Raw genomic sequence first — 230686 nt, 5'->3', positions numbered from 1 at the left:
GCAGAAGCTATGGCAAAATGACAAATCCGGAAATTTCGGCAGAGGGTGACGTGCTTTATTCGGAGCTAACGCAGCTTTCTCCCGATGGTTCAGTTTTTGAAGGTGGAATTAACCATACAGGTTCTATCCGTTTGGACCAGGTGACTGACAAGAAAATCCTGAAGTCACTTGTAGGTCTCAAAAAGGATGATGTTGTTGAGCTGGATGTTCAAAAGGCTTTTAATAATGATGAGGTTATCATTGCTAAGCTTCTGAACATTTCGGAAGAAGATGCAAAAGAGGTGAAGTCTAATTTCCGCGTGACGGTCAAAAATGTGAACCGTCTTGAAGAAGCTGATCTGAACCAGGAGTTCTTTGATAAATTGTTTGGTGAAGGTACAGTGACCGACGAGGCCGGATTTACTGCTAAGATCACTGAAGAGATTGAAAGCATGTTTGCTCAGGATGCCGACCGGAAACTGCAGAACGATATGTACAACCAGTTGATGGAGAGCGTGAATATCGAACTTCCTGATGCATTTTTAAGGAAATGGCTTAAGGCAACGAATGAGAAGCTGACCGACGAGGAGCTGGAAGAAGGTTATAACGACTTTGCTAAAAACCTGAAGTGGACGCTGATCGAGAACAAGATCATTAAGGACAACGAAATCGAGATTAAATATGAAGACGTATTTGCACTCGCAAAACAGCGTCTTGATGCACAGTTCAGAATGTACAGTCCTTCACCATTGCCGGAAGACCAATTGGCTCAGTACACCGCCAACTTCCTGAAAGAAAAAGACAATGCAAACCGTATTTTCGATGAAGTGAAAGCACTCAAGGTGTTTGAATACATCAAATCGGTAGCTACCCTTAATGAGGAAGAAATCACTTACAATAAGTTCACCGAATTAAAGTAGCATTTGTCCCTGTGCAAGCAGGTGATATAAAATAATAACAGGAGAAGGCGGCTTAACAGGCCGCCTTTGTTTGTGTTGGATCAGTTAAATTTTACAATACCACAATAAATTACCAATTTAGTTTTGATTACTTTGGTGGTGCATAGGGCAAACAATCTTATAGTAACAGGGGTTAAAAATTGATAAAATAGTTAATTATGAAAATTGATAAAGACGAATTCAGAAAATACGCAGTTAAACATCATCGCATAAACGGGTTGAACGTGGACCGCTTTATCGGGGCTACAAATAATAGCCCAAAGAGTATGACGCCTTATATTATTGAGGAGCGCCAGCTTAATGTGGCTCAGATGGACGTGTTTTCACGTTTGATGATGGATCGCATTATATTCCTTGGAGATGCCATTTACGATCAGAATGCTAATATTATCCAGGCGCAGTTGCTATTTCTTCAGTCGGTAGACAACAACCGCGATATTCAAATCTACATCAATTCTCCGGGTGGATCTGTTTATGCAGGTTTAGGTATATATGATACCATGCAGTACATTACACCTGATGTGGCTACGATTTGTACCGGTATGGCAGCCTCTATGGGCGCCGTTCTGCTGGTAGCCGGAGCAGCGGGCAAGCGTGCAGCACTCCAGCATTCCAGGGTAATGATCCACCAGCCTTCCGGTGGCGCGCAGGGTGTTGCTTCAGATATGGAGATCAACCTGAGAGAAATGCTGAAACTGAAAAAGGAATTGTATGATATTATATCAAAGCACTCAGGTCAGACTTATGAATGGGTGGAGAAAGCATCGGACCGCGACTACTGGATGAAAGCAGAAGAGGCGAAAGATTTTGGAATGATTGATGAAGTGCTTGGCGGTACGAAGAAAGATTAATTAGAATGGCTAGACAAAACAAAGAATCCCGTTGCTCGTTTTGCGGATCAGGTAAGCAAGATACTTTAATGCTTATTGAAGGCCTCGATGCGTTTATATGCGACAAGTGTGTAACCCAGGCAAACCAACTCCTGGTTCAGGAGATGGGAAGCAAGAAAACCAAACCGCTTGATTCTTCGATTACGCTGCTGAAACCGCAGGAAATCAAGGAGCATATGGATCAGTATGTTATTGGTCAGAGCGACGCGAAGAAGGTATTGGCTGTCGCGGTGTATAATCACTATAAACGACTGAGCCAGAAAGATGAGGGAGATGAAGTAGAGATTGAGAAGTCGAACATCATGCTGGTTGGCGAAACAGGTACCGGTAAGACGCTTTTGGCCAAAACGATTGCCAAAATACTGCATGTTCCGTTCTGTATCTGTGATGCAACGGTACTTACCGAGGCCGGATATGTTGGCGAGGATGTAGAGAGCATTCTGACGAGGCTGTTGCAGGCGGCTGATTATGACGTGACTTCAGCCGAGCGCGGTATCGTGTATATTGATGAGGTAGATAAGGTGGCCCGTAAAAGCGATAATCCTTCAATTACCAGGGATGTATCTGGCGAGGGCGTTCAGCAGGCCCTGCTTAAAATACTTGAAGGTACAATTGTTAATGTGCCGCCGCAGGGCGGGCGTAAGCATCCCGACCAAAAGATGATCCCAGTGAATACCAACAATATTCTTTTTATATGCGGGGGGGCGTTTGACGGCATTGAGCGTAAGATAGCTAACCGTTTGCGTACACAGGCCGTAGGGTATAAGGTACGCCGCGATGAAGAGGAACTGGATTTGAATAACTTGTATAAGTATATCACGCCCCAAGACCTGAAGTCGTTCGGACTGATCCCGGAGCTTATTGGCCGTATCCCTGTGCTTACTCACTTGAATCCTTTGGATAAAGCGGCACTGAGAAACATCTTAACAGAGCCTAAAAATTCACTGGTGAAGCAATACGAAAAGTTGTTTGCCATTGAAAACGTGAAACTGATTTTTGAGGACGAGGTTCTGGATTTCATTGTGGATAAGGCGATGGAATATAACCTCGGCGCCAGGGGGCTGAGGTCGATATGCGAGGCCATCATGCTCGACGCTATGTTTGAAATTCCGTCAGAAAAGCATGTCAGCGAGCTGGTTGTTACGCTGGACTACGCCGTAGAAAAATTTGAGAAGGCTGACTTCAAAAAATTGAAGGCTGCCTGATGACAATCCCCGGAAACACCGGGGATTTTTTTTACGCTATGAATTGAACAGCTATGAATGAAGAACTGGATATCAAGAAAGAGGGTGAGGGGAAGAAAGAGAAGAAGGTAAAGGAAGTCCGCGAGGTAGAATCTCCCGTTAGGAAAGGACTGAAAACCAAGGAAGATATTGTGAAGAACTGGCTTCCGAGATACACCGGAAGACCGCTGGACCAGTTTGGCAATTATATATTGCTTACAAACTTCAGTCGGTACGTGCAGCTATTTTCCGAGTGGCACGACGATGCTCCTATTATGGGCCTGGATAAGCCGATGCAAAGCGTCACCGCCAACGGCATTACGATTATAAACTTCGGGATGGGAAGCCCGCTTGCGGCTACCATGATGGATTTGCTCAGTGCAATAGCGCCAAAGGCGGTATTGTTTTTAGGTAAATGCGGCGGGTTGAAGAAGAAGAATCAGCTTGGCGACCTGATCTTGCCGATCGCGGCAATAAGAGGTGAGGGAACATCCAATGATTATTTACCTGCCGAGGTACCGGCACTGCCTGCGTTTGCTTTGCAGAAAGCGATATCGACGACCATCCGTGAACACTCAAGAGATTACTGGACCGGAACCTGTTATACCACCAACCGACGTGTATGGGAGCATGATAAAGCGTTCAAAAAATATCTGAAAACGCTTCGGGCCATGGCTGTGGATATGGAAACAGCCACAATCTTCACCGCTGGATTTGCCAACAAGATACCCACGGGGGCGCTGTTGCTGGTTTCCGATCAGCCCATGATACCGGAGGGTGTTAAAACCACTGAGAGCGATAGCACTATCACGACTAAGTATGTGGAGACACATTTGAAGATCGGGATAGATTCGATAAAGCAACTAATTAACAACGGATTAACCGTTAAGCATTTACAGTTTTAACTAGGCAAGTTCATTCTTCGGATAATCTGCGAACACCAAGCTTCCGCTATTTCGGCTGATCTCCGCCCATTGCTCGGCCGGGAAGCTGATCTGCGCAACGCCACAGGTAGGCAGGCTGTAAAGGTTTGCATCCGTCAGGTAGTTCACGAAATCGGTGAGCCCGGGGTTATGACCGAACAGCGCTACCTTGCTGAAATCTTCTCCCAACTCATTCACGACGTTGAGGAGCGCCGGAACGCTGGCTTCATAGATATCCTCCTTCAATAAAATGCTGCTGAATGGAATCTCCCAAACCTGTGCAAAATGCTTAGCTGTACTTAGTGCTCTCAGCGCCGGACTGCTTACGATCAGGTCCGGGATATAGCCCTTGGATAATAAACGCCTTGCCATCATGGGCGCGTTATCGTGGCCACGCGGGTTTAACGGCCGGTCGAAGTCCGAAAGAAATTCATTTCCCCAGTCAGACTTCCCGTGCCTGACCAATAACAGGTTTTTAGACATGCTTTAATTTATTGACTATTTTATCAATAACAACATTTTCAGGCAGATTGTTCATGCAGGCCAAATCGCCGCGGTAGCAGGGCTTGTTGCCGTAGACCGAACATGGACGGCAATACAGGTCTAGCTGCACGGCATCATCCATTGATTGTCCGTACCCCAAAAAACCCGCATAGGGATGTGTGGCGCCCCATACAGATACCACGGGAACACCCGCCAGTGAAGCCAGGTGCATTCCTGAGGAGTCCATGCTGACCATAAGATCAAGGGTCTTCATGAACTCCAATTCCTCTTCCAGCGTTATCTTTCTCACCATTGAAGAGATGTTCGGGTGTTGCCCTGACCAGTCGCCGGCGATTTCCGCTTCCTCCGGCGTGCCCCCGAAAACGAAGATTTCATGATCCATGTCTGCAAGCGCGCAAACGACATGATACATTTTATCCAGGGGATAAATTTTCTGAAGATGCTGAGCAAAGGGGCTAATGCCGATGCGTTTGGCTGCCGCTGCAGCCCGCTTGCGAGGCACTGGTATGTTCTTTAATTGAAAGGCGAAGCCCAGCTTCGCAAATACCTCAGCGTATCTGTTTACGGTAGGTTTTAAGGGTGCCAGTATTTTATGACGTTTTCTGGTCAGACGTTTCTTTTCCGCTCTTCCTTTGTCGACCACGGCGACTTTTACACCCGTGAGCGCAAATAAAATCCTTAGTAAGGTACTTCTGATGTTCTGATGCAGGTCGGCTACAGCAGTCACCCGGTACATCCTTAACTCGAGGAATAGCCTGAAAATGCCCAACAGCCCTTTGTGCCGGTCCTTGGCATGGAAGTCATGAAACGTAAGCCCCTCAATTGAACTGAAAAATGGCTTGTGCAGGGAGCGGCTCAGCATGACCAGTTCAGCCCCAGGGTAGTTATCCTTAAAGTCTTTGAGCACCGGGGCTACCATCGCAGCATCACCCATCGCAGAAAGCCTGATAACCAGTATTTTTGGATTCCGGGCCATGCTTACCTGGCTTTATACAGCACCGGATTTAAGTTAGGGTCGTTATACATTTTCATCTGCCGGTATACCTTCATGTACTTATCGCCGTTAGCGATGTCGCTAAGAAGCTCATCCAGACTAAGCGACAAGTCGGCACGCTGCAGCAGCAATATGTCAAGTTTCTCTTTGCAACTTGCGATATGTTCATCAGATACACCAGTCCGGAGGGTTTCCTCCTCCATGTGATAGACTTTCAGCGCCAGAATAGAGAGGCGGTCTACCACCCAGGCGGGACTCTCAGAATTGATCTTCGCGTCTGGCTTTGGTATCACGCTTTTATATTCCTCCAGAAAATAGCTGTCGATATACTCAACCACATCCGTCCGCTGCTGATTAGAGGCATCGATCCGGCGTTTCCACTGCAGCCCCTCTACAGGATCAATTTCCGGGTTGCGCACTACATCTTCCATATGCCACTGCGCGGTGTCTATCCAGCACTTCAGATACAACAAGTGCTCCAATGTACCCACCCGATAAGGATTTTCAATCGGCTTATCGATATGGTCGTACACGTGATACTCATCGATCACCTCCTGAAAGATTTTATTGCAAAGCTCACTAATCATCCGGTAAAGGTAAGCATTAGGAATTTTTATTATTGAAGTATTGCGATATTTCCTCGCGCGATAAGGCGTTAAGACACGCTCCGGCATGCAGGCCGCCTTTGCGGGCCACCAATACGCCATAGCGCATATCGTTCAGTTTTTCGGCACGGTGAGCATCTGGATTGATGGAAAGCATGACCCCTTTCTGCAATGCATAGCGATGCCACCGCCAGTCCAGATCCAGTCGCAGCGGATTGGAATTAATCTCTATGGCGACGCCATTGGCCGCACAGGCGTCTATGACCTTACGGTAGTCGATGTCATAACCCTTTCGGCTAAGGAGCAATCGCCCGGTAGGATGCCCCAGTATAGTCGTATAAGGGTTCTCTACCGCCTTCACCAAACGTGCAGTGGCTTTGTCGCTATCCATACGCAGGTTACTGTGCACAGAGGCCACTACAAAGTCGAACCGTTTAAGAACATCTTCAGAATAGTCGAGCGAACCGTCAGACAATATATCGCTTTCGATTCCTTTGAAAATCCTGAAGGGCGCCAGTTGAGCATTTAGTGCATCAATTTCCCTGTGCTGCGCATCAATACGCAGTTCATTGAGTCCATTGGCGTATACGGCCGATCTGGAATGATCGCAGATACCGAAATATTCGAGTTGCAAATGATCGCGAGAGTACAGCGCCATTTCCTCAAGCGTATTTACGCCGTCGCTCCAGGTGGAATGATTGTGCAGGCATCCCTTTAATTCCGGCAGCGTAATCAAAGATCGCATGTCGCCCGATCTGGCCAGGTCAAGTTCGTCTAAGCCCTCGCGAAGCTCCGGTTCTATAAAAGGCAGGCCTGCACTTCGGTAAACAGCTTCCTCACTATCAAACGGTCCGGAACCAGCCAAAGCCAGAATCTCCTCAACATGCGCCGCATTACCTGTATGCCGGAACCATTCCAGGTAGAACTCCTTGCGTGGTACAATGTGAAGTATGACGTTGAGGCCAAAAGGCGTTTTCCCGGTAATTGTTCCGTCCGGTTCAAGCTCAAGCGTCAGCGGCGCAAATTCATCCATCCTGGCTATCAGTTCGGCCGGGTCGTTTACGCCGATCACCAGTTCGAGTTCCTCAATAACCTCCGCACAGCGCCTGAAAGCGCCAGCCAGACCCAACAGAGGCTCCCCACTGATGCCGTTGAGCCATACAGCCAGATCTTCATAAAGCTTGGCGGCAAGCGGTTCAGCCTGAGCATAAATGAATTTTCCATGCGAAGCCATCTGGAACTCAAGGACCTTCTTGATCTCTTCCTGGGTTTTTAAACCGAAGCCTTTGGCTTCTATCAGCCGGTTTTCATTGCAGGCATAATACAGTTCCCCGATATTTTCAATGCCGAGCGTCTTCCAGATGATGAGTACCTTTTTAGGCCCGATCCCTTTTACCGACAGCATTTCCACTACGCCCTCCGGGGTATCCGTCAGCAGTTGCTCCAGATCGGTGATCTTTCCGCTTTGCAGAAGTTCCCATATTTTACCCGAGGTGCTCTTGCCCAAGCCGTCTACCTGGGCAAGTTCATCCAGGTTTTTATCCTTTAGCGCATAAGGGAGCTTGTCGACTTTGAACGCGGCATTAGCCACGGTCTTTACCTTAAATGAGTTTTCGCCGTGCAGCTCCATAAGCTGCGCAAGCAGTTTGAGCGTCCGGGCGATGGCCTTATTCTCCATACAGGAAACGAAAAAATTATTGAATGAAAATATTAAATGGCAAGCGCGTTTGGACGCCGGTTCTCGACAGGGCCGATTTAACCTTCTGGTACACAGAATAATGTTCACCCAGTTCGCGTTCCGCAAAATAGGCCTTAACCTTATCTGTGCCGCCATCCATCAGTGATTTGATCGGACTAAGCATTTCAGGATATTCCACAACCCGGTATTCCTTGAGGTTAGCCTTCTTAGCAGCTGCAGCAATTGCCTCATTAAAACTTCCTGTGCGGTCGGCCAGACCAATCTTTACGGCGTCGGTACCCACCCACACACGTCCGCCGGCAATGCTGTCTACATAAGATTTGCTCTTTTTACGTCCCTCTGCAACCCTGCTCAGGAAACTGTCGTAAACCCGGTTCACATCGTTTTGCACAATAAGACGCTCACCCGATGTCATCGGCCTTTCCATGCTCATAATATCTGCATATTTACCGGTTTTAACCCCGTCGAAAGTGATGCCCAGCTTGTTGTTAAGCAGATTTTGAAGGTTAGGGATAACGCCGAAGACGCCGATGGAACCTGTTATGGTGTTCGGCTGCACAAAAATAGAATCTGCAGCACAGGCAATATAGTATCCGCCCGAAGCTGCAACGTCACCAAAAGAAGCGATCACAGGCTTCACTTTCCTGGCAAGCAGGACTTCGCGCCAGATCACGTCGGATGCCAGGGCACTTCCACCGGGGGAATTAACTCTCAAAACGATGGCATGAACCATAGAATCCGTTCGCGCTTTTCTGATTGCCCTGGAAAGCCGCTCAGATCCGATCTCCTCATTAGACCCCTCGCCGCCCATGATATCTCCGTTTGCGTAAATTACTGCTACCCGTTTTTTACCAGCCCCAGTCTCCGCTTTTGCGTTTTTGGCATACTCATTTATGGTAATGGTGTTTAAATCCTTATCTTTTTCTTTACCGCTAAGCGTTCTTAATTCATCAAGCACTTCGTCCTTATATTTCAGCCCGTCTACCAGTTTAGCGCTCAGCGCATCGGAAGGCTGCTGAATCTTATAGTTGTCGGCCATATCATGCAGATCGGCTACTGCTATTTTTCTTGCAGACCCGATCCCCTGGAGGAAGGTATTATAAAGGCCATTAAGATAAGCGGATACCTGTTCGCGGTTTTTGTCGCTCATGCCTTCGGCCATGAAGGGCTCTACAGCGCTTTTATAGCTGCCCACACGAACAATCTGCGCCTCGATACCAAGCTTATCCAGTGCACCTTTAAAAAACATGATCTTACTGCTAAACCCCTTCAGCTCCAGTGCACCTTGCGGATTAAGGTATACTTTATCGGCCACCGAGGCTACATAAAAGGCATTTTGGGTGTAAACTTCGCTGTACGCAATTACTTTTTTACCGCTCTTCCTAAAATCAGCCAGCGCATCGCGAATCTCCTTCAGCGTCGCGAAGCCCGCCTGGGGCATACTTGCGCTAACGTAAACACATTCAATCCGGTCATCATCCTTCGCCTTTTTTAAGGCTTTAACAATATCGTAGAAACCTATGCGTTTTTCGCCGTCGGTACCAATAATCGGGAGATTGGCAAAAGCATCACTCGGCGTACGCTCCAGAATCTGTTGATCGAGATTTAAATACAAAACCGTATTGTTGTCGACCACCGATACACTCTCATCGTCCAGCGTAGATACCAGACCGATAAAAAGACCCAAAGCAATGGCAAATAGTATTGCGCCTGAAATGGCCACGCCAACGATGGTTGCAAAAACGTACTTAAAAAATTCTCTCATCTACTGGTTATATGTTTAATTTGTAAATATAAGTAAAATCGCCCTCAAGGGCTTGTATGAAATTGGAGTCAGGAAATGTCTTTTTGTTACTTGGCAGTAACATGGGAGATAGGGAAAAGCTAATCGAAAATGCGGTGAAAAAGGTAGAAGAAACTATCGGTCCGGTGGTATCGCGTTCTGCTGTATATCATACTGCCGCATGGGGCAAGGAAGACCAGGAGTCGTTTCTGAATATAGCCGTAGCGGTGAAGACCACACTAGCGCCGCTGGCTGTATTAGAAGCTGCCCTTCTCATTGAAGAAGAGCTTGGAAGGGTGAGGCAGGAGAAATGGGGAGCGAGGCTGATCGATATCGATATCATTTTGTATGATAATGAGGTTGTTGATCTGCCGGGCCGATTGCAAATCCCGCATCCGGAAATGCAAAGGCGGAGATTTGTACTCGAGCCCTTGTCTGAAATTGCCCCGCAACGCATGCACCCGGTGCTGAATAAGTCTGTCGCAGAATTATTACAGGGCCTGGGAGATAATTTGTATGTGTCCCGGATTAATTCATAGTTTTGTATATGATTGATGCGCAAAAGAATAACGAACCCCTTGATCTTTCCTATTTAAGGGAAATGGCGGGCGATAGCCCTGAATTCATTATAGAAATGATCGATCTCTTTAAGCAGCAGACGCCCGCTTACATCGAAGAATTACAGAGCGCTGTGGCCGCTAAAGACTGGTCGAGGGTAGCGGCTAGTGCACATAAAATTAAACCTACCTTTACCTATGTAGGACGGGCCGACGCCAAAACATATATGCAGTGGATTGAGACCAGCGCAAAAGAAGGCTCAGATCTTGACCGCCTTCCTGCCGCTATACAGGAAATCTCCGCGTTCACAGAAATCTTATACGCGCAGCTTGACAAGACCAGAAGCGAGTTACAGCGTCAGTTGTAGCCTAGGCCTTTCTGAAGTGCAGCATCGACGACGCGATGTACAGTAGCAGGATAAACGGTACTGCCACAAACTGAAGTGCTACAGCAAGAATAGCCGATACGATCAGAAAAATGTATTTTATCTTATTTGCCTGCCATTGTGTGGAACTAAATTTCAGGGAGAAGATCCTGATCTCGCTGACCAGCAGCCAGCTTAATACAGCAGTAAGGCCCAAAAGCAACAGCGTTGAGCCGGTAACTTCCGGATAGTCCCGCCCAATGAAAGGCAGGGATATCACAAACAAGGTATTCATAGGCGTATTAAGCCCTATAAAATCTTCCGTCTGCCTGGTGTCTATATTAAACTTTGCAAGTCTGAGGGCAGAAAAGATCGTGATCAGAAAACCCAGATAGGGCAGGTATTCACTCGTGAAATCACTCTCCTTAAGCAACATGTACATGACAACACCAGGAAGAAAACCGAAGCTCACCATGTCGGCCAGAGAGTCGAGTTCTTTCCCGATGGCCGACTTCACATGGAGCAATCGTGCCGCCATCCCGTCGAAGAAATCGAACAGGCCTGACAGCAGCACGAAATATGCGGCTGTTTCCAGCGCGCCGTTAAAGGCATAAATAATCCCGATGCAGCCTGAGAAAAGATTTGCACAGGTAATTGCATTCGGGATGTGTTTTTTTATCATTCAGCGTTAGCTATTCATGGAAATAAGGAACTCCTCGTTGCTCTTTGTACCGCGAATCTGCTGCTGCACAAACTCCATAGCTTCCTGTGAATTCATGTCGGCCAGGTGGTTACGCAAAATCCAAACTCGTTGTAATGTATCTCTGTCATGCAGCAGGTCGTCGCGTCTTGTGCTCGATGCGGTAATATCCACAGCAGGGAAAATACGCTTGTTCGATAGTTTACGATCCAGTTGAAGTTCCATGTTACCGGTACCTTTGAATTCCTCAAAGATAACCTCATCCATTTTGGAACCGGTATCGGTAAGCGCAGTAGCCAGTATGGTTAGCGATCCGCCTTTTTCGATATTTCTTGCTGCACCAAAGAAGCGCTTAGGCTTATGCAAAGCGTTCGCGTCTACACCACCAGACAAAATCTTACCCGAAGCAGGAGCGGTAGTATTATAAGCACGCGCCAGCCTGGTGATCGAGTCGAGCAGGATGACCACATCATGACCGCATTCAACCAGACGCTTAGCTTTCTCCAGAACAATGTTCGCAATCTTAACGTGCCTGTCGGCCGGTTCATCAAAAGTTGACGCAATCACCTCCGCACGTACACTGCGCGCCATGTCGGTAACCTCTTCCGGACGCTCATCTATCAATAAGATAATAAGATACACCTCCGGGTGGTTCTTCGCAATGGCGTTGGCAACCTCTTTAAGCAAATTGGTCTTACCCGTTTTTGGCTGCGCCACGATAAGTCCGCGCTGCCCTTTACCTATTGGGGTAAAGAGGTCTATAATCCGGGTAGAATAGTTGTTGGTCTCGGTAAACAAATTCAGTCGCTCAGTTGGGAACAAAGGCGTCAGATAGTCAAAAGGTACACGATCCCTCACATCAGCAGGAAGGCGTCCGTTGATGGTCTCAACCCGGACGAGAGGAAAATACTTCTCACCCTCTTTTGGCGGACGGATGCTGCCTTTTACAGTATCACCGGTTTTTAAGCCGAATAGCTTTATCTGCGATTGAGATACATATATATCATCAGGAGACGACAGATAGTTATAATCGGCAGATCTCAGGAAGCCATAGCCATCAGGCATAATTTCCAATACGCCCTCATTGGTAATGGTATTATCAAAATCCAGGTTCGAGTAGCTGTTCTCGATCTGTTTGGAGGTATTGTTTCCTGGCTGACCTTTAGGTTTGTTGCCGTCTTTATTCGGGTTTGGCTTTTTTTCAGGTGCTGCCGCGCGGTTTACTTCAGTTGCAGGTTCAGCAGTCTTGTCAACTGCGACTTCCGCTCTCGGCATTTCAAGTGCGTCACCGGCTGCAGATCCATCCATTGCAGCAGCAGGTTCTGCAACACGTTCGGCCGCAACAGGTGCTTTCTGTTCTTCAAATAAAGATGCGTTGTTGAAAGGCCTGGTTTTCGGACCGTCCTCATCCTTGTTTATGCGGATTCTCTTCCGGGCAGGCTTCTCGGCCGAAGCCTCGCCAGATGCCGCAGCTTTTACAGGTTTGCTTGCAGGAACCCTTTCCTGTTTGTCGCTTCCAGATTCCTGTTCAGATATCTGGGCAATGATTTCAACCAGCTCCGCTTTTCGAAGCTCCTCAGCGTTAAGAATACCTTTTGATTTTGCAATCTCACGCAATTCAGCCGTGAGTTTTTCGTTTAATTCCGTTTTGTTAAACATTATGTAGTTGTCGAGAATTTTTTTCAGGGTTTACCAGCGAACAAGGCAGAAAATGCAGTTATTAAAAATTTTTGATAACAAGATTTTAATGAGATTTTCTGAATGCCCAGATAAACTTTTAGAGAATTATGGTGCAATTGTATGTATTTGTCGCCGAAACTCCAAGAAAAACTGAAAATAAATTCGGTGTAAAGTTCCGGTAAACTCCCGAAATAATTTCTAAAATCGACATCTTTGCGCAAAATAAGCAAGTGATGAACAAGCAGCAACTCATTGAACAAATTAAAATCAAAAAGTCATTCTTATGCATAGGTTTGGATCCGGTTAAGGAAAACCTGCCGCCGCATTTGCTGAAATACGACAACCCTGTTCTGGAGTTTAACAAACAAATCATCGATGCTACGAAAGACCTTTGCGTTGCCTATAAGCCCAATACAGCTTTTTACGAATGTATGGGCTTAGTGGGTTGGCAGACGCTTATGCAGACTTGGGAATACATTCCAAAAGATGTATTAACCATTGCAGACGCCAAGCGGGGCGACATCGGGAACACCTCTTCGATGTATGCCGAAGCATTTTTCAATCAGGAGAAATCGGGAATGAGCTTTGATGCCGTTACGGTAGCCCCATATATGGGACATGATTCTGTAGGGCCATTCCTCAACTATAAAGACAAATGGGTCATCCTGCTGGCCCTAACTTCCAATGCAGGGCACAGCGATTTTCAGTTGCTTGAATCGCAAAATGGTAAATTGTATGAAGAGGTGATCCGCACTTCGGCCAGTTGGGGCGGGAGTGAGCAGATGATGTACGTGGTAGGAGCTACGCGGGGATCAGAATTTGCTGCGGTTCGTAAACTGGCTCCCGATCACTTTTTACTCGTACCTGGCGTGGGTGCACAGGGCGGAAGCCTTAGCGAGGTGTGCAAGTATGGCCTTACGCCCGACTGTGGTTTGCTCGTAAATGCTGCCCGTTCCATCATCTATGCTGGCAAAGGGGAAGATTTCGCTGAGAAAGCCCGTGAAGAGGCGTTAAAACTTCAGCAGGAAATGCAGCAAATCCTGGAGGCCGCTCGAATAAAGTAGGCAGGCGGGTTGTTCCGAAACATGCAATTCGATTAAGTTCGCTGCATGTATATCTCGGAAGGGCTGCTGCAGTTTATCTGGCAGCACAGATTGATCAGACCCGGGCAACTTTCCTGCGTCGATGGCCGGCAAATGGAGATTCAGAGACCCGGCATGCTCAATCAGCATGCGGGCCCCGACTTCAGTCACGCCCGGATCGTAATTTCCAATACCCTTTGGATAGGGGATGTTGAAGTGCACACCCGGTCGTCCGACTGGCTTTCTCACCGTCACCATTTAAACGCAGCATACGATTCCGTTATCCTGCATGTGGTGTACGACCACGACATGAAGATCTTGCGTCAGGACGGAACGGAAATCCCGGTATTGTGCCTCAGAGGAATGTTCGATGAATCACTTAGTTATAAATACAAACAGCTTATTGGTGCGGCAAGTAATTTTCCATGCGAGGCTTTAATTGGGCAGGTTCCACGGATCGTTATAGAAAGTACATTGGCCAGAACAATGGTTACCCGCCTTGAGGAAAAGTCGGCTGAAATCCTGAATACCTTGAAGCGTACCAAAGGCGACTGGAAAGAGACGTTTTATGTTACACTTGCCAGAAATTTTGGTTTTAACGTAAATGCAGCGCCTTTTGAACTTCTGGCCTGCAGCCTGCCCAGCCACATTCTGGCCAGGCACGCCAATCAGCCCCTCGAGATTGAAGCATTGATATTTGGTCAGGCCGGTTTTCTTGATCAATCCTTTTCCGAGGATTATCCGGCCCGGCTAAGGAGCATGTATGGCTTCTTGAAGACCAAGTATCAGCTCTGCAGTATCGACAAGTCCTTATGGAAATTTTTGAGGATGCGTCCCCATAGTTTTCCCACCATTCGTCTTGCACAATTCTCAGCCTGCATCCGGAAATCAGCCGGTATATTTTCAAAGGTTACTGCCTGCCGCGACTTAAAGACTTTATATAAGTTGTTCAGCGATCTGCCCGTCGACCCATACTGGCGTACGCACTGCCATTTCGGGAAACCTGCGGCCGAGAGAAGCCTTCAGCCGGGCATAGGCTCTGTTGAGAACATTGCGATCAACACCTGCTGCTATGTGCTGTTTGCTTTTGGCAAACATACCAGTCAGCCTAAATACATAGATCGTGCGCTGCACTTTCTCGACGCTATCCAGCCCGAAAGCAATGCCATCCTGAAAAAATACGCCGATGCCGGTCTGACGCCGGACAATGCATTCGAATCTCAGGCGTTATTACAATTAAATAAATACTACTGCAAACAAAAGAAATGTTTAAATTGTGGTATTGGAATAAAGATATTAAAGCAATAGGCATGTTCCAGAGAATCCTTACGTTTTTCGAAAAGCAAAGTTTCGGCGTTTGCACAAAGCTTGCCGGCTATTTAGGTATGTCTATAAGTAAGATCAGGCTGTTTTTTATCTACTCCTCTTTCCTTGCCGTTGGCTTTCCAATTATTTTTTATATCATGGCCGCTATCGTACTTGATGTTAGAAGATATGTGAAAAGGATCAGGCTAAAAGTATGGGATATTTAACACCTGTAAATAAAAGCCCGCTTAACATCCATTAAGCGGGCTTTTTACCTAAAACAAAACTATATCTAAAATTCAAAAACTTTGTGTGTTTTGTTTATATGACTGGCATCGTATGCTAAGGTTTAAAGGACTTATCCAGGTTTTTAATTTATTTTTATAAAGTTGCTTGGCTTGAACAGTTTATCTAAGTTTGTTGATTATTTATTTTCAGTCCAAAAATGGCGGTAAGAGGAAACCAGTTTAAGTCTAATTCATTTAAAAATGAGGCTGTTGACAAGCAAAGCGTACGGTCGGGCGGCACCCGAAGGACAACGGAAAAAAGGGATATTTTGCCTACGCTCGACCTCCAGGACGGAAGACTGGTAAAAATAATCGGGCTGGTATTTATTATATTTTCCCTTTACTTTCTCATCGCATTTACTTCCTACCTGTTTACCTGGCAAGACGATCATAGTTATGTGATTGATGCAAACGGCGGCTGGGGCAACCTTTTCAAAACCTATGAAGAACTGCAGAACGTAAATATCAATCCGGATGTGCAAAACTGGCTAGGCAAACTTGGCGCCCTGCTGGCCCATCAGTTCATTTACGAATGGTTTGGCCTGGCTTCGTTCCTGTTCATCATGATTTTCTTTGTGATCGGATACCGCCTTTTGTTTAAGGTAAAGATCTTTGCTATCGAAAAGATGCTCGCCTACAGCCTTTTCTTTTTGATTTTCATTTCACTGACCCTCGGCTTTTTACATGCCTTCATGAGCAATACGCCACATTTTGTGGAAGGGGAGTTTGGTTACTGGGCCAACAAGCTGCTTGTTGCGCAGATTGGCACAGCGGGCGTGGGCGGACTGATCATCTTTCTGGCACTCACAGTTTTAATTATCGCTTATAACATCGATTTTAAATTGCCGGAGCGGAAATTGGAGCCCAAAGCGGATGAGATAGTCCCTGACGTTCCCGAACACGTTGAACTGGAAAACGAAATCAGATCAGAGCCTGTAGAATTTACACTGAACGACCGCCTGGGCAGTCAGCGTAAAAAGGAACAGAACGTCGTGATCGCTCCCACAAGGTTTGAGCCGGAACGGGAACCGGAACTTGAACCTGATGCAGTGCTACCGGCAGCAGTGGCGCCTGCAGTGCCTTTACCAGTTGAAGTTAACCTGCCTGTTGCCGAGACCCTGGTTAAAGCAGAGCCGGAACTCACGGTAGAAAAAACCGAGGAGGAGAAGAAATCTGAAGAACTTATCGAACAGTTCGGACATTACGATCCGACCTTAGACCTGGCCAGCTACAGGTATCCCCATCTGGATCTTCTCGAAAACTACGGCTCCAACAAAATCTCGGTAAACGCAGACGAGCTTGAAGCCAATAAAAACAAGATCGTAGAAACACTCAATCACTATAATATAGAGATCGATAAGATCAAGGCAACGATAGGGCCTACCGTTACGCTGTATGAGATTATCCCTGCACCAGGTGTCAGAATTTCAAAGATCAAGAACCTGGAAGACGATATTGCACTAAGTCTGGCCGCCCTTGGTATCCGTATCATTGCACCAATGCCCGGAAAGGGAACCATAGGTATCGAAGTGCCCAACCTTCATCCGGAGATGGTTTCGATGCGCAGCATACTGGCCACGGAGAAATTCCAGCAGACCGCTATGGACCTGCCTATTGCCTTGGGTAAAACGATATCAAACGAGGTCTACATTGCCGACCTGTCTAAGATGCCTCACCTGCTTGTAGCCGGAGCCACAGGTCAGGGTAAGTCCGTAGGTATCAACTCTATTTTGGTATCCCTGCTTTACAAAAAACATCCATCGCAGCTTAAGCTGGTGCTCGTGGACCCCAAAAAAGTGGAACTTACCTTGTTCAACAAGATAGAGCGGCACTTCCTGGCCAAACTTCCCGGCGAAGCTGATGCCATTATTACCGATACCAAGAAGGTGATCAACACGCTGAACTCTCTGTGCATTGAGATGGACCAGCGTTACGATCTTCTTAAAGATGCACAGGTGAGGAACCTGAAAGAATACAACGATAAATTTATCAAGCGTAAGCTGAACCCGAACAATTCGCACCGCTTCCTGCCATATATCGTGCTTATTGTAGACGAATTTGCCGATCTGATGATGACCGCCGGAAAAGAGGTTGAGACCCCGATAGCCAGGCTCGCGCAGCTTGCCAGGGCGGTAGGTATTCACCTTGTTCTGGCTACGCAAAGACCTTCAGTAAACATTATTACAGGAACGATTAAAGCCAACTTCCCGGCGAGGCTTGCCTTTAGGGTGTTGTCAAAAATAGATTCCAGGACGATATTAGATAGCGGAGGGGCTGACCAGCTTATCGGACGGGGAGATATGCTGCTTTCTACGGGCAACGATCTTATCCGCCTACAGTGCGCATTCGTGGACACCCCTGAGGTAGATCGTATTTCAGATTTTATCGGCGTACAGCGTGGCTATCCTGAAGCATATCAATTGCCGGAGTACATAGACGAAGCGGCAGAATCCGCCAAACTCGACTTTGATCCCAATGACCGGGATGGGATGTTTGAAGATGCAGCAAGACTGATCGTGATGCATCAGCAGGGCTCTACCTCTCTCATACAGCGCAAGCTTAAACTCGGCTATAACCGGGCAGGTCGTATCATCGATCAGCTTGAAGCGGCAGGCATCGTTGGCCCGTTCGAGGGAAGTAAGGCGCGCGAAGTACTGATTCCTGACGAATACGCTTTGGAACAGTTCTTGAATGACCTGGATAATAATAAATAAAGGAGAAAAGATGAGAAGGACCTTATTATTGATGTCGACCGCAGTTTCGATGATGGCCTCCGTGGCTGTCTACGGCCAAAATGATGCTAAAGCAAGGGCTATACTAGACCAGGTAAGCAAAAAATACCGCTCGTACGATGTGGTGAAAAGTGATTTCACATTCACCATGGATAATCCCCAGTCTAAAACCAGGGAATCACAGCAAGGCACACTTTATGTGCGCGCCAAAACCAATAAATACCGCATCGAAATGACCAGTCAGCACCTGATCAGTGATGGTAAAAGTCAGTGGACCTATTTGAAGGATGATAAAGAGGTACAGGTTGTGGAGGCCGACCAAAGTGCAGACGCCTTAAACCCGGCAAAGATGTTTACCATTTACGAGCGCGGTTTTAAATACACTTACACCGGCGAAAGCAAGTCGGCCGGCAAAGTATATCAAACGATAGATCTGGCGCCAATAGACACAAAAAAAGCTTACTTCAAGATCCGGCTCAGTATAGATAAGCTCGCAAAACGTATTGCTAACGTCCTGATCTTCGATAAAAACGGCAATAAGTATAATTATAACATCAAAACATTTGTCCACAATGTTAAAGTGCCAGAAAGTACATTCACTTTCGACGCCAAGAAATATCCGGGCGTGGAAGTTGTTGATCTGAGATAAATATATCTCGGCAATTTTTTCTATGTTTGAGCGCTAAGCAGATCATTTGTTTTGAAAATCACTATTCTAGGATCCGGAACTTCCCAAGGCATTCCCGTTATCACATGCAACTGCGCCGTATGCCAGTCGGACGACGCCCGGGATAAACGCCTACGTGTTTCGGTGCTTATAGAAACCGGCGATAAGACCATAGTGATAGATAGCGGCCCCGATTTCAGATACCAGATGCTGCGGGCAAATGTAAAAGATCTTGACGCGATCATTTACACCCATGAGCATCGCGACCATGTAGCCGGACTGGACGACATCAGGCCATTCAACTATCTGTTGAAGAAGGATATTGATATCTATGCAACAACACAGGTTCAGGACAATCTGAAACGGGAGTTCTCCTACATATTTTCAGAAATACGATATCCCGGACTGCCGCAATTAACCCTGCACACCATAGACGCAGCGCCGTTCCATATCGGGCAAACCGAAATCACGCCGCTTGAAATTATGCATTACAAGCTTCCCATTCTGGGCTTCAAGATCAAAGACTTCGTCTATATCACCGATGCAAAGACGATATCCGATGCAACTCTGGAAAAGATCCGGGGCTGCAAAATATTGGTTTTGAATGCCTTGCAAAAAGAAGATCATATCTCACACTTTACTTTAGAAGAAGCCATTGCTTTTGCTAAGAAAGTAGGGGCCGAGACCACCTATTTCACGCATATCAGTCACAATATGGGTCTTCATACCCAGGTAGAGCAGGAATTGCCAGAAAATATGAAATTAGCTTATGATGGCTTGACATTATCTTGTGAATAAGTATATATTTGCAGGAAATATACCCGGGTGGCGAAATTGGTAGACGCACCATCTTGAGGGGGTGGCGCCTTACGGGCGTGGCAGTTCGAATCTGCTTCCGGGTACTAACTAGATTCATGGTGAATTTTTTAAAGGATTGCTCATAAAAAAGCAATCCTTTTTTGTTGATTTTCAGTAGGTTATCATGGAAGGCCGGGTGGATGTATCTTGTTCGAAATAAACCCTTACCCCAGACCTGCTATCCGCGAGGATTATAAGAAGGAGCAGCAGGTGGGTCAGGATCTGAATAAGAGTAAAGGCAAGGACAAATCGAAAACCAAGGAGCAGGAGAACGAACTGGCGATGTAGTTTGGCTAAGCTGCTGCTTGTCAGTATTCAATTATATTTTTACATCCTTAAATTAGAATTTATGAATTCATTTGAAAAAATCAAAGAACTGATCGCTGCAACAGAAGCTGATGCGGCGGCATTTTACGGTAAACAGAATAAAGCGGCCGGTACGCGTTTGCGTAAAGCTTACTTAGAGATCAAAACCCTTGCAAGCGAAGGCCGTAACGAAGTGACTGAACTAAAAAATACAGCAAGTAAATAACAGGAGAAATACTGTTTTGGGGAAAGGGCTACCGGATATTTCGGTGGCCTTTTGTTTGTAATAGAGGTTTCAAATCTTCTTTTTTACTACAAAAAGTTATCTTTATATTAAGTCGATCTTTACACCAAAAATAGGAACCAAATACAACGAACGCTTGAAAACGCAGCAGAAAGCAAAAGTGCTTACCATAAAGGAATTGGCTAAAGCAAGCATTGCCCAAAAGACCTTCCAATTCGCTAAAAGCGATTTTAATTATAACTATGCTAAGTTGCTCACTAAAGGCATCCTAGCTGAACAAGAGGAAATAATCAGCATCGTCCCCATAGAAGAATTTACCAAAATCTTTTTCTCATCCATGTCGTCTGAGTTGAAATTTAAGCTTAACCAAGATTTTAGAGCTACACTAGATTTTACGCAGCGGGTCGAGAATTATTACAGGGAGGATGATCGGGGTGTGATTGGGATGAGTAGGCAAATCAACTCCTTGCTAAAGTATCTTTTGATAGTCTCAAGACAGAAACATGGAACCGACTTTCAGGAAATTATTCCAATGTTTGAAGCTCAGGAGGAGATGCCATTACTTCGACAATTCAACACAGTGTTCTTTGAGAACTTATTAGATTTAAACTTATCTGTTGAGCAGATCATAAAAATCACTAGTTTTCTAATCTCAAAGCTTCAAACCAGTCTTTATCATAATGACGCCTTGATACAGATTGGCAATGCTATCTCAAGACACAGCAGTTCACGAGAGGATATCGCAGATGAATATCTAGGCTACTGTATGACCGAGCCAAATGCTCCAGTCATGCTCTTCGCCCCTGCTATCGTTGGAAAATACCACAGTACTGGCAATAAATGTGATTTTCTCAAGGCCATGATTGTAGAAGCAAAGACTCATCTGCCGATAATTACAGCTGTGTCTGCATTTGGCATCCGTGATGAAATGGAGGCGCATGCGGTTATTAATGTTATTGAGTCAATAAGTCCTCATAAATATGAGTTATCAATTGGATTACCGAGATTTTATATTAAACTTTTGGGAAACAATAACTTGATTGATACCGCTGTCATTGACAAGTGTTTTTCTGCACTACAGGCGCTTCTAAAAGGTTCAGACTTAAGAGTAAAACAGCAGGTACTCCATAACCTGAGGTTGGTTGATGGGTATGATGAAAAAATAAATGAGCTGGTCCTTTCAATTGGTGAAGAGATTAATAATGGGGACCTTCACGATGGGATCAGCAATGCCTTAGCTGGACGGAGCAGCCCGAAATATTTCTTCCGTTTTGTGGAAGCGTACGTCGCTTACGGAAAGAAATTCCCTGTCAGTTCATTTGATTACCCAATACATCATTTTCTCAATGAGGCGCCAGAGGAGTTTTCTAGTGAATTGATCTCGCTGTTGATACATGATCTTGGATGGGTCAGATTAGCTGCCGGGAAAATAATGAAGTCAATATACCACCCGCGTCGACCCTTCAATTTTGCAATTGATTTATTGACATTGCCACCTTTAGATCAGTATAAACTCTGGGTTTCGATTCTTCACATGGACTACGATATTGAAAGAGCGCTACCAATCGTTTTGCCTCTGCGAAAAAGCAGTTCATCGTTTGTTGCTGACGTTTTCAAGCTGAAGTTAGAATATGAAATTGAAAACTTTGGTGTCCCGATCATTGACATTTTTGAAAAATACGCGGATCCCAATGACCCAGAGGATCAGGCGCTGATCAGTAGATTAAAAGAAAAGAATGAATACGTTACTGAGATGATGAGGCATAAATCGGTGATCAAAGAATTGAACCCGTATTATACGCAGTCGAAGCTTATGAAGGAATTTAACGAGATATGGAATTCGAAGTTCAATACCTCGATTCAAAAAGGGATTAACAAAGGTAGTGTCATCAGTCAGTTGGCAACGACAGTAATATTGGCTAAGGGAGGGGGCTGGAAACAGGACGGGGAGGTAGACAGTAGGATAGGCAAACTTTCTAAAATTGGGGCAAGTATGGTTTTTCCGAGGCAGCACTCAATATCACCTAATAAATATGATTATGAGATGAGAACCTGGTACATAGAAGATTGGACAAAAGATTTTAAGAGATGGGAAGCAATAGTATTATTGTAAGAGAATATCTGGAGAATTTGAAGGAGGACGGGGAGCTTGATGCCCTATTCCCAATACTGATTAATTTGATGGGCTTTAGGATAGTTGCTACTGCCAAAGAAGCAAAAGGGCAATCCCAGTATGGCAAAGACATTATCGCTATCGGTAAGGATGAGTTTGGAGTAAAGCACCGTTATTATTTCGAGTTAAAAGGACACGCTGATAAAGACATCACAGACAAAAACTATTCTTCCAAAGATGGCGTTCGTGAGTCGATCATCGAAGCTAAGGATACGGCATTCAACGACAGTTCTATTCCTGCATTTAATTCTCTACCGATTAAGATTGTTTTCGTGCACAACGGCATTATGAAGACCAACATCAGGCCTACGTTTGAAGGATTTATAGCCAGAGAATTCAAAGATGGTGAGTTTGAAAGGTGGGATATTTTTTATTTAACAGATCTCTTTAGTCAATATCTATTTAATGAGAACCTGCTAACCGATGAGCACAGCCTCAGATTATTCAAGCGAACGCTTATTCTATTAGATGCCCCTGAAAACGACTTCAGCGATTTTAGAGCTCTTGTTGATCTACAAATTGAAAAAATAGGTGAAAATAATAAGGGAAGATCGTTCCATAAGTTCTTTGCCACACAGATTCTTTTGGGTAATGTAATCACCCATTACAGTATTGAAAACAATAATTTAGAGCCTGCTAAGCAGTGTCTTACCTATCTTCTTTTGAAGACATGGAGCTGGGTGTTATCACATAAACTTGAAACCAAACCATCGGTTATTAGAGAATTTAGAAAACTCGTCATGCTGCATTACAAGATGCTTGACAAGTATTTTGCTACCACATTTCCTACAGCGTGTAAAGAGAATGGGCTATATTCGGAGCGTGGGGGTTTTTTCGAAGAGGCTGGCTTCCCATTACGAAGCTTTGAATATTTGAATTACTTTGTTTATTACTGTCAGGTCCGGCAGCATTATCCGCAGTTTTTACCAAAGGTATCGGATGTAAAACGGACACGGTTGTTGATCAAACAAAAATCTGCTCTAAAAAAGTTGATTGAGAACAACGATGGCTGTCACAGGGCCATAATGGATTATCATTCTATTACAGTACTCAATGTTTTCCGATTTGTCCTCGATCAATACGATGAAGATGACATTAGATTCGTTGCAGACTATTTGGTTAGCATCTTCGAAAATATCATAATCACCCATCAGATTACTGATCGCTTCCCTTTACTTTCACAAGACGCGTCCATATTAATTAAAGCTATTGCAAGTGACAATAAAGAAGGGTATGAGGATAGAAGTTCATTGCTTATTACGATATTATTTGAGTTAACAGCCATTCTAACAGGGGAATACATCTATGACAGTTTTAAGGTTGGATTTGAAGGTAAAATTAATCTGCAAACTGCTTATCCTAATTATAACGTATATGACATCGAGCAATTGCTATTTGAAAAGCACTTTGATCAGGAGTTTTATGTCGAAACCAGTCTTAGTCTTAAAAACTCTTTTAAAGAATTTCGGGATTGGATGAGCGAAAAACCTATTGAGAAAATTGATTATAGAACAGATCGAGCTGGATTTAGCTATCTAAGAACACTTGCACACGTGTATTATAAAAATGAGTTTTTCCCTGACTCGTGGAGAAGTATGCTTAGTCCAAAAAAGAAAGATGTTATAGAAGAAAATCAATGGGAGCAATCCTCAAAAAGTAAATAGGTGTGGAACTGACAGCTAGTTGAAGGACTCAGAATATGGAATAGATAGTCTCAGAATCAAATTTCATTTGACGAATCTAAAGTTTCCCTTTGAATTTCTTAAAGGCATCGAAGTTTAGCTGGGCTTGGTAAAGGATAGGAATAAGGTTGTTGTATTGTGTTTCCAGCCTGTTGGAACTTGATAAAATATTGGATTGGAGGGCTGCGACTGCTTTGTACTGATTTTTGATATCTATGGCCAGCTTTTGTTTTTTTGCGGTGAATTCCTGGGCGGCAGAATTGATTTGCTGATCAATGATGGTTTTATCTGGTGTATAAGCAAATCCAGTGCTAATGTGCCTTCGCCAATCCATTAATATTTGAATGTTTTTTGGGCCGATACCTGCAATTTTTGTGTACCTGAGTTTAGTGATGTCGGCTGCTGTCCGAATGCCATTACCATAAATGAGCGTCTTTTTTGCAGTGCCAAAGGAGGGAATGGGATGGCGTGTAACATCGAAATGCTGCAAGAACAGATGGAGTTTTGCGTTGTAATGATCCTCTTCAATCTTCTTTTTTCGCTTATTGAATTCTCCGGGAAGACCTTTGAAGGCGTCTATTGACAGTTGCAATTGTCTGGCAGCCTGATTGTAGGTGGTCAGTTCTGATGGATAGTTGTGCTGTTTTACCAAGGAGGATAACGACTGCTTCAGGTTGGTTAACTTATCCTGCCTGTTTTTAAATTCGCTTTCCAGTTTCCTTTTAACAGGTGAAAAGCGGTTCACAATTAATATGGCTACATAACCTCCAAATAAGCACAGCCAGTTGAATAGGAAGCAAAGGACCATTGTCGCTAGGACTATCAGCGAAATAACACTGACATTCATTACTCTCCAGGTGTGGAATTTTGCTTCTATGGGTTCTGCTTTTAGAGCTGGTTTGGTGTAAGATTCTGTTAGTGTTTTAAGTTCGATTTTGTCCAGTTTAAAGCCGTTCACAAACTGGTCGATGTCGTTCATTTGCGGAAGTGCCTTGAGATAGGAATCATCCAGAAAGTAAATGATGTTGTGTTTATCGCGAAATCTGCACCATGGACAATAGCCGACACCTTTAGGATAGTAGTGAATTTTAGTATTGGCACATTGCACAATCACTTTGTTCAAGCCGGCAAGCTCATTAAGCCAGGCAGCCGCGGTTGGTCTGTCCAAAGTATGTTCAAACGCGGCATGGAAAAGTGCAGAAATTCCAGTGGGCATTGCATGAAGTTCCAGGCTATGTTTGGCAGGAAACAGTTTTTTGTTCTGGCGTCTTAGCGAGTAGGCGAACTCGTGGGTTTTTATGGCCGTTTCCTCGTCTATCTCCTGACTGCCGGGATTGATGCCGGTGAAAGGCGCTCGGCCTAGAAAAAGCAGTTGAAATATCAGTGTAGCCAGTGAAAAATTGTCGGTATTGACGGTGCGGATCACTTGGTGGAAAGAGCCTTTGAGCAATAACTCGGGGGGAGTATATCTTGGAATGCCTACTTCGCAGTAGTGATATTTGGTGCCGTTTTTTATTTGGAATGAATCGCAATCGATCAAGGCGACCATGCCTGCCGCACTTACGAGTATATTAGCTTCGTTAACGTCTCCAACAACGATGCCTAAGTGGTGTATCCGGTGAAATGCGGTAGCCAGGTTGCGCGATACGTGGACTAAGAAGTTATAGCCTTTGTCAGGGAAGAGCTTTTTCCTGTCCATTGGGTTGAACAGATTATGTAACGGGACATATCCTTCCAGTTTGCGCATTACAAAGCCGCATGTCTGCCCGAGCCTATCTTTGACAATGTCCAATGGCCAGGCTGCAAATTTTGTGAGCTCATCACTTACCATGGAGGCCATGTAGATCAGTTTTTCTGATTTGTCTGGATCGAGTTTTTCAGTGTAGATTTTGATCACCAGCGTATCTTCGCCCTGAATGGCGAACACTGCACCCTCTCCACCCTGACCGATTTTTGGTCCGGCGGAGTAATGCTTTCCCCGAATGCCTTGGTAAATCTGTGAGGTCATTACAATCGTGTGGCCAAGAATAGTGTTTTATCGTCATCCGTCCGGTTATTGATAACATCTCCGGATAAGTATTCGATGAGCCGATTGTTCAAGATTGCGAGGTGATCTGGCTCAGTTGCACGCCTGAGCAGCGGAAAAAGATTGTTGAAAAAAGGCTGGTGGACGCCCTCGGTTTCATTATTCAATGTTAGCATCTGGAGTCCATCAGTAAAGATCCCGATTTCAGTAATGGTCTCGTCAATCACTTTTGTCTTAAGATGCGGAAAATTCGGATCGTCGATGAGAAATGTTGTAGTATTTTGATATTCTCCATTGTGAGGCCACCAGACAGTTGTAAGATGTTGGCCAGCAACACTTCTTACAATCGCTCCGTCACCAATCTGGATAAATCCTGCGCGGTCTGGGAAAATTATACATCCCAGTAGCGTGCAGGAAAATTCGTTTTTAGGCACCTGTTGCTCTGCTGCAAGGGTAGTGAGATGATCGTAAATCTGTTCGGCGACCGCAATTAAATTGGATTCGGTCAGCTGATCTTCTGAATAAATAACTTTTTCAACGAACTCGGCACCTTTCAAGACGGAGGCGTCTGCAGCTTTTGCAGCATATTTGGCACTTCCGGCACCATCGCTGACAAAGCATAGGAGTACTTCATCATGCTTATCAGAATACATGATCTTATGGTAAACCGCGTCCTCACACGTTTTTCCAGATTGAATATGGGAGGTGCCGATCACGCTTTGACCGATCATTTTCCAAATCATAGGTTTGCCCAACCCGTTGGTGGTAAAAGCTTCGTCTGTTCGCCTGGATTTTTGCTGGATACCATTTTCATGGAAGAAGATAGCCATAAAAAGAATTCGCGGAACATGAGTCCCTTTAACTTAATAGGGCTCCTGACCGAAAGTTTGCTCAAAGTGTCCATGTTGGCACCTTCCACACCAATGGCAAAAAATGCGAATTTGTTTTCGTTTTCTCCATCCTGGATCAATTTAGCTGCATGTGACCAGTTATCTGTAGGTCCGCCGTCGGTGATCAGGATAATCCAGGGCTTGTAGTAACCTACTCCGTTTTCCCGGTAGAGTTGTTTCCTTTTATTGATCAGCTCAATTCCTAAAGTAACTGCACTGCCTATGGGCGTATCGCCATTTGCCGAGAGTGTTTTTGGGTAGAAATGGTCAACTGTTTGGAAATCAGATTCAAGTGAGACAGGTCCAAAAGTTATCATGGCTACTTCAACCCGTTTTGAGGCGAGCGAGTCCTGTACCAGCTCATTTTTTAAAATTTGTATCCCTTCGTTGAGTTCTTGTATGGGCCTGCCGCCCATTGAACCCGAAGTGTCGAGTAACAGCATACATGGGCAGCGAGACTCCGGATTGTTGGCAAAATCATCGGAACCAAAAGGGATCTGTTCAAAAGATATGTATTCATCCATAAGGAAAGTTTTTTAGAATATTTTACTAATATATATGAAAATACTTATCCGGGGTAATGTGCAATCCCCTGTGTATAAATAGTAAAGATCAACCAAGGGAATTATCTGGCTCGCTGGATGAGCAGGCTCAGGATTGGTTATATGCACATAAGCCTAAATAATAATGTGCTTGAAACGGAATCAATCATCTTCCCAAATGACCAGGTCACCTTCTATATAATACGATTTCCGTAAAATGGAGACCGTAATCGGTATTGGCTCCCCATTTAATTCAGAAGGTTCAAGACTTAAAACTTGGCAATCGAGAAATTGGTGGGGAATTAGCTTTTTCACCGATTCAGGCATTATTGCTAAATTCTCCGTCTCATATTTATTGGCAATACTGGGGTAGACTAAGGCATCATAACGCGCAAGTTCTTCAACTGGGTGTGGCACCGGTTCAAACGAATTATCCAACATCTCGTCGGCGAAGTAGGCACTGTATAAATATTCGTAGCGCTTCGGACTAATCACCGGTGTATTTTTAACAAATTCGGAACTGATAAATTCAAGCAGTAAATCCAGTATCCTAGCAAAAAGGGGATGGTTATATTTCATTCTCTCCTCGAATTTTCCCTTGGCTTTGATCAACTCTTCAGTTTGTACTTTTTTTCATTCATTAAGGGATAGGTCACAAATTTTTCATCTGGACGATGCTTCCAGTGACCAAGAATAATTCTGTCACCTACTTGAGGTTTGGTCTCCAAAATAGCAACATCAAGGTGAGAAGCGGCGTAAAAAAGTGTGGTTCTAGGGGAATTGGCGCGGCCATAAACGCCGTTTGCTAGATTGACTGCCACGGGCGGGTGTATTAAATAGCCCAGGTTTCGTACTTTTCCTTTTTCAAGAAATGACTCTCGTACAAAACTAACTCTGTATATGTTCTCAAATGTGATTTTATTTTGCACCTGAATTTGCATATTGAAAACAGTCTTCATAAATGCGACAATCGTCTGTGCTTCTTCATCATTGATTTGAGAAAGATCAATTGATTTCAAAAATGGATAAGCTCGTTCGTAAAACTCGATGGCTTCGTTCAAAATTGCTTCCTCCTCCTCCGTGATTTTCTCTCCTCTAACTAATTTAAAGGTAACTTCCTGCTCAGGAGTCATTTTATCATTATAGATTTTTGCGGGGGGAATCTCTGGAAATTCAGGTAACATAATTTATGAACAATTAGTAGTATTCTATTAGGTGATATCTAAGATCGCAATTTAATAAAGCTTGGTATGCGCCATTATTAAATATCTACCTGATCGTCATTTTCCACCAGCAGAAATTTCCCGTCTTCGAGTTCCCGCCATCCATAGCGATAACAAAAATAATAGGTGCCGTTCTTGGTGTTCAGTATACCTGTGTGATACCTGAAATCAAATCCATGTTCCAGCAGTAATGACCGGCTGACTTTTCTGGGTTTCTCATGCTGGAGCAGTCTTACGCTGGTATTTTTTCTTAAAGTCCCTACTGAGAGGTTCTGCAACCATACCGCCTGCAATGTTGGCTAATTTCTCCAAATCCTTCACAAAATCCAGTGAGAGCAGGTTGTCTAGGAGTACTGATTGAGAGTAAGCTCAAAAAATTCAAGGGTTCTTCAATTTTGATGAGCCCTTTTTATTTGATTATCAATGAGCTAAGCGATGAGGCTGGATATAGTATTGCCATGTAAGGAGTTCACACCATCGTTGCTTGATTTTCTATAAATAAGAATTATAGTTCGTATTTGTCCTTTTCTCGAATAGGTTTGCTACTGCTTTACATTCAAATAAGAACTATAATTCTTATTTTCCTGTTTGACTGGCAATTTATTGCTAAGTTTGATTAAATAGGAATTATGATACGCATGGACCTCAAAGGATCCCTTCTCAAAATCAATCCGCACTGACCGGCAAGTCAACCTGGTCTTTGCACGCGGCTTGCAAATGACGGGCAGATTCATCAACAAGACAGCAACGAGCAGATACTTGTTTTTCAGAGAAGATAACCAGCAGGAAATAGAAATCAATACCGAAGAGTTGTACAGCATTACGCCAGTATAAAACCAGCGGGAGCCGTAACTTCAGCTCCTATGGAAAAGCCAAAGACTAAAGATGCCGCTTCCTCAGCGCAGCGGCATCTTGTGCTTTCCTGCTTTTTGGATACAGGCACCCAGGAAATGGTCAATGCCTGTCGTAGCATAACCCAAAAGCCGGGAATTTTCACCGAGTTCTGAAGACACGATTGTTGTGCGCTCCCTGATCTGGGTCATACAGTAAGTATTGATGGCCTGCTGCATGGGCAGGGTAATGTACTGTTTGGCTTCAGCTATCTTTCCGCTAAGGATGATCAGTTCCGGATTGAACAGCTGTATCAACACGGCAATTCCTTTGCCCATATAGGTGCCTATGTTGGAAAGCAGCTGTATGGCGTACTGATCTCCTTTGTTTGCTGCTTCGATGATCACGGCAGGTTCAATTCTTTGCAGTTCTTCTTTACTGAGTTTATTGAGCATGGAGTTTTTGCCTGATAAAATGCCTTCCTTGGCCATTTCTGACAGGGCATTGCCTGAGGCGATAGTTTCCAGGCAGCCGTGCTTTCCGCAATAACAAAGGGCACCGTTTTCGACGAATGGGATATGTCCGAGTTCTCCGGAAAAGCCGCAGGCCCCTTTTCTCAGCTGCCCGTCCATAATGATACCCAGGCCGACGCCCCAGTCCATTAATAATATAAGTGCGTTTTGTTTGCCTTTTGCCATTCCGTGTGTGAATTCTGCCATTGATGATCCATTTACATCGTTCTGTATAACCACGGGCAGCTGCAGCATTTTTTCAAATGCGGCTGCAAGGGATGTATTTTCTGCATCACTTAAAAAGTAGCTGTAGCTTTGTCCTTTTTCGGAATCGACCAGGCCGGGCATGCCTACGCTGCAGCCGATCAGCTGATCGTTGCTGATGTGGTGTTCTTTGAGTATTTCCTGGACATTTGTGGTTAAAATACTAAAGAAGTCCGATCTGCTGCTTTTTGATATGGGCAGGGTAATGGTTTTGGGTTCGGCTACATAGTTATAGTTGTTGTCCATAACGGCTATTTTTGTACGGAACAGTTCTATATCTATACATATAATAAGTATCTTTTTGTCCTTTAGCCCATATAGATCGGGTTTTCTGCCGCCCATCGAAACCCCATAGCCTTTCTTTTCTATCCAGTCTTCGTCGGTCAGGTTGCTGATGAGCTTCAAAATGCTTGGGGTGCTCATGTTCATGGTATGGCACAGGGTGGAAACTGAGCACGGCCCGAGGTTGAAAAGGTGTTTGACAAGCTGGAATTTGTACAGCAGCTGTTTATCGCGCGCCGGTTTGGTTATGTTATTTAATAGATGAAGATTCATTTATTTAATCTTTCAATTTTGGTAAATATAGACAACTTATATTAAAATTTTATAGAAGTATTTTTATTCCGTAAATAATTACACGATGTTTTGACTTTTCGACAATTTCTCGCTAATATTAACCATACAAGCATTCGATTTTTTGTGCTGTAAGGGCGCGATAAGGAGAACCCAAACTTGACCATTTATATGAAACCGGAAGAACCACAACAAAAAAACACCAGGAGAGATTTCATTAAGAAGTCTGCGGTCGGTGTGGCCGCTTTTACTATTGTTCCCCGTTATGTGCTCGGCGGACAGGGCTTTCTTGCACCCAGCGATAAGCTGACAAAAGCGGTAATTGGGGTAGGCGGTATGGGCCGCGGCCACTTTGGATATGAGGGCACCCAGGTGGTGGCCATTTGTGACGTTGACAAAAACCACCTGCAGCAGGCTGCGTCCATGCTGGACAAGGGTGTAAAGACTTTTAGTGATTACCGTGAGCTGATCCAGTTGCCCGAAGTGGATATTGTACACATTGCTACTCCGCCGCACTGGCACGGGATTATGGCTGTTGATGCGGCCAGCGCGGGTAAGGATATCTGGTGTGAAAAGCCAATGACCCATACGATAGGCGAGGGAAAAAGGGTTGTGGAAGCTGTAAAGCAGCACGGCCGCATGTTCAGGTTGAATACCTGGTTCAGGTTTAAAGATACATTTTATGGTATGGGCACGACTGTGAAACCCATTAAGAAACTGGTTGACAGTGGTATGCTGGGCTGGCCGCTAAAAGTGACGGTGGGCAAGCATACAGGTTATGACTGGAAGTTTTACTGGGTGGGTAAAGACAATCTGGAGCCCCAGCCTGTACCGCCGGAACTGGACTACAATTCATGGTTAGGGCCTGCTCCTTATAGGCCATACCATCCGCACCGCGTACACCAGACTTTCAGGGGTTACTGGGATTATGATGGTGGTGGTCTGAGCGATATGGGCCAGCATTATATTGACCCGATCCAGTATTTCCTGGGTAAAGATGATACCAACCCGGTTTCTGTTGAGGTGGATGCTCCGCAACAGCATACGGATGCTGTGGGCATCTGGCGCAGGATCACTTATACTTATGCGGATGGCTGCCAGATCATCCTGGATGGAGAGGGCAAGGATACGAATGTTCCTTATATTGAAGGCCCTAAGGGTAAACTCTACCCTGGGTTTAAGTCCGATATTCCTGATCTGGAACGCAAGCTGGCGCAGTTCCCTGATCCTGATCCGGAAATCGTGGAATTTTCAGAGTCGGTGAGGACCAGGAAGAAGTTTGCTTTGAACGAGGAGAACGGACACCGTTCCTGTAATATTGTAAATATTGGCCTGGCGGCTTTGAGACTCGGAAGGTCGCTGAAGTTTGATCCGGTAAACCAGGAGTTTGTGGATGATGAGGCGGCCAACAGGCTCATCAACCCGGTAATGCGCGCGCCTTTTTCTATTTAACCATCAGGAGAACTGTTTCAAACAAAAAATTTGATTAATAAATCATGATAAAGAAATTATTATTTGTCCTGCTGCCGGTTGCTCTGCTGACCAGTATGACCGGCAATATGGTTTTTGCCCAGGACAAAAAAGATGAACGAACTGTTACGACCAAAATAGCCGACCTGCTGGCCCAGTTGCCTGCCAGGGATGCTGCCCAGCTCGCCCGGAACATGAAGGAGATTACTGATCTTGGTGAGGACGGTTATGTGACGCTGATCAGCGGGCTGACTGCGCCGGGCAAGGGCAATAATTCATTAATTGAGTATGCGGTGGGTGGTTTTACCGCTGCTTCTACCAAATCCGGACAGCAGGCCTGGCGGTCTATGGCGGTTAGCGCATACTGTAAGGCCCTGGCGAAACTTTCTGATAAGCAGAACAAGGCTTTTATCATCAGTCAGTTTGACCTGGTTGGCAATGATGCTGCTGTGCCTTGTCTGGAGGCTTATATAACTGATGATCAGCTTGCTGATGAGGCTTCAAGGGCATTAGCAAAGATTGGATCTCCTGCTGCGGTTTCTGCATTGGTAACCGGATTAGGCAAGGCAAACGGCAAGGCTAAGGTTGCTGTCGTTGAAGCGTTGGGACATACCACTTCTAAGGCCGCTGCTGACGCGATAGGGCCGCTTGCTGCGGGTTCTGATAAGGATCTGGCAAAAACTGCTTTATATGCGCTGGCGCATATTGCAGATGCCTCTTCTGCTGATGTATTGGTTAAGGCTGCAGAAGATGCTGGTTATAAATATGACAAGACCAATGCGGTGGCTTCTTTACTGGTTTACGCGGAAAACAGGGTTGCCAGCGACAAGGCTGGTGTGGAAAAGATCGCAAAGGCTATTCTGGAAAAAGCAACCGGAGATGATCAGGTTGAACAGCGCATTGCTGCACTCAAACTGATCGCGGAAACGCAGACTGGTCAGCAGGCTTTGCTGGATGCTATGAATGATAAGCAGTTTGAATTCCGCGCAGCGGCGGTAAGACTGGCAGCTGCTGGTTTGACTGATGCAAATAGTGCGGAATGGGTGAAGAGACTCAGGAAGGCGGACGCGCCTACAAAGGTTTTGATTATTGATATGCTGGGCAGGGCCCACGCAAAATCTGCATACCCGGTTTTTCTGAAGTTATTTAAGGATAAGGATGCAGAGGTGCGTAGTGCTGCATTTTCTGCGGCTGCATGGACGGGGCAAGAAAAAGCAATTGAGCCAATGGCAAAGGTAATGGGCAAGGATACGGCAAATTTGGCTGCGGTATCTGAAGTCCTGCAACGGATCAGGGGCAATGATGTCACTGCGTCAATCAGTAGTAGCATTGCAGGTGCAAAAACAGAAGTGCAGGTGGCTTTGATCAATGTCCTGGCGGCGCGTGCTGCAAGTGGCCAGCGTAATGTTATATCTGCTGCACTGACCAGCAACAAACCTGAAGTAAGGAAAGCAGCTTTTGCAGCTTTAAAGAGTGTTTATACGCCGGAAAGTAAAGCGGAATTGTTTGCTTTAATGGATAAAACTACCGACCCGGCTGAACTAAACGATATACAGGCGGCAATTATTGCTGTAAACAAGCAGGGTAGCAACGCTGATGCACAGACTGCAGAAATCATGGCGCAGATGGATAAATCTGCTGAGGACAAGAAGTTGCTGTATTATAAGGTGTTGGGAAGCATTGGCGGCAAGAAGTCACTGAGTGCTGTTTCATCAGCTTTTAATACTGGCAATGATGCGGTCAAAAAGGCTGCTTTGGATGCATTGTCTTCCTGGGCTGATGCGGGTTCGGCTGATGAGCTGATCAAAATAGCCAGGACAACGAATAACCCTGATTTTTTAAACCAGGCTGTTAACGGCTATCTGCGTCTGGTAAGGAATGCGGATTACGCTGACGAGCAAAGGTTGTTGTTGCTGCGCAATGCGATGGCAGTAGCTAAAACTCCGGCTCAGCAGCAAAGGATTTTAAAGGATATCGAGGGAGCGAAGTGTTTTAATGCAATAGTATTTGCCGGTCAGTACCTCGACAATCCTGCTACACGGCAGGCTGCAGCCAATGCAGTTATGCATATTACCATGGCTGGTGAGTACCATGGTGATATTGTAAAGAACCTGCTCAACAAAACCATCGCTGTGATCACTGGCGGTGATGCAGGTTATCAGAAGGAAGGAATGCGTAAGTATATTTCTTCTATGAAACCGGGTGAGGGTTTTGTTCAGGTATTCAATGGAAAGGACCTTACAGGATGGAAAGGTTTGGTAGCTGATCCGATCAAACGGTCCAAAATGGATGCACAAACACTGGCTGATGCACAAGCTAAGGCTGATGCTGCCGCAAAGGACAGCTGGAAGGTGATTAACGGAGAACTGGTGTTCCAGAGCCATGGTGATAACCTGGCCACCGTAAAGAAATATGGTGATTTTGAGATGCTGGTTGACTGGAAGATCATTGATGACAAGAAGGGCGAGGGTGATGCCGGTATTTATTTGCGTGGTACTCCCCAGGTTCAGATCTGGGACAATGCCCGTACCAATGTGGGTGCACAGGTGGGCTCTGGTGGTTTGTACAACAACCAGTCCAATCCAAGCAAGCCTTTGGTTGTTGCAGATAATAAACTGGATGAATGGAATACTTTTAGGATCCTGATGAAAGGTGACCGCGTTACGGTGTGGTTGAACGGGGTACTGGTGACGGATAATGTGATCCTGGAAAACTACTGGGACAGGAACCTGCCTATCTTTGCTGAAGAACAGATTGAACTGCAGGCGCATGGTTCACCGGTTGCATACAGAGACATTTTTATCCGGGAAATCCCGCGTCCGAAGCCTTTTGAACTGAGCGCTAAGGAGAAGAAAGAAGGGTATAAGGTCCTGTTTGATGGTACTAACATGCACAGCTGGACCGGTAACACGACTGATTACGTGATCGAAGACGGCAATATCGCGATCAGGCCAAAGCCGGGTCAGGGCTCTGGCGGCAATTTATTTACCAAAGAAGAGTTCAGTGATTTCGTATTCCGTTTTGAGTTTAAGCTGACTCCGGGCGCCAATAATGGTTTGGGTATCAGGGCACCTCTGGAAGGTGATGCGGCTTATACAGGTATGGAACTCCAGATACTGGACAATGAGGCGCCGATTTATAAAGACCTGCATGTGTACCAGTATCATGGTTCTGTATATGGCACAATTCCGGCGAAACGAGGTTTCCTGAAACCGGTAGGTGAGTGGAACTATCAAGAGGTAATTGCCAACGGCCCTAAGATAAAAGTGATCTTAAATGGTACGGTAATCCTCGACGGCGACCTGACTCCTTTCAGGAAGAATGGTGCACCTGACCATAAAGACCATCCGGGACTGTCAAGGGATAGTGGCCATATTGGCTTCCTTGGTCATGGTTCTCCGCTGGAGTTCCGCAACATCAGGATCAAAGACCTGGCTAAGAAGGAGGGTACCTAAGTTCATTCCAAACTTACTTCATAAGGATACGGTATATCGCTATCGGTTTGTTTTGGAAACTGGAAAGTCAGGCAAGATTTTCTGGAGTGTTCCCTACATCCTGGCTACTTCGTGGCGATTGATTAGAAAATAAGTACATATTAAATACAATATAAATAGAGGGTTGGTATATCCTTGGTATATCCTTCCTATATCGTTGGTATATCCTTGATATATCTTTTTGATATGCCAACGATATGTCAATGATATCTTGACCATATGTTATTTATCTACTTATTATCTAATTAGATTCTATTGATTACGTATTTATTGGCCACTAGGTACAGCATAGGCACTTAGAAGAAAAACACTTAAGGGTAAGGAGATCACTGACTATGAGAAGATATCTCTGGATAAGCTGTAAATTCTGCAAATCAATCCCAAAATTCTGTAAGTGTTATTTAGCTTTTTGTCCTGAGATTTGTATTGCAAATTTAAACAATCAAATCATGGCAACAGATAATAGCAATGAAAAAACGATCAAGAGGACTTTTCCCGTGCTCGGAATGACCTGCGCCTCCTGTGCAAGCAGTGCCGAAAGCATTACCAGTCACCAGCCTGGTGTTGTTAGTGCATCTGTGAATTTTGCCACGGGTAACCTGTTGGTAGAATATATGCCTAAACGTATTGGCGTAGAACAACTGCAAAAGGCGATGCAGTCAGCCGGGTACGATCTGCTGATTGAAGATGAGTCTACACAGCGCGAGACGCTGGATAACCTTCATGCCGAAAAGTTTAACAAGCTTAAAAATAAGACCATCTGGGCGGTGCTGTTATCACTTCCTGTCGTAACAATTGGTATGCTCTTTATGGATATGCCCTATGCCAACGAAATCATGTGGCTTTTTTCTACACCCGTAGTTTTGTGGTTGGGTAAAGATTTCTTTGCCAATGCCTGGAAGCACGCCCGGCATCGTTCCGCAAACATGGACACGCTCGTAGCACTGAGCACAGGCATTGCATATGTGTTCAGCGTTTTCAATATGTGGGTGCCCGAGTTCTGGCACCAGCGGGGTCTGCATGCACATGTCTACTTTGAAGCAGCATCGGTGGTCATTGCATTCATCCTTTTAGGTAAATTACTTGAAGAAAAAGCGAAAGGTAACACCTCTACGGCGATAAAAAGGTTAATGGGCCTGCAGCCTAAAACGATCATGTTGATTCAGGCTGACGGAACAGAAAAACAGATAAAGATAGATGAAGTTAAAGCCGGCGATGTTATCCTGGTGAAGCCGGGAGAAAAAATTGCGGTAGATGGTCTGGTGACTTACGGGAGCTCTTATGTAGATGAAAGCATGCTCAGCGGTGAGCCGATCCCTGTCCTAAAAAAGGAAAACGAAAAAGTATTTGCCGGAACGATCAACCAAAAAGGCAGTTTTCAGTTCAGAGCGGTTAAAGTAGGCAAAGACACGATGCTTGCCCAGATCATCAACATGGTGCAGGATGCACAGGGAAGTAAAGCTCCGGTACAAAAGTTGGTTGACAAAATCGCCGGTGTTTTTGTTCCGGTCGTATTGGGTATTGCAATCCTTACATTTCTATTGTGGGTCGTTTTGGGCGGAGATAATGGCATTGTTCATGGACTTCTGGCGGCCGTTACCGTACTGGTTATCGCTTGCCCTTGTGCATTGGGGCTGGCAACGCCTACTGCAATTATGGTGGGCGTTGGTAAAGGTGCCGAAAGCGGTATCTTAATTAAAGATGCTGAAAGCCTGGAGCTGGCTAAAAAAGTTAATGCGATAGTGCTGGACAAAACAGGAACAATTACCGAAGGCCGGCCACGGGTAACAGACATACAATGGCTGAATAATGATGATAGCGCCAAAAACATTTTACTAAGTATAGAGAAACAATCAGAACACCCACTGGCGGAGGCAGTGACTAAGCATTTGCAAGGTGTGCAAGCCATCTCTTTGTCGATGTTTGAGAGCCTTACAGGTAGAGGCATAAAAGCCAGTCACCACAATGAAAACTACTATGTAGGCAATCAAAAACTGCTGACAGAAAATCAGGTTCAGATTGGCGAGCAACTGCAAGCTTGGGCCGACGAATGGAGCCGCCAGTCCAAGACGGTGATTTGGTTTGCAGATAGCAGGCAAGCACTCTCTGTAATAGCTATTTCCGATCAGATAAAGGAAACCTCAATAGAAGCAATCAGGCAATTGGATGACATGAACATTGATCTGTATATGCTTACAGGTGATAATGAGGCCACTGCCAAAGCTATCGCTCTGCAAACGGGCATCAGGAATTATAGTGCCGAGGTATTGCCACAGCAGAAAGCAGATTTTATACGAGAATTACAAAATCGAGGCAAAACTGTTGCAATGGTGGGCGATGGTATCAATGACAGTACGGCCCTGGCAACGGCGGACGTGAGCATAGCCATGGGTAAAGGAAGCGATATTGCTATGGATGTTGCCAAGATGACAATAATTTCATCAGACCTTACTAAAATTGCACAGGCTATAAAGTTATCAAAACGGACCGTAGCCACCATAAAACAAAACCTCTTCTGGGCATTTGTTTACAACGTGATCGGTATTCCGCTAGCGGCAGGTATTCTTTATCCAATTAACGGGTTTCTGCTTAATCCGATGATTGCTGGCGCAGCAATGGCTTTAAGCAGTGTAAGTGTGGTAACCAATAGCTTGAGGTTGAAATGGAAATAATAAGGTAAATTTCTTAAATGAAATGTAATTGCTAAAATATCGCTATCATTGGCAAATGTCAAGATACCATGGTCTTAACGAAACCGAACTGGTCCTTCTGCTTAAAGAGGGGGATGAGAACGCTTTGCGGCCATTGTATGATATGCATGTCGTTCAACTTCACCATTTCATCATCAGAACAGCAAAATCAAAGCAATTGGCTGAAGATGTGGTGCATGATGTTTTCGTTAAAATATGGGAAAAGAGGGCACAGATTGATAGCACCCAGCCTTTCAAAACCTATCTCTACAGCATAGCTAAAAACCATTTATTGAACCTGCTTAAACGTGCGCGGCATGAACATTCCATTCTGGAAGAGATACGCAAATATGCCATACCTATAGAAAATACTACCGATTGGCAGATTGAGTTTACGGAAGGCAACGCGGTGTTAAACGAAGCGATGGAGAAACTTCCGGAGCAATGTCGCCAGGTGTTCATCCGCTGCAAGATACAAGGACTGTCTTACAGAGAAGCGGCAGCCGAACTCGGCATCACCGAAGGCACCGTAAACGCCCAGATGGTAAAAGCGCTGAGGATAATCCGGGAATACATCTCCTTCAAAAACGCGATTCTGCTGGTCATTGCATACCTCTCTGGCCATCATTAAAACCTGTTTATTATTTTTTTGCATTTCGGATATATGTAAATGCGCCGCCAATTGTATAAGCAATAAAACAAGGGAATTTTGGACGCAGAAAAAGTACAACTATTTACCAGATACATCAACGGACAGTGCAGCACTGAAGAACTCGATCAGGTTTTTCAGATGCTCAGCGCAGGCGGTCATTCAGGAGAGTGGGAGGCAGCACTTAGTCAAGACGCGGAGTTTTTGGCACGAACCGATCAACAAGGCGCATTGACTTCCGCGGCCATTGAGGAGATCTATAGCCATATTAGTGCAAGTATATCAAGTTCAAGTGCAAGAAACCCTGATAGCACTGAGAGCAGGCGCGTCAGGCTTTGGCCAACAATACTCTCGGCCGCTGCCGCCATAGCCTTGATCATATCTGGTCTGTGGTTTTTCAATACACCACAAGCAGATAAGCAGCAGCAAAATCCCGGCTTGTCAGTTCAGATTGCACCTGGCGGGCAAGGTGCAACTTTGACCTTGTCTAATGGGACTAAGGTCGTTCTGGCAGAAGCTGCGAGCGGACAGCTAGCCAGTCAAGGCGGAGTAATTGTTAGTAAGTCGGCAGAAGGCGAGCTGGTTTACACCGTGACCGGCGACTTGGCTTCCGGCCAAAGCGGAAATAATACGCTATCGACAGCCAGGGGCCAGACCTACCAGGTCAGGCTGCCTGATGGATCTCAAGTCTGGCTCAATGCTGATTCCCGGTTAACCTATCCCGTTAATTTCGCTAAGAATGGCAGCCGCGAAGTTAGCCTGAGCGGCGAAGCTTATTTTCAGGTTGCCAAAGATAAGGCGCGACCTTTCCTTGTGTCCTCAAAAAATCAGCAGGTAGTGGTGCTGGGTACGCATTTCAATATCAATAGTTACGAAGACGAGCCCAATGTTACCACAACCCTGCTAGAGGGAAGCGTCCGCGTGCGGGCCACCATGGCTAAAAATAAAGGGTTCGTTCAGGATGTTTTGCTCCGGCCCGGCAGCCAGGCTGTAAACAGCAGTGGTAAAATCACAGTCTCTGCGGTCGACCTGGAAAGCGTCACAGACTGGAAGGATGGTGATTTTTACCTGAACCATGTCGAATTTAAAACCGCAATGCGCAAAATCGCCCGCTGGTACGATGTAGACATCGTCTACGATTCATCCGTGCCAGACGATCTGGAAACCGGGGGATGGATATCAAGAAACAATCAATTGTCTGCCGTATTGAAACTTATCGCGTCGTCCGGCCAGGTACGTTTCAAAGTGAAGGACAAGACCATATACGTTTCCAGATGACCAGCACATTGACAGCTAACCGATTATCAAACTAAAAAGGAAAAAACATGACGTAGATCTACCACAAACCAGGAGGCTGAAAAGAAGCCAGAGGTGTTCGCTGCACCTCCGGCAAGGTTCGGCCGCTTCATTGAAAAAAATCAAGTTTTAACGCAGTCCGCCATAGCCCTTAGCAAAGCAGCTGGCGCATCTGCACAACCAAACCAAACGAATGTACAGAAATTATATCAGGAAACTTGATGTGGCTGTAGCGCCATATCAGAAAGTATTGCTAGTTATGCGATTAACCACCGTCATTTTAATAGCCACCCTCATGCAGGTCAGTGCCTCGTCATTTGGCCAGCTCATCACCATAACACAGAAAAATGCGCCCTTGGAATCGGTGCTAAAAGAAATCAGGCGTCAGAGTGGTTTCGACATCTATTACGATGGAAAAACGATTACTGAGTCGCTCACAACAACCTTATCAGTGAAGCAAGCCAGTCTTCAGCAGGCCTTAAATGCTGCACTGAAAGACTTAAACCTACATTTCCGAATCACCGACCGAACCGTGCTTATCGAACGTAATCCGCTCTCGGCAAGAAAGGCGAGCTTTATCGTTACCGGCCGGGTTACCGACAATGATCATTTCCCGGTACCAGGTGTTACCGTTACCCTAAAAGGTTCCGGCAAACAAACGATGACAGACGGAGAGGGGAAATTCTCGATTTCTGCCGAGGCTGCGGACGACGTGCTTGTCTTTACCAGTGTATCCATGGAAACACTGGAGATCAGTCTGGACGGCCGCAAAGAAATTAACGTTACACTCCAGCTGAAAACCAATACCTTAAAAGAGATTACGGTCAATACCGGTTTCCAGCGTATTGGCAAAGAAAAGATCACCGGCGCAACAGTAACCGTAGGCAGCGCTGAACTTGAAACGCGGTATACACCCAACATCCTGAACAATCTGGAAGGCAGGGTTCCGGGCTTGGTTACCTATCGCGGCATGACGTCCATCCGCGGGGTAAGCACCATAAACGCGACCAAGAATCCGCTTGTCGTGTTAGATGGTTTGCCGATAGAAGGATCCCTGGCCGATGTGAATCCCTACGATGTTCAGGATATCACCGTCTTAAAGGACGCGGCTGCTGCGGCAATTTATGGCGCCAGGGCAGCCAACGGCGTCATCGTTGTTACCACCAAGCGCGCCAGGGGCCGCGGAACAAGCGTAAGCTTCTCCAGCGATGTTACCGTGGCACAGAAGCCAGATCTGGATTATAATTTGCTTAGCCCGTCTCAACAGGTCGATGCAGAACTTAAGGTATACGACTATCTGTTTGCCAATACGGGCGGACTCTATCCCAATCGGGCCGCTGCGGTTACTGCGGTAGGCAACAGCATAAGTAACGGCACACCAATATCCCCGGTACAATACGCTTACTACCAGCTCGCCAAGGGCGACATTTCCCAGGGTCAATTTGATGAGCAGCTTGCAGGCTTCAGGCAAAATAACTTTCGGCAGGATTTTAAAAACCGGGCCTTGCTTAACGATGTGCTGCAGCAATACGACCTGGCGGTAAGAACCAGTGGGGAACGCTTTCAATCCAGCTTAGTCGCCAATTACAAAAACAGCAACGGCGGAATTATTAATGCCTACAACCGGCAGTTGAATCTCTTTTACAAAGGAACTTATGAGGTAGCGCCGTGGCTGGATGTAAATTATGGCGTAAACTCGGTACTGGGATATGTTCGTTCGGCCAATAGTGCCTTTGCCGGCAGCGCTCTCAACGTGCCTTCCTACCAGAATCTGACAGATGCAGCCGGCAACCGGATGTATTACACCACCTCAGATTATAATGCGTACAATACCAATACCGCTACGCAACCGGTAAGCAGCCTGCTTTTTAACCACCTCGACGAGCTCGACCGGGACTTCAGGAATACCCGGCAGCAAAACACGCGCTATTACCTGAACATGAACGCAAAAGTGGTTCCAGGCCTAACGCTGAGTCCGCAGTTCCAATATGAAAACAACAACCTGGCTGCGTCTACCTATGCGGAGGCCGAAAGCTATACCATGCGCTTTTTAAAGAGTGTTTATACCACCATGTTGCCGGCCAACGGCGGGTATCTCGCTACCTCGAACACGAAGGGCGACTACTGGACTGCAAGAGGACAAGCCGAATATCAGCGGACGTTTGGGAATCATGCCATTGACGCCATAGCGGGAACAGAATTCAGACAGACGCGTACCAGGGGTACAGGCGGACTTCTGCTTGGATATGATGATCAGCTTCAGTCGCATTCTACCACTTCTGTGAGTTTTCCGGCGCTGGCCAATTTCCGCAACACAACCGCGTTTAAGCCAGGGTTTAGTACCGCAAGCCTGTACAGTCGTTATATCGCGGGTCCGATAGCCGTATTTCCTGAAACCGTTCACCGGTTCAATTCCAACTATGCCAATATCACCTATACCTATAATCAGCGCTACAATGCTTTCGCCTCATACCGGGTCGATTACGCGGACGTATTTGGACTCGATGAGAAGTTTAGAGGCAAGCCGCTTTGGTCGGCCGGCTTGAGCTGGAACCTGCACCGGGAATCGTTTCTGTCGCAGTACGATTGGGTCGATGTACTTAAATTGCGCACAACCTATGGTGTCACCGGAAATATTGTTCAGGGCGTCAGTAGTTTTCTTACGGCCAACTCAACACTGTTCAATCCCGTCACCAATCAGCCAATGTCGGTCGTAACCAATGCCGCCAATCCAGAATTGCGCTGGGAGAAAACGGCAACTTTCAACGTTGGGGCCGACTTTGCGATGTTCGGCGGGCGGCTCAATGGGGCGGCCGACTGGTACCGGAAGAAAAGCAGTGATGTGCTGGTTACACAACGACTCGATCCTTCTGAAGGTTTCACCAGTCAGATTATCAACAATGGGGGGCTGCTCAACAATGGTATAGAGCTTAGCCTGCAGTATGATTGGTTTAAGGCGGCAGACCGCCAAGCGTTTGGTTGGAATACCGGCCTGGTGCTCAGCCATAACAAAAACAGAATTACCTATATCGATGAAGTGGCCACTACGCCAATCGCCCTGGCACAGGGTGGATATAAAACCGGCTTTCCGGTCAATTCCCTGTTCTCTTATCAGTACCGCGGACTTAGCAGTATCGGTCAGCCGCAGTGGCTTACCGCCGCAGGCGCTTTGAGTACAATCGCGCTGACGAGTAACGACATGGCAGCCATGGTGTATTCAGGAACCACTGATCCGAAAGTCAACCTTAACCTGACCAGTGAAGTTCGCTACAAAGGATTCAGTCTCTATGTCCTGGCCGTGTATTACGGTGGCCAATCCCTTCGTGCTTTGGTGCCTGAGGTGGTTTCAGGTGTTCCGTACGGATCGATGCCAGCTTATATTGCCAATGCCTGGACTCCTGAGAATACCAATACTATTATTCCGGGAACAGGCAGATACGCGCCAGGGGTATATCCCGGCACGCAGGGTCCGCCGGCCGGACAGCTCAGCTATTCTGATGCCTTTGTGCGCAACGGAGATTTCATCAAGATGCGCAGTGCAATATTTGGCTACCAACTGCCACAGTCTGTACTATCAACATTGCGTTTAAAAGGAGCCGGACTAAGGTTTCAGCTCAATAATCCAAAAGCGTTGTGGACAAGAAATGATGTCGGCGTCGATCCTGAAACAGGCGGTGCAGCAATCCCAACCTCTTATGTATTTGGTTTAAATGTCAACCTTTAATCTATAGGACATGAAAAAAACATTCATCATCATATTTGCGATTGCGGGTTTAAGTTTTGGTCTGCCCGCCTGCAAGAAATTCACCGAAATAACGCCTAAAGGCAGCAATATCCTTAACCGGGTGTCGGATCTGGACCTGCTCCTGAATTTCAATTATACAAGTAATTCTGCTACCGGCGATACCTTGTCGGCCAAAACAACCGCCCAGGCAGCATTTTCAGCTTACGATGTGGGTAACCTGGTCAACGATACCTACGCATATTCTACCAACATTCCTTCACTCCTCAGCGCTAAACCGCAAACGCTCCATTATGCCTATACGGTTTACGATGAAAGTGTAGACCGCAAATTGCTGGCGGTAACCGATGTAAAGTACGAGAAGATGTATTTTCTGATCAACAATGTCTATAACGTAGTGCTTAAAAATGCAGACGTGGCGACTGGCGATCGTGCGCTGGCGGAACAGTACAAAGCCGAGTCCTATATTTTGCGGGCTTACATGCACTATATGCTGGTTAACCTGTACGCAAAGGCTTATGATCCGGCAACTGCTTCAACTGATGGGGGTGTGCCTTATGTGAAGGAAGACAATTCTACCATTGAGCCAAACCGGAAAAGTACCGTCGCAGAGGTTTATGCCAACATCCTCGCAGATATTGATGCAGGCTTTCAGCTAAACCGCCTTCCGGCTACGCCAAAAAATAACATGCGTGTTGGCCTTGGCTTTGCCCATGCGGTGAAGGCGACTGTGCTGATGTCGCTCCGCAGATATCCGGAAGCGCTTTCTGAAGCAAATAAAAGCCTGGCGATCAACAGTTTCATCAGTAACGACAGACTGTTTGCGCCGGTTGGAACGGCAGCTTTCGGCAAGCCTCAGGCAACCGCACAGGAAAACCTCTTTTATATGGCACAAGGCGGAAATCCGCTGCTTAGCACACCGAGTCTGGAGATAACGGAACAAATCTATGAGCCTGGTAACATCATCCACCATTATGTAAAGCCGTATTATCCCAGCGGCAACCCTTTCAGCGGTCTGCCGACCTCCAAACTGTGGCTCAATTCCGCAACGCCTTATGCCATTAATACCGCCGGCCTAACCACCAGCGATACGTATCTGATCAAAGCTGAATGTCTGCTACGCGCTGGCGATCTGGATGGCGCTTTGGAGATTATCAATCTGATCCGGCAAAACCGCATACATCCCAATACGTACGCCCCGGTATCGGCCAGCACAGAAGCAGGGGCAATGGCTTTGCTCGGAAGGACCCGACGCATCGAACTGCTGTTTACCATGCGTAACTATTTCAATCTTAAGCGTCTGACAACGGATCCGCAATATAAGCCTGCCATCACGCGGACAATTGAAGGTAACACCTATTCGCTCAGCCCGGAATCGCCGTTATGGATATTTCCATTTCCGCAAAGCGCCACCAATTACAATGCAAACCTTAGTCATAACTATTAGTATCTGTATCCTTAACATGAAAATACTTATTATAAGCCTGTTCTCAGTACTGCCAATTGTTGCACAAGCCCAGCGCAATTTTACCCTCACCGGCAAAGTGGGGAATGAAAGCGCGCCTGCAAAAGCCTATCTATTATATCAAAACGGCGGACAGGTTGTAACTGATTCTGCTCTGTTGAAAGGTGGTAGCTTTAAATTTAAAGGCACAATCCAGGAGCCAGTCCCGGCCAGGCTAATCATTGACCACAAGGGAGCCGGGTTCGCCAAAACAACCTCTGCATCTGATATGGAGATGATTTACCTGGAGCCTGGTGCTATCCAGATATTGTCGGAAGACTCTTTGAAGAACGCCCGGATTCCAGGTTCGCTGATCAACCAGGAATATGCAGCATACAAAAAGATGATTCGCCCGGCTGAACTGATGATCAACAAGGTGAGCGAAAAAAGCAGGTTGGCCACTGCCGAACAGAAAAAGGATGCTGCCTTTCAAAAGGCAATTGTGGCAGCCTATAACGAGGCAGGTGCATTCCGTAGATCTTTGCAGCACAAATTCGTGAAGGGTCATCCCGACTCGTTTGTAAGCCTTATTGTGCTTAGGGAAGCAGGTGGCTCCGTGATCAACGTGCAGGAGACAGAGCCAATTTTCAATGGGCTGTCGGCTCGAGTAAAGCAAAGCATCGTTGGCCGGGAATATAAAGCGCTGCTTGATAAGCAAAAGGCGGTTAGGGTAGGGCAACAGGCCCCGCTTTTCGTTCAAAATGATCCTGACGGAAATCCTGTACGACTTGCCGACTTCAGAGGAAAATATGTGCTGATCGATTTCTGGGCCTCCTGGTGTGTGCCTTGCCGGGCAGAAAACCCGTATGTTGTGAAGGCTTATAACAAGTTTAAGGATAAGAATTTTACGGTTATCGGCGTGTCGCTCGACAGGCCGGGGAAGGCGGCCGACTGGATCAAGGCCATCAAAGCTGATGGTCTGGAATGGACGCAGGTATCTGATCTGAAATATTGGGGAAATGACGTTGCTCAACTGTACGGTATTAAAAGCATCCCTCAGAATTTCTTAATCGACCCATCCGGTAAGATCGTTGCCTTGGATTTACGCGGAGAAGATTTGGAAAAGAAGCTTTCGGAAATATTATAGACAAAAAGTGAGCTACCTCTTGTTTCGTACGAAATTATTCGTATCTTGGTGGTATGGAACATCAGGAAAATCGCTTTGGCAAATTTGAGCCCACAAAATCCGAACTGGAAATCCTTCAGGTACTTTGGGAGTACGGTCCCTCCACGGTCAGGTTTGTTAACGATAAACTTAGTGAAAACCGGGAGATCAAGTATACCTCTACGCTGAAGCTCATGCAGATCATGGTCGATAAGTCGATCCTGAAGCGAGACCAGAGCCATATGACTCATGTGTACCATGTAGCAGAAGCGGAAGAGAAGACCAAGCGTTTTTTGCTTCAAAGGTTTGTTGATTCCATTTATAAGGGTTCTGCAACCAACCTGGTGCTGCAGTTGCTGGGCAACAGCAGCACCTCGGTTAAGGAGCGCGAGGAAATTAAAGCCTTGCTGAAAAAGCTTGATCAGCAAAAATAGCCCATCACATGGAACTTGAGCTGCCGAACTTCTTAACTGCACAGATCGCAAAAGCCATTTGCGCAACCTTAATTCATTCTTTGTGGCAAGGTCTGGCTGTCGCCCTGGTCGCGGCGGTTACAGTCGTTCTCACAAAAAAGGCAAGTGCGGCCCTCCGGTATAAGTTGCTTATTGTTTGCTTTTCGGCGTTTATTATCGCAGTACTGATGACTTTCAACGTCCAGCTTAGCAAAGCTCATTCAAGCGGGCAGTCGCCGTCAGCCATAAATTTCGTTGCCGCCGAAGATGGATCACCTGCCCAGACATCCGCGGACACCAGCATTGAAAGTTTATTTTTTAGTGTTTACGACTACCTCAACGCTCACTCGTCGACTGTGGTACTAATCTGGTTCCTGGTGATCTGCATCAAATACCTGGGGTTTGTGGCTGGGCTCCACCATGTTTACATGATAAGGCGCACACAGGTGAGGGCTGCCGGCAGGCATTGGGAAACAAAACTTGAGGAGCTTTCGGTAGCTCTGGGCATCAGGAGAAAAGTGGCCATCCTCCAGTCTGGCCTAGCTAAAAGCCCTATGACAATTGGCTATTTAAAGCCAATGATCCTTATCCCTATCGGACTGCTTAATAGGCTTTCTGTCGCGGAGGTGGAAGCTATCCTACTTCATGAGCTTAGCCACATCCATAGAAGCGACTATATGGTCAATATATTTCAGCAGGTGGTCGAGATTATCTTCTTTTTCAATCCTGCGCTGCTCTGGCTTTCTGCGTTGATAAAAGCAGAACGAGAGCACTGCTGTGACGAAATGGCTGTCAGCAAAACGGGCGACAAGCGGACTTATATTCAGGCGCTGCTGAGTTGCCAGCAATATAGTGATACGAAGCACGCTATGGCTATGGGTCTTTCCGGAAGGAAATCGGGCATTGTCGGACGCGTAAGACGTATAGTATCTAATAATAATCAAAGTTTAAATGTTATGGAAAAAGGAGTTCTAACATTGAGTATGGTTACAACTGTACTGATCACATTGACGGTATCGTCGACAGATGCCGGTATGGTGAAAAAGGCGGTGACGACCACGCAGAGTGTGCTTGTTGAAACCTTCACAGGGGGCAGCCCAGCACAGTTTGAGCGCAGTCCCGTTCAAAGCAGTCCCGTAAAAGCGATCCGGAAAGGCGAAGGGGATCGTTTACACAGTTCACAACCCATTGATTCGCTTCTTTCGACTGAAAGACGTATCAGTGCCGGGGGAAACGGCAAGTTAGCCGATCTTAGTGTGGATGGCGACAAGCTTGCACGAAATCACATCGTGCAATATCTGCCTGAAGTAGAAGGACGGCATTCGCAGGCTAAGGTCGCCGAGGATGCAAGGAAAGTAAAAGCTGATACATTAACACAATTTGGTTTTAGCACCAATCGGTTACGGGAATGCGCACAATCTACCTGCATGCAGGATTTAATATCAGAAGCGCAGAATTTTAAGTCATGTTTGATCGTGTATCAAGCTGAATCAAAATGGCTTGTTACGGATGACCGAAATGCTCTGGCAGCCATTATGAACGACTATCCTTTAAAAAAGATAGCCATCTGCAAAGGAAACATCAAGGTTAATGGAAGGCGTATAGCTCAACGAAATCTTGTAATTCTGCGCGACCGAGAGTAGGTGCATTTGCGTAAAAGTCATGGGCGTATATTCATTTTTCTTCAAGCAACTCAAGTATTCCTTCGTTCTGAATAATTAACATGCCTTGTCGGTCTGAACTGATTCCTTGTTCGAGCCTGTAGGTGTACGTAGGTTTGCTGCCGGCCATGACGGTCGGCAGGTAAGCAAACTGAACGCCTGCTGTTTGGGCCGATAAGGCTTCGCCTACTTCCACAATATGTGTAGACACTAAAAAGCAGCAACGAGTATAGCGGGCGAAGGCCTGTGTAACCGCAAGCGTACCATCATAAGCGTCCTTCACATTGGTGCCTTTAAAGAGCTCGTCGAAAATAACCACGAGATTTTTGCCCGATGCCACTTCTTGGGCTACATGCTTTACACGGAGCACTTCCGCATAAAAATGGCTTAGTCCGAGTTGAATGTTGTCAGGTACGTTTACGGAGGAATAGATGCCGTCTTTTACGGAAAACACCATGTCCTCGGCCGCGACCGGGAAACCCATGTGTGCAAGGTATACAGAGATTCCGAAGGCTTTCATGAGCGTAGATTTACCAGCCATATTTGCACCAGTAAGGAACAGTAGGTTAGAAGATTCTTTAAAGGACAAAGGATTCGCGACGGCTTTCTCGAGCATGGGATGCCGCAGGGCAGAACTGCGGTATTCATTTTTTTCTTTGGGCAATGCTTCTGCAAAGGAAAAACCCTTCGCATGGGATACCTGGGCAACAGCAATGTAAACGTCTAAACGGCAAACTTCGTCGAACAAAAGCTCGATCTCTTTACGCAGCACGTGACGCATCAGGTGGTCGTACCTGGCCAGCTTGACTAAAGGCCACCCTGCTACCTCATTTTCCCTGATAAGGCTTGCCAGCCGGGCATCTGAAAATATAGGTCCAAATAGCTCCCAGGTGTTGTTGTAGGGGCTGCTGTCAATTTGTTGTCCAAGTTTTTCCCAGAAGTCCCGGAGCTTGTTCAGGACTTCCACAGTGGCCGAAAGCCCGTCGACCATCCGCTGGAACTTGTCGTCGCGCAGTAAGGCGGCAGATGCTTTTTTTAGCATCAGATTTATCAGGCCACTCGTCCTGTTCGGGGATGTGCCTAAGGCCATGTGATTTCCTGCCGCATCAAAAATTGGCCCGTCCAGCGGAAACGTCAATCCTGCTTGCTGAAAAAACTGAATGATGCTGCTTCGCTGGTTGATATCTTCAGGGTTTGTGAGCGGCGTTTTGAACATCTCCTGCAACAGCCGTTCGCCACCGGTGGTTTTTGTTTTATTAAAAAGGCTGAATATGGAGTTAGGAGTAAATCTTCCTGCCAGATTCAGGTCATTAAGCGTTTGTTTATCTGCTATAAAGCTCATTTATATGTTGTTATGGATCTTTATTCCTGCCTCAAGTATCTCAATTATCCGTTCGTTATTAATGATCAGCATGCCATGCCGGTCGTCCGTAATACCCTCTTCCAGCCTGTATGTATAAACAGGCTTAGAACCTTGCATCAGGGTGGGCAGATAGATGAACCGGATGTTCTGGTGCTTTTCACGCAATACCTGGCCTGCTTCGATGATGTGCGTCGATATGACGAACATACCATTTCGCTTGCGGGCAAAAGCGCTCGTGATGGCTAAAGTGGCTTCATAGGCGTCTTTAACGTTAGTGCCCCTGAAAAGCTCGTCGAATACGACGAACAACTTAGCTCCACTGGCCAGTTCTTTGGCTATTTTTTTTAACCTCAGAACCTCTGCATAAAAGTGGCTGGCCCCCATACTAAGGTTGTCGGGCAGGTTAATGTTGGTGAAAATCCCGTCCATTACAGAGAATTCCATGCGTTTAGCAGCTACCGGGAAACCCATATGTGCAAGAAACATGGCAATGCCCAGCGACTTCATGAAAGTAGACTTCCCCGCCATATTGGCTCCGGTTAGGAAGATCACGTTGTTTTCTCCATCAATCTGTACGGAGTTTGGTACTGCATTTTGGACCAGGGGATGATACAGGCCCTCGATTGTCGTACAGTCGACTGAAGCTACAAGGGAGGGAAAGCAGAGTTTCCGCTCCCTGGCAACTTTACCTGCCGCGAGGTATACATCCAGATGGTAAATGTATCTGAGTAATTTTTGCACGGTATCCTTGTGGCTAAAACGGAAAACACCGTCATAACTGGATAAAGTTTCTTCGGCCAACTTTCCCTCCGGTTGGTTTAGAACCGGATGAAACACCTGGTCTTTCAAGAGCGCGACTATCTCCCTGGCCTCAGTATAGTAACCGTCGTCCCCGCTCAGATTTAAGGACGAAACAAAATCGTATAGGGTTTTAAGCAGCTCAGCCAAAGCCGTAATCCCCTGATGAATGATCGATGTTTCCGTATTGACTGCAATCAGGTTGCCGAGCTTAGCCCCAATGGTACGGTTCTGGGCAGAAATCCTGGTCCGCTCATCCGTGTTGGCCAGGTATGGCTCTATGGCGTCGAAACTTGCAAGCGGGAAAGGGAATGGTGCTTCAAGGCTTGAAAAATACTGGATGATGCCACAGCGACGCTTTATGGATGTTTCATTTGCCAGGGGGTACCGGAACATTTCTTCAAGAACCGCTGCGCCACCTCGTGTAGCGCAGCGGTTAAAGATTGAATATACGGAATCGCTTCCCTGCCGTCCAAAAATGTTGAGGTCGTCCAGCGTTTGCTTATCTGTTTTGAAAAACGTCATGTTATTTCCGCTTTCTCCTGATCAGCAAAATGCTTCCTGCAACCAAAACAAGAGCAGGTAACACCCAGACAAAGAGAATATTTAATAGGCTTACCTGCTCGGAGCTTACGAGAAGACGATTATCTTTCGCATCCGGCCTTGACGCATCAATAGGAAATTCTCCGTAGCTGAGCCAACTGAAGACCGCCGTATTAAATACAAAATTGGAGGTCTTGACATTATAGCGGCGCAGCTCTGAATTGCTCATCAGGTCGGCATCTCCTGTAATGACAACCCGCTGCTCTTTGCCTTGCACCTTGCGGGTCAGCGAAAGTGCTGTCGCAAGGGAAATCTTTTCGTCTCCATCCTGAGGAGAAAAAACAATATCGGCCGAATCGGCGACCATTTTTCCTTTCTTCAGCCAGCTTTTATCTTTACTGGTGACAAGCAGAGGTTTGATCGTATACGCTCCTCCTGTGCTGTAGGTTAGTCCCGTTACACCAGGTGTTGAAACAGGTATGGTGTCTGCATAGATCTTCAGGGCACTACGGGTAAATGTAGCCGCCTGGGGGGTAAGCGCATTCAGCACCAGATCGGGTGCCAGATCGCTGCTCGGCTGTGCAACTACCCCATCGATCAGCTGCACGCCGAACTGCTTAAGCAACGGGTTCAGCACCTGCTGCTTGCCGGGCTCACCCATGATGAGCAGGTTGCCGCCCTTATCGATATATCGTTGGACGGCCGACAAGGTGGTGGCCGGCAGGTCAGTTTTCGGGTCGGCAATAACCAGCGTGGAAACCCAGGCCGGGACTTCGTCCCCGGCTACCGATATCGTGTCTACATCAAAGCCTTGGTTGATTAGCGCGTGGCGGAAGGTTTTAAGGTTGGTCAGGTTCTCGTACTCCCGGTCGCCGCTCTTATTAATACTCCGCTCCAGGTTGCCGCTTAGAAAAGCGATTTTAGGTATTCTGGCCTGTTGCAAACGCTTGAAGGCTGCGGAAAATTCAGTCTCGGAGGGAAAGATCATCATGTCCTTGAAGATACGGAGGAAGGTGGTTTTGTCCTTGTACTTCAGCTGCATCACAAAACGGTTCAGTTCCGGCTTCAGGTCGACCACCTTGCTGATCTCTTCAGGGGTTTTAAACCGGCTTAGGTCGATCTTGGAACTCTTAGCGTTCATTTCGGCGATCTCTTTGAGCGACTTGCCCTTGTAGGCCTGCATCATATAGGCGGCATCGAGGGGCTCGTCGTAATACATCACGTAATTGAATTTGATGTCGGGTTTGAACCTGACGTAACGCTCCCACATGGCCAGAAAGCGATTGCGCCCTGAGGGCATGCCGAGGTAGCTGTAGTTGTCGAGCAGGTTGTTGTACAATGTGACTTCCAGTTCATCTTTTCCGAAATCCTTTACGATCTTCTGGACCTGCGGACTTAACGTATTCGTTTTACCGGCTGTGGTATCGAGATAGCCGATCATGCCCGGACGGGAAGAAATATAGCCGACCACAAGTGCAGAGAGCACTACGCCTACATAGCGTCCTGCTTTGAATAGGGCCGACTTAGATTCGCGGCCTGCCCGGAGTTTGTATATACTCAGCCCAAGGAAAATATAGATAATGATCAGGAAGTAGATCAGATCTTTTGTGGTGATTAGTCCGTTGAGCATATGGTTGGTTCGGCCCGACAGGGAGAGGAAATAGGTGATGTCCCTGAAAAAGTCGTACTCCTGCCAGAGTGTACCGATATAACTCAGAATACCGATCATGACGAAGGTGCTGACCGCCGCCACCACCTGGTAGGTGGTGAGGCAGGACATAAATAAGCCGATGGCGGAATACGCACAAAGCAGCAGGAAAAAGCCGAGCACGGCTGAGACGAGCAGGCCATAATCGACCCCGGAAATATGAAACGCACCCGCTACAATGAAAATACCGACGATGCCGATCAGCACGAGACTGTATATTACCATAGCGAGGTACTTTCCAAAAATGATTTCGCTGACTTTGACGGGTGAGGAATACAGCAGCTTGATGGTGCCACCGTTAATTTCTCGGCTGATGAGGCCCATGGTGAGCAAAGGGATGTAGAGGTATAAGTTCTGCATCACTTTATTGAACATCCCCCCGCGGGGCTCTGAAAAGATGTTGAACGTAAGCGGCGCCAGATAATCTAGGTTGGGTCCGCCTCTTTCCTGCATGCCGGTAAAATAATCGAGTACTTTGAGATAGGCCAGCGCGCACTGGATCAGAAATACGACCATTAAAAACCAGGCAATAGGAGAGTAAAACAGGGTTTTGATCTCTGTTCTAGCAACTTTAAATATCATGTTCATGAAGTATCTGTTTTGGAGGTATGGGTTATGAAGATTTGGCCGATAGTTGTTTAAAGATCTCGTCGAGGGCACTCTTATCGATACTGATTTCCCTCAGTTTCCAGCCGTTCTGCATGCTGGCGGCAATGACCCGCTCGGTAATCTCCTGGTCGCCACTGAAATGCAGACGGAGCTGCCGCCCGGTAATAAATTCAACCTTTGTTGCGCCTTCTATACGCAATAGTTCTTCGGCAATTGGTGGGTTTTCCATACTGAGCAGCAGGCTGTGTGGCTCTGCATAGTTATTGAAGGCATCCATGGTGTCGGAAAACACGATCCTGCCGCCTTCGATCATTTTGATGTCTTTGCAAAGCACCTGCACTTCGGTTAAGATATGGGAGGAGAAAATAACTAGGCGGTCGGCTGAGATCTCCTTGATCAGCGCTCTTACCTCGATGATCTGGTTGGGATCAAGTCCATTGGTGGGCTCATCTAGCACCACTACTTTGGGGTGATGGATGATGGCCTGGGCTATGCCCACCCGCTGCCGGTACCCGCCCGACAAATTGCCGATCAGCCTGCTGCTGAAATGCGCAATACCGCAGCGTTCCTTGGCCTCGTCGACGGCCGACCGGATCTTGTTGCGGGGGATTAACCGCAGTTCTGCGCAGTACTTCAGGTATTCATCTACCGTAAGGTCCATGTACAGGGGCGGGGTTTGGGGCAGGAAACCGATATGCCGTTTGGCCAGTTCGGGTTGCTCACGGATATCGATACCGTTGATGTATACCTTTCCCTCGGTCTGGTTGAGCGCACCACACAGGATATTCATGGTGGTCGATTTGCCCGCACCATTGGAACCCAGCAGGCCTACGATGCCGCTATGGTTGATTTCCATATTGATGTCGCGAATGGCCCAGGAACTGCTATAGCGATGCGACAGATGTTCTATTTTAATGATACTCTCTTTCAATGCTCTGATTTTTAATGCGTTGTTGATCTGTAGTTTAGTCCCAGGCGTTTTGAGTCCAGCCCGGATTGAAATACATGACCTGCATCGGGATCTGCAGGGTGTATTTATTGCTTCGCGGCGGCAGGGTGGCGATGAGGTTGTTCTGCCCGTCGTAACGGTTTACCGCCGGCATGCGTCCTTCTGCATCGAGCCGGCGCATATCAAACCAGCGCATGGCATTGAAGGCGAACTCTAAACTTCGCTCTGTAAGAACTTTCTGAAGCACCAATTCTTTGTCGGCCGACTCGAACTTCTGATAGTCGGCCGGCTTAAAGCGTGTTTTGCGTACCTGATGAAGCTCCTCGATAGCCTTGGGGAGGTCGCCCCCTCTGGCAGCACTTTCGGCCATGATCAGCCGCATCTCCTCTACTGTGGTGCCACAGTTGGGAAAAGCATTGGAATAATTGATGCCCATAGCAAAATGCATAGGTTCGCCCCGCTTGGTAAAGCTGTAGTCGGTTGTATAGAGGTAGTAATAGGCTAGCCTAAGGTCTTTGGTATTGAAAGTCTTCATAAAGCTCAGCGTTGGGGTATAAGTGGTATAGGTGGTCTTCAATAAGCGTCCGTAAATAGCGCCGGGGCGGTTCACCAGGTTGCTGATGCCCGATGCACTTGGCATGACGGAGTAGTCGAGACCGGTATTCTGACCATTATCGAGCGCCAGTTGCGCGTTGGCTGCCGCCTTGGGATAGTCGCCCATATACAGATAGGTACGCGCCAGGATGCTGTACCCTGCGGCAATAGAGCCCCTGAACCGATTGGGATTGTTGTTTTTGGGAAGTGCCGGCAAGGCCGCTTCGATATCAGCAATGATATGATCATAAATTTCCTTTACGGTAGACCGGTCTGGTGTAGGTGTGTTGAGGTCGTTGGACGTTACGAAAGGCACGGCGAGGTCCTGCCCGGCCGTAGCCGGATTGTACGGTTTGCCGTAGAGGTTGACCAGGTACAGGTAGCTGAATGCCCTGCCAAGCAATGCTTCTGCCTTCAGGCTTTTCTTCTGCTCCTCGCTTCCTCCTACTGCGCCATCAATCTCCAGAATTACGGTATTGAAATAATAGATGGTTTCGTAGAAGTCTTTCCATATAACCGGTGCGGTAAACGTTTCGGCGGCATACTGCTGCGCCCAGACATAGATCAGGTCGCTTGTGCCCGAAGGGGGCGTTTTTATGGTCGCAAGATCAAGACGATCATCGAGCATATTGATTTCATTGGGAATGGCATAGGCAAGTGCAGTGGTATTGTCGAGCCAGAGGTTAAAGTCGCCGATCGACTTCAGTAATCTTTTGCCTTTTGGCTGTACGTCAAGGTATTTGTCGCACGAGCTTAACACGAACAATGGAAGCAGCAGGAGTGCAGACCATTTTTTGATTATACTTTTCATCGCTATATAATTTTTTGTGTTGACGGTTTAAAAGTTGACTAACAGGGAACCTGTGTATGTTGGCGTCATGTATGACTTGGCGTAGGAGCCGGTAGCTACGCTGTAGTTGTAATCATTAAATCCAACAGTGAATACATTGGAGGCCTGTGCCCTGATTTCGAGGTTGCTCAATTTTACCCGCTTCAGGAATGCACTTCCGCGGAAACTATAGGCCGCAGTAAGATCGCCCAAAGTAAGATAGGAGCCGTTTACCGTATACCTGTCGGTACCCGCCAGGAAGAAGTAATACTGCGCACCCATGGAAGACGTCACATCGGGAAGCATGTTAGGATCGGCCTCGTCGCCAGCTTGTTTCCAATAATTGTCGGCACCCTGGAGGGGGCGAACCATTGAGGCATCGGGGATTGGCACTTTTGTTTTGAAGTTTCCGAAGTAGTTGACCATGGCATAGGCATAGAAGTTGCCGATGTCGACCCGGTTACTGATCCCGAAGTTGATGACAGGGATGGAGCTGCCGGCGTAAGACAGGTCGTCGATGCCCGCGTCGTTGGTGTGATAGCGTTTTGCATTGCCATCTTTATCGTAAATCATCGGATACCCTGTTTCATCGAGTCTGGCATACCGGTAGTTGAATATGGTTCCTACGGCATAGCCTTTCACATAATTGGAATTGGCCCCGGCTACATATTGCCATGACGGACTCTTGTCGTTGATGTTGACGTTGTACACCTGCAATACTTTGCTGGTGTTGTTGGCCAGCACGAAACCGGTATTCCAGTTAAACCTGCGACGGGTGATCCAGTCGGCCTGAAGATTCAGCTCTATACCACGGTTACGTATGGAAGCTTCGTTTATGAGGGCCGACGTACCTCCCTTGGAAGCATCGATCTGATTGATCGCAAGGACATCAGTACTTTGTTTCTGATAAAAGTCGATACCCCCTCGGATTCCTTTGAAGAGCTCGTAGTCGAGACCAAGGTTAAAGTTGCGGGTTTGTTCCCACCGCAGACCACTGTTGGCGTATGCCAGCAGACTTAGGTTTGGAATGGATAGTGATGGATTTAAGGTGTTAAGTCCATCGGATGCAATAACTTCCGGAAGCGCTTCCTTGGCAACGTTGCCGTTAAAACCGTAGGCAGCTCTGAGTTTGAGCGACCGCACCCAGGCCAGGTTTTGCATAAAATCTTCTTTATTAATGTTCCATGCCGCGCCTACCGACCAGAGTGGCTTGTACTTATACTTGGGGTCGTTACCAAAAAGGTTTGACTGGTCTATCCGGATACTACCAGTAGCAGAGTATTTGCTCTTGTAGGAATAAACCAGGTTGGAGTAACCTGATACGTACCTGTCGTCGAGATAGGTGTGTTTGAAAAGGTTGTTATAAGCCTGGGGCCCGTTGATATTGGCGTAAGTTGGACCGAAGTTGTTGGTGATCGCCCTGAAATCAACAGCCTGATTAATCAGGGTCTGGTCGTTATATCCAAAATACGACGCCAGGTTAGAGTTGTTGACCGTTTTACGCATTTCAGCGCCCAGTATAACATTAATCATGTGATCTTTAGCCACTTCTTTATCATAATTGGCCTGCGTCCTTAAGGTAAAACCCTGGGTTGAGGCTGTTGTCTGCTTGAGGAAAGCACCGCGCGGGACGTTGTAAATCAATGCGCCGCCTGTGCCGGGCTTGGTGTAATAATTTACGATCTGGTTGACCTCGGCAGAGTTTTCCGAGGCCAGGTGCCTGATATCGGTCCGGGCGCTCTCGAATACGCCACCTACACTGAAATTAAGGCCATTACCTGTGTTGTACCGGAAATTGGTGGTTACACGGTTATTGCTTCCGCGTGTCTTGTCGCTCACTTCGTTCATTTCCCGAAGCGGATAGTACAGGTTGTCGCGCAATCCGAGCGACATGATGTATTCATTATAAATTGGAGTTACTTTTGAAAGCTGGTACAGGGCAGCCGGATTGCCCGCCGCATCCTGAAAGCGTTCGTATGGCATTACTTTATTGATGTCGGGCAGCGGCACCGTCGTTTTGTTGATGCTCTGTAGATCGGTGTTGAGTTCGACCGACAGTTTATTGGATATTTTTACTGTGCTGCGACCCGATAGACGAAAAATTCCATCGTCATTTTTTACCTGTGTGGCGTTTCTGCCTGTGTAATTGGCCGTAACATAGTACAGGACGCGATCAGTACCGCCGGATAAGTCGAGATTGTAGGTCTGATCTGAAGAACTGCGCAGGAACAGGTCGCTATAGTCGGCAGCATTATTATATGAAGCAAGTTCTGCCAGTTGCCGGTCGCGCTCCTCTTCCGATATGGCGCCGGTTGATGAACGCCAGTGGTGCATGATCAGCACTCCGGGACTGTAATTATTTATGCCGCCTTGTGCCGTTTTATGTCTTGCCCATAGGTTTGCTGCGGCGTTCATATTTTTAATCTTTTCATAATTGGTGACGATCTCCGAGGCATTATCGGCCCAGCGGTAACGGGTGTAGTCTTCTTTGGGCCTGAAGCCTGCGGTGCTTCTGAACTGTACCTGCGTGTTGCCGATTTTTGCTTTTTTACGCTCTACGATGATGACACCATTGGAAGAGCGGGCACCATAAATGGTGGCTGCAGCTGCGTCTTTAAGGACGGTGACGGATTCTATTTCGTTAGGATCAATCATTTGCAGGGAAAGGTCAGTAGGATAGCCATCGAGGATGATAAGCGGACTCTTGTTACCCGTAATTGTAGAGATACCGCGGATCTGGAAAAGGTTGTTGCCTTCAAACGTGATATCGTTATTGATGAGCAGCCCAGGGATCTTGTTCTGCAGTCCGGTTAAAAAATCGGTGGTATTGATCCGGCTCTCGTATTCCTTCCTGTTGAGCACCGATATACTTCCTGTGCTTTGTTCGGGCTTGATTTGCTGGTAACCGGTATTGATGGTAACTTGTATCTCTTCAAGACCTGACACTGAGGCCTTCAGATAGATCTGTAGATTTCCCGGAGGATTTGAAATACTTACTTCCTGATCTTCGTAGCCCACGTAGCTGATCACCAGGATTGCTTTCTCGTCGACCCCTTTAAGGGTAAACTCGCCTTTAGAATCGGTTGTGGTTACCTGTTTCTTGTTTTTAACTTTTACTGATGCTCCGACTAATGGTGTTCCAGACTCGTCCATCACTCGCCCATAGATATCTATGGCCTGGAATCTGTCTATGATCCTGTCGAATATGCTCTTCTCTCTAAGTTTTACCGTTACGATTTTGTTATTGATCGTGTAAGAGAGGGGCTGGTCTTTAAAACATAGCTCCAGGGCCTTTTCGATAGGCACATTTTTAAGATGGAGCGTTACCGGTATCGCATCTTCCATCATTTGATCGCTATAGAAAAAGTCGTAGCCGGTTTGCTTCCTCAGTTCGGTGAATATTTTTACAAGTTCTGTGTTGTCTCTTTTCAAGGTCACATTCTGACCATAGGAGCTGGCACTTACTTGTAAAATTGCGGTCGTTAGTAAGACTATTATTAGCTTCATTACCAGCAATATTTTCGCCATACCCGCTTTCGGCCGGTATAGGCTTTTAATGTAAAATTTCATATTTTTACTTATTACTGTGTAGCGCCTGATACTATCCAAGGTGTGCAGCACTACACAATTGTTCACTAATAGTTGTTTTTGCAATACCCGAGCCCGCTCGGGTGCGCATGAATGCATCTGAACATATCCGGATTCCGGTTGCCACCGGAGTCCGGATTGTTATAAATCAGGCTGCGGGTTAAGGGTCGCTGTTGTAGAGTTTTTTCATGTTTGTTTGGTTTGGTTGATTTATATTAAATAATCATTGGTTCCCGAAGCTTTATTTTGAGACGAATACATGCCTTCCCTCAACACTGAACTTTAATTTCTTTGTTGATTCTATACTGATTAAGACCTCAGAAATATTCTTAGACCTGGAAACCAGCCCGCTGAAGGTTTGGTTCACATCTACATCCGGGTCATAACTGACCTCTACGTTATACCATCTGGCGACCTCGCGCATGATATGTGCTAAGCTTTCACGCTTAAATATGAAATCCCCGTTCTTCCAGTCCACGGTCGCGTTAACGTCGACCGGGCTAACCTGGATAGGGCTCCCGGAAGTTGCAACCGATTGCTGGTTAGGCTTCAGTATCACTTTTCCGTTCACACGTACACTTCCTTCCAGCAGGGTTGTTTTGATGCTCCCCTCATCGGCGTAACTGTTGATATTGAAATGCGTGCCAAGTACCTCTACCTGGTGGCTGCCGCTCTCAACGATAAATGGAATTTCCTGATCTTTTGCGACCTCGAAATAACCTTCGCCCTCAAGTTTAACCTTGCGTTTGCCTTCTTTTGCAAGCTTCGTCGCATACGTTAAACTGGAAGCCGCGTTCAACCAAACTACCGAGCCATCTGGTAGGCGCACCTGGTAAGTCTCGCCCGGGGCAGTAGATAAGGTATTGAACTGGTTTGTTTCGGCATCGGCATCGGTAAGGGTGTACACAAGCTGGCCGTTTGCCGATTTGCTGATCATTACGCCAGCTTCCCGGGCTAGTTCTCCATTGCCCATATTTTTCAGGCTGATCTTCTTGCCATTAGCTAAAGTGAGCGTTGCGCCCTGTTTGCCCGGAGCGATATCATTTGCGTAAGATATTTGATCGGGCTTGTAGTTGAGCCAAATGCCGAACGAAAGAATAATCGTAGCAATTGCTGCTGCGATGGCAATCCGGGGCCATTTGGCGCCGCCCTTAACTATCTTCAAGGTGTTTTTGTCCGACTGATAAATGGCAGAAAGCATTCTTTTTTTTGCTGCCTCATCAAAGGGATTATCTTTCGGTTTAAAGGTGTCCCACCGTGCAGTTATGAGTTGCTGAAGCTCCTCGTCATGCTCGCCCGACCTGGCAAAAGATAATAATTCGCCGGTCTCTGCCTCGGTAGCCTGGTCGTCAAAATATTTGTTAAATAAAACGCTTAGTCTTGTATCTTTCATGTCTTTGTCGGTACCGGTTGGTGCCGATTCGTGATAAAGACGCAGGACTCAAAAAAAGGGGGTAGTGGGCGGAAAGATTTTTTTAAAAAGATCAGGTTAAGATCAAGGGACTGAGAACGACACTCAGTATCACCAGGTCGGTGCCCGACTTAAGTTCTGATTTTATAAAGGCTACCGCATACTGAATGTGCTTTTTTACCGTCTCCGGAGAGATTCCGAGCTGCAAAGCAATCTCATCGTGTTTGTATCGGTCGTGTCTGCTTAAAATATACACCCGCTTTGCCTGGGCAGGGAGTTTATCTACGGCCCTGTCAATCAATTCCCTGTACCGTTCCAGCGCATGCTCGGGTCCGTCGGCCGCAAAATCTTCCAGAAGCATGTTTTCCAGTTCGGCTTTTGCTATACGTTCCTTTGCTTCCTTTCTTAAATGGTCCATGGTACGGTTGCGGCACAAAATAAACAGATAGTTGGTAAAGCTTCCGATCGCTGGTAGGTCAGCCCGTTTCAGCCATATTTTTACAAAGGTATCCTGAACAATTTCCTCAGTGATATCGATGGACTTGGTCAGTTTTAATACATATTCCCCGATAGGCGCGTAATAAGCCTCAAACAGCTCAGTGAAAGCGCGTTGATTACCCGAAGCAATTTCTGCTATGAGTTCTTTCTCATTTTTAAGGGGTTCTATGGCCATCTTTCTGTTCGAATGCTTATAGGCAAAACGGACAGTCCAAGTATAAATAATTATTTACAGATTCTGGTAAAAGTCCGATATCTTACTTGCCCAGCAGACTTTCTACCTGGTTGTAAAGTTTCTCTTTATCGCTCGGTCTCAACATGTTCGGATTCACAACCTTGCCATCGCTCACCAGGATATATCGTGGTATAGCGTAACCCTTACCGTCCCAAAACTTGTTCAACATATCCTGCAGCAGACTTTTGTTTGTTCTCACATGCCATCCATCCAGCTGGTAATATTTGATCATGGTTTTCCACTGCTCGTCTGCCTCATCTTTGTCTGTGGAGATAAACAGCATTTCCACGTTATTACTATCTAAAAATTGAGCCAATTCCTTACCATATTTAAACTCTTCTTTGCATGGTCCACACCAGGTGGCCCACACATCAATAAAGACATCTTTCCCTTTAAATTTGCCTAATAGCTGCTCAAAGGAATCAACTTTTCCATACTCCGGAATGATCTTTTGCTTTGTGCCGGGTTGGGCTTGCTTGCTGGCCAGAAATGACTCGATTGACCTGGCATAAGACTTCATGTATGCCGTGTAAGCACTGTGCGGGTACTGACGCTGAAAGTCGGCAAACAGTTCTAAAAGCACCGGTTGAAATCTGTTCTGCATCATTTCATTACGCACAAAGCTAGCCAGCATAAACTCACGCATTTTTCCTTTGAATGTCTTGGACAGGCCTTCATATTTCAATTTTAGATAAGCTGATTCGTCTTTTACATCCAGCTTTTTACCTTGTTTTAACGGCAAATAGTAGGTCAGATACGTGAAAGCATAGTAGTCGGCATGGTAAAAGAAGTCTGGATTAAAGGTGTTTTGTATATCTTCCAGCGGAAGCTTCGTGTATGCCGCCGCCCACATGCGATCGAGGTCAGCGTTAAGTTTTTTGGTCTCTGAAAAAACGATCATAGGTATGGCAGCCTCCAGGATATTGGCCTGTACCTTCAGGTAATGGTCTATCTCACTGTAAAAAGCGGTCGAGATTTTTTTGGCACTCAGCAGCTTGCTATAGGGCTCCAACTGTGCACGTCTGTCCTGCTCAATCAGTTTGATCAAACCTGCCGCTGTGCTATCTTTCTTATAATATGCTTTGGCAACTGTTTGATAAAATTCCGTATTCCGTTCAGCAAATAGCCTGATCCCCTCCATATTACGATCAACGCTGCGCAGGGGCTTGTCAAGGCTATCGTCGAACCAGATGTTGGTAAGGCCCGGCTCCACAATAATGAAATAACCGTTGATACGAACCCAGGTTGCGCGTGTCAGCGGAACAGAAACGCTCACTGAACTGTCGCGACCCAGTACATGCGCCTTGGCCTGCTGAAAAAACCAGGTGCCATCTAAAGGCGTTTGTATCTTCACGGTATCATCTTTCGAATTCGAAACTTTTATCTTCAACTGAGCTGTCTGTGCTGCTGCTGCGGTGGGAGATGTGGCCGCTAATTGAAGCTGACTGGTCATATACGCTTTGGCCAAAGGAGCTTCCGTTTTCAGATCAGTCCACCGCCCTTCAATAAATATGGGCCCCTGATACTTTATCTTCTGTAGTGCTTTCAGATAGGGTACAAAATCGTCTCCTTTAAAGCCGGGGTAGGTCCGTTCATCCTTCTCCGCGATCTCACAATATTCAATGATTGAACCCGCATCGATAATATGCTGCGCGGGTTCATTTTCTTTTAGCATATGATAGATATCGGCATTAAGCCTAAAGTTCTTATGGTTTACCGAATTAACGATGTAGGCCGCATCTTTTAAGGTCGTGATGAAGTTCGTTTCAGTACTGTTCAAAGCTTCCAGAAATATTTTAACGCCATGTACCTTCGCCAGAACTGCCAGCTTCCCTGATAATTTGATGAAATCTGCGATCGCTTTTTTAACGTCATATCCCTCCGGCAACCTTCTGGCACCACCGCTGCCAAGTACAATGGCATAAATCCCTGCCTGCGATGCCCTGCTGAAAACAGTGTCGGCATAAGCCAGAACCGTTTGCTCATTGACTTTATCACCCGCGATTTTAAGTTGCCCGGGAAAAAAAGTGTTACACATATGCACCTGGCATCGAGCTTTCTTCAAAGCTTGAAGTTTAATGAGAAAGTCAGCCCGCGAAATGTTCGGCGAGAGCAGATTCCCAACGGATTCACCGATCAGATGGAAACCCGACTCGTGGAGGAGAGCATCGTTTTCGAGCGAAGACACAATCCCCAATGCCGGTTTAATCTGGCTTAAAGCAGGGGTACTTGAAGCAAGCAGTATGGCGGTGGATAGCGTATATAACCTCTTGATCATAAACAATATTACACAATTAAGCACCAAGTTATCGTCTCCCGGCAGGGAAATCTACGCAATCGTTGCCGGCACACGATTCTGGAGTGGTTACAGCACTTCGAACTCATGGATGCCCGATTGAAATTCCATGACATACTTGTTGTCTACTTTTCTTGCCTGCAGTTCAGCGCCCGATGTATCCTTTGCCCGTTGCGCCCCGCCGGGTAGTACAAAAGTCGCCGAAGCATTTACTGGTACTTCGATAAGCACTTTCATAGTTCCATTGCCCGAGCGCTTCCATTCTGAGCGTATTCGGCCAAAGGGACTTCTGTACGACGCCTTACAATGGTCCAGCTCAGTGACGGTCTTAGGCGCTATCACGAAGTGGTTCATGCCGGGCGCAGCCTGATCTACTTTTATTCCAGCCAAACCGGTATAAAACCATTCTACTACGCTTCCGAACATGGGGTGACATCTCGAGCCATCTCCGTTCCAGGATTCCCATAGTGTGCTGTTTTTTTCGTCAAGCAGGTAACCAAAGCTTGGGAAATCCTTCTGATTCATCAACTCGTATGCAATATCGTCCCGATCGTTTGCACTCAGCACATTCAAAAGCAGGGGGGTACCCAATATGCCTGAGTCAAAGTGATAATTTATTTTTTTCAAATGCGCCAGCAGGCTTGCAAAGACAGTATCATAGCGTTCTGCTGGTACCAGTCCGAAAGCCAGGGCAAAAACATCTGCGCCCTGCCGGCCTTCCCAGTAGGTCTGCCCGGATGCATTATAGTATGCGGCGTTAAAGTTCTTCTTAATATCCTTAGCTAGTTCCGAAAACTTAAGTTGATCGTCGCCTTTGCCAAGCACGTTTGCAATGCCAGTCATCAGGTTGGTGACATGGTAGAAATAAGCGGTGTTGACCAGTTCCGATGGTACTTCAACATTGCCAGGAGTGCACCAGTCGCCCAAACACCACCCGCCAGGTTCTTCTCTCGATATCAAGCCCTTCTCGTTTGTCCGGGTTTGCAAATACTCCACCCATTGTTTCATGCCGGTATAGTGACGGGTCAGTATGGTGGTATCCCCATAATAATTGAAATATGCCCAAGGCATAATCACGTATGCCGACCCCCAAGCTGGTCCGCCGCCACCACCGCCAAAAGGGGCCGTGTGCGTCACAAAACCCGTTTTCTTATTACGCGCATCGTCCATGTCGTCCAGCCACTTGCGGTAAAATTGCCGCATGTCGTAACTAAAAATAGAGCTTCCCACAATCACCTGCCCGTCGCCCGTGTATCCCAGCCTTTCGCGGTGCGGGCAATCGCTGCTCACGCTTCCATGAAAGTTGGCCTGCTGCGTTTTCAGATAAGCCGAATTGATTTTATTAAAAAACGGATTTGAGCACTCAAACTCACCGTCCGGGACTACCGCTGTGTACACGTCTTTTACCTTGAGGCTTTCCTTATTCAGGGCCACATCTTTCGAAGTCACTTCAATATACCTGAATGCATGCCAGGTAAATTTCGGTTCCCAGGTTTCTGTACCCTCACCTTTCAGAATATAGGTGTCAAACTGTCCGTAATCTTCGGCTTCTTCACTTACATATCTTATTTTCAGCGTGCTTCCCGCTTTTCCTTTTACCTCGATGGACGCCCAGCCAGCTACTGTTTCGGGCAAGCTGTACCGGTACACCGAGTCGTTCAACTTCCCGTCAAATGTCGGAACAAGCGTGCGCATCACTTTATCGAAAGGCGCTGTTTGTGGGTGCAGACTGCCCGTAGGTGCCCGAACAAGCGTCGCCGGCTTCCATTTTGCATCCTGGTACCCTGCGCTGGCCCAGTTGCCCAGTTCCAGTCGCGCATCATAAATCTCTCCCGTAAATATTCCATCCTTCAGCAGAGGTCCTGTACGCGTTTTCCAGGTTTCGTCGGAAACTATCGTCGCTTTGCTGCCGTCGGTATACAGAATTTCCAGCTGGAAGATCAATCGTGGCGTGTCGTACCACATATGGCCCTCCACCGTGCGGTCGCGCTGGTTGTACCAGCCATTGCCAAGTTGCATGCCTATCGCGTTCTTTTTTAAGTTCAGTGCGGTTGTAACGTCGAAGGTATTGTAAAACACGCGTTGTGTCGACTGGTCGTCGTAGGGGTAAAGCAACCTCTTTAGAGGTCTTCTATCGTAGTTGGTCACCGCAGGCGCCAGCACCTGATCGCCAATTCTTTTCCCGTTCAGAAATAGTTCATAAAACCCCAAACCACTCACATAAACCGTTGCTTTTTGTATTTCTTTTCCTGCCACGAACTCTTTGCGGAAATACGGTGAGGGATAAGTTATCGCCGAATCCGGAAAGGGCGTTGGCGCCGTGCCGATCCATTTCGCCTTCCAGTCGCCCGCAGCTAGCAAGCCCATGGTCCAGGATGCCAGTGCGCTCCATTCTGATGGCTCATTGTTTTCATCCCATACCATCACCTTCCAGAATAATGTCGTCCCTGAAGTAAGAGGCTTACCCTTATATTGAATTTGCGTGGAGTTGGCCGACTTAAGCATGCCAGTGTCCCAATAGTCACCTTTTTCCTGCTGCAGCAATGCCAGGCTGCTGGCTACCAGCACACGATAGGCGCTTTGACGCTTATCTTTCTCGTCAGAAGTTAGTTGCCAGCTCAATACCGGTTGTAAACGATCGATGGCAAGGGGATTAGAAAGCTGCTCGCATTCCAGTCTGCCAATTTTTACCGGCGAGGGCTTTGCAAATGCGGTCCCGACCGTCAACAAAACGGACATCAGACAAAAAAAATAGGTTCTCATACAGTGTGTTTAAGTTGGTGTATTCTGCAATACGGGGTACAATATACAAAACCTGAGTTTGGAATAGGAGAGATGTGTTACGGAATCGCCCCCTTTAATTGTCATAATCAGACAGCCCAAAATGGAGCTTGTCCTGCTATCTTTGGATTAATCAAAATGATAACACTTATGGCAACTCAGATTTTTGTGAATTTACCTGTTGAGGAGCTCAACCGCTCCGTAGAATTTTTTACTAAGCTCGGTTATACCTTCAATCCGCAGTTTACCGACGAAAAGGCAACTTGTATGATCATCAGCGACACCATATATGTCATGCTGCTTACCAGGCCATTCTTTCAAACCTTCACCAAGAAAGACATTGTAGATGCACATAAAGCCGTGGAATGCACCATTTGCCTCTCTTGCGAAAGCAAGGAGGAGGTCGACCAGATCGTAGAGAAGGCGGTTGCAGCCGGCGCCACAGTTCCCAATCCGGCTAGCGACCACGGGTTCATGTATCAGCATAGCTTTGAAGACCTTGATGGCCACCACTGGGAGTTTGTCTGGATGAATACGGAAGCCTCGTCAGAGCAGATGTAGCTACCTAACGGTTTGCGCTTTGGAACTCCGGATCAGGATTTCTTCCTGACCGAGGTTCTCTTCAAGCTCCTCTTTAAGGTTTTTCCAGAAGGCTTCGTCGTAAACAGCGGCCATGACCTCAAAAATGACCAGGTCATCTTTCTGCTCCCGGCTTCGTCCCGTGTCCCATAAGCCCTGGGCCGGGCTTCGTGTGTACATGGTAACCCCACCAAACTTTTTGACCAGTTGCTTTTGCAGATTGCTGTAAACGCGTTCGGGAAAGGCTCTTCCGGCATTGTCTTTTAAGGGCAGAAAGATCTCAAACAGCAGCGTAAGCTCAAGCTGGTCACGGCTTTTTTCGACCAAAGCCAGGGCCTGCGCAGCGGATATCCTCCTCTTCACTTTAAATACCTTACCTGCCTGCGCGTTATAATTTTTAAAAAACTCCTCGATCTCGTTGAGCATGCCCTTAGGGAGATCGCTCAGCCTTGTCACTGAGCTGTACGTGGCTGAGACGACGGGTACGGCAATAACCCGGTCGTTGGTCATTACGGTACCGTCGCGTTCGGTTTGCTCGGCCAGCAGACCGCCAATAATCCGGCAGTCGACCGCGCAGCCCGGAAAGCAGGCCAGTTCGGAAATTAGCAAAACATCCATCGGATCGCCATCGCCGCCAACAGTGCCCGGCAGAAATCCGAAATCGAAGGGAAATACAAGGCCTGCAGGCATTACCTTTTTAAGCTTAATGCTGCCCGATCCCGGATCAAAGTCATATTTATGTGCCGATCCGCGTGGCGTTTCAACAATGGCCGTAACGGTTTCTTCCACAGTTCAGGCCTAGTGCTTGCGTTTATTAAACCTGATGAACAGTATGATGGTGAGTATCACGATAAAGAGTCCGGTAAGCAGTGGAATGATCATAATTTCTAAAATTTAGTTTTTTCATTAACATCTGCTGCGCCCGAATGGTTTACCCGAAGGCAAGCCATTCCTAAACTTTTAAGGGCTTATGATTGTTGTTTTTCTGAAAAAACACTACAGCTATGGAAAATTACGAAGAAAAAGAACAGCAGAACGCTCCGCAAAAAACTGAGGAACAAGCCGGTAGTAACCAGCAAAGCGAACACTCCAATAAGGAGTGGGACGAGCATATGCAAATTGATGAAGAGGGTAACGAAGTAGGTCCTGAAGATCAATAAAAACATATGGATAGAAAAAAAATCACCTTTAAGGGAATCTGGGAGCTACTCAAGAATGCTTTTACTGGCTTTGGCGATCACAAGGTCACCAAGCTGAGTGGTTCCCTGGCTTACTACACGGTATTTTCGATGGCTCCGCTGCTCGTGGTTATCATCTCACTTTGCGGAATCTTTTTGGGCGAGGAAGCGGCCAATAACCAGATATACGGACAGCTAGCCGGATTTATGGGAAAGGAAACGGCCTTACAGTTGCAAGAGATCGTTCAGAAGGCCGCCATTGGCAATAAAGGTACGATTGCCTTCATTATTGGTATTGTTACCTTGCTGGTTGGTGCTACCACAGTCTTTGCCGATATTCAAGATTCTATAAATACGATATGGGGCTTAAAACCTAAACCAAAACGCGGATGGCTTAAAATGCTGCAAAACCGCTTCCTGTCGTTTTCAGTAATCATAAGCCTGGCTTTCCTGTTACTGGTATCGCTAGGTATTACTTCGCTTCTCGACGGGTTCAGCTCAAGGCTTCAAGCCCGCTTCTCGAATGTGTCGGTCGTCTTGTTTTACATCATCAATCAGTTGGTTACGCTTGCTGTAGTTTCGCTCATTTTTGGGGTCATCTTTAAAGTGCTTCCCGATGCGATCATCAAATGGCGTGATGTGACCTTGGGTGCAGTAGTAACTGCGCTACTGTTTATGCTGGGCAAATTTGGTATCTCCATCTATATCGGACAAAGTGACGTCGGCAGCACTTACGGCGCTGCCGGTTCCTTGGTTATTTTGTTATTGTGGACTTATTATTCGTCTATTATCCTTTACTTCGGAGCGGAATTTACCAAAGCTTATGCGGTGGCCTATGGTTCAGAAATCCGTCCTTCACATTATGCCGTGACTACAAAGGAAGTGGAGATTGAAACGGGAAATAATTCCGTTCAGGACAACGAAAAATGACGGTTATCGACTAACTAATGAAGCGCATACTTTTTTTCGGAAATAGCCTGACGGCGGGTTACGGGCTTTCCAACGCCCAAGAACAATCATTCCCCTCCTTAATTCAGCAAAAGATTAACGAGTCGGGCTTGCAATATGAATGCATCAATGCCGGCGTGAGCGGAGATACCTCCGCTTCGGGCCTCGCGCGGCTCGGGCTCTATCTGCCAAATCCGATGGATATCTTTGTGCTTGAGCTTGGCGCCAACGATATGATACGCGGTATCAATCCCAAAACAACAGAGGATAACCTGCAGCGCATTGTCGATCGCGTTAAGGCTGCCCATCCTGAAGCTCAGTTGATGCTGCTGGGCATGCAGTTGCCCTTGTGGGTGCCCGGCGAGCGTGCTGCAGAATTTCGCATGCTTTACAGTAATATGGCCATTAAGAACCAAATGACTTTTGTGCCCTTCCTGCTTGAGGGTGTTGCGGGGATCCGTCACCTGAATATGCACGACGGCATACATCCTCTTGCCGAAGGGTATGTAATCATTGCGCAGAAGGTGTGGCCGGTCCTTAAGCCTCTGCTTCGCTGATCATTTCAGGAACAATATTTGATTGGTTTTCAGAAACATCATGTTATGAAAAACACAATTGGTATACTAACCGTCCTCTCCCTGTTTATCCTCTCATCTTGTAAGAAAGATAAAAAAGTAAATCTGGAAGCCCAGGTAATCACAGATGTCAGTTATGGTACGGACAGCAGGCAAAAGATGGACGTATATCTGCCCGAAGGGCGAAATGAGAATACACCGGTCATTGTTTTTCTGCATGGTGGTGGCTTTGTGGCGGGCGATAAGTCGGATTTTTCCGGACAAAGCAGTCAGCTTTCAGCCAGAGGATTTGCGGTGCTCAATGTAAATTACAGATTGGTAGACATAGACGGTGTTTTAAGCACACCCATAGTACACAAGCCGAGTGCAGTAAAGATTTCCGATCAGCTTCTGGACATTCAGGCAGCTGTGAACATGGCCGTCTCAAAGCGTGGCGACTGGAAGATCAGCTCAGATAAATGGGGTATTGCCGGACATAGTGCGGGAGGTACCCTGGCATTGTTGTACGCGTATGGCGACAGGAACTCGGACAATCGTGTTAAAGCAGCGGCCAACTGGGCTGGCGCTACCAATTTTGCATTTCAGGATGAATCTGAGGTGAGGGCGCTTGACCCAAGGATTGCTGAAGTAATCTACCGTGCCGTAGGTGCCGAGCCTGTGCAGGCAAATATTCTGGCTTACATGGCGGTAAGTCCGCTTTGGCTGGCCAACCAGGGAAAGGCCAGAGCAACCATCAACATACGGCCCGAATCTAATGTGGTGGCAGATTTGCCTGATGGCAGTAAGAATGAATACCAGCAGTTTACCAATATCTTAAACAGCAAGGGGGTCGACAATAAATGGGTAGAAGTATCGGGTGCGGATCATGGCTTTTCAAAAGCGGGCAACTGGGACCTGGTGATCAGCGAAACTTCTGCTTTCTTCCAGGCCCGGTTGCGTTAGCTTTAAAAATCGTAATATATTAGATCGTTACACGGCCACCTGTTACCGGAATGGTAGCTCCTGCAATGTAGCTGGCGTCTTCCGAGGCTAGAAACACAAAGGCTGGAGCTACTTCAGCAGGCTGTCCGGGGCGGCCCATTGGTGTGTCCTGTCCGAACGTTTCTGGCTCAGGCATGGTCGACGGGATAAGCGGGGTCCAGATCGGTCCCGGAGCTACGGCATTTACCCGTATGCCTTTACCGTTTTGCAGCAGAATCTGCGCAAGGTTGGAGGTAAAATTTTGTATCGCACCTTTTGTAGCGGCATAGTGCAGCAATTGAGGGCTAGGTGAATAGGCGTTGACGGAGGTAGTGTTGATGATGCTGCTGCCTGGTTTCATATGCGGTTCGGCGGCTTTGCACAGGTAAAACATTGCAGTGATGTTGGTCTGAAATACCCTGTGCCATTCTTCAGCCGATATTTCCTCCATCGACTCCCTGGCCATCTGGTAGGCCGCATTGTTCACCAGGATATCTATCTGGCCAAATTCCTTAACGGCCGTGTCTATAATATACTGGCAGTGCGTCTCGTCCTGGATATCGCCCTTCACCAGGATAGCCTTCCGCCCTGCTTCTTCCACTAGTTTGGCCGTCGATTGTGCGTCTTCATCTTCCACATCGTCCAAATAGGCGATCAGGACGTCTGCGCCTTCACGGGCATACGCAATGGCCACGGCGCGCCCTATGCCAGAGTCACCGCCCGTAATGACGGCTTTTTTTCCGGCGAGTTTACCGCATCCTTTGTAAGTTTCCTCCCCATGATCGGCAAGGGGCTTCATGTCGCGTTCTCTACCCGGCGTTTCCTGTTCCTGCTCGGGAAAAGGCGGCTGCGGGAATTTTTCTGTTGGATCTTGTTGCATAGTCATAGGTATAATGAATAATAGGGTTAACTTGTGAGGTTAACAACAAACAGCAGGTACAGGTTTCGATAAATTACATAAACAGCTTATGGATTTATGCGTTTAATTGCAGAAATTGGGGCAGATAAATATTGTAATGATGCGATACCTCCTGTTATTTATCCTGTTTCCTTTCCTAGCGTCCGGCCAGAAGTATGAGCTCGTCGAATTAACCGCCGAAGCGGCCTCAAGTATCAGAGGTATGTCGGTCGTGAGTGATCAAATTGCCTGGGTGAGCGGAAGTGCTGGTAGCGTTGGTAAGACACTCGACGGTGGAAAAACCTGGTCCTGGTTTAAACCTGCTGGTTACGAGCAACTGGATTTCAGGGATATTGAAGCTTTCGATGGTAAAAGGGCCGTGATCGTAAATGCCGGATCACCTGCCTTTATACTTACCACCCGCGACGGCGGCAAGACCTGGAAGGAAGTCTACCAAAACCGTGACTCTGCCATTTTTCTGGACGGCATGGCTTTCTGGAACCAGCGTGAGGGATTAATTTTCGGCGATCCGATTAATCATAAGATGCAATTGCTAAAAACGAAGGATGGGGGAGGTTCCTGGAGCGATGTGTCCGGTAGTTTGCACTTTCCGCTTGCCGAAGGTGAGGCGGGCTTTGCAGCCAGTGGCAGCACCATACGCGCCATGAAAGGCGGGAAAGTCTGGATAGCCACAGGCGGTAAGGTATCCAACATCTACGTAAGCAATAATTACGGTTCGTCGTGGTCGGTCTACCCCTGTCCCATCTGGCAGGGCGAAAGCAGTACAGGCGTGTTCTCTATGGATTTCCTGGATAAGAAAAGAGGTATCGTAGTAGGCGGCAACTATGTGAAGGACAAGGAGAATGCGAACAACATACTACTTACTTACGATGGGGGCAAAACATGGAAGAAGCCGGTTAGTCCGGTGAAAGGATATCGTTCAAGTGTTCTGTATATAAATCCAAAACTGGTCCTGGCTACAGGTACTTCGGGTACCGACATCTCTGAAGATGGCGGACTTAATTGGAGCAGCCTTTCACCGCTTGGTTTCAATGTACTTGGCAAAAGCAAAAATAGCCGGTTGATCTTGCTTGCGAACGGCAAGGGACAGGTGTACCAGTTGCGTCGCAAAAAAAGTTAGATTTTTTTTTAAGTCAGCACAATATTCCCTGTATTTGTCGTTTATATTACTGAGAGCGTTAATTTAGATAGCGGGGATGCGACGGAATGTTGCATTCCCGTTTTTTTATTTTCTAGATTAGCCGCATGAAAACATTCTTCGCTGAGCTTTTTACTTATAACCGCGATATGAATCAGAGGGTTATAGCCCTGCTTTCTGACAATCGTGAGCAAATTGGCTCAAAGTCGGTCCTGCTTATGTCGCACATCATCAACGCACAGCGCATCTGGAACTTCAGGATCAGTCTTGAGGGCGCACCCTTTGGCGTTTGGCAGGAGCATCCTATCGACAGTCTCCAGGCGCTCGATCAGGAGAATTATGAGCGGAGCCTGGAAGTTCTTTCGTCTGAAGACTTAGAGAGAATGGTAAGCTATAAAATGAGCACTGGTGTTCCTTTTGTGAATTCCGTGCGCGACATCCTTTTTCATGCAATAAACCACGGTACCTACCATCGCGCACAGATCGCTACGGATGTAAAGGTACATGGGGTGAGTCCGCTGCTTACCGATTTTATTTTTTATAAACGCTAAGCCCATTTGGCAAAATGTAAGGCGCAGGCACTTTTCCACCACCGGCGCCCGTTCACCGATTCATGGAATGGTTTTTGAAAAACATGAGGCATGATTAAAGGTAAGATCCCGTTGCTGACCGCTTTCGCCATTCTTGTGGTTATGCTCGTCCTGGAATATGGTTTCGGGGTTATTCCTGCGTTTCCGGTCAACCTGATCATTTATCTTGCCGCCTATCTGCTGGCGGGGTATAACGTGCTCGACCTGGCTTTCAGAAAGGCCCGGCGACTGGATATTTTTAACGAGTTCTTTTTGATGAGCGTGGCAACTATAGGTGCCTTCAGCATTGGTTCTTACAGCGAGGGGGTGGCCGTAATGGTATTTTATTCCATAGGCGAATGGTTTCAGGATGCTGCGGTAAACAGGGCCAAACGCAGCATTAAAGCTTTGCTCGATGTACGACCCGATCAGGCTACGGTATTGCGGGAGGGCAGGTTTGTCGAAGTCCCGCCAGCTAATGTGCAAATCGGGGAAGTGCTGCAGCTCAAAGCGGGAGAGAAGCTGGCCCTGGATGGCCGACTGAGATCGGAGTATGCATCTTTCGATACTGCCGCGCTAACCGGTGAGAGCGTACCGCAGATGATCGAAAGAGGGGGACAGGTACTTGCCGGCATGATTAACCGGGAGAATGTGGTAGAGGTAGAAGTAAGCGCCTTGTTTCGCGACAGTAAGCTGAGCCGTATACTGGAAATGGTGCAGGATGCGACGGCGCGTAAATCCCAGACCCAACTTTTCATCAGCCGTTTTGCAAAAGTGTATACGCCTGTTGTATTTGCTTTGGCAGTGCTGGTTTGCTTTGTGCCTTATTTGGTGGTCGGCGACTACAGCTTCCGCGAGTGGTTCTACCGTGCCCTTGTGTTTCTGGTGATCAGTTGCCCATGTGCCCTTGTCGTATCTATCCCGCTTGGTTATTTCGGAGGTATCGGATTGGCATCCAGGAACGGCATCCTTTTTAAGGGATCGAACTTTCTGGATGTGATGACCAGGGTGGACACGGTGGTGGTGGACAAAACCGGCACGTTGACTAAAGGCGTATTCAAAGTCCAGGAGGTGGTGCCGGTGGCTTTGCCTGCACAGGCCATTGTTTCCCTAGCTGCTGCGGTGGAAGCAAATTCTACCCACCCTGTGGCACGAGCCATAATAGCGTATGCGTCGGAGCAGGGCAGTTGGAGTCTGGCGGAAGATGTGCGTGAAATACCTGGCCACGGACTGGCTGGCAGGGCGGGCGGAAAGCAGGTTCTGGTAGGTAATACCAAATTGCTCTCCAGCTTTGAAGTGTCCTATCCGCGAGAAATTGAGGCTTTAAGCAATACGACCGTGGTTGTGGCGATAGAGGGATCGTATGCAGGATACATAACCGTAGCAGACGAGGCTAAACCCGATGCCGGACTTGCTATTAAAGAGCTGCGTAACATGGGCATTGACACCATTATGCTGTCGGGCGATAGACAATCGGTGGTAAATCAGGTAGCACTTGCGCTGGGTATAGACCATGCCTACGGGAACCTGCTGCCCGAAGACAAGGTGCGGCACGTAACGGAGCTTAAGGCTGAGGGCAGACGCCTGGCTTTTGCCGGTGACGGGGTTAACGACGCACCGGTGGTAGCACTCGCCGATGCAGGTATCGCCATGGGCGGTTTGGGAAGTGATGCTACTGTGGAGACCGCCGATATTGTGATTCAAAACGATCAGCCGTCAAAGATCGCCATGGCCATCAGAATTGGCAAACTTACCCGGCAGGTAGTCTGGCAAAACATAACCATGGCGCTCGTTGTAAAAGTGGCTGTGCTCGCCCTCGGTGCAGGCGGTGTGGCAAGCTTATGGGAGGCCGTTATTGCCGACGTCGGCGTGGCCCTGCTCGCCATACTGAACGCCGTACGTATACAGCGGTCCGACTTATCTTAGTCTTTTAACAAGCTTTCCTGAATACGCCTCAACCAAAGCCCTGGCTTCCCCTAACGATCTTGTACTTGCCGTTGTTCTTTCAGGATCCTGGATATACACTGCGGCAAAGCCAACATTCGGGTGTTCTCCGATGGCAACAATGGTTTGTCCGAATGCCAGGTAGGCCAAGTCATTAGTTTCTCCTATGTACGCATAGCGTTCCAGGTAGAATTTAGCAAGTTCGTCAGAAGTCAGTGCCGAAGTCTTGAATACTGCCATTGCGCCAAGCAAGGTTCCGTTCTCAAAAGCGTAAAGTACGTTCTGTATTTTGTTATTTTCGCCTATATACAACAACCCGTCCGCCTCTTCTCCGTTCGGGGCTAAAAGTCTTTTTTCCTTGGTCTTGATTACCGCTTTGCTGGCGGTAAAATCTACATAAGGCTCTGTAAAAAAGGTGGCGTAGGGGGTTACGTCCACAGTTGCGGTAAGTACCTCTTCTCCACGTTTAGCAGTGATGGTGGTGGTGCCGATTCTCTTTGCTTTGAAGAGGCCTGTGCCGCCAATTGTTCCGGTACGCTCGTCAGACGAAGTCCAGTTGACCGTAGCGCCATCAACAGCTTGGCCATCCAGGGTAACTTTAAACTGGTGTTCCTTATCGAATTTCAGTGAAAGTTCGTGGAGGTCGAGCATCAGTTTTGGAGTACTTTCTTTTTTACTACAAGCTACAAACAGGATCGAGAGCGTAACGAGCGCTAATAATTGTTTTTTCATTCTTAAGGTATATAAATGGTAATGGTTTAAGATCCGAATGTACATAAAAGAAAAGGATTTTATTACATTTAGCTTTAGGTAGCGCCTGCGGGCGACTACTTGAAACCAAATAGCACACACAAATGAAAAAAGTATTACTATGGACGTTCAGCGTCCTTTTTACCTGCTGTGCCTCAGCATTGGCCCAGAAATCCACATTTACATTAAGTAAGGATAAGCTTAAAGACAAGATTAAAGGCGGTTGGGCCGGACAAACCATCGGAGTAAGCTTTGGAAGTTATACCGAGTTTCAGTACAACGGGACTTTTATCCAGGATGAGCAAACCATACCCTGGTCGGCCGGATACGTAAAGAAACTTATGATCGAATGGCCGGATCTTTTTGATGACATCTATATGGACCTCACCTTTGTGGATGTATTGGAAAGACTGGGCTTTGATGCGCCTGTGGATTCCTTTGCGCATGCTTTCGCCACAGCGCCATATAACCTGTGGCACGCCAATCAGGCCGCCCGTTACAACATATTAAATGGTATAAAGGCACCGCAGAGCGGGCACTGGCTTAATAATCCGCATTCCGACGACATTGATTACCAGATTGAGGCCGACTTTGCGGGGCTCATGCATCCGGGCATGCCCAACGCGGCAAGTAAGATCAGCGACCGCGTAGGCCACATCATGAACTATGGTGATGGCTGGTACGGCGGCGTTTATATGGGCGCCATGTACAGTCTGGCGTTCATCTCAAGCGATGTGGACTATGTGGTTAGCGAAGGTTTGAAGACAATCCCCAGGGAGAGCACATTCTATCAGTGCATCGCAGATGTGATTAGATGGCATAAAAAATATCCGTCAGACTGGAAGCAGACCTGGTTTGAAGTCCAAAAGAAATGGTCGTCTGAGAACGGTTGCCCCGAAGGAATCTTTGCGCCACTAAACATCGATGCAAAGGTTAACGCCGCTTACGTGGTCATGGGCCTGTTGTACGGCAAAGGAGACTTTACCAAAACCATGGAGATAGCCACGCGTACCGGGCAGGATTCAGATTGTAACCCCTCATCAGCGGCGGGTATCCTGGGCACCATGATAGGATATATCAACATACCGCAGTATTGGAAAAAGGGATTGGAGGGCGCTGAGGATATGAATTTCAAATACACCAGCATGTCGCTCAACAAAGTTTATGAAACGAGTTACCAGCATGCCGTAAAATCCATTCTGCTCAACGGCGGAACAGAAGCCGGTCAGAACATCAGCATTGCTGTTCAAAAGCCGATGGTTGTGCAGTTGGAGCAAGGTTTTGCAGGATTGTATCCGGTTGAGAAGCGGACCTTGCATACCACAATGGGGGTGACCTATGAGTTTGATTTTGAAGGTACCGGATTCGTTTTACGCGGCGCTGCAAATAAAAACCGCAATGACCTACCTGACTTCACTTATGAAGCCAATGTATATATAGACGGGCAACTGATGGAAACTGCGCATTTATCTACCGCATTCCATTTGCGCAGACACGACATTACCTGGCGTTATCAACTTCCGAAGGGCAAACACCACGTGAAGATTGAACTGGTTAAGCATCATGGCGACTACCATATCAGGCTTTGGGACTGCTTAATATTCAGCGACAAGCCTGCGGATGGCATTCATAAACATGTGGATAAATAGGAAAAGGAAACTTTTTGCCCTTGGTCTGACACTCTTACCTGTTCGGATACTAGTCAGCCACCAGACAGCTATTAACCAGCATATAGATAGCCGACACTGTTCAATCGCTTGTCAACGTCGGTGTAATAAAAGATGTATATAGCTTGCCTGATGCCAGGCGATATAAGGGATAATTATTCCGGGATGTACGCCTCTGAATATATCGCGCGCTATTATTTGAGATAAGACTGTTTGGTTTTTGCAATTCTGAAAAATCGTTCGCACATTCGTTGTGCGAACTGATAATCAACAGAATTCTAATTTAAATTACAGAGGCAGTTATAACAATTATTTATTAACAATATTCCCAAGTGAGCGGTAGCCCCGCATCAAACATATCTCTGTAAGGAGTTGATTGTTGGTTCGCAGCACTTGGGATGTTTTTTTAAAAAATTGTTATGCGAACCAACAATTGTAAAAACAACCAGCTCCCTGATCAGGTCGTAGCTGTAGTGAACTCAACCGATGACGTATTCGTTAAAATGGAAACCAGCCAGCATGTTAATCTCAAGCTGCGGTATCTGAATGCCGAACAAGTTAGGCGGCTGATAAAGATGTTCGACAGCGCTGAAGCGTATGCAGAAAACTTTAGTGCGCTAAAAGCGATAACCAGGGGTCTTTATAAGCTTATAGAAGATAGTCCGGATGACCAGAGCCGCATAGCTCGTATGTTTCGCACTGTCAATAATATGCAGGGCGCACTCCTGCTCGATAATGCAGACGAGGTTGAACGTATAGTTAGTCGGAGCGGATTGATGCCTGATCCGTGGGGCGGCTTCAGCGGGCGAAACTCAAAGGGTGATACACTATACCCGGGCAGCTAAGAGATGCTGAGATTGAATTAACGCTCTTATTTTGAAGTTGAACTAACTTACTTCCAGAGATTTTGAACATCCACTTTATGCCCCCCGGGGCGGCTTCCATAGGGTAAGCTAATTCAATTATTTTTTTGATACCAATTGTTGGTATATTTAAAAAGCGAAAAAATTATGGCAAGGAACAAGTCAACATTGTTGGGTGATTATCTTGATAGCTTCGTTAGCAAGCAAATTCAAACAAGCAAATATTCTTCAGCGAGTGAAGTGATTAGAGCCCCGTTGAGAATGCTTGAGCATTTAGAAACCAAAAAAGCTGAACTCCTAAAGGAATTAAAAAAAGGCGAAAAATCGGGATTTGCGAACTCATTTGATCGGAAAAGCTTTTTAGCAGATATGCACAAAAAGCATTCAAAATAATGAAGTATAAATCAGTAACAAGGTACTAAATGACCTCGAAATATCTGGACATATCCTTTTGAAAATTGGTCAGTAGGACAAGCAGATTGGTATTTCGAATTGCTAATGAATGAAATGCAATATTATATATTAGAAACGTAGGCATTTTTATATATTTAACTAAGAATTATGTGTAAATGATAGTCACTTCATAGCATGATAGACCTAGAAAGACGAAAAAAGCTTGCCCTGCACTTGAGACATCTTTCCGTTGGACTGATTTCCAACGATGATTTTGAAGAGAATCTAATTGATGATGTAACTCATGGCTGGCTACCAGAGCAATATTATAGATCTAAACATGCGAAATCTGATGATGAGATTATTCAACCAATGCTAGAACTTTGTTGGGGGCTTTATGATGACACTAGGAACCATAAGCTGAAAGGGACCGATAAACTTTCTAACGAGAGTTTAAAAATAATTGCACGATGTATATTTCTTACAAAGCGAGCAAGAATATGGATGGCCATATTTCGATACTGACAATCCATTACTTAAATTTTCTTTAGGAGAAGTAATCATCACGATATTATCCCTAGGACAATACTATAGGGATAAAAAGAAAGAACAAGAAATAGCGTTTGCTGAATTTAGAAAACTCGGAAATTTCGAAGTGTGGCCTTTTGTCAACGAAGATAAATACCAAGAACAACTAAAACTACAACCATTTCTTCAGGGTCCATAAGATTGCACGAAAGTATACAAAAATAGCATTTCCAATTGCCTTTGTTGATTTCTGCATTTTGAAGATATCAATTATGTAGAGACCGTTCGGTCAATCTATTAATTTAGCACTTACATAGATTTATAAAAAATAAAACCCCGGAGTCACGGGTTACTACGGGGTTTCAAAGTACACCTAAAAGCTCAAATTTCACATAATTTCCAAAATGATTTGCAACTTCTTATCAATACGATATTAAAAAGCTAAAGATATAGACGGCAACGGGATTATATCGTGTTGTTTTTGAAACTTTAGACTATGAAATAATTTATTGTTCGCCGATGATTTCAATTTTATCGGTATTACAATCATAAGCCATAACTAAATGTCGTTCCCAATTTAAAAATTCATCACATGTAAATTCAAGCTTGGAGTTATTCCATTGTTTAAACTGAATCATATCCATTTCAATATCACAATCAATACGTTTCTTATTTGATATACTAGTAGATATTTTTTCAATATGATAATAATCTGCGATAATGAAGTCACCTTTGGGTGAAGATGCCAAGGAATGATACTGTGGTTGATCTTCTATTTCAGTTTGGTTCGCTAAATCCCTAGTAAGTTGAAATAGGTAGTCTGATGTCAGTACTAGAATTATGTTATTGATTGTAGAAATAGCAACTTGACGAGGAAATCCTCTAAATTGTCCGCACCATTCGCTGTAATCGTCATTTATAAATTTGATGTATGACCAACTCTGAGAGTTCCAGGGACTTTCATTATCATATATTTTTTCAGAAAACTCACCTGAATAAGGCTGACTAATGATTTGAGCATCAATTATCATTTAATTTATTTTTACAATGTTCATAAAGATAACACAGCAGGAATAAAATACAAAAGCCCTTTTTCGAAAAGAAAAGGGCTTTTAGATGAAAATCCTAGATTGTACTCGGAGCGGGAATCGAACCCGCACGCCTGTTGAGGGCACAGGATTTTAAGTCCTGCGTGTCTACCAGTTCCACCATCCGAGCAGGTGAAATACCTTTTAAAATTAAATGCCTTCAGAGTGTGAAGGCATTTAGAGCGAAAGACGAGATTCGAACTCGCGACCCCGACCTTGGCAAGGTCGTGCTCTACCAACTGAGCTACTTTCGCATTATGTTATTTTGCATCCTCCGATGCTTCAAACGTTCCTGGTTATTACCGTTCGTCCCGTTTGGGAATGCAAATATAAACAGTTTTATATTGCTGTCAAGTTATTTTTTAGAAAAAATATATGCGTTTATGGTAAGTTATTGTTTTTCAGTACATCTAAAATTAAATTATTTTCAAAGCCCCGGCCGGCAAGGTAATTTACGAGTTTAAATCTGCGTTTAAAGGGATCCTTTTCGCTTATTTGTGCGTTTTTTTTGTTGGCTACTTCCAATATGATGGCCATATATTCGTCCATATCAATTGCTTTTAGTGCATTTTGAATCATCTTCTCCGGAACCCGCTTAATTTTCAGGCCTTGCTTAATTTTAATCTTCCCCCATTTCTTTATCCTGAGCTTGCCCGATACATAAGCTTGGGTAAAACGCTCCTCACTCAGGAAGTTGGTTTGAATAAGATCAGAAATGAGTTCCTCCACCTCCGTAGGATACAAACCCCATTCGTATAATTTGTCGCGCACTTCCTGCTGAGAGCGTTCCTGGTAGGCACAATAATGTTCCGCTTTCGCCAGGGCCGCCGTCTTACTTAGCTTAGGTTTCTTTCTTTCTTCTTCCATCTCAAGCAAAAGTATTCATTAAACCAATCGGTCGGTAAATGCATGTCAAAAAACCTTAAATTTGGTTTTTGTGCTTCATTTGGTGCTCAAATGCTGTAAAAAATGCCTAAAATATATACTTTTGTTGCATCAAGGCCTTAAAAGTCTCGTATTATCATGGCGCAAAAAAAAATACTCAAGGTCGGATTAGATTCTGCAGCTCCTTTTCCGATGCATTCTGACTATAATTCAGAAAAATTTGAAGGTTTTGAGGTGGATTTGATGAAAGCCATAACAGAACAGCTCAACATTGAGGTAGTTTATGAAGTTTCGCTCTGGCAAACCATACTCGAAAAGCTGTTTAAGGGGGAACTTGACCTTATTTGTTCTGCGGTAACCGTTACTGAGTCGCGACTGCATATCCTTGAATTTACCAATCCATACCTGCACTTCCGTCTTTGTGCGGTGGTGAACCAGGAAGACGAAATAAGGAGTGTAAACGACCTGCGCAATAAAACCATCGGTATCCGTGAAGCCACAGAAGCAGAGAAATACGTGCATACCAACTTTCCATCCAATAATATGGTGCATGCGGAAACCAACAAAGAGCTTTACCGCAAGCTCCAGGCTGGTAAAATAGACTTACTTATCGACGATTCGCCTATAGCCGGTGGCTTTCTCCAGAAGAACAAACGTTTGAAGGTGGGTATGTATCTGCCCGAAACAGATTCACACTACGCCATCGCCATGCGCAAGGGTGACGTGCAACTGAAAGATGAGTTTAACGACGCGCTCAACCTGCTTCGGCAGAACGGGACTTACCAGACCATCTACAAGAAGTGGTTTACGGATATACAGTTTTAAATTGCTAGTTTTGGCTTCATGAGCCATGCCCTTTATCGTATAAAACAAATTGCCCGCATCTTATCGCCAAGGTCATTTAATGAACGTTTTGATGCTGGAATAAGCAGACTTGTCATCGATAGCCGGAGTATCATCGATCCGGAAGAATCACTCTTTTTCGCTATCAAAGGTAAACGCGACGGTCATGAATTCATGCAGGATGCTTACAACGAGGGTATCCGGAATTTTGTAATAAGTGATGAACAGTATTTGTCGGCCTTTGCCGACGCAAACGTATTGCTGGTAGCCGATACGCTGGAGGCCTTGCAGGCTCTGGGTAAATATAACAGGGCACAATATGACTTGGAGGTGCTGGCCATTACCGGCAGCAACGGCAAAACCATCGTAAAAGAATGGCTGTATCAGTTACTCGCGGCCGATTATACCATAGTACGCAGTCCCAAGAGTTTTAATTCTCAGATCGGTGTGCCGCTTTCGGTATGGCAAATAGGGACGGAGCATAACCTGGGCATATTTGAAGCAGGCATTTCAAAAGCGGGCGAAATGGACAGCCTTGCCGACATCATTGCGCCCACCATCGGTGTACTCACCAATATAGGCGAGGCACATGCCGAAGGTTTTTTGTCCAAAAGGGAAAAACTACTCGAGAAGCTCAAGCTGTTTAGCAAATCCAAGGTTTTTATATACTGCCCTGAACATATTGAGGATGTAAGCGAGGCAGAACTGCCGGGCGACAAGAAGTTCTCCTGGAGCTATCGCCAGAAAGCGGACCTGGAGATTCTTTTTGTAGAGCCTATTGAGGGGCGGACTTATGTGCGTGGCCGCTACAAAGGCGTGGAGATTGAATGCCTGATCCCTTTTCGCGACAAGGCTTCGTTGGAAAACGGGATCATCTGCTGGGCAACCTTGCTGGCGCTGGGCTACGATCCTAAAGAGGCCGACCTTCGTCTCGAGAAACTTGCGCTGGTGGGCATGCGACTGGAGCTGAAAACGGGGATCAACCATTGCTCTATTATCGACGACTCTTACAGTGCCGATGTGTCTTCTCTGGCCATCGCCCTCGATTTTCTGAACCTTCAGAACCAGCATCCCGTGCGTACGCTGATCTTGTCAGATCTCGTTGAGACGGGCAAGACTGACGAAGTGCTGTACCGCGAAATTGCCGCGTTGGTGAAGCAAAAGGAACTTAACAGGCTTATCGGCGTGGGGCCACATATCAGCGCTGCCAAAGAATTCTTTGACATGGAAGCTGTCTTCTTTGACAGTACGCAGGACCTGATCGATAACCTGCCTGCATTGCACTTTAACAATGAAACCATACTTGTAAAAGGCGCACGTAAGTTTGAGTTTGAACGGATCAGTAAACTCCTGACTCAAAAGATACACGATACCGTTTTGGAAATCGACCTTAGCGCCTTGGCCAGCAACCTGCAGTTTTACCGCAACAAACTTAAACCCGGGGTTAAGGTAATGGCCATGGTTAAGGCTTTCTCTTATGGCAGCGGCAGTTTTGAAATTGCCAACCTCTTGCAGTACCATAAGGTCAATTATTTAGCTGTGGCTTATACCGATGAAGGCGTTTCGTTGCGAAAGGCAGGCATAACCATGCCCATTATGGTAATGAGCCCGGAGCCTTCAGGTTTTGAGGCTATTGTTAAAAACAAGCTAGAGCCTGAAATATACAATGCCGATATTCTCAGGCAGTTCGCCGGTGCGCTGGAAGATCATGTACGCGATTATCCGATGCACCTGAAGATGGATACAGGAATGCACCGGCTTGGTTTCGAGGAGCCCGATCTGCCGGAGCTCTTCGCCATACTTAAAGAAATACCCAAAGTCAAAGTTGTCTCCGTGTTCTCTCATCTTGTGGCGAGCGACGACGCTCAACATGACGAATTTACCGCACATCAGCTGGCGAGATTTACGGCAATGGCCGATCAGATCAGCAATGAACTAGGCTATGGTTTTATCCGGCATATCGCCAATACCTCTGGTGTGTCGCGGCATCCCGATGCGCAACTGGATATGGTGAGGCTGGGTATCGGTCTGTACGGATTTGACGCCGGCGTTCCGCATAATCGCGGACTGCAAACCGTGGCCGTGCTAAAAACGACCATTACGCAGCTCAAGCATATCAAGCCTAACGAGACGGTAGGTTATAGCAGAAAGGGCATGCTTAAAGATGGGGGAACAATTGCCACGGTAAAGATTGGTTATGCGGATGGCTACAGCCGCAGGTTTGGCAACGGGGTAGGGCGTATGCTGGTCAACAATAAGCTTGTACCAACGGTAGGGGTTATCTGTATGGATATGTGTATGCTCGACGTCACCGGTTTGGATGTAAAAACCGGCGATGAAGTCATTGTCTTCAATGGTACGCTAACCATTGCCGAACTTGCCAGACAAATTGATACCATCCCCTACGAAATACTCACCAATATCTCCCAAAGGGTTAAACGGGTGTATTTTTACGATTAAATTTTGTCTAAGTTTGCAGTATGAACAGAATTGGCAGGGCGTTGCTTAACTACTTTATTAAAGGCCTCCTGATTGTATTACCTATAGCCATCAGTATTTTTATCGTTGTAGGCGCAGTTACAACGGTAGACAGCTGGTTAAACATCAATAATATACTAGGTGTAGATCCGCAAACCGGGGAGAGCAGGAACATCCCTGGTCTGGGTTTGGCGCTAGTGATCTCACTCATCGTTCTTGCCGGTATATTCGTAACTTATTTTGTTACCGAACCCATGTACAACTGGTTCCAGAAGGCGCTCGACCGGCTTCCGGTTCTTAAATTCATCTATTCTTCCATAAAAGACCTTACCGAGGCTTTCGTTGGTGATGAGAAGAAGTTCAACAACCCGGTACTGGTTGAGGTAGAAGGCGAGATGAAGCGCATTGGTTTTCTTACACAGTCAGACCTTACCCGGATAGACTTGCCTGGCGAATCTGTGGTCTATTTTCCGTTCTCCTATTCTTTTGCCGGTCAGGTGTACGTGGTAAAACACGAGCGCATTAAACCGCTCAACATGAGCGCAGCAGATGCCATGAAACTCGTTGTCTCGGGCGGCGTTACACAGCTTTAGATCCTCCTAGAAGTTCGGTTTAAGTACATACTTGTCGTAGAAGCGGAAAATATGTTCCGTGGCTTCTTCGGCCGTATCTACCAGTCTAAACAGGTTTAAATCTTCCTCATGGATATTATGTTCCTTTTTGAGCATGGTATTTTTAATCCAGTCGATGAGCCCGCCCCAGTAGTCTTTGCCTATCAGCACAATCGGAAAACGGGCAATCTTTTCGGTTTGTATCAAAGTGATCGCCTCAAAAAGTTCGTCCATCGTGCCCATACCGCCCGGCAGTACAATGAAGCCCTGCGAATATTTCATGAACATGACCTTCCTGACAAAAAAGTAGTCAAACTCCAGAAGCTTGTTATGGTCGATGTATTTGTTGTGAAACTGCTCAAAAGGCAGTTCGATGTTCAGGCCTACCGATTTGCCCCCGTTCATGTGAGCACCCTTATTTCCGGCTTCCATAATACCTGGTCCGCCCCCCGTAATCACCCCGTAACCCCGCTCAGTAAGCAGCCGTCCGCATTCCACGGCAATTTCGTAATACGGATTGGTTTCCGCTGTTCGCGCAGATCCAAAAATAGAGACACACGGGCCAATCTTCGCCAGTTTTTCAAAGCCATCCACGAACTCTGCCATAACTTTAAAGATCTGCCAGGAATCGGTTACTTTAATTTCCTGCCAGTCCTTATTTTCGAAAGCACTTCTTATTTTCTCTTCGCTCGTCATCTGTATCTTTGATTGTTTTAAAAGCTCATCCTATCTAAAATTTAGTTTGCTGCGTCGTTTTATGGCTGATCAGCAATAGTCCCGCGAAGGTGATCAGCCCGTTTACCAGGATCAGTTCAACACTAAATTTATACCCGCCCAGCAGGCTGGCCGAATGATCGTTCAGCACATAGCACAGGGCGGGCGACAACAGGCAGATCAGCGGCACAAGTTTGTCATTCACGCCCCGGTTTCTCACAAACAAGCCAAAGCTGTAAAGACCCAGGAGCGGTCCGTACGTATACGACGCCACACGGAAAATTCCGGCTACTACCGACTGATCGTTAATCGAGTTGAATACAATAATCACCAGGAACATCAGCAGCGAAAATACAACATGCACCACGTGTCTTTTGTTTACGGCCGATTTTGAGTTTACATCTTTAGCCTTATCCATATTCAGGAAGTCTACACAAAACGAGGTAGTCAGTGCCGTTAGTGCCGAATCAGTCGTCGCAAAAGTCGCCGCCGTCAAACCAAGCATAAAGATAATAGCGGGCACCATGGTCAGATGATTCAGGGCAATCTCCGGGAACAGAAAGTCTGTGCGCGGCTTGCCGGTTACATGGTCAAGCGGGATCTCAATGCCATTTTTAGCCGCATATACATAAAGCAATGCCCCTACGCTCAGGAAAAAAATGTTGAGGACCACAAATATCCCGGTAAATGTAAACATATTCTTCTGCGCCTCCTTGATCGTAGCCATACTCAGGTTTTTTTGCATCAGATCCTGATCGAGCCCTGTCATAGCGATGGTAACAAATACCCCGCCGATAAAGGCTTTGCTGAAATGGAAGCCGCTGGTGCTGAAGTCCTCAAAAAAGAAAATCTTCGAATAGCCGCTGTTTTTTATCGTTTCAAACGCTTCAGGTACGCTGAGTCCCAGACTGCTGCAAATGAAATAAATGGTCAGGAATACCGAGGTGACCAGAAAGAAGGTCTGAAGCGTATCGGTAATGATGATGGTTTTAAGGCCACCTTTAAAGGTGTACGACCAGATCAGGAGCAGGGAGATGAGCACGGTTACCCAAAACGGGATGCCATAACTGTCAAATATAAATCGCTGAAGCACAATAACAACCAGGTACAGGCGAAAAGCCGATCCGATCGTCCGACTTACCAGGAAAATAAATGCGGCAGATTTATAACTGTAAAAGCCAAGGCGCTGCTCAATGTAGCCGTAAATCGACGTGAGCCGCATCCGGTAATATAATGGGAGTAATACCGTCGCGATGATAATGAAACCGACAGCATTGCCCAGTATAAACTGGAAATACTGGAACTGATTCCCCGCCGGTGCACCGACTTCACCGGGAACGGAAATAAAGGTTACGCCAGAGAGCGCTGTACCAATCATACCAAAGGCTACCAGGTACCATTTAGAGTTCCTGTTGGCAATAAAAAAAGCCGCATTGTCCGACGACTTTTTTGATGTCACAAACGCGACCACAATGAGCAGCAGGAAATAGCCGATTAAGAAAGACAGGAGAATAGCTGGACTCATAATACCTCTGGTTGAGCGCTAAATGTAATAAAAAGCTGTTTTACTTGAGTAGTTTTTCCCTAAGTTTGTGGTATGAACTTTTCTTCAAAGCTGCTCGAAGACACTGTAGCTGAATTTGCCAAACTTCCTGGGGTCGGACAAAAAACTGCATTGCGGCTGGTGCTGCATTTGCTGGGCCGCGAACAGGCAGAAGTGATGCGGTTTGGTAACTCGATCATTAAGCTGAAGAACGAAATTAAGAACTGCAGTATCTGTCACAACATAGCTGATCAGCAGGTTTGTGAGATCTGTGCCTCAGCAAAACGCGATAAGGAGATCATTTGCGTGGTGGAAGATACGCGTGATGTGATGGCTATTGAAAATACCGCTCAGTACTTCGGTGTATATCATGTGCTTGGTGGGTTAATATCGCCGATGGACGGGATCGGTCCCTCAGATCTGTATATCGACAGTCTGGTGCAGCGGGTTGCCACCACGCAGGTAAAGGAGGTCATTCTGGCACTGAGCGCCACCATGGAGGGTGATACGACATTATTTTACCTCTATAAACGTCTCAAAGATTTTCAGATACCGATCACCACCATTGCACGCGGCATTGCCTTTGGGGGTGAACTGGAGTATGCCGATGAAATCACCCTTGGAAGGTCCATTATAACCAGAGTTCCTTACGAAAGCTCAATCATAAAATAGCACATGAATTTCAGAGATAAAGTCGTTGTCATTACCGGCGCTTCCTCGGGCATCGGGAAAGCTTGTGCCGAGGAGTTTGCCAGGCGGGGAGCCAACCTCGTGCTTGCTGCACGGCAATATGTCACCTTATGTGAAATTACGGCCCAACTGCAAAAGGCATACGACATCAAGGCGCTGGCAGTGCAGGCCGATGTGAGTCGCGAGGAAGACTGCCGTGCGGTTATCGCGCAGGCTATAGATACCTTTGGGGGCGTCGATATTCTGCTGAATAATGCGGGCTTATCCATGCGGGCCTTGTTTAACGAGACCGACCTCTCCGTGCTCAAAAACCTGATGGATGTGAACTTCTGGGGAACGGTATACTGCACAAAATATGCCCTGCCAGAATTGCTGAAGAGCAAGGGGACCGTAGTGGGGGTTTCTTCCATTGCAGGTTATAGGGGTTTGCCTGGTCGCACAGGATATTCTGCCTCCAAGTTTGCCATGAATGGATTTATGGAATCGCTGCGGACGGAATTACTGCACAGCGGAGTACATGTCATGGTGGCTTGCCCGGGGTTTACGGCTTCTAACATTCGTGTAGCAGCACTTGCTAAAGATGGTGCGGCACACGGGGAAACCAGTATGGAAGAAGAAAAAATGATGAGTGCCGAAGAAGTTGCCCACCGGATTGCCGAGGGGATAGCTGCGCGGAAACGCACCCTGGTCATGACCCGTCAGGGCAAATTAACGGTATGGCTTAATAAACTGTTGCCCGGTGTGGCCGATGGATTGGTATTTAAGCATTTCACAAAAGAGAAGAATGCACTGATCAAATAATAGTTTGTAAAAAATTTTGGCTTTTAACAAAACAAACCCATCTTTGCGATAGATGATTACAACAAACGGACATAACATTTGGTGGTGGCACAACGCAAAAGCGTAGTGTGACCCGATATTGTTCGTTTTATTTTATATAAAAAAATTGGAGGGTTGCTATAAGGCAACCTTTTTTGTTATGAAGAAAATTCTAAATCACTTATTCGAGAACAAGACTTTCAGTCGCCCGGAAGCCCAGAAAATACTGACTTCGATAGCCTTAGGGGAGTTTAACAACTCGCAGATCGCGGCCTTCATCACAGCCTACGGTATGCGGAATATCACCGTGGCTGAACTTCAGGGTTTCCGCGATGCAATGCTCGATCTGTGCGTTAAAGTAGATTTATCTGATTTTGAGCTGGTCGACCTATGCGGTACCGGGGGCGATGGAAAAGACACCTTTAATATTTCTACCCTCGCATCTTTTGTGGTTGCCGGCACAGGAAATAAAGTGGCCAAGCATGGTAACTATGGCGTATCATCCGGATGCGGCTCTTCTAATGTCATGGAATACCTGGGTTATACCTTTACCGGCGATCAGGATAAACTAAAGAGTAGTCTGGACAAAGCAGGTATTTGTTTCTTGCATGCACCGCTGTTCAATCCGGCTATGAAGATCGTCGCGCCGATCAGACGCGAACTGGGGGTAAAGACCTTCTTTAATATGCTGGGACCGATGGTCAACCCCGCCCAGCCAAAAAACCAGATTGTAGGGGTATTCAGCCTGGAGCTGGCACGACTGTACGCCTACCTGTATCAGGAAACAGATAAGAACTATACCATCCTGCATGCGGTTGATGGTTTTGACGAGGTGTCTATGACCTGCGATGTGAAGGTTTTCAGCAAAGCAGGCGAGGCCCTGGTGCGGATCGCTGACCTGGGTTTTGAGGAAGTCAGCGAAGGGCAGATCAAAGGCGGGGATACAGTTGAATCTTCTGCTAAGATATTTATGGATGTCTTAAACGGTGAAGGTACCGATGCACAGCAAAATGTCGTTTTATGTAATGCCGCGCTGGCTTTGCAAACGATCCACGGCAATAAGTCATTTGCCGACTGCTTTTACGAGGCCGAAGAGTCCCTTTTAAGCAAGCGCGCACTGAATTGTTTTAAAGCACTTATTGCAAATTGAGCAAAATGAAACTAAAAGTATGCGGCATGCGCGAGCCTGAGAATATCGGCAAGCTGGCTGAACTTCAGCCCGATTATATGGGTTTCATATTTTATACCGGCTCTAAGCGTTATGCCGGAGAAATCCCCGTAGAGGTTGTAAGGTCGCTACCTCCAGCTATAAAAAAGACGGGCGTGTTTGTCGACGAAAAAGGAATTCGTGTGTCGGAAATTGAAGCTAAATATGAATTGGATGCCATTCAACTGCATGGATCAGAAACACCCGAGTACTGCAAGGCGCTCAGGACAATCATTCCGGCCCGTACCGAACTGATCAAGGCTTTTGGAATAGACGAGCAATTTGATTTTAGTGTGCTGGATGATTATGCAGATGCGGTCGATTATTTCCTGTTCGACACGCAGACGGCCGGTCATGGTGGCTCGGGCAAACGTTTCGACTGGAAGCTGCTTGAGGGTTATAAAGTTGATAAACCTTATTTCCTGAGCGGGGGTATCGGCCTCGAGAGTCTGGAGGAGCTCCAGCAGGTAAGCGATCCGCGCTGTTATGCCATCGATGTAAACAGCCGCTTTGAGCTTAGTCCCGGGTTAAAAGATATTGAACAACTTAAAGCATTTAAAATACGATTATGAGCTATTTTGTGAACGAAAAAGGGTATTACGGAGATTTTGGTGGTGCCTACATCCCTGAAATGCTTTATCCGAATGTGGAGGAGCTGCGGCAGAATTATCTGAATATCATCAACGATACGGATTTCCAGCGGGAGTTTCAACAACTGCTGAGAGACTATGTAGGCAGGCCCTCGCCGCTGTACCTGGCCAAACGCTTGTCGGAAAAGTACAATGCGAATATCTTTCTCAAACGGGAAGATTTAAACCACACCGGCGCACATAAAATCAATAATACCATAGGGCAGATCCTGTTGGCTGAGCGACTGGGCAAGAAACGCATCATTGCAGAAACCGGCGCTGGTCAGCACGGTGTGGCAACGGCTACGGTCTGTGCGCTGCGGGGCCTGGAATGTGTGGTGTATATGGGCGAAGTCGACATTAAGCGCCAGGCACCCAATGTTGCGCGTATGAAAATGCTGGGCGCGAAGGTTGTCCCTGCAACATCGGGCAGCAAAACCTTAAAAGATGCGACAAACGAGGCCATGCGCGACTGGATCAATAATCCGGTAGATACGCATTATATTATCGGGTCCGTAGTCGGACCGCACCCTTATCCGGATATGGTAGCCTTGTTTCAATCCATTATATCTGAAGAGACAAAAAAACAGCTTCTGGAGCACACAGGCAGCGATCAGCCTGATTATGTATTGGCCTGCGTTGGCGGTGGCAGCAATGCGCTGGGTATGTTCTACCACTTTATAAACGACGAAAATGTAAAGCTCATCGCGGTAGAGGCAGCAGGCAAGGGGGTCGACAGCGGCTTTTCTGCAGCTACCACTACGCTGGGTAAAGAAGGGGTACTGCATGGAAGCCGCAGTATTCTGATGCAGACGCACGACGGACAGGTGGTAGAGCCGCATTCCGTTTCTGCGGGGCTCGACTATCCGGGAATTGGTCCACAGCACGCGCATTTATTTAAGACAGGCCGGGGCAAGTATGTGTCTATTACCGACGATGAGGCGCTTCAGGCAGGCCTGCTGCTTACCAAGATGGAAGGCATCATTCCAGCAATCGAGAGCTCACACGCTTTGGCATACCTCGAAAAGATGGAATTTACAGGAAAAGAGAATGTCGTGATATGTCTGTCGGGCCGCGGCGATAAAGACATGGACACTTATATGAAATATTTTAACTTGATATGAACAGAATAAAAGCCCTTTTTGAAACAAAAAAAGACATCCTTTCTATATATTATACAGCTGGTTACCCTGGTCTGGGCGATACCCTAACTATTGCCGAAGAACTCGAAAAATCGGGCGCAGACCTGCTTGAAATAGGTTTTCCTTATTCAGATCCCGTAGCCGATGGTCCGACCATACAGGCAAGCAGCAAGGTGGCGCTGCATAATGGTATGGACTTACGCAGACTGTTCGAACAGTTGAAAGATCTGCGTCAGCGTGTATCCATTCCCGTGCTGCTCATGGGCTACGTAAACCCGATGCTGCAGTATGGCGTCGAGAATTTTTGTGCCTCATGTAAAGAAGTCGGTGTAGATGGCTGTATCGTGCCCGATCTGCCTATGGCCGAGTATGAAGAACTATATGCGCCGGTGTTTGAGAAGAACGATCTATGTAATATCTTTCTGATCACACCGCAGACTTCTGAAGAGCGGATCCGTAAAATTGACGGATTGAGTAAAGGATTTATTTACCTGCTGTCGTCGTCTGCCACTACCGGACAAAACCTGGAAGTTTCTGAGGCAACGGAAGCTTATTTTTCAAGAATAAAGGCCATGAACCTGCAAAATCCGCTCATGATCGGTTTCGGGATCAGTAATAAACATACTTTCGCAAAGGCCTGTAGTTATGCCAGCGGCGCAATCATTGGCAGTGCATTTGTAAAGGCGCTTGAACACAGCAATGTACGAGGAAGCGTAAGGGAATTTATGAAAGCCTTCAAATAAAGGCTTCCAGATCCCCTTTACCTTCACGGATGATCTCGAAGTCGCCCTCTGTGCAATCAACCACCGTAGAAGCCTGATTGCCGCCATAGCCGCCATCTATGACCATATCAACGCGCTCTTCATATTTTTCATGAATCAGTTCGGGGTCGGTCGAATACTCGATCACCTCGTCTTCATCGTGAATGGAGGTGGAGAGGATCGGGTTTCCCAGCTGACGCACGATTTCCCGGGCTATCTCATTGTCGGGCACACGGATACCAACTGTTTTTTTGTTAGAACTCAGTAATTTAGGAACGTTGTTGTTGGCGTTCAAAATGAACGTAAAAGGCCCCGGAAGCGCTTTCTTCAGCAGCCGGAATACCGTCGTATCGATCGGTTTGATATAATCAGAGATATGGCTCAGGTCGGAGCAAATAAACGAGAAGTTTGCCTTCTCAGGTTTGATTCCCCTGATCCGGCAAATCTTTTCTATAGCCCTTTGATTCGTAATGTCGCAGCCCAGTCCGTACACGGTATCGGTAGGATAGATGATGATACCGCCCTTGCGGAGTACCTCCACCACCTGGGCTATAGCTTTCGGATTCGGATTTTCGGGATATATCTTAATCAGCATAGTAAGTTCAGTGCAAATCCCGTTCCCAAAACCTGCTTGCTACACCGCGTTTAAAACTCCGCATTCTTCGGGAACCTTGGGAAGGCGATTACATCACGGATGTTTGTCATACCAGTCACAAACAACACCAGACGCTCAAAGCCTAAACCGAAGCCCGAGTGCGGCGCACTGCCAAACCGGCGTGTGTCCAGGAACCACCACATTTCTTCCTGAGGGATGTTCATGTCTTCCATACGTTTTGTAAGCTTATCGAGACGTTCCTCACGCTGCGAACCACCTACAATTTCGCCGATACCCGGGAAGAGGATATCCATAGCCGCTACCGTTTGTCTGCCCTGCTCATCCGGTTCATTCTGGCGCATGTAGAACGACTTGATGTCGGCCGGGTAGTCTGTAAGGATAACAGGTTTTTTAAAATGCTTTTCAACCAGGTAACGCTCGTGCTCCGATTGCAGGTCGGCTCCCCATTCATCAATAAGATATTTAAACTGCTTCTTTTGATTCGGTTTTGACGCTTTAAGGATACGGATAGCTTCCGTGTAAGTCAGACGCTCGAAATCATTGCTCAAACAGAAATTCAGCTTTTCGAGTAAAGACAGTTCGTTCCGTTCATTTTGAGGTTTCGATTTTTCCTCTTCAAGCAAACGGTTGTTCAAAAACTCTAATTCTTCCTTACAGTTTTTAACCGCATAGTCGATCACATACTTAAGCATGTCTTCGGCCAACTGCATATTGTCTTCCAGATCAGCAAAGGCCACCTCGGGCTCTACCATCCAGAATTCAGCAAGGTGTCGTGTTGTATTAGAGTTTTCCGCCCTGAAAGTAGGGCCAAACGTATATATCTGGCCAAATGCCATGGCCGCAAGTTCACCTTCCAGCTGTCCTGATACGGTCAGGTTGGCCGATCTGGCGAAGAAATCTTCCGAATAATCGATTTTCCCTTCGGCGGTCTTAGGTAAATTGTCCAGATCAAGCGTAGTTACCCTAAACATTTCACCCGCACCCTCAGCATCCGAAGCAGTGATGATCGGTGTATGCATATAAACAAAGCCACGGTCATGATAAAACTGATGAATGGCAAAAGCCAGCGCGTGTCTTACTTTAAAAACCGCATTAAATGTATTGGTGCGGAAGCGGAGGTGCGCAATTTCACGTAAAAACTCCAGGCTGTGTTTTTTTGGCTGGAGTGGAAACTTTTCCGGGTCACTATCACCCAAAATTTCCAGCGTCTTTGCCTTGATCTCCACTTTTTGACCCTTGCCGAGCGACTCAACCAATGTTCCGGTTACCGCAATGGCCGCACCGGTCGTTATGCGCTTCAATATATTTTCTGGTGTATTATTAAAATCAACAACGATCTGGATGTTTCCCATGCAGGAGCCATCATTTAAAGCAATAAACTGATTGTTGCGAAAAGTACGCACCCAACCCATAACCGTCACATCACGGTTAAACTCGCTTGTTTCAAGCAGAACTTTAATTTTTTCTCTTTTGATCATGATTTTATTTTGGAGAGTGTCAAAATTAATGAAATACTTGTTAAATAACAGATGAAATTTGACTGTGGCGATTGCAGGTTGTTTTGAAGTAATAATTCGGATTTACCCGAATTTTTAGAGATTTTTGGTAAAATTATCGTATAATGTTACTGTTTATGTAGCAATATCCAGCATATATACTCGTTATTGTTGGTTGTGATCCGAAAATATGCCAATAACTGTGATTTTATGTAGCTTAAATCTAAAATTTTAATCAGTTTATGCTGTTTTTGTTCTTTTTTTTACATGTATAGCGCGAATATTCTTGGTGTTTGTCGCTAAATAACTGATTTTTTTAAAAAATCTGGTGCAATTTGTTTGTAAATGTCAAAAAGTCCCTATATTTGTAATGCTCGTTTAATTTATATTTGGTTAGAGAGGCCTACAATTGGATAGTTGTAGGCCTCTTCTTTTTTTTTAAACAATCATTGCATAGAATCAGCCCTAAAGTCGTCGATGCCTGTGGGTAGCTCTATATAAAAGGTAGTGCCTTTTCCTGGAATTGTGTCGAACCATATCTTACCGTTGTGAGCAAGTACAATTTGTCTCGATATAGCCAAACCCAGTCCGAATGTTTCTTCTCCAGCGGTGCCTCTTCGGCTGGCCTCGGCTGGAGCGCTGAATATTTTATCCCTTAGTTCTTCCGGGATACCGATGCCGTTGTCAGCAACCGTAATAAGCGCTTGTTCCCCCGACTTCGTTAGACTTACCCTAATTTCAGAGTTCTCCGGACTAAATTTGATGGCATTGCCGATCAGGTTTGTCATTACCCTCCATAGCTTCTCCGCATTCACCTGTGCCCGAATATCTATCCCCTCAAAAGTTAAGGTTTGCTGTTTCTGAGCTGCTTTGCTTCTGAGCTGATCTGTACAGAAACGTAATATCTCGTGCAGATTTTCAGCTTGCTTTTGCAGCTTGCCATTCTCGTTTTTAGGCTGCAGAATGTCGTCAACAAGCGCGAGACAATCGGAGGCCGACTTTTTCATCATTTCGATAAGCTCGATGTCTTCCGCATTTGGACAGTCTTTGTGCATGATCAATGAGCAGCCCATAAATATAGCTCCGATCGGACTTCGTAAATCGTGCGCAACAACGCGGGTCAGCCGTGTGTTTTCCTCCTGACTCTGTTTTAGGAGTCTCAAAGTATTGCTGAGCTGACCGTTTTGCTGGGTGACCTTTTTATTTAGTATTCTTAGTTCTTTCAAATGATTGCGGGTACGCCTGAGGTTAAACCACATCACAAGCAGGAAGGCGATAGTTATGATAGAAAAGAGTATAGCGGCCGCCAGATAAGAGGTTTTGATCTGACTGTTCTTTTCCGCCAGTTCAAGCTGATGAGCCTGTTCAGCCTCCCTGAAAGTCGCATCCATATCTATGCTACGCATTTTTTTCTCGGCGTTCCAAGCTGAATCCCGCAGGGCGGCCGACTCAGTCATGTAAGCCAGTGCCTTCTGCAGATCACCCGCTTTTTGGTAATATTCCGCCTTGAGCTTCACCACATTTCGGTACCTCACTTGCTGTTGATGATTGCTGCCTTGCTCTCTGGCCAGGTCGCCTTCGATACTCTCAATCCATTGTCGTGCAGCGTCGAGTTTCGATTGTTTGATGTATAAAACAGCGAGTTTGGTCTTGGCCGTGGTCGCATCCTCTCTTGCATAGCCCTCGCGGTCGTTCAATGCTATGCTTCTTTTCAGATATTTTTCGGCTTCTGCTGTTTTCCCTATCAGGGCATACTGACCGCCAAGATTTCCGCAAAACACCCCAACTGCCGATTCGATATAGGCTTTTCTGTCTGGATATTTAGACTGCTCACGCTCTATGTATTCAAGACCGATACGGTAATATATGAGGGCGCTATCTGCCTTTCCGGCCTGTTCGTAGCTAAAAGCGATATTATTATATACCGACTGTGGAAGCATAAAAGAGGTTTCGAAAGTAGATGAGGAATCCTGGCAGTGGCTCAGTTCTGCCTGCGCCTGTTTAAAATAGCTCACCGCCTTAAGGAAATCCTGCTGGGCGTATCTGATTAAACCCAGTCTGTTTGTGAAACTGCCAAGGTCACAAGTATCCAGGTTCTGAAGGGCGTATTGCCTGCCCTCATAGTACTTATAAAAAGCTTCATTATAGTGATTTTGCGCACGCAAAACATCGCCTCTGCTAAACATGCTGTGGGCATACTCATTTTTGTGGTCATCTTCCAGTCCTTTCAGTACGCGAAACATACTGTCGACGTACAGGTTAGCTTTCTGAGCGCTGAACTTATAATTAAGGTAAAAATAACAAAGATGTCGATAACGTTTCCAGTTGTCGATAGGCCCGGCATTGTTAAATTTGGCATAACTTGAATCTAAATACCTGAGGGAACGATCTATTTCGCCCGCATTTATCAGGTCATCGGCCCGCTGTATAAGGCTGTCTGCCCGCTTTGGGTCATTTATACGCTGGTTCTCGCTGTCACTCTGGCAAGAAGCCAGGCACATCAGCCCCAGGCTTACTAAAAAGTGAGATAAAGTAAACGCACGCGTACGACGGGCCGTTTCATGAGGCATACAATTAGAGTTAATCCATGTTTCCGTTACAATATAAACAAATATTCCATTTAAGCCTAATGGGCTATATGGCCGGGACTAGTCCCGGCAAACCTTTTTAAGGACGTACTTGTTGTAAAAGCAAACCTGAAAGTTATGGGATTCATCAAACATGCGCTTATCGGCATAGCCATTTACGAAGCCGTAAAATACTGTATCAGAAATGAACATATGTTCCGTAGCGGAACTATATCTGACGACCTGGGGGTAGCCGCCGATCCGAACGTCTCGTTAACCGGGAATGCACCGCTCACAGCTCCCGACGACCCCTGGAAAAACTCATTGGCCAGTGATGAGCTTCGTGCTCCCGATTCGTAAAGCGGGCATATAGAAATTCGCAAGACAGCATATAGATTTACTATCTTTGCTGCCAATGTTTAGGTATCTGGCAAGCTTCCATTTCGTTCGTTTCATCAGCTATATGTTGCTGCTGCAAATGATCAATTTGTCCATTAGCCCTGCCCGCCATCTGGCCGTTGTTAATGGTCAGCCCACCTACATGGAAGATCTTAGCGTAAACCGGATTGAGAGTATCTATGAATTGGTTTCCGAGTTCTTATTCCAAAAATCCGTTCCGGAAACCCAGGACCAGGGCGATGATGGTATCCTGAAATTCATGTGGATAGCACCGAGCCTGGAACTGCAAACGGCTCAAAAAATAGCCTGGCAGGAAATCGCAGATCCCGACTTTCATTATCTGGAGGTGATGACTGATTGCCTGCCGGGCGAAATCTCTCCTCCGCCAGAGTGTTAATACGATCTAACAATCAACAGCTGTAGCACTCGCTAGCTGCTACTGCTTTTCAACAAACGTATTTTAACACTTTAAATCCTGATTAATGAAAATTATATCTGGCTTTCTCATGGCTGTTGCCATGGTGACAGCGAATTCTTTTTATATACACGCTCAAAACTCAAATGCCCCAGGTAAAACCATCGACAGTCTGCCCGCCAAAGTAGAGCACGCCGAGCCTTTGTATGTCGACCTGATCCGCGACCTTGGCGCCCGCAAGGGAGAACGCGAATGGAACATAGGCATGGGGCTAACCGACAACAACAAGTTTGACGCCTACACTGCGCTTGTAGAATATGAGTTTGCGCCCGTCAACCGCCTAGGCTTCGAGGTAGAATTGCCCTTTACCTTTTATTACAGGAACCAGCGGAATACAAACCCTGATTCAATTCCCGGAAACCGTTTAAACAGCCTCAAACTCGCTACCCAGTATTCCTTCTTTGTGTCGCCTGCATGGCAAACCTCGATGGCTGTGGGTTATATGCATGAATTCGAATTGTCGCCCTTTCGTGACTACCGGCACGGTGCATTTCTAGGTCACCTGTACAGTCCGTTCTTCATTGTTGCAAAGCGATGGGGGAGCAGCTTCCATTCGCTCATATATACGGGCCCGAACATTTCGCATCACCGCGGACACCGTCGGGAGATGAGCTGGCAGCACAATACCAGCGTCCATTACATGATCCGCGGCAGCAGAAATTTCATTGGACTGGAAATGAATAAGGAATTCCGTGACTCCGATTTTGACATGACGATCAGGCCACAGCTCAGGGTTTCCATAGCTGAAAATCTCATGATCGGAATCGTAACCGGGATACCCGTAAAGCGCGAAAATGAACGGTTCAGCTCATTTCTGAGGATCATTTACGAGCCCGGGCATTAGCGTATAGCCATAAAAATCGGTCGACCAATGTAAGAAATGCACAAGCATTGCAACTTATTGAATAAACTAATAAAATGGTATATATTCAATAACGGTAATGGATGAACAATCATTTCTAAAGATGCTGCACGAGCATCAAGGCATTATACACAAGGTCTGCCGTTTGTACAAAGAAAGCGCGGAAGATCGGGAAGATCTGTTCCAGGAGATCACGTATCAACTATGGAAGGCCTGTCCTGGCTATAGGTCTGAATCAAAAGTAAGCACATGGATGTACCGGGTGGCACTCAATACAGCGCTAGCCTCCTTTAGGAAAACGCGCCCGGACATTCGATACGAAACAGATCTTCCCGACTTACCTGCTGCTGAACGCAGCGAGGAACAACTTTACCGGCAGGAGCGGCTGTTCATACTTCTTAAACAATTGAGCGAAGGCGAGCGCGCTATCGTGGCGCTGTATCTGGACGAGATGAGTCACAAGGAAATCGCTGAAGTCATTGGTACTACAGAAAATAACATCGCAGTAAAATTAAACAGAATCAAAAATAAACTTCAAAAACTACAGCACCATGGAACTGGAACAACTAAAATCTGAGTGGAAAGCCACCAATAATGTTGAAAAAGGCCTCGCCGATTTGCAGGGCATGCTTTTAGAAAACAAACATCCTGTATTGAAAGAAATACGCAAGCAACTTACCATAGAGGTTGTGGGCTGGACAGCCTTTCTGCTATGCTATTATTCCATGTTCGATGGAGAACAGAAACCACTTGGCATTAATATTATCCTGATCGTGGCAGTTTTGGCTTCTTTAACACATAATCTGATCGGCTATGATTTGTCGAAAAATCTTATGAATGGAACAACCATCTCTGAATCCCTGCAAAGCTATCTGCGCCGACTTCAGAGGTACGCAATCAACTCCGTAGTACTGCGGGTTGTTTTCACTTCAGGGTTACTGCTGTTCTTTTCATACAACATCGAGTTCGACACAACAAAATATTACCTGCTTGGGATTTTGATCCTTCTGATTGTCGTACAGATAATTTTTCACGCCAGAATTTGGTTGAAGCGGATCAAATCTGTTAAAAAGAGCATCGGGGAATTGACCTAGGGCTTAACCGATGATTGCAGTACAAGGCTAAACGGCCTAATAGTCGATGTTTACGGTAGTATTCCAGCCGGGAAAATAGATATAATTATACGTCGGGTTTCTTTGCCCATGGGCACTGTCCATATAGAGATATGATGCCAGCTTTTTGGCAAAATTTGTAGACCGCACCATTCCAAATACGTCACTAGAACCCGTTAGCGTCGTGATCGATATTGGGAATACAAACGTAGTATGCTTTTTATTGTCCATAAATTGCCTATAATCAATCTTTTTCAAAAAATCTAGATTTGGAAATACACGATGTGCGGTCGAGTCATTAGCTTCTAGTTTAAGTATATTAAGCTTGTCATCATTACCTATTTCTACGGTTACTTTCAAAGCAAAAAGAACGATATCGTTAGTATCCTTGACAAAACCCATCTTAAACGCCTCGCTTAGAAGACTGTGTATTCTTGTATACTCTTTTTCTTGAGCGTTTTGACCAAAGAGCCAGGCTGGAATGTATAAAAATAATAATAGCAAATAAAAACGTCTCATTTTCTTAATTGTTAATTGCAGGTAGGGCCGATCCGAACGTCTCTATAACTGGAAATGCACTGCTTACATTTCCCCGGCAACCCCTGAAACTCCCAGGACCAGTGAGGAGGTTCGTGCTCCTGAGTTCGTAAGACAGGATATTACTTTTCGTTTTCCTGTTTCCTAAACGCGACAAGTCTCCCGATAAAATCTAAAGGCAGGGGTTCGGCGTTTGGCAATTGTATAGCGGATTTACTCACTTTGTAGGGCTGTAAATCCGCTTTAAAATGACTAAGTAATTCAGCACTGAAAGGGTAAGACAAAGAGATGTGCTTCGCATATGCAGAATAGTAGATCAGGTAACCTTTATACTTAAAACAGGGAATCTGATAGCTGATGACTTCCTCTGCATCCGGACATACCTCATGTATAATCTCCCGGATCTGCTGCATTCTGTCCTGGGTCTCTGCAGGAAAGGTAACCTGGTACTCATCGATGGTTTTATAGTTCGTTTTTGCCATTGATAGGTGTGGTGCTGATACTCAATAATTATTATTTTCTGGCTTAATTGCTGCCGAAGTCCAGCCTTTCAGAAAATCCATCACCTTTTTCACACTGTGTCCCTTTCCTTCTTCCAGGTAAGCCGAGTTTTGTATGTGAAGCAACTTGCCTTCGCCATTAAGTATCACAAATACAGGAAATCCAAACCTGCCGGGATAACCCAGACTTTTAAGCACTTCAGCATTTTTATTTTCCTGGCTATAGTTGACCAGAACCGTTTCATAGTTGGCGGTCAGGAAGTTTTTGACCTCCGGCGTTTGCTCCACCATGTTATGAAAAGCGATGCACCACACACACCAGTTGCCGCCTACCTGTATAAAAACATGCTTGTCGCCCTTCTTCGCCCGGGCCACTGCCGCATCTATATCTGCCCGTGCGTCTGCCTTCGGATTATATAAGTTTACCGCACTTGCTTTAGCATCTTTGGTTTCCTGCGCGCGGACTATCCCCGTTAGCGTGATAAAGGCAAGCAGGAGCAGAAGGTTTCTTTTCATAACATTTTAGTTTTACGCAATTTAAGAAATTATTCCTGATTACCTTCTGCTATAGGCTCCAGCCAGCCCGCATACTTGCTGTTACCGCGAATCTTTTCATCGGCCGAACAAAAACTAATATAGCAGTGAAGCAATCCGTTAAACGAATGCGGTACCTTAACCTCTAGTCCCAGCTGGTGCCTTTGAGCGGCATTGTGCTTTATAAGTACGCGCTTTGCCTGTGGAAAGTACACCAATACAGAAGCCAGATCGGTATGCTGGCAATACTGCGACTGCTGTCTTGCGGCCCAGCTAAAGGTTACTATATCGCCATCGCGACTGATGCGCAGTCCATCCGGACTTGCAATGTCGCCACGGCTGTACACCAAAGCCGGGTAATTCAGCTCGATCAGTCCAGGCAGGTGCTCCTTCATATCAGGCTGATAATCTTCCGAATAAAGAAAAGCCTTAGGATAATTGTAAGATACAGCAGCATTAACGGCGCTCATTTTTTTTGCAAACTTTTTAAAGCCAGGATCAGTAAGTATGCTAATACTGTTCAAAAAGCTGCTCAGCATACCAAGCTTTTCCTGCTCGTAAAGCTGTGCCGGAGTCAAGGGTTTTTTACTCTTTCGATAGGCAGAAGTGATCACATCCTGCCCCATATGCTTGCGGCCGCTTACCGGGCCTGTCTTGTTTCGGAAGCCGCCGAGGATCCCTGAATCTATAATACCCATAACGATATGCTTAAGCCATTATTAATCTTCCTGTTCATGCCCGTTCAAACTGCCCAGGTATACGCTGTCTGCCACCTGCGACCGGTCGGCTGAAATAAATGATATATAAACCTCCATATAGGCCTCCCTAAGGTTCTCCGGTAGGGGAAGCACAGCGGTTCCAGACTGGCGTAGTGCGCCAAAAGGCGTATTGATCTGCTGCTCTTCTTCCGGGAAATAAGCCAGCAACATGGCTTGTTCAGTAGACTCTGCATACAACATCATCGGGTCGGTCTCCCAGTTGAACAGCAGTCCATCGCCCTCAACCTTCACAGAGGCATTCGCCGCAGGCTTCAACGGTCCCTGGCTGAGCATCAGCCTGGAGTAATCGATCTGATAGTCGGGATACTCGCCTTTCAGGATATGGTGAAAATTTGCTTTACTGGCAAGATTAAAAGCGTTTTGCTTTGTTCCGCGGGTCAATCCCTGAAAGCCAATATTGATAAAATCTTTGAAGGTCTTTAAAAAAGTATTGACTACCTTTAATTTACGCCTATGCTGTTTCTGATCTTCGGTAGGAGGCTTGGTACTCCGTCCAATATTGCGCGCGACAGGCTGGCCGTTTAACATATAGTATACGATGTTGCCGACCTTACCCTGATGATGGCCGAGTGGGCCGTTTGGTGCTGTAGCCATAGTTTACATTTTGATTAATGGTGACGTAGTTTGATTCTAATTTACTATAACATTTAGAATAGTCTGGCTATAGAGGCATATAATTACATAATTTTTACAATATGACCGGATAATAAATAGATAGTTAAGAATACATTCCAATATCCTTGACATATCGTTATCATATCAAATAGATATATCAACGATATATCAAGGATATGTCAAGGATATACCAACGATATACCAACCCCCTATTTATTATCTAATTATTATCCATATATTATCCAATTATATGCTCGCATGTAGCACACATGTTTCACCTATGAGTGTTGTACAAACAGCCGATTTCGTCTTTTAATAAAGCTGTGGAGCTGGCCTGATAGTTATTGCAAAGTTTTATTGAATGTAGGATGCATAATGCGGCCATCAAAAGATGCCGTCTATTTTCGTGCTTAGTTCGCCAGAAAGCGTGTTGGTGTTTTGTGCCAGCAAGAGCTGAGGCACGAAGAGGATTGATAAAAAAATGTAGCGTTTTAGGATCATTTTTATGGTTTGTAAGTGGTTAGCTATGAGACCGATAATTTAACGATTTGTTTCAGCTGCCGGAAAATTTTCTATATTCGTGTATCTAAATATCAAACATGCTCAGCTCTAGATTTATTAGCCACACAGGTCTACTCTGCCTAATCTGCATGCTCACTGCATGCTCAGTCCATTATGAAGTCGCGGAAAACAGACTCACTTACCAGAAGGATATCCAGGTCGACATCTTGAAAGTCCAATCGAGCGACGGCCAGTCTGCCTGGGGAAACCGTATGCTGGTTCCGCCAAAGGGCCATACTTTTGTGAACATGTGGTTATTGCTTACCAATAATACGAATTCCGAAGAGGTAGTAGATCTAACCAAAATTTACTTGCTGAACGCCGATACGAAAATGAAGTACCCTGTTGCAAAGATTTATCAGGCTACATTGGTGGTTATTGGCGCGGGGGCTAACTTAAAGCTAAGTCCAGGTGAGCAGACAAAAAGGGTGCTGATGTTCAGTTATCCCAAGAAGCAGCGGCCGGAGTTGCTTGAAATGAACGGAACGATGTACAAGATTGCGTATAAATAGAGCCTCTTTCTAAGTCAGAATACAGATTTCGACCGAGTTTTTATGGGATTAACATATAATTTTTCAGCTTTAAAATAAAACCGTCCGAATGAAGGTTCTTCTCGTTTACATTTTCTGAATAGTCCAGGAAGGAAAATGTTACGGCATAGGTGCTACTGCAAGATTTTTCTTCTATGTCGCTTACGAAATCGTAAGTACTAAGAAAATCACTGCTTAGAAAATCCTCTTCTTTGACAGGAATAAGCACTTTCAAGACGTTCCATTGCAGGATTTTAAGGTAGGCGGATGACCTGGAGAACTTCTTTGCATTCAGGTAATCTAAAATTTGGTATGTTTGTTTTGCGCACTCATCGACATTTTATTCAATGAGTCCAATAACGACTGTTGATAGGCTTTCAAACCCTCTTTTTTTCCTTTAAAATAAGCTGTGATAACTTCGTCGCTCGAGAAAACGTTATGAGAACTTTTATCAATGTTCCAATCCTCAGAAACCTTTACGATATCAGCAACATCTGCCATAGATTTATTAACCAATGTTTTTGTAGTACATTTAACGACAAATATAAACAAATGTTTATACTATAGTTCAAATGAAAATTATATTGTGTTAAATACAAAGGACTAGTCGCGGCCTACAGGCCAGCGGTGACTAAACTTATGTTTCCGCTTGGCCTGGCTTATTTGTATTTTGGCGTAATCGAGTATATTTACTTTTTCCCTTTCGCAGCGATAACCAGTGGGCTTGCAGGGCTTGTAATTATCTGGGCGACAGTTTGGGCTAAAGAATAGACGCAATTTTAAGCTGAAGCATAGAAGTAAGTATATGAAACCAAAAGATTTCGAGACGTATCTGATCGGTCTGGACGAACCGGTGCAGCTGAGGCTTCGTGAGCTTCGGGAAGCAATTTTAAAGGCCTTTCCCGAGGTCGAGGAAAGTATCCGGTACAATATGCCTGCGTTCGGGCTTCAGGGAGAGCATGTATATGTTGCGGGTTATAAAAAGCAAATCGGCATGTATCCTTTCTATGATAAGGAGCTGGATGCTGAAGCTTTAGCGTACCGCGGGAAGAACACCAAGGATGCCTTGCACTTTCCGTACAATAAACCCTTGCCATTAGCTGTGATTTTAAGGCTTATTGAGCGCAAATTTTCTTAGTTTTAGCGGATGAGATTTTCTAAAGTTTTAGCTGGCTTTTTGCTCGGCGCGCTCAGTTTTACATCGCTGGAGAGTATTGCCCAGCAAGCTTCGGTATTCCTGGCCGATCCGACGGTGTTTGCGGATAAGGGTAAGTATTTTTTATACGGAACAAGCAGCCCTATGGGCTTTCGCGCTTATGAGTCGGCCGATTTGATTTCATGGAAAGCCATTGAGCGGCCTGACGGCCTGGCGCTTAAAAAAGGTGATGCCTTTGGCAACGGCGGTTTCTGGGCGCCGCAGATATTTAAGCATAAAGGTAATTATTATATGGCCTACACGGCCGATGAGCAAATTGCCATCGCCAAAGCCGCCAGTCCCGCCGGACCCTTTAAACAAACTCGTCCGGTCGCCCTGAGCGGATCGGGCAAGCAAATTGATCCATTTGTTTTCTTTGACGGGGGTAAGGTGTACTTGTATCATGTTAAATTACAGGAGGGCAACCGCATTTTTGTGGTGGAAATGAAGAAGGATTTGTCGGACATTGTTCCAGGCACGGAAAAAGAATGTATAGCCAGCACTGCTGAGTGGGAGAATACTGCGGGTTCTGACTGGCCTGTGGCGGAGGGGCCGACTGTGTTCAAGCATAAGGGACTGTACTATCTGATCTATTCTTCGAATGATTTCCGTAACAAGGATTATGCGGTAGGCTATGCTACGGCAACTTCTCCAACCGGACCATGGAAGAAGTATGAGGGCAATCCGATTATCAGCAGGAAGACTGTCGGATATAATGGCTCAGGGCACGGTGATGTATTTGCGGACAAAGAAGGTAAACTGCGATATGTGTTGCATACCCACCGGTCGGACACCCGGGTTTCGCCACGGGCAACGGCGGTTATAGATATCACTTTTAAGCCGGGAAAGGATGGGGTAGATGTACTCGAAGCGGATCCGGCAACGTTTAAGTGGCTGCAAGTTCAGCGATAATCGAGTAGCTATAAGTTTAAATAGAGCATATGTTAGCAGACAAAAAAAAAGGATACCGTTTGGATATCCCTTTTTTTGATTATTGAATCTGATGCTCGATCAGTCCGTTTTTCTTATTAAGCCAGTACTTTGGTTACCAGGTCTGCCGCATCTTTCAGTGCGATAGCTGAATAAACCTTTAATCCTGACTCGTCGATCAGTTTTTTAGCCTCTTCTGCGTTTGTACCTTGCAGACGGCAGATGATTGGAACGGGAACGTTACCGATCTCTTTATACGCATCAATAACACCTTGTGCTACACGGTCGCAACGAACAATACCACCGAAGATGTTGATCAGGATAGCTTTTACGTTAGGGTCTTTCAAAATGATGTTGAAAGCTGCTTTTACCGTTTGTGCGTTTGCGGTACCGCCCACGTCAAGGAAGTTTGCAGGCTCACCACCAGCGATTTTGATGATATCCATCGTCGCCATAGCCAAACCAGCACCGTTTACCATACAACCTACGTTTCCGTCAAGTTTCACATAGTTCAGGTTAGACTCGCTTGCTTCAACTTCGGTTGGATCTTCTTCTGTTTTGTCGCGCATTGCTGCATAATCAGCATGGCGGAAAAGGGCGTTTTCGTCAAGATTTACCTTAGCATCTACAGCGATGATCTTGTCATCGGATGTTTTCAATACAGGGTTGATCTCGAACATCGCCGAATCGGTATTGTCGTATGCCTTATACAAAGCACTTACAAACTTTACCATTTCTTTGAAGGCTGCACCGCTTAGCCCAAGGTTGAAGGCAATTTTACGTGCCTGGAAACCTTGCAGGCCCACTTTCGGGTCAACCGCTTCTTTAAATATCAGGTTAGGGGTTTTTTCAGCAACCTCTTCAATGTCCATACCACCTTCGGTAGAGTACATGATGATGTTTTGTCCGTTTGCACGGTCCAGCAGTACGCTCATGTAAAACTCCTTTGTTTCTGAAGGACCCGGGTAGTATACATCCTGTGCAATAAGTACTTTATTTACTTTTTTGCCTTCCGGACCAGTTTGCGGGGTTACGAGCTGCATGCCGATAATAGCACCTGCTTTTTCCTTCACCTCGTCAAGGTTTTTGGCTAATTTAACGCCACCGCCTTTACCGCGTCCGCCTGCATGGATCTGTGCTTTTACCACAACCCAGTCGGAATTAAAGTCGGTTTTCATTTTTTTAGCAGCTTCTACAGCTTGTTCTACCGTGTCGGCAACGATGCCTTCCTGCACGGCTACTCCAAAACTCTTAAGTATTTCTTTACCTTGATATTCGTGAATATTCATTCTGAAAAAATTTGTCCAAATCTACAATTTCCCAGTCTTTATACCAAGAAACCGCATTGTATTGTTACGACTATTTTTTGGCTGTTTTGAAATATTCCCAGGTTTTCTGATCTGCATAATTGTAGGATTGCCAGCTTTGTCTAGCGTAACGCTTCTTGAAGGACATAACCCGGTCGAGAAGGTTTTCATTCTTAAATAATGCTCTATGCTCCCAAAGCAAGGGCAAGGTCTTGTCCGACATAGACTGCAGATGATCGAGGTCCAATTGGATGCTGTTTCTGTTGGCAATGTTGTATTGCACAATGAGCACGTCCCAGTTTACAAAGCTGAAGGTGAGTAGCAAGCAATACCAGATCAGCGTGTTGACCCTGAGCAGGTAAAAGATGGTTTTCCTGGCCGAGACCTTGATGTAAACCGTGATCAGCCCGGCGCTGCATAAGAGCAGGAATACGATGACACCGATCCTCTTATAAGTGAGGCCCATTGCGGCAATGTAGTTGAGGTCTCTGACCAGCACGGAAAGCACGAGAAAGGCGTTTTGCACCATCCATATATAGGCTAAAATACGGATAGTCCTGTTGCGGCTGTAGAAGTTCAGGTTGCCATTAAAGAAGTAGATGATGACCAGCATGGCCAGAATAATGCTTGCAATGAGGGCGTTGGCACCATCGTGCAATGCAGCCGAGAGGTTGGCCCCGGCCGGGTTTGCAAAGGCGTTGCGCCATACAGTGTTGAGGTCGACCACATTAAAGCTCAGCAACAGGAGGTTGAGCATAATAAAGCATGCGATGGCGATCGTGTTTTCCGTCTTGAGCGCCATCTTTTTGTTGATGAAAGTTCCGGCGAGGATCTCAAGCATTTCCTGACCTATATTGGTCGACTCCCGGTTACGCTTTTTGCGGTACAGTTGGTCTGTACACGCAAGCTCCGCCCGTTCGAGCGCCTTGTCGCGAAAGCCGATAAAAACTGCACCGGTAAGCATAATGCCCAGCATCAGATGCAGGAACCTCAGGAAGCTTAAATCGGCAAACAGGAAGTCGAATACACCAGCGAAAACGATGCTGAATACGTTGCCAATCTGGTCGAGGTACCGCGCGAAAGTCGCGCTCGCATTGCCATACAGCAGGGTGAATAGCAGGAGCAGGAAAAGCGGTATGGCGATAATGGCTAAGGGGCGTAAGACGGGCTGAAAGGATACTGAACCGAAATGCGCGCTGATCAGCCCGCGGATGATATTGACCGGTGTGCTGAAAAACTGGAGTAAGGCGCCGCCTACGGCAGTGAATATACTTCTGATCGCCTGGAAATGTGTGTATCCGGTAAATACCGCCAGACTGATATACCAGCTAACGATGGTAAGATCGGTATGCAGCGTGACCACCAGGATGGCCGATATAAGGTGGGCAGCACCGGTCAGTAGTATTTTTTTTGTTTTCTCCATGCTGCGGTCTAAAGCTATGAAGGTTAACAGGAACACACTGTAGACCAACAGGTTTAACGCCTGATATTCCATCCAAAAGAGGTAGCTGAACAGGATGCCGCCGCCAAGTGTGGCTAAGAGCCGGGTATCGATTTTCTTTTCCATATAGTTTAATTAGATTTTGATGATGTGAACGACGAATAACAGGTATGCGATGGCGACCGGAATATTGCAGAGTAGCACGCCGGCAAGCTGGAGGATCTGCCAATACCGATGCGGGTAGGTGATCATCGCGATCAATAGGGTGAGCAGTAAGATGCCGTTGGCGGCGACTGCGATCAGGGTAAAGATGCCTCCGACTACCATGAGGGGCGCGTATCTGGTAAGGACAACGCTTAGAAAAATGGCTGTTCCAACGATAAAGGAAAAGGCAGCCAGTATAGCCGTCAGCCCGGTGAGCTGTTTAATAGTTTTGTCTTCTCTAGTCATAAAAGTGCTTTGTATTTCAAAGTATATAGTCAAAAAAAATTAAACGCCTTTAATCATTTTCTCGAGCGCATCCAGATGCGCCTTGAACGCCTGTCGCCCCAGATCGCTCACCTCGTATGTGGTATTTGTTTTCTTGCCTACAAAGGTTTTATATATTTTGATGTATTCAGCCTGTTCAAGCGTATTGAGATGGGAGGCCAGGTTTCCATCGGTAAGCTCCAGCAGCTGTTTCAAATCATTAAAACTCACCCTGTCGTTGACCATCAGGACAGACATCACGCCGAGTCTGATCCGGCTGTCGAATACTTTGTTTAAGTCTACTATCGGGTTTTTCATAAGATTAATGTTATGCGTTGCTCCGGTCGTACTTAAAGTACATGATTCCGCCGTAGAGGATATGAAGCACGCCAAAACCCACTGCCCAGAAATAAAGACCATAACCGATATAAAACATAGAGATAAGTCCCAGTATGATTTCACAGAAGCCCAGAAAACGAATGTCTGAGTAGGTATACTTGCTTGCGTTGATGAGGGCGAGTCCGTAGAAAATGAGGCAGGAGGGCGCTACAAGTCCGAATGTGTTGGGATGCGCAATAAGCATCGCCAGAATGAAGATGCCTCCGGCGGCAAGCGGAATGGCCAGATTGAGCAGCAGATTCTTCGCTGTTTTGTCCCAAAAGGGGAGACCTTTCTTCCTGCTTTGCCGGAAGGAAAGCATCAATCCGCCAACAATAGCGGTAAATAATACAAGAACCGCTATTCTCAGGAGATTATATTCAATGTCGATGTCGGAATCCGTACCGTATCCATAATTTCCCGCGGCATAGTGCTGAAGTTCCCGGTAAGCCATGTAGGCACCTGCCAGGGCAGTAACGCCTGCAAAAACACCCGATAAACCGCTTAAGGAAATGAAACGGGATGAACGATCCATTATCTTCCGGATGTCGTTTAGCGCATTAAGTTGCTCTTCCTGCTTGTTCATGGTTAAAGTACTTTGTGTTTCAAAGTTAGTCAATTGCATGTTTATACCAAATATTTTTAAGATTATTTTTTATGCCGCTGTTATAGTAAGTTTGCACTTATGCTAAAGGCTACAGGGATAAGAAAAGCGTACGGGAATCTTAATATACTTAAGGGGGTAGACCTGGAGGTAGGCCGGGGGGAAATCGTGAGCATCATCGGTGCTTCCGGCGCCGGAAAAAGTACTTTGCTGCATATACTTGGAACGCTCGATAAGCCTGATGAGGGTACGGTATTGCTGAATGGCACGGAGGTGAACAAGCTTTCGGGTGAGCTGCTCAGTGTTTTCCGCAACCGGAATATCGGTTTTATATTTCAGTTCCATCATTTGCTTCCGGAGTTTACCGCACTTGAAAATATCTGCATACCGGCCTTTATTGCTAAAACGCCTCGCAAACAGGCCGAAGCACGGGCTTTTGAATTGCTGGAGTTGCTCGGTTTAACTGACCGTGCACATCATAAACCTAATCAGCTCTCTGGCGGGGAGCAGCAGCGGGTAGCGGTAGCGCGTGCACTGATCAACAACCCGGCTATCGTCATGGCGGATGAGCCTTCGGGTAACCTCGATTCGGAGAATGCTGCGTCTTTACATCGCTTTTTTGTGACGCTACGGGATAGTTTCCGGCAGACGTTTGTGATTGTGACGCATAATGAGGATTTGGCCAAGATCTGCGATAGGGTGGTGACAATGAAAGATGGTCTGATTATATGAAAGTGATGATTACCGGCGGCAAAACGGCTGCTGCGCTTAAGATGTTGAAGCGGTTCGATCTGGCTGAAATTGTGCTGGCCGATTACGGTGAAGTTCCTGCATTTCCCTCAAAAGCATATAGTTTTATATCTCTCGGTGAACTGAATAAGGATATTACGGCGCATGTTTTGCTCACCTGTTGCCTGGATCACCAGGTGAACGCCATTTTGCCGATGAATGATTTTGAACGCTCTGCGCTTTCTAAATCGACGGTTCTTTTTGAAGAGTTTGGTGTAGTGATCCTTGAGGCTGAAGATTAATATCGATGAGATGAGTACTTGGAACGACTACCTGAATAGCAAATCTGCCTTCGTATTTGAACTAGACGATGTGATGTATCCTGAAAAGGATTATTTGTTGCAGGTATACTATCTCTTTGCGCAGTTTATGGAATACGGCGAGCAGGTCAGCGCCTCGGAAATGGTCCCGTTCATGCAGCAGGTTTATCAGACGGAGGGCGCGGATGAGGTTTTCGGTAAGACTGCTGCACGGTTTGGTCTCCCGGAAAAATACCGGTTAAATTTCGAGCTGCTGATGCATAGTGCCAAGCTACCGCTCAAACTTCTTCTTTTTCAGGAAATATTGCAGTTCCTGCAGACCGTTGTGGTGGAGCGGAAACACATTTTTCTGTTTACCAATGGCGATGCTTCTACGCAGCTCAATAAGATCAGGCAAGTGGAATGGCATGGCCTTGAGCAATATCTCAAGGTGTATTTTGCTGTGGAGTCGGAGCTAAAGCCGTCGCCCGCCGGACTTCTTCAGATCCTGGACGAGCATCAGCTCGATCGTTCGGATGTATTGCTGGTAGGTCGTAATGAGGCAGACCGGATCTGTGCGGAACAAGCTGGTGTTGATTTTTTGAATGTTGAGAAACTATTGTTAACTTAATAACGTTAATACCAACAGCTTAACTGTGCTCCCGGGCCACTATATAACGCAACAATTACATGAGAAAATATACCCTGCGCCACGTCATGTTACTTGGCTTTGTGCTGACCACCGTTTTTACTGCTTGTAAGAAGGATAAGAACCGTCCGGAAGATCCAGTCGACGAAGAAACGAATGTAAAGCAAACGCCTACTACCGACAGGCGGGCATTAACCAACGACTCGCTGTTCCTGTATGCCAAACAGATCTATTACTGGAATACGACTTTGCCAGGTTATGATACGTATGAGCCCAGAAAGTATACCTCCAAAGGCAATGATTTGGCAAATTATGATGACAATCTGCTCAATATAGCCAGAGCTGCCGAGGCACCTGAATATGTGGCCGCCGGCCCGTATCTTAAATATTCCTATATAGAAGATATCGCCACCAGGAACCCTAACGCTTTGGTAGCGAAACCGAACAGCAGTGCGTCGGTAGATCTGGAAGGAAATGGTAATGATCTGGGCATCAGACCAATCATTTATACCACCAGTAATACAAATAATGAGTACCTGCTTTTCATCACGGCGGTTTACCCGGGCTCGGACGCCGATAAAAAAGGCATGGAACGGGGCTGGGCTATAAAAAAGATCAATGGGCAGTCGATCGGCGCAAATTACCGGACTGAGGAGTCTATTGTTGAAAACGGCATGAATGCCAGTACGGTGCGACTGGAAGGAACAAAGTACTTGGGTAGCCAGCAGGTTGGGACTTTTGATGTTACGATTAACAAAACGGTGTATAAAAGCAGTCCGGTGCTGACAAGCAGCGTTATTGATCATAACGGCAAAAAGATCGGCTATCTGGCCTACGCGCGTTTTTCTAATACCGCAAACTCTGTTGCTGCCCTCAACGAGGCCTTCAGTGCTTTCGCATCTGCGGGGGTTACAGGATTGGTGATCGACCTGCGTTATAATGGTGGCGGATATGTAAGCACAGCCGAGCATCTGGTCAACCTGATTGCGCCGTCGACAGCCTCGGGTGTGATGTATAAGGAGTATTTTAATGAGACGCTTCGTAACGGCAAGGCAACCATCATGAAAAATCAGCCTATTCTGGACGATAATGAGAAGGTGCAGTACAGCAGCAATGGACGGATCATTAATTATTTCGATGATGTGGATTATTCGGTAGCCGGCAACACCAACTACTTCAGGAAAGCCGGAGAGGTCAAGAACGTTACCAATGTTGTGTTTCTTGTGACTGGTAATACGGCCTCAGCGAGTGAACTGGTGATTAACAGTCTGAAGCCGAAGATGAACGTTAAGCTTGTCGGCGAGCGTACCTATGGCAAACCAATAGGTTTCTTCCCGATCCGACTGGAGAACAAGTACGACGTCTATTATTCCCTGTTTGAAACTAAAAATGCGCTTGATCAGGGCGGTTATTTTGAGGGGATGGTTCCGGACTTTGAAGAAACGGCTACCTCTGCGCTTTTTGATGATCCGCGCTACGACTTTGGCGACAAAAACGAACCTTATCTGGCTACTGCCTTAAGCGTGTTTGGGCCGTCCGCTACCAGCAGTTCGAGATCATCAGCTTCTGTGATGTCGGTAAACGGAAAGCGCGTGTCGTTTAACAGTGATAATGAGATTAAACGAGTTAAAGGTCACAGTGAATTTGTAGGTATGATTGAGGACCGCGTAAGGAGAAAAAAATAGTTTTACGCTATCATTTCATCTTTAGCTTTTCTTTAAATCGCTTCTGGGCATCACGGTCCTGGTCTATATTGCTGATGATCTCACGGATCGAATTTGCAGCGTTCGTAAAGAAACTTTGGTTGATGTTTTTGAATTCATCACTTTCTTTGTGGTAGTCTTTATGATCCTCAACGCCAAAATACAGGAATGGAATGTTTTTAGCGTTGAAAGCACCGTGATCACTCTGGTTGGTCCAGTCGTCATGTCCAAGTTTAGGATCGTCATGGCCCGGGATGACTTTAATGTCAGGGCTGCTGGTTATAATATACTTCTTTAGCTCAGGATACTTGAAGGTGCCGCATACATAGAGTTCAGCCTTGTCATTGTGACTGATCATATCCATGTTGACGTTCAATACAATTTTATCAAGACTTACCGGCGGTTTGGCTACAAAGGCCTTTGCGCCTTGCAGGCCGACCTCTTCCGCATCAAAGGCTGCGAAAATTAGCGTGTGAACAGGCTGGTTCTTTGTGTAATATGCTGCGAATTCCAGTAGCGCAGCCACCCCTGAAGCATTGTCGTCGGCACCATTATATATCTCACCATTGATAACGCCTATATGGTCGTAATGTGCGGATATCACAATGACGTTATCGGTTTTCCCAGGGATATAACCAAGAACATTTATACCGTTCTGCGCTGCCTGACCCTGGTTCTGGAAGGTAAAGGGATGTGCGTAATTTTGTGCGTAGGATTTAACCCCAAGCTCCTTAAAGCGGTCGGCAATGTATGTCCTCGCCATTTCGGCCCCCTTTGTTCCTGTCTTTCGCCCTTCATAACGATCTGATGAAAGTACTTCTACATCTTTTAACAACTGGCTGGTCGATTGGGTATCGGGGTTTTTTACCGTACTGCAGCTTAGGATCACGGAAAGGGGAAGGAGCAAAAAGGACTTCATATTTTTGGAATTTAGTACAAAATAGAAAAAGATTGAGGGAAGCTCAATCTTTTTCTATCTAAAAAGGTATGATAAATACTTAACCTAAGTAAGATTTCAATATTTTACTGCGTGAAGTGTGACGCAGACGTTGTAATGCTTTGTCTTTAATCTGACGAACACGTTCCCTGGTCAGGTTAAACTTCTCGCCAATCTCTTCAAGTGAAAGGGGGTGGTTGGTGCTTAAACCAAAGAACAACACAATGATTTCTCTTTCGCGCTCTGTAAGTGTAGACAATGAACGCTTTATTTCTTCTGAAAGCGATTCATTGATCAGGCTGCTGTCTGTGTTTGGTTCGTGGTTTTCCAACACGTCGAGTAAGGTATTCTCCTCGCCCTGCACAAAAGGCGCATCCATGGATACGTGCCGGCCTGAGTTACTCAAGGTGTCAGATATCTTGTCTACCGTTGTCTCAAGAATGTCTGCCAATTCTTCCGGGGATGGCTCGCGCTCATACTCCTGCTCCAGCTTTGAAAAGGCTTTGCTGATCTTGCTTAACGAACCCACCTGGTTTAGCGGTAAACGAACGATACGGCTTTGTTCTGCGATGGCCTGAAGGATGGATTGACGTATCCACCATACGGCGTAAGAAATGAACTTAAAACCTTTGGTCTCATCGAAGCGCTTTGCTGCTTTAATTAATCCCAGGTTTCCTTCATTTATTAAGTCGCCAAGGGTAAGTCCCTGGTTCTGATATTGTTTCGCTACCGAAACTACGAAGCGTAAGTTTGTTTTTGTTAAGCGTTCTAAAGCGGCCTGGTCGCCCTCCCGTATCTTTCTTGCTAGTATGACTTCTTCTTCTGCTGTAATTAAATCTACCTTACCAATCTCATGAAGGTATTTGTCGAGCGACTGACTTTCGCGATTGGTAATCGATTGCGTGATCTTGAGTTGTCTCATTTATGTTTTGGTACTCGTTATATTGTCGGAAACGTGCAAAAGTAAGGAATTTATGTCACTAATACATAAATTACTGAAAACGTTACACTTTACGTCTGTTATTTATACTATCTTTAGACAGCAAAAATTATTCCAAGAAAGCGCTTTGAGGCAGTTATGACATGTCTCTGAAAAGTTGTTTAAAGACTACTGAGCGGAAATGCATGCTGTAGTCTGATGCCTTTTTCTGTCTGCATCACCGTACAGCATTCATTCACAGGGTCATGTTCAAGATACAGGATATATTCCTGGCTCGCGGCTTCCTCCAAAAATGATTTTTTTTCTGTAAGCGTTCGAAGAGGGAACATATCATAAGACATGACATACGGAAGGGGAATATGTCCTACAGATGGCAAAAGATCTGCCATGTAGACAATTGTTTTATTCTTGTATTGTATTTGGGGCAGCATCATAGCTTCTGTGTGGCCATAGGCGAACCGTACGCTTACGCCCTCATGGAACTTAATCCCATTATGCTCATCAATAAACTGCAGTTGTCCGCTCTCCTGTATTGGAAGGATGTTCTCTGTGAGGAATGAGGCTTTTTCTCTGGCATTTGGATGAACTGCCCAGTTCCAGTGTTTTCCGTTACTCCAGTATGTGGCGTTTTTGAAAGCGGGGAGGAGTTGGTCGCCATTGCGGACTACGGCGCCGCCGCAGTGATCAAAATGGAGATGCGTGAGGAACACATCTGTGATATCGTCTCTATGAAAGCCTTTTGCAGCCAGGGAACGGTCCAGTGTATCTTCGCCATGAAGGAAATAATGGCTTATAAACTTCTCGTCCTGTTTGTTTCCGATCCCTGTATCGACCAGGATCAGTCTCTCGCCATCTTCAATAAGCAGGCAGCGCATTGCCCAGGTGCACATGTTGTTATCATCTGCCGGGTTACTGCGCTGCCAGATGGATTTCGGTACAACGCCAAACATCGCACCGCCATCCAATTTAAAAAATCCTGTCTCTATCGTATGCAGGTTCATCCTACAAATGGATCACCTCACCATATGCATCGGCCGCGGCCTCCATAATCGCTTCGCTCATGGTTGGATGCGGATGCACTGCTTTGATCATTTCATGGCCGGTTGTTTCCAGCTTGCGGGCAACAACGATTTCGGCGATCATCTCGGTAACGTTAGCACCGATCATGTGCGCGCCAAGCAATTCGCCGTATTTAGCGTCGAAAATAAGTTTCACAAAGCCGTCTTTGGCGCCAGCTGCGCTTGCTTTTCCGGATGCAGAGAAAGGAAACTTACCGATCTTAAGCTCATATCCTGCCGCTTTAGCTGCTTTTTCTGTATAACCTACAGAAGCTATTTCCGGGCTGCAGTAAGTACATCCGGGGATGTTGTTGTAATCCAGCGGTTCCGGTTTGTGACCTGCAATTTTCTCCACACAGATAATACCTTCTGCTGATGCAACGTGGGCAAGTGCCTGTCCGCCTACAATATCGCCAATGGCGTAATAACCTTTTACCGAAGTATTGTAGTACTCGTCTACCACCACTTTGCCTTTCTCGGTTTTGATACCCGTCTCTTCCAGGCCGATGTTTTCAATGTTGGCGACTACGCCAGCTGCCGAAAGCACGATGTCGCACTCGATGGTCTGCATTCCAGAAGCGGTTTTGACCTGAACCTTACATCCTTGTCCGCTCGTGTCAACAGACTCGACACTTGACGAAGTCATGATCTCGATGCCTGCTTTCTTGAAGCTGCGAAGCAATTGCTTTGATACATCTTCATCTTCTACAGGAACAACATTGTCCATAAATTCTACGATGGTAACCTTGGTGCCCATGGTGGCATAGAAATACGCAAACTCAACACCGATAGCCCCAGATCCTACCACCACCATAGATTTCGGTTGCTCCGGAAGCACCATGGCCTGGCGGTATCCAATTACTTTTTTACCATCCTGCTTAAGGTTAGGCAATTCCCTGGATCTGCCACCTGTGGCAAGTATGATATGGCTTGCGCTGTATTCCTTTTGGCTTCCATCGGCTGCTTTCACATCGACCTTGTTGCCCGGCTTTACCTTAGCGGTGCCCATGATCACTTCGATCTTGTTCTTTTTCATCAGAAACTGAACACCTTTGCTCATGCCTTCGGCGACGCCGCGGCTGCGCTTAACTACTGCAGCGAAATCTGCTTCCGCCCCGGCAGTTTTGATCCCATATTCAGAAGCATGATTGATATATTCAAAAACCTGTGCACTCTTAAGGAGCGCCTTGGTTGGTATACATCCCCAGTTAAGACATATTCCGCCCAGCGACTCGCGCTCTATTATGGCTGTTTTTAAACCAAGCTGGGAGGCTCTTATGGCAGCCACATATCCGCCGGGACCGCTACCTATTACAATTACATCGTAGTTCATATCTTTAAATAATGGAATTTCAAGTTTAATACGGTTCAAAATTAATAAAAATGTTGATTTAACCCAGGTTAGCCTTTTCTTTTACAATAGTAGGCCACGAGCTGAAAAAGAACTGTACTTCGCTGCCGATAAATATTTATATTAGCGGTGAACCAAAACCAGACAACGATGAAGGCCGTTAAATACACCCTGATCACAGGCGCCAGTTCCGGACTCGGTCGGGAATTTTGTATGCAGTGTGCTGAGCGGAAAATGAACCTGATCATGATTGCGCTGCCCAACAGTAATACTGATTCCCTTGCGCACGAACTAAGGCTTGAGTATGGTGTCGACATCCAGGTTTATGAGTTTGATCTTACAGACAGCATCCTGCTGCAGGAACACATTAACCTGATCCGAGATCTTTATGAGGTAAATTTCATTATTAATAACGCGGGTATTGGCGGTACTGCGGCAATTACGCAGAGCTCCAGCGAAACGATTGACCGCATTATGCAGGTGAATATCCGGAGTATGGTGTTAATTACCCAGGGCCTGCTTCCGGTATTGTTGAAACAGGAAAGGAGTTATGTGCTAAATATTTCGAGCATGGCGGCTTTCACGCCAATCGCTTATAAGACGGTTTACCCGGCCAGCAAGGCCTTTATTTCTTCTTTTTCGCTGGGGTTGAGGGAAGAACTCGCAGGCACCGGCGTTTCGGTAAGTGTGGTATATCCGGGGCCTATCATGACCAACTCATCTGTATCTGCGCGGATCGTGAGTCAGAGTACGCAGGGTAGGCTTGGTTTGATGCCCACGGCCCGGATTGTTCAGATCGCACTCAAAAAGACGCTCGCAGGCCGTGCTGTGATTATTCCGGGAATATGGAACAGGTTTAATTACGGGTTGATGCGCGTATTGCCAACCGGTACCAAGCTGAAAATTGTCTCAAAAGCGGTCAAAAAAGAAATGGTGGTTAATAAATGACGGCTGATCGTGGACGGGTTCTGGTTACTGGGGCTAACGGTTTTTTAGGGGCAAATGCTGCCCGGGAACTGCAGGGTCGCGGTTACACCGTACGGCTTATGGTTCGCCGCTCGGCCGACATGCGTGCTTTATCTGACCTCTCTGCCGAGATCTTTTACGGTGATATCGCGAATGAGGAAGAGGTGATCGCTGCCGTGGAAGGTTGCGACTTTGTCGTCCATACCGCTTCGGTGACCCAGCAATGGGGGGTGAGTTATGCGGTCTATGAGCAGGCGAATATCCAAGGCACGGTGAACGTGGTAGAGGCATGCCTCAAGCATGGGGTTCAAAAATTAATCCATATCAGTACGGCCAATACCATCGGCCCCGGTACACGCAATAAGCCCGCCAACGAACTGTATTCATTCAGATTAACCCATATCCGGTCGGGCTATGTCAGCACCAAATACATATCGCAGCAGTATGTGCTGGAACAGGTGGAACGCAGGCAATTGCCGGCGGTAGTGATCAATCCAACTTTTATGATAGGTGAATATGATACTAAACCCAGCTCTGGTCAGTTACTGTTGCACGGTATCAACAAGCGCATCGTGATGCATCCGCCCGGGGGGAAGAACTTCGTCTATATTCAGGATGTAGCCAGAGGCATAGCGAATGCCATTGAAACCGGCAAGGTTGGTGAGTGCTATCTTATGGCTGGTCACAATTTAACATACCGCGAGTTCTTCAGGCTGCTTAATGCCACGTCTGGTCAGCGTCCGGTTTTGATAGCGATTCCAAAATTTATACTGATGTCGTTAGGTGTTGCAGGTTCGTTGATCGGTAAACTCACGGGCAGGCAACTGAAGCTGGACTATTCGGCAGCTTATATGTTGTGTTTATACAATTATTATTCTGGTAAGAAGTCGGAACGTGTGCTTAATCTTAGCTATACGCCTGTGGAGGTTGCAGTTAAGAGGGCGCTCGACTGGTTTCGGGCCAACAAATACTGCTGATCTGATTTTATAGGGTTTTGTAGCCGAAGTTTTATATCTTAGCTAGGAAACCAAAATTGACAGATATTTTTTATGATTAATTCTTTTAATGCTAAAGCCTCGAAATGGGCAAGGCTGGCTTGTTCAGCGTTGTTTATTGCGCAGATCAGTTCGGTTGCCATCACGGCTTCTGCACAAACCAATCCTTACCCGGGCGAAGGTAATCTTAAATATGTAGACCCGAGAATTGGGAATGTTGGTGCAATACTGGAACCAACACGGCCAACAGTCCAGTTGCCTAACCAGGTGATACGTATGACACCTCAGCGGGCGGATTATATGGACGATCAGATCAGCAGCTTTCCGCTTACGGTCGTGTCGCACCGAAACGGCCAGGTTTTCGCGATCAGGCCCGCTCTGGCAACTACAGGATTGAAGCGTATGACGTACGACCACGACCTGGAGGTGAACCGCCCATGGTATTATGCCGCCTATCTGGTAGAGGATGATATTAAAGTAGAGTTTGCACCAGGCAAGAAAGCGGGGATATTTAAGTTCGAGTTTCCGTCGACAGCTACAAAGGCGGTAATTTTTGACCGGTATAATAGCGGCGAAAGCAGCTACACCCTTGTCTCCGATAAAGAACTTACCGGCATGGAAACCTGGTCGGGCGTCAAAGTATATATGTACGGTGTATTTAACGCCGCCGCAGAAGGGAAAAAGGAAGGCAATAAAATGTTGCTCAGCTTTAACAGTTCTGCACCAAAAACCATTGAGTTCAGATATGCCCTTTCATTTATAAGCCCGGAGCAGGCCAAAAAGAACTATGCGAATGAGCTTAGTTCGGTCAGCTTTGATCAGCAGGCCAAAAAGGCCGAAGCGGCATGGGCTAAAGTGATCAACCAGATTCCCGTAACCGGCGGTACCGACGCGCAGAAGCGTTCTTTTTATACAGCCCTTTACCGTTGCTATGAGCGCATGGTAGACATTACCGAGGATGGCCAGTATTACAGCGGTTATGATAAGCAGGTACATCAAACCAATCGTCCGTTTTTTGTGGATGACTGGGTGTGGGACAGTTACCTGGCGCATCACCCCTTACGCACGATCCTTGATCCGGAGCAGGAGGGCGATATGTTAAACTCTTACGTCCTGATGTATCAGCAGAGCGGATGGGTACCCACATTTCCTTTGCTTTGGGGCGATAACCCTTGTATGAACGGTTTCCACTCCACCATATCGTTTTTAGATGGCTACAGAAAAGGTATTCGGAATTATGATGTACAGACTGCCTATGAAGGCATGCATAAGAATGCCACACAAGCCACCATGCTTCCCTGGAAAAACGGGCCGAAAACGGAGCTGGAAGATTTCTATTATGACAATGGTTTCTTCCCTGCACTAAAGGAAGGGGAAAAGGAAACCAATCCGCGCGTGCATGGATTTGAGAAGCGCCAGGCGGTAGCCATAACATTGGGGCATAGTTACGATGACTGGGCCCTGGCGCAAATGGCGCAGGAGCTGGGTAAAACGTCTGACTACGCGAAGTTTACCGCCAGGTCTAATTTTTATAAGAACTTGTGGGACAGCAAGACACAGATGTTTTTGCCGAAGGATAAAAACGGAAACTGGATTCCCATCGATCCGAAGTTTGATGGCGGCATGGGTGGCCGAGAATACTATGATGAAAATAACGGCTGGACTTACTTGTGGCAGGTGCAGCACGATGTGAAGGGTTTAATCGATCTCTTTGGCAGTGTGAACAGTTTCGAGAATAAGCTTGACCAGTTGTTCCGCGAATCGCTCGGAAGAAGTAAGTACGAGCTGTGGGCTAAGTTTCCGGATTTTACGGGTATCGTCGGACAGTTTTCTATGGGTAACGAGCCAAGTTTCCATATTCCGTATTTGTATAATTATACTTCATCACCCTGGAAAACGCAGAAGCGTATCAGGTTCCTGCTGGATACTTGGTTTAAAGACAATGTTTTTGGGATTCCGGGCGATGAAGATGGCGGAGGGATGTCGGCATTCGTAGTGTTCTCTGCTATGGGGTTCTATCCGGTTACCCCGGGAACACCGGTTTACACCATTGGAAGCCCGATATTTGAAAAGGTTGCGATTAATTTGCCAAACGGTAAGAAGTTTCAGCTGATCGCCAATAAATCTTCAGATCGTAATAAATACATTCAAAGTGCAAAGCTGAACGGAAAGACCTTGGATACACCATGGTTTACACATGAGCAACTGGTTAACGGTGGCACAATTGAACTCGAAATGGGTCCGCTACCGAATAAAAAATGGGGCGTTAAATAAATACTGAAAACATGCTGCTACTCGGTGTTGATGTAGGTACGTCTTCTATAAAAGTTTCGGTGGTCGACTCCGGAACGGGGGATGTTTTGGCGTCGACACAGTATCCCGAAAGCGAATCGCCCATTCTTACACCGCAGAAAGGCTGGGCCGAGCAGGATCCGGATATGTGGTGGTCGCACGTACAGCATGCTATTTTACGTTGTAACCAGGAAGGAAAATATGATCCGCAGGATATTTCTGCGATCGGGATTGCCTACCAGATGCATGGTTTGGTGGTGGTAGACAAGCAAGGCAGAAGTTTGCGGAACAGCATTATATGGTGCGATAGTCGCGCCGTGGAGATTGGGGAGAAGGCTATGCAGGCCATAGGTAAGGAAAATGTGCTGTCCAGCCTGCTTAATTCGCCGGGAAACTTTACGGCTTCCAAGCTTGCCTGGGTTCGGGACAAGGAGCCAGATATTTACAGGCAGGTGTGGAAGATCATGCTGCCGGGCGATTATATCGCCTACAAGTTTACCGGAGAGGCGACCACTACCGTGTCCGCACTGTCGGAGGGCGTATTCTGGGATTTTAAAGAGCACCGGTTGTCGGCCGACGTATTTAAGTATTTTGGTTTTGAGGAGGAGCTCATTCCGGAAATACGACCGCTGTTCGGGCCGCATGGCGGACTAAGCAAGTCCATCGCTGAAAAGCTTGGTTTGAAGGCAGGGATTCCTTTAGCTTATAAAGCCGGAGATCAGCTTAATAATGCATTGTCGCTCAATGTAACCGAACCTGGCGACGTGGCCGCAACGGCCGGTACGTCTGGAGTTATCTACGGCGTTACCGACCGTATGATGGCCGATCAGCAGTCGCGCGTAAACACCTTCGCGCACGTGAATCATAACGCCGACAAGCCCAGGCTGGGCGTGCTGCTTTGCATAAACGGTGCCGGCAGTATGAACAGGTGGATTAGGGACCTTACCGGGCATGCCTTAAGTTATGAAGCGATAAATGAAGCGGCATCGGCAGTATGCGCGGGCAGCGATGGCGTTCGGGTGCTGCCCTTTGGAAATGGCGCGGAACGCATGCTGAACAACCGGCTTCCTGGTGCGCAGCTCAGGAATATTGACTTAAATATTCACTCCCGGGCGCATATTTTCCGCGCGGTACAGGAAGGCATAGCTTTTTCATTCCGTTATGGTTTAGATATTTTGAAAGAAAACGGTGTGCAGCCTGTGGTGATACGCGCCGGATACAGCAACCTGTTTTTAAGCAGGGTTTTCGCACAATCGTTTGTGAACGCGACGCGCGTACCGGTAGAACTTCACAGCGGCGATGGCAGCTACGGAGCAGCAGTAGGTGCTGGGATTGGCATCGGTACCTACAGCTCTGCAAACGATCTGTTCACTCGAAGAGCAAAGATTGCCACCATAGCACCTACAGAAAACTTAGAAGACCACTACCAGGACTGGAAGGAATTACTTACCAGTTGTATAACATCCTGAATTTATTCAACCTATTAAATCGCAAAAATATGTCAGCAACTCATTCAAACGAATATTTCCAGGGCATCGGCCAGATTAAATACGAAGGACCCGACAGCAAAAATCCGCTTGCTTTCAGATACTATAATCCAGATCAGTTGGTGGCTGGCAAAACGTTAAAAGAGCATTTGCGTTTTGCGGGGGCGTACTGGCATTCGTTCTGCGGCAATGGGGCAGATCCTTTTGGTGCGCCTACACATTTACATGCATGGGACAAGAAATCGGACGCAGTGGACCGGGCGCGCGAAAAAATGGATGCGGCTTTCGAGTTTTTAAGCAAGATGAACCTGCCGTATTACTGTTTTCACGATGTTGACCTGGTAGATTACGGAAACGATATCAGGGAAAACGACAGGCGACTGCAAATCCTGGTAGACCACGCTAAGGAGAAACAAACGGAGACGGGCGTTAAGCTGCTTTGGGGAACGGCCAATCTCTTCTCGCACATCAGGTATATGAACGGGGCGTCGACGAATCCCGATTTTCATGTACTTACACATGCTGCCGCACAAGTGAAGGCAGCGCTGGATGCAACCATCGCGCTTGGCGGCGAGAATTATGTGTTTTGGGGTGGTCGAGAGGGTTATATGACCTTGCTGAATACGGATATGAAACGTGAGCAGGAGCATTTCGCCAGGTTCCTGCATGCAGCCAAAGACTACGCACGCAAAAATGGTTTCAAAGGCAATTTTTTTATTGAACCTAAGCCTTGCGAGCCGACCAAGCACCAATATGATTACGATGTAGCTACTGTGTTGGGTTTTCTTCAGAAGTTCGACCTTATGGACGACTTCAAGCTTAACATTGAGGTCAACCACGCCACCTTAGCCGGGCATACCTTTCAGCATGAGCTTCAGGCAGCTGCCGATGCGGGATTGCTGGGCTCTATCGATGCCAATCGCGGCGACTACCAGAACGGATGGGATACGGATCAGTTTCCGAACAATATTAATGAGCTGGTGGAGGCGATGCTGATCATTCTGGATAATGGGGGGTTAAAAGGAGGGGGTATAAACTTCGATGCGAAGATCAGGAGGAATTCGACGGATCCTGCTGACCTTTTCTATGCGCACATTGGCGGCATGGATATTTTCGCAAGGGCGCTGCTGATTGCGGATAATATCCTTGAAATCTCCGAATACAGGAAGATAAGGGCGGATCGCTATGCATCATTCGACACAGGAGCAGGTAAGGCTTTCGAGGAGGGGTCGTTAACCTTAGAACAGTTGCGCGATTACGCTATTGAGCATGGTGAACCAGCCGTGATAAGCGGCAGACAGGAATATCTGGAGAATTTGATCAACAGGTATATCTAAACTGCCGTGCCACGTCTGATATTATTTTTTGTGTGGGTCTTGTCCGTCCCGGCCTTTGGTCAGACCGCAGAAATGAAGCTTTGGTATGATAAACCATCAGGGAATGTGTGGGAAGCTGCCTTGCCCATAGGAAACGGGCGTATTGCAGGGATGGTTTATGGTAATCCTGAAATGGAAATCATCAAGCTAAACGAAGCGACGGTATGGTCGGGCGGCCCCAACCGCAACGACAACCCGAATGCCCTGGCTGTGCTGCCTGACGTGAGGCGGTTGATTTTTGAGGGTAAATATGCGGAGGCCGATAAGCTTGCTTCGGCCAACTTTTCCTCGCCGGTAAACGGTATGAATTACCAGCCCGTGGGTGATCTTCTGCTTCGTTTTCCGGGGCATGATGTCTTTACCAATTATTACCGTGAATTGGATTTGAAGCAGGCAGTCAGCACCGTTAGGTACACCGTGGGTGGGGTGACTTATACCAGAACGTTTTTTGCTTCAATACCGGGTGAACTGATCGTTGTACGACTCACAGCGAGCAAAGTAGGTAAACTCACTTTTACGGCCTCGATGAGAAGTCCCCATAAATCTACTGTTGCCGTTCGCGGTTCAAATGAACTGGTGCTGTCGGGCATTTCCGGCGATAAGGACGGTGTTAAGGGATCGGTTAAGTTTTCGGCGATAACCCAGGTGAAAGCCAAGGGTGGTACGGTGTCGGTGTCGGACGGCGCTGTACGCGTTGATAATGCCAACAGCGTTTTGCTCTTCATCTCCATCGGTACCAACTTTAACAGTTATAAAGACCTGAGTGGCGATCAAGACAAAAGAGCGGCAGATTATCTGGGGCTCTCCTCAGGAAAAAGTTATAACGCCCTGTTGAGCGCGCATCTGCAAGCTTACCAAAAATATTTCGACCGGGTATCGCTCCATCTGGGGGTAACCGATGCGGCAAAGATGCCTACCGACCTGCGCATAAAGCATTTTGCCAATGGAAATGATCCTGATCTGGCGGCGCTCTATTTCCAGTTTGGGAGGTACCTGCTGATTTCCTGTTCCCGCCCGGGCGGTCAGCCCGCCAATCTGCAAGGCATATGGAACGACAAGGTGAACCCGCCATGGGGCAGTAAGTATACGATAAATATTAACACGGAAATGAATTACTGGCCTGCTGAGCCGACCAATCTTACGGAGATGCACGAGCCACTGATAGAGATGGTCAAGGAACTCGCCGTCACCGGCCGGCAAACCGCCAGGGAAATGTACGGTGGAGGCGGCTGGGTTACCCATCATAACACAGATCTTTGGCGCATTACGGGCATGGTCGACGGCACATTCTGGGGGCTCTGGCCCATGGGTGGTGCCTGGCTAAGCCGGCATCTTTGGGACAAATATCTTTATAGCGGAGACAAACGGTATCTGGCCTCTGTTTATGAGACGATGCGCGGCTCGGCAGAGTTTTTCGCCGATGTCTTGGTGGAAGAGCCCGTAAACAAGTGGTTGGTTGTTTCTCCATCCATTTCACCTGAAAACGCGTCTGGAGCAGCCCAGGGGAAATCTATTGCTGCGGGGACATCCATGGACAACCAGATCGTCTTCGAGCTTTTTTCTAATGTGATAAGGGCTGCTGACGTACTGGGAAAAGACAAAGCATTTACCACGCAGTTGAAAAAGCTGAGAGATCGCCTGCCACCGATGCAAATTGGCAGGCATGGCCAGTTGCAGGAGTGGCTTCAGGATTGGGACGACCCCCGCGATAAGCACAGGCATGTGTCGCATTTGTTTGGTGTTTACCCGGCCGGATTGATATCGCCATATCGAACCCCTGAGCTGTTCGATGCAGCACGGACCTCGCTGATCTTCAGAGGCGATGTATCAACCGGATGGTCGATGGGCTGGAAGGTTAACCTTTGGGCGCGTTTCCTGGACGGCAACCATGCTTATAAACTGCTGACTGATCAACTTAGCCCGGCGACCAACCGGTCCGAATCGGGTGGTACCTATCCGAACCTGTTTGATGCTCATCCACCATTCCAGATCGATGGGAATTTTGGATGTACCGCTGGTATTGCCGAGCTGCTCATGCAAAGCTATGATGAATATATTCATCTGCTTCCGGCACTGCCCGACGTATGGCAGGAAGGCGAAGTGAGCGGCTTGCGCGCAAGGGGCGGATTTGAAATCGTCCGTTTGGAATGGCAACGTGGTGAAGTTGAAAAGGTTGTTATCAGGTCTCTAAATGGGGGCAACTGCCGGATTCGGATTCCAAATGAAATGCAAATAACTTCCGGCGTACTTGAAGCCGCGAAGGGGCAGAATCATAATCCGTTTTTCCGGGTAGATGAAGTGCCAAATCCGCGAATTTCAGACGAAGCGAAGCTTAAATCCGCAGCGCTAAAGAAGACCTGGCTGTACGACTTGCCTACAAAACCTGGAAAGCTGTATACCTTAGTGCCTAGAAAAAGTTAGTTGTAGACAAACTCGCCGTATGCTGAACGGATGGTAACCTGTTTCTGTTCTGAGCGCTCCACACGGCCGATGATCTGTGCATCAATCTGGAAAGACTTGGCAATATCGATAATCTCGGCAGCGATGGCTTCGGGTACGTAAAGCTCCATGCGGTGACCCATGTTGAAAACCTTGTACATTTCTTTCCAGTCGGTGCCCGACTGCTCATGGATCAGTTTAAACAGTGGTGGAACCGGGAAAAGGTTGTCTTTTATGACATGAATATTGTTGTTGATGAAATGAAGTACCTTAGTCTGCGCCCCTCCGCTGCAGTGGACAATTCCGTTGATCTGTGACCTGAAGCGCTCCAGTACCTTTTGGATCACCGGTGCATAAGTTCTTGTTGGCGACAGCACTAATTTACCGGCTGTAACACTCAGTCCCTCAGAGATCTCAATCTCATCCGTCAGTTTCTTTCCTCCGGAAAATACCAGATCGTAAGGTACAGCAGGGTCATAGGTTTCAGGAAATGCGTTTGCAACAGATTTATCAAAAACGTCGTGCCGTGCTGAAGTCAAGCCGTTCGAGCCCATTCCGCCGTTATAGGTACTTTCATAGGAAGCCTGACCATAAGACGCCAATCCCACAATGACATTTCCTGCGGCAATTTTATCGTTGCTGATCACTTTACTGCGTTCCATTCTGCAGGTCACGGTAGAGTCAACGATAATGGTGCGTACCAGGTCACCCACATCGGCAGTTTCGCCACCGGTAGAGTAGATCGAAATGCCCTGCTCCCGTAGTTCGGCTAAAATTTCTTCTGTGCCGTTAATGATGGCCGCAATCACCTCCCCCGGAATCAGATTTTTATTGCGACCTATTGTAGACGACAGTAGGATATTTTCAGTGGCTCCAACACAGATCAGATCGTCGATGTTCATGATGATAGCGTCCTGTGCGATTCCTTTCCAGACAGACATGTCGCCTGTTTTCTTCCAGTACGCATAGGCCAGGGAAGATTTTGTACCCGCGCCGTCTGCATGCATTATGTTGCAGAAAGCCTCGTCGTTTCCCAGGATATCCGGAATGATCTTGCAGAATGCCTGAGGGAAAATGCCTTTGTCGATGTTCTTGATGGCTTGGTGCACATCTTCTTTTGAGGCAGAAACGCCGCGTTGGTTGTACCTGTTATCGCTCATGTTGGGGGCAAAGATAATAAAAAATAACCCCTGCTAATTAAAGCAGAGGTTATAAAACTAAAAATTAAGGTCTAAGTTATTTCAGGAACAACAGCTCTCTGAATTTAGGCAAAGGCCATACGCTGTCGTCCACAATTTGCTCAAGTTTGTCCGTATGATAACGGATTTCATCGAAGTAAGATTTAACCTTCTCGTCGTAAGCAATGGCTTTGTCGCGGCTATCCTCGATGGTATTTACTTGTTTGCGTTGCTCAAGCATGTTGTCGATGCTGGTTTTAACGACATTGAGATGGTCAGACAATTTATTGATGATCGCCACAGGAGTAGCTAAAGCAGCTTCTCCAAGACCAAGATCTTTCAGTCCTTTAGCGTTTTCGATCAGTGAATTCTGATAAGCTATGGTAGCAGGAATGATCATGCTGTTCGCAACTTCACCCATCACCCTTGCTTCAATCTGAAGTTTCTTGTAATAGTTCTCAAGAAGGATCTCATGGCGGGCATGAAGTTCACGCTTACCGTAAATGTTGAGTTTGGTAAACAGCTCAGTAGATTTCTCACTTACATAAGCATCCAGCGCACGTGGAGTGGTTTTGATGTTTGAAAGACCACGTTTTTCAGCTTCTGCAGCCCACTCATCGCTATAGCCGTTTCCTTCAAAGCGGATGTCTTTCGACTCTTTGATGTATTTCTTGATAACGGTTAACAGGGCAATGTCTTTCTTCTCACCTTTCTTGATCAATTTGTCAACTTCAACTTTGAATTTAGTCAACTGATCTGCAACGATAGCATTTAAAACAGTCATAGGTGCTGCTGAGTTAGCAGACGAACCTACTGCTCTAAGTTCGAACTTGTTACCAGTGAAAGCAAAAGGAGAGGTACGGTTACGGTCAGTATTGTCCAATAGGATCTGAGGGATTTTAGGAATACCTAACCACAATGCGTTATCTTCTTTGATCTTTTTGCTGATCCGTGAATGCTCAATCTCGTCTAACACTTCGTTCAACTGCTGACCAAGGAAAATGGAAATAATCGCAGGAGGAGCCTCGTTTGCGCCCAGACGGTGATCGTTGCTAACTGAAGCGATAGATGCTCTCAACAGATCAGCATGCTCATGAACCGCCTTGATGGTGTTTACAAAGAAGGTCAGGAACATCAGGTTATTCTTAGGTGTTTTACCTGGAGCAAGCAGGTTTTTACCGGTATCTGTAATCAGCGACCAGTTGTTGTGCTTACCTGAGCCATTTATTCCTGCATAAGGCTTCTCGTGAAGCAAAACTTTAAACTTGTGTCTCAAAGCAACCTTCTCCATCAGGTCCATTAACAACTGGTTGTGGTCGATGGCCAGGTTGATCTCTTCGTAGATAGGTGCACACTCGAATTGGGAAGGGGCCACCTCGTTGTGGCGGGTCTTCAAAGGAATTCCCAGTTTCAGCGCTTCATTCTCGAAGTCGACCATAAATGTAAATACACGCTCAGGAATAGATCCGAAGTAATGATCTTCAAGCTGCTGACCTTTCGCAGACATGTGTCCGAACAAAGTACGGCCGGTTAAAGCAAGATCCGGACGAGCATTATATAATGCAAGGTCGACAAGGAAATATTCCTGCTCGATACCTAGTGAAGCATTTACTTTAGCGATGCTCTTATCGAAATACTGGCAAACATCAACCGCCGCCTTATCCATAGCCGCTAACGCTTTAAGCAACGGCGCTTTGTAATCCAGCGCCTCGCCTGTATAAGAAACAAATACGGTAGGGATGCAAAGCGTTTTACCTGCTTTGCTTTCCATAATGAACGCAGGCGAAGAAGGATCCCATGCCGTATAACCACGGGCCTCAAATGTGTTACGGATACCTCCGTTCGGGAAACTTGAGGCGTCTGGCTCCTGCTGTACAAGTGCGCTTCCTGCAAATTTCTCGATGGCACCTTCGCTGCTTGGCTCAAAGAACGAATCATGCTTTTCCGCGGTAGTGCCAGTTAACGGCTGAAACCAGTGCGTGTAATGGGTAGCACCTTTGCTCATTGCCCAGCTCTTCATTGCGGCGGCAATCTGATTGGCATCATCGAAGTTGATCAACTCTCCCTGATCGATAGCAGAAACAAGTTTTTCATAAACATCCTTTGATAAGAAATCTTTCATTTTTTTCTTATCAAAAACGTTCACCCCAAAAAACTCAGAAATCCTGGTCGACGGAGACTTTACCTCTGGTGAAACTCTGGTTTGAGCTTCTTTTAATGCGATTGTTCTTAAGCTTTTCATTTATTTGTTTAAAATTTCATCAAAAATAGAATATTTGTTTGGTTATTTTGTGTAAATCGTTTGTAAAAATACAAATGTTGATAGATAATCAAAGAATTTTTGAGAATTTCTAGCGTGTTTTTTGATTTTTATATAAAAACGTCGATCGGGAGATCAACGTTCGCTGATCTGATAGCGGCCTGCTTCCGCTAAGAGCCGCATATAAATGCCGGCTCACACATCTTGTATATACAAGTTGAATGTGTTATCTTTGATAAGATCGTTTCGCGCGAATCAGACCATTTATAACCGTATGAATTTAAGAGTATCGCTTGCCGGGCTTTTGTTTGCTACTGCCGCAACTTGTCTATCTCCTGTTTTAGCCCAAAAGTCCAATTTATCGTACGTTGATCCTTCTATAGGCGGGGTGGGCCACATCCTTGAGCCAACCCGTCCAACGGTCCAGTTGCCAAACGAAATGATACGCGTTTTCCCCATGCGGAAAGATGCACTTGACGACCAGATAGCCTATTTTCCTTTAACAGTAGCGTCGCACCGTGTCGCTTTTGTTTTCAGTTTCATGCCCCTCAGCGGCAATCCATCGTCACTATGGGACAGAAAAGAGGTCTACCATAAAGAAACCCTCAGTCCGTACTACTACCGTTCAGAGCTAGGCGATGAAGGAACGGTAGCAGAGTTTTCACCCTCCAAGAAAAGTGGCATTTTCCGGATAGGCTTTAAAGGTAGGGACAAGCATTTTATCCGGCTTGGCCTGATAAATGGTGCTGGACAGTATACAATAGCAGGTAAACGCAAAATAACCGGGACAGAAACCTTTCAGGGTATGAAAGCTTATCTGTATGCAGAGGTAGACGCCGATATCATCAGCACAAATTATAAGGACTCCGCCAGTAAACGTGATCTTTTGATCCAGGTGCCAGATGAAGTGACTTTCCGATATTCAATCTCATATATTTCTGCCGAACAAGCTGAACTTAATTTTCAGAAAGACAATATCGCCAACAGTTTTGAGGAGGTAAAGAGAAGTGCTCTAGAAAAATGGAACGAAGTATTGTCTCAAATAAACATTAAAGGTGGCACTAACGCTCAAAAGCGCGTCTTCTACACCTCCCTGTACCGCTGCTACGAGCGCATGGTTGATATTAACGAATACGGGCGGTATTATAGCGGTTTCGATCATAAGGTCCACAACAGCGACGAGCCGTTTTTCGTGGACAATTGGATATGGGATAATTATATCGCACTGGAGCCCCTGCATACCATTCTCAATCCAGAAAAGGAAGTTCAGAAGATCAACTCTTATATCGATATGTACCGGCAGGGCGGATGGATGCCGTCATTTGCAGTAGTGTTTGGCGACTGGCCTGCCATGACGGGCAATCATGCGGCGACCTGGTTCGCTGATGCCTATTATAAAGGATTGAGAGGATTTGATCTGAAAGCCGCTTATGAGGGGCTCAGGAAGAATTCCCTGGAGGGTACACTGCTTCCCTGGAATAACGGGCCTGCTACAGTGCTTGATTCGTTTTACAACAAAAACGGTTACATGCCCGGTTTGCCTTACGGCGAGAAAGAAACGGTCCCGCAGGTAGAGGATGTTTGGGAAAAGCGGCAGGCGGTGTCGGTGACCCTCGAGAATAGTTTCAGCGATTGGAACATCGCAAATCTTGCTAAGGTGTTGGGAAAGGATGGCGACGGTGAACTATTTCTCCGCAGAGCTACATTTTATCGCAACGTGTTTCGTCCAGAAAAGGGTTTTATGTGGGCTAAAGACAAGAACGGGAAGTGGATAGAAGACATGAACCCTAAATCTGCCGGTCGGGAGTTCTTTACCGAAAACAACGCATATACTTACAACTGGTCGGTAAAGCATGACTTCGAAGGGTTGTTTGCCCTGATGGGCGGAAGGCAACACGCCGAAGCTAAGCTCGATCAGTTGTTCCGTGAAGATCTGGGCGCTTCTAAATTCGTTTTCTGGAGAACACAGCCAGATGCCTCCGGATTGGTAGGCCAGTTCGTTATGGGAAATGAACCGAGTTTTCATATACCTTACTTATATAATTACACCGGCTCTCCCTGGAAAACCCAAAAGCGGATCAGAATGTTGATCGATACCTGGTTTACCGACAATTATTTTGGTATACCCGGCGACGAAGACGGGGGCGGAATGACCTCATTCGTAGTTTTTTCTATGCTTGGGTTTTTTCCTGTCACGCCCGGAATCCCGGTTTATACTATTGGTAGTCCGGTGTTTTCGGAAGCCAGCATCCGGTTGTCCTCAGGAAAGAAGTTTACGGTAAAGGCTGCTAACAATTCAACCGCAAACGTCTACATTCAAACAGCAAGGCTGAACGGCAAGGTGCTGGACCGTCCATGGTTTACCCATTCTGATCTTATTAATGGTGGTACGCTTGTCTTAACTATGGGCGATAAACCGAATAAAACCTGGGGTGCTCAGGCCCTTAGTGCGCCTCCATCGGCACTAGATGTAGATCCAAGCTCTTTTTAGTTCACCAAGGGCTTATGGAATTCAGGTTAGGTTTACAAGACTGAATGGCTCCTTGAATTAACATGAATAGCGGTTTGCACTTTATTTTTTTCCGCTAAAGTTGTAATATTGAGCATCCCGGAGGTATGTATAAGAAACTCACAGATGCCGCTTTATTAGATCTGCTGAAGAAATCAGATTACACCGCTTATACTGAGATTTACAACCGGTATTATTACCTGATGATCTCTCACGCTTATAAGAAATTGAGAGATGAAGAGCAGGCAAAAGATGTAGTGCAGGAATTGTTCACGATGGTATGGCAACGCCGGGACAAAGATATCAAAGCGATAAATTTGGGGGGGTATCTGTACACCTCGCTCAGAAATAGGATCATAGATATCTTTATTCATTCCACTGGCAAAAGCGTTTCTATTTCATTGACGGAGGCAGCCGATGTTATGGGGCCGGATGACACCGACCACCGTATCCGGGAGCGGCAGTTTCGGGATTATATTGAAAAGGAGATACAGGCGCTGCCAAGGAAAATGCGGGCGATATTTGAACTGAGTATTAAAGATCGATATACCACGAAGGAAATTGCGCAAAAACTGGACACCTCGGAACACAACGTGTCTAAACAATTGGGTAATGCGCGGCGCATTCTTAAGTCAAAACTGAACTTATGGATTTTTATCCTGTTAGCAATCAGTGTTTTAAAAGCTTTTTATAAAATATGGTAAATAAATCTTCCTGTTTAGGGTCGCTAAACCGTTTAGTTGATATAAATCAGTAACCAACAATCGCAAATGCAAGCAGAAGAGAGAGATCTACTCCGGAAATACCGTGAAGGAGCATGCAGCGAGGCTGAAAAAGCCTTAGTTGAAGGTTGGTACCTGCGCTTTAATGAAGATGGAGTGGGATTGTCCGACAAGCGCCTGCGCGAGCTTGGCAAAGAGATCTACACACAGCTACCAGGAAGCAAGGGACGATCATCAGTTAAACTATGGGTAGGGAAGATGGCCGCGGCAGCTGCAATAATTGCTATTGTGGGCGGGACGTTACTGTATTTTAGTCCGGGCGAAGCCCCGAAAGTTAATCACACCACCAGCACAACTCCGGTTGCCAATCAAGCAGTGTTGACCCTCGCTGATGGTAAAGAAATTATGTTAGACAGTTCGGAAACTGGTTTACTGGCGAGCCAAAATGGATTGGAGATCATAAAAGTGAGCGACGGACGGCTAGCCTACAAAATAACTGACCCTCAAATTAACGTAACCGCTGTAGGATACAGCACGATCTCTGTCCCTAATGGGGGGCAGTACGAAATCTCACTGTCGGACGACAGCAAAGTATGGCTAAATGCCGCGACTTCCCTTAAAGTCCCTATCGCATTTGCAAAATCAAAGGCGCGTAGAGTAACCCTCAGCGGCGAAGCCTACTTTGAAGTTTTTAAAGATAAAGCCCGTCCTTTTATCGTTCAGACGGCTTTTGAGGATATCAAGGTATTAGGAACGCGATTTAATGTTTCGGCTTACAACGCTGATGCCTTTACGAAAACCTCCTTGCTTGAGGGCGCCGTGGAGTTAAGCTCCCGTGGTTCAGGCAATGCGCCCAAGGTTAGGTTGAAGCCTAATCAGGAAGCAATAAACGACGGAACAGGTTTCAGCGTACAGTCTGCCGATCCGGAGATAGCCATTTCCTGGAAAAACGGTGAGTTTATGTTCAGAAATGAACCTTTGCAGAATATTATGGCAAAAGTAGCGCGGTGGTATGACATGGAGGTTGTTTATCAGGATAAAGCCGTGGGCAAGGAAAGGTTCGGCGGATCAATATCTCGGTCGGCCAGTCTTGCGGAGGTGCTGGAATTGCTGGAAATGACTGGAGATGTGCATTTTTCTGTAGAAGGAAAAAAAATAAAAATCTCTAAATAAGCTTCTGTATGCATATTTTTGCATATAAATGCGCCTTATATTTTTTGGATTACTGTTCATTCTGATGTCAACTGCTCCGGCAGTTGCACAGAAGTTTAGCTATTCCAAAGATCAGGTTAAACTGCATCAGCTTTTTAATGAAATTAAGCATCAGACCGGTTATCGGGTAATCTGGAATGAAAAGCGTCTGGACGTAAACGCTTCAGTTCGGGCGGATTTCCACGAGGCTTCTCTGGATCAGGTGTTTAGGACTGTTCTGAAGCAATTCCCGGTGACTTACGTCATATCCGGTAAAATGGTTGTAATTCAAGAGAAGGAACGCAGGGTTGTGGCGCCGGCAAAAAGGGGTGTCATCGAGGAACCGGAGGTAATCTCGGTGCGAAGTGATACGTTGCGCGAGGTCGAAATTGTTAGTACCGGTTATCAGCGCGTCCCGCGCGAACGTGCCACAGGTAGCTTTACAAAGACTGACATGACCCAATTCAGCAGTAGAACATCATCAGACATGTTTCTCCGTTTGCAGGGAATTACAGGTGGACTGCTTTTCAATAAGAATACGTTGAGGGACAATATGCACATGTCTGACATGTCTATCCGCTCCCGAAGCACCATTTTCGCGAATGATCAGCCGCTGATCATCCTGAATAATTTCCCCTTCAATGGCGATCTCAGATCGATAAATCCTAATGATATCGAAAGCATTACACTGCTAAAGGATGCTGCTGCGGCATCAATTTGGGGCGTCCGTTCCGGAAACGGCGTTATTGTACTGAATACCCGGAAGGGAGCTTCTGCGCAATCTCCGCAAATTTCATTGACATCTTCCGTTATCGTAGGAAATTCGCCGGATCTATCTTATAATCCTAACTATTTTGCAGGGTCGGACTATATAGAACTGGAGCAGTTTAGATTTCAAAACGGTGGGTACGACTATTTGATCAACGATAACATAAATCATCCGGTGCTGTCGCCCGTAGTTCAGTTGCTGCAACAAAATAAATCAGGAGCGCTTTCTGATGAACACCTAAAACAGCAACTCGATAATTTTCGGCAGCAGGACATTCGGCGCGAATATCAGAAATATATTTATCGCAATCCTGTGCAGCAACAGTATCATTTGTCGGTTAGCGGCGGGGCGTCATGGCGATCGCATTACCTCTCTGCCGGTTTGGATCGCGAACAGGCCGCACTGAAATACCATAGCAGTGATCGCGCAACCATCAATTTCCAAAACAGCTTTCAACCCCTTAAAGGATTAGCGATAGAAGCAGGATTGAACTACGTTAATAACAGTTACCGGGCCGACAGCACGACCTTATCCATGCTGAACCGTATAGTACAGCCATATATGTCACTCAAAAGACCGGACGGGAGCCCGGCGGAATTTGATTACCGGTATAACAATGCTTTCGCGAGGGATGCAGTTTCCAGAGGAATGCTGGACTGGTCGTACACACCACTCCGTGAGCTGGGTTCGGATGTTGACCGAACCAGACAGCATGACCTTAGGCTCGATGGGGCCGTGACTTATGAAATCCTTACAGGTCTTAGCTTTAGCGGCAGATACAGGCATCAGCGCATCAACACAAATTCCAGGCTGTACAGGGGGCTTAACTCGATCGCAACGCGTGATCTGATTAATACTTATACTGTGGTGGATGCCAATGGCGTACCAACTGGCTATAACGTTCCTTTGGGCGGAATCTTGTATCAAAAGGATATAGAAGCCTATGGGAATAATGCGAGGTTTCAGATTGATCTGAACAGGAAGATAGGACGAGGTGAATTAACAGCACTTGCAGGATATGAGTTTTCAGAATTTAAATCCGAGGGCACAAGCGCTACCCGGTACGGTTACGATCCCCAAAGCAGAAGGTCTGCAGATGTGGATACTGCTACGACCTTTCAGCTCTATCCTTCCGGAACGGGCAGGTTATCTACCGGAGGTCGGCTTTTCTCTGTCCTCGACCGTATCCGTTCTGTGTATATAAATGGGTCTTACACCTACAATGCTAAATATACGGCATCTGCCAGTGCAAGGGTAGACGGCTCAAATTATTTTGGCGTCCGGTTTAACCGAAAGAATGTGCCCTTGTGGTCGGCCGGACTATTGTGGCATGTAGACCGGGAAGCGTTTGCAGCTTTGAAATGGCTGGGAACTTTGAAACTCAGGCTCTCGCATGGAGTGAATGGCAATTACGACAATGATTTTACTGGCGTCACCACCATAAGATATTCTCCGATCCGGGCGGCGCTTACCAATCTGGACTACGCTACGATCTTAAACATCGGAAACCCGTCATTGGGCTGGGAAAAGATCGCGATAACCAACCTCGGGATTGATTTCAGTCTGAAAAACCAGCGCCTGTCGGGTTCATTAGAAATGTACCTGAAAAACGGCTCCGATATCCTTGGTGATAAGGCTTTTCCAGCAAGTGCAGGTGTAGTTGCTTTCCGTGGGAACTATGCAGATATAAAGTCGAGGGGTGTTGACCTGACATTGTATAGCAAGAACACCAACGGAGCGGTGAAATGGAACACCAATATGCTCCTCTCTGTGGTGAAAGATAGGGTGGTTAAAAATTATGTTGCCGATCCAAGAGGGCGGTACTATGCCGGTACGTCGGGGTCCAGCCCCGATCCAGGTCCCATACCAGGCCGGCCTGTGTTCTCTCTTTTCAGTTATAAATGGGCAGGTTTAGACCCGGTCAACGGCGATCCGCAAGGTTTCCTGAACGGTGTTATGAGTAAGGATTATGCCAGCATAGTAAGCGATGCGGAGATGAAAGACCTGGAATACAACGGACCATCGAGGCCAGCTATGTACGGTGGTCTTACCAATAGCTTTGCATATCGGAACTTCAGCTTAAGCGTAAATTTAACCTATAAGCTAGGGTATTTTTTCAGGAAGCCATCTGTGCATTATTCTGATATCTATAATTTTGATATGAATTATAACATGACAAAGGATTTCGTAAAACGCTGGCAACAGCCGGGTGATGAAAGCATAACAAACGTTCCGTCTATGGGGACGTACAATGGGGATGCGTACAGGGACGTCTTTTATAACGGCTCTTCCACTACTGTTGCGCGGGCCGACCACCTGCGGCTGCAAGACATCATCGCAGGGGTAGATATCAAAAATCCATTTCTTTCCAGGTATTTTTCCAGGCTTCACGTATATGTCCATGCAAATAATCTGGGCTTGCTATGGAAAGCGAACAACTTTGGCCTTGATCCGGATGTCGTTCCCACCAGAGGCGATCAGTGGACTTTTCGTACGCCCCAAACCTTTGCCCTTGGTTTGAAGGCGAATATCAAATAATATGTTTACACGCAGCGCACAGTTATGGTTCATTATGCTGGTTATCCCCTGCATGTTGTCGTGCAGCAACAACTGGCTCAATGAGAAGCCAGATGAGTTTCTGACAGTTCCCGGAACAGTGGCCGATTATCAGGCTTTGCTTGACAACGTGACGCTGCTGAACAACGCGCAGCCGGGTTTAGGGGAAGTGGCTTCGGGCGATTTCCACATTTCATACGATTCCTGGCAATCTTTGTTTTCACGCCAGGAGCGGTCGGCCTATATCTGGGAGTCCACCGATCGGTTCTACGGCGGTGAGCAAAATACCGACTGGGCTGCGTCGTACAAGCAAATTCTTACGCATAATATTGTGCTCGAAGGGCTGCAAAAACTCAAGGCCAGACATGCTGCCGATCCCGAATGGAGGAATGTATTCGGGAGCGCCTTGTTCTTTCGATCGTTCAGTCTGTACAACCTTTCACAGCTTTTTTGTAAGGGATACACCGATGAAACAGCCGATCGCGAGCCGGGGCTGCCCTTGCGGCTCAGCGCTGATGTTGACGCACATATCGGGCGGTCGACACTCCGCCAAACCTACCATCAAATCACCGGTGATCTTAAACAGGCCATTCCGTATCTTGGCACAAGCCCAAAGGTTAAAACCAGACCATCAAAGCAGGCGGCTTACGCCTTGCTGGCCAGGGTGTATCTGAGCTTGGAAGACTACGATCGGGCTGCCGTCTATGCCGACTCTGCATTGCAAATACAGCACGGCCTACTTAACTATGCTGCCTTAAAAGCCGGTTCATATCCCTTGCCGCGCTTCAACGAGGAGGTGATCTTTCACGCAAGTACTACTTACGGAGCATTCAACGCGTCCCGGCTGCTGGTCGACCCCGATTTATTTGCGCAGTATGAGGAGGCGGATCTGCGGCGTACACTCTTCTTTGTCTCGGCCAGAAACGGTTTCACCTTCAGGGGAAGCTATTCAGGAGATAAAAATCTGTTCTGCGGCCTGGCTACGGACGAGATGTATCTCATACGTTCCGAGTGTTACGCTCGGGCAGGCAGATATAAAGACGCCATTGCCGACCTGAGCCTTCTGTTAAAGTCACGCTGGCGCGGTGCCCATAGGGAGATACGGGTAGATGATGCGGTTTTGCCATTGATTCTTAAGGAGAGAAGAAAGGAGCTGGTGTTCAGATGCCTGCGCTGGAGCGATCTCAGGAGACTGAACCGCGACGAGCGCTTTGCCACAACCTTGGTCAGGACCATGAATAACACCACTTATCGTTTATTACCAAACGATAAGCGGTATGTCTTTCCCATAGACGAAGAGGAGATCCGCTTAAGCGGAATAGCTCAGAACGACAGATAAGCGCCGGTTATTTCTGTCGGGCTTCAATCCATTTGCGTGCATTAACAAAAGCTTCCATCCACGGTGATACCTCATCTTTGCGGCCTTTAGGGTAGTTAGCCCAGTGCCACTGGAATATAGAACGCTCAATGTGCGGCATCATCACCAGATGGCGGCCAGTCTCATCACACAGCATCGCTGTATTGAAGTCAGAGTCGTTCGGACTTGCCGGATAGTTCTGGTAAGCGTACTTGGCCACAATGGAATATTGATCTTCCTGGTAAGGCATCTCAAATCTTCCCTCTCCATGCGACACCCAAACACCTAATGTACTGCCGGCGAGTGTCGACAGCATCACAGAGCTGTTTTCCTGAATTGTAAGCGAAGTAAAGATACTTTCGTGTTTGCCACTCTTATTGTGCAGCATCTTTGGTTTTTCCGAGTGGTTTTTGTTGATCAGGCCAAGTTCTATAAACAACTGACAGCCATTACAAATACCAACCGATAGTGTATCCGGGCGATTGAAGAAGTTTTCCAGTGCAATCCGTGCCTTCTCATTATACAGGAACGCACCAGCCCAGCCCTTCGCAGATCCAAGTACATCAGAGTTGGAGAAACCTCCAACAGCACCGATAAACTGAATGTCTTCCAGCGTTTCCCTGCCTGAAATCAGGTCGGTCATATGCACATCTTTTACATCAAAGCCAGCCAGGTACATCGCGTTAGCAAGCTCCCTCTCAGAGTTGCTGCCTTTCTCGCGGATGATTGCCGCCTTAGGTCGCACAGCATCCTGAGCAATAACTGGTTTTTTACCGTCAAACTGTGCCGGGAAGCTATATTTAAGCGGCTGATGTTTATAATTGTCGAAACGCTCTTTCGCTTTTACTGGGCCGCTCTGTTTTTGATCAAGCAGGTATGAAGTTTTAAACCACACATCCCGCAGATGATCCACATCCAGATTCAGCGTATGTGCACCTGCAGTGATCTTAAGTACCGGCTCGTTGCTTACCCTGCCTAGTTTATAAAAGCTTACGCCTTCATTATTTAACGTGTCTTCAATTTCTGTCTCCCTGCCCAATGCGGCCTGGAAAACAATACCTATGTTCTCAGCAAACAACAGCTTGATCAGGTCTTTCTCACCAATCGCAGAAAGGTCCAGATCAGCACCCAGATCACGGTCGGCAAAGCAAAGTTCCAGCAGGGTAGTGATCAGACCACCACTGCCTACATCGTGACCAGCCTGTATGAAGTCGCCTTTAATAAGTTGTTGTATCGCATTGAAGGCCAGTTTAAATTGTGCCGCGTCCTTTACGTCAGGCGTTTCATTGCCAATCCTGTTCAAAATCTGGGCAAAAGAAGAACCGCCTAGTTTGTAGTCGTCAGACGAAAGGTTGATATAATAAACCGACCCTTCCTCTTTCTGGAACACCGGCTCCACTACCTTGGTGATGTCATTACAATTTCCGCCGGCAGAAATGATTACGGTTCCTGGTGCAATAACCTCGTCATTCTTGTATTTCTGCTTCATTGAGAGTGAATCCTTCCCGGTAGGGATGTTGATTCCCAGGCTAATTGCAAAGTCAGAACAAGCCTGCACTGCATCATATAAGCGTGCGTCCTCGCCCTCGTTTTTACAAGCCCACATCCAATTTGCCGAAAGCGATACGCTTTTCAGGCCATCTTTCAAAGGTGCCCAAACAATGTTAGACAAAGATTCAGCCACCGCGTTTCGGCTTCCTGCTGCGGCATCGATCAGCGCTGAAAGAGGCGCATGGCCAACTGAAGTCGCAATACCCTCTTTACCTTTAAAATCCAGGGCCATTACACCGCAGTTGTTTAACGGCAGTTGCAAGGGACCGGCGCACTGCTGTTTGGCCACCCGGCCGCCCACACAACGATCTACCTTATTGGTCAGCCAATCCTTACATGCCACAGCTTCAAGTTGCAGCACCTGCTCCAGGTATTCGTTGAATCTTTCTGCGTCGTACGACAGGCCCTCATAAGTTCTAGCCACTCTCCGGTCGTCCATGATAAACTTAGGCGAGCTGCCAAACATATCTTTTAATTCGAGATCCATTGGCTTCGCGCCAGTGGTTTCCGATTCAAACGTGAAACGATGATCTCCCGTAACCGTACCCACAGTATACATCGGGGCACGCTCACGGTCGGCGATTTTTTGCAGCGTGTCTATATGCTCCTGGCTGATCACCAGTCCCATACGCTCCTGAGATTCGTTGCCGATGATCTCTTTAGCCGAAAGGGTAGGGTCGCCCACCGGCAGCTTATCCAGATCAATCTTTCCGCCAGTCTCTTCCACCAGTTCAGAAAGACAGTTTAAGTGCCCACCCGCACCATGATCATGGATAGAAACGATCGTATTGTTATCACTTTCTACCATAGCCCTAACCGCATTGGCCGCACGTTTCTGCATTTCCGGGTTCGAACGCTGTATAGCGTTCAGCTCAATGCCGGTTCCATGCTCGCCAGTATCTGCAGAGGATACCGCCGCGCCACCCATACCAATACGGTAGTTTTCGCCGCCAAGCACAACAATTTTGTCGCCCGGTGCCGGCGTATGTTTTTTAGCCTGACTTGCTTTGCCGTATCCAACGCCGCCAGCCAGCATAATTACTTTATCATAGCCAAGTTTACGGCCAGCTTCCTCATGTTCGAAAGTCAGCACCGAGCCCGTAATCAGGGGCTGACCGAACTTATTTCCAAAGTCGGTAGCACCATTTGAAGCCTTGATCAGAATATCCATTGGCGTTTGATACAGCCACTGTCTTTCTTCAACGCCACGCTCCCAAGGGCGATCGTCGCTAAGCCTCGATAGCGCCGTCATATACACCGCAGTACCGGCCAAAGGTAAAGCACCCTGCCCGCCGGCCAGCCTGTCCCGTATCTCACCACCCGATCCGGTAGCCGCGCCGTTAAAAGGCTCAACCGTAGTTGGGAAGTTGTGCGTTTCCGCCTTTATGGATATAACCGACTCAAATTCGCTTGTCGCGTAATAATCGGGCACATCAGCCCTTCTGGGCGCAAACTGCTGCACTACCGGGCCTTTAATAAAAGCCACATTGTCTTTATAAGCCGATACGATATCGTTCGGGTTCTCCTCTGAAGTTTTACGGATGAGCTTGAAAAGTGAAACAGGCTTCTCTTCACCGTCAATGATAAACCTGCCGTTGAATATTTTATGGCGGCAGTGTTCAGAGTTCACCTGAGAGAATCCGAATACCTCAGAGTCAGTCAGCGGTCGCCCAAGACGTGCCGAGAGGTCATTCAGGTATTCCACCTCCTCATCACTCAGCGAGAGGCCTTCCTGCTTGTTGTAAGCCGCGATATCGGTGATGTCAATCACAGGCTCAGGTTGTATATTAATGGTATAGATCTCCTGATCCAGTCCCTCATATTTCTGTGAGAGCATAGGGTCAAAATCCGCAAAGCCCTGGCCTACTTTCTTAAACTCCTCAATCCGGATAATTCCGCTGATATCCATGTTCTGAGTGATCTCCACAGCATTCGTGCTCCATGGGGTGATCATTGCTGCTCTCGGGCCAACAAAATAGCCCTCCAGTTGGCTTTCCTTTTGTACACTGGCTCCGCCAAAAAGCCATTCAAGTTTGTTGATATCAATGGAGGTAAGTTCCCGTTCTGTTTGTAAAGCGTAAACGGTGTCGGACTGACTCAGAAAGAAATAAATCATGCTCTATTTATGAAAGTGCAAATCTACGGTTAAATTTGCCAAACAAAAAACCCGATATGCTCAAAGGTATCCATCATATTGCCATTATTTGTTCAAATTATGAGCGGTCTAAAGACTTCTACGTAAATAAGCTCGGCTTCGACATACAGGCAGAAGCATATCGGGTGGAACGTAAGTCATACAAACTCGATCTTTCGCTGAACGGCGAATACGTTATAGAGCTTTTTTCCTTCGAAAATCCGCCACCGAGACCATCCCGGCCCGAAGCTGCGGGTTTAAGGCATCTGGCTTTTAAAGTAGATGATCTGGCGGCGGAGATAACACGACTTAACGCCCTTGGCATTGAGACCGAACCGGTGCGCGTGGATGAATTTACCGGCAAGCGCTTTACCTTTTTCAGTGATCCCGACGGCCTTCCGCTCGAACTTTACGAATCCTGACCGTACCTGACATGAAGGGGGTATTCAGGTTCAAACAGTTTGCGGTCGACCAATCCGGCTGCGCCATGAAGATCAACACCGATGGTGTATTGCTCGGCGCCACTGCCATGCAGGAAAATGCAGGTACGATTCTCGATATCGGCACCGGAACCGGGGTAATCGCCATGATGCTTGCCCAGCGCTTTCCCTACGCCAGCGTAGACGCTGTAGAGATTGATGCGCAAGCTGCTCAGACAGCCGGCTTAAATTTTGCCTCATCTCCGTTCTCAGCCCGACTAAAAGCTCATCATGCCGATATCGCCAGCTATGAAACCGAAACACGTTACGATCTGATCGTATCTAACCCGCCTTATTTTGTTGATGATCTTAAGAACCTCGAAGCGCGTAAACGCGTGGCCCGGCATACGGATCATAGTTTCTTCATTGCGCTCCTTCAGAAAGCCTCTGCGTTACTTGCCCCAGGCGGCAGCATGTGGCTCATTTTGCCCGTAAAGCAGGCGCGTTTTATTAAAGACCAGGCACCAGTTTACGGCTTGCATCTTCAAAGGCGTATCGACATCAGTTCTGATGAGAACAAGCCCGTTATCCGACAAATTATTGTTTTAGGACATACGCAGGAAGAAGTAAAGACCGAACATTTCTATATCTATGAAAGGGAAGGTGTTCACACCGAAGCGTATCGCCGCCTGCTCAAAGATTTCTTCCTGGCATTTTAAGTTAAGCGTATGCCAGCCAAAACCATAGATTTGCAGTATGGTAACCATAGGCCTGCTTTCCGATACACACGATCATTTAGATGATGCCGTTTATAAACACTTTGCCGACTGCGATGAAATATGGCACGCCGGAGATTTCGGGGCAGAGGTAGCCGGGCCACTTGCCAACTTCAAACCACTGCGCGGAGTATACGGAAACATAGACGGCAAAGACATCAGGGCTGTGTACCCCGAGCATCTTCGCTTTCAGATAGAAGGGCTCGATGTATGGATGACACATATCGGTGGGTATCCGGATAAATATGCACCCGAAGTAAAGCGTATAATATACACTAAGCCTCCGGGATTATTCATATCTGGTCACTCACACATTTTAAAAGTTATCTACGACAAAAAAATAGATTGCTTGCATATAAACCCAGGTGCTGCCGGAAATTCTGGATGGCATAAAGTAAAAACACTGATCAAATTCTGTATCACAGATGGAAAAATACATAACTTAGCCGCCATAGAAATAGGCAAAAGATAACGTATTAAGTACACTAAGTATATGTCGGGCATCAAAACACTGGGTCAGTTTATCATCGAAAAACAGGCAGATTTTCCATACGCAAAAGGCGAATTATCAAGACTACTCAGGGATATCGGCATTGCCGCAAAAATCGTGAACCGGGAGGTCAATAAAGCTGGCCTGGCAGATATTCTGGGCTCCGCTGGCACCATGAATATACAAGGGGAGGGCCAGCAAAAACTCGACGTGTTTGCCAACACACAGTTCATCAGCGCACTAACCAGCGGCGGCGAGTGCTGCGTAGTAGCCACCGAAGAAGAGGATGATCTTGTTCCTATAGACTCGCCAGTATCGAAAAACGCGAAGTATATCGTATGTATCGATCCGCTCGACGGCTCCTCGAATATCGATTGTAACGTGGCTGTGGGCACCATATTTTCCATATACAGAAGGAAATCCTATGGCGGAGCAGCTACCATAGAAGACGTACTGCAAAAAGGAACCGAGCAGGTAGCCGCCGGTTATGTGATTTATGGCTCATCAACTATGCTGGTATACACCACGGGCAAAGGCGTCAACGGATTCACCTTAGATCCCTCCATCGGCGAATTCTGCCTGTCGCACCCCAATATGAAAACCCCGGAGTCCGGAAATATCTATTCCTTAAACGAAGGCAATTACGTTCACTTTCCGGAGGGTGTAAAAAAGTACCTGAAGTACGCCCAAACGGAAGATAAACAAACCAACAGGCCATACACATCACGCTATATAGGCTCCATGGTCGCTGATGTTCACCGAAACCTCATTAAAGGTGGAATCTATATTTATCCCACTACAGCGGCTTCGCCAAAAGGCAAACTCAGGTTGCTTTATGAATGTAACCCAATGGCTTTTATTGTCGAACAGGCAGGGGGAGTGGCCAGTGATGGCTTTAACCGGATTTTGGAAATTGAACCTACAGAATTGCACCAGCGGTCGGCCATTTTTATAGGTTCAGCGCAAATGGTCAGAGATGCAGAGGAGTTGATGAGGGAGTCGGTGATTAGCATCCGCACTTAGCGCTAATCCTGGACCGGATATAGTACAGAATTAACATCATTTCGATCACTAAGTTTATTCCTTAGTCTACCAAACTGTACCCGCTGCAACAGCAATTATGATTTAGAGAAAAATTCATCTTAAACGGTGTACACCAAGATGCTATTAAATAGATAATTTATAGGTAATAATTACATAATAAATAGAGGGTTGGTATATCCTTGGTATATCGTTGATATATCCTTGGTGTATCGTTGATATATCTATTTGATATGCCAAGGATATGTCAAGGATATTTTAAAGTTCTTTTAATTATCGACTTATTATCAAGTTAATATGTAGAAACTATGTTATTATACCAGATGAGGACCAGCCCTTATGGCTTATTGTGAATAACCCCCGGCCGACTACGCGACAGGGGGTTATCTTTTTATTGGTTTACTTTATGATTTCGCCCAGTACCTGACAAGTTTCATCGAAGGCAGGCAGACTCGCCTGTTTTACTCAGTCAACGAGTTTCCCGATCGGTTTGGTTGCTGTAGGAAGCCTTGATAATAATTTCGGTGTTATTGATCGTCTCCTACAAACGTATAGACTATTTCGCGTGTTTCGGCGGGGTGTGGATACATGGAAATATATAAAAAGGGGACTAAATATGAATCCAGGGATTTTTGAGTTGAATCAGTCTGCCAAATAGCTCAAAACGACTACCTATTTTGGGCATAAACAAAACCATTAAAGTTAACTACCGGTTATACACTATTGGCATGGAAGAATATTCCGATTTCTTTGCATGCATTTTATTTCGACCCGTTTATTTCTAGTAGAGAATTATCCATTCCTTATAAAACTCTCTCTAGTAGTAAAGATAGTTTCGTTCTAAAAGGTAAATAATTTAAAAGACTACCTATAAATCTGCATCCGTATTTGTATCAAGATGTTTTCTGCAAATTTCACATCTGGTCGGTCGGGCAATTGAGATTTATCATAAAGAACTTTAATATTCTCCATTTTTTCTTCCACCATCTCCATCAATTCCTCAAATTGAAACTCGCCCTTCCGGATTTTTAATAAATGATCGCGATCATTCCGGTAAACTATCACTTCCTTATGAAGCGCTATTTCTTCCGCCATTGTAAGTAACCGGAAGGTGTGCATCATGTTCTTAGCATCGTAACTCTTGCCGTGCGATAAGGTGCTTTGATAGCGCAACTGATTGCGCTTTTCCTCCCATTCGCGATACTCGCGATATTCTTTGCAATAAACCGAATAGCCGTCTTTATTAAAGTTCATAACAGCCAACGGTTCCAAGCCTTTAGGTACCGGACTTAGCTGTACATCATCTGCATCCGGACCTGAAACAATTCCTCTGAAATACGCATCGTTTTTTAATTGTTTTTTATGATAAAGGAGATAAGTGCTTCGAAAATGATCTACGGTTGTCAATCCGCATTCATTTTGATTATAGTTGCTTTCCTTCAGCCATTCTGTAAGAGAAATGCTGCCATTATTGTAAATCACATAACAGAAATCCAGTACCGATTTTCTTTCGGCATCGAGTGGTTTATTGATCTTCTTGTTTAGGCCGCGTGCTTTTTTTATTTGTGTTTGTGCATACCCCGCAAAGGTGTCCAAACAAAGCTTTGATAGGAAATCTGTCGGTTTGATCAAATCGATTACCGGGTGGCGGCACAGCACAAACTCATTGGGCGTGGCCAGCAATTCGAGGATATTAGGATTGTTCTTGGTTAGTAACTCTAAAAAACGGCCGATCTCAAAATATACCTCATCATTTGTATCGTTAGCTATTTGTTCCTGGCGCTCAAATCCGTACAACTGATTCTGGGGCATGATGAAAACACCTTTCTTATCCACGTCTGATCCTTTAACATTAAGATTGTAAGCAGTGCTGCCGCTTATACAGTCCAGCAGAACCAGTTCTTTATGTTTTTTTAGTTCTTCAAATGTCATGGCAGCAGGTATTTTCTAAAAACACCATCCAGTTCTAAAGTATCTTTTCTAACTGACGGTAATAACGGCAACTTTCCTCTGCAATATTCGACTGTCTGGGTCAGCCAATCATTTAGCTCTATAACACGCTCTATAAAAGCTTTCTCATTGGCATCCTTTTTCCTGTCCGACAATCTGCTGATATGCGCTTGTATCACTTCATCAGTTATTAGCGCGCGAAGCGGCTTAAATTCCATCGGCGGTACGCCTTGCTTTTCTATGATCCACAGGCAAGCCAAGGCCGGGCGTAACGCATAAAAATAGCGCTTTAGCTTCACCTGTTCTGCTTGCAGATCATCGCGGAGCGTATTGGTTGCCATTGATAAATAATGGTTAGCGGCAGACCGTGGTGAAAAATATACCGGCATCAGGCTACTAAGTTCCATAACAAAAGCCATATCCTGGCGATAGATGATCGGCGACTGCAGCCACTCATACAAGGGAGCATTCGATTTTAGGAACAGCTTAAGCGCCTTTTTGATATCCCAGCCGCCAATGTCCAGCACTTCGTTAACAGGCAAGCCAAGCACATCTGTTGAATCGGCTATACTGAGGTAATAGTCAATATTTCGGGTATAAATGAAACGAACGTCAAAGTCGCTATCCGGCGAAGCAAAGCCCCAGGCCCGGCTGCCCGACTCGCAGGCGTACAGTATTTTTATATTTTCATTCTGCTCCAGTTCTAGCAGTTTTTGCAGGATAATTTCTTTCATGTTCGTTTTCATTTATAATCGTGGGTCAACCGGCTCACTTTCCATAGCCAGTACACCAAATACACACTGATGTACGCGCCTCAACGGCTCCTTATCGGTAAAGCGTTGTAAACCCTCTATACCAAGGGCAAACTCGCGCATGGCCATGCTGCGTTTGGCATTCAATCCACGTTGTTTCAGGCGCACCATGTTATCGGGAGCCGTATACTCCGGGCCATAGATAATGCGCAGATATTCTCGCCCCCTAATCTTTATAGCCGGTTGAATTAATCCTTTTCCATCTTTTTCGATGAAATTGTGAGGCTTTACCACCATGCCCTCGCCGCCTTTACCGGTTAATTCCAACCACCAGGAGGTTGCATCTCCGATGCTGGTTTCGTTATCCAGGTCGACTACCTTGTATGGGGTTGCCAACAGTATGGCCGGATCAGCCGAGCAGATATTTTTTATCTGCTCCATGTGCCATTCGTGAGTTTCACTCGTCCAAAGCTTTCCTTCAGATGCAAGGATATGGAACGGTGCCAGCTTATAATCATCAAGGCCATTTACCGGCCAACAGTATTGCTGGTAAGCAGCTATAAACTGTTTTGCTTCCTGTGCCCTTTCACTGTATTCAGTTAACAAAGCCGCTCCATTGGCGTCTCTTTGTGTTAGTTGTTCCAACGCTGCGTTTACATCATTTAAAGCATGGGTGGCCGCACTCCCAACCGAGGCATACTGTGTTTGCAGCAATGCTTGCGCTTTAGCGCTCCAGGGCATTAGTTCGGCATCCAGGCAAACCCAATCGGTGTTGAACTTTTCATAAAAGCCTGAATTATCCAGTGCGGTATTTAATCTGTGCAATAAAGCCTGCTCGGTTTCCTTATCATTAAAAAAAGCCCGACCGGTACGGGTATAAATCGTTCCGATTCCTTCGCTGGTGATGCCAAATGCCTTACTGATGGCGCCCTCGTCTTTACCGACGATGACTACTGCTCTCGATCCCATATGCTTTTCCTGGCATACCACACGATTGATACCGGCAGCTTTGTAATATTCAAATGCTTCGGTTGGGAATTCCAGGTAATCGTCTAGGATACTTGTTTTCGACGGGCTCATGGTCGGTGGCAGATATATCAACCACTTAGGGTTTACCGCAAAACGACTCATCACTTCTAATGCAGCAATAGCGTTTTCTTCCCGAATGGTAATGTTATTGCCTAAGCGCGTTTCCACGATCTGTTTCCCGGTAAAGTCAGCAATATCGAGCACATGATCACTTTCCTGTTGAATGGTTAGATTCCCAGTTGTCTGATGGCCATGATTCAAAGGCCTTACCGGCTCACAATATACTTTTGCAGCTTTAACTGAAACCAGTTCTCGTTCCGGATAACGCAAAGCTGTTAGCGAGCCCCCAAATACACAGCCGGTATCAATATCAATGGTATTGTTTAGCCATTGTGCCTGCGGTACAGGCGTATGGCCATAAACGACCATAGCTTTGCCTTTATACTCGGCAGCCCAGTTCAAACGAACCGGCAACCCGAATTCATCGATCTCACCAGTGGTTTCCCCATACAGACAAAACTCACGAACAGCACCGGAGCCGCGTCCCTGCATGCTCTGCTTTAAACCGGCATGGGATACGACCAGCTTACCATCGTCAAAAACATAATGACTGATAAGACCATCTATAAACTTCCTTACTGCTTCCCTGAATTCAGGTGTTTCCAAATTCAATTGATCTATTGATTCCTGTAATCCGTGCTTGGCTTGGACGTTTTTGCCATTCAACCAACGCATTAATTTAACGTCGTGGTTTCCCGGTACACAATAAGCATTGCCCGATGCGGTCATTGACATCACCAGTTTAAGAACATCAGGCGTTTTAGGCCCGCGGTCAACCAGATCGCCAACGAAAACAGCTTTTCTGCCATCAGGGTGTGCCCATGTGCCGGTATTATTCGTATAGCCAAGTTTTGCTAATAATTCTATCAGCTCATCAAAACAGCCGTGCACGTCGCCAATGATGTCGAATGGTCCATTCTCTTGCTTTTTGTTATTGTAAAGCGGATCGCGGGTAATGCCGGTTATGGCCTCAACTTCCTCAGGCGAACGCAACTCGATGATCTGGCGGAAGCCTTCATACTTCAGTTTTTTAAAACTACGTTTCAACTGTGAAATATGCTGCGGAAGTACGTGAGCGCCAAAGTTTCGATCTGACCGTAATGCGTTGCGCTGTGCACAAACTTTCTCAGGCATATTCAGTATGATCGCTACTGGCAGGCAATGATATTCGCGCGCCAGGTTTATCCAGTCTTTACGGGCTTCTTCCTGTACATTCGTCGCATCGATCACAGTCAGCAAACCGTTCTTCAAACGCATGCCGGTTATGTACCTCGCAAGAGCAAAGGCATCGGCAGATGCTGCCTGATTATTTTCGTCGTCGCTTACTATGCTGCGGCAAACGTCAGAAGATACGATCTCAGTAGCCTTGAAATGCTTGCGCGCAAATGATGACTTTCCAGAGCCAGTTGCCCCTATCAATACCACTAATGATAGTTCTGGTATTTGTATATTTTTACTAGTTAACATTTTTTTTGATTCTAAAGCTTATACCAATTCTTCTGCATTTTTTGACGCCCGACTAAATACTGCCATCTGGCTTAGTGCACCTACTTCCGGGTCGACATCGCCAATAGGTTTGAAAATCACATTATAGCTATAACGGACCGATATATCCGTTGCCCAGCCTTCAAATTCTTTTCGTGTCCATTCGAAACGGTGGTCGGTATGGCGCATTTTGCCTTCTTCAAAATTTTCAAACTTTACGTTATATTCGGCATTAGGCGTAGTTACTACGATCATCTCCGGCTTTGCGTAGTCAAAAACTGAACGTTCTAACGCAGCTAAACGCGATTCATCCAGGTGTTCGATCACTTCTACTAATGCTGCGCCATCGAAGCCTTCCAGCCGTTTATCACTATAAGTTAATGAGCCCTGTATCAGTTGAATTCTTTGGCGTTGTTTTTCAGGCAGTCGATCAAGCTTCAGACGTTCTTGGGCGATCTCTAATGAGCGGTAACTCACATCCATGCCCAGTATCATTTCAAACTGCTTTTCAGCCAGTAAGAGTCTCAGCAGCCTGCCCTCGCCGCAACCTAGGTCGGCTACAGATTTAACACCGGCAGACAGAAACTCATCCCTTGCAGCCTGCAATCGCTGGTCATGTATACGCAATTTGGGTATCTCCGTTTCTACGCTATTTTCGTTTCCTATTACTGCTTCTTCTACATCTTCATCGGTCGCTTCTTTACTGAATAGCACTTCGAAAGCTTTATTAGCCAGAGAATGCTGATTTTTAAGATAACGGCGAACGATCAATTCCTTTGCGGGATGCTCATCCAGCCAGTCCTTCCCTTTGTTTAACAGCTTTTCGATCTCATCTTTCGATACCCAGTAATGCTTGTCATTATCGCAAACCGGAATGAGTACATACAAATGTGACAGCAATTGCTGCAAGGTGATCTGATTACTGAGTTCGACCGTAAAGTATCGACTAATGCCCCACTCTGGAAAAGCTGGGTTAAGCTGATGCTGCGTTGCATTAACAGCATAACCCAGCGGCTCGAATAAAGATCTTAAAAGAGTATCTCCGCCGCGTACCGGTAATACGGAAAGTTTGACCACAAAAGGCATAGCTACGTCAACCAGTTCCGGTTTATCTTTGCATCTTCCGTTTAATGCAGACGAATATGCTTTGGCAATAGCGGCACTCATAAACGAACTACATACATAGGGGCGGTCGTTCACATATTGCTCTAATGCAAAATCATTACCCTGCGGGCCTGCGCTTCGCACCAACCCAACCGGGTCGATGTCGAGCAATAAAGCAGCAGTACATTTCTCTGCACTTACCTCCGGGTAGAAAATGTGTGCCTTTCCGGCAGATAGATCGACCGACTGAATCTTAGCGGGATGTTTATGCAGCAGATAGCTTAAATCAGCGGCCGGAGTATGTGTGGTGGTTATGGTAAGTAACATAGTTATTGATTGAAAGGTTTAATATAATTATTCTGCTGACTTGAGCGCACATTTCCCCTCTTTAATGGCAATGCACGCTTGCAACTATACAAAGGTTGGGACTCAGTGCGCAGTCTTTTTGCGCAGTGAAAAATATTTTTAATATTTATAAAATATTCTCAACCGCCGCATATGCCTGTCAACCGTAACGCCCTTATCCGCTACCGTACTATAGATAACTGCCTACAGAACCGTTACCGTAAGTGGACACTCGACGACCTGATCGAAGCTTGCTCCGATGCCTTGTATGAATTTGAAGGCATTGAAAAAGGTGTCAGCCGGCGTTCGGTGCAGGCGGATATTGAGATGATGCGCAGTAATAAGTTGGGTTACGAAGCGCCAATTGTTGTGGTTGATAAAAAATATTATGCTTACGCTGACAAGAATTATAGCATCACGAACAGTCCAATTAGTTCGCAGGATATGCATGTTCTGAGCGAGGTATCTGGCTTGTTAAAACAGTTTAAAGGCTTTGATCATTTCAGCGATCTGACCGAGATGGTAAGTAAACTGGAAGATAAAATATACTCACAAAAGACCCATAATTCGCCGGTGGTTGACTTTGAAAAGAACGATCATCTGAAAGGGCTTGAATACATTGAAGTAATCCGTAAGGCGATTGTGTCAAAAAAAACAATTTGCGTTACCTACAGATCTTTCAAAGCGAGGGATGCCAGTACATTTTGCTTCAGTGGTTATTTGCTAAAAGAATATCGAAATCGTTGGTTTGTTTTAGGACAGCGGCATGGTCGCGGCGGAAACCTGCTGAACCTGGCATTGGACCGAATCCAAGCCATCGAGTTGCATGAGGACGCTTACCGTGAAAATAATCTCATAGATCTGGCCACGTATTATAGTGATGTGATTGGGGTAACCAAATCACCAGGTCAACGAGATTGTGAAGTGGTATTTTGGATAGATGATGCCAATGCCCCCTATATCATCACAAAACCATTGCATCATACACAGAAACTTTTAGCAGAGGAAGACGGGGGTAAAATATTTAGCATCAAGGTGATCCTGAACTTTGAGCTTGAACGTGAGTTGTTAGGCTTTGGTTCAAAAATTAAAGTGATCAGGCCAAGGATATTGGTTAAGCAAATGAGGGAAAATCTGGCTAAGGCGTTAGGGAATTATGATGAGCCCAAACCTTATTCATTTCAGTAAAACAAAGTTGGTCGGTTCAAAATCATTCGCAATCTCAATTGATATAGACACGTAGAAGGTTGTTGTACTTCATAAGACGGGGAGTGTCGAGCTACGAAACTAGACAGACCCACCAAGCTAACCAACCCCAAAACAATTCTTTAAAACCAAAAAAATAGGGCAAAATCTCCTTAAAAGACTTTGCCCCATAAAGGGTGGAAGGACGTTGTGATGTCGAGCGATTTCATACGCGATTTGATGTCGCTGGCCTCTCTACGCGGGAAGATCAAGGAAAAAGATGAGTTGGAAAAATTGACAAAACTGACAAATTGGACTATTTAATTGCATGCAATAATTTCAACCTGGGTATTTCGGCAAAACTGGTCAGGAATTCCGCAAACATGCTGACACCCTATTCCGTACTATAGTGACAGGCAATTTCGCTGCAAAGTGGTCCGTTTGACCTGCAGATAAGAAGTTTATCGATTGGTGTCTCCCTAAGCTGGCGTGAAAAATATCTTTTAAGCGCCGCTAAGAAGAGGATCTGATTGTCATCGGGTACAAGCCTAAAGGTGCTGTAAAATCGATTGTAGACCTTTATTTGAGTTCGTGTGTCAAGGAGATGGGACTTACGGATCAGACAACCCTAGAATCGCAAACATAAGTGCCTTTGTAAGGCAAGACAAAACCCTTTGTTAACTTGCCAGGCCGGCCGAACCCTGGAGTGAATTTCTTTCGCCAATCAAAATGTGACCACTTTGCAGCGAAATCAGCTGACCACTTTGAGTGAAATATGCAACAAATTGCATCACGATTACAATTACCTGTCCAATCTGTTTTCAGAGGTAGAGGGTACAACCATTGAAAAATACTTTATCGCCCAAAAGGTGGAGAAAGTCAAAGAATTGTTGGTGTATGATGAGTTGTCATTAAGTGAGATTGCGAACCGCCTAAATTATTCGAGCGTGGCATATTTGAGTAACCAGTTTAAAAAAGTTACCGGGCTAACACCAAGCCATTTCAAACAGATTAAAGAGGATAAAAGAAAACCGTTGGATAAAGTGTAAGTAAATCTTACAAATCAAATCCAAAATTTCACAACAGTACCCATAAATATAATAGCCAATTTTGTATTGTAAATTAAAGCAGGCAAATATGGCGACAAACAGAGAAAATATATACATTCCATTGGAGGATGTAGAAAGCGAACACTGTGCATTAATCGTTGAAAAGGGATTGGCACAGGTAAAAGGCGTAGAAACCCATAAAGTAGAGCTGAACAACCGCAGGGCAGCGATTACAGTAGATAGCAATGAAACCGTAGGCGAGGCTGTTAAGGCAATTAAAGATTTAGGTTACGGAATTCCTACGGTTAAAAGTGCTTTTCCGGTATTGGGCATGACCTGTGCATCCTGTGCGGGCAGTGCCGAAAGCATTGTGAAATACCAACCGGGAGTAGTTAATGCTTCCGTGAACTTTGCAACGGGCAATCTTACCGTAGAATATCTGCCCAATATGACCGATGCCTTCACCCTGCAAAAAGCGTTTCAGGGAGTAGGTTACGACCTATTGATTGAAGACGAAACCAAGCAGCAGGAAACGCTCGAAGCCATCCACGAAAAGAAATTCCGAACCCTGAAAAACAAGACCATTTGGGCAATTATCCTTTCCCTGCCCGTGGTAGTCATAGGAATGTTCTTTATGGATATGCCCTATGCAGACCCGATAATGTGGCTCTTTTCCACACCCGTTGTAATATGGTTGGGCAGGGATTTTTTTGTGAACGCTTGGAAGCAGGCAAAGCACCGTTCCGCCAATATGGATACGCTGGTGGCATTGAGTACAGGTATTGCCTACCTGTTCAGTGTTTTCAATATGCTGTTTGCCGACTTTTGGCATCAACGGGGACTGCACGCCCACGTATATTTTGAAGCGGCAGCCGTTATTATCGCATTCATCCTCTTGGGGAAACTGCTGGAAGAAAGAGCCAAAGGCAACACCTCTTCAGCCATTAAGAAACTGATGGGCTTGCAGCCGAAAACGGTCATCGTGGTACAGGCGGACGGAACGGAAAAGCAGACCGCTATCGAAGACGTAAGCGCAAGTGATGTGATACTCGTAAAGCCCGGTGAAAAGATTGCGGTAGACGGTATGGTCATATCGGGCAATTCGTATGTGGACGAAAGCATGTTAAGCGGTGAGCCTGTACCTGTATTGAAAAAAGAAAAAGAAAAAGTATTTGCAGGAACGATTAACCAAAAAGGCAGCTTCCGGTTCAGGGCGGTAAAAGTGAGCAAAGAAACCATGCTTGCCCACATCATCAAAATGGTGCAGGATGCACAGGGAAGCAAAGCACCCGTACAGAAACTGGTCGATAGGATTGCGGGCATCTTTGTTCCCACAGTGATAGGTATTGCCATCCTGACATTTACACTATGGTTGATTTTGGGAGGCGAAAACGGGGTTGTTCAAGGTCTGCTGGCAGCCGTTACGGTATTGGTCATTGCCTGCCCCTGTGCTTTAGGCTTAGCGACACCCACCGCTATTATGGTAGGCGTTGGTAAAGGTGCTGAAAATGGCATTTTGATAAAGGATGCCGAAAGTTTGGAACTGGCCAAAAAAGTAAATGTCATCGTTTTGGACAAAACCGGAACCATCACCGAGGGAAGACCACAGGTAACGGGCATTAAATGGCTGAACCATGAGGTCACCGCAAAAGAAGTCCTTTTGAGCATCGAAAAGCAATCCGAGCATCCATTGGCAGAAGCCGTAGTGAAGCATCTTGACGATGTAGCGGCCACCTCTTTATCCATGTTCGACAGCATTACGGGCAAAGGCGCAAAAGCAGACCATGACAACGAAACCTATTATGTAGGCAACAAAAAGCTATTGGCAGAAAACAACATTGCCATTGCCAGCGAATTACAAGACCAGGCCGAAGAATGGGGCAAACAGTCCAAAACCGTTATTTGGTTTGCAAACAGCAAACAGGCTCTTGCTGTAATTGCTATCGCCGATAAGATTAAGGAAACATCGGTGCAGGCTATCTGGGAAATGCAGGATATGGGCATTGACCTGTATATGCTGACCGGAGATAATGAAGCTACCGCTAAAGCCATTGCGGAGCAGACAGGCATCAAGCATTACAAAGCCGAAGTTTTGCCACAGCACAAAGCCGACTTTGTGAAAGAACTGCAAAGTAAAGGAAAGGTAGTGGCAATGGTGGGCGATGGTATCAACGACAGCACCGCATTGGCAACAGCCGATGTAAGTATCGCAATGGGCAAAGGCAGCGACATCGCAATGGACGTAGCCAAGATGACCATCATTTCATCCGACCTGACCAAAATACCGCAGGCAATACGTTTGTCCAAACAGACCGTAGCCACCATCAAGCAAAACCTGTTCTGGGCGTTTATCTACAACGTAATCGGCATTCCGGTAGCGGCAGGTATCCTTTACCCTGTTAACGGCTTCCTGCTCAACCCGATGATTGCGGGTGCGGCAATGGCATTGAGCAGCGTGAGCGTGGTCAGTAACAGCCTGCGGTTGAAGTGGAAGAAATAAAACAGTAAATCTCACAAATCAAACAAGAAATTACACAACAATACTGAACTGAATAGTACGGAAATTTGCATTATCAGATAACTCTAAAATTTATTAACAATGGAAAATAAACAATTTCAATTCAAGACGAACATCAATTGCGGAGGTTGTATCGCATCTGTAAAACCGCACTTGGACAAGGCAGAGGGTATCTGCCATTGGGAAGTGGACACTGCCAACAAGGACAAGGTACTTACAGTGAAGTCCGAGGGCATTACCGAGCAGGAAGTAATATCGACCGTGCAAAAGGCAGGCTTCAAAATTGAACCTTTGGACGCCTAAGCCAACAACTTTTTGAAATGCCCTTTTTCCGACCGAATTTTCTATGAGGTTGGGTTGCTGAAAAAGGGCATTTTATCAATTCTGAAAAAAGGCGATAGGTTATTGCGTATATGGCATTTTTTTGTCCATATAGCAAAAAAAAACGTAAAACGATATAAAAAACCAATCTAATTTGTAACTTTGTTGCGTTGAAAAGTTATAGAATACATATAGGCATTTTGACATTGTTCTGTTTGGTTTTCTTTATGATGCCAAGTCAGAGCTATGCCTGTTCCAAAAATTCAACAAAGACCGAGCAGTCTTCCTGCTCAAAGGAGAAATCCAAAAAATCAGAACATAAAAAAGGTTGCAAGGGCAAATCCTGTAAAAAATGCAAAAGTGACAAATGCGGGGGCGGCTGTTCACACAGCTCTTGCAGGTGCGGTGCTTCAACCACTTCCCTAAATGTCCCAACCATAATCGAATTAAAGGCAAAAAATCACTTAGCAGCAGCTAAAAAGCAAAAATTCGGTTTCAAAGAAGCCTACTATTCTTCGGGCTTTTTCTCCATTTGGCTACCGCCTAAAATAAGCTAAAACTATGGTCTGATAGCCATAGGTGTGTCCTGTCAGAAGCTGTTCCGGCTTTTGCAAATCCCCTATTTGTATCATTTACTTAAAATTTAAAACAGAAACGGGTTTATCAATCCCCCGTTTCTCAAAATGTAATTATTATGAAATCATTATCAAAAATAGTGATGGTAATCGCCGTGTTACTATCATCAATAAACGGCTTCGCACAAATCAAGAATGCGAAAACAGAAACCGTAAAGATTTACGGCAATTGTGGTATGTGCAAAACCACCATCGAAAAAGCAGGTAACGTAAAAAAGGTAGCCAGCGTGGACTGGAACAAAGATACCAAGATGGCTACGCTCACCTATGACGGCGACAAAACAAATCAGGATGAAATCCTGAAACGTATTGCTTTGGCTGGTTATGACAGTGAGAAGTTCCGTGCGCCGGATGACGTATATGCTAAACTGGCTGGTTGCTGCCAGTATGATAGACCCGTGAAGACGGTTGCCAAAAACAAAGAGGCGGGAATGGACATGAATGCCGGACATGGCAATCACGACCATGGCCAAATGGCAGCATCCGCTAACAAAGATGCAGCCCAAAACCAATCACAGCTAAAAGCTGTATTTGACAACTACTTTTCAGTGAAAGACGCTTTGATAAAAACCGATGCGGCGACCGCATCTGCCAAAGCCGCTGAATTGGCCGCATCCCTTAAAGCAGTCGATATGAACAAGCTATCGGCAGAGGAACATACGGCTTGGATGAAAGTGATGCAGGACTTGACGGCCAATGCGGAAAGCATTTCAAAATCAAAAGACGTTGCAAAACAAAGAAGTGCTTTTGCGGCACTTTCGGGAAGCATCTACACACTGGCCAAAGTTTCTAAACAGGACACCCCCGTTTATTACCAGCACTGCCCTATGTACAATGGAGGTAAGGGAGCCAATTGGCTAAGTAAAGAGAATGTCGTTAAAAATCCATATTACGGCTCACAGATGCTTACCTGCGGCAGTACGGTCGAAACCATTAAATAACAGGTCTGAAAGCTATGGTACAGGACAATGACATGGTGCAGGCGCTTAAAGACCTAAGACAGCGTGGGTACAGTATGGACTTTAGTCTGTTGCCAGACTGCCTGTACTGTGCGTCAAGGAGCCTGAAACTAAAACCGGAGGATTTTACGGTTACGGAAACTCATAGGTTTGAAAGCCTCGACAGCAGTCCAGATAACAATGCCGTGATTTATGTCATATTATCCTATGACGGTAAGGATAAAGGGCTACTTGTTAATGCCTATGGTACTTATGCCGAAGAAATGACCCATGAGATGGCAAAAAAAATAAGTGCAACATAACTTAAAACTCCTTGTTATGAATAAATATACGTGTCCTATGCACCCGCAGGTGCTAAAAGACGAACCGGGCAAATGCCCACTCTGTAGCATGCAATTGATGCCCGTTGGCGGTGCGTCAGCTTCTCATGAACACACATCAGGACATGGGCATTCCGGGCATTCTCAACATGGCCATGCTGACGAAAACTTTAATAAACATGAGGGGCATCATACAGGCGATTTCCTCACACGTTTTTGGATAAGCCTTGTCATTACAATCCCTATCCTGCTCCTGTCGCACATGATACAGCAATGGTTGGGTTTCTCCCTTGCTTTCAATGGCGATAAATATGTGCTGCTGGCATTGGGTACGGTGATTTATTGCTATGGAGGCTTACCATTCCTAAAGGGAATGATTGGCGAGGTGAAAGCCAAAGCCATAGGGATGATGACCCTTGTTGCTATCGCCATATCCGTAGCCTATGTCTATTCCGTAGCCGTTGTTTTTGGCTTGCAGGGTATGGACTTCTTTTGGGAACTGGCAACCCTAATTGACATCATGCTATTAGGGCATTGGCTGGAAATGCGTTCCCAAATGGCTGCTTCACGGGCATTACAGTCATTGGTGGCTTTGCTGCCCAACGATGTTACCGTGGAACGTGGCGGAGAAGCCGTAAAGATAAAGCTCGAAGACCTGCAAAGTGGTGAAACGGCTATCATAAAACCGGGTGAAAAAATTCCAGCCGATGGATTGGTACTGGAGGGGCTTTCGTATATCAACGAAAGTATGCTTACTGGTGAAAGTGTTCCCGTAAAAAAGGAAAAAGACGGAAAGGTCATTGCAGGTTCGATCAATGGCGATGGTGCGCTGAAAGTTGAGGTAACAGCCGTTGGAAAAGACAGCTACCTGAACCGGGTTATCAATCTTGTACAGGAGGCACAGGCTACTAAGTCCAATACGCAAAACCTTGCGGACAAAGTTGCCAAATGGCTCACCTTTATTGCCATTGCCGTAGGCATAGGCACATTTGCCTATTGGTATGCAAGCAGTGGAGATATTGCCTTTGCGCTTGAAAGAATGGTGACGGTGATGGTAACTGCCTGCCCCCACGCATTGGGCGTGGCTATCCCGTTGGTGGTCGCCATTTCCACAACGCTTTCGGCGACCAATGGCCTGCTCATCCGCAACCGTACGGCATTTGAAACCACCCGCAAACTTTCCACCGTCATTTTTGATAAGACCGGAACGCTCACCAAAGGTTCCCATGCCGTAGAAAAGGTTATACCGTTAACGGATGAATATAATGCCGATGAGGTTATCCAGTATGCTGCCGCAGTACAGCAAAATTCGGAACACCATGTCGCCAAAGGCATTATGGCTACATTGAAAGAAAAAAGCCTTGCCTTATGGAAATCTGAAAACTTTAGCTATATGCAGGGCATAGGCGTTAAAGGTGTCGTGAACGGCAAAAATATCGTAGCTGGCGGCCCGAATTATTTCACCGAAAACCACCTTTCCCTGCCGGAAATTCCAAACGAAATCAATCAGGAAGCCGAAACGGTCAACTTTGTCCTCATTGATGACCGGGTAATCGGCATCATTACTTTGGCAGACAGCATCCGTGAGGGTTCGGCACAGGCGATTGAGGAACTCAAAAAAATGGGCATCAAGTCCTTTCTGCTCACCGGGGACAACGACAGGATTGCTGCTGCCGTAGCCGGAAAATTGGGTATGGACGGGTATTTGGCTAATGTGCTTCCGCACAACAAGCAGGAAAAAGTAAAGGAGTTTCAGGACAAAGGTGAAGTGGTTGCCATGACAGGTGACGGTGTGAACGATGCCCCGGCACTGGCACAGGCAGATGTGGGCATTGCCGTGGGTTCCGGTACGGATGTGGCTGCCGAAACAGCGGATATCATATTGGTAGACAGCGACCCGAGGGATGTGGTCAAACTGATTGACTTCGGCAAACTTACCTACAAAAAGATGCTACAGAACCTGATATGGGCGGTTGGCTACAACGTGGTGGCAATACCGCTTGCGGCAGGCGTACTCTATCCGAATTTTGTTTTAAGTCCCGCTATGGGTGCTGTGCTGATGAGTGTAAGCACCATTGTAGTGGCTATTAACGCAAGTTTTTTAAAAATCAAAAAATAAATAAAAATGAAAAATCTAACATTATCAATCATTGCTGTTATCATGGCATTTGTAACAGTATCATGCAATCAGGCATCCAACAAAAACGAGCAGTCTTCAAGTGATACTGCTGTTGTATCACAAGAACAGTCAGCTTCCCAACCAAAAGAGGATGATACGGTAGCTGCGCCCGTTGTGAGTGAAACTCCGAGCGGTCAGGAAGCAAAAGCAACAGGAAAAGAAGAAGCAAAAAACTTTTCTATTGCGCCCATAGTTACCGATTATCTGTCCTTAAAGAACGCCCTTGTTTCGGACGATGACAAAGCTGCCGCCAGTTCAGGGAAAAAGCTGTTAGCTACCCTGAATAAAGTGGACATGAAAGCCGTTCCTGCTGATAAGCACAAAAAGTACATGGACATAGCGGACGATGCTAAAGAACACGCAGAACATATCGGGGAAAATGTTGGCAACATTCACCACCAGCGGGAACATTTAGCCTCGCTTGGCGAAGATTTGAAAGACCTAATTGATTTGTTCGGTACATCGCAAACATTGTATCAAGACCATTGCCCGATGTTCAATGACGGTAAGGGTGCTGTTTGGTTTAGCGAAAACAAGGAAATCAAAAACCCTTACTACGGCTCTAAAATGCTGACCTGCGGTAAGGTGGAAAAAACAATTAACAGCAAATAAAATTCAGGGTTATGGAAAATATGCAAAACAGTCACCATGCGGGTCATTCCTCGGAGCATGGCACGCACAATACAAAACATGCTTCTGCCATGTACAAACGCTTTGCGGTGATGGCTGTCGCAATGTTCGCAGTGATGTATTTTATCATGTACGCCATGATTGACGGGTGGCAGAACCTGATACCCAATATCAACAATTTGTACATGACCCTGCTGATGACCTCGGCAATGCTGCTTATCGAATTAGCGATAATGAAAGTAATGTACCCCAACAGGAAGATGAATTGGGCGATAGCCATCATCTCGGTTGCTGTTGGCATCTTTTCATGGTTTGGTATCAGGGAACAAATCAATATCGGGGACAAGCAGTTTGCAAAGGGTATGATACCCCATCACGCAGCAGCCATATTGATGTCCGAAAAGGCACACCTGACCGACCCGGAACTGATAGAGCTGCAAAAAAATATACTTAAAACCCAAGCGGAAGAAATTCAACTAATGAAGCGCAAGCTAAAAGAGTTTGAAGATAGTAAATAATAAAATTTAAAAAAACAAGTTTGGACATGAACAAAATAATAATTGGCTTTATTTCCTTATTAACCCTGCTATTCACCGCTTGCGGTCAGGCGGGGTCAAATAAGGATGAAGCGGAACAGCAGCATTCGCAGGCAACTCCGGAAAGCAACGGACATACTACCCAAATAGGTGAATTGGTTCCATCGGATGAAGTCTGCATGGTCAACGATGCCTATATCGGCAAAAAGCAGTTTGAAGTAAAATTTGACGGTAAAACCTATTACGGATGTTGCGAAATGTGTAAGGAACGTATTCCAAAAGATGCGACCGTGCGGATGGCGATAGACCCCTATTCCCATAAGCAGGTAGACAAAGCTAATGCGGTGATTGCTGTGACAGGAAATGACGGTGAAGTTTCTTATTTTGAAAACAAGGAGAATTATGCCAAGTATGTGAAAAAACAGTAGACACAAAAAGATGAAGCCACAATAAAATAATTATGACCATAAAGAAGAAAATCATATTGGGGCTGGCTGTCGTCCTGATTGCCATACAGTTCTTTCAGCCCTTACGGAACCAGGCGGTTGAAGTGCCAGCCACCCATATCGAAAGGGTGTACGCCGTACCCCAAAATGTAAAGGCTATCCTTGTTCAGTCCTGTTATGACTGCCATAGCAACAATACCCATTATCCGTGGTACAGCCGTATCCAGCCCGGCGCATGGTACATGGCAGAGCATATAAAAAAGGGGAAAGAGGAACTCAACTTTAGCGAATTTGGCGACTATTCTGTCCGCAGGCAGCGAAACAAGTTCAGGGCTATGGCCGGGCAGGTTAAGGACGGGGAAATGCCGTTGTCATCATACACACTAATTCATCGCAATGCAGTATTGTCACCGGAGGATAAGCAGGTTTTGATAGCGTGGTTTAGCACAATGGAAGACAGCATTAAATAAAATTTTTCAAATCATGAACAGATATAATAAAATACCTATAAGAATTTTGCAAACAGTGCTGATACTGCTTTGCACGCAAACGCTGTTTGCACAGAGAGTGGTGCATTACGAGCTGTATGTAAAAGATACGCTTGTCAACTATGCAGGTAAGCAAAAAAGGGCAATTGCCGTAAACGGGCAAATCCCCATGCCCACCCTTACCTTTACCGAGGGCGACACTGCCGAAATAGTGGTGCACAACCAATTGAAAGAAAGCACATCACTTCACTGGCATGGTGTGTTCCTGCCCAATAAAGAAGACGGTGTGCCCTGGCTTACACAAAAACCCATCGCACCGGGCACAACCTACACCTACCGTTTTCCGATTATCCAGCATGGTACGCACTGGTACCATTCCCACTCAGGATTGCAGGAGCAGATTGGCATGTACGGAAGTTTTATCATGAAGAAAAGAAGCGATGATAAGACATTCAGAAAAGGAATTGACGATTTGCCGACCGTTCCAATTATATTAAGTGAGTGGACAAATCTTAACCCCGATAATATCAACCGTATGCTACACAATGCAAATGATTGGGCGGCCATTAAGAAAGGCGCAACACAATCATATGTTGAAGCTATTAAGGAGGGAAAATTAGGGGTAAAGGTAAAAAACGAGTGGAAGCGGATGCTGGCGATGGATGTCAGTGACGTTTACTATGATAAAATCCTAATAAATGGTAGCCATAGCACCGATTTGAAAACAATTGATGGTAAAAAGCTAAAAGCAGGCGACAAAGTCAGATTGCGTGTTTCCAATGGAGGGGCGTCTTCATATTTCTGGCTACGGTATGCTGGAGGAAAAATTACAGTAGTAGCGAATGATGGGAATGATGTTGAGCCTGTAGAGGTGGACAGGTTAATCATTGCCGTTTCTGAAACTTACGATATTGTAGTGACTATCCCTCAAGATGGTTTGGCTTACGAGTTCTTAGCAACAACCGAAGACAGGACACAATCTGCGAGTTACTTTATAGGTGATGGGGTCAAACAGCTTATTTCTCCACTCCCACGATTGAAGTATTTCGAGGGGATGAAGATGATGAACGATATGATGAAAATGAATGGCGATTTGGACGATATGGGCATGAAGATGAGCCTTAACCAAATGGACATGAATGTAGTGATGTATCCCGAAATTACCGGAGATGCAACAAAAAAAGCAGACCACAGTAAGCATGAGGGTATGGATATGGATAACGACGCTAACCGTTACAACGCTAATGCCTTGGGAGACATCAAAACATTAAATTATGCTATGTTGCAATCACCTTATAACACCTCTCTTCCAAATGATGCGCCTGTAAAAGAGTTGAAATTCACACTTACTGGCAACATGAACCGCTATGTATGGAGCATGGATAATAAAATACTTGCGGAAACTGACAAAATACCTGTAAAAAAAGGAGAAATTCTACGGATTACCATTTATAATAATTCAATGATGCGGCATCCAATGCATCTTCACGGATTTGATTTCAGGGTGATAAACGGAAAAGGCGAAAAATCGCCGCTTAAAAATGTGTTGGATATCATGCCTATGGAAACAGATACCATTGAGTTTTTAGCAAATGAGGAAGGTGATTGGTTCTTTCATTGCCATATATTATATCACATGATGGCGGGAATGAACAGGGTCTTTGAAGTTGGAGACTACAATAACCCCTATCTACCCGACAAGGCAAAAGCCTATAAAGAATTGCAAAGAGAAAGTAATATGCCTCATTTTATGGCACAAAACGATTTTGCAACCAATGGTAATGATGGAGAAGCTATGCTAATGAATGCACGCTACCAATTAGGAACAGAATGGCGTTTAGGCTATAATAGTATGCACGGTTATGAAGTAGAAACCCATTTAGGTAGATACATTGGAAAGATGCAATGGTTCATGCCCTTTGTAGGTTTTGATTACCGCTACCGTAAAATGGGAGAAGATGAACACGAAAAGAACATATTTGGACAAACCAACAAGAAAGACACCCGCAGGGCGTTCAGTTTAGGGTTTATGTATACGTTACCTATGCTGGTCAATTTTCAGGCAGAAGTATATCATGATGGAATTGTGAGATTGCAGTTAATGCGTGAAGATATACCAATTTCAAAAAGACTAAGAGGTGGTTTTATGGTGAATACCGACTTAGAGTATATGGGAGAACTTAGGTATATCATTAATAAGAATATAGGTATACGTACCCATTATGATAGCGATATGGGCTTTGGTGTGGGGCTGGCATTGACTTATTAAAATTAAATAACTAAGGGTTGTAAACTGCATAACCGTAAAAAAATATCGGTAAAAAAAAGGAGGTGATGCAGGTGTAATTCGCAAAGACTAACCTGCATCATACTACAACCCTTTAAAGTATGCAACAAAAATCTATCTATCGTTCCATCATCAATACGGTAGAGGTTGAATTTTTTTAAGCAGTAATTGCATCATAAGCTAATACGAACAGTGTTAGCTTTTCTGTATTAACCAATAATATATTACATCAAAATGAAGCGAATGGATAAATTTTACAATGAAACATATCTAAATTGGAAACTGCAATCCAGGAACTGGAGATTGAAACCGACTGCCCCATAAAAAGAATTGAAGCCGTTATACACCATATCATACAAAGCCTTGCCGACTTAAAGGACTTTGTACTGAAAAATGACTTTAAGAATATGGAAGAAGAAATCCATTTTTTCAAGTATCAGAAACCTGTTATTGTTTCAAAGCTCATCTACTACAATGCCATCTATAAAATCGAAACAAGAAGACCCTACGGGAACAAGCGTACCAAGAAATATTTTACCAAAGAACTGAAAAAGCTAAAAAGGTTCTTTGAAAACAACCTTGATTTTTACAAGTATTACCGCAGCAATAATTCTTTCGTTGACGAAAAATTCTTTGTGCGTGGCAAGCACGATATAAGGCTGTGGTTAGACACATTTTATTTTGAAGCAGACCATCGTTTTTCTACTTCACACGATTATAAGGTTGCCAAGATTATTGCCAATGACCTGATACAAGTTTATTTGGAAGACAGGCTCAATAACATCAATGTGAAAAGGGGTTCGGACAATTCATTGAAATGGACGGCAAGTAAAACGGCACTGACGGAACTCATATATGCACTGTACTCCCACGGTGTATTTAACAATGGGAATACAGACATAAAATTGATAGCTAAAACTTTTGAAGAAGCCTTTAATATTGAGTTAGGCGATTTTTACCACACGTTTATGGAACTGAAAGCCCGTAAGATAAACCGAACGAAATTCCTTGACAGCCTTTGTGAAGCACTGATTAAAAAAATGGACGAACAGGACGAAAAGTAACAACCATTACAAGAGGGTGTTTCCCGAACTGTGTCAATAGTGTAACTTTAAACTATCGACATAAACAATGGCAACACAAGAAGACTTTGACTTTGAAAGCTTCAAGAAAGAAGCTATAGCAGGCTTATATGCCGGCAAAAAGATGACCGGCACTGATGGTGTACTGACACCGATGATGAAACATTTTCTGGAATCGATGATGACCGGTGAACTGGAGCATCACATTTCCGAGAGTAAGCTGGCCGGTCAGGCTAACCGTAAAAACGGCAAAAGTAAAAAGACCGTACGAAGCCTGAGTTCAGGAGAATTTGAACTTGAAACCGGGCGTGACCGTCTGGGTACCTTTGAGCCAAAAGTTGTTCCCAAGCGCCAGCTGATCATTACCGAGGAACTGGAAGGCAATATCCTGTCGATGTATGCCATGGGCATGAGTACACGTGCGATGCGGGATTATGTACAGGAAATGTACGCCATGGATATCTCTGCTGCCGAGATTTCAAGGATTACAGACAGTGTGCTGCCCGCGGTACAGGAATGGCGTAACAGGCCATTGGAGGCCGTATATCCCTTTGTGTTCCTGGATTGCATGTTCTTCAAAGTCAGGGTAAACGGAGCGGTGGAAACCCGCGCCATCTACAATATACTGGGTGTGGATATTGAGGGTAAGAAAGATGTGCTAGGCCTTTATACCTCCGAAAATGAAGGGGCTAAATTCTGGCTGTCGGTGCTTACCGATCTGAAAACTCGTGGCGTGGAAGATATCCTGATCGCCTGCATCGATGGGCTCAAGGGCTTCCCTGAAGCTGTGGAGTCAATCTTTCCCCGGACCAGGGTGCAGCTATGCATTGTTCACCAGATCCGTTCGTCCATGCGTTATGTTCCTGAGAAAGACAAGAAGGCCGTAATGGCCGATATGAAACCGATCTATCAGGCAAATAACGAACAGCAGGGATATGAAAGATTGCTGGAGTTTGAAGAGAAATGGGGTAAGAAATATCCCCTGAGCTGTAAGTCCTGGCTGGACAACTGGGTCAACCTCTCGGCATTCTTTGAATACGATCAGGTAATCCGCAAGGTTATTTACACCACCAATCCGATCGAGGGTGTACACCGCCAGATCCGTAAGATCACCAAGACCAAGGGGGCTTTCTCTTCTGAACAGGCACTGATGAAACTCATGTACCTGGTCATTAAAAACATCAGCAAGAAATGGACGATGCCAATCCATAACTGGGGACTGGCATTCTCTCAACTTTATATTAAATTTGGTGACAGAATACTTCAGGAGAACAGAGGCTTCTGAGAGGCGTTAATTTTGAATGACACAGTTCACGTTACACTCCCAACACCCCACAAGAACTTGGCGATGGAGCTTATCTACTTGAAAAACAAAGAATTGTAAGGCAAAAAAAAGGGACAAAAACCTTTAGAAAAGTCTTTGTCCCATAAAGGGTGGAATATGGGGCTCGAACCCACGACCTCCTGAACCACAATCAGGCGCTCTAACCAACTGAGCTAAAACCACCGTGTTTTTAAGTGTGACAAAAGTACGATTTATAATTTTTCTAACAAACAAATTTTGCTTTTGAGAAGAAAAATCTTTTAGAAGGTTCAACATCAGAAGCTTGCGTTAACAAGATTAAGACGAAATTCCGTAAACTAATCCCTCAACAACTCATCCACCTTACTTGCCAGCTCATCCGGATTACTTGGTCGCGGTGCTTTGGTGGTGCTGATGTTACCCGCTTTATCTACCAGCATATATGTTGGGAAAGAGTTGACCGACAAACGGCGCTCTAACATAGATTGCTGAGCCTCAGGCAATCTGTAGTGTACCACATTTTCACCAGTCAAATCCATTTCTTTAATCATGTTCTTCCAGGTAATTTCGGGCGACGAGTTTGCAAAATACATGAATATCACATCTTTGCCCTTCAATGCTTCCTTAGCTTTAGCCACATATTTCATTTCGTCCCTGCAAGGGCCGCACCAGGTGCCCCAGAAATCAACATAAACTACTTTTCCTTTGTAAGGGGCCAGGAGCGCCTTAAAGAGCGAGTCAGCATCTTTCGAAGACTTCAAATGGTCCGTATTTTTCAAACTCGCCGCATAGGCGAAGTCCGTGCTTGTCTTTTTGAGCAGAAAACTTTGATAGTCCCGTATACTCGTTTGGAATGCGGGAGATTTGACTTCGCTTAATACGGCTTCTAGTTTCCCGCCTTCAAATGGCCTTCTTGTGCTCTCCAAATAGTTCATAATAGCCTGTACATTGTACGAATTTCTAATATCCTCGTCCGGAATAAGTTTCCGGTGAATTGTGAAATCAGCTTCTAACATGTTAGACCAAAGTATTTCTGTTGCTGCATCTGTAATCATGGATTGATATTTCACCCCCAGATCCGCTTTAAGTTTTGCAAGGCTGAGGGTTAAAGATTTTGCCAGCTTTTTCGCCCTTACGGAGTCGGTTTCACCGATGCTGTCTATTTGCCAGGAAAGCTGTACCGCTTTTTTTTCCTCATCACTTGCCGGTATGCTGCCGTTGTTGATCAGGCGTAGAAGGGTTTCAAGATGGGAGACGCCTGCTCCACGGAGGTCCTCCTTAACATACTGCACATAATCCCTGCTAAAAGTTGAAAAATCCCGTGTCAGCGTGTAAGGTTTTACCGGATCCGTAAATAACGAGTCCTTTACGTAAGCCATATATTGAGCAGGAAAACGTTCTTTATTGCGCCTATCGAGATCAAAACGTTTTTGCATCAAATCACTACCGATATTATACCGGTTAAAATTTCTGACAAAATACTTTGTCTTGGTGGAGAGCAGGGGAGTGCGTCTCAGATGATCTGCAAAGAAGGCGTTCGCTTTGTTCAGCTCTTCTATTTTAGCCCTCAGATAATCCATTCCTTGCATTTTATCCACTTCCGCTCTTCGCTTTTCGTCGTTCCTGGAATGGATGAAAGGCGTATATGGCTGATAATTTGCCAGCTCATTATGCAAACGCGCGTTGTCACCCATCATAAGGTATTGTCCTGACCCGAAATCGTGGTACAGAAAATAATGCTCTCCCGGCTCAAGTACGTCAATTTTTCCTGTCCTTCCCCAATCTAAAAATACCTGCTGGGAATTTAGCAACGGTACTTTAATCAGGAAACGGCCCGTTGAATCAACATCCGCGTATACATCTTCTTCGTCGCCTTTAATCACATTGGTCCGGGATATCCTGAAAGGCTCCAAATTCGGTGCATTGCGCAGGTATCCGGTAATGTAAGCGGTATCTATCTGCTGAAAATGTGTGTCTTTAAATGGCGTGTCGTCATTATTTGTATAAGCGGGTAGGGTATGAGCAGCCCGCTTGTATTCCTGTGCCATCTGGTTGTCGGCCCGTACAGACAGCAAACTGTCGCTTTTCTTTTCAAGTGAAAGGTTAATCATTTTTGTACCTTTCGTTAATGTTACCTTGCCTTTATTTCGTGAAAAGGCAAAACCGCGGTAATCCCAGAATTCGTTGTTATAGATCGCAAAATCCTCGAAGAAGCCAAAGGTCCATGTATTGGCTTTCGGTTCATACCAATTTCCAAGCAACTCATACACAGCAGGATTGCTAGCTTTAGGGCTATAGCTTTTTGATGTCCCTTCCGCAGAAACGCGGAGGGTTTTTCCCTTAAGGGTTAAATAGGCCAACCTGTAACTATTCTTATTCTTTAGCAGCGCACGATACTCTCTGTTCAGATAGTCGCCAAACCATTGGATATCCCATTTCTGACCGTCCATTACAACTTGCTTGCCCTTTATGAAAAAAGCGTTTGCAGGTTTGTCCGCAAATATCCACTCGCCCGCAATCTTTTTCTGAGCCTGCTCTACAGGAAAGTAAGTCATGTCAGGATGTTTTGCTACAAGCTTGCAGGTTCTCGGCTTATCCCATGCACCAAACTGGAAAGCTCCGGTACTGTCAGAACTCAGTTCCACACTCAGCGAGACCTTGCCCTTAGCTTTGCTTGAAAGCCAGACCTGATATTTTGGAGCTGAACCAGAGATGCTATCAACCCTGTACAAGTCGTAGAAATATTCTACATGATCGTCTACAATGGTAAAGGCATCCCAGTTGCCCTTTGCGGTCGACTCGATGAGCCAAAGCCCTCGAAGCTTAACGGGTGTCTTCAACGCCCCTTTAGCATAAACGCAAAATAAAAGAACAAATAGAATAGATAGTTTGACGGAGCGTTTCATCATCACAGGATATTTAGGTTAGTTTGATCACATTAAGCCATGATCATAATACCTGCAAGTACGTGAAAAAAAACGTATTTCAAAATTAAAATTGCGCGCTTGCCTTTCCTTTATTGTCCCAATGGTCTTTTAATATATTTCCCTCAAAATCTTCAACAAGCCTCCGGGCAAACCGTTCGCCTTTGATCTTGCCAGTCTGCGGATCTTTATGACCGAGGAAGAGCAGAATTGCGCGACCTTTGTTATCGGTCTTTATGGCCAGATCGTAACGCCCAAAAGTCAATTCCAGCATCTCGTTGGCCGCATAGGTCTTTCCAAGAATTTTTAACAGAGGTTCTTTCAGTACACTCATCATCTTTTATTTTAAATCCAATTACCAGGTTCTTAGCTTCCACAGCTTCATTTAAAACAAGCTACGCACAAGGTTGTTTTCCATAAGGCAGGCCGCAGGATGTTGGCCGTGCCCCCGAAAGCAGAATTGCGCAGTTTCTAAGGGAAAGGATGTAAAGTTTGTATAGCTTTGTGTCACTTTTCTTTATGCGATTTGACAAACATTTTCCGACCGACCGGCTTAAGCCCTACATCAAGTACTTTGTAGTGTCGGAAAATGAACTGGAAACTGAATACAAAGTTTTGCCGTCTCCCGGACTAGTTATCGGATTTCAATACAAAGGAAAGCTTTCAACCATCAAAAATGACGCAGAAGCCAAGCTGTCTTCGGCCGGGATCACGGGGATTACAGACAGTTACACCATCTTCAGGAATTCTGCCGGGATAGGAACGATACTGGTTTACTTTACAGAAATTGGCTTTACCCATTTTGCCTCACATCCTGCTAATGAACTTTTTGGATTAAGCCTGTCACTTAAGGACATTTTCGACAAGACCCTCATCTCGGAAGTTGAAGAAAAGTTGGCTGCTGCCGGTACAGACCAGCTTCGGATAAAAATTATGGAGCGATTCCTGTTATCTCAGCTCAACGGCATGCAGGCCGATAAGCTGATCGTTGAAGCCGTTAAACTCATTTATCAAAGTAACGGGACAATCCGCATCAAAGAACTGAACGAAAAGTTGTTCATCAGCCAAAGCCCCTTCGAAAAGCGGTTTAGGAAAGTGGTCGGTACCACACCCAAGAAATTTGCCTCTATTGTCCGTTTCAATACAGTGCTCAACAATTTGAACGGCTCAAAAACGCTGGCCGAACTCTGCTATGAAAATAATTTCTTCGATCAGGCTCATTTCATTAAGGATTTTAGACGCTTTACGGGCGTTACCCCTGAAAACTTCAGGCACTTCTTTTAAAAAAACGATTTTTTACAATAGGGCGCGTTTCAGACATCGCATCTTTGGCTTGTAAATTATAAGACAATGAAGCAAGCAACTTTTACCACCGAACAAATTAGTGCCGCCCACACTAAAGTAAAATCCGGCGCGGACTTCCCGGCTTACATCCAGGAAATAAAGGCTTTGGGAGTAACTTATTACGAAACCTTCGTGACCAACGGGCACACCGACTATTACGGGGCAGACGGTTACAAAACACCCAGCAATGCCAAATATCCCTCACTGGCTATCGCAGATAAAGTCAGCGCCGCGCAGTTCAAAAATGATTTGAAAGCGCACCAGCAGGGCAAAACAGACTATCTCACTTTCATAAATATGTGTGCAGCTTTTGGTATTGAGAAATGGTCGGTTTGTATGGATAAAATGACTTGTACATACTACGACAAGGCTGGAAACGAAATTTTGGTAGAACAGATTCCTGAGTAATTTTTTATTAGCTTAGAGGCAATATTGATAAGGAATGAATTGGACCATTAACGCCTGTCTCCCAACTGCATTGCTTGGCCTGATAAGCATGGCTGCAACAGCTCAAAACCTGAATAAGGTCAACCAGAAAATTGACAGAAATTGCTATGTCTTGAAGGAAAAGTATACTGCACTGCAAGCCAACCCGGAAATCAGGCATGGCTACTATTTTGCGAGCATTTCGAGCTATGATGAGGAGGGACAGTATACTCAAGGTCAGCGCTCCGGCGTGTGGACCTGTTCAACAACGGGCATCGTTTTGCATAAATACGACTTTGATCAGCATAAGGAAATTCAAGGCGTGCCCTCAAAGTTAGTGACCAGGATAAGTATAAAGGATCCAGGCACCGGCCAATCTAAAGACCTGCCAGTTCAAAATATTTATTTGGGAGGTGATACCAAAATGCTGAAAGTAGTGGTTAACTGCTTACGATATCCGGCCGAGGCAGCGGAAAAGAGGATCACAGGAAAGGTCAGGATTCGCTTCGTTTTGGGTGCCGACGGAAAAATGAGGGATGAAGTTCCCTTGACCAATTTAGGCGGCGGACTGGAAGGCGAAGCTCTCCGCGTGTTTCGTCTCATGCCCCAGGATTGGCTGCCTGTATTCATCGACGGTAAGCCTGTGGATGCCGAAGTTGAAATGCTGTTAGCATTTAATTTGTCATAATCAATGCCTCGAATTAGGTAGGCTCTACACCACTGCTGTTGCATTAGTGTCAACAAGCTATTGACCAGTCCGCGCTATCCAGATGCTGATGAAGAACTATCTTACAGCTGAGTAGTATCTGAACAGATAGCTTTGGCAGACGAGTGCTTAACCAATGTTAGATATCTTATTTAACTTAGCAAAAAGTTCAATACGAGAACGTTGTTTAATAAGAAACAAGACAAAGAGCAAGTATTTCAAGAAAAAAAGTAACTACGGCACTCTGCTATCCGGGCTTTAAGGCCAGGTCTGACCTTTCCTCCGGAAAAAGACCAGATAAGTTCTATCAAGTCCAGAGAAATCCGTTTTGTACCAGTAGTCGTCTAGGAACCTGAAAAGTTCATCCTGATCTTTCGGGGGATTTTCTCGCGCCCATTCCACCCAAGTATAAGCCCACATAAGTTCTGCAATACCGGTATCTAGGATGGTCTTAATCACTGTGAATGCTGCCTTCTTAAGCTCGGGATCGTTTATGTCTCGTTTCTTATCCCGATCATTAAGAAAAGAAAGGACATCACCAACATGTTCAACGGCAATGGTACCCGGAGTTATTCCACAGGAATCTATGATATGAATAATTTCATCAAAATTGTTAATGCAGCTTTTATTAAGGAACAGATTTGAATCCATCATTTTAACCATTGTAGTTACACCTTACCGTTCAAGGAGATACAGCTTTTTGCCTGATGGCGAATGAATCTCTTCTTCAGAGATGATCTTGAAAGTCAAGGGCTCAGTGTAGCTGTAGTTTTTCATGATCAGCTTATCGCCTTTGATCTTGTAAGTGCCTTCCGAGGCCATATCTCCTTCCTCAATGAGTGTTGCTTTGCCATTTGGCTTCAGCTCGATGCTCATCGCGAGACTACCCCAGCCCCCAGGCAGTGGCTCAAGGCGTTCGCGGTAAATCTTGTCAGATTTTACCGTTATTACGTCCTTTTCGCAGGCACTTAAAGTAACAATGAGCATTAAAGGCACGAAAAAGAAAAAGATTTTATTCAAGTTCATAATAGAATGATTGGGGTGAGCCCAATATACAAAACTTTTGTGTGCGGCCATTTTTTTAAAATGTTAGATTTGCTGGGATATGATTGAATTGTATACCGATGGTGCGGCAAGCGGAAATCCAGGTCCGGGAGGTTATGGCGTAATACTGCGTTCCGGCAAGCATTACAAAGAACTTAGTGCCGGCTTCAGGTTAACTACCAACAACAGGATGGAGCTTCTGGCTGTTATTGTTGGGCTCAGTGCGCTCAAACAGCCGGGTCAGCAGGTTGTGGTTTATTCAGATTCGAAGTACGTGATCGACTCTGTCGAAAAGAAATGGGTGTTCGGCTGGCTCAAGACAGATTTTAAAGGCAAAAAGAACAGGGACCTCTGGCTTAAGTTTTTGTCGGTATATAAACTGCACGATGTTAAGTTCGTGTGGGTAAAGGGGCATAACAATCACCCGGAAAACGAGCGGTGCGACCAGCTGGCCGTTGCGGCTTCAAAAAATAAGGCCGCGCTGGGGGTCGATGCTGCTTTTGAGGCAATGGCAATATAATCCGAAAAGCGATGGCAGGCAGACAAAACGAATATTCTTTTAAAGCTGCTATCGAAATCATTGGCATCAATCCGTACGTGAGCGTACCGGAAGAAATTTTAGCCAGTCTTTTTGCCGATGCAGGCAGGGATAAAAGTCCCATTCCGATACGAGGGGCGGTAAATGGCAAACCATATACCCAAACTTTGATGAAGTACCAGGGTGCATGGCGACTGTACATTAACACCATCATGCTTGCTGATTCACCTAAAAGGATAGGAGAGCGGATAGAGGTAAATGTTGCATATGATGCTGCCGACCGGACGCTGCCAATGCATCCGGAGTTGGCCAGGGCGCTCAGTGAGAACGCCGCGGCAACGGACGCGTTTAATCAGCTCAGCCCCTCATTACAAAAGGAAATCATCAGGTACATCGCTGGCTTAAAAACGGAGCAAAAGGTCCAGGAAAATACGCGGAAGGCTGTCGACTTTCTTCTCGGCAACGGCAGGTTTATTGGCCGCGATCTGAAAAGCTAATAACCGCGGCCGATCAAAACGACTATACTTTAAGGTTGCCCACCTCCGCCAGCCGCACCGTATACCTGGCCGGTAGCATAACTTGCATCCGTGGCCGCCAGTTGCACGTAAATCGAAGCCAGTTCTGCCGGCTGTCCCGGTCTGCCCATCGGGGTATCCCCTCCAAAATTCTTTAGCTTTTCCATCGTAGCACCGCCGCTTACCTGCAAGGGTGTCCATATAGGGCCGGGCGCAACGCCGTTTACACGTATCCCTTTGGGACCTAATTGTTTGGCGAGCGACCGCACATAGGCTGTATTTGCTGCTTTGGTTTGTGCATAGTCGAACAGTTCGGCAGAGGGATCTGAAGCCTGCACGGAGGTCGTGGCAATGATAACGGAGCCCGGCTTTAGGTGTGGAAGTGCAGCTTTAGTGACCCAAAATGGTGCATAAACGTTCGTTTTCATTGTTGCATCAAAATCCTCGGAAGAGATGTCCAGGATCGACTCTCGCGTCTGCTGCCGGGCCGCATTATTCACCAGAATATCCAGGCCACCAAGTTCCTTTACCGCCTGGTCTACCAGCCGTTTGCAAAACGATTCATCTCTAAGGTCGCCCGGAATGGCCACCGCACGGCGACCTTCTTTCTTAATCAGTGTGATCACCTCGCGGGCATCCTGTTCTTCGGCAGGCAGGTAGTTAATGGCCACATCAGCACCTTCCCTGGCATAGGCAATCGCGGCTGCGCGGCCCATCCCTGAGTCGCCCCCCGTAATTAATGCTTTTCTGCCAGTAAGCCGCCCCGAGCCTTTGTAACTAGTTTCGCCATGATCAGGCCTGGGATCCATTTGAGAGGCTAATCCTGGCCATGCTTGTTTCTGTTCCTTAAATGGAGGTCGCGGGTACTTCGATAAGGGGTCTTCTATCGCCGGTGCCAGCGAGTAAGCACCCAGACTTGCAGCCGATCCCAGCACGGGACTCGAGGCGGCCGCAACAATACCCAATCCCAAACCGCCGATAGCCTGGCGCCGGCTCATCTTGTTCTCTGTTTTTTCCATAACGCACTGTTAAGATCGATGTTACATAAGTATCTCTCTCAACATCGGTCAACAAAGGAAAGTTTAGTTTTTTTGTTCAGGTTAAGGGGCTTCCCGCGGAATTTCGATATAAAAAGTGGTGCCATTACCTAATTCACTTTCAAACCATATCGTTCCTTGGTGCCATTCCACAATATTTTTAACCACGCTCATGCCCAGTCCGGTAGAAGCTTCTCCCTGAAGTCCCGGCCGTCCTGCCGAAGTATACTGATCGAACAAGACCGCATGGTGTTTTTTAGGGATACCGATGCCATTGTCAGATACCGTAAACAGCACGGAATCCCCTTTGTCTTCTACCTTAAAGGCAATGATCCCGTTTTCGGTGGTAAACTTCAGGGCATTACTCATCAGGTTATTGATCACCTGCATAAATTTGGATTCGTCAATGCTGAGATGTACCCTCTTGGGCGAGGCATTGAACGTGATCGTACGTTTGATTTTCCTCTCCGCGTTCTTCGCTTCTTCGATATACTCGGCAAGCTTACGGGCTACGTCAACCCGTTTTTTAGTAAGTACCACATTGGCAGTTTCCAGAAATTCGCGACTGGTTAAGTCGCGGATCAGTTCTACGGCCTCCCGGTTTATCTGCATCACATGATCTACCAGCTTGTTGTGGGTTTCGCCCAGCACGTCCGACTTCAGTTTGCTGCTCAGTGTTCTGGCTATGCTCAACGAGCCGGCAAGTTCATGCGCAAGAATGTTCAGGATGGAGTTCTTTTTATTCGCGTATTTTGCAAAGGTATGCTCATTGATAAGTTCGGCTGTAACGTCTATGATATGGCAGTGAATGAAAGATCGACCCTCGCTGTCCGTATACATCGAGGGCATAGCCCGCACCCATTGCCGCCTTTCATTTTCGTGAGCGATCCGAAGATGTATCTCTTTTTTCAACGTTCCCTGCAGGAGGTCGTCAAAGCACTTCCGAGCATATTCATGGTCATCAGCATGCACAAAGTCCCAGAGCTTCCCCGGTATTTCTGCCTCCCCACAACCAGGGAATAATATGCTGAAAGCCCGGTTTTTATAAATGATTTCCTTGTTCCCAATGTCGAATATGAAAGTAGCAATGCCCGATTCGTCAGTAAGGGATTTGAAATGAGGAGACTGTATCATCGTTTTACTTCTAATAACAAGTTCCCTGGGTTAAGGTTTTCCGCTTTTACGGTATAAAATTTGATGGTTCCGAGGATAATTATGCGCGAACACCTACCATTTTTGCAGGGAGGCGGACAGCTCGGTGAATTAATCCGCAACAGAGACTGGTCTGCCACAAACTTAAACTCGCCCGAAACCTGGCCCGAGAGCCTCCGTTCGGCGGTGGCCATTGCCTTAAATTCCGGATTTCCAATTGCCATTTATTGGGGCACAGCGTTTACTTTGCTGTACAATGATGCCTGGAGCAGTATACCTGGGCAGAAGCATCCATGGTCGCTCGGCAGGCCAGGTGGAGAAGTGTGGCCGGAAATATGGGAAGGTTTAAAAGAAGAGTTTGAAAGCGTTTTGCATCAGGGTCAGTCTTACCGCCGACCAGATGCCCCGCTTTATATGCATCGGTACGGTTACACCGAGGAGTGTTATTTTGATTATTCGCTTTCGCCTATCATGGCGCCCGATGGTAATGTAGGCGGCGTTTTCAATGCCGTGATCGAAACATCCTACCGGGTGATCAACGAGCGGAGGGCGGGCATCCGCAATGCATTTTTAGCGCAGCTGACCAGTTCTACGTCTTTGGCAATGGCTCGGCAAACGATTTTCCAGCTTCTGGAAAGGGCGGTGCTCGACATCTCGTTTTATGCATATTATAGCTTTGACACTGTAAATGAAGCGTATGAACTCTCGGGAAGCAGTCGCCTGAATGATCTTCAGCTGGCACAACTTAGTCGCCTGCTGGCCGACTATGATGGTTCAAATGAAATCCATCTCGAAAATCTTGATACCACGCTCTCCACACCGGTAATCTCTCACTGGCCGGAACCTGTAACCGAAGCGATGGTGCTGCCGGTACACACTGCTGAAGCTTCTGTAAAAGGATATATAGTGCTTGGTGCTTCCGCACGTAAGCGGGTCGACCAAGATTACCGTCAGTTCTTTGCAGCAACGGCGGCCAATACAGGCAGTATTTTGAATAATGCCTATACGGCCGAACTTGCTGTGGCCTATCAGAAGGAACTGATGCTTAATGCGGAGCTTTATGAAGAGCAGCAGGCTTTAAACGAAGAGATCACCGCTTCCAACGAAGAGCTCGCGAGCACCAATGAGGAACTTGTTGCCCTGAACGAAGAGCTGGCAGCCACCAACGAAGAGCTTAATGAAACGCAGGCCGAACTGCATCAAACGCTCGACAAGCTCAGCGAAAGCGAGTATCGTTTCAGCAACCTGATCAGCGAGGCTTCTACAGGCATTGTGTTGCTAACCGGGCCAGAACTGCTTGTCGACGTGGTGAATGAAGCTTTTGCCGGATTAATTGGGAAGGAGGAAGGTGAGCTCCTGAAAAAGCCGCTGTTCGAGGTGCTCTCCGAAAATAGCGCCGGTCTCCGCACCATCGTCGAGTCGGTGTTACAAACCAATGAGCCGGTCCATCTTTACGAACAGTACTATCCTTTAGTGATGGATGACAAGCCTGTTGAGCGTTTTCTGAACATCATCTGCCAGCCATACATAGAAGCTGGCGAGGGTATTACAGGCATCATTGTGCTTTGCCAGGACGTAACCGAGCAGGTGCAGGTACGTCATCGTGCCGAAGCTACCGAACGGAAGTTTCAGTTTATGCTCAATGCCATACCCCAGCAGGTGTGGACAACCACTCCGGATGGTCAGCTTAATTACGTAAACCAGGTGGTCACCGAGGATTTCGGTTACCCCGCAGATGTGGTTGTAGGCAACGGATGGCAAACTTTTATTCACCCCGACGATCTACCTGGGTGTCTGCTCGCCTGGCAAAGCGCCTTAACTACCGGCGAGGAGTACACCGCAGAATTTCGCCTGCGTTTTGCAGATGGGGAATACTACTGGCATCTTTCAAGAGCGGTGCCCCTGAAGGAAAAGGACGAGATTGTGCTATGGCTGGGCACCAACACCAATATAGAGATACAGAAGCAGAACGAGCAACGTAAGGACGAATTTTTGTCCATCGCCAGTCACGAGTTAAAGACGCCGCTTACCGGTATCAAGGCCTTCAACCAGTTGCTTCGCAAGGCTGCGAACCCTGAACGCGCCGCTTCCTATGTGGAAAAGGCAGCTGAAAATATCCAAAGGCTAGAAAAGCTGATCAATGATCTGCTCGACGTTACGAAGATCAATGCCGGTAAACTAAGTTACGACCTGCAGAACTTCAATTTCTCCGAAATGCTGCGTGAGGCGGTGGAAACTTTCCAGCTTACCACGTCCAGCCACGAAATTGTGCTAACACAGCCGGCTCAGGTGATCGTGAATGGCGACCGCATGCGGTTAGAACAGGTCGTAAACAACTTCTTGAGCAATGCTACCAAGTATTCGCCGGATTCCGATAAGGTGGTTGTGAAAAGCGAAATCTCCGGACAAGGCCTTATCGTGTCGGTGCAGGACTTTGGTATTGGCATTGAAGCGCAGCATATACAACGTTTGTTCGATCGTTATTACCGGGTTGATAATACCAAAATGCGTTTCGACGGACTGGGTCTTGGTTTGTTTATCTCTTCGGAAATCCTGAAGCGACATTTGGGTACCTTCTGGATAGAAAGCGAGCCGGGTAAGGGTTCGGTATTTTATTTCAGATTACCGCTCGAAAGCCTTGAGCTTGATTATCAGCCGGTGATACAAACCGATCAATATTATAAAGATCCGCATATCACCATTTTGCGGACAGAAGGTTCAGATTATCTGGAGGTCGACTGGACAGGCTTTCAAACGGTAGATACCGTGAAGGCAGGAGGCATGCGCATGCTGGAGATGCTGAAAGCGAATGGGGTAACAAAGGTGGTCAACGATAATTCCCATGTGCTGGGCTCCTGGTCGGAAGCGGCCGACTGGGCCGGGGAGGAGTGGTTCCCGATGATGGCAGAGGCAGGGTTGCGCTATTTTGCCTGGGTATACTCACCCAGTGTATTTAGCCGCCTATCCGCAGAAAAGGCGGTCGCCGTAAAAGAAGGCGCTGCTACGGTACAATTTTTTACCTCTACAGAGGAGGCGATAAAATGGCTCGAGCGCTTGTAGACTATGTATCGCAATTCGGTCATTTAAGTGACGAGGACTGCAATCTTATTTCCGCGACAGTGACCAAGCTTAATCTCAAAAAAGATGAATACTTCTCTGAAGCCGGAAAAGTTCCCCGTCAGGTAGGTTTTATCCTGGAAGGAGTGATCCGCGGCTGCTATTACGACAATAAGGGAGAGGAGATTACCCGCTGCTTCATCAGCGAAAACAATCTGGTCTCTGATTATATGAATCTGGAGGCTGGTTTTATCTCCACAGAATACCTGCAGGCTTGCACGCCATGCAGCCTTATTATCTTTTCAAAAGACGACTGGCACGGCTTATCGGACAGGATCACGGGTTGGGAGAATATCAAGAACAAGATGGTGCACGCCTGCATGTTTTATAAATCCAGAAAGGCGCCAGTCATCTCTCAGGACGCCACTACACGTTATCTCGAATTTCTCGAAAATCATCCTTCACTGGCCAACCGGGTGCCGCTTGCTTACATTGCCTCGTACCTTGGCGTCACGCAGCAATCCCTCAGCCGTATCAGAAGGCAGGTGCGCTAATGGCGTTTTTTTAACATATGGTAAAAGCTCCCGAAACTGTTTTCTGCAGTTTTGTAAAAAAATGATCACTATGAAATCAGTTTTAATTACAGGAGCTAACAAAGGAATTGGTCTGGAAACAGCCAGACAGCTTTCAGCAAAAGGATTTTTCGTTTATCTCGGCAGCCGGAATCTTGAAAATGGTAAAGCTGCGGTGGAAGGACTTAAATCCGAAGGCCTTCAAGATATGAAGGCCGTGCAGGTCGACGTAACCAATGCACAGAGTATTCAGTCGGCCCGACAGCTCATCGAGCTTGAACAAAATTGCGTTGATGTATTAATTAACAACGCCGGGATCAGTGGTGAGCTGCCCCAAAGCGCGCTTAATTCTGATATACAAAGCTTTAAAGAGGTCTTCGATACCAATTTTTACGGCGTGATTGCAGTGACCCAGGCCTTTCTTCCCTTACTCGAAAAAGCCCCGGAACCGAGGATTGTAAATGTAAGTACCAGTGTCGGCTCACTCAGTCTGCAAAGCGACCCGTCGTGGCCGGCATACGATTACGCAAAATATCCTGTCTATGCGTCGTCAAAAGCGGCGATGAACATGTACACGGTGCAACTTGCCTACGAATTGCGCGATACCGCTTTTAAAGTAAACGCCGTATGCCCCGGTTATACCAAGACTGATTTTACCGGTCAACAAGGCGGCGAGGTGGCAACCGCTGCCGCACGTATCATCAAGTATGCCTTAGTGGATGGTCAAGGACCCTCGGGCAAATTTTTCAGTGATGAGACCAACCCCGAAGGAGGAGAAATCCCATGGTAGTGACTATCCCCTGCCTTCGAGAAGTGCAATCGTTTTTTCGTCCTTCTGTCCGTTAAAGAGCTTACTTAGCACCTGCTGAAATACAGGATCTGCACCTTCTACGAGCGAGAAAAGTGTCATGGACGAGCGGAGTTTCATATCGTCGGGCGAACCGAACACTGCATGGGCATTGTTGGCATTAAGTTTCAGCAATGCCCTGCTTATTTCAAGCAGGCGCATACCCAGTACAGGGTGCTCAAGGTAATCTTTAGCCTCTTCCAGATCACGAATGGCATAATGAATGGAGGTGTCCGTTCTGCCAAGTCCGATGACCTGCGGAAAAATGTACCACATCCAATGCGTTCGCTTACGGCCGTCCTGCACTTCCCGAAGTGCGGTGTCATAGCTGCCCTGCTGTGCGGTGATAAATCGGGATAAGTTGTTACGGTCAGACATTTTATCGTTTTAAGATCAAACACCGTTTTCCCTTGTTTAGTTGGCTCGTTTTTGTAGTATTGTAAAACAGCTAACCAAAGTGAACAGTTTAAGCAGAAGAAAAAGCATAAAATACATGGTATGTGCCGTGGCGGGCACGGTTTTGTCGAATGGTGTGTTGGGTGCTGTTCCCCTGCAGGACGGTTTTGATGTCATTAATGCCGGAGTAGGGGGCAATAATACGGCCGATTTACTTAAAAGGCTTGAAAGCGATTGTCTGGGCCATAAACCTCGGCTTACCATTTTAATGGCTGGTACCAACGATATGAACAGCGTGAAGCATATTCCCCTCGCCGATTATGAGCGGAACATGCGCGAACTGGTCAAGCGCATCAAAGCCACGGGTTCGAGGGTGTTGCTGATGACTATTCTCCCTTGTTATGAGCCGGATCTCCTCACCCGTCATCCAGCATCGTTCTATCAGCCTGAAGGCGTTGGCGGTCGCCGCGCCCAGATCAATAGTCTTGTTAAAAAGCTTGCGGCTGAACAAAAAGTATTTCTCCTGGATCTTGAGCATCGGTTCAACGCCATCGGAAAAATCGGCACCGGAAAGGAATCGCTCATTCAAAATGAGGCGAACAGCAATAAGCGCGACGGCATACATCCCACAGCCAATGGCTACCGGTTTATTGCACTGACGGTCTATGATTTTATCGTTAGCCATAAGATTCCCACCGCTGGCATTGTTTGCTTCGGTGACAGCATTACCCGGGGTGATGGCAGTATCGATCGCGACAGTTACCCGGCCTACCTTAAAAAGCTATTAACCACATCCTGAAATACGAAATGAAGAAAAGATTCCTAATCCTCTTATCCTTTGTCCTTTCTGCTGGTACCCTTCAGGCTCAGGACGAGCCGAAAACTTACAACGCTGATATCGTCATTTATGGCGGCACTTCGGCAGCCATCACCGCTGCGGTGCAGTCGGCCAAACTGGGTAAAAAAGTAGTGGTGGTGTCGCCCGACAAGCATTTGGGCGGGCTATCGGCCGGAGGGCTGGGTTTTACCGATACGGGAAATAAGGAGGTTATCGGCGGCCTTGCCCGCGAGTTTTATCATCGGGTATACCTGCATTATCAAACAGATACGGCCTGGAAGTGGCAAACGCGTCAGGAGTATGGCAATAAAGGACAGGGTACACCGGCTATCGATGGGAACGAGCGTACGATGTGGATCTTTGAACCGCATGTGGCCGAGAAGATCATGGAAGATTTTGTAAAGGAACATGGCATACAGGTATATCGCAATGAATGGCTCAACCGTGAGAAAGGGGTAAAGAAGAAGTCAGGGAAGATCCTTAGCATCACTACGCTAAGCGGAAAGGTGTTTACCGGCAAGGTGTTTATCGACGCTACCTATGAGGGCGACCTGATGGCAGCCTCGGGGGTAAGCTACCACGTGGGCCGTGAATCGAACGCCACTTATGGTGAACAATGGAATGGGGTGCAGACGGGCGTGTTTCAGCACAGACATCATTTTACCAGCCAGATTGATCCGTATGTGGTGCCCGGAGATAAGCGTAGTGGTTTGCTGCCGGGCATTTCGGCGGAGCAGCCAGGTGAGAAGGGGGCGGGCGATAAGAAGCTTCAGGCTTACTGCTTCCGGATGTGCCTGAGCAATCACCCCGACAACCGCATTACTTTTCCGAAGCCGGACAACTATAACCCGGCCAATTACGAATTGCTGGCGCGGGTGTTTGCCAGTGGCTGGCGCGAGGTGTTTGATAAGTTTGATCCCGTGCCCAACCGTAAAACGGATACGAACAACCACGGCCCGTTCAGTACAGATTTTATTGGGATGAACTACGCCTATCCTGAAGCATCTTATGAGCAGCGCAGGGAAATCATCAAGCAGCATGAGGATTATCAGAAAGGCCTGATGTATTATCTGGCCAACGATCCTAAGGTTCCCGCCGATGTGAGAAGTAAGATGAGCAACTGGGGCCTGGCCAAGGATGAATTTAAAGACAACGCCGGCTGGCCGCACCAGATTTATGTCCGCGAAGCGAGAAGAATGGTAAGCGATTTTGTGATGACCGAGCACGAGGTCTTGGGTAAGCGGCCCATACAGAAGTCGGTAGGCATGGGTTCTTATGCTCTGGATTCCCATCATACCCAGCGTTACGTTACCCCGGAAGGCTATGTGCAGAATGAGGGCGATATCGGCGTAAAAGCACCTAAACCATACAGCATTTCTTACGATGCGCTGGTACCCAAGCGCAAAGAATGCAGCAACCTGCTTGTGCCAGTTTGTTTGTCCATTTCCCATATAGCCTATGGTTCGGTACGTATGGAGCCAGTGTTTATGATTCTCGGAGAATCGGCCGCGACTGCCGCTTCGCTGGCTATAGATCATGGTACCGCAGTGCAGGATGTGGACTATGGCGAGTTGCAGACTATGCTCTTAAGTCAAAAGCAGCGGCTGATCTATTAGGTTTCAATGTTTTTTAGCGGCTGTCTTGCGTAACGAAAAAAAACGTATACATTTGCACATGTATATACATGTTGCCTAATTTGTATATACAATTATAAACACACTGTATGAAACGTTTTTTTATTCTGTTAGCAATCCTGCTGATCCGGTATTATAGTTCCGCCCAGCAAAAGCAAGACTACGCTGCGTTGGTCGATCCTTTTATTGAATCGACTAAGTCGCGGTATTTCTTTTTTAATTCTGCATGCCGACCATTTGGAATGGTGAATCTTAGTCCGGACAACATCCTCGAAAGGGAGTGGGCTTCGGGCTATCGTTATCAGGAGTCTGAAATCCGCGGGCTTACACATATTCACGACTGGGGCGTGGGCGGAATACTGCTGATGCCTACCACCGGAAATATCGATTATACCAAGGGTCAGGAGGAATGGAAGACATCCTTTTCTCACGACAGGGAAGTGGCCAAGCCAGGCTATCATCAGGTGTATTTTGATAAATATAACACCAATGTGGAGCTGACGTCTACCACACGCGTTGGATTTCACCGGTATACTTTTGATAAGGCTGGCGAGGCAGATATTTTACTGTATCTGGGCGGTCAGCTCGGGAGCGGTATCATGAAAGAGGCCCGTATTACAGCAATCGGTCACCAGCATATTCAAGGCTGGGTACTGCAGCAATCGATGGTGGGCGAGGTCACGCTCTTTTTCAGTATTTATTACGACAAGCCGTTTAAGTCGCTGAATCCATGGAGCGAAAAGGGCAGGCTACCGGCGTTGGGTGTGGGGCAAACTGTCCAGGATAAGCAACTGGGCGTTTCCGCTAAATTTGACGTTAAGGCAGGAGAGAAAGTCAAGGTTAAAGTGGGTGTTTCCTGGTGCGGCATAGACCAGGCAGAGCTGAACCTGCAGCAGGAACTGAAGCACTGGGATTTTGATCGTATTGTGAAAGAATCTAACGAGGACTGGAATAACTGGCTGGGCCGTATAGAAGTGGAGGGAGGCACTAAAGCACAGCGGATTAAGTTTTATACCGATCTGTGGCGTTCGCTGCTGGGTCGGCGACAAATACAGGATGCAAATGGTAAGTATCCCGATTATATGTCGGGCAAACTGCTGGTGAAACAGTTGCCGCTCGATGAAAAAGGCCGTCCAAAGTTCATGCATCTAAGTACCGATGCTTTGTGGATGACCATGTGGAACCTGAATATCCTCTGGGGTGTGGCCTATCCGGAGGTACTGAGCAGTTTTGTGCAGTCGTCGATGGTGTATTACGAGGATGGCGGGCACCTGCCGCGCGGACCGGTTATCGGTAAGGAATCATGGATTATGACTGGTTCACCGGTAAGTGAACTCATAGTGGGTGCTTACATGCTGGGGATTCGTGACTACGATGTAAATAAGGTTTTTGATGCATTGAAAAAGGCGCATATGCCGGGAAGCACGATGGATTACGGCGGAGGTTTTCTGGATAAATATATCGCCAAAGGTTATGTGCCTGAGACCAATCCGGCTGAAGGCTGGGGCGGGGCAGGCCGCACTATGGAATTCGTGACGCAGGACTGGGCCCTGGCACAGTTGGCCGCTAAACTCGGGAAGGAGGGGGATCATGCATACTTCCTGAAGCGTTCTGGTAACTGGACCAATATGTTCGACCCCTCCATAGGTTTTATAAGGCCCAAAAATGAGGACGGCAGCTGGACAGAACCGTTCGACCCGGTACTGAACGCCAACTTTGGTGGCTTTGTGGAGGCGAATTCCTGGCAAACCACCTGGATGGCTGTACACGATATTAAAGGTTTAGTAAACGTGATGGGTGGTGTGGATGCGTATTGTGACAAACTGAATTTTGGCTTTGAGCAAGCCCGGAAAGACAAGTTTGTGGGCGGTTACGGTGGTAACTACGTCAATTATTCCAATCAGCCAGGTATGGTGATGGCCCACCTGTTTAACTATGCAGGCAAGCCCTGGCTGTCGCAATACTGGGTAAGGCAGGTGTACGGCTACACCTTCAGCGATATTACGCCGCAGGGCGGATACGGGGGTAACGATGAGGACCAGGGACAGATGGCTGCGATGAGCGCGCTGATTGGTATGGGCTTGTTTGATGTAAAAGGCGGCATTGACCCCGAGCCGTTGTATCAGCTTACTGCGCCGTTGTTTGACCGTATCCGTATAAATCTGAACCCTGTGTATTATCCGGGTAAAGTTTTTGAAATTGTCGCGAAAAACAACGGGCCAGAGAATGTTTACATCCAGAGCGCGAAGCTAAATGGTAAGCCGTTATACAACAACTGGTTTAAACAAAAGGAACTCATCAACGGCGGTACGCTGGAACTTGTATTGGGAAACCAGCCTAATAAGGAATGGGGTTTCCGGGATACACCGCCATCGCAGACGGTAGGCGAGCCCAGGATGGTTATTGGCAACCTCAGTTACCCCGTAACAGTGAAGTCGAGCGACTGGATCGAAGTTTCTTACCAGGTTGAAAATGAGGGTGCGTTGGGTAGCCACTTTGGGCGGATCATGGAAAATGATGCGGTTATTGTGGCGAAAGACTCCGTGGTGAAATCGGGCGAGACAAAAACCATGAATTATAAATTCCGCCTGTTTAAACCGGGCAGTCACCTGCTTAAACTTGGCGATGGACAAACAGTTAGTATTGATGTAAGCCCGAAGAAAAGCGAGCTTCTCGTGGAATCGCTGACTGCCTATGCTAATGGAGAACATGTACATGGTTCCATGCTGGTAATTAACCACGGCAGTAGTGCTACGAAAGGCAGCTATAGCATCCGGCTGGGCAAAGATCACGTGAAAACGGGCAAGGTTAACCTGGCCCCGGGGCAGACCGACACCCTCAGCTTCGACTTTTTTGCCAGACAGCAGGGTACATACGATTTGTCGTTTAACGGGAAAAAGCTGCGCTCTTTTGACGTCAAGATACCGCAGGTAAAACCGGAGGACCACCTGGTGCTCTATTACGACTTCAACGACGCCAATACCCCAACGCTCGACCTCTCGGGCATAAAAAATTATCCACAGGTAGAGCGCCTGCCCGATCTGGCAAAGGAAAACCAGTTGCAGGCGGCGAAGTTCGAAAAAAACAATCACCTGAGGATTGAAGATCGGGGCGCATTGTCGCCAAAGACGCAGTTGGCCTTGGAGTTATTTCTGAAACCAACCAATTGGTACAGCTTTGGAAGAGTCCTGCAAAAAGGGCGGGCGGACAACCAGTACCTGATACTTCGCAATGGCGCTGATGAATTGGAGTTCAAACTGGAAGGTGTGACAAACGGATTGATTAAATTTAAGCTTCCTGAGGTAAACCGTTGGTTGCACCTGATTTGCCAGTACGATGGTAAAACCATCTCGGTATGGGCCGACGGAAAGCGTATTGCAGCCCAGTCGGCCTCGGGTGAGATTGCTGTAACGACCGACCCGCTGTTTATTGGCGTTAAGAACGAGAGAACCGGGTTGGAGGACAGCTTTAAGGGCTTGATGAGCTATGTCAAGTTGTATAGCCAGGCCCGTAGTGCCGAACAGATTGAGGCTGCAGCAAAAGCCGCATTGAGTAGGCCCGGGATCAAATAGATAACAAATAGACAATACATGAAGAACTCCAATGTTATCTGTGCTTTGATGGTCTTCTTATCCTTTGCCTGTTGTCCGGTAAAGCTCCGCGCACAGAGCAAATGGATCAACGCCCTCAAAAACGGTAAGGACCTGAATATTGTGGTCTACGGTACGAGTCTAACCGCAGGCCTCCCGGCACAGACCTGGGTTTCGGGGTTGAAGGATTCTTTAAACACTCGGTATCCAGGTAAAGTCAGCATTAGAAATTCCGCGCAGGTGGCCATGCATTCCGACTGGGGCGTGAGTAACCTGAAGGACCGTGTACTTAACCATGACCCGGATGTGGTATTTATTGAGTTCGCGGTCAACGACGCTTTCCTGTCCTATCAGATTTCCCTGAGAGCGAGTGCGTTAAATTTGCGTTACATGATCGAACGGATCAGGGCCTGGAAGCCCGATGTGCAGGTGGTCCTGCAGATTATGAATCCGCCAACGGGCGAGCATTTAAGAGACAGGCCGAACTTTGAAGCCTACTATGCGCAGTATAAAAAAATAGGACGCCAGATGAAGGTGAAGGTGGTCGACCACAGCTACTGGAACGAAATAGCCCGAAACGAGCAGGAGTTTTTACGCTGGGTGCCGGATGGTATCCATCCCTCGGCGGAGGCGTCGCAAAAACTGATACTGCCATATCTGCTAAAACAGCTGATTTCTGCGCGGTAACTACGTCTGGCTTACTCGATTTCTGCTGACGCCGTGAAAAAATATCAGATAGATCGTTATATTTGGTAGATGAGAAAAATCCTGTCGCTTCCGCTTTGGACCATCATTGCACCTTTACTTGCCCTTGCCTTCCTGATATTAAATGTCGAAAATACGATGCTTGCCGTGCTTGCTGCGGCCGGACTGGTTGCCGCGGTAATGTCTGCCGTGCACCATGCGGAGGTCATCGCGCACAAGGTCGGTGAGCCTTTTGGTACCCTTATTCTCGCGCTGGCGATTACCGTTATAGAAGTATCGCTGATTGTATCGCTGATGTTTGCGGGTGGGGAAGAAGCGGTTACGCTGGCCAGGGATACGGTCTTTGCAGCTGTCATGATCATTATTACGGGTATTATCGGAATGTGCCTGCTCCTGGGCGGTTTATACCATAAGGAACAGAAGTTTGGTATGCACGCAGTGAGCGCAGCGTTAGTCGGACTGGTAGCCATCTGTACACTGACCCTTATTCTGCCCAATTATACCACAAGTATTTTAGGCCCCTCATACAGCAAAAGTCAGCTGATCTTTGTATCCGTGATTTCATTGGTGCTGTATGGTACCTTTGTGCTGATTCAGACCGTCAGGCATCGCGACTACTTTCTTCCGGCCAGCGGGGCCGATGATGAAGAGCAGCATGCTGCGCCGCCAACGGCCAAGACGGCCATCCTCAGTCTGGTTCTGCTCTTAGGCTGCCTCGTTGCCGTAGTTATGCTGGCCAAAAAACTGGCACCGATCATTGAAACCGGTGTAGTGAGCCTCGGTGCGCCTAAAGCGGTTGTCGGAATCATTGTGGCACTGGTGATCTTATTGCCTGAAGGCATTGCAGCGGTACGTGCAGCGGCAAAGAACAGGCTTCAGACCAGCCTCAATCTGGCCCTGGGGTCTGCACTCGCGAGTATTGGCCTAACCATTCCTGCCGTAGCCATTGCGTCGCTCATTACCGGTATCAACGTAACGCTGGGTATAGATGCAAAGTCGATCGTTCTGCTCACCCTATCTTTTATCACCGTGATGATTTCTTTTCAGTCGGGCAAAACCACCATCATGCAGGGCGTTGTATTGCTGGTACTTTTCTTTGTGTATTTGTTCCTGACCATTTTTCCCTAGAAAGCGTTATTAGGCTTTTACCAAGGCGTTAATATCGCTCACCTCAAGCACCGGTTTCTGAATGTCGCTCGTGGCACACAGAATCATACAGCGGGCTACCTGCTGAAGCGTGCTTACTGAATTAGGCGAAAGCTTTATTAAAACCGGGTACAGCCAGGCGAAATACTTATATAAAGAAAGCGTATGCCGTTGACCGGGCATCGCCTTCATAAACATGGGTCTAAAGTTATGCACCTTCTTAAACGGAAGCTTTTGCAGGTCGTTTTCCGTTTTGCCTTTTACCCTTGCCCACATCAAAAAGCCCTTTTCGGTACTGTCTGTGCCTGCCCCGCTTACGTACGTGAAGGTCATGCCCGGATTTACGGAAGAAACGACCTCAGCGAAATGCATGGTTGTATCGTAGGTTGTTTTTTTGAAATCGGCCTCAGACATACCCAGACTGCTGATGCCCGCACAGAAGAAGCAAGCATCATAACCTTTTAGCTGCGGGTCGCCCGCCTGCAGATCCAGGAAGTCCGGCACAAGGTACTCTGTAAATTTAGGGTGCGACACGCCGCAGGGCTTTCGGCTCACGCCCAAAACCCTGCCAACCTTTGGATTGTCGAGGCATTCGAGTAGTACACCCTCTCCAACCATACCTGTGGTTCCTGTGATGATAACGCTGATCGGCTGCATAAAGGTTTTTACTTTTTGCCCGCACTGGCAACAATCACGATGCCACCCACGAGCAGGATCCCGCCCAGGTAAGGCGGCCAGTTCACACTTTCTTTTTTGTCGGCCGAGATCTGTATAGGCCCCGCATCCACAACCTTCTCCTTCTTGGTATAAGAAAAGCCGGTCCATATCAGCATAATGGCGCCGATCACAATCAAAATTACCCCTATTGTCCTATTCATAGCATTATTGGTTAAGTTCAATACTTAAACAAGGGAAATACAGCATTTGTTTATTGTTGAAGCTTAGCCATGAATTACCTGGAAAATTTATATATTCGGTAAGCAAATGAAACTGTATGAAAAAGTCTCTCTCCACCCTGCTTGCCTTAAGCCTGGGTCTGTGTGCGCACGCACAAATTACCTTTCAGAAACATATCCGCGTAGGTATTAAAGCAGGTGTAAATGCATCCGTTTTCAGCAAGGATGTAGAACCCTTCGATCCGCGTATACCTGGCTATTATGACACCTTCCAGAACTGGGCGCGCTTTTCAGGCCATGGGGGTGTAACGTTCGATTATCATGTTACCGACAGACTTTCTATAGGCGCAGAGTTGTTATACTCGGGCAGGGGCATGTCTTACCGCGAGGAAAACGACGAGGCTATCATTTATACAGAAGATGGTGAACAACAGGCCTATAATTACTTTAACTACAAGATCGATTACATGGAACTGCCTGTAACCGTTCAGTATAACGTCCTTTCTCCGGCCACCAATGTACGTCTTGGGATATACGGTGGCTTTGCCAGGGGGGTAGCCCTGCATAAGCGCACCAAGCTGATCTTCCCGGAGGCCGACGGATACGATAAGCCTGAGAATGAGCAGAACGAACTGATGTACGTAAGGAACTTCAGCACAAGTGTGATAGGAGGCTTGAAAGTATCGGGAAAATCGCTCAAGACCAACCCCTTTGCTGACATAAGGGCGAGCCAGATGATCAATCCGGTGTTCAACAGAAAGTCGGCCCCAAACGGCGGTAACCTCGATACCAGGATGTTTACCTTGTCGCTGGCCGTAGGCGTGCAATTTTAAGGCGCCCATTAACGCTACGCGTTCAATGCGCAGCTTATACGCCTGCTTTTTTGATCACCTCGAGTGTCTTGCGCAGTCCCGTTTCCGCAACTTTCTGCAGGTCCTGCTTGTGATAATTGGGATTGTATAGCTCGAGCGACACACAACCTTTAAAGCCGGTAGCCTTCAGGTCGCGCAGAACCTGGGGCAGCGGCAATATGCCGTCGCCCGGATATACCCTGTGCTCGTCGCCCAACTGCGGGATGGCCGGACTTGCCGGTGCATCGCCAAACTGGAAAATGGCTATCGCGTTGCCATTGAGCATCTTAAGCCCCTCAAAGCCACCTTCAGAAATATACATATGATAGGTGTCGGGGATGATCTTTGCCTTAGGGTGATTCGTATCCATAGCAATGCCGAGCGCCTGACCCATCGTCTTTACCGGCTGGTATTTCACGAAGACCAGGGCAGGCTCCAGGTTGTATTCTTTCAGGCCTATTTCAATGATTTCCCGATAACGGGCAGCCACCCATTTCTGGTCGTACCCTTCGCCGGCAGTGTCCGGTATCGTCTGTATGTGCTGCGAACCAATTGCCGAGGCCATACGCATGCGTTCACGCGTCCCTTTAAGCGACTCTTCAAAGCGCTCGCGGGTAGGCGGCAGGGCATTCCACAAGCCAATAACACTGGGTACAAAAAGACCCAGGTCTTTGATTTCCTTTCCAAGATCTTTCAGATTGCCTCCCTGTGCCTCATATTCGCGCAGTTCGCCGTCCCAGGGTTCAATGGCATCATAGCCAGCTGCCGCCGCAATCCTCACTTTTTCTTTAAGTGAAGCAGGTCTTATCGTCGCGGTATCCAGACAAATAGGCCAGGGGCTGGCGCCTTTCTGATAACGTTTGTCTTTCGTGTTACCTAAAGGCTTAACGCCCGCCAGAGCATCGGCTGAGGGCGCTGCCGCAAGTATTCCTGCAGCAGCACCCATATGAATAAAATCCCTTCTGTTCATGATTACAATTGGTTTCGATGCCTAATATACAATTAAAACCAATCGAATCCAGCGGCTTACTCCGCTTCAATCAGCCTGATGAGGGCCTGCGCGGCCGGGCCAGCAGAAAGCGGGTTTTGTCCGGTGACCAGGTTAGCGTCCGTTTCCACATGGGCCGTAAAGGGTATAAGCGCCGAATCCAGGTCGGCCCCAAGCTCTTTTAATCTAGACTCGAGCTGGTAAGGCACGTTGCCTGAGCGACCAGTCATCACTTCCTCCGTATCTGTAAAAGCCGTGATGCGTTTCCCGTTCAGGAATCCCGGTTCCAGTTCTTCCACCTTAATCAGCGCGGCAGGGCCGTGGCATACCAGGCCGACCGGCTTTCCGGCCTTGTAAAAGTCGAGGATAAGCTGCCCGCTTTTTTCGCTGGATGCCAGGTCCCATATCGGTCCGTGTCCGCCCGGATAAAACACCGCGTCAAAATTATTTGCGTCCACTTCTGCAAGCATCAACGTGTTTTCGAAAGCACTCTTCGCCGCCTCGTCATTCTGAAAACGCCTGTTAGACGCTGTGATGTTTTCCGTGAGCTCACTCAGCGGGTCTACCGGCGGTTTGCCCCCAAGCGGACTCGCCAGTGTGATCTGGTAACCCGCATCAATAAATTCGTAGTACGGATCAGTGAACTCACCCAGCCAAACACCCGTTTTGCTGTCCGTATTGATCATATCTTCGTGCGACGTAAGCACCATCAGTATCTTTTTCATAAAAAGGATTAACAGATTAATAATCGTATAACAACCGACACGGCGCAGGGTTTCCACCGTTTAGGTATAATTTCAAAACTTATTTCCCGGAGGCAGTGTTCTATGGCAAAACAGCATCATGAAAAACGATAGAAAAGACGAGGATCTTCAGATAAAGCATATCGAAGAAGATGAAGAGATCAGATCCGGAGCGAGGCAGACAGATCAGCTGGAGAAGATGAATGAGAACGCCCAAAACGATGGGACATCGGATGAGGACCAGGCGGGCATTCCGCCAATAACCGAGGTAAACGACGGCGACTAGAGCAGATGCTGCATCGGGTAAGCGAGTTCGCGCTTGTTTTCGGCGATTACAAAATGACTTGCATAGCTCTTAACATTCAGGTTGCTCGTGAGCTTCTTCACTAAAAAATCCTTGTACGCCGCCATATCATTCACCACAACCTTCAATACATAATCAACCTGTCCGGTGGTATGATAGCATTCCATCACCTCCGGGTGGGGGGCCATATCTTCCTGAAATGCACTCAGCGCCTCGCAGGAATGATCATTTAACTGCACATTGATAAACACCGTCATCAGGTCGGCAAACTTATTGCGGTCTATAAGCACGGTACTGCCAGTAAGGTATCCCAGTTCCTTTAGCCTGTTAAAGCGGGCAAAGATCGTCGACGGCCTTCTTTTTAGACGTGCGGCAATTTCCTTACTCGAAAGGCGGGCATCCTGCTGCAGAAGGCGGATAATCTCTCTGTCTGTCTGATCCAATGCGGAACTATTCATATAACCAGTGGCTATTGTAAATAATTAAAAAAACACGATTAAGGTCAACACAGCACGGGATGTATGCTACGTACAAATAGATACTATTATTTTGAAACTACCAAATAAAGCCCGCTGAAATTTTTAGATCAGGCGGTACAGGCGTCTTTAAACCGCTTGCTGAACTGCTTAAGATTGGCCCTGAGTTTCCGCTGGTTCGTTTTTATCCGGTCTTTTACGACCTGCAGCGGCAAATTCATGGATTCCGCTATTTCCCGGCATTTATAGCCCTCGAAATATTTGATAAAAATAGGGCAGCAGTCGGTTTGGACCAGCTGTTCTTCTGCAGATAATTGATTGGAAAGGATGTTCATAGGTATATTCGGTAAATGGGTAAGCGCAACATCCATTTTGAACAAAAAATATACCAGATACCTTAATATTTATATATTTACCCTGATTATAACCAAAAAATACCTTTATGAATTTAAAACGCTCCTTAGTAGCCGTCCTTTTGCTCAGTATGGCGGGCTTTTTCGCCTTTACCCCTATGCAAACCGACCCTTTAGAAAAGATGATTGCCGCGCTCGAAAAGTGGGCAGAGTCTAATCCACAGGAAAAGGTGTATCTGCATACCGACAGACCTTATTACCTTGTGGGTGATACCATATGGTTTAAGGCCTATGTCACCTTAGGCGCCAAAAACCAGCTTTCCGGTCATAGTGGCGCTGTATACGTTGATCTGTTCAATGAATCCGATTCCCTGGCCAAAGCGCTTAAACTTCCGGTCATATCCGGAATGGCCAAAGGCGAGTTCATCCTGGCCGACAGCAATATGCGAGACGGCAACTACCGGATCCGGGCCTATACCCAATGGATGCGCAACGCCGGACCGGAATATTATTACAATAAAGTATTTAAGGTAGGGAACTCTGTAGCCAACCCGGTATTCACTAAAATTACCTATGAATACCCGGCGAAAGGGGCTGTTATCGCTGTAATCACGTATACCAATGACAAGGGCGAGCCGTATGCGAACAAGCCGGTTAGCTACGACTTTATAGACAATTCTGCCATTGCCAGCAGCGGCAAAAAAGAGACAGATGCCCAGGGCCAGATCAGGGTAGAGCTCAGAGGTGGCAAGTCCAAGACTTTCCAGAACGCACACCTGGCTACCAAATTACAGCTGGAGGAGAAATCCATCATCGTTAAGAAATTTATGATCAAGTCGGTCGCCACCGAAGCAGACATCCAATTCTTCCCGGAAGGGGGGCAACTGGTTAACGGCGTGCGTTCACGCGTGGCCTTCAAAGCCATCGGTACCTCCGGAAATGGTGTAGATGTTAAAGGCGTGATTACCGACCAGGCCAACCAGGAAGTTGCCCAGTTTGAGAGTCAGCACCTGGGCATGGGCTATTTCCAGCTTCAGCCAGAGGCGGGAAAAACCTATACCGCACAGGTTACGTATGCCGACGGATCCAAATCGGCTGTAAAGCTTCCGGCAGCGCTGGCTGCGGGACATGTACTTTCGGTGTATAACACTGGAAATGATACAGCACTCGTGCGGATCAGGACCAGCGAAGCGACCCTGGCTGCAAGCAAAGGCTCACTCGGCCTTGTGGTACAGGGTGGGGGCGTGGTGTACTTCGGCAGCCCTATTGCGGTCGACAAGCCCATGGTTTCGATCCCCGTGCCGCTTAAAGACATCCCATCCGGAATTCTGCAGTTCACGCTCTTTTCCGGAGCGGGCATCGCGACCAACGAACGCATTATTTTTGTTCAGAATACCGACAAGTTAAACCTGAGCCTGAGCTCAAATAAAACGGAGTATAAGGCGAGAGAGAAAGTGGATATCGCCCTGAGCGCTAAAGATGCGGCGGGGCAGCCTGCCACCGGAAGTTTCTCGGTTGCGGTAGTCAACGAAACCACGGTGCCAAGCGATGAGCGCACGGAGCACAGCATTTTCTCCCATTTGCTGCTTAGTTCAGACATCAAAGGTTATGTAGAACAGCCCAATTACTATTTTGTAGAACCGAATGAGGAAACGGCCGCTAAGCTTGACGTACTGATGATGACCCAGGGGTACCGCCGTTTTGTTTGGCGCGACCTGGCGGTAAAGCCGCTCCAGTTCCCATATCCGGTAGAAAAGCTGACTTCGGCGGTGAGCGGTAAACTGCTTGACCTGCGCAACAGGCCAGTGGCCAATGGTAAAATTACCTTGATCAATAACCGCATTGGGCTTGTGATTGATACCGTTACCGACGCGCAGGGCAGGTTTAAATTCGATAACCTGCTTATCGGCGAGGGTATAGACTTTACCGTGCAGGGGCGTACCGAAAAAGGGGGTAAAAATGTAGAAGTGCTGGTCGACCGCATGAGCACACAACCTAAAACGCCTAACTTCAATATCGGCGATCTGGATAGCGATCCGAGGAACCTGATGGCTGCAATCCTGGCCAACAGTCGCGCTCAGGAAGATGACCTGCTGAAACGCGGTATGATGGGACGTACGCAGCAGCTTCGCGAAGTGGAGATCCGCGCACGCCGCAGGTTTGCCACAAGGGTCGATATGTTGTCGGTACCCGAAGGGCATGCCGATCAGACCCTTACCGTAGAAGATCCTGCACAGTTCAAAGACGTTAAGGAATTCCTGATGATGCGACTCACAAACGTGGCCTTCCGGAACGTTGACATGGGACAGTGCGGTATGGTCGACGTACCTTTCAGCAGGAACGAACCGATGACGATCGTTCTTAACGGCAGGAAGCTTGATCATTGCGAAGCGCAGTTTGTTTATGAGGGCAATCCCACAGATATCATACGCATCGATGTGGTGCGGACCAATATGGCGCTGATGTCGCTCTTGGGCGGACAAAGCATTGTGATCTCAACCAAGCCGGGAGCTTTCCGCACCAGGTACGATCCTTCGGTAACCAATTACCTGCCGCAGGGTTACAACAACAGCAAGGAGTTTTATTCGCCTAAGTATAAGCACGACGGGACTGATCCGCAGGTGGCCGACCTCCGCACCACCATTTACTGGAACCCTTCGGTGATCACCAATAACGGCGCAGCCAGTTTCGACTTCTTTAATGCAGACAGTAAAGGGAAATACAAGGTGGTGATAGAAGGTATTAGTGCACAGGGACAACTGGGCCGGGCTGTTTACCGCTACACGGTCAACTAACAGTCGGCAACAAGGCTATAAACGCTTAAGCGCAAACGTTTGCGATAATAAAAGGGGCTTAAAGGCCCCTTTTTTATTGCCAAGCCCGTATCTTTAAAACAGTACTAAATACGATATGAACGAACAAAACCGCATTTACCGGATGACGCAGACCATGCGCTGGTTTGGCGCTGCCGATCCGGTTAGCCTGGCCGATATCCGTCAGGCCGGCTGCACAGGGGTGGTTAGCGCCCTGCACCACATCCCCAACGGGGAAATATGGAGCGTAGCCGAAATAGAGAATCATAAAGCGATTATAGAGAAAGCCGGACTGCAATGGGAGGTGGTAGAAAGCGTGCCCGTGCATGAGGGCATTAAAACACAGGATACCGGTTTTGAAACCTATATCAGTCACTATAAAACCACCCTGCGCAATCTGGCCAGATGCGGTATAAGGGTTGTGACTTATAATTTTATGCCGGTGCTCGATTGGACGCGGACCAACCTGATGTTTGAACTGGAAAACGGTGCCCGGGCACTGAAATTCGAAAAGGCCGCATTGGTAGCCTTCGATGTGTTTATGTTGCAGCGGCCCGGGGCGGAGGGCGACTACACGGCTGAAGAATTGGAAGCTGGCAGGTTGCGCTATAGCGGCATGACCGAGGCGGAGCGTTTGCTCTTGCAGCGTACCATAATCGCCGGCTTGCCCGGTAGCGAGGAAAGCTTTACCCTGCAGCAGTTTCAGCAGGCGCTGGATAAGTACCAAGGTATAGACGCAGAGCGACTGGCTCAGAACCTGATCTATTTCCTGTCGCACATCACCCCTGTGGCGGAAGAAGTGGGTATACAACTGGCCATACACCCCGACGATCCGCCATACCCGATATTCGGTCTGCCCAGGGTGGTAAGCACCGCCCCGATGTTAGATAAGTTATTTACCGCCGTACCCTCCCTGCACAATGGACTGTGTTTTTGTTCAGGCTCGTTCGGCGTTCGGGCAGATAACGACCTGGTAGGCATGGTTGAGGCCTTTTCCGACCGCATTCATTTCGTGCACCTGAGAAGCACACGGCGCAACGGGGCGGGCGATTTTTATGAGGACAATCACCTGGAAGGGGATGTAGACATGTACGGCGTAGTGAGCGCACTTTATGAGGTGCAGCAGCGGCGACAAATCAGTATCCCGATGCGCCCCGATCACGGTCACCAAATGCTCGACGACCTGCACAAGCTAACCAATCCGGGCTATTCTGCCATCGGCAGGTTAAAGGGACTGGCAGAGTTGCGGGGACTGGAGCACGGCATTATTCATTCAAAAACCACCTTACGATGAAACAAGGAGCAGTTATACCAGAAGACTTTCTGTTGTCGAACGACACCGCTAAAACGCTGTACCACAACTACGCGAAAGACCTGCCTGTGATCGATTACCACAACCACCTGCCACCGCAGGAGATTGCCGAAAACAAGCAGTTTGCCAACCTCACAGAGATCTGGCTTAAAGGCGATCATTACAAATGGCGGGGTATGCGTGCGCTTGGGGTGGACGAGCGCCTGATTACCGGCGATGCCAGTGATGAGGAGAAGTTTATGGCCTGGGCCCGCGTGGTGCCGGCCACCGTGCGCAATCCCTTATTTCACTGGACGCATATGGAGCTTAAGGATCCTTTTGGGGTAAACCAGTACCTCAACGAAGGCTCGGCTGCGGAGATTTATCAGCACTGCAATAAGCTGCTTTCCACACCCGATTTTTCTACCCAGGGCTTGTTGAAGCATTTCAAGGTGCAGATGGTGGGCACTACCGATGATCCATGCGACGACCTGCAGTACCACCGCGCTTTGCGCGAAAGCAACTTTGAAGTGAAGGTAAAGCCCTCCTTCCGCCCGGATAAAGCCTTGCAGATTGATAAACCTGCCCAGTTTCGTGCCTATATGATGTCGCTGGGCGAGGCAGCCAATATGGTCATAAGTGATTTACCGGGACTCGTCGCCGCGCTGCAAAGCCGGGTAGATCACTTCGCCGCACATGGCTGCAGCATTGCCGACCATGGTTTGTCGGCCCTACCTGCGGTTTACTGCCTCACGGAAACGGAGCAGCAGGAGTTTGAGGCCTTTCTGAAGCCGGGCGACCGCCACTATTCGAATCCGGATGCTTTTGCGGGTTATGTGCTTACTGCCCTCTCTAAAATGTATCACGAGAAGGGCTGGGTGCAGCAGTTTCACCTTGGCGCTATCCGCAACAACAACATCGGTATGTTCAACAAGCTGGGCGCCGATTCTGGATATGACTCCATCGGTGATTTTAACCAGATAGAACGTATGGCTGGTTTCCTTGGCAACCTGAGTGCCAGCGATCAGCTTACCAGGACGATTATTTATAATCTTAATCCGGCCGACAATGAGGCCTTCGCGGCGATGATCGGCAACTTTGCCGATGGCAGCATGAAAGGCAAGATGCAGTTTGGCTCGGGATGGTGGTTCCTGGACCAGAAAGACGGCATAGAAAAGCAGCTTAACGCCTTGTCGAACATGGGTATCGTAAGCAATTTCATAGGCATGCTTACCGACTCGCGGAGCTTCCTTTCTTACTCGCGGCACGAGTACTTCCGGCGCATCCTGTGCAACCTTTTTGGCGTCGAAATGGAGGCTGGTCTGCTGCCCGGCGACGAGAAATGGATAGGTCAGATCGTTTCTGATATTTGCTATTACAATGCAAAAGAGTATTTTGGACTCGATTAACCCTTTTTACCCGAATAACCAACGCAAAAATTAAAGAAGCCGACAATGCAGACCTATTTTGAAGGAAGATATGCCGTTAGTCCGAATGAGGCGCGGCAAATGGATACACGTACTTTACGCGACAATTTTTTAATCCCCAACCTCTTTGAGATCAATGCCATACGCCTGGTGCTATCGCATTACGATCGTTACATTACCGGCGGTGTAATGCCTGTACACGAGGACGTTGCGCTGAGCAATCCGGATTACCTGAAAGCGGAATACTTCCTGGAACGCCGCGAGCTGGGTATCATTAATGTAGGCGGAGCAGGCTCGGTTATAGTCGACGGCCAGAGCTACGAACTCGAATATAAAGAAGCATTGTATATCGGCAGGGGCAATCGCGAGGTTAGCTTTGCAAGTAAAGATCAGGCACAGCCTGCCAAATTTTACATCAATTCTGCCCCGGCCCACCATGTGTACCCCACGAAGAAAGTGACCAAACAGGAGGCGGAGATCGTAGAACTAGGATCGGCCGAAACGGCTAACCACCGGGTGATCAATAAACTTATCGTAAACAGCGTGGTGCAGACCTGTCAGCTGCAAATGGGCATGACCGAACTTAAGACCGGAAGCGTGTGGAACACCATGCCTGCGCATACGCACGACCGCCGTATGGAAGTATACTTCTACTTTGAGGTACCGGCCGGACAAAGCGTTTGCCATTTTATGGGCGAGCCTCAGGAAACACGCCATATCTGGATGCAGAACGAGCAGGCCGTCATATCGCCCAACTGGTCGATACACTCCGGTGCCGGAACGAGCAACTATACTTTTATATGGGGTATGGCAGGCGAGAACCTTGACTATGGCGATATGGACCATTGTGCAATAACTGATTTGAAATAACCAACCTAAGCAAACCACCAGGATGAAAAAGCTGGCAACCTTATTACTCCTTTTTGCAGCCAGTCTGCAAACCCTGCAGGCCCAGAAAACCCAGGAAGGCTTTTCTGTAAGCTTGAGCGGACTCAATGCAGAGCAGATGCGGGGCTATACCTTTTCCATTAAATGGGCCGATCTGATCAAGAAACACCCGGAACTGAAAGCCGATAATTTTAAGGTGATCGATGTGCAGACCGAAGAGGAGATACCTTATCAGCTGGAGTATCGTGGACAAAAATCTGTACAAAACCTGCTGGTGCAGCTGAATCCGCAGGCCGATATTCTGGTGCATTTTATCAGGCTGGTACCGGGCCAAGCGAAAGCTTTTCCGACAAAGGTGTACGGCCGGTATGTGCCGGAGCGTAAGGACGATTTTGCCTGGGAAAATGATAAAGTAGCCTTCCGTATGTACGGCAAGGCGCTGGAAGCTACTAATGAAAACGCCTATGGCATAGATATATGGGCTAAGCGTACCGATAGCATGGTGATCGATCAATGGTATAAGTCGGGCGACTACCACAAAGATCACGGTCAGGGCCTCGACTACTATAGCGTGGGTTATACCCTCGGCGGTGGCGATATTGCCCCGTTTACTGGCAACAAGATTCATTTCCCTAAAAACTACCGGAATTGGAAGGTGCTCGATAAAGGCCCTATCCGTTTCACCTTTCAGCTAGATTACGACGAATGGGACGTAGCAGGCCGGAAAGTTAAGGTCAGCAAACTCATCTCCCTGGATGCAGGGTCGCAGTTGAACAGGGTAGAGGCAACCTTTACCTTTGCCGGTGCGGAGCCGCTACCGGTAGCCATCGGCATAGTAAAACGTAAAGAACCCGGGCATTCGGTGCTTAGCGAAACCAGCGGCTTAATGTCGTATTGGGAGCCAGCACACGGTGACGACGGCACCTTAGGTATAGCAGCGCTGCTGGGCGATCGCCCGGCGATGATGAGCACCTCCGATACACACCTCCTTATCATGGCGAGCGTTCAGTCGGGCAAACCCATCGTGTATTACAATGGGGCCGCGTGGAGCAAAGCCGTTGCCGGTCGCGCTGGTCGCCGCCCCATACGCTGGGACGCCAGCTCCTGGAACATGTACCTGCAAAACTTCGCTGCTGCCAGAGAAAAGAACGTGGCAATTGGTATTCAGTAAGTAGTGTAGGCATTCTATAAATGATTTGAAATGAACGTACTTAATTTATTCGACCTGAGCGGTAAGATAGCCCTGGTAACCGGTTGCAAAAGAGGCATAGGAAAAGCCATGGCAGAAGCATTAGCAGAGGCCGGGGCCGACATCATTGGCGTATCGGCCAACCTTGAGCTATCAGGCAGTGAGGTCTCCAAAACCGTAGGAGCCACGGGCCGCATGTTCTACGCCTATCAATGCGATATGGGCGACCGCCAGGCCTTGCAGAATTTCATTGAAAAGCTCCGCGCCGATCACCCGGTGATTGATATCCTCGTGAACAATGCCGGAACCATACTCAGAAAGCCTATAGCCGATCACCCTGATGAGTACTGGGACGAAGTGGTGGCCGTAAACCAAACCGCACCTTTTATCCTCAGCCGCGAGATAGGTCGCGATATGGTTGCCCGCAACAGCGGCAAGATAATCTTTACCGCCTCCCTGCTCACCTTTCAGGGCGGTATTACCGTTCCCGGCTACGCCGCCAGCAAAGGCGCTATTGGTCAGCTAACCAAGGCCTTTGCCAACGAATGGGCAGCACATGGCGTGAACGTAAACGCCATTGCACCCGGATATATCTCAACAGACAATACCACTGCGCTTCGTGCCGACGAAAACAGGAGCCGCTCCATTATGGAACGCATACCCGCCGGTCGCTGGGGCGAAGCCGCCGACTTTAAAGGCCCGGTGGTATTTCTGGCCTCAGCCGCATCAGATTATATGCACGGCACCGTTATGACGGTTGACGGGGGCTGGATGGGGAGATAAGATGTCACTGTTTGTTTGCCAAGCGAGGGCGTTGATGTGCGCGTTAAATCTAACAAGCAAGACCTAACTCTTCCAAATCAAAATGTTGAAATTGCACCTGAACTAATTAAACACAATTTCAATGTAGTGAATTGGATATTATCTAATGATGTATCGTGGCCTACAAGAACGGTTGGACAACATTATATGGGCAGAAATAAACTTAATGCAAGACAGAGGACTATGGCCAAAATAAATAATTTAACAGATGATTTCCTGGATGCATTAAATGAAATTGAAATTGTGCTCCTCACTTTATTTTTCAAAAGACATTCTTATTGCGAGAAGGGGTTAGCTTATTACATCGAGTATACAAAGCAAAATAATACAAGAGTAGAGTTTTTATTTGGTCCATCTGATTGGAGTATTGAAATCATAATCTATACCGCAAAGGGCAAATTTGCCTTTAAAGATTTATTGAGCATTTCGGAGATTAATAGATGGGTTCATGTTAACAGATACGAACAAGGCAATGGGCGTAATATTAAAAATGAAATATTATGGTACGTTGAGTTATTGACGGTGTCTTTGCCGTATGTGGGAATAAGGGCACTCAATTTCAATCACGGGTTCCTACAAATTTATTAACTAGATGGGGAATTATTGCGTCATTTTTAGTTATGACAATACAAGAATTATATATTAAGCTAACAGAGTAGGGTGCCTGAGGGTCGATACTATTTACATGGAACAGAGTTTTATACAATACATCTATGAGCTTTCTAAAAGACTTATTGAAGCATTCGGTTTTCAGATGAAAACAGAACTCAACGAAGGGGAATCATATATGATTGAATATAGTTCAGGTAATTATGTGATTAAGATTGAAAAGTACTTTCGTGAGTTTTATGTAACACTTTATAAGTTGAACAAGCCTGATAAAGAAATAAATCTTTTCAATTTGTTGGAGTATTTGAGACAAAGTGATGCACAAGATATAAAATCAGAATATTTCCGCGACGAAATAGATATTAAAGAATGTTACAAAAAACAATTGAATCATATCTCAGGGGTGCTTTACGAGAATTACAATTTGATAGATGATTTTTTTTGTGGTAATGATTATGAATTAAAAATGGCCGAATTTGAAAAGTATTGGAGAAACAAGCACCCCTTTTAGAGATAGGAATTTCAGCAGAAACTTAAAAGAGAGTTCCATTGTACTTTCTGAAGCAAAGAGATTTTTACAGGAAGCGTTAAAGAACGAAGACGATTTTTTGAATTTCTCAGATCAGTAAAATAGTAAAACCCAAACTGCACAGCACTACCGCGGGGGCCACCTCTGAACAGCATTACCTGTTACTATTATGAAATTATGTAAGGAAGAAAGACTCAAGATGAGCATCGAGGAAGTTGCTTTTCGCAATTTGAAGATGTTAATTGATAAGAATCAAGTTTCATTGGTTAAGGAATTAAATCAGATTTTGCAAACTACGAAGAGCCATGAAGTACGAGATTCAGTAGCTAAAATACTTTATTGTATTAAGCATAAAACATCTCTTAGGGCTTTTATAAATGCAATAAAAAATCCGCTTTCTAAAAATCATCGTGGGTACTTGGTGCTATGCTGTGAAGCGTTTGATTGTTCCAATCATCTTTTGTTTTTTATAGACTTAACGATATCAGATAATTACTATACTGCTTCCAACGCTTTGCTGGTCATCAAAGAGATGAAGGGTCCTTTTAAGGCTGCCCACTATAAAAAGGCGATTGATAAATTATCTTTTTTTTTAGATCGTAACAAGGATGATGAAAGGGAAGTTATGATCCGGGATTTAATGGATTTCTTAGTCAAAGTTCAAATAAATCTGTAGAGGGAACCTAAGGAACTAGTTACTGTCGCCTCTATGAGGGTGTTTCCTGAACTGTGTCAATAGTGTAACTTTAAACTTTCGACATAAATAATGGCAACACAAGAAGACTTTAACTTCGAGAGCTTCAAGAAAGAAGCTATAGCAGGCTTATATGCCCGGCAAAAAGAGACCGGCACCGACGGCGTACTGGCGCCCATGATGAAGCATTTTCTGGAATCGATGATGACCGGTGAGCTGGAACATCATTGCCTCTTGAGAGTCGCTAATAGCTACAGGCTCATTAAAAGTTTGTGGATGCAACAGGATAGCCAAATTATGTTTATCCTGTCACTTACCTATTGTGCTATTAGGCAAACCATATTTTCGAGCAGCAACTCTTCGGCTCAATAGCCCACTGTCTATCTCGCTGAGAATTTTCTCCTTGGCGCGCTCATCAAGTCTGCCCCATGGCTTCCTGTTTGAAAGGGTGACTTTTGCTTTCTTTACTGATTTCGCTTTCATTATCGTTAGGAATTAATGACAAGCTATAGCAGGACGAGACAAGATTCAAAGAATATATAATTTACTGGTATTTATCAAGTGGTGGCCTTGCTGGGATCATTCGCTCACATTAAACACACATCAGACACATTTCCTTCACAAAAAGGTACCCTATTGTGGCTTAATTGTGAACAAGGTGTGAACGAAGTGTGAGCCAGCATTTACTCAGGTAGCTTCGAAGGGTGTTCATGTTACGGGTGTTACTTATGCGGGCTCAGAATTTTTTATGTACACGGCGTCCCCAAAATGAGTTTTTCTCTATCAAAAAGGATATGGAAAAAAATGGCAAAGAGAAGACGTTTTTTTCTGAAAGCAATGCTTGTGAACATATCTATGAGTACTTTAGAAAGCAGAGAGAGATAGAGAGCAAATTCTCCTGAAGAATTCTGATGAGGTACTTGAAGCTTCATTACGGCTAAGACATCAATAGCAGACAACATATTAAACTTACAGTCCCGTTTGCTGCTATAAAAGTCAGATATAGAAATCTTTCTTTTTTTGAAAGGTGATGTTGAGCAAAGTTACGGCCATTATGAACGCTGCGAATGACAATGCGAGAAACGCGCCCATCATAACCCCCTCACCCAGATAGTCAGGGTAGCCGTTTGGAGCTGGGTTTAGCTTGATATTGATATACCCAGTAACAACCATGGACCAGAAGAAAAGGGTAATCGAGAATGCACCGGTAGAAAATGGATACATTTTGAACGCGAAGAAAATTTTATTGACTAACTTTCTCATATCGTTTAATACAGGAATACGAGAAAGGTAACCAGTCAAATCTTTTTAACACGCTATTGATGACCAGTATTTTCTGTAGAATTTGCGGGTATAGACATTCGATAAGACTGATGGAATGCAAATGCAAGTAATCTTCTTTGTGATATCCGATTTAATCTCTAGCTTGCTTACAGATTAAATTTAGCTAACGTCTTAGAATAATAAAGAATTGAAGCCATGAGTGAAGGTCTTGGAGCTTTATTTGGTAGCGAGATAAATTTAACTGATTTCTCTGTTGAAGATTTGTGGTTTTATACAAAAAGTATATAAAGTAAGATGTTTGGATTATTTAAGAAGAAGCCTTCCTTTACGACTAAGCATGTCGATTTTTTTGTAGCGCTTGTTTATAGATTGCCTGAAAGATACAGGTTTTTACTGCCTCAGATTAATATGGAGTTTATCCTTGGCGTAAAAAAGAATATACTCGGTTACAAAGGAAGTTACACTTTTTTGCTTAATGCAAATATTGCTCGAGACTTCAGAGATAAATCAATGCCGTCCCTACTCATCATAAAAAATTTAGGCGTTTGGAATCAACGAAGTAAAGCCTTCGAATTCGTAGAGTTATATCTAGTGGAGGGAATGTTTTCGGGCTATAAAATGATGGCGCCTATAGAAGACTTGGATCCACATATTGTAGACGGAAACTTAATTAGCGAAGACAAATCCGGTGATGAGGACAAGCTGAATTTACAGAAGATACTTGGCATGGTAGATCCAGGTTTAGAAGAAATTTTAGATATACAGAGTACATTTAAAATAGAGATTCCAGAGGGTGTCTTCTACGTTCTTAAGAATTTAGGAGATGGCAACTATCTGGGCGTTGACGAGAATGGGGCTGTTTACCTGCTTATACATTCACCTTATACTGTGGAACTGGTTTTTGCTGATGTTGATAGCTTTAAAGCAGCGTTACTGTCGGGTAAGACTGATATTCAAGGGCTATATGAGTCCTTCCTGTCCAGCCGACAAGGGTAATATTTATGTAAATGATACGCTTATATTTTTTATTTCACATGTTAGAGGCAGAATGTCTTGAACTATTAAGACAGGCTGGGGTTTAGCTGATCGAAGGAGATAAAAGCCTTGCAAGATGATTACACTAAAGCACCTAAAAATATATAAATCTTACGATGGGGATGTCGATAGTTTTGCGCGTTGTGCGACTAAGAAGGAGTTATCTATTATTAAAGATTCTGAGTGGTTCTTTATAGATAACTTAATACAGGACTTAGTACTTGCAGAAAAAGGCCTTGTTTCGGAAGCCTATCGGGATTTAGTTGCCTACCGGGTTGAACAAGGATGTGATAATGAGCAGACCGTACTAGAACTTAAAAAGTTAGCATGTGAACGCAGAGACATATGAGCGAATATGGTGGTCATTTGGAGGGTAGTATCGAAGCGAAATATAAATATGCTTTGAAAATGATCGATAAAAACATAATGCCTGAGGGCGTGATAAAATCATGATTTTACGAAACTTGATCAATTTTATGATTTCCTTAAACGTGTTTGCCGGGTATTTTGCAAAAAAGTACTGGTCAAGCAACACAAACTTTTCGGAGGACTATACAAAGGGTACAGGTCTTATCACATATTTATATGTAACTGTTCAATCGTGTTATCGATTGCAGATAATTTTACTGCAGCTAAGGCTTGGATATTCTTCATGTCCATATATTTTATTGGGGTCTAGATACTCTTCAATAAAAAAGATTAATTGGAGTGTAAACCATTTTGACGAGAGTGGCTTCAAAGACTATTTTTTCCTGTTTTGGATTTACCTGATTGTCGGTTTAGGGTCGCTGTTTATGTTATCCGCAGGATAAATAGCTTAACCATCAAGTCAAGTTGAAATAATTTGACCTTGAAAGACGGAATAGAACATTTTGATAAAAATTTTTCGAAGTTAGATGGATGAAATATAAAGATGCAATTAACAGCTGTTACACGGAGGCTGTGCAAGGGTTAAACGAGTCCATTCTTGGGGATAAAGACGCATGGTTCCGGCACATAACCAATTTGCCAACCCATCTTCAGGTTGTATATACCGTTGTTGTTTTTCACAAGCAGGTAATTAACGGGGGGCTTCATCAATTCTTCTTCAACTCTAATGGTCAGTTTGCTTACATAACTGTAAATCACTTAAAACTGATCGGAGCTTTTAAATCAGCGCAAATTTTAGAGGACGCATTAGGATTAGTAAATACTGGTCAGCTCAGTACAGAGGAATTTAGAGAAAAGGTATTTTATAGAGCACTCGCGGGAATAGTTGACTTTGATGAGGATTTGTTCGACGCATTAGAAAAATTAGACGATGCATACGACGAATTAGATGAAGATCTAGAACATCTTCTGACCAGCTATTTAGATAGTTGATTTGCCCCGGAGTAGAACCCTGCAAAGCTTGCAGGAGAACTGTATGTTAAAAACTGCAGGTACAAAAACAGAATTGCTAAACATTGACGTCTAAACAAGAAAAGGTATTTAATATAGAATTAGAGGGTAATCACAATTGCTTTGTTAGCGAAACCGAAATATTGGTTCACAATTTATAAGATCAAATGGATAATGAGATATTTAACCAGCTAAAATCCCTGATAATTGAAATGAGAGGTAGGTATAAAATAGAGCTTACAAGAGATACTCAATTGGAAAGAGACTTAAAAATTACTGGTGATGATGCATTAGAATTTTTTGAAGAGTTCGGAAAAAGGTTTGATATAGATACTGAAGACCTAGAATTATCAGAGTATTTTGCTCCAGAGGGAAGCTTTTCTTTGTATAAATTAATTTTCACTGGAAAGGAAACTAAAAAGAAGGTGATAACATTAGGGCACTTAGAAAAAGCTATCGCTTTGGGAAAATTAGACGAAAGCATCTTAGCAGATTAGCCGTTCTTTTCCGTGCGGGTTTAGAATCCGCCGCTAAAGTCTGAAAATACAAACGCCTGGTTCTTCAATGAGCCAGGCTTTTTTATTCCCGGGCGAGTCCAGGCGTCAGCCAATCAGATTATATGCAAGGTCCCGTTATAACGGCTGATGCGGGCTGGATGGGGCGGTAAACTTAACCGAACTGCTTCCCCAGGGATTTGATGTAAAGGTATTACCATTCTTAACGGATTGTCTTATCCTGTTATAGCTGTCTTAACTATTTGGACGTGAAATCGACAGGAATTGAGAAATCTTCAGAGTTTGTTAACTTCTGAATAAAACCGGGCAAGCTATACCAACAAAATCCAAAATGTTAATAGGTGTTAAATATTGAATTAGGAAGGAGAATATCAACCTATTATGTGTAATTTGCTTTGGAAGTTTAATCAAATATAATTAGTTCTCAAGACATATGATAAGGTTTATTTTCTTGATCCCGCTGCTACTTGCAGTATCTGCTTGTAAAAAAGAGTACAGTAATGATGATGTGACACTCTACACCTGGAAGAGGGAGTTGTACAGGGCGAGAGTGCATCCAGATGGCCCGGCGACCTTCAGTAATAGTGATCCCAAGGTTGTAAGAAATACTGATGCCGTATTTATGCGTGAAGATATCATCATTCTTACTGAATACAAAAAGGACCGACAGCAGGATAGTATCTTTAATGCGAGCGGAAGGACTATGGCCTATAAATATAAAAAGCTGGACAGGGTAGATAGATAATGCTTATCTCACTATCAAGCAAAACAGATTAGTGGCGTGTTAAGTTATGACAAAATCGCAATTGAAGCAGCGTTGGCAAACAGCGGAGGGGCAACGTCTTCTGTTAGCAGTAAGGAAATCATTCAAAAGAAAGAAGAATATAGCAGATTTACCGGGAATTTCTTTTGTGGATGGAAGAATTGATCTTAGGGGAGCCCCGCTTTCCGAAGTTGTAAAGAGTCAGGTAGTTGGCACAAAAGAGCACTCTTTTGAAATAAACTATGGAAGTCTGGATGTGAAGCGAGCGAGTTTAGTCGGTATTGATTTTTCTTACGCTAATATCAGTTATGCATACTTTCAGGGTTGCAAATTTGATAATTGTTTTTTTGATTCTACTGTAGCAAAAGGAATAAGGATTTACAACTGCGATTTCAGCTCGTGTGATTTTAATGCCTGCAACTTGTCATATGCATTCTTAAACTCGAATATTGCTGATAATGCAGGGTCGTACATAAATTGTAATTTTAAAAATTGTAATTTAAAGGAGACATTTTTCTCATTTCCTCTGATAGAGCACTGCATATTTGATAACTGCAAGTTTTACGCAACGGACTTTGACGGGTCCAGAATGCGAAACGTTAAGTTTATCGGGAAGGTTGAGTCTCCGATATTCAGGGGATTCTCGACGAACGCTCAAACTTCTATCCTTTGGTTGTTCAATAGAATTGACCCAAGGGATTATCGTAATCGGATGGAAAATGTTGACTTTACTGAAGCAGAACTTGACGATCTCCTTTTTCTTGACGAGATTGATATTAGCAGTTGTCGTTTTCCAGCTACTGGTGAATTTATTTTGGTGAAAGATATACACGCAGTATTTCCAAATATGCGGGCACATATTGAATCTGAATGGGAAGGTGAGGACAGGCGGCAAGGACTGTTTTTAATCGACAACCTTTTTTACAGTGAAATGAAGCAAGGAATGAAAATGGATCTAATATCAACTGTTCGGAACAAGTATTTAACGGAAGCCTTTCAAACCAGGTTCTTTACTTTTTTGAAGGAGGTCGTATCTTCGGCGGAGTCCTTCTAATTATTTCTTTCATGTTGCAAACTATAAACTACCCTATACTGCACCTTTTTAAGGCCGATAAGAATATATACACGAAAGCAAAGGGTCCTGAACTGGCCAGTACTTCACTTTTTGGCATCTTTAAGGATTCGTATATTTTAGATGCTCAGGGTAAATTTTTTCAGGTACGAGGTGTAAGGAGAGTTGGATGGGCGTATTTTTTCGGGTATCATCCGCTTATGAAGGGTAGAACGGCAAGAGTAGAATATGAATTCGAGGATGTGAATCAGTTGGCACTACCCAAGTTCAAGGAATATGTGATTGAGCGCTTGAAAAGCGGCGTGAGTAAAGGGTTCTGGTATTCGAAAAAAGACATTCCTATGCTGATAAGAAAGGTTGAAGATGCGAGTAGCTATAGTGTTGTTGTTGAATGTTTTATGTAGATGTGGAAGATACTTACTGATATGATTAAGCTTATAAGTACTTTCCTAGTTATAATGGTGTTTCAAACATGTAATTATTACAAAAAAAGAAATAGTGTGACCAAGCTTGATTTTGATACTTCCCATCATCAGTTTTTTTTTTTGTCGATAAAGGCGTGGAAGACTATAAAGCTGAGCAATTCTGGACAGATTATGCCGATAAATCAAGACTAGCAGTTTCAAATGGCACGCTTGGAGTGCTTACTGGATGATAAAGGACCTGAAAAATAGATTGCCAAAAGAAGTCATTAGATCAATATACAGAAATGGTGTTTCTGTGGTTGCGGATTGGGTATCTCCAGATACTGTAAATTTTGCTGACAATGACAATCGGAGTAAATGCATCTAGAGATACAAAGGCAACGATGAGCAATTAGTACGAAATCCATTAGACGAGCCTGCAGTTAAACGTAGAGAACCAGTGAAATATGAAAAGAGCAGTTTTTATAACATTAATTTCTTTCATCCTTTCCTGCGCAATTAACCGCGAAGATATTATTGTGCGATATCGAACTAACGGATTGAATGAGACATTAATCAAATATTCCATGAATGTACCTAAGCAACATAAACTGATTACTTTAAAAGGAGGGCATGGGGAACTGGAAAAACAATACATCTATAAAGATTCGTCAAAGTTGTATATATCCGATTTCGGTCAGAGTATGCTAAACTACGACAATATTTTGTCCCTAGGCGATAGCATGGCAAACGAGCGATTTGAGGCACTAGACTTAAAAGCTAAACTAGCGGAAGAATTGGGCCGGGAATACAGGCTGAAGACAATAATTTTGGAAGGTAAGACCAAAAATGGGCACTATTGGAAAGATGTGCGGTTAGGGGTTCTAAGTATTGGGTATGTCGGTGTAAGTGAGAAGAGAAAGGCGGAATTTGAAAAAGCGCTCAATTCTTTAAAGAGATTGTAAATATTTAGTTATCAAAAAATTATTTCCCATTTCACAAATATGCTTATACGAAAGGTTGAATGCGAGTAGTTATAGGTCTGTTATTGAATGTTTTATTTGATTACCTTCAGGAACAGAATGGACAATGTGAAATAAATTAATGGGTGAATACTTTATGGTAAATAATGTGAAACTGTTGGACAGAATAAATTTGCAGAAGTATATTTCCCGATGTTGTTGGTTAATTTTTGTAAATCAACAAATACTAGATTTTTGAAATGGATTAAAGAAGAAGGCGGCGGCATGTTTGACGATTTTCAATTAGTCTATTATGAAATATGTAAGTCTGATAATATAATTGATGTAATAAGCCGCCCGTCATCGCAGAGATTGGAATTGACGACGTGAATTAATATTGATTTACTTGAACTTTGTGATATGCTGAACTATAATCTATACAACCATATTGATGATAAAGAATTTTTGAAAATAGAAGAGAGGTTAAGTTCTATTGAAAAGTTGATGATTAATAAGCTTAATTCTGATGGTTGGAAGTTAACTCAGCCAGTAAAAACAAACGATGCTTTAATTGTCGACTTTATTTTTGATGACGGGTTTTTTATGGGGAATATTGGGATTATTTGTGTAGATAATCCCTCTGGAGATGTGTTCTCTTTCTATGTTACCAAGAGTTATGACGATCTGCAGTGCAGATATTTCGTAAAGCGGTTTGTCGTGGAAAATGAAAGCCTGCTTTTTTTTGAGCAAAATATTGGATTAGTATTAGATGAAGCGCTGAAATTATATAGACTATGGGATAAAAGCTATATTGTTGAAAATGGTTTAGTTTAGTTATTCCAAGTCTCACTCTTAGCGAAGGATTATGTATATTATCAAGGGTCAATGGCTTAACGTAGCACAAATAGCGCTGCTGATGAATTGGTATGGAAGGATAAGTTAGAGCACTAGGAATTCTGCATGTGTCTATAGAATTTAGGCGACTCAACAAGACATTTACGGATTTGAAAGAGACAACGATATAACCCTTATATTTGTATAATATTTAACGCTGATGATAAGAATAAAAATCCTCGCAACTCTGCTGGTGTCTTCTTCAACACTTTGTTTTGGACAAGATTTACCAAAAGAAAGATCTAACAGCCATGTTCAGATCCAGGGAACAAATATTTTCATGATTCCACCTAAATCATTTCAACATTCAGGGAATTTCAAAGGGTTTCAAAATCCAGGTGATCCAGCCTCAATGATAATGACACTCGAGATTCCAGGGCCATACTCAGAGGTTAAGAAAGGGTTCAATGCAGATATGCTCAAAACAAAGGGTATGATTCTGAAAAGCAGGAAGGACATCAAAGTAGCCAGCTTCGATGCGTTACTTATAGAAGTAAACCAATCTGCCAACAACAGAATATTTGCAAAGCATATTCTAATATATGGCAATGAAAAGTCAACTACGCTCATAAACGGGATCTACCTGAGCGACTCATTAAAAATAGGCCAGGACATTAAGCAAAGTATTTTATCGACCTTTGTAGACTCACAGTGGACGGGCAATCCTAGAGAAGCATTGGGTTATTCATTGAATGAAAGTGCTGGCTCATTAAAGTTTAAAGCTGTCGTTGAAAATGGAATGATCTTTAATCGAGATTTAAAAACACCCACGGAAAGTATCGACAAAGCTACCTTAATAACTGACAAATCATTTGCGAAAACAGACATTGAAAACAAAAAATTATTTTGTGTATCACGACTTAAAAAGTATCCTGACAGCTACTCTTTAATTACGGACAAAGGAATAAACGAGATTGAATTGGATAGCCTAAAGGGGTATGAGCTTTTCGCAAAGAACAGTAATCATTTGGAAGAAGAGATGTATCAGGTCATTGTGTTTGCTGATGACGGCGGCTACTATTTATTTGTAGGGACATATATGAGCGATAGCGAGCAGGCTAAGACAGATATAAAGAATATTATCAGAACATTTAAGAGGACGAAATAACTTTTATGATAGACTATGTGATAGATATTAACAGAAATGGTAAAATTTCAATAGAGTTCATGGAAGAAAAAGGGATTTTGGTGTCAAAACATACCTTAGCTGAAAGATAGATTCATCATATCCACCAATGAACCTTAGTTATTTTTTCATCGGCCTAATCAGCGTTCTGCTTGGCTCGTGGACTGCCGTTCGGCATAAATTCTATAAGTACAGTTCGGACGATATGCTTTTTGCTACAAAGCTAAGGGTATTTGCTGCATCGATAATAATGTTGTTATTTGGAGTAGCGATTTTGGCAAATGAGATTATAAAACTGCTTTTTTAAACCCAGAAAAAAATGTGTTAGATTTTGAGAGGCCACCGTCCCTTCTTACTTACTAGGGGTAAATGATTTAGTTATAAATAAAGCCTGGACGTTAAATGATTACGATCGACTAAAAGTTGAACTGGAGAATCTTCTCAAAGATACGGTCATACCCTTTTTTAACTCAAGATACCAGGAAAGCGATAATAACCTTTTTAGATGAAAACAGAATTGTAGGGAGTACGGCCTTGGTTAAACTACAGCATGAGGAACTAAGACTATGAGAGAGAATACATCTGATTCTTTAATACGTTTGGAAGCGTCTAAGGCTCTGAAGAAAATAAGCGATGACACTACTTATGATCCCCGTACGAGGTGATAGCTGATGGAATCAATTGGAGTGTTTACAAAATAAGCATATCAGTAGATGTTTCCTGAACTGAAAACAAATAATCCTTGAATGAGAAGATATTTTTCAAAATACCAATGGATGATGATTTTACTCTCGTTATTATCCACTTTATACTTCGTATATTTCTATTTTCAAAATAGGGAATTAGAACGAGCTGGTGTTGCTTCATTTCATACCATAACAAAGCAAACATGTGCGCGGTATAAGGGGCATTCTTCATTGGATATTATTGTAAAGGGCAAAAGGTATTTAATACGGCTGGCTAACCAGGAATGTACAAAATATCCAGTCGGTTCTAGAATCAAGTTGATTTACCATGCGGAATATGATTATTTCTATATACCGGACGGTCTTAAACGTGACAAAACGCGGGTTTTAATATCGGTTATTTTTCTAGGGTTCTGTCTGTTGCCTTGGGGGGTCGCTAAATATTATATGACGCGGTATAATGTAAGTAGGGGATCGAAGCATCGCTTCAAATAATTATATTGCACTTGCCATAATTAATCTTGAATCGATGCTTAATGAATTTTAACAAGCTTGTTAAGGAATATCTAAGCCCTACACTTCGTCAGTTTGGATTTGAAGTCGTTGATGATTTTATGGGTTTCATCACATTTAAGAATGACGAGATAACAGTTATTCTCTCTTACGATCACAATTCGTCATATGAAGTTGATATGGTTCTTTGTTTTGGTAGCTACAGCATATGTTATGGATATAGTGAGCTGAACGAGTTGTTTAACAGTGAGCAAAAACTATCGGCTACTCAAATTTGTAACACTCCCTTTCTGGTGAGATGGTTGGAGGAAATCGATATATTTCTAAGAAGCAAACTGGAATACGTTTTATCAAATACACAGATCGTTCATAAGGCGTTACAAGTGGTTCAGCAACGTCGCCTTGAAATCTTAGAAAAAGAGCAAGACCAGGGAATAAGAGGTAGGTTAGATGAGCTATGGCAGAGCAAGGACTATGTGGGATTTATTAGACATATGAGAGAATATGGTGGTCATTTGGAGGGTAGTATCGAAGCGAAATATAAATATGCTTTGAAAATGATCAATAAAAAACATAATGCCTGAGGCGTGATAAAATCATGATTTTACGACACTTGATCAATTTTATGATTTCCTTAAACGTGTTTGCCGGGTATTTTGCAAAAAAGTACTGGTCAAGGAATACAAACTTTTCGGAGGACTACACAAAAGGTACAGGTCTTGCCACATTGTTTATATGTAACTGTTCAATCGTGTTATCGATTGCAGATAATTTTACTGCAGCTAAGGCTTGGATATTCTTTCTGTCCATATATTTTATCGGGGTCGAGATACTCTTCAATAAAAAGATTAATTGGAGTGTAAACCATTTTGATGAAAGTGGCTTCAAAGACTATTTTTTCCTATTTTGGATTTACTTGATTGTGGGTTTAGGGTCGCTATTTATGCTATCTGTAGGATAGAGAATACAAAGTCACAACCCCTGCAAAGCTTGCTTTACGGCATCTTTATTTGGTTTAGACACTGGTATTTTTTCGCCAGAGATTAGCAGCAATACACCGCCGTCTTCCTTTAGCCAGCTTTTTACGTATTTTGGGTTTACGAGATGGCTTTGGTGTGTGCGTAAGAAGCCGTTGGGGCGCAGCAGGTCCGCGTATTCTTTGAGGGGTTTTGAGACGAGTATTTTTTCATTTCCGGCAAGGAAGAAATGGGTATAGGTATTGTCGGCTTCGCAGCGGATAATTTCAGACAGGTTTATATACCGGATCTCGTTTTGCATGGGCAGGGCTATTTTGCTTACCGATGGTTCTGGCTTCTTAAGTTGCTGGAGCAGGAAATCGAGTTGGGAGGTTGGAAAGTGTGCTGCGAGTTTGCGCTCGGCCATATTTACGGCATTGAGCAGTTCATCTATGTCTACAGGTTTCAAGAGGTAATCCAGAGCGGCAAACTTTACGGCTTGTATGCCGTACTGGTCGTACGCCGTCACAAAAATCACTTCAAAGTTACGTGCTGGAAGCAGTTTCAGCACGTCAAAGCCGGTCTGATCACCCATCTGGATATCGAGAAACACGAGGTCGGGCTTGCTTTGTTCTATTGCCGACACAGCGTCGGCTACATTTTGCGCGGTTGCCATGATGGTTAGCTGCGGACAGTGCTTGCTGAGCAGTGTCCGCAGGTTTTCCAGGTTAGATTTCTCGTCGTCTATTAAAACTGCTCTCATCATATTAGCCAATCGGTTATGGTTAAAGTTACCCGGGTGCCTGTGGTGGTCGACTGTATTTCCAGCGTAAACCTGTTTTCTTTGTAAATGCTATTGAGCAAAGCTATACGGCTTTCGCTTAATTGCAAGCCGAGGCCGTCGCTCTTTTTTTGTGGATCGAAGCCTCTGCCGTTGTCGACCACCGACAGAATAAGATCATTTGCCTGCTTGTTGAATGCGACGAGAATGGTACCGTTTTCAGCTTTGTGTGAGATGCCATGCTTCACCGCATTTTCTACAAATGGCTGTAGCAACATGCTTGGGATTTCGGTGTTATCGGCGTCAATTTCTTCTGAAAGTTTGATCTGGTAGGCGAAACCGAAACGCAGTTGTTCCATTTGAAGATAATCGTCGAGCAGTGTTTTTTCTTGCTTTAAACTAATCAGGTCGTTGTTGGCCAATACGTTGCGGGTCAGCCTTGCAAATTTCGACAGGTATTTGTTGGCCTTATCTGTCTCGTTCTTGTTCATCAGGTTTTGAATGCCCGACAGTGCATTAAAAAGGAAGTGCGGATTTAGCTGGGAACGTACGGAGTTAAGCTGAAGCTTTGCAATGTCTTTCTGCTGCTGCTCTTCGGTGAGCTTCTTTTTGTTTCTTTTTCTGGAAATATACGAGATTATTAGGAAGATCAATCCGAGGCTTAGGGCGACTAACAGGGTGTATATGATAAGTTCTTTTTTTGTATAGTTTTGCTCCTCGAGCGTAATGGAGAGTGTATGTCTGGTGACGTATTTTTCTATATCTTTTGCGGTCAGGTCGCAGTCCAGGCATCCTTCCCATTTAAGCGAGGGCTCGATGATGATTTCGTAGTCTCCCGATTTCTTAAAAACGCTCTTATCGATGTTAACGTGCGGTGAGGCTCTATATAATTCATCTGTGTAGCCACCAAATTTCCAGATATCTGACTTGAATACTATTTCGTCACGTTGTTTATCTCTTATAGAGATGGAATAGACGTAGTCAATGTCCGACACTTCTTTTATAATGGTTAACTCGTCGTCTTGCTCTCGGAATGTGATCTCCGTTTTATCTTTTAGATTGAGAATGTTATCATAGTCAACTCCCCGCTCGGTTTTGAAGCGTTTTGACATGAACTGGATTTTTGCTTTCGGCAATGGCTTGCCATAGAAAACTGTTTTGTAGACGTCTGCGGGCTTTTCGATATCATAAGTGAGGATAGTTAGAACCTTATCCTTTATTGTGAATATCCCGAAACTCACTGCGTTAAATATTTCTTCGTCCCCGGCCTGTGCATCCTTGATTTGGGACGTCTCGATCGGCTTGTTTAACACAATGGATTTATTGTCATCCAGAATCGTATATCTGTAGTTCTCTGCTTTGATGTTCTTTCTAAAAAAGATCCGTATGCTTACGTTGTGAACTTCGGGTAAGAAATTAAAGGAGATATGAGGCTGGTTGGGAAACGCATTGGCATAGAAAACATTCTTGGCACCACTGTCTACGCTCATAAGCATTTTGTTGCCTGCGGCAGAAATTCGTTTGTAGTCAATGCCCTTTTGTGCCTGTGCTATTGTTAAGACCAGAATGCAGCCAAGAAGTGTAAGGATCAGCTTTTTCATACTTGTTGAGTTTAATTTTCATCAAACTTGTAGCAATAATAGGAAAACAAAAACCATAAAACAGGAAACCCCATGTTTCAAATAGTAGCGGCATGGTTTTGTAAAGTATTTGATTATCGTTACCTTCAGGAAAATTTATAAGTTATGAAACGCTCTCAAATCAGGTTCATACTTTGTCTATCGCTGTCCACTTTACTTTCACTAAGTGCAGTACAATGGTCTGTTTTAGATAAAGCTGTTAGTGTGCTCCAACGCTGGTCGGATTCTCATCCGCTGGAGAAGGTGTATTTGCATACCGATAAACCTTACTACCTGGTTGGTGATACGATATGGTTTAAGGCTTATGTAACGGTTGGTGCAAGACACCGCTTGTCGGACTTAAGCGGGGCGGTTTACGTAGATCTTATTGATGAGGCAGATTCGGTGGCGCAAAGTTTAAAATTACCGGTTACTTCTGGTATGGCCATCGGTGATTTCGTTTTGCATGATAGTGCTGCGAGAGAGGGCAATTATCGTCTTCGCGCGTATACGCAGTGGATGCGGAACGCTGGTTCGGATTATTTCTACGACCAGACGTTTAGTGTGGGCAATTCGGTAGCAAATACGGTGTTTTCCGGGATAAGTTACCGGTACCAGCAGGACGGAGGCGGTACGCAAACCTATGCGGTGCTTCGGTTTACAGACCAGGACGGTAAGCCGTTTTCGGGTAAAAAGCTGGATTATCATTTGAAAGAGAGTTACAAGACTATCTTTAGCGGGTCGACCAAGACTGACGAAGCGGGAGAGGTTAGTGTTAACCTGTCGCGGTTAAAGGCGCCTGACGATATGCACAGCAGATATTTTGTTGCCAGTATGGAGGTGTCTAAAAATCTGGTGGTGCGGAAGACCTTTCCGGTGCATCAGTCGGCCGCTGCGACTGACATACAATTCTTCCCAGAGGGTGGGCATATGGTAGAAGGGCTGAGAAGCCGCATAGCTTTTAAGGCCACAGCTGCGAATGGGCTTGGTGTGGCTGTTGCCGGGAAGATCCTTGACAGTAAGGGGGTTGAGGTTGCTTCTTTTGATACTCAACATCTGGGCATGGGCTATTTCGGCTTGCAGCCGGAGCCGGGAAATGTTTATACCGCAAAGATAGGCCACAAGGACGGATCTGTTCAGACCATAGATTTACCAAAAGCTCAAAAAAGCGGGCATGTCCTTGAGGTCGGCCTTCCTGAGCAAAACACGGAGTCATTGCTTGTCCGCGTCCACTCTGATGCAGAGGCTGTAAGGAGGTCGGCACGCCTTGGGTTGCTGGCGCAATTTGGAGGAACTGTTCAAGCAAGGTCGGAGTTCCAGATTTCTAAGGCAATAACTGAGGTCAAAATACCACTTGCAGGGGTGCCAACCGGCGTTTTGCAGTTGACGCTTTTTACAGAACAAGGTTTACCGGTCAACGAACGTGTGGTTTTCGTGAGGGCTAAAGATCAGCTTGTTTTGGATATTACGTCTGGCAAAGACACTTTTATGCCAGGTGAACGTATAGATCTGGGGCTTTCGGCATCCGACCAGTTGGGAAGTCCTGTATCTGGTAACTTCTCAGTTTCGGTTGTGAATGACGATATCGTGCCGTTCGACCCGAATAAGGAGCGCTCTATTTTTTCTCAATTGTTGTTGAGTGCTGATATAAGGGGTTATATTGAACAGCCAAACTATTATTTTACAGATCTGACTGCTGACAAAGACAAGCATCTAGATTTGTTAATGATGACGCAGGGTTACCGGAGGTTTGCTTGGAAGGATTTGCTTGGCGGAGAACCTTTCGTCGCAAAGTATCAGCCTGAAAAATTACTTATTGATATTACCGGGCGGGTAACCGACCTTAAAAATAAGCCGGTCCCTAACGCTAAAATACAAATGCTGAGTAATAAGGCAGGGGTGGTTTTAGATACGGTGGCCGACAATAATGGTGAGTATAGGTTCGGTAATTTACTTGTGCTACACGGAGTTTCGTTCAGCTTTCAGGCCAGGACTGCAGGAAATAGCGACCGGGTCATGATTCATATTGATAGAGTTCTTCCTGAGCCGGTGTTGCGTAACCCAAATGCGGCGGATGTGAATAAAGATATCAGGCCGCTAACCAAAACTACCCTGGAGGCTAGTCTCCGTCAGGATATGGAACAGGAACGTCTGGGGAAGCTAAGTCGGGTGCAGCAGTTGAGGGAAGTGCAGATCAGGGCTTCCACCAGATGGAACAAGGCGTACGGCATCAATGAAAGTCAGGCAGATGAGGTTTATAGGCCAGACCCGAGAAGGCCTTGTAAAACTTTAATGGAATGCTTAGAGGAAATGGATGCTTCCCGGGTAAGATTCCGTCTCGTTGAGGACTCGGTAGAAAATTGCGGGAAGGTCTGGATGCCCTTTTATCAGAACGATGCTTATTTTGTTATGATTGATAACATGGCCGTATCGGCTTGTGACTACCAGACTTTTCTGACGAGTGAGCATCCGGACGACATTGATCGTGTTTATCTATCTCACGAAAGCCCGACGATTAGTAGTAGGCTGGGTTCTATGGCAGGAGCTTTGGGCCAGAGATATGTAATGGCGATATGGACAAAGCAGAAAAGCTTCCGGAAGAAATATAACCCATCTATTGCGCATTATTCGCCCAAGGGGTTTGACAATGCTAAGTTGTTCTATGTGCCGAAAAACCCTGTAACCGATAGCGACGCTTTTAGAAAGGACGTCGCCACTACTTATTGGAACCCTTCATTATCGGTGGGCTCCGGTAGGAACGGGCAGTTCAGTTTTTATGCAGCACCCCGACCTGGAAACTACCGGGTTACTGTTGAGGGAATTGATACTGAAGGCCGCCTGGGCCGTCACATTCAAAGAGTAAAGGTGAGGTGATAATATCTTATTTACCGGGCAGGTATTCGTAAGGCAACATGTCGGCAACTCTTTTTTGGGCCAGGTAACCGTAGATATAGAAGGTCTTTGGGTTAGGATAACTGCCCCGGCCGTCTATCAGCGCTTCATCAGCAACTAATCGTATAAAGGAGGCCTTTTTCGCGAAGGGTATGACTTTCCGGCCATGTAGCGGTTTGGTGATTTTGGCTTTCTTCGCACTGTGTTTGAGGTACAGATTCGGAAATCGGAATGATTTAAATGACGCGTCCACTGGAGTCACCAGTGTGTCAAATAGCATCGGGCTTTGTTCGATAGCCACCAGATCCATGGAATGCTTAATCACGTTGTTATGGAACTGTTGTGCGGTAAATCCTTCCTGCGCTACCGTGTTCGAAAATACCGAGCGTAAAAAGTGCATCATTGAGCCCTGATAGGAGACGGATCGGTTTTTTTCCCATTGTTTAACCTCCTGGTCAGATCCCGGAAGTTTTTCAAACACCACCTGCCCGTTGTAAAGTGCCACGCCCATACCAGCATCATGTTCAAAGGAGGTGAGCAGATAGCGAAGCTTATACCCAAGGTGCCTATTTTCTATGATTATAAATTCATTGGTTGAAGCCAGTAGTTTCTTTCCCCTTGAGGAGAATTCGATGACTTGCGGGTTTACAATAACACATTTTTTTGCTGCGGCGGAAGTTCCAAGAAAAGTCTTTTTAAATTTTTCAAAGTTCTCTTTGAAGCGGTCGGGACCGATCCTTACTTCGTTTAATTGGATGGTTTTCTGTTTAAGTATAATGTGTGTTTCTGCATTTTCATCCTGAAGCTGAACGGTTTCGAGGTGTGTGTCGTACCCGAGCATGCTAATGGACAGTTCGTAGTTTCCAGGGGCGACCGAAGATATGCTGAAGCGCCCATGTTCGTCAGTTGCGGTAATACGGGTGGTAGCATTGATAAATACAGTTGCTGAAGGGATAGGTTTGGACTGACTGTCTGTTACGCGGCCGCGGATGGTGAACTGGTTTTGCGCGAGGCTTGCCTGAGTGATAAAGGCCAGCAACAGGCATAGGAGCGTTTGAAAGCTTGTGATCTTCATTTGAAAGGTTAATTGTTATACCCAATATAGTATTTATTGGTGAAAACAAGGCCTCTATATCACTTTTGCAAATAGGTTTTCTGGTAGGCAAGCGGACTTTTGCCGGTAATGAGCTTGAAGTGCTTATGAAAGCTGGCGAAGTTGTGAAAGCCGCTTTCGTAGCAGATCTGTTTTACATTCATGTTGTTCTCAATGAGTAGTTTGCAGGCGTGGCCTACGCGTATTTCGCTGATGAACTGGGTGTAGGTTTTGCGGGTCCGCGACTTAAAATACCGGCAGAAGGAATTGGGGCTTATGTTGGCTACCGCGGCCATTTCTTCCATTTGGATCTTTCGTTTAAAGTTGGCCATGGAGAAGTTGTATATGGCGTTGATGCGGTCGTTCTCTGTGTCCTGAAAGTTGGGCCGGAAGCCGATGGAGGAAAGGAGCACGTTGTTTTTACAATTTTCGATCGCCAGCAGGGCCTCCATAAGCCGGGTAATCCTTGCAGGGCCGGTCGACGACAGGATAGATTCGATAATGATCCCTATCTGATGTTTGCTTTTGTCCTGCACTTTTAGTCCCCGTTGGGCTTTTTCGAGGACGTCTTTAAGCGGTTTGTTTTCCGGCAGGCTTAAAAATGTACTGCCCCAGAAGTTCTCCGTAAAATGCACGACCACCACGTCTATATTTGGATGCTCTTCTTCGAAGTGCTGTTCGTCGAATTTCCAGTAGTGCGGAAGGTGTGAACCGACCAAAACCACATCTCCGGCACGGAAGCGTTTGATGCTGTCGCCGATAAACTGGGTGCCAGTACCCTTTATGACATAAATGAGTTCTACTTCGGCATGATAGTGCCAGCGGTTGTTGATATAGGGCACATTGTCGCGCCGTGCGCTGAAAGAGTATAGCGTATCGTTTGAAACTTTGAGTAACTGAGGTTTCATTGGCCAGTGTGGTGTCTGGCTTAAAGATAGGAATTTTATTTTTAGGGCTGGTTGCCGGTTTGCTCGTTGAGGGCCTGGCCAAGCTTTTCTACCTGCTCTTCGTTTAGGTCGCCCCAGATCTGTTCCCACTTTTCTTCGTCTTTGCGCAGCTGGACTTCACTGCCGTTTATTTCCAGCGCATAGTACGGCAGGCCGTCGGTGGTTTCCTTATATTGAACGTTGATAGGGTCTTGAATTCCGCTGATTCCGGGCTCGATGGTAAAGGTTCTTCTCCCTGCTTTTTCCATGGTAAGATATGTTTGTGAAAGGGCTTGCTTTCGGTAGAAACAATGTGATGCTGTAAAGGTTTTAAAAAAGTGTGTTCAAACTTTCATTTTTAAAAAAGATATTTTACATTTGAGCTTACCCTTTAAAGGGGTATGTTTTTCATAGGTAGATGTAGGGTCGAAAAGTAATTTTCGGCCCTTTTTTATTGTTATGGGTTTTTGTTCCTTAACTTTACCGTATTCATGAGCAGAAAAAAGATTATTGTGGCTGTTACAGGCGCCAGTGGTGCAGTATATGCTAAGCTGATGCTGGACAGCTTGCAGCGCTTGGCGCCGCAGATAGAAAGGGTGGGTGTGGTGATGTCTGACAATGCGCGCGAGGTATGGCAGTTTGAGCTGGGCAATAGTGTTTACGAGTCATATCCGTTCGACTTTTACGATAAGATGGATTTTAACGCACCTTTTGCTTCGGGCTCTGCAAAATACGATACGATGGTGATCATTCCTTGTTCTATGGGTACACTGGGCCGCATTGCGCAGGGTATTTCTAACGATATGATTTCAAGGGCAGCTGATGTGGTGTTGAAAGAGCGGCGCAGGCTGGTTGCTGTAGTTCGGGATACGCCTTTTAGTCTGATCCATATTAATAATATGAAGGCGGTGACGGAAGCGGGCGGTATTGTTTGTCCGGCTAATCCTTCCTTTTATTCGTTGCCTCAGAGCATCGAGGATGTTGCGCAAACGGTGGTGACACGTGTGATCGATCTGATTGGCCTTGAGCAGGATACTTACCGCTGGAATGAGCGGTAGAGATCAAATATGACATAATTTGTATCTGAAAATCGTATCTTTGCGAGCTTCAATATGAAAACCGTCGCATTTTATACTCTGGGCTGTAAGCTTAATTTTTCGGAAACGTCTACCATTGGCCGCTTGTTTACCGACGCGGGTTATGGTGTGGTGGAGTTTACGCAGGGCGCTGATGTGTACGTGATCAATACCTGCTCGGTAACGGATCATGCGGATAAAAAATGCCGTAAGGTGGTAAAAGAGGCGCTGAAATATTCACCTAATGCTTATGTGACCATCGTGGGTTGCTATGCGCAGCTTAAACCGGCGGAAATTGCCGAGATTCCGGGGGTGGATATGGTGCTTGGTGCGGCCGAGAAGTTTCGCATCGTTGAGTTCATCTCTGATCTAACTAAAGAGCCGAAAGCGGTTGTACATCAGCAGAATATTGAAAAGGTTAATCATAATTTTATTGCTGCGTATTCAATTGGCGACCGCACGCGTACTTTCCTGAAGGTTCAGGACGGCTGTGATTATCCGTGTACGTATTGTACCATTCCGCTCGCAAGGGGTGGCAGCCGGAGCGATACCATCGAGAATGTCTTGAACCGGGCCAGGCAGATCGCCGAGAGCGGGGTTAAGGAGATTGTGCTGACCGGGGTTAACCTGGGCGACTTTGGGATCCGGAATGGCAAGCGCGAGGATCGTTTTTTTGATTTGGTGCGTGCTTTGGATGAGGTTGAGGGTATTGAGCGGATCAGGATCTCTTCTATAGAGCCGAACTTGTTGAGTAATGAGATCATTGAGTTTGTGGCTTCGTCTAAGCGTTTTGTGCCGCATTTTCATATTCCGCTGCAGTCTGGTTCGGATAAGATTCTAGGCCTGATGCGCAGGCGTTATCAGCGTGATCTCTATACGGAGCGTGTGGCTAAGATCAAATCGGTGATGCCTGATTGCTGCATTGGTGTTGATGTGATTGTTGGTTTCCCTGGTGAGACGCAGCAGGATTTTCTGGATACCTACCAGTTTCTGAATGAACTGGATATTTCCTACCTGCATGTATTTACCTACTCGGAGCGCGACCAAACACCTGCTGCAGAGATGGCGGGGGTGGTGCCGGGGGCTGTTAGGGCCGACCGGAGTAAAATGCTGCATATTTTGTCTGACAAGAAAAGGCGGGCCTTTTATCAGTCGCAATTGGGTGCAGTAGGCGAGGTACTTTTCGAGGATGATCAGAAGAGTGGATTCATGCATGGGTTTACCCGTAACTATGTAAAGGTTAGGGCTAAATACGATCCGGTGATGGTTAACGAGGTTAAGACGGTTAAACTGGTCGGTTTGTCGGCCGATGGCGAAGTAGAAGTTGAGGAATCGGAACAAGTTTTAGCGCATTAATCCTATATTCGCAAAAAAACTTTTTCTTAAGTATGTTTCCAACCGTATCGCATTTCTTAGAGTATCTCTTTGGTGTCAACATCCCGCTTCCCTTTAATACTTTCGGTGTTTTTGTTGCGCTTGCTTTTATTGCGGGCTATTGGGCTTTTTCTGAGGAATTTAAACGTAAGGAGGCTTTAGGTAAACTGCAACCTGTAAAAAAACGTACAACGGTTGGTTTGCCGCCTACCAATACGGAATTGTTTCTGAATGGAATATTCGGTTTCCTGATCGGTTACAAACTGGTGTATGCCCTGATGAACTACCAGCTGTTTGTAAGCGATGCACAGACGGTGTTATTGTCGGCCAAAGGCAGTTTGCTCGGTGGATTGTTTTTTGCAGGTCTGTTTGCCTACTGGGATTACAAAGAGAAGAATGCGAAGAAGCTTGATAAGCCTAAGACGGTTGAGGTGATTCAGCATCCGCACGAGTTGATGGGTTCCTTAATTGTTTGGGCGGCGATATGGGGTTTCCTTGGTGCCAAGATTTTTGATAACCTGGAACACTGGGATACTTTTGTTCAGGATCCGATTGGGGGCTTGCTTTCTTTTAGTGGTCTTACTTTTTATGGCGGGCTTATCTGCGGTGGTGCCGCGGTGTTATATATTGCACGCAAGAATGGAATAAAAGTTTTGCATATGCTGGATATTGGTGGTCCGGGTATGATGCTGGCTTATGCAGTGGGTCGTATTGGCTGCCATATGAGCGGAGATGGTGATTGGGGTATCGTGAACAATAATCCAAAACCTTTCAGTTTCCTGCCTGACTGGCTCTGGGCTTATACTTATCCAAATAACGTAGCGAACGAGGGAGTTCCTATACCTGGCTGTGTGGGAAGGTTTTGTAACGTATTGCCTGAGCCTGTATACCCAACGCCGCTCTATGAGGTTATCGTTTGTTTGATCCTATTCTTCGTTTTATGGAAGTTAAGGCACCGCATTACTGTTCCGGGTATGATGTTTGGTATTTACCTGATGATGAATGGTATGGAGCGCTTCTTTATTGAGCTGATCAGGGTGAATACTAAGTATCATGTTGGCGGACTGCAGTTTACCCAGGCTGAGCTTATTTCGCTGCTCCTGTTCCTGTCTGGCGTATTTCTTGTGGTTTATTCCTGGAAGAACAGAGATAAGCTGGCTGCGTATTAAGCCAGTAGTTTTCATCCTTAATTCAGAAAGTGTTGGAAGTAAATTACGAATTGCTATGCACTAAAGTTGTGGCGGTAACCCGCCTCACAGGTAATTTTATCCGGAAGGAATCGATGAACTTTGATCAGCGTGCTGTGGAGTTTAAGGGGCTTAACGACCTGGTTTCTTATGTAGATAAGCAGGCTGAAAAGCAACTGGTGAGAAATCTGAGCAAGCTGTTGCCTGATGCCGGCTTCGTTACGGAAGAGAAAACGATAAATAAAACGGGTGAGATATACAACTGGATCATTGATCCGCTTGATGGTACCACGAACTTTATTCACGGGATCCCTACC

201 protein-coding genes, 4 tRNA genes and 2 pseudogenes (2 of these 207 running past the window's edge) are annotated in these 230686 nt (G+C 46.0%); 130 read left to right on the top strand and 77 right to left on the bottom strand.

Going from position 1 to position 230686, the window contains the following annotated elements:
- From tig to QEP07_RS05100, 4 genes are all read left to right on the top strand, one after another.
- On the top strand, window positions 1–899 hold the 3' portion of the coding sequence (tig, locus tag QEP07_RS05115; RefSeq protein WP_285008855.1) for a trigger factor. It extends 448 nt beyond the left edge of the window; 899 of the gene's 1347 nt are visible here — the last part of the coding sequence; the start codon falls outside the window, past its left edge; it ends in the stop codon at window positions 897–899.
- 197 nt (window positions 900–1096) lie between these two features.
- Complete coding sequence (gene clpP, locus QEP07_RS05110) at window positions 1097–1789, top strand: ATP-dependent Clp endopeptidase proteolytic subunit ClpP (RefSeq protein WP_285008854.1); 693 nt, start codon at window positions 1097–1099, stop codon at window positions 1787–1789.
- Window positions 1790–1794: 5 nt separating this feature from the next.
- Window positions 1795–3033 (top strand): ATP-dependent Clp protease ATP-binding subunit ClpX, encoded by a 1239-nt coding sequence (gene clpX / locus QEP07_RS05105; protein WP_285008853.1) that lies wholly within the window; start codon window positions 1795–1797, stop codon window positions 3031–3033.
- Between the two features lie 53 nt (window positions 3034–3086).
- Complete coding sequence (locus tag QEP07_RS05100) at window positions 3087–3956, top strand: AMP nucleosidase (protein WP_285008852.1); 870 nt, start codon at window positions 3087–3089, stop codon at window positions 3954–3956.
- Here QEP07_RS05100 and QEP07_RS05095 read toward each other — a convergent pair whose 3' ends face one another.
- Genes QEP07_RS05095 through sppA form a run of 5 tightly spaced genes read right to left on the bottom strand, consistent with a single transcriptional unit; the run spans window position 3957 to window position 9541 of the window.
- Window positions 3957–4457: a SixA phosphatase family protein gene (locus tag QEP07_RS05095; RefSeq protein ID WP_256004813.1), complete on the bottom strand. Its 501-nt coding sequence runs from the start codon at window positions 4455–4457 to the stop codon at window positions 3957–3959.
- The gene (locus QEP07_RS05090) at window positions 4450–5454 is read right to left on the bottom strand and encodes a glycosyltransferase family 9 protein (protein ID WP_285008851.1); all 1005 of its coding nucleotides are present in this window, start codon (window positions 5452–5454) and stop codon (window positions 4450–4452) included. Before QEP07_RS05090 ends, QEP07_RS05095 begins: the two co-directional genes overlap by 8 nt.
- A 2-nt stretch (window positions 5455–5456) precedes the next feature.
- Window positions 5457–6059, bottom strand: a complete 603-nt coding sequence (locus QEP07_RS05085) for a DUF4254 domain-containing protein (RefSeq protein ID WP_285008850.1) — start codon at window positions 6057–6059, stop codon at window positions 5457–5459.
- A gap of 16 nt (window positions 6060–6075) precedes the next feature.
- The gene (locus tag QEP07_RS05080) at window positions 6076–7755 is read right to left on the bottom strand and encodes a DNA polymerase/3'-5' exonuclease PolX (protein WP_285008849.1); all 1680 of its coding nucleotides are present in this window, start codon (window positions 7753–7755) and stop codon (window positions 6076–6078) included.
- A gap of 16 nt (window positions 7756–7771) precedes the next feature.
- A complete protein-coding gene (sppA, locus tag QEP07_RS05075; RefSeq protein WP_285008848.1) occupies window positions 7772–9541 on the bottom strand; it encodes a signal peptide peptidase SppA in 1770 nt (589 codons plus the stop codon).
- A gap of 56 nt (window positions 9542–9597) precedes the next feature.
- On the opposite strand from sppA, the gene folK reads away from it, so the two are divergent.
- Together folK and QEP07_RS05065 are read left to right on the top strand one after the other, a co-directional pair.
- Window positions 9598–10098, top strand: coding sequence for a 2-amino-4-hydroxy-6-hydroxymethyldihydropteridine diphosphokinase (gene folK / locus QEP07_RS05070; RefSeq protein ID WP_285008847.1), 501 nt, complete (start codon window positions 9598–9600; stop codon window positions 10096–10098).
- 8 nt (window positions 10099–10106) lie between these two features.
- Window positions 10107–10484 carry an Hpt domain-containing protein gene (locus QEP07_RS05065; RefSeq protein WP_285008845.1) on the top strand — a complete coding sequence of 126 codons (378 nt, stop codon included), beginning with the start codon at window positions 10107–10109 and terminating at the stop codon, window positions 10482–10484.
- 1 nt (window position 10485) lies between these two features.
- Here QEP07_RS05065 and pssA read toward each other — a convergent pair whose 3' ends face one another.
- Window positions 10486–11163 carry a CDP-diacylglycerol--serine O-phosphatidyltransferase gene (gene pssA / locus QEP07_RS05060; RefSeq protein WP_285008844.1) on the bottom strand — a complete coding sequence of 226 codons (678 nt, stop codon included), beginning with the start codon at window positions 11161–11163 and terminating at the stop codon, window positions 10486–10488.
- A gap of 6 nt (window positions 11164–11169) precedes the next feature.
- Entirely contained in the window at window positions 11170–12840 is a 1671-nt protein-coding gene (gene rho / locus QEP07_RS05055) for a transcription termination factor Rho (protein WP_285008843.1), read from the bottom strand.
- Between the two features lie 254 nt (window positions 12841–13094).
- Here rho and pyrF point away from each other — a divergent pair, with 254 nt between their 5' ends.
- The 11 genes from pyrF to QEP07_RS05000 all read left to right on the top strand — a co-directional run bounded on the left by pyrF (window position 13095) and on the right by QEP07_RS05000 (window position 24179).
- Complete coding sequence (pyrF, locus tag QEP07_RS05050; protein WP_285008842.1) at window positions 13095–13925, top strand: orotidine-5'-phosphate decarboxylase; 831 nt, start codon at window positions 13095–13097, stop codon at window positions 13923–13925.
- Between the two features lie 45 nt (window positions 13926–13970).
- Complete coding sequence (locus QEP07_RS05045) at window positions 13971–15251, top strand: DUF2851 family protein (protein WP_285008841.1); 1281 nt, start codon at window positions 13971–13973, stop codon at window positions 15249–15251.
- Window positions 15252–15253: 2 nt separating this feature from the next.
- Entirely contained in the window at window positions 15254–15475 is a 222-nt protein-coding gene (locus tag QEP07_RS05040) for a PspC domain-containing protein (RefSeq protein WP_256004824.1), read from the top strand.
- 218 nt (window positions 15476–15693) lie between these two features.
- On the top strand, window positions 15694–18249 hold the full coding sequence (locus QEP07_RS05035; protein ID WP_285008840.1) for an FtsK/SpoIIIE family DNA translocase: 2556 nt from the start codon (window positions 15694–15696) through the stop codon (window positions 18247–18249).
- Between the two features lie 10 nt (window positions 18250–18259).
- A complete protein-coding gene (gene lolA1, locus QEP07_RS05030; RefSeq protein ID WP_285008839.1) occupies window positions 18260–18916 on the top strand; it encodes an outer membrane lipoprotein periplasmic chaperone LolA1 in 657 nt (218 codons plus the stop codon).
- A 51-nt stretch (window positions 18917–18967) separates the two neighbouring features.
- On the top strand, window positions 18968–19732 hold the full coding sequence (locus QEP07_RS05025; protein ID WP_285008838.1) for an MBL fold metallo-hydrolase: 765 nt from the start codon (window positions 18968–18970) through the stop codon (window positions 19730–19732).
- 21 nt (window positions 19733–19753) lie between these two features.
- Window positions 19754–19836: transfer RNA gene (locus tag QEP07_RS05020), tRNA-Leu, on the top strand.
- Window positions 19837–19939: 103 nt separating this feature from the next.
- Window positions 19940–20080 carry a hypothetical protein gene (locus QEP07_RS05015; protein ID WP_285008837.1) on the top strand — a complete coding sequence of 47 codons (141 nt, stop codon included), beginning with the start codon at window positions 19940–19942 and terminating at the stop codon, window positions 20078–20080.
- 61 nt (window positions 20081–20141) lie between these two features.
- On the top strand, window positions 20142–20324 hold the full coding sequence (locus QEP07_RS05010; protein WP_285008836.1) for a BF3379 family histone-like protein: 183 nt from the start codon (window positions 20142–20144) through the stop codon (window positions 20322–20324).
- Between the two features lie 154 nt (window positions 20325–20478).
- On the top strand, window positions 20479–22455 hold the full coding sequence (locus QEP07_RS05005; protein WP_285008835.1) for a hypothetical protein: 1977 nt from the start codon (window positions 20479–20481) through the stop codon (window positions 22453–22455).
- Complete coding sequence (locus QEP07_RS05000) at window positions 22431–24179, top strand: hypothetical protein (protein ID WP_285008834.1); 1749 nt, start codon at window positions 22431–22433, stop codon at window positions 24177–24179. Before QEP07_RS05005 ends, QEP07_RS05000 begins: the two co-directional genes overlap by 25 nt.
- A 76-nt stretch (window positions 24180–24255) precedes the next feature.
- On the opposite strand, the gene QEP07_RS04995 is transcribed toward QEP07_RS05000, so the two are convergent.
- From QEP07_RS04995 to QEP07_RS04965, 7 genes are all read right to left on the bottom strand, one after another.
- On the bottom strand, window positions 24256–26205 hold the full coding sequence (locus QEP07_RS04995) for a protein kinase domain-containing protein (RefSeq protein WP_285008833.1): 1950 nt from the start codon (window positions 26203–26205) through the stop codon (window positions 24256–24258).
- Entirely contained in the window at window positions 26205–27053 is an 849-nt protein-coding gene (locus QEP07_RS04990) for a PP2C family serine/threonine-protein phosphatase (RefSeq protein WP_285008832.1), read from the bottom strand. Before QEP07_RS04990 ends, QEP07_RS04995 begins: the two co-directional genes overlap by 1 nt.
- Window positions 26963–27637, bottom strand: a complete 675-nt coding sequence (locus QEP07_RS04985) for a vWA domain-containing protein (protein ID WP_285008831.1) — start codon at window positions 27635–27637, stop codon at window positions 26963–26965. The genes QEP07_RS04990 and QEP07_RS04985 overlap by 91 nt, the downstream gene beginning before the upstream one ends.
- A 180-nt stretch (window positions 27638–27817) precedes the next feature.
- Window positions 27818–28234: a hypothetical protein gene (locus QEP07_RS04980; protein ID WP_285008830.1), complete on the bottom strand. Its 417-nt coding sequence runs from the start codon at window positions 28232–28234 to the stop codon at window positions 27818–27820.
- A gap of 29 nt (window positions 28235–28263) precedes the next feature.
- On the bottom strand, window positions 28264–28839 hold the full coding sequence (locus QEP07_RS04975; protein WP_285008829.1) for an RES family NAD+ phosphorylase: 576 nt from the start codon (window positions 28837–28839) through the stop codon (window positions 28264–28266).
- A gap of 77 nt (window positions 28840–28916) precedes the next feature.
- Window positions 28917–29171: a hypothetical protein gene (locus tag QEP07_RS04970; protein WP_285008828.1), complete on the bottom strand. Its 255-nt coding sequence runs from the start codon at window positions 29169–29171 to the stop codon at window positions 28917–28919.
- Between the two features lie 603 nt (window positions 29172–29774).
- Entirely contained in the window at window positions 29775–31040 is a 1266-nt protein-coding gene (locus QEP07_RS04965; protein WP_285008827.1) for an ROK family transcriptional regulator, read from the bottom strand.
- A 189-nt stretch (window positions 31041–31229) separates the two neighbouring features.
- Here QEP07_RS04965 and QEP07_RS04960 point away from each other — a divergent pair, with 189 nt between their 5' ends.
- From QEP07_RS04960 to QEP07_RS04915, 10 genes are all read left to right on the top strand, one after another.
- On the top strand, window positions 31230–32510 hold the full coding sequence (locus tag QEP07_RS04960; RefSeq protein WP_285008826.1) for a Gfo/Idh/MocA family oxidoreductase: 1281 nt from the start codon (window positions 31230–31232) through the stop codon (window positions 32508–32510).
- A 44-nt stretch (window positions 32511–32554) separates the two neighbouring features.
- Window positions 32555–35983 (top strand): 3-keto-alpha-glucoside-1,2-lyase-like domain-containing protein, encoded by a 3429-nt coding sequence (locus QEP07_RS04955; protein ID WP_285008825.1) that lies wholly within the window; start codon window positions 32555–32557, stop codon window positions 35981–35983.
- Between the two features lie 488 nt (window positions 35984–36471).
- Window positions 36472–38694, top strand: coding sequence for a heavy metal translocating P-type ATPase (locus QEP07_RS04950; RefSeq protein ID WP_285008824.1), 2223 nt, complete (start codon window positions 36472–36474; stop codon window positions 38692–38694).
- Window positions 38695–38749: 55 nt separating this feature from the next.
- Window positions 38750–39343, top strand: coding sequence for an RNA polymerase sigma factor (locus QEP07_RS04945; RefSeq protein ID WP_285008823.1), 594 nt, complete (start codon window positions 38750–38752; stop codon window positions 39341–39343).
- Window positions 39344–39421: 78 nt separating this feature from the next.
- Window positions 39422–40639, top strand: a complete 1218-nt coding sequence (locus QEP07_RS04940; protein WP_285008822.1) for a FecR family protein — start codon at window positions 39422–39424, stop codon at window positions 40637–40639.
- A 211-nt stretch (window positions 40640–40850) separates the two neighbouring features.
- Entirely contained in the window at window positions 40851–44381 is a 3531-nt protein-coding gene (locus tag QEP07_RS04935; protein WP_285008821.1) for a SusC/RagA family TonB-linked outer membrane protein, read from the top strand.
- Window positions 44382–44391: 10 nt separating this feature from the next.
- On the top strand, window positions 44392–45846 hold the full coding sequence (locus tag QEP07_RS04930; RefSeq protein WP_285008820.1) for a RagB/SusD family nutrient uptake outer membrane protein: 1455 nt from the start codon (window positions 44392–44394) through the stop codon (window positions 45844–45846).
- A gap of 16 nt (window positions 45847–45862) precedes the next feature.
- Window positions 45863–46990: a TlpA disulfide reductase family protein gene (locus QEP07_RS04925; RefSeq protein ID WP_285008819.1), complete on the top strand. Its 1128-nt coding sequence runs from the start codon at window positions 45863–45865 to the stop codon at window positions 46988–46990.
- 53 nt (window positions 46991–47043) lie between these two features.
- A complete protein-coding gene (locus QEP07_RS04920) occupies window positions 47044–47442 on the top strand; it encodes a BlaI/MecI/CopY family transcriptional regulator (RefSeq protein ID WP_256004840.1) in 399 nt (132 codons plus the stop codon).
- Window positions 47443–47450: 8 nt separating this feature from the next.
- Window positions 47451–49103, top strand: a complete 1653-nt coding sequence (locus tag QEP07_RS04915) for a M56 family metallopeptidase (RefSeq protein ID WP_285008818.1) — start codon at window positions 47451–47453, stop codon at window positions 49101–49103.
- Window positions 49104–49134: 31 nt separating this feature from the next.
- Here QEP07_RS04915 and QEP07_RS04910 read toward each other — a convergent pair whose 3' ends face one another.
- The 10 genes from QEP07_RS04910 to QEP07_RS04865 form a co-directional block, all read right to left on the bottom strand.
- Window positions 49135–50463: a MutS-related protein gene (locus tag QEP07_RS04910; protein WP_285008817.1), complete on the bottom strand. Its 1329-nt coding sequence runs from the start codon at window positions 50461–50463 to the stop codon at window positions 49135–49137.
- Window positions 50464–51807: a MutS-related protein gene (locus QEP07_RS04905; protein WP_285008816.1), complete on the bottom strand. Its 1344-nt coding sequence runs from the start codon at window positions 51805–51807 to the stop codon at window positions 50464–50466.
- A 1-nt stretch (window position 51808) separates the two neighbouring features.
- Window positions 51809–54121 carry a Gldg family protein gene (locus tag QEP07_RS04900; protein WP_285008815.1) on the bottom strand — a complete coding sequence of 771 codons (2313 nt, stop codon included), beginning with the start codon at window positions 54119–54121 and terminating at the stop codon, window positions 51809–51811.
- Window positions 54122–54146: 25 nt separating this feature from the next.
- The gene (locus QEP07_RS04895; protein ID WP_285008814.1) at window positions 54147–55073 is read right to left on the bottom strand and encodes an ABC transporter ATP-binding protein; all 927 of its coding nucleotides are present in this window, start codon (window positions 55071–55073) and stop codon (window positions 54147–54149) included.
- Between the two features lie 34 nt (window positions 55074–55107).
- Complete coding sequence (locus QEP07_RS04890) at window positions 55108–56496, bottom strand: RagB/SusD family nutrient uptake outer membrane protein (RefSeq protein ID WP_285008813.1); 1389 nt, start codon at window positions 56494–56496, stop codon at window positions 55108–55110.
- Between the two features lie 27 nt (window positions 56497–56523).
- Complete coding sequence (locus QEP07_RS04885) at window positions 56524–60084, bottom strand: SusC/RagA family TonB-linked outer membrane protein (RefSeq protein WP_285008812.1); 3561 nt, start codon at window positions 60082–60084, stop codon at window positions 56524–56526.
- 259 nt (window positions 60085–60343) lie between these two features.
- Window positions 60344–61495, bottom strand: a complete 1152-nt coding sequence (locus QEP07_RS04880) for a FecR family protein (protein WP_285008811.1) — start codon at window positions 61493–61495, stop codon at window positions 60344–60346.
- 91 nt (window positions 61496–61586) lie between these two features.
- Window positions 61587–62186, bottom strand: coding sequence for an RNA polymerase sigma factor (locus QEP07_RS04875; protein ID WP_285008810.1), 600 nt, complete (start codon window positions 62184–62186; stop codon window positions 61587–61589).
- Window positions 62187–62268: 82 nt separating this feature from the next.
- A complete protein-coding gene (locus QEP07_RS04870; protein WP_285008809.1) occupies window positions 62269–64524 on the bottom strand; it encodes a TIM barrel protein in 2256 nt (751 codons plus the stop codon).
- An 87-nt stretch (window positions 64525–64611) separates the two neighbouring features.
- Window positions 64612–67305 carry a family 78 glycoside hydrolase catalytic domain gene (locus QEP07_RS04865; RefSeq protein WP_285008808.1) on the bottom strand — a complete coding sequence of 898 codons (2694 nt, stop codon included), beginning with the start codon at window positions 67303–67305 and terminating at the stop codon, window positions 64612–64614.
- A gap of 168 nt (window positions 67306–67473) precedes the next feature.
- On the opposite strand from QEP07_RS04865, the gene QEP07_RS04860 reads away from it, so the two are divergent.
- Entirely contained in the window at window positions 67474–67884 is a 411-nt protein-coding gene (locus tag QEP07_RS04860) for a VOC family protein (RefSeq protein WP_285008807.1), read from the top strand.
- On the opposite strand, the gene QEP07_RS04855 is transcribed toward QEP07_RS04860, so the two are convergent.
- Complete coding sequence (locus QEP07_RS04855; RefSeq protein WP_285008806.1) at window positions 67885–68691, bottom strand: inorganic diphosphatase; 807 nt, start codon at window positions 68689–68691, stop codon at window positions 67885–67887. It abuts the gene before it with no gap.
- A 215-nt stretch (window positions 68692–68906) separates the two neighbouring features.
- Between QEP07_RS04855 and QEP07_RS04850 the strand changes: the two genes are divergently transcribed.
- The 4 genes from QEP07_RS04850 to QEP07_RS04835 are packed head-to-tail and all read left to right on the top strand — an operon-like array spanning window position 68907 to window position 71545.
- Window positions 68907–69062, top strand: a complete 156-nt coding sequence (locus tag QEP07_RS04850) for a hypothetical protein (RefSeq protein WP_285008805.1) — start codon at window positions 68907–68909, stop codon at window positions 69060–69062.
- Window positions 69063–69068: 6 nt separating this feature from the next.
- The gene (locus tag QEP07_RS04845; protein WP_285008804.1) at window positions 69069–70010 is read left to right on the top strand and encodes a YihY/virulence factor BrkB family protein; all 942 of its coding nucleotides are present in this window, start codon (window positions 69069–69071) and stop codon (window positions 70008–70010) included.
- Window positions 70011–70027: 17 nt separating this feature from the next.
- On the top strand, window positions 70028–70585 hold the full coding sequence (locus QEP07_RS04840; protein WP_285008803.1) for an arylesterase: 558 nt from the start codon (window positions 70028–70030) through the stop codon (window positions 70583–70585).
- 45 nt (window positions 70586–70630) lie between these two features.
- Entirely contained in the window at window positions 70631–71545 is a 915-nt protein-coding gene (locus tag QEP07_RS04835) for an alpha/beta hydrolase (RefSeq protein ID WP_285008802.1), read from the top strand.
- Between the two features lie 19 nt (window positions 71546–71564).
- Here the strand turns inward: QEP07_RS04835 and QEP07_RS04830 are convergent, their stop codons facing one another.
- Window positions 71565–72443, bottom strand: coding sequence for an SDR family oxidoreductase (locus QEP07_RS04830; protein WP_285008801.1), 879 nt, complete (start codon window positions 72441–72443; stop codon window positions 71565–71567).
- 136 nt (window positions 72444–72579) lie between these two features.
- Between QEP07_RS04830 and QEP07_RS04825 the strand changes: the two genes are divergently transcribed.
- The 3 genes from QEP07_RS04825 (at window position 72580) to QEP07_RS04815 (ending at window position 76115) form a co-directional block, all read left to right on the top strand.
- Window positions 72580–73602 (top strand): WD40/YVTN/BNR-like repeat-containing protein, encoded by a 1023-nt coding sequence (locus QEP07_RS04825; protein ID WP_285008800.1) that lies wholly within the window; start codon window positions 72580–72582, stop codon window positions 73600–73602.
- 125 nt (window positions 73603–73727) lie between these two features.
- Window positions 73728–74171, top strand: a complete 444-nt coding sequence (locus tag QEP07_RS04820; protein WP_285008799.1) for a DinB family protein — start codon at window positions 73728–73730, stop codon at window positions 74169–74171.
- Between the two features lie 90 nt (window positions 74172–74261).
- The gene (locus tag QEP07_RS04815) at window positions 74262–76115 is read left to right on the top strand and encodes a heavy metal translocating P-type ATPase (RefSeq protein WP_285008798.1); all 1854 of its coding nucleotides are present in this window, start codon (window positions 74262–74264) and stop codon (window positions 76113–76115) included.
- Here QEP07_RS04815 and QEP07_RS04810 read toward each other — a convergent pair.
- The gene (locus tag QEP07_RS04810) at window positions 76107–76865 is read right to left on the bottom strand and encodes an Ig-like domain-containing protein (RefSeq protein ID WP_285008797.1); all 759 of its coding nucleotides are present in this window, start codon (window positions 76863–76865) and stop codon (window positions 76107–76109) included. The two genes, QEP07_RS04815 and QEP07_RS04810, sit on opposite strands and share 9 nt — an antisense overlap.
- A gap of 122 nt (window positions 76866–76987) precedes the next feature.
- Here QEP07_RS04810 and QEP07_RS04805 point away from each other — a divergent pair, with 122 nt between their 5' ends.
- The 3 genes from QEP07_RS04805 to QEP07_RS04795 all read left to right on the top strand — a co-directional run bounded on the left by QEP07_RS04805 (window position 76988) and on the right by QEP07_RS04795 (window position 79806).
- Window positions 76988–78532 carry an ADP-ribosylglycohydrolase family protein gene (locus tag QEP07_RS04805; RefSeq protein ID WP_285008796.1) on the top strand — a complete coding sequence of 515 codons (1545 nt, stop codon included), beginning with the start codon at window positions 76988–76990 and terminating at the stop codon, window positions 78530–78532.
- A gap of 437 nt (window positions 78533–78969) precedes the next feature.
- On the top strand, window positions 78970–79395 hold the full coding sequence (locus tag QEP07_RS04800) for a hypothetical protein (RefSeq protein WP_285008795.1): 426 nt from the start codon (window positions 78970–78972) through the stop codon (window positions 79393–79395).
- A gap of 165 nt (window positions 79396–79560) precedes the next feature.
- Complete coding sequence (locus tag QEP07_RS04795; RefSeq protein WP_285008794.1) at window positions 79561–79806, top strand: type II toxin-antitoxin system ParD family antitoxin; 246 nt, start codon at window positions 79561–79563, stop codon at window positions 79804–79806.
- Window positions 79807–80840: 1034 nt separating this feature from the next.
- On the opposite strand, the gene QEP07_RS04790 is transcribed toward QEP07_RS04795, so the two are convergent.
- From QEP07_RS04790 to QEP07_RS04775, 4 genes are all read right to left on the bottom strand, one after another.
- Window positions 80841–81365, bottom strand: a complete 525-nt coding sequence (locus tag QEP07_RS04790) for a hypothetical protein (RefSeq protein ID WP_285008793.1) — start codon at window positions 81363–81365, stop codon at window positions 80841–80843.
- 102 nt (window positions 81366–81467) lie between these two features.
- Window positions 81468–81552 (bottom strand) — tRNA-Leu (locus QEP07_RS04785).
- Window positions 81553–81603: 51 nt separating this feature from the next.
- A tRNA-Gly gene (locus tag QEP07_RS04780) sits at window positions 81604–81676 on the bottom strand.
- Window positions 81677–81803: 127 nt separating this feature from the next.
- Entirely contained in the window at window positions 81804–82289 is a 486-nt protein-coding gene (locus QEP07_RS04775; protein WP_285008792.1) for a regulatory protein RecX, read from the bottom strand.
- A gap of 156 nt (window positions 82290–82445) precedes the next feature.
- Between QEP07_RS04775 and QEP07_RS04770 the strand changes: the two genes are divergently transcribed.
- From QEP07_RS04770 to QEP07_RS04760, 3 genes are read left to right on the top strand one after another with little or no spacing between them, the layout of a single operon-like run.
- On the top strand, window positions 82446–83132 hold the full coding sequence (locus QEP07_RS04770) for a substrate-binding periplasmic protein (RefSeq protein WP_285008791.1): 687 nt from the start codon (window positions 82446–82448) through the stop codon (window positions 83130–83132).
- An 18-nt stretch (window positions 83133–83150) separates the two neighbouring features.
- Complete coding sequence (locus QEP07_RS04765) at window positions 83151–85610, top strand: bifunctional UDP-N-acetylmuramoyl-tripeptide:D-alanyl-D-alanine ligase/alanine racemase (protein ID WP_285008790.1); 2460 nt, start codon at window positions 83151–83153, stop codon at window positions 85608–85610.
- A gap of 20 nt (window positions 85611–85630) precedes the next feature.
- Window positions 85631–86221 carry a DUF502 domain-containing protein gene (locus tag QEP07_RS04760; protein WP_285008789.1) on the top strand — a complete coding sequence of 197 codons (591 nt, stop codon included), beginning with the start codon at window positions 85631–85633 and terminating at the stop codon, window positions 86219–86221.
- A 6-nt stretch (window positions 86222–86227) separates the two neighbouring features.
- On the opposite strand, the gene QEP07_RS04755 is transcribed toward QEP07_RS04760, so the two are convergent.
- The gene (locus QEP07_RS04755; RefSeq protein ID WP_256004878.1) at window positions 86228–86935 is read right to left on the bottom strand and encodes an LOG family protein; all 708 of its coding nucleotides are present in this window, start codon (window positions 86933–86935) and stop codon (window positions 86228–86230) included.
- Between the two features lie 34 nt (window positions 86936–86969).
- Window positions 86970–88478, bottom strand: a complete 1509-nt coding sequence (locus QEP07_RS04750; protein WP_285008788.1) for a sodium:solute symporter — start codon at window positions 88476–88478, stop codon at window positions 86970–86972.
- 72 nt (window positions 88479–88550) lie between these two features.
- Here QEP07_RS04750 and recR point away from each other — a divergent pair, with 72 nt between their 5' ends.
- The 6 genes from recR to trpA all read left to right on the top strand — a co-directional run bounded on the left by recR (window position 88551) and on the right by trpA (window position 93726).
- Entirely contained in the window at window positions 88551–89168 is a 618-nt protein-coding gene (recR, locus tag QEP07_RS04745; protein ID WP_285008787.1) for a recombination mediator RecR, read from the top strand.
- Window positions 89169–89171: 3 nt separating this feature from the next.
- Window positions 89172–89987, top strand: coding sequence for an SDR family oxidoreductase (locus QEP07_RS04740; protein WP_256004881.1), 816 nt, complete (start codon window positions 89172–89174; stop codon window positions 89985–89987).
- 178 nt (window positions 89988–90165) lie between these two features.
- A complete protein-coding gene (gene trpD / locus QEP07_RS04735; RefSeq protein ID WP_285008786.1) occupies window positions 90166–91155 on the top strand; it encodes an anthranilate phosphoribosyltransferase in 990 nt (329 codons plus the stop codon).
- 5 nt (window positions 91156–91160) lie between these two features.
- Window positions 91161–91784 carry a phosphoribosylanthranilate isomerase gene (locus tag QEP07_RS04730; protein WP_285008785.1) on the top strand — a complete coding sequence of 208 codons (624 nt, stop codon included), beginning with the start codon at window positions 91161–91163 and terminating at the stop codon, window positions 91782–91784.
- On the top strand, window positions 91781–92965 hold the full coding sequence (gene trpB, locus QEP07_RS04725) for a tryptophan synthase subunit beta (protein WP_285008784.1): 1185 nt from the start codon (window positions 91781–91783) through the stop codon (window positions 92963–92965). Before QEP07_RS04730 ends, trpB begins: the two co-directional genes overlap by 4 nt.
- Window positions 92962–93726 (top strand): tryptophan synthase subunit alpha, encoded by a 765-nt coding sequence (trpA, locus tag QEP07_RS04720; RefSeq protein ID WP_285008783.1) that lies wholly within the window; start codon window positions 92962–92964, stop codon window positions 93724–93726. Before trpB ends, trpA begins: the two co-directional genes overlap by 4 nt.
- On the opposite strand, the gene QEP07_RS04715 is transcribed toward trpA, so the two are convergent.
- The 3 genes from QEP07_RS04715 to QEP07_RS04705 all read right to left on the bottom strand — a co-directional run bounded on the left by QEP07_RS04715 (window position 93719) and on the right by QEP07_RS04705 (window position 98426).
- Entirely contained in the window at window positions 93719–94339 is a 621-nt protein-coding gene (locus QEP07_RS04715; RefSeq protein WP_256004886.1) for an L-threonylcarbamoyladenylate synthase, read from the bottom strand. The genes trpA and QEP07_RS04715 overlap by 8 nt on opposite strands.
- 50 nt (window positions 94340–94389) lie before the next feature.
- Window positions 94390–95838, bottom strand: a complete 1449-nt coding sequence (gene asnS, locus QEP07_RS04710) for an asparagine--tRNA ligase (RefSeq protein ID WP_285008782.1) — start codon at window positions 95836–95838, stop codon at window positions 94390–94392.
- A 464-nt stretch (window positions 95839–96302) separates the two neighbouring features.
- Complete coding sequence (locus QEP07_RS04705) at window positions 96303–98426, bottom strand: tetratricopeptide repeat-containing sensor histidine kinase (protein ID WP_285008781.1); 2124 nt, start codon at window positions 98424–98426, stop codon at window positions 96303–96305.
- A gap of 135 nt (window positions 98427–98561) precedes the next feature.
- On the opposite strand from QEP07_RS04705, the gene QEP07_RS04700 reads away from it, so the two are divergent.
- The 5 genes from QEP07_RS04700 to QEP07_RS04680 all read left to right on the top strand — a co-directional run bounded on the left by QEP07_RS04700 (window position 98562) and on the right by QEP07_RS04680 (window position 101253).
- On the top strand, window positions 98562–98783 hold the full coding sequence (locus QEP07_RS04700) for a hypothetical protein (RefSeq protein WP_285008780.1): 222 nt from the start codon (window positions 98562–98564) through the stop codon (window positions 98781–98783).
- Between the two features lie 55 nt (window positions 98784–98838).
- The gene (locus tag QEP07_RS04695; RefSeq protein WP_256004889.1) at window positions 98839–99219 is read left to right on the top strand and encodes a hypothetical protein; all 381 of its coding nucleotides are present in this window, start codon (window positions 98839–98841) and stop codon (window positions 99217–99219) included.
- A gap of 85 nt (window positions 99220–99304) precedes the next feature.
- Window positions 99305–100141 carry an HAEPLYID family protein gene (locus QEP07_RS04690; protein WP_285008779.1) on the top strand — a complete coding sequence of 279 codons (837 nt, stop codon included), beginning with the start codon at window positions 99305–99307 and terminating at the stop codon, window positions 100139–100141.
- Window positions 100142–100238: 97 nt separating this feature from the next.
- On the top strand, window positions 100239–100736 hold the full coding sequence (locus QEP07_RS04685) for an RNA polymerase sigma factor (protein WP_285008778.1): 498 nt from the start codon (window positions 100239–100241) through the stop codon (window positions 100734–100736).
- Window positions 100711–101253 carry a hypothetical protein gene (locus QEP07_RS04680; RefSeq protein WP_285008777.1) on the top strand — a complete coding sequence of 181 codons (543 nt, stop codon included), beginning with the start codon at window positions 100711–100713 and terminating at the stop codon, window positions 101251–101253. Before QEP07_RS04685 ends, QEP07_RS04680 begins: the two co-directional genes overlap by 26 nt.
- 36 nt (window positions 101254–101289) lie before the next feature.
- On the opposite strand, the gene QEP07_RS04675 is transcribed toward QEP07_RS04680, so the two are convergent.
- The 5 genes from QEP07_RS04675 to QEP07_RS04655 form a co-directional block, all read right to left on the bottom strand.
- Window positions 101290–101790, bottom strand: a complete 501-nt coding sequence (locus QEP07_RS04675; RefSeq protein ID WP_285008776.1) for a hypothetical protein — start codon at window positions 101788–101790, stop codon at window positions 101290–101292.
- Window positions 101791–101930: 140 nt separating this feature from the next.
- Window positions 101931–102290, bottom strand: a complete 360-nt coding sequence (locus QEP07_RS04670; protein ID WP_285008775.1) for an iron chaperone — start codon at window positions 102288–102290, stop codon at window positions 101931–101933.
- A gap of 21 nt (window positions 102291–102311) precedes the next feature.
- A complete protein-coding gene (locus QEP07_RS04665; protein WP_285008774.1) occupies window positions 102312–102824 on the bottom strand; it encodes a thioredoxin family protein in 513 nt (170 codons plus the stop codon).
- Between the two features lie 29 nt (window positions 102825–102853).
- Entirely contained in the window at window positions 102854–103540 is a 687-nt protein-coding gene (locus QEP07_RS04660) for a DUF6266 family protein (RefSeq protein ID WP_285008773.1), read from the bottom strand.
- Between the two features lie 21 nt (window positions 103541–103561).
- Window positions 103562–104215: a DUF6266 family protein gene (locus tag QEP07_RS04655; RefSeq protein WP_285008772.1), complete on the bottom strand. Its 654-nt coding sequence runs from the start codon at window positions 104213–104215 to the stop codon at window positions 103562–103564.
- A 671-nt stretch (window positions 104216–104886) separates the two neighbouring features.
- Between QEP07_RS04655 and QEP07_RS04650 the strand changes: the two genes are divergently transcribed.
- The 3 genes from QEP07_RS04650 to QEP07_RS04640 all read left to right on the top strand — a co-directional run bounded on the left by QEP07_RS04650 (window position 104887) and on the right by QEP07_RS04640 (window position 107434).
- On the top strand, window positions 104887–105309 hold the full coding sequence (locus QEP07_RS04650; protein ID WP_285008771.1) for a hypothetical protein: 423 nt from the start codon (window positions 104887–104889) through the stop codon (window positions 105307–105309).
- 823 nt (window positions 105310–106132) lie between these two features.
- A complete protein-coding gene (locus QEP07_RS04645; RefSeq protein WP_285008770.1) occupies window positions 106133–106465 on the top strand; it encodes an iron chaperone in 333 nt (110 codons plus the stop codon).
- Window positions 106466–106474: 9 nt separating this feature from the next.
- On the top strand, window positions 106475–107434 hold the full coding sequence (locus QEP07_RS04640) for a glycoside hydrolase family 43 protein (RefSeq protein ID WP_285008769.1): 960 nt from the start codon (window positions 106475–106477) through the stop codon (window positions 107432–107434).
- Between the two features lie 116 nt (window positions 107435–107550).
- On the opposite strand, the gene sucC is transcribed toward QEP07_RS04640, so the two are convergent.
- From sucC to QEP07_RS04615, 5 genes are all read right to left on the bottom strand, one after another.
- Window positions 107551–108741 (bottom strand): ADP-forming succinate--CoA ligase subunit beta, encoded by a 1191-nt coding sequence (gene sucC / locus QEP07_RS04635; RefSeq protein WP_285008768.1) that lies wholly within the window; start codon window positions 108739–108741, stop codon window positions 107551–107553.
- 70 nt (window positions 108742–108811) lie between these two features.
- Window positions 108812–110326 carry a DUF4153 domain-containing protein gene (locus tag QEP07_RS04630; protein WP_285008767.1) on the bottom strand — a complete coding sequence of 505 codons (1515 nt, stop codon included), beginning with the start codon at window positions 110324–110326 and terminating at the stop codon, window positions 108812–108814.
- Window positions 110327–110335: 9 nt separating this feature from the next.
- Window positions 110336–110650, bottom strand: coding sequence for a hypothetical protein (locus QEP07_RS04625; RefSeq protein ID WP_285008766.1), 315 nt, complete (start codon window positions 110648–110650; stop codon window positions 110336–110338).
- 39 nt (window positions 110651–110689) lie between these two features.
- Complete coding sequence (locus QEP07_RS04620) at window positions 110690–110986, bottom strand: winged helix-turn-helix domain-containing protein (RefSeq protein WP_256004910.1); 297 nt, start codon at window positions 110984–110986, stop codon at window positions 110690–110692.
- Window positions 110987–110996: 10 nt separating this feature from the next.
- Entirely contained in the window at window positions 110997–111632 is a 636-nt protein-coding gene (locus tag QEP07_RS04615) for a hypothetical protein (protein WP_285008765.1), read from the bottom strand.
- Window positions 111633–111731: 99 nt separating this feature from the next.
- Between QEP07_RS04615 and QEP07_RS04610 the strand changes: the two genes are divergently transcribed.
- From QEP07_RS04610 to QEP07_RS04595, 4 genes are read left to right on the top strand one after another with little or no spacing between them, the layout of a single operon-like run.
- On the top strand, window positions 111732–112382 hold the full coding sequence (locus QEP07_RS04610; protein WP_285008764.1) for an ABC transporter ATP-binding protein: 651 nt from the start codon (window positions 111732–111734) through the stop codon (window positions 112380–112382).
- Window positions 112379–112681: an ATP-grasp domain-containing protein gene (locus QEP07_RS04605; RefSeq protein WP_285008762.1), complete on the top strand. Its 303-nt coding sequence runs from the start codon at window positions 112379–112381 to the stop codon at window positions 112679–112681. Before QEP07_RS04610 ends, QEP07_RS04605 begins: the two co-directional genes overlap by 4 nt.
- 10 nt (window positions 112682–112691) lie before the next feature.
- Entirely contained in the window at window positions 112692–113309 is a 618-nt protein-coding gene (locus QEP07_RS04600; RefSeq protein ID WP_285008761.1) for an HAD family hydrolase, read from the top strand.
- 59 nt (window positions 113310–113368) lie between these two features.
- Window positions 113369–115012: a S41 family peptidase gene (locus QEP07_RS04595; RefSeq protein WP_285008760.1), complete on the top strand. Its 1644-nt coding sequence runs from the start codon at window positions 113369–113371 to the stop codon at window positions 115010–115012.
- A gap of 10 nt (window positions 115013–115022) precedes the next feature.
- Here QEP07_RS04595 and QEP07_RS04590 read toward each other — a convergent pair whose 3' ends face one another.
- The 4 genes from QEP07_RS04590 to lpdA all read right to left on the bottom strand — a co-directional run bounded on the left by QEP07_RS04590 (window position 115023) and on the right by lpdA (window position 119298).
- Window positions 115023–115949 (bottom strand): M28 family peptidase, encoded by a 927-nt coding sequence (locus QEP07_RS04590; protein WP_285008758.1) that lies wholly within the window; start codon window positions 115947–115949, stop codon window positions 115023–115025.
- Window positions 115950–116028: 79 nt separating this feature from the next.
- Window positions 116029–116889, bottom strand: a complete 861-nt coding sequence (locus tag QEP07_RS04585) for a sigma-70 family RNA polymerase sigma factor (RefSeq protein WP_008242129.1) — start codon at window positions 116887–116889, stop codon at window positions 116029–116031.
- Window positions 116890–117068: 179 nt separating this feature from the next.
- Window positions 117069–117908, bottom strand: a complete 840-nt coding sequence (locus tag QEP07_RS04580; RefSeq protein WP_285008757.1) for an MBL fold metallo-hydrolase — start codon at window positions 117906–117908, stop codon at window positions 117069–117071.
- 1 nt (window position 117909) lies between these two features.
- Window positions 117910–119298 carry a dihydrolipoyl dehydrogenase gene (lpdA, locus tag QEP07_RS04575; RefSeq protein WP_285008755.1) on the bottom strand — a complete coding sequence of 463 codons (1389 nt, stop codon included), beginning with the start codon at window positions 119296–119298 and terminating at the stop codon, window positions 117910–117912.
- Window positions 119299–119466: 168 nt separating this feature from the next.
- On the opposite strand from lpdA, the gene QEP07_RS04570 reads away from it, so the two are divergent.
- The 6 genes from QEP07_RS04570 to QEP07_RS04545 all read left to right on the top strand — a co-directional run bounded on the left by QEP07_RS04570 (window position 119467) and on the right by QEP07_RS04545 (window position 128853).
- Window positions 119467–120264, top strand: coding sequence for an SDR family NAD(P)-dependent oxidoreductase (locus QEP07_RS04570; RefSeq protein ID WP_285008753.1), 798 nt, complete (start codon window positions 119467–119469; stop codon window positions 120262–120264).
- On the top strand, window positions 120261–121259 hold the full coding sequence (locus tag QEP07_RS04565; RefSeq protein WP_285008752.1) for an NAD-dependent epimerase/dehydratase family protein: 999 nt from the start codon (window positions 120261–120263) through the stop codon (window positions 121257–121259). The genes QEP07_RS04570 and QEP07_RS04565 overlap by 4 nt, the downstream gene beginning before the upstream one ends.
- Window positions 121260–121331: 72 nt before the next feature.
- The gene (locus tag QEP07_RS04560) at window positions 121332–123551 is read left to right on the top strand and encodes a GH92 family glycosyl hydrolase (RefSeq protein ID WP_285008750.1); all 2220 of its coding nucleotides are present in this window, start codon (window positions 121332–121334) and stop codon (window positions 123549–123551) included.
- Between the two features lie 11 nt (window positions 123552–123562).
- Window positions 123563–125038, top strand: coding sequence for a xylulokinase (locus QEP07_RS04555; RefSeq protein ID WP_285008748.1), 1476 nt, complete (start codon window positions 123563–123565; stop codon window positions 125036–125038).
- Window positions 125039–125067: 29 nt separating this feature from the next.
- Window positions 125068–126393, top strand: a complete 1326-nt coding sequence (gene xylA, locus QEP07_RS04550) for a xylose isomerase (protein WP_285008746.1) — start codon at window positions 125068–125070, stop codon at window positions 126391–126393.
- 6 nt (window positions 126394–126399) lie between these two features.
- Window positions 126400–128853 (top strand): glycoside hydrolase family 95 protein, encoded by a 2454-nt coding sequence (locus QEP07_RS04545; RefSeq protein WP_285008744.1) that lies wholly within the window; start codon window positions 126400–126402, stop codon window positions 128851–128853.
- Here QEP07_RS04545 and QEP07_RS04540 read toward each other — a convergent pair.
- Window positions 128850–130031, bottom strand: coding sequence for an AIR synthase related protein (locus tag QEP07_RS04540; RefSeq protein WP_285008742.1), 1182 nt, complete (start codon window positions 130029–130031; stop codon window positions 128850–128852). The genes QEP07_RS04545 and QEP07_RS04540 overlap by 4 nt on opposite strands.
- A 76-nt stretch (window positions 130032–130107) precedes the next feature.
- Window positions 130108–132291: a glutamine synthetase III family protein gene (locus QEP07_RS04535; protein WP_256004926.1), complete on the bottom strand. Its 2184-nt coding sequence runs from the start codon at window positions 132289–132291 to the stop codon at window positions 130108–130110.
- A 292-nt stretch (window positions 132292–132583) separates the two neighbouring features.
- Here QEP07_RS04535 and QEP07_RS04530 point away from each other — a divergent pair, with 292 nt between their 5' ends.
- The 5 genes from QEP07_RS04530 (at window position 132584) to QEP07_RS04510 (ending at window position 141395) form a co-directional block, all read left to right on the top strand.
- Complete coding sequence (locus QEP07_RS04530; RefSeq protein WP_285008741.1) at window positions 132584–134800, top strand: GH92 family glycosyl hydrolase; 2217 nt, start codon at window positions 132584–132586, stop codon at window positions 134798–134800.
- A 125-nt stretch (window positions 134801–134925) separates the two neighbouring features.
- Window positions 134926–135522: an RNA polymerase sigma factor gene (locus QEP07_RS04525; protein WP_256004928.1), complete on the top strand. Its 597-nt coding sequence runs from the start codon at window positions 134926–134928 to the stop codon at window positions 135520–135522.
- A 66-nt stretch (window positions 135523–135588) separates the two neighbouring features.
- A complete protein-coding gene (locus tag QEP07_RS04520; RefSeq protein ID WP_285008739.1) occupies window positions 135589–136713 on the top strand; it encodes a FecR family protein in 1125 nt (374 codons plus the stop codon).
- Between the two features lie 64 nt (window positions 136714–136777).
- Entirely contained in the window at window positions 136778–140038 is a 3261-nt protein-coding gene (locus tag QEP07_RS04515) for a SusC/RagA family TonB-linked outer membrane protein (RefSeq protein WP_285008737.1), read from the top strand.
- A gap of 1 nt (window position 140039) precedes the next feature.
- Window positions 140040–141395 (top strand): RagB/SusD family nutrient uptake outer membrane protein, encoded by a 1356-nt coding sequence (locus QEP07_RS04510; protein ID WP_285008735.1) that lies wholly within the window; start codon window positions 140040–140042, stop codon window positions 141393–141395.
- A 7-nt stretch (window positions 141396–141402) separates the two neighbouring features.
- Here the strand turns inward: QEP07_RS04510 and purL are convergent, their stop codons facing one another.
- Window positions 141403–145080: a phosphoribosylformylglycinamidine synthase gene (purL, locus tag QEP07_RS04505; protein WP_285008734.1), complete on the bottom strand. Its 3678-nt coding sequence runs from the start codon at window positions 145078–145080 to the stop codon at window positions 141403–141405.
- A gap of 56 nt (window positions 145081–145136) precedes the next feature.
- Between purL and gloA2 the strand changes: the two genes are divergently transcribed.
- From gloA2 to fbp, 4 genes are read left to right on the top strand one after another with little or no spacing between them, the layout of a single operon-like run.
- Window positions 145137–145520, top strand: a complete 384-nt coding sequence (gene gloA2, locus QEP07_RS04500) for an SMU1112c/YaeR family gloxylase I-like metalloprotein (RefSeq protein ID WP_285008732.1) — start codon at window positions 145137–145139, stop codon at window positions 145518–145520.
- 11 nt (window positions 145521–145531) lie between these two features.
- A complete protein-coding gene (locus QEP07_RS04495; protein WP_285008730.1) occupies window positions 145532–146236 on the top strand; it encodes a tRNA1(Val) (adenine(37)-N6)-methyltransferase in 705 nt (234 codons plus the stop codon).
- 37 nt (window positions 146237–146273) lie between these two features.
- On the top strand, window positions 146274–146765 hold the full coding sequence (locus tag QEP07_RS04490; RefSeq protein ID WP_285008728.1) for a metallophosphoesterase family protein: 492 nt from the start codon (window positions 146274–146276) through the stop codon (window positions 146763–146765).
- A gap of 21 nt (window positions 146766–146786) precedes the next feature.
- The gene (gene fbp, locus QEP07_RS04485) at window positions 146787–147806 is read left to right on the top strand and encodes a class 1 fructose-bisphosphatase (RefSeq protein ID WP_285008727.1); all 1020 of its coding nucleotides are present in this window, start codon (window positions 146787–146789) and stop codon (window positions 147804–147806) included.
- Between the two features lie 882 nt (window positions 147807–148688).
- Here fbp and QEP07_RS04480 read toward each other — a convergent pair.
- From QEP07_RS04480 to QEP07_RS04465, 4 genes are read right to left on the bottom strand one after another with little or no spacing between them, the layout of a single operon-like run.
- On the bottom strand, window positions 148689–149756 hold the full coding sequence (locus QEP07_RS04480; RefSeq protein ID WP_285008726.1) for a DNA polymerase beta superfamily protein: 1068 nt from the start codon (window positions 149754–149756) through the stop codon (window positions 148689–148691).
- Window positions 149753–150508: a nucleotidyltransferase domain-containing protein gene (locus tag QEP07_RS04475; protein WP_285008725.1), complete on the bottom strand. Its 756-nt coding sequence runs from the start codon at window positions 150506–150508 to the stop codon at window positions 149753–149755. The genes QEP07_RS04480 and QEP07_RS04475 overlap by 4 nt, the downstream gene beginning before the upstream one ends.
- Before the next feature lie 12 nt (window positions 150509–150520).
- Window positions 150521–153082: a polynucleotide kinase-phosphatase gene (locus QEP07_RS04470; protein ID WP_285008723.1), complete on the bottom strand. Its 2562-nt coding sequence runs from the start codon at window positions 153080–153082 to the stop codon at window positions 150521–150523.
- Between the two features lie 18 nt (window positions 153083–153100).
- Complete coding sequence (locus QEP07_RS04465; protein ID WP_285008721.1) at window positions 153101–154531, bottom strand: 3' terminal RNA ribose 2'-O-methyltransferase Hen1; 1431 nt, start codon at window positions 154529–154531, stop codon at window positions 153101–153103.
- 171 nt (window positions 154532–154702) lie between these two features.
- On the opposite strand from QEP07_RS04465, the gene QEP07_RS04460 reads away from it, so the two are divergent.
- From QEP07_RS04460 to QEP07_RS04395, 14 genes and pseudogenes are all read left to right on the top strand, one after another.
- Window positions 154703–155737 carry a helix-turn-helix transcriptional regulator gene (locus QEP07_RS04460; protein ID WP_285008720.1) on the top strand — a complete coding sequence of 345 codons (1035 nt, stop codon included), beginning with the start codon at window positions 154703–154705 and terminating at the stop codon, window positions 155735–155737.
- A gap of 776 nt (window positions 155738–156513) precedes the next feature.
- Window positions 156514–156783, top strand: a pseudogene (locus tag QEP07_RS04455) (helix-turn-helix domain-containing protein); the annotation flags it as partial.
- Window positions 156784–156871: 88 nt separating this feature from the next.
- Entirely contained in the window at window positions 156872–159283 is a 2412-nt protein-coding gene (locus QEP07_RS04450; protein WP_285008719.1) for a heavy metal translocating P-type ATPase, read from the top strand.
- Window positions 159284–159382: 99 nt separating this feature from the next.
- Window positions 159383–159604, top strand: coding sequence for a heavy-metal-associated domain-containing protein (locus QEP07_RS04445; RefSeq protein ID WP_002981097.1), 222 nt, complete (start codon window positions 159383–159385; stop codon window positions 159602–159604).
- A gap of 712 nt (window positions 159605–160316) precedes the next feature.
- On the top strand, window positions 160317–161198 hold the full coding sequence (locus QEP07_RS04440; RefSeq protein WP_285008718.1) for a DUF3347 domain-containing protein: 882 nt from the start codon (window positions 160317–160319) through the stop codon (window positions 161196–161198).
- 14 nt (window positions 161199–161212) lie between these two features.
- On the top strand, window positions 161213–161518 hold the full coding sequence (locus tag QEP07_RS04435; protein ID WP_285008717.1) for a phosphoribosylpyrophosphate synthetase: 306 nt from the start codon (window positions 161213–161215) through the stop codon (window positions 161516–161518).
- Window positions 161519–161534: 16 nt separating this feature from the next.
- Entirely contained in the window at window positions 161535–163655 is a 2121-nt protein-coding gene (locus tag QEP07_RS04430) for a heavy metal translocating P-type ATPase (RefSeq protein ID WP_285008716.1), read from the top strand.
- A gap of 6 nt (window positions 163656–163661) precedes the next feature.
- The gene (locus QEP07_RS04425) at window positions 163662–164327 is read left to right on the top strand and encodes a DUF3347 domain-containing protein (protein WP_002993266.1); all 666 of its coding nucleotides are present in this window, start codon (window positions 163662–163664) and stop codon (window positions 164325–164327) included.
- Between the two features lie 11 nt (window positions 164328–164338).
- Window positions 164339–164863, top strand: a complete 525-nt coding sequence (locus tag QEP07_RS04420; protein WP_285008715.1) for a DUF305 domain-containing protein — start codon at window positions 164339–164341, stop codon at window positions 164861–164863.
- Between the two features lie 26 nt (window positions 164864–164889).
- Window positions 164890–165309, top strand: coding sequence for a hypothetical protein (locus QEP07_RS04415; RefSeq protein ID WP_285008714.1), 420 nt, complete (start codon window positions 164890–164892; stop codon window positions 165307–165309).
- A gap of 32 nt (window positions 165310–165341) precedes the next feature.
- Window positions 165342–165797: a heme-binding domain-containing protein gene (locus QEP07_RS04410; RefSeq protein WP_070566710.1), complete on the top strand. Its 456-nt coding sequence runs from the start codon at window positions 165342–165344 to the stop codon at window positions 165795–165797.
- 13 nt (window positions 165798–165810) lie between these two features.
- Entirely contained in the window at window positions 165811–168084 is a 2274-nt protein-coding gene (locus QEP07_RS04405; RefSeq protein ID WP_285008713.1) for a multicopper oxidase family protein, read from the top strand.
- A 293-nt stretch (window positions 168085–168377) separates the two neighbouring features.
- Window positions 168378–169166: an RteC domain-containing protein gene (locus tag QEP07_RS04400; protein WP_437126684.1), complete on the top strand. Its 789-nt coding sequence runs from the start codon at window positions 168378–168380 to the stop codon at window positions 169164–169166.
- A gap of 67 nt (window positions 169167–169233) precedes the next feature.
- On the top strand, window positions 169234–170469 hold the full coding sequence (locus QEP07_RS04395) for an IS256 family transposase (RefSeq protein ID WP_285008712.1): 1236 nt from the start codon (window positions 169234–169236) through the stop codon (window positions 170467–170469).
- A gap of 147 nt (window positions 170470–170616) precedes the next feature.
- Here the strand turns inward: QEP07_RS04395 and QEP07_RS04390 are convergent.
- From QEP07_RS04390 to QEP07_RS04380, 3 genes are all read right to left on the bottom strand, one after another.
- Window positions 170617–170692: transfer RNA gene (locus QEP07_RS04390), tRNA-His, on the bottom strand.
- Between the two features lie 133 nt (window positions 170693–170825).
- The gene (locus tag QEP07_RS04385) at window positions 170826–173396 is read right to left on the bottom strand and encodes a TlpA family protein disulfide reductase (protein WP_285008711.1); all 2571 of its coding nucleotides are present in this window, start codon (window positions 173394–173396) and stop codon (window positions 170826–170828) included.
- An 82-nt stretch (window positions 173397–173478) separates the two neighbouring features.
- Window positions 173479–173748: a hypothetical protein gene (locus QEP07_RS04380; RefSeq protein WP_285008710.1), complete on the bottom strand. Its 270-nt coding sequence runs from the start codon at window positions 173746–173748 to the stop codon at window positions 173479–173481.
- Window positions 173749–173930: 182 nt separating this feature from the next.
- Between QEP07_RS04380 and QEP07_RS04375 the strand changes: the two genes are divergently transcribed.
- From QEP07_RS04375 to QEP07_RS04365, 3 genes are all read left to right on the top strand, one after another.
- Window positions 173931–174695 carry a helix-turn-helix transcriptional regulator gene (locus tag QEP07_RS04375; protein ID WP_285008709.1) on the top strand — a complete coding sequence of 255 codons (765 nt, stop codon included), beginning with the start codon at window positions 173931–173933 and terminating at the stop codon, window positions 174693–174695.
- Between the two features lie 66 nt (window positions 174696–174761).
- On the top strand, window positions 174762–175163 hold the full coding sequence (locus QEP07_RS04370) for a DUF1398 domain-containing protein (RefSeq protein WP_285008708.1): 402 nt from the start codon (window positions 174762–174764) through the stop codon (window positions 175161–175163).
- 34 nt (window positions 175164–175197) lie between these two features.
- Window positions 175198–175869: an energy transducer TonB gene (locus QEP07_RS04365; RefSeq protein ID WP_285008707.1), complete on the top strand. Its 672-nt coding sequence runs from the start codon at window positions 175198–175200 to the stop codon at window positions 175867–175869.
- Window positions 175870–176145: 276 nt separating this feature from the next.
- Here the strand turns inward: QEP07_RS04365 and QEP07_RS04360 are convergent, their stop codons facing one another.
- Window positions 176146–176541, bottom strand: a complete 396-nt coding sequence (locus tag QEP07_RS04360; protein WP_285008706.1) for a hypothetical protein — start codon at window positions 176539–176541, stop codon at window positions 176146–176148.
- Window positions 176542–176562: 21 nt separating this feature from the next.
- Entirely contained in the window at window positions 176563–176913 is a 351-nt protein-coding gene (locus QEP07_RS04355; protein WP_285008705.1) for a hypothetical protein, read from the bottom strand.
- 79 nt (window positions 176914–176992) lie between these two features.
- Here QEP07_RS04355 and rnhA point away from each other — a divergent pair, with 79 nt between their 5' ends.
- Both rnhA and QEP07_RS04345 read left to right on the top strand, forming a co-directional pair.
- Window positions 176993–177451: a ribonuclease HI gene (rnhA, locus tag QEP07_RS04350; RefSeq protein ID WP_285008704.1), complete on the top strand. Its 459-nt coding sequence runs from the start codon at window positions 176993–176995 to the stop codon at window positions 177449–177451.
- A gap of 11 nt (window positions 177452–177462) precedes the next feature.
- The gene (locus QEP07_RS04345; protein WP_285008703.1) at window positions 177463–177966 is read left to right on the top strand and encodes a YdeI/OmpD-associated family protein; all 504 of its coding nucleotides are present in this window, start codon (window positions 177463–177465) and stop codon (window positions 177964–177966) included.
- A gap of 29 nt (window positions 177967–177995) precedes the next feature.
- Here QEP07_RS04345 and QEP07_RS04340 read toward each other — a convergent pair whose 3' ends face one another.
- Window positions 177996–179003 (bottom strand): SDR family oxidoreductase, encoded by a 1008-nt coding sequence (locus QEP07_RS04340; RefSeq protein WP_285008702.1) that lies wholly within the window; start codon window positions 179001–179003, stop codon window positions 177996–177998.
- A gap of 81 nt (window positions 179004–179084) precedes the next feature.
- Complete coding sequence (locus QEP07_RS04335; RefSeq protein ID WP_285008701.1) at window positions 179085–180155, bottom strand: PAS domain-containing sensor histidine kinase; 1071 nt, start codon at window positions 180153–180155, stop codon at window positions 179085–179087.
- 81 nt (window positions 180156–180236) lie between these two features.
- Between QEP07_RS04335 and QEP07_RS04330 the strand changes: the two genes are divergently transcribed.
- From QEP07_RS04330 to QEP07_RS04320, 3 genes are all read left to right on the top strand, one after another.
- Entirely contained in the window at window positions 180237–183233 is a 2997-nt protein-coding gene (locus tag QEP07_RS04330) for an ATP-binding protein (RefSeq protein ID WP_285008700.1), read from the top strand.
- Complete coding sequence (locus QEP07_RS04325; RefSeq protein WP_285008699.1) at window positions 183215–183784, top strand: Crp/Fnr family transcriptional regulator; 570 nt, start codon at window positions 183215–183217, stop codon at window positions 183782–183784. Before QEP07_RS04330 ends, QEP07_RS04325 begins: the two co-directional genes overlap by 19 nt.
- A 70-nt stretch (window positions 183785–183854) precedes the next feature.
- A complete protein-coding gene (locus QEP07_RS04320; RefSeq protein ID WP_285008698.1) occupies window positions 183855–184592 on the top strand; it encodes an SDR family oxidoreductase in 738 nt (245 codons plus the stop codon).
- Between the two features lie 3 nt (window positions 184593–184595).
- On the opposite strand, the gene QEP07_RS04315 is transcribed toward QEP07_RS04320, so the two are convergent.
- Window positions 184596–185027 (bottom strand): DUF1810 domain-containing protein, encoded by a 432-nt coding sequence (locus QEP07_RS04315; RefSeq protein WP_285008697.1) that lies wholly within the window; start codon window positions 185025–185027, stop codon window positions 184596–184598.
- 79 nt (window positions 185028–185106) lie between these two features.
- Here QEP07_RS04315 and QEP07_RS04310 point away from each other — a divergent pair, with 79 nt between their 5' ends.
- From QEP07_RS04310 to QEP07_RS04290, 5 genes are all read left to right on the top strand, one after another.
- Window positions 185107–185844: an SGNH/GDSL hydrolase family protein gene (locus tag QEP07_RS04310; RefSeq protein WP_285008696.1), complete on the top strand. Its 738-nt coding sequence runs from the start codon at window positions 185107–185109 to the stop codon at window positions 185842–185844.
- 8 nt (window positions 185845–185852) lie between these two features.
- A complete protein-coding gene (locus tag QEP07_RS04305; RefSeq protein ID WP_285008695.1) occupies window positions 185853–187499 on the top strand; it encodes an FAD-dependent oxidoreductase in 1647 nt (548 codons plus the stop codon).
- Between the two features lie 107 nt (window positions 187500–187606).
- The gene (locus QEP07_RS04300; protein WP_285008694.1) at window positions 187607–191089 is read left to right on the top strand and encodes a GH92 family glycosyl hydrolase; all 3483 of its coding nucleotides are present in this window, start codon (window positions 187607–187609) and stop codon (window positions 191087–191089) included.
- 18 nt (window positions 191090–191107) lie between these two features.
- Window positions 191108–191794: an SGNH/GDSL hydrolase family protein gene (locus QEP07_RS04295; RefSeq protein WP_285008692.1), complete on the top strand. Its 687-nt coding sequence runs from the start codon at window positions 191108–191110 to the stop codon at window positions 191792–191794.
- A 69-nt stretch (window positions 191795–191863) separates the two neighbouring features.
- Window positions 191864–192940: a calcium:cation antiporter gene (locus tag QEP07_RS04290; protein ID WP_285008690.1), complete on the top strand. Its 1077-nt coding sequence runs from the start codon at window positions 191864–191866 to the stop codon at window positions 192938–192940.
- 9 nt (window positions 192941–192949) lie between these two features.
- Here the strand turns inward: QEP07_RS04290 and QEP07_RS04285 are convergent, their stop codons facing one another.
- A complete protein-coding gene (locus QEP07_RS04285) occupies window positions 192950–193615 on the bottom strand; it encodes a Rossmann-fold NAD(P)-binding domain-containing protein (RefSeq protein ID WP_285008689.1) in 666 nt (221 codons plus the stop codon).
- Window positions 193616–193623: 8 nt separating this feature from the next.
- Window positions 193624–193836: a hypothetical protein gene (locus QEP07_RS04280; RefSeq protein ID WP_256005029.1), complete on the bottom strand. Its 213-nt coding sequence runs from the start codon at window positions 193834–193836 to the stop codon at window positions 193624–193626.
- A gap of 116 nt (window positions 193837–193952) precedes the next feature.
- Here QEP07_RS04280 and QEP07_RS04275 point away from each other — a divergent pair, with 116 nt between their 5' ends.
- The gene (locus QEP07_RS04275) at window positions 193953–194687 is read left to right on the top strand and encodes a porin family protein (RefSeq protein WP_285008688.1); all 735 of its coding nucleotides are present in this window, start codon (window positions 193953–193955) and stop codon (window positions 194685–194687) included.
- Between the two features lie 34 nt (window positions 194688–194721).
- Here the strand turns inward: QEP07_RS04275 and QEP07_RS04270 are convergent, their stop codons facing one another.
- Together QEP07_RS04270 and QEP07_RS04265 are read right to left on the bottom strand one after the other, a co-directional pair.
- The gene (locus QEP07_RS04270; RefSeq protein WP_285008687.1) at window positions 194722–195675 is read right to left on the bottom strand and encodes a sugar phosphate isomerase/epimerase family protein; all 954 of its coding nucleotides are present in this window, start codon (window positions 195673–195675) and stop codon (window positions 194722–194724) included.
- 56 nt (window positions 195676–195731) lie between these two features.
- Window positions 195732–196418, bottom strand: a complete 687-nt coding sequence (locus QEP07_RS04265; protein WP_285008686.1) for a type 1 glutamine amidotransferase domain-containing protein — start codon at window positions 196416–196418, stop codon at window positions 195732–195734.
- 118 nt (window positions 196419–196536) lie between these two features.
- On the opposite strand from QEP07_RS04265, the gene QEP07_RS04260 reads away from it, so the two are divergent.
- Window positions 196537–196722 carry a hypothetical protein gene (locus QEP07_RS04260; protein ID WP_285008685.1) on the top strand — a complete coding sequence of 62 codons (186 nt, stop codon included), beginning with the start codon at window positions 196537–196539 and terminating at the stop codon, window positions 196720–196722.
- Here the strand turns inward: QEP07_RS04260 and QEP07_RS04255 are convergent.
- Both QEP07_RS04255 and QEP07_RS04250 read right to left on the bottom strand, forming a co-directional pair.
- Entirely contained in the window at window positions 196719–197198 is a 480-nt protein-coding gene (locus QEP07_RS04255) for an Lrp/AsnC family transcriptional regulator (RefSeq protein WP_285008684.1), read from the bottom strand. The two genes, QEP07_RS04260 and QEP07_RS04255, sit on opposite strands and share 4 nt — an antisense overlap.
- Window positions 197199–197326: 128 nt before the next feature.
- Window positions 197327–197551, bottom strand: coding sequence for an RNA polymerase sigma factor (locus QEP07_RS04250; protein ID WP_256005041.1), 225 nt, complete (start codon window positions 197549–197551; stop codon window positions 197327–197329).
- A gap of 107 nt (window positions 197552–197658) precedes the next feature.
- On the opposite strand from QEP07_RS04250, the gene QEP07_RS04245 reads away from it, so the two are divergent.
- The 10 genes and pseudogenes from QEP07_RS04245 to QEP07_RS16580 all read left to right on the top strand — a co-directional run.
- Window positions 197659–200364, top strand: coding sequence for a TonB-dependent receptor (locus tag QEP07_RS04245; RefSeq protein ID WP_285008683.1), 2706 nt, complete (start codon window positions 197659–197661; stop codon window positions 200362–200364).
- A 115-nt stretch (window positions 200365–200479) separates the two neighbouring features.
- Entirely contained in the window at window positions 200480–201676 is a 1197-nt protein-coding gene (gene uxuA / locus QEP07_RS04240) for a mannonate dehydratase (RefSeq protein ID WP_285008682.1), read from the top strand.
- Complete coding sequence (uxaC, locus tag QEP07_RS04235) at window positions 201673–203082, top strand: glucuronate isomerase (protein WP_285008681.1); 1410 nt, start codon at window positions 201673–201675, stop codon at window positions 203080–203082. Before uxuA ends, uxaC begins: the two co-directional genes overlap by 4 nt.
- 45 nt (window positions 203083–203127) lie before the next feature.
- Window positions 203128–203970 (top strand): 5-dehydro-4-deoxy-D-glucuronate isomerase, encoded by an 843-nt coding sequence (kduI, locus tag QEP07_RS04230; protein WP_285008680.1) that lies wholly within the window; start codon window positions 203128–203130, stop codon window positions 203968–203970.
- Between the two features lie 22 nt (window positions 203971–203992).
- Window positions 203993–205159 carry a BT3233 family polysaccharide utilization protein gene (locus QEP07_RS04225; protein ID WP_285008679.1) on the top strand — a complete coding sequence of 389 codons (1167 nt, stop codon included), beginning with the start codon at window positions 203993–203995 and terminating at the stop codon, window positions 205157–205159.
- A gap of 30 nt (window positions 205160–205189) precedes the next feature.
- On the top strand, window positions 205190–205960 hold the full coding sequence (locus tag QEP07_RS04220; RefSeq protein ID WP_285008678.1) for an SDR family NAD(P)-dependent oxidoreductase: 771 nt from the start codon (window positions 205190–205192) through the stop codon (window positions 205958–205960).
- A 15-nt stretch (window positions 205961–205975) separates the two neighbouring features.
- On the top strand, window positions 205976–206587 hold the full coding sequence (locus QEP07_RS04215) for a hypothetical protein (RefSeq protein ID WP_285008677.1): 612 nt from the start codon (window positions 205976–205978) through the stop codon (window positions 206585–206587).
- A gap of 97 nt (window positions 206588–206684) precedes the next feature.
- Window positions 206685–207119 (top strand): hypothetical protein, encoded by a 435-nt coding sequence (locus QEP07_RS04210; RefSeq protein WP_285008676.1) that lies wholly within the window; start codon window positions 206685–206687, stop codon window positions 207117–207119.
- A gap of 217 nt (window positions 207120–207336) precedes the next feature.
- The gene (locus QEP07_RS04205; protein ID WP_285008675.1) at window positions 207337–207813 is read left to right on the top strand and encodes a hypothetical protein; all 477 of its coding nucleotides are present in this window, start codon (window positions 207337–207339) and stop codon (window positions 207811–207813) included.
- 90 nt (window positions 207814–207903) lie between these two features.
- Window positions 207904–208059 (top strand): annotated as a pseudogene (locus QEP07_RS16580) (IS256 family transposase); the annotation flags it as partial.
- A gap of 768 nt (window positions 208060–208827) precedes the next feature.
- On the opposite strand, the gene QEP07_RS04195 reads toward QEP07_RS16580, so the two are convergent.
- Window positions 208828–209094, bottom strand: coding sequence for a hypothetical protein (locus tag QEP07_RS04195; RefSeq protein ID WP_285008673.1), 267 nt, complete (start codon window positions 209092–209094; stop codon window positions 208828–208830).
- A gap of 315 nt (window positions 209095–209409) precedes the next feature.
- Between QEP07_RS04195 and QEP07_RS04190 the strand changes: the two genes are divergently transcribed.
- The 12 genes from QEP07_RS04190 (at window position 209410) to QEP07_RS04140 (ending at window position 219049) form a co-directional block, all read left to right on the top strand.
- On the top strand, window positions 209410–210111 hold the full coding sequence (locus tag QEP07_RS04190; protein WP_285008672.1) for a hypothetical protein: 702 nt from the start codon (window positions 209410–209412) through the stop codon (window positions 210109–210111).
- A 115-nt stretch (window positions 210112–210226) separates the two neighbouring features.
- Window positions 210227–210499, top strand: a complete 273-nt coding sequence (locus QEP07_RS04185; RefSeq protein ID WP_285008671.1) for a hypothetical protein — start codon at window positions 210227–210229, stop codon at window positions 210497–210499.
- 551 nt (window positions 210500–211050) lie between these two features.
- The gene (locus tag QEP07_RS04180; RefSeq protein WP_285008670.1) at window positions 211051–211512 is read left to right on the top strand and encodes a DMP19 family protein; all 462 of its coding nucleotides are present in this window, start codon (window positions 211051–211053) and stop codon (window positions 211510–211512) included.
- Window positions 211513–211595: 83 nt separating this feature from the next.
- The gene (locus QEP07_RS16540) at window positions 211596–211691 is read left to right on the top strand and encodes a hypothetical protein (protein WP_350223360.1); all 96 of its coding nucleotides are present in this window, start codon (window positions 211596–211598) and stop codon (window positions 211689–211691) included.
- Window positions 211692–211697: 6 nt separating this feature from the next.
- Window positions 211698–212027, top strand: coding sequence for a DUF1493 family protein (locus QEP07_RS04175; RefSeq protein WP_285008669.1), 330 nt, complete (start codon window positions 211698–211700; stop codon window positions 212025–212027).
- Between the two features lie 451 nt (window positions 212028–212478).
- Window positions 212479–212790: a hypothetical protein gene (locus QEP07_RS04170; RefSeq protein WP_285008668.1), complete on the top strand. Its 312-nt coding sequence runs from the start codon at window positions 212479–212481 to the stop codon at window positions 212788–212790.
- Window positions 212791–212836: 46 nt separating this feature from the next.
- Entirely contained in the window at window positions 212837–213862 is a 1026-nt protein-coding gene (locus QEP07_RS04165; RefSeq protein WP_285008667.1) for a pentapeptide repeat-containing protein, read from the top strand.
- An 11-nt stretch (window positions 213863–213873) separates the two neighbouring features.
- The gene (locus tag QEP07_RS04160; RefSeq protein ID WP_285008666.1) at window positions 213874–214284 is read left to right on the top strand and encodes a hypothetical protein; all 411 of its coding nucleotides are present in this window, start codon (window positions 213874–213876) and stop codon (window positions 214282–214284) included.
- A gap of 467 nt (window positions 214285–214751) precedes the next feature.
- Complete coding sequence (locus QEP07_RS04155) at window positions 214752–215249, top strand: hypothetical protein (RefSeq protein WP_285008665.1); 498 nt, start codon at window positions 214752–214754, stop codon at window positions 215247–215249.
- A 417-nt stretch (window positions 215250–215666) separates the two neighbouring features.
- The gene (locus tag QEP07_RS04150) at window positions 215667–216080 is read left to right on the top strand and encodes a hypothetical protein (protein WP_285008664.1); all 414 of its coding nucleotides are present in this window, start codon (window positions 215667–215669) and stop codon (window positions 216078–216080) included.
- Window positions 216081–216300: 220 nt separating this feature from the next.
- On the top strand, window positions 216301–217248 hold the full coding sequence (locus QEP07_RS04145) for a hypothetical protein (RefSeq protein ID WP_285008663.1): 948 nt from the start codon (window positions 216301–216303) through the stop codon (window positions 217246–217248).
- 1240 nt (window positions 217249–218488) lie between these two features.
- Entirely contained in the window at window positions 218489–219049 is a 561-nt protein-coding gene (locus tag QEP07_RS04140) for a hypothetical protein (protein WP_285008661.1), read from the top strand.
- A gap of 388 nt (window positions 219050–219437) precedes the next feature.
- Here QEP07_RS04140 and QEP07_RS04135 read toward each other — a convergent pair whose 3' ends face one another.
- Window positions 219438–220187 (bottom strand): LytR/AlgR family response regulator transcription factor, encoded by a 750-nt coding sequence (locus tag QEP07_RS04135; protein WP_285008660.1) that lies wholly within the window; start codon window positions 220185–220187, stop codon window positions 219438–219440.
- On the bottom strand, window positions 220184–221803 hold the full coding sequence (locus QEP07_RS04130; protein WP_285008659.1) for a sensor histidine kinase: 1620 nt from the start codon (window positions 221801–221803) through the stop codon (window positions 220184–220186). The genes QEP07_RS04135 and QEP07_RS04130 overlap by 4 nt, the downstream gene beginning before the upstream one ends.
- A 144-nt stretch (window positions 221804–221947) precedes the next feature.
- Between QEP07_RS04130 and QEP07_RS04125 the strand changes: the two genes are divergently transcribed.
- Window positions 221948–224695, top strand: coding sequence for a carboxypeptidase-like regulatory domain-containing protein (locus QEP07_RS04125; RefSeq protein ID WP_285008658.1), 2748 nt, complete (start codon window positions 221948–221950; stop codon window positions 224693–224695).
- A gap of 7 nt (window positions 224696–224702) precedes the next feature.
- Here the strand turns inward: QEP07_RS04125 and QEP07_RS04120 are convergent, their stop codons facing one another.
- Genes QEP07_RS04120 through QEP07_RS04110 form a run of 3 tightly spaced genes read right to left on the bottom strand, consistent with a single transcriptional unit; the run spans window position 224703 to window position 227001 of the window.
- Window positions 224703–225788, bottom strand: a complete 1086-nt coding sequence (locus QEP07_RS04120) for a carboxypeptidase-like regulatory domain-containing protein (protein ID WP_285008657.1) — start codon at window positions 225786–225788, stop codon at window positions 224703–224705.
- A 59-nt stretch (window positions 225789–225847) separates the two neighbouring features.
- On the bottom strand, window positions 225848–226714 hold the full coding sequence (locus QEP07_RS04115; RefSeq protein ID WP_285008656.1) for an AraC family transcriptional regulator: 867 nt from the start codon (window positions 226712–226714) through the stop codon (window positions 225848–225850).
- A gap of 41 nt (window positions 226715–226755) precedes the next feature.
- Window positions 226756–227001: a hypothetical protein gene (locus QEP07_RS04110; RefSeq protein WP_285008655.1), complete on the bottom strand. Its 246-nt coding sequence runs from the start codon at window positions 226999–227001 to the stop codon at window positions 226756–226758.
- Between the two features lie 222 nt (window positions 227002–227223).
- Between QEP07_RS04110 and QEP07_RS04105 the strand changes: the two genes are divergently transcribed.
- The 4 genes in view from QEP07_RS04105 to QEP07_RS04090 are tightly spaced (at most 54 nt apart) and all read left to right on the top strand, a layout consistent with a single transcriptional unit that may run on beyond the window.
- Window positions 227224–227790, top strand: a complete 567-nt coding sequence (locus tag QEP07_RS04105; protein WP_285008654.1) for a UbiX family flavin prenyltransferase — start codon at window positions 227224–227226, stop codon at window positions 227788–227790.
- Between the two features lie 54 nt (window positions 227791–227844).
- Complete coding sequence (mtaB, locus tag QEP07_RS04100) at window positions 227845–229164, top strand: tRNA (N(6)-L-threonylcarbamoyladenosine(37)-C(2))-methylthiotransferase MtaB (RefSeq protein ID WP_285008653.1); 1320 nt, start codon at window positions 227845–227847, stop codon at window positions 229162–229164.
- Window positions 229165–229196: 32 nt separating this feature from the next.
- Window positions 229197–230351 carry a prolipoprotein diacylglyceryl transferase gene (locus QEP07_RS04095; RefSeq protein ID WP_256005103.1) on the top strand — a complete coding sequence of 385 codons (1155 nt, stop codon included), beginning with the start codon at window positions 229197–229199 and terminating at the stop codon, window positions 230349–230351.
- 32 nt (window positions 230352–230383) lie between these two features.
- Window positions 230384–230686, top strand: partial view of an inositol monophosphatase family protein gene (locus tag QEP07_RS04090; RefSeq protein ID WP_285008652.1) — the beginning only. 498 nt of this gene lie beyond the right edge of the window; only the first 303 of its 801 coding nucleotides appear in the window; it begins with the start codon at window positions 230384–230386; its stop codon lies beyond the right edge, outside the window.

The organism is Pedobacter faecalis (assembly GCF_030182585.1).
Taxonomy (GTDB): domain Bacteria; phylum Bacteroidota; class Bacteroidia; order Sphingobacteriales; family Sphingobacteriaceae; genus Pedobacter; species Pedobacter faecalis.
Note: the sequence above shows the minus strand (reverse complement) of the source record. Positions and strands in the feature narration are given on the sequence as shown.

Excerpts from the sequence above, each read along its gene's own strand:
- clpP (WP_285008854.1), top strand. The coding sequence starts at position 1,097 with ATGAAAATTGATAAAGACGAATTCAGAAAATACGCAGTTAAACATCAT.
- clpX (WP_285008853.1), top strand. The coding sequence starts at position 1,795 with ATGGCTAGACAAAACAAAGAATCCCGTTGCTCGTTTTGCGGATCAGGT.
- QEP07_RS05100 (WP_285008852.1), top strand. The coding sequence starts at position 3,087 with ATGAATGAAGAACTGGATATCAAGAAAGAGGGTGAGGGGAAGAAAGAG.
- QEP07_RS05095 (WP_256004813.1), bottom strand. The coding sequence starts at position 4,457 with ATGTCTAAAAACCTGTTATTGGTCAGGCACGGGAAGTCTGACTGGGGA.
- QEP07_RS05090 (WP_285008851.1), bottom strand. The coding sequence starts at position 5,454 with ATGGCCCGGAATCCAAAAATACTGGTTATCAGGCTTTCTGCGATGGGT.
- QEP07_RS05085 (WP_285008850.1), bottom strand. The coding sequence starts at position 6,059 with ATGATTAGTGAGCTTTGCAATAAAATCTTTCAGGAGGTGATCGATGAG.
- QEP07_RS05080 (WP_285008849.1), bottom strand. The coding sequence starts at position 7,755 with ATGGAGAATAAGGCCATCGCCCGGACGCTCAAACTGCTTGCGCAGCTT.
- sppA (WP_285008848.1), bottom strand. The coding sequence starts at position 9,541 with ATGAGAGAATTTTTTAAGTACGTTTTTGCAACCATCGTTGGCGTGGCC.
- folK (WP_285008847.1), top strand. The coding sequence starts at position 9,598 with ATGAAATTGGAGTCAGGAAATGTCTTTTTGTTACTTGGCAGTAACATG.
- QEP07_RS05065 (WP_285008845.1), top strand. The coding sequence starts at position 10,107 with ATGATTGATGCGCAAAAGAATAACGAACCCCTTGATCTTTCCTATTTA.
- pssA (WP_285008844.1), bottom strand. The coding sequence starts at position 11,163 with ATGATAAAAAAACACATCCCGAATGCAATTACCTGTGCAAATCTTTTC.
- rho (WP_285008843.1), bottom strand. The coding sequence starts at position 12,840 with ATGTTTAACAAAACGGAATTAAACGAAAAACTCACGGCTGAATTGCGT.
- pyrF (WP_285008842.1), top strand. The coding sequence starts at position 13,095 with ATGAACAAGCAGCAACTCATTGAACAAATTAAAATCAAAAAGTCATTC.
- QEP07_RS05045 (WP_285008841.1), top strand. The coding sequence starts at position 13,971 with ATGTATATCTCGGAAGGGCTGCTGCAGTTTATCTGGCAGCACAGATTG.
- QEP07_RS05040 (WP_256004824.1), top strand. The coding sequence starts at position 15,254 with ATGTTCCAGAGAATCCTTACGTTTTTCGAAAAGCAAAGTTTCGGCGTT.
- QEP07_RS05035 (WP_285008840.1), top strand. The coding sequence starts at position 15,694 with ATGGCGGTAAGAGGAAACCAGTTTAAGTCTAATTCATTTAAAAATGAG.
- lolA1 (WP_285008839.1), top strand. The coding sequence starts at position 18,260 with ATGAGAAGGACCTTATTATTGATGTCGACCGCAGTTTCGATGATGGCC.
- QEP07_RS05010 (WP_285008836.1), top strand. The coding sequence starts at position 20,142 with ATGAATTCATTTGAAAAAATCAAAGAACTGATCGCTGCAACAGAAGCT.
- QEP07_RS05000 (WP_285008834.1), top strand. The coding sequence starts at position 22,431 with ATGGGAAGCAATAGTATTATTGTAAGAGAATATCTGGAGAATTTGAAG.
- QEP07_RS04995 (WP_285008833.1), bottom strand. The coding sequence starts at position 26,205 with ATGACCTCACAGATTTACCAAGGCATTCGGGGAAAGCATTACTCCGCC.
- QEP07_RS04990 (WP_285008832.1), bottom strand. The coding sequence starts at position 27,053 with ATGGCTATCTTCTTCCATGAAAATGGTATCCAGCAAAAATCCAGGCGA.
- QEP07_RS04985 (WP_285008831.1), bottom strand. The coding sequence starts at position 27,637 with ATGGATGAATACATATCTTTTGAACAGATCCCTTTTGGTTCCGATGAT.
- QEP07_RS04980 (WP_285008830.1), bottom strand. The coding sequence starts at position 28,234 with ATGAAATATAACCATCCCCTTTTTGCTAGGATACTGGATTTACTGCTT.
- QEP07_RS04975 (WP_285008829.1), bottom strand. The coding sequence starts at position 28,839 with ATGTTACCTGAATTTCCAGAGATTCCCCCCGCAAAAATCTATAATGAT.
- QEP07_RS04965 (WP_285008827.1), bottom strand. The coding sequence starts at position 31,040 with ATGAATCTTCATCTATTAAATAACATAACCAAACCGGCGCGCGATAAA.
- QEP07_RS04960 (WP_285008826.1), top strand. The coding sequence starts at position 31,230 with ATGAAACCGGAAGAACCACAACAAAAAAACACCAGGAGAGATTTCATT.
- QEP07_RS04955 (WP_285008825.1), top strand. The coding sequence starts at position 32,555 with ATGATAAAGAAATTATTATTTGTCCTGCTGCCGGTTGCTCTGCTGACC.
- QEP07_RS04950 (WP_285008824.1), top strand. The coding sequence starts at position 36,472 with ATGGCAACAGATAATAGCAATGAAAAAACGATCAAGAGGACTTTTCCC.
- QEP07_RS04945 (WP_285008823.1), top strand. The coding sequence starts at position 38,750 with ATGTCAAGATACCATGGTCTTAACGAAACCGAACTGGTCCTTCTGCTT.
- QEP07_RS04935 (WP_285008821.1), top strand. The coding sequence starts at position 40,851 with ATGTACAGAAATTATATCAGGAAACTTGATGTGGCTGTAGCGCCATAT.
- QEP07_RS04930 (WP_285008820.1), top strand. The coding sequence starts at position 44,392 with ATGAAAAAAACATTCATCATCATATTTGCGATTGCGGGTTTAAGTTTT.
- QEP07_RS04925 (WP_285008819.1), top strand. The coding sequence starts at position 45,863 with ATGAAAATACTTATTATAAGCCTGTTCTCAGTACTGCCAATTGTTGCA.
- QEP07_RS04920 (WP_256004840.1), top strand. The coding sequence starts at position 47,044 with ATGGAACATCAGGAAAATCGCTTTGGCAAATTTGAGCCCACAAAATCC.
- QEP07_RS04915 (WP_285008818.1), top strand. The coding sequence starts at position 47,451 with ATGGAACTTGAGCTGCCGAACTTCTTAACTGCACAGATCGCAAAAGCC.
- QEP07_RS04910 (WP_285008817.1), bottom strand. The coding sequence starts at position 50,463 with ATGAGCTTTATAGCAGATAAACAAACGCTTAATGACCTGAATCTGGCA.
- QEP07_RS04905 (WP_285008816.1), bottom strand. The coding sequence starts at position 51,807 with ATGACGTTTTTCAAAACAGATAAGCAAACGCTGGACGACCTCAACATT.
- QEP07_RS04900 (WP_285008815.1), bottom strand. The coding sequence starts at position 54,121 with ATGAACATGATATTTAAAGTTGCTAGAACAGAGATCAAAACCCTGTTT.
- QEP07_RS04890 (WP_285008813.1), bottom strand. The coding sequence starts at position 56,496 with ATGAAAAGTATAATCAAAAAATGGTCTGCACTCCTGCTGCTTCCATTG.
- QEP07_RS04885 (WP_285008812.1), bottom strand. The coding sequence starts at position 60,084 with ATGAAATTTTACATTAAAAGCCTATACCGGCCGAAAGCGGGTATGGCG.
- QEP07_RS04880 (WP_285008811.1), bottom strand. The coding sequence starts at position 61,495 with ATGAAAGATACAAGACTAAGCGTTTTATTTAACAAATATTTTGACGAC.
- QEP07_RS04875 (WP_285008810.1), bottom strand. The coding sequence starts at position 62,186 with ATGGCCATAGAACCCCTTAAAAATGAGAAAGAACTCATAGCAGAAATT.
- QEP07_RS04870 (WP_285008809.1), bottom strand. The coding sequence starts at position 64,524 with ATGATCAAGAGGTTATATACGCTATCCACCGCCATACTGCTTGCTTCA.
- QEP07_RS04865 (WP_285008808.1), bottom strand. The coding sequence starts at position 67,305 with ATGAGAACCTATTTTTTTTGTCTGATGTCCGTTTTGTTGACGGTCGGG.
- QEP07_RS04860 (WP_285008807.1), top strand. The coding sequence starts at position 67,474 with ATGGCAACTCAGATTTTTGTGAATTTACCTGTTGAGGAGCTCAACCGC.
- QEP07_RS04850 (WP_285008805.1), top strand. The coding sequence starts at position 68,907 with ATGGAAAATTACGAAGAAAAAGAACAGCAGAACGCTCCGCAAAAAACT.
- QEP07_RS04845 (WP_285008804.1), top strand. The coding sequence starts at position 69,069 with ATGGATAGAAAAAAAATCACCTTTAAGGGAATCTGGGAGCTACTCAAG.
- QEP07_RS04840 (WP_285008803.1), top strand. The coding sequence starts at position 70,028 with ATGAAGCGCATACTTTTTTTCGGAAATAGCCTGACGGCGGGTTACGGG.
- QEP07_RS04835 (WP_285008802.1), top strand. The coding sequence starts at position 70,631 with ATGAAAAACACAATTGGTATACTAACCGTCCTCTCCCTGTTTATCCTC.
- QEP07_RS04830 (WP_285008801.1), bottom strand. The coding sequence starts at position 72,443 with ATGCAACAAGATCCAACAGAAAAATTCCCGCAGCCGCCTTTTCCCGAG.
- QEP07_RS04825 (WP_285008800.1), top strand. The coding sequence starts at position 72,580 with ATGATGCGATACCTCCTGTTATTTATCCTGTTTCCTTTCCTAGCGTCC.
- QEP07_RS04820 (WP_285008799.1), top strand. The coding sequence starts at position 73,728 with ATGAAAACATTCTTCGCTGAGCTTTTTACTTATAACCGCGATATGAAT.
- QEP07_RS04815 (WP_285008798.1), top strand. The coding sequence starts at position 74,262 with ATGATTAAAGGTAAGATCCCGTTGCTGACCGCTTTCGCCATTCTTGTG.
- QEP07_RS04810 (WP_285008797.1), bottom strand. The coding sequence starts at position 76,865 with ATGAAAAAACAATTATTAGCGCTCGTTACGCTCTCGATCCTGTTTGTA.
- QEP07_RS04805 (WP_285008796.1), top strand. The coding sequence starts at position 76,988 with ATGAAAAAAGTATTACTATGGACGTTCAGCGTCCTTTTTACCTGCTGT.
- QEP07_RS04800 (WP_285008795.1), top strand. The coding sequence starts at position 78,970 with ATGCGAACCAACAATTGTAAAAACAACCAGCTCCCTGATCAGGTCGTA.
- QEP07_RS04795 (WP_285008794.1), top strand. The coding sequence starts at position 79,561 with ATGGCAAGGAACAAGTCAACATTGTTGGGTGATTATCTTGATAGCTTC.
- QEP07_RS04790 (WP_285008793.1), bottom strand. The coding sequence starts at position 81,365 with ATGATAATTGATGCTCAAATCATTAGTCAGCCTTATTCAGGTGAGTTT.
- QEP07_RS04775 (WP_285008792.1), bottom strand. The coding sequence starts at position 82,289 with ATGGAAGAAGAAAGAAAGAAACCTAAGCTAAGTAAGACGGCGGCCCTG.
- QEP07_RS04770 (WP_285008791.1), top strand. The coding sequence starts at position 82,446 with ATGGCGCAAAAAAAAATACTCAAGGTCGGATTAGATTCTGCAGCTCCT.
- QEP07_RS04765 (WP_285008790.1), top strand. The coding sequence starts at position 83,151 with ATGAGCCATGCCCTTTATCGTATAAAACAAATTGCCCGCATCTTATCG.
- QEP07_RS04760 (WP_285008789.1), top strand. The coding sequence starts at position 85,631 with ATGAACAGAATTGGCAGGGCGTTGCTTAACTACTTTATTAAAGGCCTC.
- QEP07_RS04755 (WP_256004878.1), bottom strand. The coding sequence starts at position 86,935 with ATGACGAGCGAAGAGAAAATAAGAAGTGCTTTCGAAAATAAGGACTGG.
- QEP07_RS04750 (WP_285008788.1), bottom strand. The coding sequence starts at position 88,478 with ATGAGTCCAGCTATTCTCCTGTCTTTCTTAATCGGCTATTTCCTGCTG.
- recR (WP_285008787.1), top strand. The coding sequence starts at position 88,551 with ATGAACTTTTCTTCAAAGCTGCTCGAAGACACTGTAGCTGAATTTGCC.
- QEP07_RS04740 (WP_256004881.1), top strand. The coding sequence starts at position 89,172 with ATGAATTTCAGAGATAAAGTCGTTGTCATTACCGGCGCTTCCTCGGGC.
- trpD (WP_285008786.1), top strand. The coding sequence starts at position 90,166 with ATGAAGAAAATTCTAAATCACTTATTCGAGAACAAGACTTTCAGTCGC.
- QEP07_RS04730 (WP_285008785.1), top strand. The coding sequence starts at position 91,161 with ATGAAACTAAAAGTATGCGGCATGCGCGAGCCTGAGAATATCGGCAAG.
- trpB (WP_285008784.1), top strand. The coding sequence starts at position 91,781 with ATGAGCTATTTTGTGAACGAAAAAGGGTATTACGGAGATTTTGGTGGT.
- trpA (WP_285008783.1), top strand. The coding sequence starts at position 92,962 with ATGAACAGAATAAAAGCCCTTTTTGAAACAAAAAAAGACATCCTTTCT.
- QEP07_RS04715 (WP_256004886.1), bottom strand. The coding sequence starts at position 94,339 with ATGCTGATTAAGATATATCCCGAAAATCCGAATCCGAAAGCTATAGCC.
- asnS (WP_285008782.1), bottom strand. The coding sequence starts at position 95,838 with ATGATCAAAAGAGAAAAAATTAAAGTTCTGCTTGAAACAAGCGAGTTT.
- QEP07_RS04705 (WP_285008781.1), bottom strand. The coding sequence starts at position 98,426 with ATGCCTCATGAAACGGCCCGTCGTACGCGTGCGTTTACTTTATCTCAC.
- QEP07_RS04700 (WP_285008780.1), top strand. The coding sequence starts at position 98,562 with ATGGGATTCATCAAACATGCGCTTATCGGCATAGCCATTTACGAAGCC.
- QEP07_RS04695 (WP_256004889.1), top strand. The coding sequence starts at position 98,839 with ATGTTTAGGTATCTGGCAAGCTTCCATTTCGTTCGTTTCATCAGCTAT.
- QEP07_RS04690 (WP_285008779.1), top strand. The coding sequence starts at position 99,305 with ATGAAAATTATATCTGGCTTTCTCATGGCTGTTGCCATGGTGACAGCG.
- QEP07_RS04685 (WP_285008778.1), top strand. The coding sequence starts at position 100,239 with ATGGATGAACAATCATTTCTAAAGATGCTGCACGAGCATCAAGGCATT.
- QEP07_RS04680 (WP_285008777.1), top strand. The coding sequence starts at position 100,711 with ATGGAACTGGAACAACTAAAATCTGAGTGGAAAGCCACCAATAATGTT.
- QEP07_RS04675 (WP_285008776.1), bottom strand. The coding sequence starts at position 101,790 with ATGAGACGTTTTTATTTGCTATTATTATTTTTATACATTCCAGCCTGG.
- QEP07_RS04670 (WP_285008775.1), bottom strand. The coding sequence starts at position 102,290 with ATGGCAAAAACGAACTATAAAACCATCGATGAGTACCAGGTTACCTTT.
- QEP07_RS04665 (WP_285008774.1), bottom strand. The coding sequence starts at position 102,824 with ATGAAAAGAAACCTTCTGCTCCTGCTTGCCTTTATCACGCTAACGGGG.
- QEP07_RS04660 (WP_285008773.1), bottom strand. The coding sequence starts at position 103,540 with ATGGGTATTATAGATTCAGGGATCCTCGGCGGCTTCCGAAACAAGACA.
- QEP07_RS04655 (WP_285008772.1), bottom strand. The coding sequence starts at position 104,215 with ATGGCTACAGCACCAAACGGCCCACTCGGCCATCATCAGGGTAAGGTC.
- QEP07_RS04650 (WP_285008771.1), top strand. The coding sequence starts at position 104,887 with ATGCTCACTGCATGCTCAGTCCATTATGAAGTCGCGGAAAACAGACTC.
- QEP07_RS04645 (WP_285008770.1), top strand. The coding sequence starts at position 106,133 with ATGAAACCAAAAGATTTCGAGACGTATCTGATCGGTCTGGACGAACCG.
- QEP07_RS04640 (WP_285008769.1), top strand. The coding sequence starts at position 106,475 with ATGAGATTTTCTAAAGTTTTAGCTGGCTTTTTGCTCGGCGCGCTCAGT.
- sucC (WP_285008768.1), bottom strand. The coding sequence starts at position 108,741 with ATGAATATTCACGAATATCAAGGTAAAGAAATACTTAAGAGTTTTGGA.
- QEP07_RS04630 (WP_285008767.1), bottom strand. The coding sequence starts at position 110,326 with ATGGAAAAGAAAATCGATACCCGGCTCTTAGCCACACTTGGCGGCGGC.
- QEP07_RS04625 (WP_285008766.1), bottom strand. The coding sequence starts at position 110,650 with ATGACTAGAGAAGACAAAACTATTAAACAGCTCACCGGGCTGACGGCT.
- QEP07_RS04620 (WP_256004910.1), bottom strand. The coding sequence starts at position 110,986 with ATGAAAAACCCGATAGTAGACTTAAACAAAGTATTCGACAGCCGGATC.
- QEP07_RS04615 (WP_285008765.1), bottom strand. The coding sequence starts at position 111,632 with ATGAACAAGCAGGAAGAGCAACTTAATGCGCTAAACGACATCCGGAAG.
- QEP07_RS04610 (WP_285008764.1), top strand. The coding sequence starts at position 111,732 with ATGCTAAAGGCTACAGGGATAAGAAAAGCGTACGGGAATCTTAATATA.
- QEP07_RS04605 (WP_285008762.1), top strand. The coding sequence starts at position 112,379 with ATGAAAGTGATGATTACCGGCGGCAAAACGGCTGCTGCGCTTAAGATG.
- QEP07_RS04600 (WP_285008761.1), top strand. The coding sequence starts at position 112,692 with ATGAGTACTTGGAACGACTACCTGAATAGCAAATCTGCCTTCGTATTT.
- QEP07_RS04595 (WP_285008760.1), top strand. The coding sequence starts at position 113,369 with ATGAGAAAATATACCCTGCGCCACGTCATGTTACTTGGCTTTGTGCTG.
- QEP07_RS04590 (WP_285008758.1), bottom strand. The coding sequence starts at position 115,949 with ATGAAGTCCTTTTTGCTCCTTCCCCTTTCCGTGATCCTAAGCTGCAGT.
- QEP07_RS04585 (WP_008242129.1), bottom strand. The coding sequence starts at position 116,889 with ATGAGACAACTCAAGATCACGCAATCGATTACCAATCGCGAAAGTCAG.
- QEP07_RS04580 (WP_285008757.1), bottom strand. The coding sequence starts at position 117,908 with ATGAACCTGCATACGATAGAGACAGGATTTTTTAAATTGGATGGCGGT.
- lpdA (WP_285008755.1), bottom strand. The coding sequence starts at position 119,298 with ATGAACTACGATGTAATTGTAATAGGTAGCGGTCCCGGCGGATATGTG.
- QEP07_RS04570 (WP_285008753.1), top strand. The coding sequence starts at position 119,467 with ATGAAGGCCGTTAAATACACCCTGATCACAGGCGCCAGTTCCGGACTC.
- QEP07_RS04565 (WP_285008752.1), top strand. The coding sequence starts at position 120,261 with ATGACGGCTGATCGTGGACGGGTTCTGGTTACTGGGGCTAACGGTTTT.
- QEP07_RS04560 (WP_285008750.1), top strand. The coding sequence starts at position 121,332 with ATGATTAATTCTTTTAATGCTAAAGCCTCGAAATGGGCAAGGCTGGCT.
- QEP07_RS04555 (WP_285008748.1), top strand. The coding sequence starts at position 123,563 with ATGCTGCTACTCGGTGTTGATGTAGGTACGTCTTCTATAAAAGTTTCG.
- xylA (WP_285008746.1), top strand. The coding sequence starts at position 125,068 with ATGTCAGCAACTCATTCAAACGAATATTTCCAGGGCATCGGCCAGATT.
- QEP07_RS04540 (WP_285008742.1), bottom strand. The coding sequence starts at position 130,031 with ATGAGCGATAACAGGTACAACCAACGCGGCGTTTCTGCCTCAAAAGAA.
- QEP07_RS04535 (WP_256004926.1), bottom strand. The coding sequence starts at position 132,291 with ATGAAAAGCTTAAGAACAATCGCATTAAAAGAAGCTCAAACCAGAGTT.
- QEP07_RS04530 (WP_285008741.1), top strand. The coding sequence starts at position 132,584 with ATGAATTTAAGAGTATCGCTTGCCGGGCTTTTGTTTGCTACTGCCGCA.
- QEP07_RS04525 (WP_256004928.1), top strand. The coding sequence starts at position 134,926 with ATGTATAAGAAACTCACAGATGCCGCTTTATTAGATCTGCTGAAGAAA.
- QEP07_RS04520 (WP_285008739.1), top strand. The coding sequence starts at position 135,589 with ATGCAAGCAGAAGAGAGAGATCTACTCCGGAAATACCGTGAAGGAGCA.
- QEP07_RS04515 (WP_285008737.1), top strand. The coding sequence starts at position 136,778 with ATGTCAACTGCTCCGGCAGTTGCACAGAAGTTTAGCTATTCCAAAGAT.
- QEP07_RS04510 (WP_285008735.1), top strand. The coding sequence starts at position 140,040 with ATGTTTACACGCAGCGCACAGTTATGGTTCATTATGCTGGTTATCCCC.
- purL (WP_285008734.1), bottom strand. The coding sequence starts at position 145,080 with ATGATTTATTTCTTTCTGAGTCAGTCCGACACCGTTTACGCTTTACAA.
- gloA2 (WP_285008732.1), top strand. The coding sequence starts at position 145,137 with ATGCTCAAAGGTATCCATCATATTGCCATTATTTGTTCAAATTATGAG.
- QEP07_RS04495 (WP_285008730.1), top strand. The coding sequence starts at position 145,532 with ATGAAGGGGGTATTCAGGTTCAAACAGTTTGCGGTCGACCAATCCGGC.
- QEP07_RS04490 (WP_285008728.1), top strand. The coding sequence starts at position 146,274 with ATGGTAACCATAGGCCTGCTTTCCGATACACACGATCATTTAGATGAT.
- fbp (WP_285008727.1), top strand. The coding sequence starts at position 146,787 with ATGTCGGGCATCAAAACACTGGGTCAGTTTATCATCGAAAAACAGGCA.
- QEP07_RS04480 (WP_285008726.1), bottom strand. The coding sequence starts at position 149,756 with ATGACATTTGAAGAACTAAAAAAACATAAAGAACTGGTTCTGCTGGAC.
- QEP07_RS04475 (WP_285008725.1), bottom strand. The coding sequence starts at position 150,508 with ATGAAAGAAATTATCCTGCAAAAACTGCTAGAACTGGAGCAGAATGAA.
- QEP07_RS04470 (WP_285008723.1), bottom strand. The coding sequence starts at position 153,082 with ATGTTAACTAGTAAAAATATACAAATACCAGAACTATCATTAGTGGTA.
- QEP07_RS04465 (WP_285008721.1), bottom strand. The coding sequence starts at position 154,531 with ATGTTACTTACCATAACCACCACACATACTCCGGCCGCTGATTTAAGC.
- QEP07_RS04460 (WP_285008720.1), top strand. The coding sequence starts at position 154,703 with ATGCCTGTCAACCGTAACGCCCTTATCCGCTACCGTACTATAGATAAC.
- QEP07_RS04450 (WP_285008719.1), top strand. The coding sequence starts at position 156,872 with ATGGCGACAAACAGAGAAAATATATACATTCCATTGGAGGATGTAGAA.
- QEP07_RS04445 (WP_002981097.1), top strand. The coding sequence starts at position 159,383 with ATGGAAAATAAACAATTTCAATTCAAGACGAACATCAATTGCGGAGGT.
- QEP07_RS04440 (WP_285008718.1), top strand. The coding sequence starts at position 160,317 with ATGAAATCATTATCAAAAATAGTGATGGTAATCGCCGTGTTACTATCA.
- QEP07_RS04435 (WP_285008717.1), top strand. The coding sequence starts at position 161,213 with ATGGTACAGGACAATGACATGGTGCAGGCGCTTAAAGACCTAAGACAG.
- QEP07_RS04430 (WP_285008716.1), top strand. The coding sequence starts at position 161,535 with ATGAATAAATATACGTGTCCTATGCACCCGCAGGTGCTAAAAGACGAA.
- QEP07_RS04425 (WP_002993266.1), top strand. The coding sequence starts at position 163,662 with ATGAAAAATCTAACATTATCAATCATTGCTGTTATCATGGCATTTGTA.
- QEP07_RS04420 (WP_285008715.1), top strand. The coding sequence starts at position 164,339 with ATGGAAAATATGCAAAACAGTCACCATGCGGGTCATTCCTCGGAGCAT.
- QEP07_RS04415 (WP_285008714.1), top strand. The coding sequence starts at position 164,890 with ATGAACAAAATAATAATTGGCTTTATTTCCTTATTAACCCTGCTATTC.
- QEP07_RS04410 (WP_070566710.1), top strand. The coding sequence starts at position 165,342 with ATGACCATAAAGAAGAAAATCATATTGGGGCTGGCTGTCGTCCTGATT.
- QEP07_RS04405 (WP_285008713.1), top strand. The coding sequence starts at position 165,811 with ATGAACAGATATAATAAAATACCTATAAGAATTTTGCAAACAGTGCTG.
- QEP07_RS04395 (WP_285008712.1), top strand. The coding sequence starts at position 169,234 with ATGGCAACACAAGAAGACTTTGACTTTGAAAGCTTCAAGAAAGAAGCT.
- QEP07_RS04385 (WP_285008711.1), bottom strand. The coding sequence starts at position 173,396 with ATGATGAAACGCTCCGTCAAACTATCTATTCTATTTGTTCTTTTATTT.
- QEP07_RS04380 (WP_285008710.1), bottom strand. The coding sequence starts at position 173,748 with ATGATGAGTGTACTGAAAGAACCTCTGTTAAAAATTCTTGGAAAGACC.
- QEP07_RS04375 (WP_285008709.1), top strand. The coding sequence starts at position 173,931 with ATGCGATTTGACAAACATTTTCCGACCGACCGGCTTAAGCCCTACATC.
- QEP07_RS04370 (WP_285008708.1), top strand. The coding sequence starts at position 174,762 with ATGAAGCAAGCAACTTTTACCACCGAACAAATTAGTGCCGCCCACACT.
- QEP07_RS04365 (WP_285008707.1), top strand. The coding sequence starts at position 175,198 with ATGAATTGGACCATTAACGCCTGTCTCCCAACTGCATTGCTTGGCCTG.
- QEP07_RS04360 (WP_285008706.1), bottom strand. The coding sequence starts at position 176,541 with ATGATGGATTCAAATCTGTTCCTTAATAAAAGCTGCATTAACAATTTT.
- QEP07_RS04355 (WP_285008705.1), bottom strand. The coding sequence starts at position 176,913 with ATGAACTTGAATAAAATCTTTTTCTTTTTCGTGCCTTTAATGCTCATT.
- rnhA (WP_285008704.1), top strand. The coding sequence starts at position 176,993 with ATGATTGAATTGTATACCGATGGTGCGGCAAGCGGAAATCCAGGTCCG.
- QEP07_RS04345 (WP_285008703.1), top strand. The coding sequence starts at position 177,463 with ATGGCAGGCAGACAAAACGAATATTCTTTTAAAGCTGCTATCGAAATC.
- QEP07_RS04340 (WP_285008702.1), bottom strand. The coding sequence starts at position 179,003 with ATGGAAAAAACAGAGAACAAGATGAGCCGGCGCCAGGCTATCGGCGGT.
- QEP07_RS04335 (WP_285008701.1), bottom strand. The coding sequence starts at position 180,155 with ATGATACAGTCTCCTCATTTCAAATCCCTTACTGACGAATCGGGCATT.
- QEP07_RS04330 (WP_285008700.1), top strand. The coding sequence starts at position 180,237 with ATGCGCGAACACCTACCATTTTTGCAGGGAGGCGGACAGCTCGGTGAA.
- QEP07_RS04325 (WP_285008699.1), top strand. The coding sequence starts at position 183,215 with ATGGCTCGAGCGCTTGTAGACTATGTATCGCAATTCGGTCATTTAAGT.
- QEP07_RS04320 (WP_285008698.1), top strand. The coding sequence starts at position 183,855 with ATGAAATCAGTTTTAATTACAGGAGCTAACAAAGGAATTGGTCTGGAA.
- QEP07_RS04315 (WP_285008697.1), bottom strand. The coding sequence starts at position 185,027 with ATGTCTGACCGTAACAACTTATCCCGATTTATCACCGCACAGCAGGGC.
- QEP07_RS04305 (WP_285008695.1), top strand. The coding sequence starts at position 185,853 with ATGAAGAAAAGATTCCTAATCCTCTTATCCTTTGTCCTTTCTGCTGGT.
- QEP07_RS04300 (WP_285008694.1), top strand. The coding sequence starts at position 187,607 with ATGAAACGTTTTTTTATTCTGTTAGCAATCCTGCTGATCCGGTATTAT.
- QEP07_RS04295 (WP_285008692.1), top strand. The coding sequence starts at position 191,108 with ATGAAGAACTCCAATGTTATCTGTGCTTTGATGGTCTTCTTATCCTTT.
- QEP07_RS04290 (WP_285008690.1), top strand. The coding sequence starts at position 191,864 with ATGAGAAAAATCCTGTCGCTTCCGCTTTGGACCATCATTGCACCTTTA.
- QEP07_RS04285 (WP_285008689.1), bottom strand. The coding sequence starts at position 193,615 with ATGCAGCCGATCAGCGTTATCATCACAGGAACCACAGGTATGGTTGGA.
- QEP07_RS04280 (WP_256005029.1), bottom strand. The coding sequence starts at position 193,836 with ATGAATAGGACAATAGGGGTAATTTTGATTGTGATCGGCGCCATTATG.
- QEP07_RS04275 (WP_285008688.1), top strand. The coding sequence starts at position 193,953 with ATGAAAAAGTCTCTCTCCACCCTGCTTGCCTTAAGCCTGGGTCTGTGT.
- QEP07_RS04270 (WP_285008687.1), bottom strand. The coding sequence starts at position 195,675 with ATGAACAGAAGGGATTTTATTCATATGGGTGCTGCTGCAGGAATACTT.
- QEP07_RS04265 (WP_285008686.1), bottom strand. The coding sequence starts at position 196,418 with ATGAAAAAGATACTGATGGTGCTTACGTCGCACGAAGATATGATCAAT.
- QEP07_RS04260 (WP_285008685.1), top strand. The coding sequence starts at position 196,537 with ATGAAAAACGATAGAAAAGACGAGGATCTTCAGATAAAGCATATCGAA.
- QEP07_RS04255 (WP_285008684.1), bottom strand. The coding sequence starts at position 197,198 with ATGAATAGTTCCGCATTGGATCAGACAGACAGAGAGATTATCCGCCTT.
- QEP07_RS04250 (WP_256005041.1), bottom strand. The coding sequence starts at position 197,551 with ATGAACATCCTTTCCAATCAATTATCTGCAGAAGAACAGCTGGTCCAA.
- QEP07_RS04245 (WP_285008683.1), top strand. The coding sequence starts at position 197,659 with ATGAATTTAAAACGCTCCTTAGTAGCCGTCCTTTTGCTCAGTATGGCG.
- uxuA (WP_285008682.1), top strand. The coding sequence starts at position 200,480 with ATGAACGAACAAAACCGCATTTACCGGATGACGCAGACCATGCGCTGG.
- uxaC (WP_285008681.1), top strand. The coding sequence starts at position 201,673 with ATGAAACAAGGAGCAGTTATACCAGAAGACTTTCTGTTGTCGAACGAC.
- kduI (WP_285008680.1), top strand. The coding sequence starts at position 203,128 with ATGCAGACCTATTTTGAAGGAAGATATGCCGTTAGTCCGAATGAGGCG.
- QEP07_RS04225 (WP_285008679.1), top strand. The coding sequence starts at position 203,993 with ATGAAAAAGCTGGCAACCTTATTACTCCTTTTTGCAGCCAGTCTGCAA.
- QEP07_RS04220 (WP_285008678.1), top strand. The coding sequence starts at position 205,190 with ATGAACGTACTTAATTTATTCGACCTGAGCGGTAAGATAGCCCTGGTA.
- QEP07_RS04210 (WP_285008676.1), top strand. The coding sequence starts at position 206,685 with ATGGAACAGAGTTTTATACAATACATCTATGAGCTTTCTAAAAGACTT.
- QEP07_RS04205 (WP_285008675.1), top strand. The coding sequence starts at position 207,337 with ATGAGCATCGAGGAAGTTGCTTTTCGCAATTTGAAGATGTTAATTGAT.
- QEP07_RS04195 (WP_285008673.1), bottom strand. The coding sequence starts at position 209,094 with ATGAGAAAGTTAGTCAATAAAATTTTCTTCGCGTTCAAAATGTATCCA.
- QEP07_RS04190 (WP_285008672.1), top strand. The coding sequence starts at position 209,410 with ATGTTTGGATTATTTAAGAAGAAGCCTTCCTTTACGACTAAGCATGTC.
- QEP07_RS04185 (WP_285008671.1), top strand. The coding sequence starts at position 210,227 with ATGATTACACTAAAGCACCTAAAAATATATAAATCTTACGATGGGGAT.
- QEP07_RS04180 (WP_285008670.1), top strand. The coding sequence starts at position 211,051 with ATGAAATATAAAGATGCAATTAACAGCTGTTACACGGAGGCTGTGCAA.
- QEP07_RS04175 (WP_285008669.1), top strand. The coding sequence starts at position 211,698 with ATGGATAATGAGATATTTAACCAGCTAAAATCCCTGATAATTGAAATG.
- QEP07_RS04170 (WP_285008668.1), top strand. The coding sequence starts at position 212,479 with ATGATAAGGTTTATTTTCTTGATCCCGCTGCTACTTGCAGTATCTGCT.
- QEP07_RS04165 (WP_285008667.1), top strand. The coding sequence starts at position 212,837 with ATGACAAAATCGCAATTGAAGCAGCGTTGGCAAACAGCGGAGGGGCAA.
- QEP07_RS04160 (WP_285008666.1), top strand. The coding sequence starts at position 213,874 with ATGTTGCAAACTATAAACTACCCTATACTGCACCTTTTTAAGGCCGAT.
- QEP07_RS04155 (WP_285008665.1), top strand. The coding sequence starts at position 214,752 with ATGAAAAGAGCAGTTTTTATAACATTAATTTCTTTCATCCTTTCCTGC.
- QEP07_RS04150 (WP_285008664.1), top strand. The coding sequence starts at position 215,667 with ATGCTGAACTATAATCTATACAACCATATTGATGATAAAGAATTTTTG.
- QEP07_RS04145 (WP_285008663.1), top strand. The coding sequence starts at position 216,301 with ATGATAAGAATAAAAATCCTCGCAACTCTGCTGGTGTCTTCTTCAACA.
- QEP07_RS04140 (WP_285008661.1), top strand. The coding sequence starts at position 218,489 with ATGAATTTTAACAAGCTTGTTAAGGAATATCTAAGCCCTACACTTCGT.
- QEP07_RS04135 (WP_285008660.1), bottom strand. The coding sequence starts at position 220,187 with ATGATGAGAGCAGTTTTAATAGACGACGAGAAATCTAACCTGGAAAAC.
- QEP07_RS04130 (WP_285008659.1), bottom strand. The coding sequence starts at position 221,803 with ATGAAAAAGCTGATCCTTACACTTCTTGGCTGCATTCTGGTCTTAACA.
- QEP07_RS04125 (WP_285008658.1), top strand. The coding sequence starts at position 221,948 with ATGAAACGCTCTCAAATCAGGTTCATACTTTGTCTATCGCTGTCCACT.
- QEP07_RS04120 (WP_285008657.1), bottom strand. The coding sequence starts at position 225,788 with ATGAAGATCACAAGCTTTCAAACGCTCCTATGCCTGTTGCTGGCCTTT.
- QEP07_RS04115 (WP_285008656.1), bottom strand. The coding sequence starts at position 226,714 with ATGAAACCTCAGTTACTCAAAGTTTCAAACGATACGCTATACTCTTTC.
- QEP07_RS04110 (WP_285008655.1), bottom strand. The coding sequence starts at position 227,001 with ATGGAAAAAGCAGGGAGAAGAACCTTTACCATCGAGCCCGGAATCAGC.
- QEP07_RS04105 (WP_285008654.1), top strand. The coding sequence starts at position 227,224 with ATGAGCAGAAAAAAGATTATTGTGGCTGTTACAGGCGCCAGTGGTGCA.
- mtaB (WP_285008653.1), top strand. The coding sequence starts at position 227,845 with ATGAAAACCGTCGCATTTTATACTCTGGGCTGTAAGCTTAATTTTTCG.
- QEP07_RS04095 (WP_256005103.1), top strand. The coding sequence starts at position 229,197 with ATGTTTCCAACCGTATCGCATTTCTTAGAGTATCTCTTTGGTGTCAAC.